This window comes from Microbacterium immunditiarum, assembly GCF_013409785.1.
Taxonomy (GTDB): domain Bacteria; phylum Actinomycetota; class Actinomycetes; order Actinomycetales; family Microbacteriaceae; genus Microbacterium; species Microbacterium immunditiarum.
This window is the reverse complement of record NZ_JACCBV010000001.1, coordinates 1,490,052-1,713,562: the sequence shown is the minus strand read 5'-3', so window position 1 is coordinate 1,713,562 and position 223,511 is coordinate 1,490,052. Positions and strand designations below refer to the sequence as shown.

Below are 223,511 nucleotides of genomic sequence, written 5' to 3'. Positions count from 1 at the left end.
GGGCGCTTCGTGAGCTCCGCGCCCTCGTAGGCGATCGATCCGGCCGTGATCGCCGGCGGGCGCAATCCGCAGATCGCGCGCACGAGGGTCGTCTTGCCCATGCCGTTGCGTCCGAGCAGTGCGACGCTCTGACCGGACTCGACCGTGAAGTCGACGCCGTTGAGCACGCGCGCCGTCGCGTAGCCCGCGTGCAGTCCGCTCACCTCGAGAGTCACTTCTGGCCACGCCTTCCCAGGTAGATCTCCTTGACCTTCTCGTGCTCGCGCACCTCTTCCGGGGTGCCGGTCACGACGTGCTTCCCGTTCTCCATGCACATCACCCGGTCGGTCAGACCGAGCGCGAGCGACATGTCGTGCTCGATGAGCAGGATCGGCAGCGTCCGGGGCAGTTGCTCGATGAGCTCACGCAGCGTCGTGCGCTCGGTCGCCGAGAGACCCGCCGCCGGCTCGTCGAGCAGCAGCAGGTCGGGCTCGCCCACGAGAGCCATCGCGATCTCGAGCTGACGCTGCTCGCCGTGCGACAGGTTCGCCACGGTGTCGTTGCGGCGCGACATGAGCCCGACGGACTCGAGGTGCTCGAACGCGCTCTGGGTCACGGCATCCGACAGCCCCTGCGTACGCCAGAACACACGGGCCTTCGCCGTCCCGCCGCGCGCGGCGACGCGGACGTTGTCGAGCACCGTCATGTCGCGGAACAGGTTCGACACCTGGAATGTGCGTCCGACGCCGAGCCGCGCACGCCGGGCGGTGCTCATGCGGGTGACGTCGCGGCCGAAGATCTCGATCGCGCCGGTCGTCGGGCGCACGTCGCCGGCGATCATCTTGAACAGCGTGGTCTTGCCCGCGCCGTTGGGTCCGATGACCCCCATGCGCTCGCCCGGGGCGAGCTCGAGCGAGATGTCGACGACCGCCTGCACGCCGCCGTACCTCTTGCCGGCGCCCGACACCACGAGCGCCGGGGCTCCGGCCCCGGGCCCCTGCGGGCCCGGGACCTTCGCCTGATCCGTCATCGTGTGCACGCTACCCCTGGAAGGACTGGCTGTACGTCGGCTGCTGCATGGCCTCTTCGGGGTCCTTGCCCAGCCACTGGTCGACGTCCTCGAACGTCTCGATCGGGACGTTCACCCACTTGCCGTCGACCTCCTGCACCTCGCGGATGTAGACCGGGCCGACCGTGTTGTTGAACTCGTCCCACGAAACGCGCCCGAAGATGCTGTCCTCGAACGTGTACTCCGTGATCGCCGACACGAGCTCCTCACCGGTGACGAGGCCGTTCTCGTCGAGCACCGCCGCCACGAGGCTCGCCGTCATGTAGCCGCCGGCGACGTTCGCCGAGGGCAGCTTGCCTTCGTAGGCTTCGCCGTAGGCCTCGGAGAACTCGCGCACCGCGTCGCTGTCGCGACCCTCGGCCCAGTAGCTCACCGACTTGAAGCCCTCGATCTCGGGCCCGAGCGCACGCAGCGTGGCCTGGTCCATGCCGCAGCAGTTCATCAGGAGCTCCTGGCTCCCACCCAGCCCGAGGCCGAGGAAGCTGCGCAGGAAGTCCGGGCCGGGCGCGCCGCCCGCCGTCGCGACGAACGCGATGTCGGCGCCGGCCGCCTGGATCTGCGAGACGTACGTCGAGAAGTCCGACGTGCCGTTGGGGAACCAGTACTGCGCGACGACCTCGCCGCCTTCGGACTCGAAGCCCTGCTTGAAGCCGGCGCACGACTCCCACCCGAAGGCGTAGTCGGGGCACAGCGTCACGGCCGTCTTGTGGCCCTCGCCGGCAGCCCACTGGCCTCCCGGGAAGTTCGTCTGCGAACCGGACTGCGAGCCGGTGCGGACCGTGAGGTCGTTCGCCTGGCGCTGCGTGAGGTCATCCGCGGCCGCGACCGGCTGCAGACTCGGAATGCCGACGCTCGACGTGTACGCCGCGACCGCGAGGGCCGTGTTGGCCAGGAGCGGACCGATGACGACGTCGACACCGTCCGACTCGACGAGCTTCTTCGCCTTCGTGAGCGACGTCTCGGGGTTGCCGGCGTCGTCTTCGACGATCGTCTCGACCGTGACGCCGTTCACCTCGTTCCCGTTCACCTCCCAGTAGAGGTTCCAGCCGTCGACCATCTCCTGGCCGGCGATCGCGAAGTTGCCCGTGATGGGCGAAATGTACCCGACCTTGAGCGTGCCGGTGGCGGTCTCACCCTCGGTGGGAGCCTCCGACGGCTGCGCCGCTCCTGGAGGGGCACATGCTGCGAGTGCGAGCACGGCGGCGACGCCGAGGGCCGCCGCCCCTGCCCGCCGGACGGGAGCCGAGGTCTTCATCGACTTCATGGCGATTCCTTTCATGCGGTGTGACTGCTATCGGTGGTTGGGCTGTTCTCGAGCAGATCCTGCTCGCCGGGTGGTCCGTCCGACCTTCGCCGCCATCGTCGGAAGAGCTTCTGCAGGCTCCCGACGACGCCGGCACGGGCGAACAGGATCACGAGGATGAAGATCAGGCCGAGCACGGTCGGCCACCGCTCGACCGAGTTCGACAGCACGTTCTCGACGAGCACGACGATCGCGGCGCCCACGAGCGGGCCGAACGTCGTGCCGACACCGCCGAGGATGACCATGACGATGAGCAGCACCGACCGGTGCACGCCGGCCGCCGAGGGGCTCACGAAGTGCGTGTGCCACACCGACAGCAGGCCGGCGAAGCCCGCGACGATTCCCGAGATCATGAACGCGCTGAGCTTGTACGACGGGACGGAGTAGCCGAGGCTGCGCATGCGGCTCTCGCTGTCGCGGATGCCGCGGAGGCTCGCACCGAACGGCGAACGCCCGACGACCCACAGCAGGAGCGTCCCGAGGACGAAGCCGGCCAGCACGAAGTAGTAGAAGGTCCAGTACTCGGCGATGAAATCGGGGCGACGGATGCCCGTGATCCCGTTCTCGCCGCCGGTGACGCTCGACAGGCGGTACGCGAGTCCGAACACGACCATCCCGACCGCGAGCGTCACCATCAGGAAGTAGATGCCGCTCGTGCGCATCGACAACAGGCCGTACACGAAGGTCACGACGAGTGTCGTGCCGAGGGCGAAGACGACCTGCATCCCCGGGTCCATCCCCTGACGTGACGCCCAGGCGGCGCCGTAGGCGGACGCCGCGGCGATCCCGGCGTGACCCAGGGAGGCCATCCCGCCGTCGCCCACGAGGAAGTTCACGCTCGCCGCGAGCAGCCCCGCGATGAGGATCGTCGTCACGAGCGAGATGACGTACGCCGTCGTGCCGAGGTACGGCAGGGCCAGCGCGATGCCGAGAGCCACGGCGATGCTCACGAGCGTGATGATGCGCGTGCGCGCGCTGCGCGGCGCCCCGAGCGTGCGGACGGTGCGGGTCTCGACGAGCTTCGCCAGCATCATGCCGCCTTTCCGAAGAGGCCGGTCGGGCGGAGCACGAGCACGAGCGCCATGGGCGCGAAGATCGTGAAGTACGCGAGGTCGGGGATCCACGCCTTCGCGAACGCGTCGATCAAGCCGATGAGCACGCTGCCGACGGCAGCCCCGGGCACGCTGCCGAGGCCCCCGATGATCACGACCACGAGGGCGTACAGCAGGACCTCGTCCTGGATGCCGGGGCGGACGCTGATCATGCCGGCCCCGATCGTGCCGCCGATCGCGGCGAGCGCCGCACCCACGACGAACATGCCGGTGAACACCCACCGGATGTTCACGCCCATCGCCGCGATGATCTCGCGGTCGTCGACGCCGGCCCGGACGATCGCGCCGACGCGAGTGCGGCTCTGCACGAGGGCCAACGCGATGCCGATGACGATCGCGACCGCCATGACGAAGATCCGGTACCACGGGTAGGTGAGCGGTCCGATCGTGAGCGACCCGGTGATCGTCGCCGAGACGGGCAGCGTGCGGGGGTCGCCGCCGAAGATCGCGAGGCACAGGTCGGCGATGACGAACGACACGCCGACCGTCAGCAGCACCTCGGGAAGCTCCTGCCCGCGCACGAATCGCAGGAGACCGACCTCGACGACGAGCGCGGTGATGCCCACCGCGACCACGGCCGCGATCACTGCGACCAGCAGGTTCCCGGTGAGCGTCGCGATCACGACGCCGATGTAGCCGCCGAGCATGTAGAAGGCCCCATGCGCGAGGTTCACGATGCGCATGAGGCCGAACACGAGCGTGAGGCCGCTGGCGAGGAGGAACAGCAGGGCGCCGAAGCTCAGGCCGTTGAGCGCCTGCTGCGCGAGGAAGACGGGTTCGAACACCGGGTGATCAGACCTTCCACGTCGTCGGGGAAATCGCTGGAATCGTTCGCTGGCGCGTCCTAGTACAGCAACGCACGCCACCCAATGTCAATTGATACTGAACAAAACGTTACCTGGACTTGACAATCCGGCGCCGCTGCGGGTCATGCAATCGATCCGACGACGGCGCGTCTCGAAGGTTGTTCAGTAATAGTGATCGTCTGGAATGACAAGGGCGGATGCCGCAGCATCCGCCCATCGTGTTCAGTAGCCGACCGTGAACCGCTCGCGTCGATGCTTCGGGTTCTCGATCTCGTCGATGAAGGCGACTCCGAGGTCCGCGCCCGAGATGAAGGAGACGCCGTCGGCGTCGCGCACGAGCACGTCGCCGCCATCGCGATAGGTGCCGGTGCGCTCACCGGGGTTCCATACTCCGAACGACTCCGCCGGGTGGACGAGGAACCAGTCCAGCGACTCGGGGCTGCGCCGGAGCGCCTCGAGGATGTCGATCGCCGTCTGCGCCTCGGCCTTGTACTCCTCGGGGAAGCCCGCGTCGAACAGGCGCGGTCCGCCCCGCGCGACGAGCGAGCCGCCCGCACCGCCCACGACCCCCAGACGCGTGGGCGAGCCGGTCAGCGCGTCGGCGAGCTCGAGCACGGAGGGGACGTACGCCTCGGTCATGTCGCCGCGCGGCGAGACCGCCACGACGATGACGTCGGCGCCTTCCAGCTCGGCGACGAGGCTCGGCACGTCGAGCAGCGTCGCCTCGACGTAGGTCGCGCCGTGCACACGTTCGGCCGCGGACTTGCGAGCGACCGACACGACGTCGTGCCCGCGCTGCACCCCCTCGGCGACGATGTGGCTGCCGGCGTAGCCGGTCCCTCCGATGACGGCGATGCGGGCCATGGTCTTCCTTTCGACGCTCGTGTCAGTGTGCCTGAGACAAGTCCGGTTTCGCGACCTTCATTCCCTCGAATGGGAACGTGACGTCATCCGTCCCGGCGGGCACGCATCGTCGAGACCTGATACAGCGCCACGGATGCCGCGATGCCCGCGTTCAGGGACTCGGTCGCCGCCGAGATCGGGATCGACACGATCTGGTCGCACGTCTCCGTCACCAGGCGCGAGAGGCCCTTTCCCTCGGAGCCGACCACGATCACGACCGGCCGGTCGGCGAGCTCGAGCGACGGAAGCGACACGTCGCCCCCTCCGTCGAGGCCGAGCACGAAGACCCCCTGCTTCTTGAACTCCTTGAGCGTCGTGGTGAGGTTCGCCGCGATCGCGACGGGGATGCGCGCCGCCGCGCCCGCGCTCGTCTTCCACGCGGCCGAGTTCACGCTCGCCGAGCGGCGCTGCGGCACGATGACGCCCTGCCCGCCGAAGGCCGCGGTCGAGCGGATGATCGCGCCGAGGTTGCGCGGGTCGGTCACACCGTCGAGCGCGACGAGCAGCGGCACCTCGTCGTCGGCCAGCACCTCTTCGAGCAGGTCCTGCGGGTGCGCGTACTCGTACGGCGGCACCTTCAGCGCGACGCCCTGGTGCACGCCGTCGAAGCCCGCCATGCGGTCGAGCTCGGGCCGCGTGACCTCGAGCACCGGGATGTCGCGGTGCGACGCGATCGCGAGCATCTCCTTCACGCGGTCGTCCATCTCGACGCGCTGCGCGATGTAGAGCGCCGTCGCCGGGATCTTCGCGCGCAGCGCCTCGAGCACGGAGTTGCGCCCGGTCACCGTCTCGGTGTCGTCGCCGCCCTTCGACTTCGCCGCCCGATTGGGGTTCGAGCCCTGCGGCTTGGTGCCGGGCCGCCCCTTGCCTCCGGCGGCGGCGTACCGGTCACGAGCAGCCTTGCGCTTGCCGGCGACGTGCCACGCGCGGTCCTCCGCCTTCGGCGTCGGGCCCTTGCCCTCGAGCGCCTTGCGGCTGTGGCCGCCGGTGCCCTTCGTGGGGCCCTTCTTCTTCGGCTTGCCCGCTCCCGGGCGTCCTGGCTTGGCCATCAGTTCTCCTTCACGAGGGACGCACCCTCGGCATCCGTCTGCGCAGCGGCCGGCGCTGGTGGATCGATGATGCTCCAGTGCGTGCCATCGGGGCCGTCCTCGAGCGCGATCCCCGCGGCCGCGATCGCGTCGCGGATGCGGTCGGCCGTCTCCCAGTCCTTCGCGGCTCGCGCGCGGGCGCGCTGCGCGATCATCGTCTGGACGAGGACGTCGAGGGCGGATGCCTCAGCCGACGCACCCGCCTGCCACCGGGCATCCGTCGGGTCGATCCCGAGGATCCCCGTCATCTCGCGCACCTGCGCCGCCGCGACGTGCGCAGCGCCCGTGTCTCCGGCGTCGAGTGCCGCGTTGCCGGCGCGCACGGTCTCGTGCACGACGGCGAGCGCCTGCGGCACCCCGAGGTCGTCGTCCATCGCGGCGGTGAACGCCGGCGGGAGGAGGTCGACCGGCTCGTCGGAGTCGCCCTCCGGGCGCTGCGCGGTCCACACGAGCGTGCTGGGCGTGCGCTGCACGCGCTCGAGGAATGTGCGGATGCGGCCGACCGCCGCCTCCGCCTCGTCGAACGTCGACTCGGTCACGTCGAGGCTCGAGCGGTAGTGCGCCGCCGCGAGCGCGTAGCGCACGACGAGCGGGTCGCGCTCGCGCAGGAGGTCGTCGGCGAGGATAAAGTTGAACAGCGACTTCGACATCTTCTGCGCGCCGACGGTCACGAGCCCGTTGTGCACCCAGTAGCGCGCGAACCCGTCTCCGGCCGCGGTCGACTGCGCGAGCTCGTTCTCGTGGTGCGGGAAGCGCAGGTCGAGTCCGCCACCGTGGATGTCGAACTCGGCGCCGAGGTAGCGGCGCGCCATCGCGGAGCACTCGATGTGCCAGCCGGGGCGGCCGCGCCCCCACGGCGCGTCCCACGACGCGCTCTCGGGCTCGGCGGGCTTGGCGCCCTTCCACAGCGCGAAGTCGCGCGGGTCGCGCTTGCCGCGCGGGTCGGCGTCCTCGGCCGGCTCCATCGCGTCGAGCGACTGGCGCGTGAGCGAACCGTAGTCAGCCCACGACCGCACGTCGAAGTACACGTCGCCCACGGCATCCGACGAGGTCGCGGCGTACGCGTGCCCTGTCTCGATGAGCCGCGCGATGATCTCCTGCATCTGCGGGATCGACGCGGTCGCGCGCGGCTCGTACGTCGGCGCGGAGATGCCGATCGCCGTGTACGCGCGCGTGAACTCGAGCTCCATGCGATACGCGAGCGCCCACCACGGCTCTTCGGGCGTCGCGTTCGCGAGCACTTTGTCGTCGATGTCGGTCACGTTGCGCACGAACGTCACGCGGCCGAACCGGTGCTCGAGCCAGCGACGGAGGATGTCGAAGCTCAGCGCTCCGCGGAGGTGACCGATATGGGGGCCGGACTGCACGGTCGGGCCGCACACGTACATCGTGACGTTCGACGGGTCGAGCGGCGCGAAGTCGCGCAGCGCCTGCGCCTTCGTGTCGTAGAGCTGAACCGTCACCGCACCAGCCTACCGGCGGGGTCGCGGTACAAATGTGGGATGCTCCCGATCCTCGCCGTCGTCGCGGCGGCCGTGCTCTTCGGCACGACCGGCACGTCCCAGGCCCTCGGACCGGACGGCACCACACCCCTCTCCGTCGGCGTCATGCGCCTCGTCATCGGCGGCACGGCGCTCGCGCTCATAGGCTGGCTCCTGGCCCGTCGACGGCGCCGCCGCACGGGCGCACCGCACAGGCGCGCGACCGCCCGCGACCTCGCCCTCATGGCGACGACCGGCGTGTGCCTGGCCGCATACCAGCCGCTGTTCTTCCTCGGCACCGAGCGCAACGGAGTCGCCGTCGGCACCGTCATCGCGCTCGGCTCGGCGCCGGTGCTCGCGGGGATCCTCGAGTGGGCGCTCACGCGCCGCACGCCGTCCGGCACGTGGGTGCTCGCGACCGCGCTCGCGACCGTCGGCGTCGTGCTGCTGGGGATCGGCGGCGACGCGGGTGCGACCGCCGGCGCCGATCCGCTCGGCATCCTCGGGTCGGTCGGCGCCGGGGCGTCGTTCGCGGTCTTCGCGAACGCGCAGCGGCGTCTCATGGACGCAGGCTGGGACCCGTTCACGGTCGCAGGCGCGATGGGCGCGTGGTCGGCGCTCGTCGCCGCGCTCGCGCTGCCGTTCGTCGACCTGTCATGGCTCGCGCAGGGCCCCGGGCTCGCGATGGCGCTGTGGCTCGGCATCGCGACGATCGCCGTCGCATACACGCTGTTCACGTGGGGACTCGAGCGGCTCACGGCGGCCACCGCCGCGACGCTCACGCTCGCGGAGCCGCTCACTGCGAGCCTGCTCGGCATCCTCGTGCTCGGGGAGCGCTTGAGCGCGCTCGCAATCGTCGGCCTCGTGGTGCTCGCCGCGGGGCTCGTCCTGCTCGCGTGGGGTGCGCGGTCGCCCCGCGACCCCGTCCCGTTCGCGGTGGAGGGCTGACACGATGGCGATCGAGATCCGGGTCGACGACCTCTCCGGGCCGCGCACGCAGGCGCTCATCGCCGCGCACCTCCGCGGCATGCACGACTCGTCGCCGCCCGAGAGCGTCCACGCCCTCGATCTGGCGGGGCTGCGGCATCCGTCGATCACGTTCTGGTCTGCCTGGGTCGATGGCGAGCTCGCCGGCATCGGCGCCCTCAAGGCGATCGACGCGCCCGGCGCGGGCGCGCAGCGCGGCGAGATCAAGTCGATGCGCGTCGACGACCGCTACCGCGGTGCGGGGATCGGGCGCGCGCTGCTGCGCCACATCATCTCCGCCGCGCGAGAGCGGGGCTACGCCAGCCTGTGGCTCGAGACCGGCACGCCAGCCGACTTCATCCCCGCGCGAGCGCTGTACGCGGCCGAGGGGTTCGTCGAATGCGGTCCCTTCGGCGACTACGTCGACGACCCGTTCTCGGTCTTCATGACGCTCGACATCGGCGGCTGACCCTTCGCACGGACGCGGTCAGGCGGGCACGAGGAGCGCGACCGCGACGGCCTCGACGCCCTCTCCGCGGCCCGTGAAGCCCAGTGCGTCGGTCGTCGTGGCCGAGAGCGAGACGGATGCCCCGCCCAGCGCCTCCGACAGCGCACGCTCGGCCTCCGCCCGGCGCTCCGCGAAGCGCGGCCGGTTCGCGCGCACCTGCACGGCGACGTTGCCCACCGCCCAGCCCGCCTCGCCGACGAGACCCAGCGTGTGGGTGAGGAACACGCGGGCGTGGGCACCTTCGAACTCGGGCCTGTTCGTGCCGAAATGGGTGCCGATGTCGCCGAGTCCGGCGGCCGACAGCAGCGCGTCGACGATCGCGTGCGCGACGGCGTCGCCGTCGGAGTGGCCGCTGAGCGCGGGCTCGCCGGGCCACGCGAGTCCCGCGAGCCACAGCGTGCCGGAGCCGCCGAAGGCGTGCACGTCGGTGCCGACGCCCACCCTCGGCGCGCGCGGCGTGCGATCGAGCGATACCGGGATCGCGGGCACCGGGCTCTCGGTGACGAGCGCCCGCGCCCGTTCGAGGTCGGCGGCCGTCGTGATCTTGAACGCGAGCGCCTCGCCGTCGACGACGCCGATCTGGTGTCCGGCATCCGCCATCAACGCCGCATCGTCGGTGTACTCGCGGTCCGCGACGCGGTACGCCGCCTCGAGGGAGGCCCGCGCGAAGCCCTGCGGGGTCTGCGCCGCCGCGAGCTGCGACCGGTCCACGACGCCCGTGATGCGGTCGCCCTCGAGGCGCTTGATCGTGTCGACGACGGGCACGACCGGAACGATCCCCCAGTTCGTGCGGTCGATCGCCGACACGACGCGGTCGAACACGACGCCCGGCGTGAGGGCGCGGGCTGCGTCGTGCACGAGCACGATCTCGATTCCGGGCCACAGGGCGTCGAGCCCCGCCGCGACGGACTCCTGGCGTGTCGCGCCGCCCGTGACGACGCTCACGAGATCGCGCGACGCACCGGCCGCCGCTGCCGCTTCGAACAGGTCGGTCTCTGCCTCGCCCTCGCGTCCGGCGGGCGCGACGACGACGACCTGCGCCGTCTCGTGCGCGGCGAACAGGCCGTCGAGCGCGTGACGCAGGATCGTGTGCCTGCCGAGCCCGACGAACGCCTTGTGCTCGCCCGCTCCGAGTCGCGTGCCGGAACCGGCCGCGACGACCACGACGGCGACGCGAGGAGAGGGGGTGATGCTCACACCCTGAGGCTAGCGCGCGACTAGGACGCGAGGACCTCGTCGAGGATGACGCTGGCGCGCTCCTCGTCGGTCTTCTCGGCGAGCGCGAGCTCGGAGACGAGGATCTGCTTCGCCTTCGCGAGCATGCGCTTCTCGCCCGCCGACAGGCCGCGGTCCTGATCGCGGCGCCAGAGGTCGCGCACGACCTCGCTCACCTTGATGACGTCACCCGACGCGAGCTTCTCGAGGTTCGCCTTGTAGCGGCGGGACCAGTTCGTGGGCTCTTCGGTGAAGGGCGCGCGGAGCACTTCGAAGACGCGCTCGAGGCCCTCCTTGCCGATGACGTCACGGACGCCGACCAGGTCGACGTTGTCTGCGGGTACCTCGATGGTCAGGTCGCCCTGCGTGACGCGGAGCTTCAGATAGACCTTCTCTTCGCCTTTGATGATGCGGGTCTTCACTTCCGCGATCGTGGCAGCCCCGTGGTGCGGGTAAACGACCGTCTCGCCAACCTCAAAAAGCATGCAGTTATGTCCTTTCGGCAACTAATAGGATACCACAGGCGACATACGCTAAGGTTCTCACCCGCACCCCTGGGACCGTCCACCGAGGCCGGTCGGAGACCCGTAGAATGCAAGAGTTGCTGTCTTCGGCCCTGGGAGGATCCGTGATCAAATCGCGTCTCGTCGCGTCCGTCGCCCTGGCCGCCGCCGTCGCCCTGGGCACGAGCGGCTGCGCCATGGTCTCGACCCAGGCGACCACGATCCCCTACTCCCCGGCAGACGGCGTGAACGTCCCCGACTCGGGCCCGCTCAAGGTGCGCAACGTCCTCATCGTGGCCGACGAGGAGGGCGTCGACGGCAACTTCGTCGCCGCGATCGTGAACGACACCGACGAGGCTCAGACGCTGCGCGTCGAGTTCGGCGAGCCGGCCGAGCGCCTCACCGTGCGGGTGCCCGCGAACTCGGTCGTGAGCCTCGGCGAAGACGAGGAGCCGATCCTGCTCGAGGGCATCGACACCATGCCCGGCGCCGACATCGACATGTTCTTCCAGTCGGGCGACCACACCGGCGTCGTCCAGCCCGTGCCCGTGCTCGACGGCACGCTCCCGTATCTCGCCGACCTGGTTCCCTGAGCGGCCGAGCGCGGCTGAAGCCGGATACTGCCGGCCGCTCAGCCCTCGAACCGGTACCCGAGCCCGCGCACGGTCACAAGCATCTTGGGGTCGCTCGGGTTCTCCTCGACGCGTGACCGGATGCGCTTGATGTGCACGTCGAGAGTCTTCGTGTCGCCGAAGTAGTCGCTCCCCCACACGCGGTCGATGAGCTGCCCGCGCGTCAGCACGCGCCCGGCGTTGCGCATGAGCACCTCGAGCAGCTCGAATTCCTTCAGCGGCATGGCGATCTCACGGCCGTCGACGGCGACCGTGTGCCGGTCGACGTCGAGCGTCACCCGGCCACCCGTCAGCACGCGCTCGTCGAGGTCGGCGTCGAGCGCCGCCGTGCGGCGCAGCACCGCGCGCATGCGGGCGAGCAGCTCGCGCGACGAGTACGGCTTCGTGACGTAGTCGTCAGCCCCGAGTTCGAGCCCTACGACGATGTCGACCTCGGAGTCCTTGGCGGTCAGCATGATGATCGGGACGCTCGACGCTGCGCGCAGCTGCCGCGCGACCTCGGTCCCGGACATGCCGGGGAGCATGAGGTCGAGCAGCACGATGTCGGCCCCGTGCTCGTGGTACGCGGTCAGGCCCGTCGGGCCGTCTTCGGCGATCTCGACGTCGTACCCCTCGCGGCGCAGCAGGTACGCGAGCGGGTCTGCGAGGTCGGGCTCGTCCTCGACGATCAGGACACGGGTCATGGCTCTCCGTTCGTGGTCACGATGGCCGCTGCCGTCGGTGTGCGAGGCTTCTTCTTCGCCTTCTGCTTGGCCTTCCGGCGATTGCTCGCGCCGTCGCCTTCGGGAGGCGGGATCAGCGGGAGCCGGATCGTGAACGTCGACCCGCGCCCGGGACGGGACCACAGGCGCACCTCGCCGCCGTGACGCTGCACCGCGTGCTTGACGATCGACAGGCCCAGGCCCGTTCCGCCCGTGCGGCGCGAGCGCGCCTGATCCGCTCGGTAGAAGCGCTCGAAGATGCGGTCCTGTTCCCCTTCGGGGATCCCGACCCCGTGGTCGGTGACGGCGACCTCGACGACGCCGTCCGCGTCCTTGACGCCCACACCGACGGTGGCGCCCTCAGGCGAGTACGCGATCGCGTTCGCGATGAGGTTGCCGACCGCCTCGGTCAGGATCTGCGCGTCGCCGCGCACCCAGAGGCCGCGGCGGCCGCCGCGCGCGATCTCGACGCCGGCGGAGTCAGCCTGCACGACGTGGGCCTCGACGGCAGCCGTCACGATCTCGTCGACGGCGACGTCGCGAGTCTCGATCAGCTCGTCTGCTGCCTGCAGGCGCGAGAGATTCATGATGCGCGATGTCAGCAGCGCGAGACGCGACGCCTCAGCGGTGAGCCGCGAGGCGAACACCCTCACCTGCGCGGGATCGTCGGCGGCGGACTCGACCGCCTCCGCCAGGAGCGTCACCGCCCCGACGGGCGTCTTCAACTCGTGGCTCGTGTTCGCGACGAAGTCACGTCGCATCTGCTCGACGCGCTCCCGCTCGGTGATGTCGCGCATGACGACGAGGGTCAGCCGCGGAGAGATGACGCTCGCACGAACAGCGACGAGGCGCGGCTCGGCGGGCGGCGCGCCGCGGCGCAGTCGCAGCGTCTCGGTCACGGCGGCTTCGGCGTTCCGCGCGCGGCGCACGAGGTCGCGCAGACCGTCCGACGGGACGACGGCGCCCTCACCGAGCCCGAACGGGACGGCGCCGACGGATGCCGCGACCACCGTCCCCGACATGTCCACGACGACCGCGGCGTCTTCCATGGCGTGGAGCACCGCCGCGACGCCGTCGGGAATCACGGAAGACGTCTCACGGCGCATCCGCTCTCGCGCCCGCAGCGAGGCGAACACCACGGCGACGACGGAGCCCCCGAGGACCGCCCCGATGAGCAGGGCGAGCAGCGCAAGCTGCGTGGTGTCCATGGCTTCAAGCGTAGGCCGCCAGGAAGGAGCACATCGCGTGAGCCCGCACCGCACGCGGGGCGAGAGGCTACTATTCACTCTTCCGGCACCGGCCGTTAACCTTCGGCGGCGACAATCGCCGAGGCCGCGGATCGGCCCATGCCGCCATGTCCCTCGAAAGGTGCTGCGATGCGCGAAGTCTTCCATCAGTCGCTCGAGGACGTCCAGAACCGCCTCGTCGAGATCGCGGGGCTCGTGACCGTCGCGATCGACAAGGCGACACGGGCCTTCGAGGCGAGCGATGTCGCGCTCGCCGAGGAGGTCATCGAGGAGGACGCCGTCATCGACGACAAGGCGACCGCCCTCGACGAGCTCGCGATCGAGATCCTCGCGCGCCAGCAGCCCGTCGCGCGCGACCTGCGCATCGTCGTGAGCGCACTCCGCATGAGTGCGTCTCTCGAGCGCATGGGCGACATCGCCGAGCACATCGCGCAGCTCACGCGCATGCGCTTCCCCGAGCGGGCGATCCCCAAGGGGCTCAAATCGACGTTCACCAAGATGGGCAAGCTCGACACCGAGGTGGCGCGACGGCTCACCGAGCTGCTGCGCACCGAGGACCTCACGCTCGTCGAGGAGATCCGCAACTTCGACGACAAGCTCGACGACCTGCACGTCAGCGTGTTCGAGAAGGTGCTCAGCGACAGCTGGCAGGGCGACCCGTCCGCGACGGTCGACGCGACCCTCGCGAGCCGCTATCACGAGCGTTTCGCCGACCACGCGGTGTCGGTCGCGAAGAAGGTCCTCTACCTGTCGACCGGGGACTGGATGGTGCACACCGACACGATCGAGCTGCCCCTGGCGGACCAGCCCGGCTGATCGCGCCCGGCTACTTCTTGCCCTGGCTCGCGACCGCGGCGGCGCCGGCCGCGGCCGCCTCGGGGTCGAGGTACTCGCCCGGGCCGACCGGCATGAGATCCTCGCCGATGCGGTACACGAGCGGGATGCCCGTCGGGATGTTGAGCTCGGCGATGTCGGCGTCGCTGATGCCGTCGAGGTGCTTGACGAGCCCGCGCAGCGAGTTGCCGTGCGCCGTCACGAGCACCGTCTTTCCGGCCTTGAGGTCGGGCACGATCTCGTCGAACCAGTACGGCATCATGCGGTCGATCACGAGCTTGAGCGACTCGGTGCGGGGCACGTCGCCGTCGATGTCGGCGTAGCGCGGGTCGCCCACCTGGCTGTACTCGTCGTCGTCGGCCAGCGGCGGCGGCGGCACGTCGAACGAGCGGCGCCACAGCATGAACTGCTCCTCGCCGAACTCCTCGAGCGTCTCGGCCTTGTTCTTGCCCTGGAGCGCCCCGTAGTGGCGCTCGTTGAGCCGCCACGACCGCTTGACGGGGATCCACAGCCGATCAGCGGCCTCGAGCGCGATGTTCGCGGTCTGGATCGCTCGCGTGAGCACCGACGTGTGCAGCACATCGGGCAGGAGTCCCGTCTCGGCGAGCAGCTCACCGCCGCGCTGTGCCTCGGCGGCGCCCAGCTCAGTGAGACGCACGTCGACCCACCCGGTGAACTGGTTGGACTTGTTCCACGTGCTCTGGCCGTGGCGGAGCAGGATCAGCGTGTAGGGCTCGGTCATCCGCCCATGATATCGAGGGCCGGATGCCGCGCCTGGGCGATGATGGACGCATGGCCTCCTCACCCGTCGGGCAGGTGACTCGCGGCACGACGGGCACCAACCGGCTCCGCCGCGTCGATCGGTGGATCGCGCGTCACGCGGCGCTGCGACGGGCCGCCGATCCGCTCGTCGTCGACCTCGGCTTCGGGGCGAGCGGGGTCACGGCGCTTGAGCTGCACGCGCGGCTGGCCCGCACGCGGCCCGACGTCGAGGTCCTGGGCCTGGAGATCGATCCGGCGCGCGTCGAGCGCGCGCGCCGCCAGCTCGCCGAGGTGCGCGCCGGCCGCACGTCCTTCGCGCGCGACGCGCGCGTGTCGTTCGCGCTGGGCGGGTTCGAGGTCCCGGCTCCGCACGGGCGCCGCCCAGCCGTCATCCGCGCGATGAACGTGCTGCGGCAGTACGACGAGTCGGAGGTCGCCGACGCGTGGGGCCGCATGGCGGGCCGGCTCGCACCGGACGGACTGCTCGCCGAGGGCACGTGCGACGAGCTCGGCCGGATCGTCACGTGGGTCGCGATCGGAGCCGACGCCGCGCCGCGCAGCCTCAGCATCTCGCTGCGCCTGCCGTCGAGCGGCGGCGTGAGCGCGGCGGGCGCGGAGGCGTGGCATCCGTCGATCGCCGCGGAGCGGCTCCCGAAGGCCCTCATCCACCGCAATGTCCGCGGCGAGAGGGTCCACGAGCTGCTCACCGGCCTCGACCGCGAGTGGGAGCGCGCGGCCGCGCTGTCTCCGTTCGGCTCGGTGCACCGGTGGCAGGCCACCCTCGGGGCGCTCGTCGAACGGGGGTGGCCGCTCGTGGCGCGGTCGCGGTGGCGCCTGGGCGAGCTCACCGTGCCGTGGGCCGCGGTCGCGCCGCGGTGACGTCGACGGTCTGGATCAGGCGCGTGCGCGCCGCGAGAGCCGCGGGATGCGGGGAACGGATGCCGTCGCCCCCGCCTCGGGCGGCACGATGACCTGCTGCGCCGCGGCCACCGGACCCGCCTCGGTGTCGATCGTCAGCTCGGCGTCGACGGGCGTCGTGCGCCGCACGAGCGCGAGCGCGATCGGACCGTCCTCGTAGTGGAGCGCGGCCGACGTGATGGAGCCGACCACGACGTCGCCCGCGCGGACCTCGGCTCCGGGAGACGGAAGCACGCTGTCGCTCCCGTCGAGGTGGAGGGCGATGAGCCGCCGCGGCGGATGCCCGAGATTGTGCACCTTCGCGACGGTCTCCTGCCCCCGATAGCAGCCCTTGTCGAGGTGCACCGCTGTGCGGATCCAGTCGACCTCGTGCGGCAGCGTGCGCTCGTCGACCTCGCGAGAGCGGCGCGGCCGCCACGCTGCGACGCGCAGCGCCTCGGCCGCGACGGCGCCGGCGAGGGTCAGCTCGCCGTCGGCTGCCGCCCGCGCGAGGCGCTTCTCCTCGTCGCGTGTGACGATCGCCTCGGCCCAGCGTCGCTCTGCGCCGGGGTGCGGGTCGACGGGCGAATAGGCCCATCCGCCCACCGTCACGTTCGGCCACGGGTCGCGCCACACGAGCTCGACCCCCGCGGGGGCCGCGGGGCGCACCGGTGCGAACGCCTCGGGCGCGCCACCCACGACGGCGTACTCGTCGCCCGCGTCGCGAGGGTCGACCCGGAGGCGAAACCGCATCCTGCGGAGCCACTCGAGCAGTCCCTCCGCGTCGACCGCGTCGGCGATGAGCCACGTCGTCTCGCCGTCGTCGATGACGGATGCCTCGTGCTCGACGTGTCCCTGCGGATCGAGCACCAGCAGCTCCGCGCTCACACCGGGACCGAGCTCCTTGAGCGCCTGCGACGTGAGGGAGTCGAGCCACGACAGGCGGTCCTCGCCCGTCACCGCGAGCACGCGGCGATCGCCGAGCGGCACGATCGCCTTCCCCCCGGCGAGCGCGCGCTGCTCGGCGAGCGGGTTGCCGACGTGCAGCACCACGCCGTCTTCTACGACGGCGCCGGGGACGTAGGCGAACGGGCTGGTCATCAGTCCGCCCGGGCCAGGCGCGCCGACGCGTGCGAGGACAGCTCGGTGCCGAGCGCGGCGATGTCCCACGCCCACAGCAGGTGGTTCTCGACGAGTCCGTACATGCGCGTCGCGGCGGCGTAGTTCTTCGCGCCGGCGGTGCGCACAACGGCATCCGTCGCGATGTCGATGCGCGGACCGCGGATCTGGCCGAGATACAGCTCGCTCACGCCGTCGGCGTGCACGAGCGAGACCTCGATGTCGAAACCGCCCCCCGCGTTGCGAAGCGCCTCGACGTCGTCGGCGGTGCGCGTCGAGGGCCCTTCGATCGCCGGGAGCAGCCCGGGACCGGGGTCGGCGTCGGTGGACTGGCGCGACAGCCGCCAGAAGCCCATCTCGGCGACGAGCGGCTCGCGCGGAGCATCCGGATCGTCACCCAGCAGCCATGCCGTGGCCGAGTAGTTGAGGTAGTCGCCGCCGTCGTGGCTGAAGCTCACGCGGTGTGCGAACTCACCGGAGAACCGATGACCGGATGCCTCGTAGTCGATGACGCCCGTGCCCTCCCACACCCCGATCAGCCACGCGAACGGGACGAGGTCCGCGGGAAGGTCGGTCGGCAGGTCGATCACGACGCCGCCCGTCAGCGCTGGCCGCGGTAGAGGTTCCAGACCACGACGCCCGAGACGAAGACGATGGCCAGCGAGGCAAGCGCGAGAAGGCCCACGAAGAAGAGTTCGAGCGCGACGAGGTCCATGGCCCCACTCTACCCCCGGGCGATGACGCCGGCCGCCGCACGGTCAGACCGAGAACAGCGACGCGAGCCCGAATCCGAGGCTCAGGATGCCGAGCACGACGAACGCTCCGAGGACGCTCGCGCCGACCCGCTGCGTGAAGCCCTGGGAGCGGCCGTACGAGAGCTGGACGACGAACGAGACGATGAGGCATGCGGCGAGCCCGACCGCGAGCCACTGCGCGCGCCACCCGAGCGGGACGAAGACGGCGATCGCGATGCCCACGAGGGCCGCCACGATCCAGACGGCGATGATGCCGCCGATCGTGCGGCGGGGGACGAGTTCCGGCACGGCCACCCCTCCATTCTCGCGCAGTCTCCCGCCCCGCGTCATCATGCGCCGCAAGACGCCCCACGCACCGGCGTCGCGCGTGCCTTTACACTTGGGGGCACGGCGCGCCCGTCGCCGGGAGGGCCCCCCTTGGCACAGCTTCTCGTTCTGAGCTCCACCCACGGAGGCGGCCCTGTCCTGCCTTCGCTCGAACTGCTGAGCCATCGTATGCGCCTCATCGCAGCCGAGCCCGCTCAGCTCGTGAACGCTCCGAGCGCCGACGTGATCTTCGTCGACGCCCGCGTCGACCTCGTCGGAGCGAAGTCGCTGTGCAAGATCCTGAACACGACGGGCCTCGACGCCCCGCTGATCCTGGTCGTGACCGAGGGCGGCCTCACGGCGGTCTCGACGGACTGGGGTGTCGACGACGTCATCCTCGTGACGGCGGGCCCCGCCGAGGTCGACGCGCGCATCCGGCTGGCGATCGGGCGGCAGACGGCCGCCGACCAGGGGTCGACCCGCATCCAGACCTCCGGCATCACGATCGACGAGTCCTCGTACTCGGCGAAGGTGCACGGCAAGCCGCTCGACCTCACGTACAAGGAGTTCCAGCTCCTGCACTTCTTCGCGACGCATCCGTCCCGCGTGTTCACTCGCGAGCAGCTCCTGAGCGAGGTGTGGGGCTACGACTACTTCGGCGGCACGCGCACGGTCGACGTGCACGTGCGGCGGCTGCGGGCGAAGCTCGGCGACCTCGAGCAGCTCATCGGCACGGTCCGCAACGTCGGCTACCGATTCAACGTGTACGAGGACGACCAGATCCCCGCCCCGCGCACGCGCAGCGACACCCGCAGCGAGGCGTGAGCCGATCCCCCGCACGTCACCCGCGTTTGCAATGATGTGTTGATGATCGAACAGGACGTGCTCGACGCCGGACTCGGCGACGCGGACGACGACGACTTCGACCTCGACGAGGCGTTCGACTCACAGCTGCCCGACAACCGCTACCTCGATCGGGAGCTGAGCTGGCTGGCGTTCAACCAGCGCGTTCTCGAACTGGCCGAAGACCCGTTCGTACCGCTGCTCGAACGCGCCAACTTCCTCGCGATCTTCGCGAGCAACCTCGACGAGTTCTTCATGGTTCGGGTCGCGGGCCTCAAGCGCCGCATCGTGACCGGCCTCGCGATCCCCACGAACGTCGGCCGCTCGCCGCAGGAGGTGCTCGCCGACATCTCGGCCGAGGCGCACCGCCTGCAGCTGCGCCACGCGGACGTGTGGCTCAACCAGGTCAAGCCGGCCCTCGTCGACGAAGGCATCTCGATCGTCGGATGGGACGAGCTCGACGATGAGGATCGCGACCGCCTGAGCGACTACTTCCACGCGCAGGTGTTCCCGGTGCTCATGCCGCTCGCGGTCGACCCGGCGCATCCGTTCCCGTACATCTCGGGACTCTCGCTGAACCTCGCGATCCGCATCCGCAATGCCCGCACCGGCCGTCAGGAGTTCGCGCGCCTCAAGGTGCCGCCGATGCTCCCCCGCTTCGTACAGGTCTCAGACGGCGATTCGGGCGTGCGCTACGTGCGCCTCGAGGAGCTCATCTCGAACCACCTCGGCGACCTCTTCCCGGGCATGGAGATCCTCGACCACCACGCGTTCCGCCTCACCCGCAACGAGGACGTCGTGATCGAGGAGGACGAGACCGAGAACCTCATCCAGGCGCTCGAGGCCGAGCTGCTGCGCCGCCGCTTCGGCCCGCCGATCCGGCTCGAGGTCGGCGACGACATGGACGAGCTGACGCTCGACCTGCTCCTGAAGGAGCTCGACATCACGGCGCAGGAGGTCTACCGCATCCCCGGTCCGCTCGACCTGCGCGGGCTCTTCGACCTCGCCCGCATCGACCGTCCCGACCTGCACTACACCCCGCACGTGCCGACGACGCCCGTGGCGTTCCAGCCGGGCGACAACAACCAGCGCGCCGACATCTTCGCGGCGATCCGCAAGGGCGACGTGCTCGTGCACCACCCGTACGAGTCGTTCGCGACGAGCGTGCAGGCCTTCCTCGAGCAGTCGGCGCGCGACCCCCACGTGCTCGCGATCAAGCAGACCCTCTACCGCACGTCCGGCGACAGCCCGATCGTGCAGGCGCTCATCGACGCGGCCGAGGCGGGCAAGCAGGTACTCGCGCTCGTCGAGGTCAAGGCCCGCTTCGACGAGGCGGCCAACATCGTGTGGGCGCGCAAGCTCGAGAAGGCCGGCGTCCACGTCGTCTACGGCCTCGTCGGCCTCAAGACCCACTGCAAGCTCGCGCTGGTCATCCGCGAGGAGGAGGGGGTCCTCCGCCATTACAGCCACGTCGGAACGGGCAACTACAACCCGAAGACGAGCCGCATCTACGAGGACTTCGGCCTGTTCACGGTCGACCCCGAGGTCGGACGAGACCTCACGCGCCTGTTCAACGAGCTGAGCGGCTACGCGATCGAGAAGAAGTTCAAGCGCCTGCTCGTCGCGCCGCTCCACCTGCGCAAGGGGCTGCTGAGGCTGATCGAGAAGGAACGGCGTCACGCGCTCGCGGGCAAGCCGTCCGGCATCCGCATCAAGGTCAACTCGATGGTCGACGAGCAGATCATCGACGCGCTGTACCGCGCGAGCCAGGCCGGTGTCCCCGTCGAGGTGTGGGTGCGCGGCATCTGCTCGCTCAAGCCGGGCGTGGCCGGCATGAGCGAGAGCATCACGGTGCGCAGCATCCTCGGCCGGTACCTCGAGCACTCGCGCATCTTCGCGTTCCACAACCAGGGCGACCCGCAGGTGTACATTGGCAGCGCCGACATGATGCACCGCAACCTCGACCGCCGCGTCGAGGCGCTCGTGCGGGTCGTGGCGCCCGCGCACATCGCGGCACTCACCGAGCTCTTCGACCGCGCGATGTCCGACAAGACGAGTTCGTGGTGGCTCGGGCCGGACGGCGAGTGGACCCGGCACCACCTGGATGAATCGGGCCAGCCGCTCATCGACCTCCAGGACCGCACGATGATGAGCGTGCAGCGTCGCCGGCGCGCTCGGGCGGTTCGATGACGGACCTCGCCGTCTACGCCGCGGGCGGCGTCGTGTGGCGTGTGGTGGAGGGCAAGCTGCTCGTGCTCCTCATCCACCGCACGCGGTACCGCGACGTGACGCTGCCCAAGGGCAAGGTCGATCCCGGCGAGACGCTCGCCGAGACGGCCGCGCGCGAGATCTTCGAGGAGACCGGCATCCGCGTCGTGCTCGGCGTGCCCGTGGGCGTCTCGCGCTACCACATGCCCAACAAGCGGCAGAAGATCGTGCACTACTGGGCGGCAGAGGCGACGGATGCCGCGATCCGCGCCTCCGCGTTCGTGCCCAACCGCGAGATCGCCGCGCTCGAGTGGGTCCCTCTGCGGAAGGCGATGGGGCGGCTGAGCTACCCCGTCGACGTCGAGATCCTCGAGCACTTCAACCGCATCGTCGAGGAGGGGGTGCTCGGCACGTTTCCGCTCGTCGTGCTGCGCCACGCGAGATCCGTCTCGCGCGACGAATGGAAGGGCAAGGACCGCAAGCGTCCCCTGACCTCGCGCGGCCGCAAGCAGGCCAAGGCGCTCGTCGGCCCCCTTCGCGCGTTCGGCGTGCGCAAGATCGTCTCGAGCCCCGCCGTGCGGTGCGTCGAGACGATCGAGCCGCTCGCGCGCGCGCTCGACCGGCGGATCGAGACGACGAAGCTCCTCAGCCAGGACGCGTGGGAGAAGGGCACGTCCGACGCGCGGGCGGTCGTGGGCCAGCGAGTCCGGGCGCGCAAGCCCGCCGTGCTGTGCAGCCACGGCCCCGTGCTCCCCGACATCCTCAGCGAGCTCGCACTTGCGACGGGCACCCTGCGCGGCTCGTACCTCGGCAGCGCGTCGGCCCTCGAGCCGGCCGCGTTCTCGGTCGTGCACCTCTCGGTCGACAACCCCGGATCGGGGATCGTCACGATCGAGACTCACGTGCCCAAGGACTGACCCACCCGCTCGCGCGTCCGATTCCGGGCCCTCTCCCGTTCACCGTCCGTTCACCGGCGCACTCCACTCTGGTAACGACCGGTGTCTACGTTTCAGTGCGAACCCCGCACCGGGTGACTCAATCCCTGAAACGTGAAGAAGGATCCACTGTGAAGATCTCCCGCATCGCCCAGGTGGGCGCTGTCGCCGCAATCGCGGCCCTCACGCTGTCGGCCTGCGCCGCGAACGAGCAGAGCGGTGGCGACGCCACTGACCCCGACACCCCCACCCTGTCGGGGCAGCTCGCGGCCGCAGGGGCGTCCTCGCAGGACGTCGCCGTGCAGGCCTGGGCCGCCGGCTTCCAGACCCTCAACTCCGACGCGACCGTCACGTACGAGCCGTCGGGCTCCGGCGCGGGTCGCGAATCGTTCCAGGCGGGCGCCGTCGACTTCGCCGGGTCGGACCGCGCGTTCACGACCGACGAGATCGCCGAGGGCCCGTTCGACGCGTGCGTCGACGGCTCGGGCATCATCCAGCTTCCCTCGTACATCTCGCCGATCGCCGTGATCTTCAACCTCGACGGGGTCGACACGCTCAACATGGATGCCGCGACCATCGCCGGCATCTTCGCGGGTGAGATCACCAACTGGAACGACCCCGCCATCGCCGCGCTGAACGAGGGCACCGAGCTGCCCGACCTCGCGATCACGCCGGTGCACCGCGCCGACGACTCGGGCACCACCGAGAACTTCACCGACTACCTCTTCCAGGCCGCACCCGACGTGTGGACGTGGGAGCCGGATGGCGTGTGGCCGTTGCAGAGCGGCGAGGCCGCGCCTCAGACCTCGGGCGTCGTCGCGGCCGTCGACGGCGGCACCGGGACGATCGGCTACGCCGACGCGTCCCGTGCCGAGGGCTTCGGCACGGTCGCGGTGCAGATCGGCGATGAGTTCGTCTCGTACTCACCCGAGGCGGCGGCGGCGATCGTCGACGCGTCCCCCCTGGAGGAGGGCCGCACTGCGGGCGACCTCGCGATCGCCCTCGACCGCACGCCGGACGAGGCCGCGTACCCGATCGTGCTCGTGAGCTACATGGTCGCCTGCGAGGAGTACGCCGACGCGGCGATCGCACCGCTCGTGAAGGGCTTCCTCGAGTACGTCATCAGCCCCGAGGGTCAGCAAGCCGCGGCTGAGGCCGCCGGCAGCGCTCCCATCTCGGACTCGCAGCGCGAGTCGATGCAGTCGGCGCTCGACCTGATCGTCACCGAGTAACTCCACACACCACCCGCACCCGGCCCGGCGTCTCATGCCGGGCCGGGTGAACCCATGAGAGGCCGACAGAGGGACCAGCACCCCATGACGACGACAATCGCTCCGGCACCGGCGCCGCCCAAGGCGAAGCAGCGACCGGGCGACCGATGGTTCTCGGCGACCGCGCTGGCTGCCGGAACCATGATCCTCGTGACGCTCGCCGCCGTCGCGATCTTCCTCATCGTCCAGTCGATCCCCGGCATGACCGCGACGCCCGAGACCGCCTCGATCCTGAGTGGCAGCTTCTGGGACTATGTCTGGCCGCTCGCCTTCGGCACGGTCTGGGCCTCTCTCCTCGCCCTTGTGATGGCGGTGCCGCTGTCGGTGGGCGTCGCCCTCTTCATCTCGCACTACGCGCCACGACGGCTCGCCCAGGGGCTCGGCTACATCGTCGACCTGCTCGCCGCGGTGCCGTCCGTCGTGTTCGGCCTCTGGGGGATCCTCGTGCTCGCCCCGGCCGTCCAGCCCGTCTACGTGTGGCTCAACGCGAACATGGGATGGTTCCCCCTGTTCGGCGGAACCGTGTCCGGCACCGGCCGCACGATCTTCACCGCCGCCATCGTGCTCGCGGTGATGGTCGTGCCGATCATCACCGCGATCTGCCGGGAGATCTTCCTGCAGACCCCGGTCCTCCACGAGGAAGCCGCCCTCGCGCTCGGCGCGACCCGGTGGGAGATGATCCGGATGGCGGTGTTCCCCTTCGGCCGCAGCGGCATCGTGTCGGCATCGATGCTCGGCCTCGGTCGCGCGCTCGGCGAGACGATGGCGGTGGCGATGGTCCTCTCATCGGCGAACATCATCACCTTCCGGCTCTTCACCTCCGAGAATCCGGGCACGATCCCCGCCAACATCGCCCTGACCTTCCCCGAGGCCTACGGGACGAACATCAACGTCCTCATCGCCACGGGCCTCATCCTCTTCATCGTGACGTTCGCCGTGAACGCGCTCGCGCGCTGGATCGTCAGCCGTCGCAAGGAATTCTCGGGGGCCAACTGACATGACCGTGACGACTGCTCCCCCCTCGTCGCCCGCGCCGTCGACGGCGACGGACCCGACGCGGCGGCTGACCAGCGGCCACCTGTCGGGATGGGTCCCGTGGGCGATCCTCGTCGCGAGCGCGATCTTCGGGGCGCTGCTGATGGGAGTGTTCGCGCTCGCGGACGGCACGGGATTCAACATCGCCGGCTGGGCGATCGTCTCGGCGCTCCTGTACCTGGTGCTCATCACCTCGGTATCGACCCTCGTCGAGGGCCGACGTCGCGCCGTCGACCGCCTGGTGACCGGAGTGGTCACGGTCGCCTTCGCGATCGCGATGATCCCGCTCGTCTCGGTCGCATGGACGGTCGTCGTCAACGGCATCGCGGGCATCTCTGCCGACTTCTTCTCGATGTCGATGCGCAACGTCGTGGGCGAAGGCGGCGGCGCGCTCCACGCGATCGTGGGTACGCTCCTGATCACGCTCGCGGCTGCGGTCATCTCGATCCCGATCGGCATCTTCACCGCGATCTATCTCATCGAGTACGGCGAGGGCAGGCGCGTCGCGCGCGGCATCACGTTCCTCGTCGACGTCATGACCGGCATCCCCTCGATCGTCGCGGGCCTGTTCGCGTACGCCGTCTTCGCCCTCATCTTCGGTCCCGGCATCCGACTCGGCATCATGGGCTCAGTCTCGCTCGCGGTCCTCATGATCCCGGTCGTCGTCCGCTCGAGCGAAGAGATGCTGCGCCTCGTGCCGAATGAGCTGCGAGAGGCGTCCTATGCGCTCGGCGTGCCGAAGTGGCGCACGATCGTGAAGGTCGTGCTGCCCACCTCGATGGCCGGGATCACGACGGGCGTGATGCTGTCGATCTCGCGCGTCATCGGCGAGACGGCGCCCCTGCTTCTGACGGCGGGCGTCACCACCTCTATGAACTACAACCTCTTCGAGGGCCGGATGATGACCCTTCCCGTCTTCGCCTACTCCCAGTACATGAACCAGGGCATACCAGCGCAGGCATACATCGACCGTGCGTGGGCCGCCGCGCTGACGCTGATCGTGATCGTCATGGTGCTGAATCTCATCGCGCGCGGCGTCGCGAGGATCTTCTCCCCCAAGCTCGGCCGATGAGCGCCCGACCGGCCCCGAACCAGTGAATCGAACCAAGAGGAATCGTGTCCAAGAGCATCGAAGTCAACGACCTGAACGTCTACTACGGCGACTTCCTGGCCGTCGAGGGTGTGAGCCTCGACATCGAACCGCGCAGCGTCACGGCCTTCATCGGCCCGTCGGGCTGCGGCAAGTCGACATTCCTGCGCACCCTCAACCGCATGCACGAGGTGATCCCCGGCGCGCGTGTCGAGGGCGAGGTGCTGCTGGACGGCGAGAATCTGTATGAGCCCAACGTCGACCCCGTGCTCGTACGCCGCCAGGTCGGAATGGTCTTCCAGCGGCCGAACCCGTTCCCGACGATGTCGATCCGCGAGAACGTTCTGGCAGGCGTCAAGCTCAACAACCGGCGCATCTCGAAGTCCGACGCCGACGACCTCGTCGAGCGCTCGCTGCGCGGCGCGAACCTGTGGAACGAGGTGAAGGACCGGCTCGACAAGCCCGGCTCGGGTCTGTCGGGCGGTCAGCAGCAGCGACTGTGCATCGCGCGCGCGATCGCGGTGTCGCCCGACGTGCTTCTCATGGACGAGCCGTGCTCGGCCCTCGATCCGATCTCCACCTACGCGATCGAGGAGCTGATCGCCGAGCTCAAGCAGGAGTACACGATCGTCATCGTGACGCACAACATGCAGCAGGCGTCCCGCGTGTCCGACAGGACCGCCTTCTTCAACATCGCCGGCACGGGCAAGCCGGGCAAGCTCATCGAGTACGACGACACGCGTACGATCTTCACGACGCCGTCGGTGCAGGCCACCGAGGACTACGTCTCCGGCCGGTTCGGATAGTCCGCAGGCTCAGTCGCCCAGGCTCAGTCGCGCGGGCTCAGCAGGTACGCATTGAGCGACCCGGTGAAGGGGGGATCGAACGGCAGGGGCTCCCCGTCGACGGCCACCACGGGGACGGCCAGGCGCACGCTCGAGACGAGCCACGCGGCATCCGCCTCTCGCAGAGCCGCCACCGGCACGTCTTCGTAGGCGGTCTGGAAGCCGCGCCGCTCGAGCTCGTCGAAGAGGCTGAGCTGGGTCGTGCCGTGCAGGATCCCCGCGCCGGGAGTGGGCGTCACGAACACATCGCCGCGGCGCAGGATGACCGACGACGTCGGTCCTTCGAGCACGAAGCCGTCCGACGACACGAACACGGCGTCGTCGGCGCCGCGGCGCTTCGCTTCGCGGATCGCGGCCATGTTGACCGCGTACGACAGCGTCTTCGCACCCAGCAGCAGCCACGGCGCCCGCGACGGCGTGTCGATGCCGTAGCCGCGGTCGAGCGTCACGACGCGGACCCCGCGCTCGCGCGCGGACGTGTTGTCGGCGGCCGGGGCCGCGATGACCCAAGCGGTGGGCGTCGGGCCGTGCTCGATGCCGCGGCTCAGGATGAGCTTGATGACAGCCTCACCCGGCCCGCACGCGGCCGCGGCAACCGCGACAGCCTGGCGCCACTGCTCGAGATGCGGCACCGGCAGATCGCACAGCGCCGCCGAGTGCGTGAGGCGCTCGAGGTGCGCCGCGACCTCCTGCGCGTGGCCGTCGACGACCCCGATCGACTCGAAGACGCCGTCGCCGCGCTGCGTGCTCAGCTCACCGACGGTGAGGGCGGGAGCCGACGCGTCGATGACCGTGAACGTGCCGGCGAAATCGTGACGGGGATCATCGGATGCCGCGGGCTCGATCACGAGCGCGAAACGCCAGGTCATCCTCCGAGCCTAATCGCGCCGGAATAGACCACCGTCCGCAGCCGTTACACTGGATCGGCCGGGCCGCAGTAACCCCGGGCTCCAACTTCTGCCGCTGCGAGCGGCCTCGCGCCGAGAGGCGTTCTGCGGCCCGGCACTCTCGTACCCGCGGGTCTCCGCCGCTTCAGGTCAGCGAGTCGCGCCGCCACAGGGCCGCGCACGCGGTGAGGTCCACGGCGTAGGTCGACAGGCGCAACGCGCGCGTCGTGAGGGCGGACGCCCGGTCGGGCTCGGTGCCCTCGTAGTCGTCGGCCAGATGGCTCGCGCCCGACGCCTGCACGCGGCAGAAGGCCGCTGCGCGATCGAGCGCGACCGCGAAGTCGCCCTGGAACAGTCCGCGCAGGATCGTGTCGACGAGCGCGACGAGCTCGTCGGGACCGGCGGGCGACGGCGCCCCGGCGATGACGTCGTCGGCGGACATGAGCTCGCTGCGCCCCCGCTCGTACAGCAGGGCGGCGGTGATGGGATCGTCATGGATCATCAGCTGCAGCAGGTACAGCCGCCACAGCGCGCCCGGAAGGGACCGGGCGGGCGACCGCGACCACAGCTCCGCGATGTCGTCGATGCCGTGGTCGTCGGTGAACGCGACGAGCCGCTCGACGACGGCCGAGTCGGGCTTCTCCCGCACGCGCGTGAGCAGCGCGCTCGCCGTGGCGTGGGCGACGCGCGAGACCTCAGCAGGGTCCTCAGCCGAGAACAGCCGGTCGAAGAGCTCGGCCGGCCGCCGTACGGGCTTGTGGAAATCCCTCGATTCGCTCACCCGGTCAAGGGTACTCCCGGCCCTCGGAGGCGGCCCCGCGGGGTGGCCCTTGCATCGATCGGCCGCCAGGTCAAGGGCGTCTTGGCGGGAAGGGGGCGAAGCGTAGCGTGAACCTGCCCGAGTCACGAGGCCGTGTTGACGGGCAGGGGGATTCAGATCATGACGGATGTACGCGAGATCAGCGGACCGGCCACCGGCGAGCTGCTCGGTGGGCGGTATCGCCTCGAGGAGTGCATCGGCGTCGGCGGGATGGCCCGCGTCTACCGCGCGGAGGACACGCTGCTGCACCGCACGGTCGCCATCAAGATGCTCCAGGGTCCGTTCTCCGAGCCGGGCGGCCAGGAGCGCGCCGAGGCCGAGACGTCGGCCCTCGCGACGCTCAACCACCACTCGCTCGTGACCCTCTTCGACGCCCACGTATCGCGCGACGACGTCAGCTTCCTCGTGATGGAGCACGTCGAAGGGCGCACCCTGCGCGACCTCATCGCCGATGGCCCGGTCGATCAGGACGAGCTCGCGGCGATCGCCGTCGACATCGCAGAGGGCCTCCATCTCGCCCACGCCGCCGGCATCGTGCACCGCGACATCAAGCCGTCGAACATCCTCCTGTGCGAGTCGCCCCTGCCGGGGCATCCGTGGCGTGCCAAGGTCGCCGACTTCGGAATCGCGTACCTGCTCGACTCCGCGCGGATGACGAACCCGGGCATCGTGATCGGCACGATCGCCTACATCGCCCCCGAGCAGGCGCGCGGGGCCGCGCCCGCACCGCCGGCCGACATCTACGCCTTCGGCATCATGCTGCTCGAGGCGATGACCGGCAGGCGGCCGTTCGGCGAGGCCGAGGGCTTCGGCGCGGTGACCGCCCGCCTCGTGCGGTCGCCCGAGATCCCCGAGCACCTCGATGAGACGTGGAAGTGCCTGCTGCGGGGCATGACGGCCTCACGGCCCGAGGACCGGCCGACGGCCCTCGAAGTCGCGGCGACGCTCGCCGGCCAGGCCGCCGTAGCGCGTTCCCGCGCCGACACGGTGACCGTGAGCACCGAGCCGCTGACGATTCCCGCCGAGTGGATGCGCGAGGAGCCGGTCACGCCCAAGCCGATCGCCGCCGTGCCCGAGAGGACGGATGCCGCGACCGCGGTGTACCCGTCGGCCTACCCCATCGAGGATCGCGATCACCCGGCGCCGCCTCGCCGTCGGCGCACGCGCGGCGTCTTCGTCGCAATCGTCGCAGCCGCGGCGCTGCTCACGGCCGCGATCGTCATGGTGATGTGGCTGCCCGGGCTGGGTGCCGCCGCGCCGTTCACCGACCGCAGTCCGAACCCGGCGTACACGTCAGAAGTGGAGCCTCAGGACTCGGTGGCCGAGGAGACGGTCGACGAGGCTCCCGTCGAGCAGCAGACCGTCGACCAGGGGGTGGTCGATCAGCGCGGCGACCCCGCTCCCGCCGAACAGGGATCGATCAACCAGAGGCCCATCGAGCAACGGCAGGCCGAGCAGGGACCCGCCGACAACGCGCCGGCCGAGCCGGTCGGCGTCTCCGGCACCTCCGAAGGCTCAAGCAGCGGCGGGGGCAACCCGAACAGCGGACCGGGCGACAACGGCGCCAACGGAGACCGCAGCGACTCGAACAGCGGCAGCGGCAACGGCCGCGGAGGCAACGAATAGCCCATCCGTCGGGGGTCAGGGGTCGTCCTGCATCGCCCGCGACCGCCAATTGTCGCCCGCCCGTTCGAGGGTGACGATGGCGTGGCAGTTGCGGCATCGCACATCGCACTTCGCGATCTCGGCCGTGAGAACGGCGATCGAGAAGCCCTCATCGACCATGCGCATGACGTCTTTGCGCTTGTCGCTGCCGGGGCGATGGTCGAAGTCGAGGCACACTTCCTGAAGCCCGTCTGCGCGGGACGCTTTCGATTGAACTCGGCGAGTGGCTTAGACTGCCGACAGGTGCCGCAGGTCTTCTGCGGCACTTCGCCCAGCCCCCGTAGCTCAGAGGCAGAGCAACCGGCTTTTAACCGGTGGGTCGAGATATCGTAATTCTCCGGGGGCACACCACCTTCCTAGTTCTCGGCTCCGACATCGACGGATGCCCGGGTCGGCGACCCGCGGGTCGAGGGTTCGAGCCCCTCCGGGCCCACGACACGGGCCGCCCCTCCAGGCCTACCATCTCAACGCGCCGCGGTGACCCTGGTGGAGGCATCCGGTCCTCGGTATCGTCCCGGGCATGACGCCTCGCATCGGTGTGGATGGGCCGGCTTCAGACGCTCTGCTCGCAGCGGGGCGGTTCTTCACGCGGTGGGATCAGACCCCCGATCATCGCGCGGCGTTCCTCGAGGGAGGGCGCGAGGGCGACGTCTTCTATAGGGACAGATGGAGCCACGACAAGGTCGTCCGCTCGACGCACGGCGTGAACTGCACGGGATCCTGTTCGTGGAAGGTCTACGTGAAGGACGGGATCATCACGTGGGAGGCGCAGCAGACGGACTACCCGAGCGTCGGACCGGACCGTCCCGAATACGAGCCCCGCGGGTGCCCCCGCGGGGCTGCGTTCTCTTGGTACACCTACTCCCCCACGCGCGTGCGCTACCCGTACGTGCGGGGCGCGCTGCTCGAGGCGTACCGCGAGGCGCGCTCCCGTACGGGCGACCCCGTGCTCGCGTTCGGCGAAGTGACGAAGAACCCTGAGACGCGCCGCCGATACCAGCGGGCGCGCGGCAAGGGCGGCCTCGTGCGCGCGAGCTGGCGCGAGGCGGTCGAGCTCGTCGCGGCAGGGTACGTCCACACGATCAAGGAGTATGGTCCCGACCGCGTCGCGGGTTTCTCGCCCATCCCGGCGATGTCGATGGTGTCGCACTGCATCGGCACGCGGTTCACGCAGCTCGTCGGCGGCGTCATGACGAGCTTCTACGACTGGTACGCCGACCTCCCGGTCGCGAGCCCCCAGGTCTTCGGCGACCAGACCGACGTCCCCGAGTCGGGCGACTGGTGGGACGCGACCTACCTCATGATGTGGGGCTCGAACGTGCCCGTCACGCGCACGCCCGATGCGCACTGGATGACCGAGGTGCGCTACCGCGGCACGAAGGTCGTGACGGTGAGCCCCGACTACGCCGACAACACGAAGTTCGCCGACGAGTGGCTGCCGTGCCAGGCGGGGACGGATGCCGCGCTCGCGATGGCGATGGGACACGTCATCCTCAAGGAGCGCTACGTCGACTCGCGCGTGCCGTTCTTCGTCGACTACACGCGTCAGTACACCGACCTGCCGCACCTCATCACGCTCGTGCCGCACACAGGCGGCGGGCTCGTTCCGGGCAAGTTCCTCACGGCTGCCGACCTCGGGGAACAGGCGCCGGAGGACGCGTGGAAGACGGTCGTGCTCGACGCGGCATCCGGTGCCCCTCGCGTGCCGAACGGCTCGATGGGCTTCCGCTACGCCGACTCGGGTGAGGGTCGCTGGAACCTCGACCTCGAGGGCATCGTCCCCGCGCTGTCGGTGCGCGACGCGAAGGTGAGCGAAGAGCCCGCGGAGGTGCTGCTCCCCCGCTTCGACGCCCCGGACGGATCGGGTGAGGTCATGCGGCGCGGCGTGCCGGCGACCCGCGTGCACGGGGTTCTCGTCACAACGGTCCTCGACCTGCTGCTCGCGCAGTACGGCGTGGGACGCGAGGGGCTGCCGGGCGAGTGGCCGACCGGCTACGACGATCCGACGACGCCGTACACGCCCGCGTGGCAGGAGGACATCACGGGAGTCTCCGCCGAGGCGTGCACGCGCATCGCGCGGGAGTTCGCCAACAACTCCGCCGAGTCGGGCGGACGGTCGATGGTCATCATGGGCGCGGGCATCTGCCAGTGGTTCCACGGCGACGCGACATACCGCGCGATCCTCGCGATGCTCATCCTCACCGGCTCGATGGGCCGCAACGGCGGCGGGTGGGCGCACTACGTCGGGCAGGAGAAGTGCCGCCCCATCACGGGGTGGATCTCGCTCGCGAACGCGCTCGACTGGGCGCGGCCGCCGCGCACGATGATCGGCACCGCCTACTGGTACATGCACACCGACCAGTGGCGCTTCGACGGCTACAGCGCCGACGCGCTCGCATCGCCCCTCGCCGAGGGCAACCTCGACGGCCTGCACACCGCCGACACGATCGCGCAGTCGGCACGCCTCGGCTGGATGCCCTTCTACCCGCAGTTCGACCGCAATCCGCTCGACCTCGCCGACGAGGCCGCCGACGCGGTCGAAACGGGGCAGGCTCCGGATGCCGCGTCCTACGTCGTCCGCCAGCTCGCCGACGGCGTGCTCAAGCCCGCGATCTCCGATGTCGACGCCCCCGAGAACTGGCCGCGGCTGCTGACCCTGTGGCGGTCGAACCTCCTCGGCTCGAGCGCGAAGGGCAACGAGTACTTCCTCAAGTACCTCCTCGGAACGCACAGCAATGTGATGGCGTCGGACGAGGCATCCGTTCGCCCTCGTGATGTCGCGTGGCGCGACGAGATCCCCGAGGGAAAGCTCGACCTGCTCGTGTCGGCCGACTTCCGCATGACCTCGACGACACTGCTGTCGGATGTCATCTTCCCGGCGGCGACGTGGTACGAGAAGCACGACCTCTCGTCGACCGACATGCACCCGTTCGTGCACGCGTTCACGCCGGCGATCGACCCGCCGTGGGAGGCGCGCAGCGACTTCGACCTGTTCCACGCGATCGCGCGCGAGCTGTCCGAGATGGCGAAGAAGCACCTCGGCGTGCGCCAGGACCTCGTGTCGGTGCCGATGCAGCACGACACCCCGGGCGAGACGGCTCAGCCGGGAGGCGTCGTGCGCGACTGGGCACGCGGTGACGTCGACCCTGTACCGGGACGCACGATGCCGCAGCTCATGGTCGTCGAGCGCGACTACACCGCGATCGCCGACAAGCTCGCGGCGATCGGGCCTCTCGCCGACAAGCTCGGGTTCACGGTCAAGAACGTCACGTACGACGTCTCGCACGAGGTGGAGCGGCTCGCGAAGATGCACGGCGTGTACCCGTCCGGACCCGCGGCGGGGCGTCCCGCGATCGACACCGACGTGAAGCTCGCCGAGGCGATCCTCACGTTCTCGGGCACGACGAACGGCGAGCTCGCATGGCAGGGGTTCCGCACGCTCGAGAAGCGCGTCGGCAAGCCGCTGGCCGACCTCGCGGCAGGCTCGGAGGAGAAGCACATCACGTTCGCGATGACGCAGGCGGCGCCCGTGCCCGTCATCACGTCTCCCGAGTGGTCGGGCTCCGAGACGGGCGGGCGACGATACGCGCCGTTCACGGTCAACATCGAGCGCCTCAAGCCCTTCCACACGCTCACCGGGCGCATGCACTTCTACCTCGACCACGACTGGATGCGCGACCTCGGCGAGGCGATGCCGATCTACCGCCCGCCGCTCGATCTGCACCGGCTGTTCGGCGAGCCGAGGCTCGGGCCCGACGGCGCACAGCAGGTGACGGTGCGGTACCTCACCCCGCACTCGAAGTGGTCGATCCACTCGGAGTACCAGGACAACCTCTTCATGCTGTCGCTCTCGCGCGGCGGGCCGACCGTGTGGATGAGTCCGCAGGACGCGGCCGCGATCGCCGCGGCCGACAACGACTGGGTCGAGTGCGTCAACTCCAACGGCGTGCTCGTGGCCCGCGCGATCGTGTCGCACCGGATGCCCGAAGGCGTCGTCTACGTGCACCACGCGCAGGAGCGCACGATCGACGTGCCGAAGTCCGAGGCGACCGGCAGGCGCGGGGGCATCCACAACTCGGTCACTCGGCTGCTCGTCAAGCCCACGCACCTCATCGGCGGGTACGCGCAGCTCTCGTACACGTTCAACTACCTCGGCCCGACGGGGAACCAACGCGACATGGTGGCGACGATCCGCCGCCGAAGCCAGGACGTGGAGTACTAGGAGGTGATGTGCTGATGCGCGTGATGGCCCAGATGGGCATGGTCATGAACCTCGACAAGTGCATCGGATGCCACACCTGCTCAGTCACGTGCAAGCAGGCGTGGACCAACCGGGCCGGCACCGAGTACGTGTGGTTCAACAACGTCGAGACGCGCCCCGGCCAGGGTTACCCGCGCCGGTACGAGGACCAGGAGCAGTGGCGCGGCGGGTGGACGCTCAACAGCCGGGGGCGCCTCAAGCTCCGCACCGGAAGCCGCCTGCGGCGCCTGCTCACGATCTTCTCGTCGCCGGTGCAGCCCAAGCTCGCCGACTACTACGAGCCGTGGACATACGACTACGAGACCCTCATCGACGCGCCCCTCGGCGACGACTTCCCCGTCGCCAGGCCGAAGTCGCTCATCACCGGCGAGGACACCAAGATCACGTGGTCGGCGAACTGGGACGACAACCTCGGCGGCGCGACCGAACTCGGGCATCTCGACCCGATCGTGGAGAAGGTCCGCCGCGAGTCCGAGGACGCCATCAAGATGCAGTTCGAGAAGACGTTCCTCTTCTACCTCCCACGCATCTGCGAGCACTGCCTGAACCCGTCGTGCATGGCCTCGTGCCCATCGGGAGCGATCTACAAGCGGGCCGAAGACGGCATCGTGCTCGTCGACCAGGACCGCTGCCGCGGCTGGCGGCAGTGCATCACCGGATGCCCCTACAAGAAGATCTACTTCAACCACAAGACCGGCAAGGCCGAGAAGTGCACGCTGTGCTACCCGCGGCTCGAGGTCGGGCTGCCCACCGTGTGCTCCGAGACGTGCGTCGGGCGCCTGCGGTACCTCGGCCTGTTCCTGTACGACGCCGACCGCGTCACCGAGGCCGCGTCGACGCCCGACGAGAAGGACCTCTACGAGGCGCAGCTCGACCTGATCCTCGACCCCGACGACCCCGAGGTGATCGCAGCGGTCCGTGCGCAGGGCGACATCCCCGAGGACTGGATGGACGCGGCTCGGAGGTCGCCGGTCTACGCGCTCGCCAAGAAGTACCGCGTGGCGCTGCCGCTGCATCCGGAGTATCGGACCATGCCGATGGTCTGGTACATCCCGCCGCTGTCGCCGATCGTCGATCTGCTGCGCGACCAGGGGCACGACGCCGAGGCCGCCGGCACGCTGTTCGGGGCCATCGAGTCGCTGCGGATCCCGGTCGAGTACCTCGCCGAGCTGTTCACGGCGGGCGACACAGACGTCGTGTCGGACGTGCTGTGGAAGCTCGCGGCGATGCGCTCGTACCTGCGCGACATCACTCTCGACCGCGAGCGCGACGAGTCGATCCCCGCCGCGGTCGGCATGACCGGCGACGAGATCTACGCGATGTACCGGCTCCTCGCGATCGCGAAGTACGAGGAGAGGTACGTGATCCCGACCGCGCATTACGAGCAGGCGCACGAGCTCGAGGAGCTCGGGTGCTCGCTCGATTTCGACGGCGGGCCGTACGCCGAGGAATCCGGCCCGTTCGGCGAGGCGAGCGGACGGCCGACACCGGTCGCGGTCGAGACCTTCCACGCGCTGCGCGAGCGCCAGACGTCCGATACGCGCGCGGGAGACGAGGCGCTCCGCGGCCGCGTGAACCTCCTCAACTGGGACGGCAACGGCGCACCGCCGGGCATGTTCCCGCCGCGGCGGACCGTCGATGCGGATGCCTCGGACGGGGACTCGTCATGAAGGCCGCGGTCGTGCACCAGGCGGCGGCTGTGTGCCTGTCGTATCCGGACGACGACGTGCTGGCATCCGGCCCGCTCGTCGCGGCCGCACTGCGCGAGTCCGCACCGAGGGCCGCCGAGCTGTTCGCGCCGCTGCTGGAGTGGTGGGCGACGACGGATGCCGCGACGATCCGCACCGCGTACGTCGACACGTTCGACATGTCGCGGCGCCACGCGCTGTACCTCACGTACTGGACGGACGGCGACACGCGGCGCCGAGGCGGAGCGCTCGCGGACCTCAAGGCGCGCTACCGCGCCGAGGGCATGGAGGCCGAGACCGGAGAGCTGCCCGACTACCTGCCGCTCGTGCTCGAGTTCACGCGGCACCGCCCCGAGTCGGGCACTGCGATCCTGCAGCAGTATCGTGCGAGCGTCGAGCTCATCCGCATCGCGCTCGCCGAACGGGGGTCGCCGTACGCGGGCGTCGTCGCCGCCGTGTGCGCGACGCTGCCCGGGCCATCGCCCGCCGACCGGCAGCAGGCGATGGCGATGGCCGCCGCCGGGCCGCCCCAGGAGTCGGTGGGCCTCGAGGCGGGCGACCCCCGGCTCATCCCTCTCATCCCCGCGGGGGGTCGCGCATGAGCCTGCTCCTGTGGGGCATCCTCCCCTACGTCATGGTCATCATCCTGATCGGCGGCCTCATCTGGCGCTATCGGTACGACCAGTTCGGCTGGACCACGCGGTCGTCGCAGCTCTACGAGTCCAGGCTGCTGCGGATCGGGTCGCCGCTGTTCCACTTCGGGATCCTCGTCGTCGTGATCGGGCACATCGCGGGGCTCGTCATCCCGAAGTCGTGGACCGAGGCGCTCGGCGTCACCGAGGAGATGTACCACCTCGCCGCACTCGGCCTCGGCACGATCGCGGGCGTGGCGACGCTCGTCGGGGTCGGGATCCTCATCTACCGGCGCCGCACGACCGGCCCGGTGTTCATGGCGACGACGAAGAACGACAAGACGATGTACGTCGTGCTCGTCGCCGCGATCGTGGCGGGCCTGGCCACGACGGTGCTCAGCGTCATCGGCCCGCACGAGGACCAGACGTACCGCGACACGGTGTCACCGTGGTTCCGGTCGCTGTTCATCTTCCAGCCCGATATCCAGGCGATGTCGGAGGCGTCGTTCGCGTTCCAGCTCCACACGCTCATCGGCATGGCGCTGTTCATCATCTGGCCGTTCACGCGCCTCGTCCACGCCTTCACGGCGCCGATCCACTACCTCTTCCGGCCGTACATCGTGTACCGGTCACGGGACGGCCGGCCGACGACGGCTCGCGGCATCCGTCGCGGCTGGGCACCCGTCGGCACGCGAGACCGAGAACCCGACCGCACACCCCGCCGCTCGCGAAGGAGCTCCCGGTGAGCACGACCGCCTCGACTCAGACCACAGGCACCGCCCTGCAGGGCCGCACGCTCAACCTGTGGCTGGCCCTGCTGGCCTTCGCCATCACGTTCTGGGCGTGGAACATCGTCGGCCCGCTCGCGGTGCAGTACGCCGCGGAGCTCGAGCTGGACGCGACGCAGCAGTCGCTGCTGATCGCGACGCCCGTCATCGTCGGCTCGCTCGGGCGAATCATCACAGGCGCCCTCACCGACCGGTACGGCGGACGGATCATGTTCACGATCCTCACCGCCGTATCGGCCGTCCCCGTGCTGCTCGTCATGTTCGCGGGCCTCGCCCAGTCGTACGTGATGCTCATCGTGTTCGGGTTCCTCCTCGGCATCGCCGGCACGACGTTCGCGATCGGGATCCCGTTCGTCAACGCGTGGTACGAGCCGTCCCGCCGCGGCTTCGCGACGGGCCTGTTCGGCGCGGGCATGGGCGGCACCGCGCTCTCGTCGTTCTTCACGCCGCGCATGGTCGCATGGTGGGGTTACGTCGCGACGCATATCGCGATCGCCGTCGCGCTGCTCGTCGTCGCGGTGCTCGTGTGGATCTTCATGCGCGACTCGCCCGCCTGGAAGCCGAACCGCGACCCCGTGATCCCCAAGCTCGCGGCCGCCTCGAAGCTCGCGGTGACGTGGCAGATGGCGTTCCTGTACGCCGTGACGTTCGGCGGCTTCGTCGCGTTCTCGACGTACCTGCCGACCTACCTGAAGGAGGTGTACTCGTTCGACCTCGCCGACGCCGGCGCGCGCACCGCGGGCTTCGCGATCGCCGCCGTCGTCGCACGTCCGGTCGGTGGGTGGCTGTCCGACAAGATCGGACCGCCCATCGTGCTCGGCATCTCGCTCGCGGGAGCCGGCATCATGGCGATCGTCATCGCGTTCAAGCCGCCGCCCGAGCTCGCCGCCGGCACGTCGTTCGTGCTCATGGCGCTCGCGCTGGGGCTCGGCACGGGCGCGGTCTTCACGTGGGTGGCGCAGCGCGCGCCCGCGAACCGCGTCGGCGCGGTGACGGGCATCGTCGGAGCCGCGGGCGGGCTCGGCGGGTACTTCCCGCCGCTGGTGATGGGGGCGACCTACAACGCGCAAGCCCACAGCTACACGATCGGCCTCGCGCTCCTGTGCGCGACGGCGCTCGGTGCCCTCGCCTTCACGGTATTCCTCGCGATCCGCGACAACCGCAAGCGCGGCGCGGACACGGGGTGAGCCTCAGGGCGCTCAGACGCCGGATTCGCCGAGTTCCGCTCCCGCGTGCGCGAGCTCGGCGAGAGCCGCCTCGCCCGATCCCGGCGCGACCGCCGCGACGAGGTCCGTGAACACGCGCACGTGGCGACCGTGCTCGACGGCGTCGAGGGCGGATGCCCGCACGCAGTAGTCCGTCGCGATGCCGACGATGTCGACCTCGACGACCCCGTGCCGTTCGAGCAACTCGTGCACGCTCTCGCCCTCATCGGTCGTGCCCTCGAAGAGCGAGTACGCCGGCCGGCCCTGGCCCTTCTTGACGTGATGCGTCACCGTGCTCGAGTCGAACGCCGGGTCGTACTCGGCTCCCTCGGTGCCTCCGACGCAGTGCACGGGCCACGTGTCGATGAAGTCGGGCTCGCCCGACGCGAAGTGTCCGCCGTTGTCGTTGTCGCCGTCGTGCCAGTCGCGCGATGCGACGATCATCGAGTACTCCTCCGCATGCTCCGCGAGGAAGCGCGAGATGCGCTCGGCGACGGCGTCTCCGCCTTCCACGCCGAGTGCCCCGCCCTCGGTGAAATCGTTCTGGACATCGACGATGAACAGCGCCTTGCTCATGACACGAGCGTACGCCGCCGCCCGGCACGGGTCATCGGCTCGGATGCCTCGGTGCCATCGCCCGGGGTCGGCTCGGCGTCATTGCGCGACAGCTTCGACGGCCACCAGATCGCGCGCCCGATGTCGTACGAGATCGCCGGCACGAGCAGCGACCGCACGACGAACGTGTCGAGCAGCACGCCGAATGCGACGATGAACGCGATCTGCGCGAGGAACAGGATCGGGATCACCCCGAGCGCCGCGAAGGTCGCCGCGAGCACGAGACCCGCCGACGTGATGACGCCGCCCGTCGCGACGAGGCCGCGCAGAATGCCCGGACGCGTGCCGTGCGTGATCGACTCCTCCCGCACGCGGGACATGAGGAAGATGTTGTAGTCCACGCCGAGCGCCACGAGGAACACGAAGCCGAACAGCGGCACTGCCGGGTCGGCGCCCGGGAAGCCGAACACGTTGTTGAACACGAGTGCGCTCACGCCGAGGGCCGCGCCGAACGAGACGACCACGCTGAGGATCAGCAGGACGGGCGCGACCACCGACCGCAGCAGCAGCATGAGGATCGCGAGGATCACGGCGAGCACCACCGGGATGATGAGCGTGCGGTCGCGGATCGAGGTGTCGATCGTGTCGACGTCGGTCGCGGTGACGCCGCCGACGAGGGTCGTGCCGTCGCCGAGCGCGTCGTCGAGGGCGACTCGCAGGTCGCGAACGGTGTCTTCGGCATCCGTCGAGTCGGCGGCGTCGGTCAGCGTGCCGATGAGCAGCACATCGCCGTCGGCGGTGCTCGGCTCAGGCACGGGCGTTCCGGGAGGACCGGGTGCCGCGAACACCGGCTCCCCGCCCTCGAGGGTGACGGTCGCCTGCCCGGTCGGAGAATCGGCGGATGCCACAGCCACCGACTCGATGCCGTCGCTGTCGTCCAGCAGCTCGACCGCCTCGGCGAGGTCGTCCTCGGGGGCGATGACGTACACAGGGCTGCCCGAACCCGCCGGGAAGTGCTCGGAGAGCACCTCCTGGCCGTCGCGCGCCTCGGAGGCACCCAGCACGAACTCGCTCGTCGGCACGCCGTCGGCCTTGAGCTGAAGGACGCCAGCCGTCGCAGCCAGGAGCACGACCGTCGCGACGATCCAGACGGGACGCGCGTGCCGCGCGACGAACCGCGCCTGACGCGGCCAGATGCCCTTGGCGGGCTTGGTGAGATCGTCCGGAAGCGCGCCCGTCCCGGGCTTGGGGATGAAGGGCCAGAACGCGGCACGACCGAAGATCGCCAGCAGCGCCGGCAGGAACGTGAGCGCAGCCAGGATCGAGAACGCGATGCCTATCGACGCGATCGGGCCGAGCGCCCTGTTCGTCGCGAGGTCGCTCAGCAGGAGGCACAGCAGGGCTGCGATGACCGTGCCGCCCGACGCGATGATGGGCTCGAACGAGCCGCGCCACGCACGGAGCGTCGCGTCCCACCGCGGCGCGCCGTCGGCGATCGCTTCGCGGAATCGGGCCACGTAGAGCAGCGCGTAATCGGTGGCGGCGCCGATCACGAGGATGAACAGGATGCCCTGAACTTGCCCGTTGAGCACGAAAACGCCGGCCTTCGCGAGCCACCACACCGTGAGCAGCGCGACACACAGCGCGAACGTCGACGTCAGCAGCACGAGGATGGGCAGCAGCGGGGAACGGTAGACGATCACGAGGATGATGAACACCGCGATGAGGGCGACGGCGAGAAGAAGCCCGTCGATGCCGAGGAAGCCCGCGGCGAGGTCGGCCGTGAAGCCGGCGGGACCGGTGACCCACGCCTCGAGCGGCGCGTCGAGGTCTTCGGCGATGAGCGCGCGCACTTGTTCGACGCTGTCGCGCACCTCCTCGCCGTCGATCGGCACGAACAGCTGCACCGACTCGCCGTCGTCGGAGAGGAGCGGCGGCGACACCTCGCCCGCGATGCCGTCGAGCTCGGCGACATCGCCGGCGAGTGCCTGCAGCGCGGCCAGGTCGTCCTCCGTGAGCTCACCGTCCCCCGTCGCCACGATCACGGCCGGAATCGAGTCCTCGCCGAGGAAGTCGGGCAGCCGCTCACTCACCTGCGTCGCATCGGCGCTCTCCGGAAGGAAGGACGACTGGTCGTTCGTCGACACCTCGCCCACCTTGCCGAAGTACGGGCCGCCGACGCCGCCGCCGATGAGCCACACGAGGACGAGGACGATCGGGATGCCGATCCGGACCCAGCGCTTGGTCGTGTGGCGGTCCCTCTGACGCAAAGACATATTGCTAGTTTATCTAGCATCTACGAGATTTGCACAATCCGTTTCGATGGCGCGCTCTGCGTGCTCGCGGCGGTCGTAGGCTGGGCGGATGCTGTCCGCCCTCGTCGCGCTCCTCGGCGCCCTCGTGTACGGGTCGGCGGATTTCCTCGGCGGAATCGCGGCGAAGCGGCTGCGCTCGATCGTCGTGACGGCCGTCTCCGCGGCATCCGGTCTCGTCGTCCTCGTTCTCGCTCTCCCCCTCTTCGGGGCCGACGCGACAGGTGCCGACATGGCATGGGGCGTCGCCGCCGGTCTGTTCGGGATCGTCGCGGTCGTGCTGCTGTACGCGTGCCTCGCGATCGGTCCGATGAGCATCCTCTCGCCGCTCACCGCGGTCGTCTCGGCGATCGCACCCATGCTGTGGGGGCTGCTCGTGAAGGGCGAGAGCCTGTCGCCGCTCGGCTACGCCGGGCTCGGCGTCGCGCTCGTCGCCGTCGTGCTCGTGGGGTTCATCCCCGGCGAGAAGGTCGTGCGGCCGAGCGTGCGCGGCCTCGTGATGGCGGTCGGCGCGGGCATCGCGATCGGCGCCTTCCTCATCGTGATCGACCAGACGCGCGACGAGAGCGGCCTCGTGCCGCTCGTATTCAGCCGCCTCACGAGCGTCGTCATCACTGGCGCGGTCGTCGGCGGCATGATCCTCGGCGCCGTGCGCCGTGGCCGCGCGATTGCGGCCGTGCTGACCCCCGCCGACCCCGATCTCGGCGCAACGCCGACCGGGCACGCGGATCTCGCGCACGCGACCGCGCAGATTCCGACGCGGATCCTCACGTCATCGCGGAGCCGGGCTTGGTGGCTCGCGATCGGATGCGGCGTGCTCGATGCCACGGCGAACGGCTTCATGCTGCTCGCACTGAGGCTCGGCGACCTCTCGGTCGTGTCGGCCCTCACGGCGCTCTACCCCGGCGGGACGATCCTGCTCGCGGCGATCGTGCTGCGCGAACGCATCGCTCCGGTGCAATGGGTCGGGCTCGCGCTCGCACTGGCCGCGGGGGCGATGCTCGCGGTCGGCTGAGCCGTCGTGGCGCGAGTGGCGACCGTCGTCAGGCGCGCACGAAGAGCATCACCCACGACGTGACGAGCGCGATGATCCCGAGCGCGCCGAGGGCGAGTGCGATCCACGCCGCGAAGCGCACTCCTGGCGCCGTGCGGTAGAGCCGCACGCGGTCGCGCGATCCGCGCCGCGCGTAGAGGTCCGCAGCGTCCTTGGCGCCGAGCTCGTGCGCGAGGTGCGGCGTCAGGACGGCCTCGCCCACCCCCCCTTCGTCGAACCACCGGGCGACGCGTCCGTTCGGAGAGTCGTCGATCACGGCGTGCACGGGCACCCACGTGCCGTCGGCGATCCACAGCGCGAAGGCGAGGATGGCGAGCGCGATGGCTCCGCCGATGCCGACCCACGCGAAGATCTCGAGCACCGCGTCGAGAACGTGCTCCATCGCGCCTCCCCGGTGTCGAGAAAGGCCCGGGAGAACCCGGGCCTGTGTCTCGAGCCACCTAAGGGAATCGAACCCTTGACCTATTCATTACGAGTGAATCGCTCTGCCGACTGAGCTAAGGTGGCGCGCCTCGCTTGCGCGATGCACGATCAACGATCTTACAGGGTCGCGGGAGTGCTCGCGAACCGAGGCCGTCCTCGGATCGCGGCTACTCGCAGCGGAGCCCGTCTTCGGGGACCGTCCCTTCGAGGAGGTAGGTCTCGACCGCGGAGTCGACGCACACGTTGCCCTTGTTGTAGCCCGTGTGTCCCTCGCCCACGCGTGTGACCAGCACGCCCGAGGAGAGCTGATCCGCGAGCGCGACAGACCACTCGTACGGCGTCGCCGGGTCGTTCGTCGTGCCCACCACGACGATGGGCGCGGCGCCCTGGGCGGTCAGCGGCTCGCGCACGTTGGTCGACTCGTACGGCCATTCCCGGCAGAGGTTCGGCCCGATGTTGTACTCCGCGATGGTCGGCGCCTCGGCGCGCAGCAGTTCGTCGGCGGCGGCCTCCTCTTCGGGGGTCCAGTCGACCGGGTAGTCCATGCAGTTGTAGGTCGAGAACGCCTCGATCAGGTTCGACAGGTAGACGCCGTCCTGGCGGTCGAAATACGCGTCGACGAGGAGCCACGCGATCTCGGGGTCGCCCTGCAGCACACCGCGCAGCGCCTCGGTCAGGAAGTCCCAGTACTCGCGCGCGTACAGCGCGGTCGAGATGGCCGTCTCGAGCGCGTCGGCCCCGAACAGCCGCTCGTCCGCGCTCGGCAGGGGCGACCGGTCGAGGCTCGCGAACAGCGCGTTGAGGTCGGAGAGCGCTTCGTCGACCGTGCCACGGAACGGGCACTCGTCGTCGGCGAGACAGTTCTCCATGTACGCGCGCAGCGCCCGCTCGAAGCCGATCGTCTGCACGACACCGAGTTCGAGCATCGAGATCGTCGGGTCGAGCGCGCCGTCGAGCACGAGCCGCCCGACGCGGTCGGGGAAGAGCTCCGCATACTGGGCGCCGAGGTAGGTGCCGTACGAGTAGCCGAGGTAGGTGAGCTCGGACTCGCCGAGCACCGCGCGCAGCAGGTCGAGATCCCGGGCGGAGTGCTCGGTCGTGATGTAGGGCAGGATGCCGTCGCTGTTCGCGTCGCACGCTTGCGCGAATTCCTCGCCCGAGGCGATGAGCTCGGCCGTCCACTCCTCCGACCCGCGCGGGGCCTCGGGGATGTCGAACAGGTACGAGTCCATGCCGGCGGCGTCGAAGCAGCGCACCGCGGTCGACTCGCCGACGCCGCGCGGATCGAACCCGACGACGTCGAACGACTCGATGAGCTCCTCGCTCACGGCGAACGAGAGCGAATCCGCGATGTAGGACTTGCCGCTCACACCGGGGCCGCCCGGGTTCGTGAAGAGCGCTCCCTGCGACTGGCCGGTCGCGGCGTGCCGGATGACCGCCAGCTCGATGTCGACGCCACCGGGGTTCTCCCAATCCAGCGGCGCCTTCACGGTCGCGCAGTCGAAACCCTCGCCGCATGCCTCCCACTCAGGCTCCTGGCCGTAGTACGGCAGCAGCTCGGCGGGGACCCCCTCGGTGTCGGGTGTGAGCGTCGGCGCGGGGCGCGACTCGGGGATCATCGCGTACAGGCATCCCGACAGCGCGACGGATGCCACGGCCGATCCGGCCACGACGGCGAGGAGACGCCGGAATCGGCGGGGCGCGGTTCGGGTCACAGGGTCCTCCCGCTCGCGACGGTCACGAGCATGCTCTCGAGGGCGAGTGTGGGGGCGACGTTCTGCTCGAGATTGCGTCGCGTCTCGGCGATGCGCTCGAGCACGGTGAGCGTGCGCACGCGCGGCCACGCGTCGGCGAGCGCGCGCAGCTCGGGGTCGAGCTCGCGGTTGACGAGGTCGGCATCGCGTCCGAACTGCAGCACGACGACGTCGCGGAACATCGACTGCAGATCCGTCAGGACGCGATCGATGCCGTCGCGCAGGCTGCGCGTCGCGCGCCGCTTCTGCTCCTCCTCGAGGGCGGTGAGCTGCGATCGGACCGCCGGCGGCACCGGTGCCCCTTCGGCGATGCCGAGTGTGCGCAGCAGGCTCGCACGCTCCGCCTGGTCGCGCTCGGCCGTGAGCGCCTTCGCGTCTTCGGTCGCGGCCTGGACGATGTGCCCCGCGACCTCGACGGCGTCGCCCACGCCGCGCACGGCGAGCGCCGAGCGCAGGGTGGAGTCGCGGCGGGCGCGAGCCGCGGCATCCGTGGCCAGTCTCTGGGCCATGCCGATGTGGCGCTGCGCGTGACGGGCGGATTGCTCGGCGACCGCTTCGTCGACGCCCGTGCGCAGCGCGATGAGCTTCGCGACCTCGTCGACCTCGGGCTCGCGCAGGCGCAGCGTGCGCACCCGCGACCGGATGGTCGGCAGCAGATCGGCGTCGCTCGGCGCGCACAACACCCACACGGTGCGCTCGGGCGGCTCTTCGAGGGCTTTGAGCAGCACGTTCGACGTGCGCTCGGTCATGCGGTCGGCGTCTTCCATGACGATGACGCGATAACGGCCGATCGAGGGCGAGAAGTACGAGCGCTCGACGAGGGCGCGCGCGTCCTTGATCGAGATGATGACGCCCTCGGTGCGCAGCGCGGTGAGGTCAGGGTGGGTTCCGGCCAGCACCTGCCGCATCGCCTGCTCATCGCCCGGCTGGGCGATGAGCGCGGCTGCGAACGCGTGCGCGAGGATCGAGCGGCCCGATCCGGGCGGCCCGGTGATGAGCCACGCGTGGGTCATCAGGTCGGGGTCGGATGCCGCGGCCCGCAGCGCCTCGACGGCGGCCTGCTGCCCCCACACCGCGCCCCACGGGAGGTCGTCGAGCGTGGCCGGCTCGACGGGCGCGGCGGCGGTGGCGTCCATGAGGTTCAGCCTAATCGGCGGCGCCGACGCGGCGTCCGGATCAGATCCCGGCCCACTCGAGCGCCGATCGCACGCGCGTGCGCACGTCGGCGGCGATCTCATCGACGGGCTGCGACGCGTCGACCACGAGGAAGCGGGCGGGCTCGGCGTCGGCGAGCGCGAGGAACTCGCGGCGCACGTTCTCGTGGAACTCCGCCTGCTCGGCCTCCAGCCGGTCGAACGGCCTGCCCTGTGCCTCGCGACGCTCGCGCGCGATGTCGGGGTCGAGGTCCAGCAGCACCGTGACGTCGGGGATCAGCCCTTCGACCGCCCACAGCGACAGCCTGCGCACCTCGTCCCGGCCGAGGACGCGGCCCGCGCCCTGGTAGGCCAGCGACGAGTCGAAGTACCGGTCCTGAATGACGATGTCACCGCGCTCGAGCGCGGGTCGCACGACCGTCGCGACGTGCTGCGCGCGATCGGCGGCGTAGAGCAGCGCCTCGGCGCGCGCGATGATCTCGCCGCGGTGGTGCAGCACGATGTCGCGAACGAGCCCGCCGACCTCGGTGCCGCCCGGCTCGCGCGTGCGCACGGTCGTGTAGCCCTCGGCCTCAAGCCACTCCTGCAGGCGCTCGGCCTGCGTGGACTTTCCGACGCCGTCTCCGCCCTCGAAGGTCACGAACACCCCCCGGGCGCGAGCGGGCGCCCCGTTGTCGAGCGTCACTTCTTCGCCGCCGTCTTCCGCGTCGTCGTCGTGCGCCGTGTGCGCTTGGGCGCCGGGCCCTTCGCGCGCTTCTCGGCGAGCAGTTGGACGGCCCGCTCGAAGGTGAGGTCGTCGACGCTCTCGCCGCGCGGGATGGTCGCGTTCGTCTCACCGTCGGTGACGTACGGGCCGAAGCGGCCATCCTTGAGCTTGATGGGCTTGCCGCTGGTCGGGTCGGCCTCGAACTCCTTGAGCGCGCTCGACGCGCCGCGCGCGCCGTACTTCGGCTGCGCGTAGATCGCGAGCGCCTCTTCGAGCGTGATGTCGAAGATCTGCTGCTCACCCTGCAGCGTGCGCGAGTCGGTGCCCTTCTTGAGGTACGGCCCGTACCGGCCGTTCTGCGCCGTGATGACGTCGCCCGTCTCGGGGTCCGTGCCGACGGCCCGCGGCAGCTCGAGCAGGCGGAGCGCCGTCTCGAGGTCGATCGTGTCGGGGCTCATCGACTTGAACAGCGATGCGGTGCGCGGCTTCGGCACGGCGTCCTTCTTCGCACCGCGCTTCTTGGGGGCGGGCTTCTCGGCTGCGGCATCCGTCGCACCGACTTCACCCGTCGCTGGGTCGACCGCGTCGGGATCGACCGGCTCCTCCTCCTGCACGTACGGGCCGAAGCGGCCGTCCTTCACGACGATGAGCTTGCCGTTGGCCGGGTTCTCGCCCAGCACGCGGTCGCCTGCGACGGGTGCCTCGATGAGCTCGCGCGCCTTCTCGGCGGTGAGCTCGTCGGGGGCGAGCCCCTCGGGGATGTTGACGTTGCGCGGCTTCGCGTCGGGGTCGGCCGGGTCGGTGACCTCGAGGTAGGGCCCGTACTTGCCGAAGCGGAGCGTGACGCCGTCGGAGATGCGGGTGGAGTTGAGCTCGCGCGCGTCGATCTCGCCGAGGTTGTCGACGATCCTGCGGAGTCCGACGTGCTCGTCCGAGCCGAAGTAGAACTCGTTGAGCCACTCGCTGCGCTCGCGCTCTCCGCGTGCGATCGCGTCGAGGTCGTCCTCGAGCTCGGCGGTGAAGTCGTAGTCGACGAGGTCGGAGAAGTGCTGCTCGAGCAGGCGCACGACGCTGAACGCGAGCCAGGTCGGAACGAGCGCCTGACCGCGCTTGGAGACGTACCCGCGGTCGAGGATCACGTCGATGATGCTCGCGAACGTCGACGGACGGCCGATGCCCTTCTCTTCGAGCGCCTTCACCAGGCTCGCCTCTGTGTACCGGGGCTTCGGGGTCGTCGTGTGGCCCTTCGCCTCGACGTCCTTGAGGCGCAGCGTGTCGCCGACGGCGAGCGCCGGGAGCGCCTGGTCGTCTGCCTTGTCGGCGTCGGCCCGCTTCTCGTCGCGGCCCTCCTCGTAGGCGTCGAGGAAGCCCTTGAAGGTGTAGACGGTGCCGGATGCCGTGAACTCGGCGCGCGCGCCGTCCGCATCGACCTCGAGCGTGACCGTCGTGGTCTCGTACTTGGCGTCGGACATCTGGCTCGCGAGCGTGCGCTTCCAGACGAGGTCGTAAAGTCGCTGCTCGTCGCGGTCCAGCTCGCCGGAAACCTGCGCAGGCGTGCGGAACTGCTCGCCCGACGGGCGGATCGCCTCGTGCGCCTCCTGCGCGTTCTTGCTGTTGTTGCGGTACACGCGCGGGTTCGGCGGAACGGCCTTGTCGCCGTAGAGCTCCACCGCCTGCGCGCGCGCCGCCTGCACGGCCTGCGTGCTCAGCGCCGTCGAGTCGGTGCGCATGTAAGTGATGTAGCCCTTCTCATAGAGACGCTGCGCGACGCTCATCGCGTGCTTGGCGCTCATGGAGAGCTTTCGGCCCGCCTCCTGCTGGAGCGTGGAGGTCGTGAACGGCGCACGAGGGCTGCGCGTGCCGGGCTTGGACTCGAGGTTCGAGACGGATGCCTCGCCCACCCGCGCGACGGCTTCGGCGAGTTCGCGCGCCTTCGCCTCGTCGAGGGCGAGCACCGCCTTCTTGAGCTGGCCCTTGTCGTCGAAGTCGGTGCCCCGGGCGAGGGTCGCGCCGTCCACGCGCGCGAGCCGCGCCGAGAACGACTCCCTCGAAGAGCCGTCGTCGCGCTTCTCGGCGAGCGTCTCGATGTCCCAGTAGGAGGCCGCGACGAACGCCATGCGCTCGCGCTCACGGTCGACGATGAGACGCGTCGCGGCGGACTGCACGCGGCCGGCGGACGTGCCCTGCTGCACCTTGTACCAGAGCACGGGGCTCACGTCCCACCCGTAGAGGCGGTCCACGACGCGGCGGGTCTCCTGCGCGTCGACGAGGGCCTGGTCCAGCTCGCGCGTGTTCTCGACGGCAGCCCGGATGGCGTCCTTCGTGATCTCGTGGAAGACCATGCGCTTGACGGGGACCTTGGGCTTGAGCACCTCGAGAAGGTGCCACGCGATGGCCTCGCCCTCGCGGTCCTCATCGGTGGCGAGCAGGACCTCGTCGGCATCCTTGAGCGCGCGCTTGAGCTCGGCGACCGTCTTGGCCTTGCGATCGTTGACGACGTAGTAGGGGTCGAAGCCGTGCTCGATGTCGATCGAGTACTTGCCGTAGGCCTCCTTCTTGTCGGCAGGGATGTCGCGCTTGTCGGCGAGGTCGCGGATGTGACCCACCGACGACAGCACCTCGTATCCGTCGCCCAGGTACGACTGGATCGACTTCATCTTCGTCGGGGACTCGACGATGACGAGCTTCTTGCCTTTGGCCAAGGGAGGCATCCTTTCTTCGACGCAAACCATACACTCCGCTCGCTGGGAACCGGACCGCGCTTCGCTCACGGCTGAGGTCCGGCCCTCGCCCACGCCGTGAGGTCGGACACGCCGAACGAGCCGGCCACGGACACCGTGGCGATCAGCCCGTCGACCTCGCACGACACGACTCGCGCGCCCGCAGCATCCGCGATCTCGGCTGCCCGATCGCATGCGATGCCACTCGCCGCACCCGACGCCGTGTCGGCCGCGGCGAGTGCCGCGGCGTCGGCGGCACCCGCGATCCGCTGGCTCGCGACCGCGGCGGCGGTGACGGCGCACAGGCCGACGGCGACGGATGCCGCGAACCCCACCACCCCCGCCGCGAGCACGGTGCCCGGCATGATTCACCGCCCTCCCGCGAGCGCGCAGCTCGCGGCCGACAGCGGCGGCAGGGCCGGGAGGCCGGCGGGCGCAGACGCGACGACGCACACGAGGTCGTCACGATGCTCGACGGATGCCTCGCCACCGGCGACCGCGCGGGCCACCACGGCCTCGGCTGACGCGACCGGCTCGCCGCGGGCGACGAGGCGAGCGGCGTCGGCGACCGCGTCCTGCAGGCGCACGTGGCGTGCGCCGGCCGCGAGCACCCCACCGGCGAACAGGAGGACCAGCGCGATGGCGGGCAGCGCGACCGCGAACTCGGCGACGATCGAGCCGCGGTCGCGGCGCGAGCCGCGTTCGGCGAGAGCGCGGATCACTCGACCGTGAGCGCCCGGCGCACGAGATCGGTGAGGATGCCGCGCACTTCATCGCTCCTCATGATCACGACCAGCAGTCCCGCGAATGCGACCGCGGCCATCGTCGCGATCGCGTACTCGGCCGTCGCAGCGCCGGTCTCATCGCCGAAGAGGTGCGCGGCGCGGCGCCGCGTGAGCGTCGGGAGCGGGATGCGGCGGAGCGGGCTCGGGTTGACGGACATGGGGGTTCCTCTCTATCGGTTGACCTATCGGTTGATCGGTTGCATCTTTCGGGCGGGCACATCAGGGAAGCGTGAGGTCGGTCGAGGACACCACGCTCAAGAACATCGGCACGACGCCGAGCAGCAGGAATGCCGGCAGCGTGCAGACTCCGAGCGGCAGGAGCAGGCGCGAAGAGAGCTGTGCGGCGTGCAGACGCCCTTCCACCCGGGCACGATGACGCTCGAGCTCCGCCTTCGCGCGGAGCAGCTCGACCGCCGGCACGCCCGCCGAGCGCGAGAGCGCGAGGATCTCGTCGACCGACGATGCGTCGTGCTTGCCCGGGGTTTCGGCCCGTGCGGCGTCGACCACGTCGCGCGCCCGATCGATCGAGACCCCGCCGCCCAGCGCGATCGCGAGCAGCTCGGCCCCGATTCCGGGCACGGATCCCTCATCGCCCGCACGACGGACGAGGCGCGCGTTCCACAGCCGGGCGGCCACGATGAGGGCGACACCGGCGCCGAGGCACGCGATCCCGAACGGGCTGCCGAGGAGCACGCCGATCGTGTCGAACCCGAGCACGATGCCGAGGGCGACCGCGACGAGCGGCAGCCAGCCCATGAGCCTGGCCGTCGCCGCCGGTTCGGCGAGCGCGACGCGCACTTCGTCGGCCGCCTCCTGCGCATCGCGCATCGAGGCGGCGATCGCGCGGAGCGTCTCAGCGAGGGGCGCTCCGACGACGGTCGCGACCGACCACGCTGCCGCCACGTCGATCCACCGTCCGCCCAGCGCAGCGATGGCCGTCGGAAGCGGAGCCCCGCGGTCGTGCGCCTCGTGCACCCGGACGGCACCCGGGTCGCCGGACTCTGCGAGGTGCTGCCACGCGCGGGCCGCCGTGACACCGGCGCCGAGCATCACCGCCAGCGTCAGGGCGGTGCCCGCGGCATCCGCCTCGTCGGATCGCGCGGCGGCACGTCGGATCAGGCCGCCCATGAGGCCTCCTCGATCGCGAGGCGCCCCGCGTCGTCGAGCACCGGCCGGCCCGCCGCAGCCCAGCGCCGACAGCCGTCAGGCGTGCGCTGGACATGGAGCACGACGCCGATCGCGCTCACGACCTGCCTGGCGAGCGCGCGATCGTCGAGGCCCGCGAGCGCGCCGAGCGCCTCGAGCCGCGCGGGGACGTCATGCAGCCCGTTGGCGTGCAGGGTGCCGGCGCCTCCGTCGTGTCCGGTGTTGAGGGCGGACAGCAGCTCGCGCACCTCGGCGCCCCGGCACTCGCCCACCACGAGGCGGTCGGGCCGCATGCGCAGCGCCTCGCGGACGAGCCGGTCGAGCGCGATGCCGCCGGTCCCTTCGAGGTTCGGCTGCCGCGCCTCGAGGCGCACATGGTGGGGGTGGTCGATGCCGAGCTCGGCGACGTCTTCGACGGTGACGATCCGCTCGGAGGGATCCGCGCTCGCGAGCAGTGCGGCCAGCAGCGTCGTCTTGCCCGCGCCCGCGGCGCCGGTCACGAGGACGTTCTCGCGCCGCCGGACGAGGTCTTCGAGCGCTGCGCGACCGCGCGTGTCGAACGCGCCCCGTGCCTCGAGATCGGCGAGCCGGGGACGCTCGATGCGCGGAACCCGGATCGAGATGACCGTCCCGTCCGGCGACACGGGCGGGAGGACGGCGTGCACGCGGACCCCGCCCTCGAGCCGCACGTCCACTGCCGGAGCGGCGTCGTCGAGGTGACGTCCGCCGACCGCGATGAGCGACACCGCGAGGTCGCGCACATCCTCCTCGGTCGCGCGCCACTCCGGCGCGCGGCGCGAGCCCTCGCCGCGATCGACGAACAGCCCCTGACCCGAGTTGATGAAGATGTCGGTCACCGATGGGTCGTCGAGGTATCGCTCGAACGGCTCGAGCGCCGGATGCCGCATCCGCCGCCCCGCGGACGGCTCCCCGCCCCCTGCCGCCGTCGGCGGCTCGACGGCGGCAGCGCTCATCCCCGCGCGGGGCTGGACGACGAACGGCTCGGGCATGCGTTCGACGCTAGGGAGGACGTCGCCGCGCAGGGCGCCTGGGCCGAGCATCCGGTGAAATCAGGCGTGTCGGCGCTCCTTGGGGAGGAGCGCTCGAATGCTGCGCGAAGAGATTAAGGGCGGCATCCCATGGGGGGAATGGGATGCCGCCGCGCGCGGCACCGCAGTTCGGGGGGTGCTTCGGGTGCCGCAATGCCAGAATCGATGTTCGGCCGTTGTTGAGCATACGCAAAATCCAGGCCGCCGACAAACAATTCCTGCACTCAGTACCGATATATCGGTTGAGTCTCAGACGCCGGGTGTCGAAGCGCGTCGCTGAGGTAGGTGAGTGCGGGGGGTCATAGGTAGATTGACCCTGTCGTCCGAGCCGTGCCGGCCAACGAGATCCGCGAAGGAGCGCTTCCGTATGAGCAGTCAGATCGACCACCTTCTGAACGAGTCACGACGGTTCGCGCCGCCTGAGGAGTTCGCTGCGAGTGCGATCGCGACCGCCGAGCTGTACGACCGCGCGAAGGCAGATCGCGAGGGCTTCTGGGCCGAGCAGGCGCGAGAGCTGCTGCACTGGCACAAGCCGTTCACCGAGGTCCTCGACTGGTCGAATCCGCCGTTCGCGAAGTGGTTCGCCGACGGCGAGCTCAACGTTGCGTACAACTGCCTCGACCGCCACGTGGAGGCAGGCAACGGCGATCGCGTCGCGCTCCTGTGGGAGGGCGAGCCCGGCGACGAGCGCCGCGTCACGTACGCCGAGCTCACCGACGAGGTCAAGCGGCTCGCGAACGTCCTCACCGGCCTCGGCGTCGGGCAGGGCGATCGCGTTGCGATCTACATGCCCGCGATCCCCGAGGCGATCGCGGCGATGCTCGCCGTCGTGCGGATCGGCGCCGTGCATTCCGTGGTGTTCGGCGGCTTCTCGGCCGACAGCCTGCGCGCGCGGCTCGACGACGCCGCCGCGAAGGTCGTCATCACCGCGGACGGCGGCTACCGCAAGGGGAAGGTCTCGCCCCTCAAGCCCGCCGTCGACCTCGCACTGGCCGACCGCAACGGCTCGGGTCCGCAGGAGACGGTCGAGAACGTCATCGTCGTCCGCCGCGGCGGCAACGACATCGACTGGGTCGAGGGTCGCGACATCTGGTGGCACGACGTCGTCTCGCAGGCGCCGGCCGAGCACGAGGCCCGGCCCTTCCCCGCCGAGAACCCGCTGTTCATCCTGTACACGTCGGGCACTACCGGAAAGCCCAAGGGCATCCTGCACACGACCGGGGGCTACCTCACGCAGTCGGCGTTCACCAACAAGGTCGTCCACGACGTGCACCCCGAGGACGATGTGTTCTGGTGCACGGCCGACATCGGGTGGGTCACCGGCCACTCGTACGTCACCTACGGTCCCCTCGCCAACGGCGCGACGCAGGTCCTCTACGAGGGCACACCCGACACGCCCCATCCGGGTCGCTGGTGGGAGATCGTGGAGAAGTACGGCGTCACGATCCTCTACACCGCGCCCACCGCGATCCGCTCGTTCATGAAGATCGGGCGCAAGGTCCCCAAGCGCTTCGACCTGTCGTCGCTGCGCCTGCTCGGGTCGGTCGGCGAGCCGATCAACCCCGAGGCGTGGATGTGGTACCGCAAGATCATCGGCGGCAAGGCGGCGCCGATCGTCGACACGTGGTGGCAGACCGAGACGGGGGCGATCATGATCTCCGCCCTGCCGGGTGTCACCGAGACGAAGCCCGGTGCGGCGCAGGTCGCGCTTCCGGGCGTCTCGGTCGACGTCGTCGACGAGGACGGCACGCACGTCGGCAACGGCAACGGCGGCCTGCTCGTCATCACCGAGCCGTGGCCGTCGATGCTGCGCGGCATCTGGGGCGACCCCGACCGCTTCGTCGAGACGTACTGGAAGAAGTTCGAGAAGCAGGGCTTCTACTTCGCCGGCGACGGCGCGCGCCTCGACGACGACGGGGAAGTGTGGCTCATGGGACGGGTCGACGACGTCATGAACGTGTCGGGCCACCGGCTCTCGACGACCGAGATCGAGTCGGCGCTCGTCGCGAACGAGGCCGTCGCGGAGGCCGCGGTGGTCGGGGCATCCGATGAGACCACCGGCCAGGCGGTCGTGGCGTTCGTCATCATCAAGGAGTCGTACCTCGCCGAGCACGCCCCCGAGGGACTCGCGAACACGCTGCGCCTGTGGGTCGGCGAGCAGATCGGCCCCATCGCGCGTCCGCGAGACGTCTACATCGTGGGCGAGCTGCCCAAGACGCGCTCGGGCAAGATCATGCGCCGCCTGCTGCGCGACGTCGCCGAGGGTCGCGAGGTCGGCGACACGACGACGCTCGCCGACACGGCCGTGATGAGCGTCATCTCGGCGCAGCTCAAGTAAACGAGAAGACGACCTCGACCTCGACCGGAGCGTCGAGCGGCAGCACGGGCACGCCGACCGCGGAGCGCGCGTGCCTTCCGGCTTCGCCGAAGATCTCGCCCAGCACTTCGCTCGCGCCGTTGACGACGCCGGGCTGGCCGGTGAACTCGGGCACGGATGCCACGAATCCCGTGACCTTGACGACACCGGTCAGCCGGTCGACTCCCCCGACAGCCGATGCGGCCGCCGCGAGCGCGTTGAGCGCGCATGTGCGGGCGTAGCCCTGGGCGTCGGATGCCGGGACGAGCCCGTGCCCGTCGCCGACCTTGCCCGCCGCGGGCAGCGAGCCCGACACCATCGGCAGCTGGCCCGCAGTGAAGACGAGGTCGCCGTGGACCTTCGCCGGGACGTAGGCCGCAACGGGCGGCACGACGTCGGGAAGGTCGATGCCGAGCTCCGCAAGGCGCTGCGAGACGCTCACCTCACGCCTCCCCGAACTGCTTGGCGGCCTCGGCCGCGGCGTCGAGCCCCGCGTTGGCGGCGCCGGTGCTCTCACCCACGGGGCGCTTGAGGTACGCGACGAGCCCGCCCTCAGGTCCTTGCACGACCTGCACGAGCTCCCAGCCCTGCTTGCCCCAGTTGTTGAGGATCGCGGCGGTGTTGTGGATGAGAAGGGGCGTGGTGAGGTACTCCCACGTGGTCATGCGGCTCCTCGAGAAGGCGTGGATGCGGGTTTCCGGGGATTCGGAGGCTGAGAAGTCGCCCGAGTGGGCACGTCCGCCAAGGCTTCGCCCAGCAACCTCCCCTACGATCGACCCTATGCCTGATACCAAACGGACTGCTAGCGGCGTGCTCGGAGGCCTCGCGGGACTCGCGGGCCTCAGCGCTGTAGCGGGGGTTCTGGTCACCCTCACCGTCACGCCGGCGATCGCCCTTTCCGGGGCGGCGGCCACGAGCGCGATCACGATGTTCGACAACCTGCCGAGCGTCCTCGAGATCGACAAGCTCATGCTGCCGACGACGCTGTACTACAAGAACCCCGACACGGGCGAGGACGTCGAGCTCGCGAAGTTCTACGACCAGAACCGGTCGCCGGTCAGCTACGAAGAGGTCGCCCCCGTCATGTACGACGCGATCCTCTCCAGTGAGGACCCGCGCTACTACCAGCACGGCGGCGTCGACCTGATCGGAACGACTCGTGCCCTCCTGTCGAACTTCCAGGGCGGCGGCGAGGTACAGGGTGGTTCGTCGATCAGCCAGCAGTACGTCAAGAACATCCTCATCCAGCGCTGCGAGCGCGATGCGAAGGCCGAGCCGGTCCTCGACGAGGCCGGCGAGCCCGTCGTGGACGAGGAAGGCAACCCGCAGGTCATCTCGCGTGAGCAGGTTCTGCTGAACTGCTGGACGGATGCCACGACCGCGTCGGGTATGGAGGGCTACCAGCGCAAGCTGCAGGAGATGCGCTACGCGATCTCGCTCGAGCAGCGCTACTCGAAGACCGACATCCTGCTCGGCTACCTCAACATCGCGAACTTCGGCGGCACGACCTACGGCGTCGACGCTGCGGCGAAGTACTATTTCGGCGTCGCGGCGAAGGATCTGACGCTCGGTCAGGCGGCCACACTCGCGGGCATCGTGCAGAACCCGAACTCGTACCGGATCGATCGCGCGGACGGCACGATGTTCGACGGTGACGGGAACGCCTACAACAAGGCGCCCGACGGCGTCGTCGACGACGTCGCGAAGCAGCAGGTCGGGGCGCTCAACTCGAAGCTCGCGAACGGCGAGATCACCGAAGAGCAGTACCTCGCGGCCGCCGACGGCTACTCGGCGACGAAGGGCCGTCAACTCTACGTGCTGAGCCGGATGCTCGACGACGGCAAGATCACCAAGGAGCAGTACGACGCCGCGGTGATCGAGCCGATCACGCCGAACATCAACCGCCCGACGACGGGTTGCGGCGCCGCCGGAAACGCCGCGTACTTCTGCCAGTACGTCAAGCGGATCGTCGAGACCGACCCGGCGTTCGGCGAGGACGACGAGGACCGCGCCAACATGCTCAAGCGCGGCGGTCTGAGCATCTACACCACGCTCGACCCGCGTGTCCAGAATCCTGCCGCCCAGGCAATGGCCGACTGGGCGCCGTCATCTGTCGAGGGCATGGTCGACGCGAACACCGGCAAATTCGGGTCGGCAGGCGTCAGCATCGAGGCGACGACGGGCCGTGTGCTCTCGATCGTGCAGAACACCAAGTTCTCCGAAGACGCGGCACTCGCGAACGACCCGAACTACAGCTCGCTGGTCTTCGCGGCCGACTACAACCACGGCCGGTCCGGCGGCTTTGAAGTGGGATCGACGTTCAAGCTCTTCACGCTCATCGACTGGCTCGAGAAGGGCCACTCGGTCAACGAGGTGGTGAACGGCAGCGTGCGGCCCATCAAGCGGATCACGAACAGCTGCAACAGCGACAACGGCGGGGCGCCCGGCGACTGGGTCAACCCCAACAACGTGATCGTCAAGAACTTCAACAACCAGCGCGGCTACGTCGGCACGCCGATGAAGTTCACCCGCGACTCGCTCAACACGGGCTTCTTCGCGATGGCCGAGAAGCTCGACCTGTGCGACATCAAGAACGTCGCGACGAAGATGGGCGTGACGCTCGGCAACGGCAGCCCTGTGAAGATGGACGACCTCTTCTCGATCATCGGCTCGAACAATGTCGCTCCGATGGCGATGGCGGGCGCCTACGGCACCGTCGCCAACAACGGCATCTACTGCGAGCCGCGCGCGATCGACAAGGTGATCGACGCGGACGGCAACGAGATCACGCCGCCGCAGACGACGTGCACGCAGGTGCTGGACCCGAAGGTCGCAGCCACCGCGGCGTACGCGCTGGAGGGCGTGATGAGGGGCGGAACCGGCAACCGGGCGAACCCGTACGACGGCGTCTCCGTGCTCGGAAAGACTGGTACGCACGAGAGCTGGCAGACGTGGCTCGTGCAGTCGTCCACGAAGGTCGCGACCGCGACGTGGGTCGGCAACTCGACTGGCAAGGGCGACATCTTCAAGCGCTGGCACAACGGCCAGAAGATGTCCGATCTGCGGTACATCATCTCGCGCGAGATGCAGCACGCCGCGAACCTCGCATACGGCGGCGACCGATTCGCGGAGCCGGATCGGGATCTGACGAGACAGGTCCTCACCGACCTGCCCAACGTGGTCGGCATGCCGGTCGACCAGGCGCGCCAGACGCTCGAGGACGCCGGCTTCGAAGTCATCGTCGGCGACCCGATCGACTCCCCTGAGGCCGAGGGCATCGTCGCGGCGCAGAACCCCGGTGCGGGCAAGGTCGCGGGCGGAACTCCTGTCACGATCAACCCCAGCAACGGGCAGGGCATCGCTGTGCCGGACGTCTCGGGCCGCCCGCTCGATGAGGCGGTCAGAGCCATCCAGCGCAGCGGCTTCGGCAATGTCCAGCCCGGCACCTGCACCGTCGACGACGGGGTGAACAACCCCCGCGCCACCGGCACGAGTCCCGCCGCCGGCTCGGTCGTGAACCGCAACACGCAGATCACGATCGACTACGCGGCCAATGACTGCGGCGGCGGAGGCGGCCCGGGCGGCGGAGGCGGCCCCGGCGGCGGGGGCGACTCCGGCGGCGACAACTAGTGGCAGCCCCGAACGTCAAGACCGCCCTCACCGCGCTCGGCGCGGTGGGGGCGGTCGGTGTCGGCGCCGCAGTGTGGGGCGTCGGCATCGAGCGCTACCTCTTCACGCTCCGCGAGCACGAGGTCGCGCTCCTGCCCGCCGGCTCCGCGCCGATCCGCGTCCTGCACCTGTCCGACGCGCACATGGCGCCGTGGCAGAGGCGCAAGCAGCGGTGGATCGCGTCGCTTGTCGACCTGCACCCGGATCTCATCGTGAACACGGGCGACAACCTCGGCCACGCGGACGGGTTGCGAGGGCTGCGGGCCGCGTTCGCGCCGTTCCGCGGCATCCCCGGCGTCTTCGTGCACGGCTCGAACGACCATACGGCCCCGTCACCGCGCAATCCGCTCAAGTACTTCACAGGGCCGTCGAGGATCAAGACCGAGGCAGAGCCGCTCGACACGGGCGCGCTCGACGAATACCTCACCGACGACCTCGGCTGGGCGGATCTCAACAACGCCGCCGCACGGCTCGAGGTCGCGGGGCTGACGATCGACGCGTTCGGCGTGAGCGACGCCCATCGCCGGTGGGATCGGCTCGACGTCGTCCCGGATGCGCTCGAAGAGGCGCGAGACGACGAGCCGTCCGAGCTCACGCTCGGCGTCACGCACGCCCCCTATCGCCGTGTGCTCGACGCGTTCACCGAGTTCGGCGCGGACATGCTCTTCGCGGGGCACACGCACGGCGGGCAGGTGCGCCTCCCCGGCGTCGGCGCGCTCGTCGCCAACTGCGACATCCCGCTGCGCCAGGCGCGGGGTCTGAGCGTGTGGAGCCACCGCGGAACGGACCTCCCGCTCAATGTGAGCGCCGGCCTCGGCCACTCGATCTACGCCCCCGTGCGGTTCGCGTGCCCGCCCGAGGCATCGCTCATCACCCTGGTGGCGAAGGACGCGCCCGGGCAGTCGGCTCGGTTCGGAGCACGCTCCGGGATCGGGTAGACTCGACGGGTTGCCACGGGGTGTGGCGCAGCTTGGTAGCGCGCTTCGTTCGGGACGAAGAGGCCGCAGGTTCAAATCCTGTCACCCCGACCAGATACCGAAACCGACGTCGAGGGAAGCGATGAGCCCGAAGCCCATCCGTCTCGTCTCGTTCGACCTCGACGACACGCTGGCGCCGTCGAAGAGCCCGATCGATCCGCGCATCGGCGACCAGCTCATCGCCCTGGCCGAGCGCGTCGAGGTCGCCGTCATCTCGGGCGGCCAGCTGGCGCAGTTCGAGAAGCAGGTCGTCGACCGGCTTCCGGATGCCCCGGCATCCGTCCTGTCCCACATCCACCTGCTGCCCACGTGCGGCACGCAGTACTACCGCGTGCGCGAGGGCGGCGTCGAGAAGATCTACGCGCACGCGCTGACTGACGACCAGAAGCGCCGCGCGATCTCGGCCCTCGAGTCCGAGGCGAAGCGGCTCGGCCTGTGGGAGACCGAGACGTGGGGCGACATCATCGAGGACCGCGGCTCGCAGATCACGTTCTCGGCACTGGGCCAGAGCGCTCCGCTGGAGGCGAAGACGGCGTGGGATCCCACGGGCGCCAAGAAGAACGCCCTCCGCCAGGCGGTCGCATCGCTCCTCCCCGACCTCGAGGTGCGCTCCGGCGGAACGACCTCGGTCGACATCACGCACGAGGGGATCGACAAGGCCTACGGCATGCGCCGGCTCGCAGAGCAGACGGGCATCCCGCTCGACGAGATGCTGTTCGTCGGCGACCGTCTCGACCCCGACGGCAACGACTACCCCGTGCTTGCGATGGGCGTGCCGTGTCAGGCCGTGGAGGGCTGGGAGGACACGGCAGAGTTCCTCGACCGGCTCATTCCGACGCTGCCGGAACGCTGACCGCCCGGTTCTCCTGCCCGACCGGCACCAGTCGGGTGAGCTGGGTCACGTGCTTCGGCTCGAGCTCTTCGAGCGACGCGACCCCGAGCAGCTTCATCGTGCGCTCGATCTCGTTGCGCAGGATCGCGATCGTCTTGTCGACTCCGGCGCGTCCACCGGCCATAAGTCCGTAGAGATAGGCGCGGCCGACGAGCGCGAACTTCGCGCCGAGCGCGACGGATGCCACGATGTCGGCGCCGTTCATGATGCCGGTGTCGATCATGACGGTCGCGTCCCGTCCGACTTCGCGCACGACGTGCGGCAGCAGGTGGAACGGCACGGGCGCCCGATCGAGCTGGCGCCCTCCGTGGTTGGACAGCACGATGCCGTCGACGCCGAGGTCGACGAGGCGCTTCGCATCCTCGACGTTCTGCACGCCCTTCACGACAACCTGGCCGGGCCACAGGTCGCGGATGACCGCGAGATCTTCGTAGCTGATCGTGGGGTCCATCGCCGCGTCGAGCAGCTCGCCCACCGTGCCGCCCGTCGTCGACAGCGACGCGAATTCGAGCTTGGGCGTCGTGAGGAAGTCGAACCACCACCACGGCCGCGGGATCGCGTCGATGATCGTCGTCAGCGTGAGCTGGGGCGGAATCGAGAAGCCGTTGCGCTTGTCGCGCAGCCGGGCGCCCGCGACGGGCGTGTCGACCGTGAACATGATCGTGTCGAAGCCGGCCGCCGCGGCGCGCTTCGCGAGACCGTACGAGATCTCGCGGTCGCGCATGACGTACAGCTGGAACCAGTTTCGCCCGTTCTGGTTGGCGGCCCGGACGTCTTCGATCGAGGTCGTGCCGAGCGTCGACAGCGTGAACGGAATGCCCGCGGCGCCGGCGGCGGATGCCCCGGCCGACTCGCCCTCGGTCTGCATGAGCCGCGCGAACCCGGTCGGCGCGATGCCGAACGGCATCGTCGACGGTCCGCCGAGGATCGTCGTCGACATGTCGACGGACTCCGCCGGCCGCAGGATCGACGGGTGGAACTCGATGTCTTCGAACGCCTGCCGCGCACGTGCGAGAGACAACTCACCCTCGGCCGCTCCGTCGGTGTAGTCGAATGCGGCCCGCGGCGTGCGGCGCTGGGCGATCGCCCGCAGGTCGGAGATCGTGAGGGCCTTGTCGAGCCGCCGCCGGCGCGCGTTGAGATCGGGCCGCTTGAACTGCATGAGCTCCATGAGCTCGGAGATCTTGGGCAGCTGTCGCTTGACCATGCGTGATACCTCTCGTCAGCCGCGCCGTCAGGCGTGCGGACGCGTGTTCTCGTAGTAGTGCGTGATGTGGTCGCGCACGCGGCGGGCCGCGGCATCCGCATCGTGCGCGTTGATCGCGTCGAGGACGCCGCGGTGCTCGGTGCGCAGTCGCCCTGCCTCTGCAGACCAGTCGGGGATGCTCTCGACCGCCGCGCGCACGTAGCCCTCGATGGACGCGCGCAGACCCTCCATCGTCGCCGCGACGACGAGATTGCCGGACGCCTGCGCCAGCGCCACATGGAACGCGGCGTCGAGCGCGAGGAAGTCGCCCGGTGTGAGCTCGCCGTCGTCCATCGCATCGAGCGTCTCGACCGCGGCGGACAGATCGGGCTCGGATGCGCCGGCCAGCGTGCGGGCGACCCACTCCTCCAGAACGAGCCGCGTCGCGACGACATCGGCGATCGGAAGCCCCTGGGCGGCGACCTGAAGCCGCAGGAGCGCCGAGAAGCCTCCCGTTGGGGATGCGATCACGATGGCGCCCGCGTTCGGCCCTGAGCCCGTGCCGGTGCGGATGAGCCCCATGACCTCGAGCACGCGCAGCGCCTCTCGGACGCTCGAGCGCCCCACCCCGAGCTGGGCGACCAGGTCGCGCTCGGATGGCAGCCGATCTCCTGGGCGGAGCCTGCCTGCGGCCATGTCGGCCTCGATCGTGTCGAGGACCGTCCGCCATGCCCGCGCCTGTTCCGCCACGTGACCTCCTTTGGTCTGACCACACTACGCGAGCGCCCGGGGCGGTGCAACCCGATACTCTGGCGCCATGGATCCCCTCGTCCTCGTCCTCGTCGTCGCGGGCGTCGCGTGCGCCTTCTGCTGGATCACGTCCCTCATCACGAAGGAGACATCGTGGGTCGACCGGCTGTGGTCGATCGTGCCGTTCGTGTACGTGTGGATCTTCGCGATCGCCGGCATCCTCGCGGGCGTCGACGCGACCCGTCTCATCGTGATGGCCGTGCTCGCCACCCTGTGGGGCGTGCGCCTCACCTACAACTTCGCGCGCAAGGGCGGCTACACCGGCATGGAGGACTACCGGTGGGCGATCCTGCGGGCGCGCATGAAGCCGTGGCAGTTCCAGCTGTTCAATCTGTTCTTCATCGTGCTGTACCAGAACGCCCTGCTCGTGCTCATCACGCTTCCGGCCTATATCGCGTACCTCAATCCGGCGGCATTCACCGGATGGGACGCCGCCTTCGCCGCGCTGCTCATCGCGTTCCTGGTCGGGGAGTTCGTCGCCGACCAGCAGCAGTGGGAGTTCCACCAGGCCAAGAAGGCGGCCGGCGGCCACCTCGAGCCCGGGTTCGTCACGACGGGCCTGTGGCGGTTCAGCCGTCACCCGAACTTCTTCTTCGAGCAGGCGCAGTGGTGGACGTTCTACGCGCTCGGCGCGACAGCGGCCGTGGCATCCGGTCTCGGCTTCTGGGGCGGCGCGTTCAACTGGACGATCCTCGGGGCATTCCTGCTCACGGTGCTGTTCATCGGCTCGACGATCTTCACGGAGTCGATCTCGGCGTCGAAGTACCCCGCGTACGGCGACTACAGGCGCACGACGTCGATGATCGTGCCGCTGCCGCCCCGTCGTCGGCGCGAAGCCGAGGCGCACGCCTAGCCCAGGCGGGGGCGCCTAGCCCAGGCGCCCGCCCGACTCGCGGAGGTAGCACTCCGCGCACATCGACTCGTACGTGACGCGGTCGGCCGACAGCTCGTCGATCGCGACCTGGTCGCCGTCGAACACGAACCGGCCTCCGACGAGTCGCGCGTTGAAGATCGCCTTGCGGCCGCACCGACAGATCGTCTTGAGCTCTTCGAGGGTGTGCGCGAGCTCGAGCAGCCGGCGCGAGCCGGGGAAGGCCTGCGTCCGGAAGTCCGTGCGGATGCCGTACGCGAGCACCGGAACGGCGTCGAGCACGACGATCCGCAGAAGGTCGTCGACCTGCTCCCGAGTGAGGAACTGGGCCTCGTCGATGAGGAGGCACGCCACGTCGATCGACATGCCGCCGTGGTCGGGGATGAGCGTATCGACCTCGGCGCGATGCAGCCTCGAGCGGTGCTCCGCGAACAGCGAGCGCACGTCGTCGCCGGGCCGGATGAGGAAGTCGACGTCGCGCGTCACGCCGAGCCGGCTCGTGATCTGCTCAGCGCCCTTCGTGTCGATCGCGGGCTTGGCCAGCAGCACGTGCTGCCCGCGCTCCTCGTAGTTGTACGCGGCCTGCAGGAGAGCCGTCGACTTGCCGGAGTTCATCGCCCCGTAGCGGAAGTAGAGCTTGGCCACGAACCGAGCGTAGTCGCCCTCAGGGGCGCTCCCACGATGCGAGGGGCCCGGGCTCCACGACGAAGCCCGTTCCCGCGGTCGGCTCGCCCGCCAGCCTCGGCAGCCACTCGGGGTCGCGCGCGGCGACCTTCACGCGCAGGTGCGCGACCTCGTACGCGAGTTGCCCGTCGGTGACGAGCATGCCGGGGGGCGCGGCATCCGGTCTCACGATCCTCGTGCGATCGAACCGGTACCCGCGCGCATCGGCCTCGTCCGCGAGCGTGCCGAGGAAGTGCCCGACGGCGTCGAGCGGATCGTCGCACGCGCGGAACCTCTCGAGCTGCGGATGCCGCGTGTACCCGACGGTCCCGCCGCCGAGCACCTTCTGTGCCAGCAGAGCCTCGCGCCAGCACGCGACCAGGGCCGCACGATCCAGCAGCGACGGATGCAGCGACCACAGCCTCACGCGAGCAAGCGTCTCACACGCCGGCGTCAGCGCCCGCCGAAGCCGCCTCCGCCCCCGCCGCCGCCGGAGAAGCCGCCACCCGACGATCCGCCGGACGAGGACCATCCCGAGCTCGACGAGCTGCTGAATCCGGAGCGGGACGATCCGCGGGAGACGGGCGTGGCGGCGAGGCGCCCGATCGAGCGGGACGCGTCGGAGAGCGAGTTCGAGCCGACGACGTCGAAGAGCGACAGGTGGGAGGCCACCATGTCGGCGGGCGCGGCGGCGCGGATGACGTCGAGCCACTCGTTCTGCATGCCGAACAGCACCGCGTAGGGCAGCAGCCGCTCGTAGAGGTTCACGACATCGGCGTCCGGCGCGTTGGGCGCCTCGCCATACGGGCGCCTGCCGGCGGACACCAGGTCGGCAGTGCGGGGCGTCTGGGCGGCGCGCAGACGCTCCTCCTCGGCCAGCTCGAGGTACTCCCGGATGCCCTCGAGGTACGTGCGGTGGCGGCCGCCCGCGAGCGTCAGCGGCGCCGGGAGCTTGTACCCCGGCACCGTGAACGCGAAGAACCCGCCGGCGATCGCGGCGCCGTAGACGAGCGTCCCGAGACCGCCGGGGAGGTCCGCGAGGACCGGGAGCTCGTCGATGAAGAAGAGCAGCACGAACGCCAGCACGATGCCGCACACCATCGCGGTGAGTCGCACGTTCTCGATCCATCCCGGGATGCGTCCTCGATACCCGCGGCGTCGCGTGAGATCCCCGATGCCCCGCATGTAGGTGACGGCGCGATTCGGAGGCTTGGCGGTGAACTTCCCCAGATCGACCGTCGCCCCGGAGCCCGCCTTGGTGCCGAACAGCGCCTGCACGACGCGCTGGTCGTCGCCGTCGAGCCCGTCGCGCGTGCGCAGCACGAGATCGAAGTCGTCCGGGCGGTCGCGGTCGCCGCTCGCGCGGATCTCGATGATGTCGCGCACCGCGAGGTCGACGACCTGGGCGGCGAACGCGCGCTCCGGCACCCCGAGCACGTCCGCCGACAGCATGAGCGACTCGTCCTCGGGCGGCGTGTACTCCACGATGACCGGTGAACGGTCGGGATTGCGGCGGAGCACGATGCGGATCACGATCACGAAGACGAGCCCGCCGACGCCCGCGAGCAGCGCCGCTCCCGGGAGGATCCACTGCCACCACGGGTACGGCGGCGGCGGGGGCGGCGTCGGCGCGGCGAACGTGCCCTGCGAGAAGCCGATCGCGACGGTGACGTTCTCGTCAGGGCCGAGGCGCACGGGAGGGACCGTGAAGTCGGTGGCGTCGGATGCGGCATCCGGCGCCCCCAGCGAAGCCGCCCACGCGGTCACGTGAGCCGGCCACTCTCCCCCGTCGGTCGGACCCGTGATCGTGCACGGGTCGCTCGAGCCGGCAGGACCCTGGTAGCAGAACGCCCGCCCGGCGAGGAGGCCCTCCGCGGCGTCGCCCGCGATGCGCACGTGCGCGCCGGCGGCGTCGAACGGCTGCGGATGGTCGGTGCCGACCGTGTCCCAGTAGAACTCGTCGGCGTCCGTGTCCTCGTAGCGCAGGACGACGTCGCGCATCGTGTACGAGATGACGTACGTCTGCCGCCCGTGGACGAACGAGTCATCGCCCGTGAGCACGTAGACCCAGTCCTCGTCCTGCTCCGTCCACCACGGGATCGGGGCTGCGTCCTCCCCCGTCACCTGCATGACCTGCGTCTGCAGGTCGATGCCCGAGTCGGAGCGGGGCAGCCGGCGGACAAGACCGCGGTTCTGATCGAACTCGGGGAACCGCGCGACGATCGTCTCGGTCGTGTAGAGCGCACTCGCGCCGCCGGCAGCGCGCACGAGCCAGTACTCGGCGTCGAAGGAGTCGTACGTGAAGTCCTGGACGTCGGCGGAATCGATTCCGGATGCCGCGGCTGGCGCCGCGAACGCCAGTACGAGCGCCACCGCCAGCGCGCTCGCGCGCCGGGTGAGCCGACCCCAGTTCAGCCGCATGCGCTCAGCCTAGGGCCGAGCCGGTCACGCCGTGAGCGCGAGCGCCTCGGCCGTCTCGGTGAGCGACTCGCTCGCGGCTTCCGGGTCGACGTTGAGCGTCGAGCCGTAGCTCGGGATGAGCTCGCGCAGGCGCGGCTCCCACTCGCCGAGGTGCTCGGGGAAGCTCGACTTGAGCAGGCCGAGCATGATCGAGACCGCCGTCGACGCACCCGGCGACGCGCCCAGGAGCCCTGCGATCGTGCCGTCGGCGCCCGTGACGACCTCGGTGCCGAACTGCAGGATGCCGCCCTTCTCGGGGTCCTTCTTCATCACCTGTGCGCGTTGGCCGGCCTGGATGAGCTCCCAGTCCTCGTCCTTCGCCGTCGGCATGAACGTGCGCAGGCTCGCGACCTTCTTCGCGTGGGTCTTCAGCAGCTCGCCGACGAGATACTTGATGAGGCTCGGGTTGTCCCACGCGACCTTGAGCATCGGCCCGATGTTGCTCGGGCGCACCTGCGACACGATGTCGAGCATCGACCCGTTCTTGAGGAACTTGGGGCTGAACGTCGCGAACGGACCGAACAGCAGAGAGGCCTCGCCGTCGACGACGCGTGTGTCGAGGTGCGGCACCGACATCGGCGGGGCGCCGACGGATGCCTGCGAGTACACCTTCGCCTTGTGCTGCGCGACCAGGGCCGGGTTCGTCGTCTTGAGGAACTGGCCGCCGATCGGGAACACGCCGTAGCCGCGGATCTCGGGGATGCCCGAACGCTGCAGGAGCTTCAGCGACCAGCCGCCGGCGCCCACGAACACGAAGCGCGCGCGGATCTGGCCGGGCGTCAGGCCGATCGTGTTGCGCCACTTGACGAGCCACGTGCCGTCCTTCTGGCGCTTGAGGTCGCGCACCTCGCGGTTGGTCACGACCTGCGCGCCGCGCTCGCGGAGCGCGTCGAAGAGCTGGCGCGTGAGTGCGCCGAAGTCGACGTCGGTGCCCGCGGGCACGCGGGTCGCGGCGAACGGCTCGCCCTTGCGGCGCCTCTGCATGAGCAGCGGGGCCCACTTGTTGATGACGCGCGAGTCCTCGCTGTACTCCATGCCGGCGAACAGCGGCTGCTCCTTGAGCACCTCGTAGCGCTTCTTGAGGAACGCCACGTCCTTCTCGCCGCGCACGAACGTCATGTGCGGGGCCGTGTTGATGAACGTCGACGGCGCGTCGAGCACGCCCCGGTCGACGAGCGACGACCAGAACTGGCGGCTCTGCTGGAACTGCTCGTTGATGGCGATTGCCTTCGACGGGTCGAGCCTGCCGTCGGGACCCTCGGGCATGTAGTTCAGCTCGCACAGCGCGGCGTGACCGGTGCCCGCGTTGTTCCATGCGTTGGAGCTCTCGAGCGCGACGTCGGAGAGGCGCTCGTAGACGACGATCTTCCAGTCGGGCTGCAGCTGCGAGATCAGGGCGCCGAGCGTGGCGCTCATGATCCCGCCTCCGATCAGGAGGACGTCGGCGACGTCGGCGTCCGTGCTCGGAACGGTGCTCGCATCAGTGGTTTCGGTCACCAGACAATTCTAGGTCGGCGCGTCAGGGGGTCTGGACGGCGGTGAGCCCCGCGGCGACCAGCTCCGCGATCTGGACGGCGTTGAGCGCCGCGCCCTTTCGCAGGTTGTCGTTCGAGATGAACAGCACGAGGCCCTTGCCCCCGGGGGCCGACTGGTCGGCGCGGATGCGGCCGACGAACGACGCGTCCTTGCCGGCCGCCTGGAGGGGCGTCGGCACCTCTTCGAGCGTCACGCCCGGGGCACCCGACAGCACCTCGCGCGCACGCTCGGGCGTGATCTCGCGCGCGAACTCGGCGTTGATGCTGAGCGAGTGGCCCGTGAAGACGGGGACCCGCACGCACGTGCCCGCGACCCGCAGGTCGGGCAGCTCGAGGATCTTGCGGCTCTCGTTGCGCAGCTTCTTCTCTTCGTCGGTCTCGTTCGAGCCGTCGTCGACGACGTTGCCCGCGAGCGGGATCACGTCGAACGCGATCGGGGCGATGTACTTCTCGGGCTGCGGGAAGTCGAGCGCCGAGCCGTCGCGCGCGAGGCGGTCGACGTCGCCCTGCGCGAGAACGCCCTCGACCTGACCGAGCAGCTCCTGCACGCCCGCGACGCCCGAGCCCGACACCGCCTGGTACGTCGAGACGATGAGCCGCTCGAGCCCTGCCGCGGCGTCGAGGACCTTGAGCACCGGCATCGCGGCCATCGTCGTGCAGTTCGGGTTCGCGATGATGCCCTTGCGCGCCTCGGCGATCGCGTGCGGGTTGACCTCGCTCACGACGAGTGGGACGTCGGGGTCCATGCGCCACGCGCTCGAGTTGTCGATGACGGTGGCGCCGGCGTCGGCGAAACGCGGCGCGTGCGCGCGGCTGCCGGTGGCGCCCGCCGAGAAGAGGGCGATGTCGATGCCGGAGACGTCGGCCGTCGCGACGTCTTCGACCGTCACGGCCTTGCCCTGGAAGATGACGTCGGATCCCGCCGAGCGTGCCGTCGCGAAGGCGCGGAGCTCGCGGACGGGGAATCCGCGCTCCTCGAGGATGTCGAGCATCACACCGCCGACCTGGCCGGTGGCGCCGACGACGGCGACGGAGAGTCCGGAGTCTGAGATGCGGGTCATGGGGTGTTCCTCAGCGTGAAGCGGACGCGCGGGCGTCGTCGGTCGCGCGGGGTTGCCCGATTCTACCGCCCTGCCCGCAAGCGCCCGGCCGTCGTTACGCCCGATGAGCGAGGGTGGCGAAGATCCGCAGTGAGTTGGCAGTCACCGGTCATGCGGATGCGTCAGCGCCCGGTCCCGGCGTAGACGACGGCCTCGGTGTCGCCGTCGAGTCCGTATGCGGTGTGCACGACGCGCGCGGCGGCGGCGAGGTCGTCGCCGCGGACGACGACCGAGATGCGGATCTCGGACGTCGAGATCATCTCGATGTTGATGCCCGCGACCGACAGCGCCTCGAACAGCGTGGCCGACACACCCGAGTGCGTGCGCATGCCCGCGCCCACGACGGACAGCTTGCCGATCTGGTCGTCGTGCACGAGGCTCTCGAAGCCCACCTCGTCCTGGTCGGCGGCGAGCGCGCGCAGTGCGGCCGTGGCATCCGCCTTGGGGAGGGTGAACGAGATGTCGGTGCGACCGGTCGCCGCCGCCGAGACGTTCTGCACGATCATGTCGACGTTCGCACCCGACCGCGCGACGAGCTTGAAGATCTCGGCCGCCTTGCCCGGCACGTCGGGCACGCCGATGATCGTGATCTTCGCCTGGCTGAGGTCGGTCGCGACGCCCGCGACGATCGGCTCTTCCATGTGTTCTCCCTTGTGGGCGTGTTCTCCCTTGTGGGCGTCCTTGTGGCCGTCGGGCACCGTCATGCCCGGGCCGAGCACATACGTGCCGACGCTCGAGCTGAACGTCGAGCGTGCGTGGATCATCACGCCGTGACGGCGGGCGTACTCGACGGCGCGGATGTAGAGCACCTTCGCGCCGTTCGCGGCGAGCTCGAGCATCTCCTCCGCCGAGACGACGTCGAGCTTGCGAGCGTTCGGGACGACGCGCGGGTCCGCCGTGAAGATGCCGTCGACGTCGCTGTAGATCTCGCACACGTCGGCGTCGAGCGCCGCCGCGAGGGCGACGGCGGTCGTGTCGGACCCGCCCCGGCCGAGCGTCGTGATGTCGCGCGTGTCGCGGTTGAACCCCTGGAAGCCCGCGACGATGACGATCGCGCCCTCGTCGAGCGCCTCGCGCAGGCGCACCGGCGTCACGTCGACGATGCGCGCCGCGCCGTGGTCGGCGGTCGTGATCATGCCCGCCTGGCTGCCCGTGAACGAGCGCGCCTCGAAGCCCATCGAGTGGATCGCCATCGCGAGCAGCGCCATCGAGATGCGCTCGCCGCTCGACAGCAGCATGTCGAGCTCGCGCGGCGCCGGGATCGGCGCGACCTCAGCGGCCAGCTCGAGCAGCTCGTCGGTCGTGTCGCCCATCGCGCTCACCGCGACCACGACGTCGTGGCCGGCGCGGCGCGTGTCGACGATGCGCTTCGCGACGCGCTTGATGCTGTCGGCGTCGGCGACGGACGAGCCGCCGTACTTCTGGACGATGAGCGCCACGTGGTTCTCCCGGGGATACGTCGGCGCGCGGCTCCCGGCCGCGCCCCGACGTTCCATCTTACGATCGGCGCATTCCCGGCCCGTCATGCGACGGACCGCCGCGGGGGATCAGACGCGGTGCGGCTCGGGAGCCTTCTCGTACCGGTCGGACGCGATCGCGAGCTCCGCCTGCCCGCCGGTGAGCGAGCGCAGCTCGAGCACGTAGCGCGCGAGCTCCGCCTCGGGGGCGCTCGCGATGATGCGCGTGCGGCCGTCCTCGGTCGACTCCGTCGCGTTGACCCTCGCGCGGCGCGACGACAGGTCGGTCAGCACCGGCCCCTGCAGGTCGGGCGGCACCGTGATCGTGACGATCGACACGGGCTCGAGCACGATCGTCCCGGCATCCGCGAGCGCCGCCTTGACACCCATGGCGGCCGCCGTGCGGAATGCCATCTCGGACGAGTCGACGGAGTGGGCCTTGCCGTCGTAGAGCTCGACACGGACGTCGACGACCGGATGCCCCTGCGGACCGCCCGCAGCGAGCGCGTCGCGCGCGCCCTTCTCCACGGCGGGGATGTACTGCCGAGGCACCGCTCCCCCGACGACGGAGTCGACGAACTCGAAGCCCGAGCCGGTGGGCAGCGGCGACACGCGCAGCTGCACCACCGCGAACTGGCCGTGACCGCCCGACTGCTTCTTGAGGCGCCCTTCGGCCTGCGCCGGACGCGCGATCGTCTCGCGATACGCGACCGGCGCGGGACCCGTCGTGACATGAACGCCGAGCACGCGCGCGAGCCGCTCGACGGCCACGGCGAGGTGCGTGTCGCCGAGGCCGCGGAGGATCGTGTCGCCGCCCGCGCGATCGAGGACGAGAGTCGGATCCTCGGCGAGCAGGCGCCCGAGCGCGCTCGACAACTTCGCGTCGTCGGACTGGCTCACGGGTGCGAGCGTCACGGCGTAGACGGGCTCTCGGTGCGGGAGGGGCGCGGGGCGCGCCGTCCCCTGCGCGCGCGACCACAGGATCGAGCCGGACGGCGAGCCGGTGAGCTTCGCGACCGCGCCCACCTCGCCGCAGCGGAGTGCCTCGGCGGGCACGTGCTGCGCCCCACGCAGGCGGAACAGCGCCGGCATCCGCTCGTCCGTTCCCGTCGTCGCGTTCCGCAGCCTGTCGCTCGGGCGCAGCGTGCCCGAGAGCACCTTGAGCATCGCGATCTGCCCGACGAACGGGTCCGCGACCGTGCGGAACACGTGCACGACGGTCTCTCCGTCGGGGTTCGGGGCGACGGCGACCTCGCTGCCGCCCTCCCCTTCGGCGGAGCCGCCGACGACGATGCGGTGGTCGTGGTCGTGCGCCGACGGCACCAGCGCGCACAGCAGGTCGGCGATGCGGTCGATTCCCGTCCCGGTCTCGGACGAGCACAGCAGCACCGGCACGGCCTCGCCCGACGCGACCTCGCGGGCGAACGTGCGCTCGAGCGCGTCGGGCGAGGGCTCGTCGCCCTCGAGATACGCCTCGAGCTGCTCGTCGTCATGCGACACGATCTCCTCGGTGACGTTCACGTGGAGGTCGTGCTCTTCCGCGCGCGCCGACTCGGGGATGGGCTCCTCGCGATGGTGGCCGGACTCGTCGTACACGAGCGCGTGCTCGCTGAGCACGTCGGCGACCGCGTGGAAGTCCTGCTCCTCGCCGAGCGGCATCTCCAGCGGCCAGAGCTTCTCGCCGAAGGCCGCGCGCAGCTCGCCGAGCACGCGACGGAAGTCGGCCCGCGCCCGGTCCTCCTGCGACACGACGACGATGCGCGGGATGCCCGCGTGCTCCGCGGCGTTCCACGCGGCGCGCGTGCCCGCGTTGACGCCGTCGACCGCGCTCACGACGATGACCGCGGCATCGGCGACGGCCAGCGCGGTGTCGACCCCGCCGATGAAATCCGGATGCCCCGGGGTGTCGATCACCGTGATCGCGCGCGCCACGCCGTCGGAGCACGGCCACGTGAGGTACGCGAGCGAGATGCCGAGCGTCGAGCCGCGGGCGATCTCTTCGGGCTCGTGGTCGCACACGGTCGTGCCCTGCTCGATCGAGCCTCTGCGCGGTATCGCGCCGGCCTGGAACAGCAGCGCCTCCGCGAGCATCGTCTTGCCTGAGCCGGTCCCTCCCACGAGGACGACCGTCCGGTGTCCGTTGCCGGGCGTCGGATCCATTCACGCCTCCCACACCGATGTGGATGTTCCGACCATCGTGCCTTGTGCGTCGCAGGATCGCCAGGGCCGACGGCATCCGAACCGCGTGTCAGGGTGCGATCGGCGGGAGCTCGTCGACCTTGTCGCGCACGCGCAGGCGTCCGCCCGTCGCGGCCAGCCAGCATCCGAAGATCACGAGAGGGAAGCCCACGAGCAGGCCGAGGGTGATCTCCTCGCCGAGGATGATCGCGCCGAGGATGATCGCGACGACCGGGTTCACGTAGGTGAACAGCGGCGCCCGCGCCGGGCCGACGCGGGCGATGAGCGCGAAGAAGACGATGAAGGCGAGAGCCGTGCACAGCACCGCGAGCAGCACGAGCGACACCGTGCTCGGCACGGTGGGGACCTGGTGCTGCGTGAGGAGGGCGATCGGCAGGTAGAAGATGCCCACCGCGGCCAGCGCGAGCGTCACGGTGCCGAGTGACGGCACGTCCTTCAGTTTCGTCGCGATGATGAACGGCGCGATCGCGTAGAGGACCGCCACCAGCAGCACCTCGCCGACGGCGATGAGCCCGGCACCGCCCTGGACGGCGAGGCCCGGACCGGCGACGATCACCGCGACGCCGGCGAAGCCGACCACGAGCCCGATCGAACGCGCCCGGCCGAGAGCACTTCGGTCGCCGCCCGCGAACGCGATCACCGCCGCGAAAAGCGGAACCGTCGAGACCAGCAGCCCCGTGAGCCCCGACGGGATGGTCTGCTCGGCGTGGCTGAGCAGCAGGAACGGACCCGCCATCTCGATCGCGCCGAAGGCGAGCACCCACCCGATCTTCGACCACGCGGGCCGGAGCGCCTTCTGGCGGATCGCGAACGGAAGGAGGATCACGGCGCCCAGAAGAGTGCGTCCCGCGACGACCGCGGCGGGCGAGTACGAGTCGACCGCGACACGGATGAACAGGTACGGGATGCCCCACAGCACCGCCATGGCCGCGAACAGCAGCCAGGCGCGGGTGTCGAACCGTTGCGCGGCGTTCACAGCGAGCGTCGGCCCTCGAACGCGCGGCCCAGGGTGACCTCGTCGGCGTACTCGAGGTCGCCGCCGACGGGAAGGCCGGAGGCCAGGCGCGTCACGGAGATCTCGAGCGTGTGCAGGAGGCGGCTGAGGTACGTGGCGGTCGCCTCGCCCTCGAGGTTCGGGTTCGTCGCGAGGATCACCTCTCTCACCGTGCCGTCGGCGAGCCGCTGCATGAGCTGCGTGATGCGCAGGTCGTCGGGTCCGACGCCCGCGATGGGGCTGATCGCCCCGCCGAGCACGTGGTACAGACCGCGGAACTCCCGCGTGCGCTCGATCGCCGCGACGTCCTTCGCGTCTTCGACGACGCAGATCACCGTCGCATCACGCCGCGGGTCACGGCAGATCGCGCAGCGCTCCTGTTCCGACACGTTGCCGCACACCTCGCAGAACCGCACCTTCTCGCGCACCTCGCTGAGCAGCTGCGCGAGTCGCGACATGTCGAAGTTCGGCGTCTGGAGGATGTGGAACGCGATGCGCTGCGCCGACTTCGGTCCGATGCCCGGAAGGCGGCCGAACTCGTCGATCAGCTCTTGAACGATGCCGTCGTACATGGCTAGCTGAACCTCGTCGGCGGCTCGTAGGGCTCTTCGCGCACGAACCGCGCACCGAGCACCTGACGCACGACCGCCTCACCGTATCGCTGAGGGCCACCGGATGCCGCGACCGGCCGCACCGGCGCGGGCGGGACGACCGGCGGCACGGGCGCCTCGGCCTCGGGCATCGGCTCCTCGTCGTCGTCTTCGATCTCGATCGAGGTCTCGACCTCGTCGGCGGGAAGCACGTCGCCCTCGCGAGCGGGCGCAAGGGTCGCGACACGCACCGCCGCGACCGCCTCCTCGGGCTCCTCATCGACCGCGAGGTGCGGAGTCGTCGGCTCCGCCGCCTCGGCGCCGGGCTGCGGCGTGTCGGGGATCGGCGCGACCGCCCATTCCGTGACAGGGGCGGCGGCATACGTCGTGGCTACGCGGGCTCTCGCAGGGTCGGGCTCGGGCTCGCCCCGCGTGCCTTCGGCAGGGCTCCCGCCGCCCGATTCGGGCTCGCGGCCGCCCGGCTCGTGCCGCGCGATGTAGCGCACGCGGAAGCCGAGCACCGCGTTGATCGCCGTGCGCAGGTCTTCGCTCGGTCCGCCCGGGAGCTTCTTGAACTTCGCCAGGTCGGACGGGCTCGGGAACGACAGCGTGAGCACGTCGTCGGCGAGGTCGACGACCTGCGCGGTCTGCGCCACCATCCACGAGGTGCGGTTGATGTCGCTCAGGCGCGCGAGCACGTCGGGCCATGCCACGAGCACCGTCTCGAGCGTGATCGGTCCGGTCGGAGGCGCGGATGCCGGAGCGACGGGTTCAGGGGCAGGTGCCTCGGGGACGCGCTTCGTCTCGGTCGCTTCGCTCACTCGCTCACCGACCGGGGCGGGAGGCGCTGCCGCAGGACCCGTCGCGTACGTCAGCACGCGCGCCACCATGAGCTCGAGCTGCAGCCGCGGCGACGTCGCGCCCGTCATCTCGTCGAGCGCGCCGATCACGATGTCGGCCGTGCGCGAGAGGCGCGCCGCGCCGAAGGCGTCGGCCTGACGCCGGTAGCGCGCGAGGTCGTCGGCCGAGACGCCGCGCAGCACGGCCGCCGCACCCTCGCCCGTCGCCGCGACGACGATGAGGTCGCGCAGGCGCTCGAGCAGGTCGTCGACGAAGCGCCGCGGGTCCTGCCCGGTCTGCACGACGCGGTCGACGGCGGCGAACGCCGCAGCCGCGTCGGCGGCGGCGAACGCGTCGACCACCTCGTCGAGCAGCTCGGCATGCGTGTAGCCCAGCAGCGAAACGGCGCGCGCGTACTGCACGCGCACGGCGCCGGTGTCCGTGGCGTCCGACCCCGCGATCAGCTGGTCGAGCAGCGACAGCGTGTCTCGCGGCGAGCCGCCACCTGCGCGCACCACGAGCGGGAGCACGCCCGCCTCGACCTCGACGCCCTCGTGCGCGCACAGCTCTTCGACGTACGCGAGCATCGCGGCCGGGGGCACGAGCCGGAAGGGGTAGTGGTGCGTGCGCGACCGGATCGTGCCGATGACCTTCTCGGGCTCGGTCGTCGCGAAGATGAACTTGACGTGGTCGGGGGGCTCTTCGACGAGCTTGAGCAGCGCGTTGAAGCCCTGCGGCGTCACCATGTGCGCCTCGTCGAGGATGAAGATCTTGTAACGGTCGCGCGCGGGTGCGAACACCGCGCGCTCGCGCAGGTCGCGCGCGTCGTCGACGCCGTTGTGCGACGCCGCGTCGATCTCGACCACGTCGAGGGACCCGCCGCCGTTGCGGCCGAGCTCGATGCAGCTCTCGCACGTGCCGCACGGCGTGTCGGTGGGGCCCTCGGCGCAGTTCAGGCAGCGCGCGAGGATGCGCGCGGACGTCGTCTTGCCGCAGCCGCGCGGCCCCGAGAAGAGGTACGCGTGGCCGACGCGGTCGCCGCGCAGCGCGGTCATGAGCGGCTCGGTGACCTGCGACTGACCGATCATCTCGCCGAACGTCTCGGGCCGGTAGCGGCGGTAGAGGGCGGTGGTCACCACCACAGCCTACGGCGTGCCGACGACATCGCGGCGGTCGGAACCGGCGGTGCGCTACACGTCGATGGGCACGTGCCCGTCGGGGTCGGGGACGATGACCGGGATCGTGGAGGTGACCGTGGGAACGGACGCGGACAGCAGCGTTCCGTCCTCGCGACGGATGTCGGCGAACTGCCGCTGCGTCGGGCGTCCGGGGATGATCGGACCCTGGTCGGCGAGCGGCACGACCAGCTCTTCGCCCGGTCCGATCATGTACGGCGCCCCTCGCACGCTGAACCCGACGTGCGTGCCGTCCTCCGACGCGCGCACTGTGAGCGAGTCGCGGCGCAGTGCGATGTCGAGGCGCGTGCCCTGCCACTCCAGCGAGTACGACAGCTCGGGCCACGCGGCCGGCAGCCGAGGATCGAACGTGAGCTCGCCGAAGTGGTCGCGCATGCCGCCGAACCCGGCTACGAGCGCCGTCCACACACCGCCGGCGGAGGCGACGTGCACGCCGTCGGCCGCGTTGTGGTGCAGGTCGGCGAGGTCGACGAACAGCGACTGGCGGAAGTACTCCAGCGCGAGGTCCTGGTAGCCGACCTCGGCCGCGAGGATCGACTGCACGACGGCGGACAGCGTCGAGTCGCCGGTCGTCAGCGGATCGTAGTACTCGAAGTCGGCGAGCTTGTCCTCGGCCGAGAAGTGGTTGCCCTGCAGGAACAGCGCGAGCACGACGTCGGCCTGCTTGAGCACCTGGTACCGGTAGATCACCAGCGGGTGGTAGTGCAGCAGCAGCGGGCGCTTGTCGGCCGGCGTGTTCTCGAGGTCCCAGATCTCGCGTTCGAGGAACACGTGGTCCTGCGGGTGGATGCCCAGGGCCGGGCTGAAGGGGATGTGCATCGCCTCGGCGGCGCGCTCCCAGGCATCCGCCTCGCCCGCTTCGAGGCTGAGGCGCGTCACCATCGTGCGGAACGCCTCTCCGTCGGCGGCCGCGAGCTCGCGCACGACGCGCGCCGCGAAGCGCAGGTTGAACCGCGCCATGACGTTCGTGAAGAGGTTGTCGTTCACGACTGTCGTGTACTCGTCGGGGCCGGTCACGCCGTGGATGTGGAACGTGCGCTCGCCGTCGTCGCTCGTGCGCCAGAACCCGAGCGTCGTCCACAGGCGTGCCGTCTCGACCGCGATGTCGATGCCCTCGCGGTGCAGGAAGTCCATGTCGCCCGTCGCCCGCACGTACTTGGCGAGCGCGAAGACGATGTCGGCGTTGATGTGGAACTGCGCGGTGCCGGCGGCGTAATAGGCGGATGCCTCTTCACCGCTGATCGTCCGCCAGGGGAAGAGCGCGCCGGCCTCGTTGAGCTGGAACGCGCGGCGGCGCGCGGCGGGGAGCATGAGGTACCGCATCCGCAACGCGTTTCGCGCCCACTGCGGCGTCGTGTACGTGAGGAACGGCAGGACGTAGATCTCGGTGTCCCAGAAGTAGTGGCCGCTGTAGCCCGACCCCGTCATGCCCTTGGCGGGCACACCCATCCCGTCGGCGCGCGCGGACGCCTGCGCGAGCTGGAAGAGGCACCACCGCGTCGCCTGCTGCAGGTCGTCGTGACCCCCGATGCGCACGTCGGAGCGATCCCAGAACGCGGCCAGCCACTCCGCCTGATGCACCAGGAGCGTGTCGCACCCGATCGACTTCGCGCGGTCGAGAGTGCGGCGGCATCGGTCGACGAGCTCGCGCGGGGGGACGCCTCGCGAGGTGTGGTACGTCACGAACTTGGTCACCGTCGTCGGAACGCCGGCGCGCGCGTGGACGCGGAAGACGTTCTTCGCGATGTCCTCTTCGATGAGCCGTCGCTCCTCGACCTCGTTCTCGGTGTCGACGACGTGGTCGACGGCGACGCCCAGGGCCATGCCCGACTCCGTCACGCGGTAGCCGAAGGCCGAGCGGCTCTCGTCCTGCCAGTACTCCTGCGGCTGGAGGACGCGCTCCTCGATGCGGTCCGCCTTGCGCGGGTCGAACCCGGCCTTCTTCGGAACGATCGGGGTCCCGCCGTAGACGTTCTCGCCGTCCTGCCGGTTGATCACCTGGCAGCTGATCGTCACGGGCGCGTCGGCGTTCAGGACCGTGATCGTCAGGCGCAGCACGGCGAGGTGCTTCTCCTCGAACGAGACGAAGCGCTCGTCGTCGACGACGACGTCCTTGCCCGACGGCGTCATCCACCGGATGTGGCGCCGCAGCACGCCCTCGCGCATGTCGAGCACGCGCTCGTACTCGCGCACGTCGGCGACGTCGAGCGACAGCGGCTCGTCGTCGACGTACACGCGCATGACCTTCGCGTCGGGCGCGTTGATGATCGTCTGTCCGATCTCGGCGAACCCGTACGCGTTCTCGGCATGACGGATCTGGAAGGTCTCGTGGAACCCGTTGATGTAGGTGCCGTGCTCGTACTCGTGGCGGCCCTCGGGGAAGTTGCCGCGCAGGCCGAGGTAGCCGTTCGCGACCGCGAACAGCGTCTCGGTCACGCCGACGTCCTCGAGGTCGATCGAGCGCTCGACGAGCCGCCACGGGTCCACAGGGAAGCGGTCGCGGTCGATCATGCGATGAACTCCTCCAGGTCGTCGACGACGATGTGGGCGCCGGCCTCGCGCAGCACGTCGGCGCCGACTCCGCGGTCGACGCCCACGACGAGCCCGAAGCCGCCCTGGGCTGCGGACTTGACGCCGCTCAGCGCGTCCTCGACGGCGGCACTGCGCGCGGGCTCGGCCCCGAGCATGCGCGCGGCCTCGATGAACACGTCGGGCGCGGGCTTGGATGCGAGCTGGTCGCGCTCGGCGATCACGCCGTCCATCACGACGGCGAAGCGGTCGCGGATGCCGGCGACGTCGAGCACCTCGCCCGCATTCTTCGAACTGGACACCACCGCGACCGGGATCCCGGCATCGCGCAGGCGATCCAGCAGCGCGAGCGACCCGGGGTACGGCGCGATGCCGTCCTGACGGAGGACGCGCTCGAACACCACGTTCTTCCGGTTGCCGATGCCGCACACCGTGTCGGCGCTCGGCGAGTCGGAGGGACTGCCCCACGGCACCTCGATGTCACGGCTGTGCAGCAGGCTCGCGACGCCGTCGTAGCGCTTCTTGCCGTCGAGGTAGGCGAAGTAGTCGTCGTCCGTGTACGGCGGCTCGATGCCCCACTGGGCGAAGAGCTCCTCGAACATCGTGCGCCACGCATGCATGTGCACTTCCGCGGTAGGGGTCAAGACGCCGTCGAGGTCGAACAGGACGGCGTCGTACGTGGTGAGGTCGGGCAGGGACGTCACGGCGACAGCGGGCCTCCGGGCAAGGTGGTGGCGGGATCCATGCAAGCGTAGTCGCGCCGAACCTGAGCGCACACCCCGAGGTCAGGACTGCGCGACGGTCAGCGTCTGCCGCGCGATCTCGAGCTCTTCGTTCGTCGGCACCACGAGGACGGTAGTGCGCGAGGCATCCGTCGAGATGACCCGGATGCCGCCCCGCCGCTCCTCGTTCCGAGCGGGGTCCACCTCGATCCCCGCGAAGCCGAACGTCGCGAGCGCAGCGGCCCGCACGCGCGCGGAGTTCTCGCCCACACCGGCCGTGAACGAGATGACGTCGACGCCGCCGAGGGCGGCCATGTACGCGCCGGCGTAGGCGCGCAGACGGTGGATGTAGACGTCGAACGCGAGGGTGGCCGCGGCATCCGCCCTGTCCACTCCCGCCTCGATGTCGCGCATGTCGCTCACGCCCGCGAGCCCGAGCAGGCCGCTTCGCTTGTTGAGCAGGTCGTCGAGCTCGTCGACGGACAGCTGAGCGCGCCGCGCGAGGTGGAAGAGGACCGCGGGGTCGATGTCACCGGACCGCGTGCCCATCACGAGACCCTCGAGCGGCGTCATGCCCATCGACGTGTCGACCGAGCGACCGCCGTCGATCGCGGTGACGGATGCGCCGTTTCCGAGGTGGAACACGATCTGCGTGAGGTCGGCGAGCGGCCGTCCGAGGAAGTCCGCGGCGGCCTCGCTCACGAACTTGTGGCTCGTGCCGTGGAAGCCGTAGCGGCGCACGCGATGCGAGGCCGCGAGGTCGGCGTCGATCGCGTACGTGTAGGCCGCCGGCGGGAGGGTCTGGTGGAACGCGGTGTCGAACACGGCGACGTGCGGCACGTCCGGGAAGGTGCTCCGGGCGGCCCTGATGCCCTCGAGGTTCGCCGGATTGTGCAGCGGCGCGAGCACGGAGAGGTCGTCGATGTTGATCTCGACGAGCTGTGTGATCAGGGTCGGCTCGAAGAAGCGCGCTCCCCCGTGCACGACGCGATGGCCGACCGCGACCGGCGGGAACTCGTCGAGCGAGGGACCGTGCTCGGCGAACGCCTCGAGCATGACGCGGAATCCCGCGGCGTGGTCGGGGATCGGCAGCTCGCGCGTGAACGTCGCGTCGAGCATCGTCGTAGCGGGGCCGTCCCGGTTCGGGTTGGTGACGGTGTGGCGCGAGGCCCCTGAACCGGTCCCTGAGCCCGACGACTGGCCGATGCGCTCGACCAGGCCGGTCGCGAGCACCTGCTCGGTGTCCATGTCGATGAGCTGGTACTTGAACGACGACGAGCCGCTGTTGACCACGAGGACGACGCTCATGAGGACTCGCGCTGGGCCTGGATCGCCGTGATCGCGATCGTGTTGACGATGTCCTGCACGAGCGCTCCGCGCGACAGGTCGTTGATCGGCTTGTTGAGGCCTTGCAGCACGGGTCCGATCGCGACGGCGCCCGCGGAGCGCTGGACCGCCTTGTATGTGTTGTTGCCCGTGTTGAGGTCGGGGAAGATGAACACCGTCGCGCGACCGGCAACCTGCGACTCGGGCATCTTGGTCGCGGCGACGGCTGCGTCGGCGGCGGCGTCGTATTGGATCGGCCCTTCGACCAGCAGCTCAGGCGCCCTCTCGCGGACCAGCACGGTCGCCGCCCTCACCTTCTCGACCTCGGCTCCCGAGCCCGACTCGCCGGTGGAGTACGAGAGCATCGCGATGCGCGGCTCGATGCCGAACTGGCGCGCCGTCGCGGCGGACGAGATCGCGATGTCGGCGAGCTGCTCGCTCGTCGGGTCGGGGATCACCGCGCAGTCGCCGTACACAAGCACGCGATCGGCGAGCGCCATGAAGAACACGCTCGAGACGACCGACACGCCGGGCTTGGTCTTGATGACTTCGAACGCCGGGCGGATGGTGTGAGCCGTCGTGTGGGCCGCGCCCGACACCATGCCGTCGGCGAGCCCCGAGTGCACCATCATCGTGCCGAAGTACGACACGTCCGTGACCGTGTCGGCCGCCTTCTCATACGTGACGCCCTTGTGCGCCCGCACCCGTGCGTATTCCTGCGCGAAGCGGTGCACATGCTCCGGGTCGAACGGGCTCAGCAGCTGCGCCTCGCCCAGGTCGACGCCGAGCTCGGTCGCCCGCGCGCGCACGTCGGCCGGCTCGCCGAGGATCACGAGGTCGGCGATCCCCCGCTTGAGCACCGTGCCCGCGGCGCGCAGGATTCGGTCGTCGCCTCCCTCGGGCAGCACGATCCGCTTGCGCCGCGAGCGCGCGCGCTCGATGAGCTGGAACTCGAACATGAGGGGTGTCACGACCGTCGCGTGCGCCACGCCCAGCTCGCGCGTGAGCTCCTCGGTGTCGACGTTGGTCTCGAAGAGGGCGAGGGCGGTGTCGTACCGGCGCTGCGAGTCCGCGGCGAGGCGCCCGCGCGTGCCCATGATGCGCACGGCGGTCTCGTACGTGCCGTACGGGCTCGTGACGATCGGCAGCTTCGAGCCGAGCCCGTCGATGAGCCGCCGCACCGGGTCGGGGATCTCGAATGGCCCGTTGAGCACGATCCCCGCGAGCGACGGGAACGTGCCCGAAGAGTTCGCCAGCAGGGTCGCGAGCAGCACCTCCGACCGATCCGCGGCGATCACGACGACCGCGCCCTCGAGCAGGCGCGGCAGCACGTTCACCATCGACATGCCCGCCACGACGACGCTGAGCGCGGGCCGCGTGAGCAGCTCGGGGTCGCCCGCGACGAGCTCCCCGCCCAGCGAGCGCATGATGCCGCGCATCGACGGTGCGACGAGGTACGGGTCCTCGGGGATCGCCCACACCGGCACGGCGCCATCGGCGTGCCGCGGGGGCGCCGCCGCGATCGCCTGCTCGATCGCCGCGATCGTCTCGGTCTTGTGCTCCGGGTCGGCGCGGTTGGCGACGATCGCGAAGAGCTCGGCGCGACCGTGCGCGAGCTCGGTGATCGCGAGGTGCGCGAGCTGGCCCATCTCGGCCGGGGTCCGCGGCTGCGACGAGCCGAGCTGCTCGGGCTTCGCGTCGACGGTGCGGCCGCCGAGCACGAGCAGCACGGGGACTCCGAGGTTCGCCGCGATGCGCGCGTTGTAGCCGAGCTCGGCGGGGCTGCCGACGTCGGTGTAGTCCGACCCGACGATCACGACCGCGTCGCACTGGGCCTCGACGGCCTTGTACCGCTCGACGATCGTCGCGAGCGCGGCATCCGGATCGGCCCTCACCTCGTCGTAGGTCGCGCCGACGCACTCGTCGTAGTCGAGATCGACGCCGTCGTGGGCGAGCAGCATCTCGAGCACGTAGTCGCGCTCGAGGGTCGACCGGGCGATCGAGCGGAACACGCCCACCTTCGGGGTGGCGCGGCTCAGCGCGTCGAGCACGCCGAGCGCGACGGTGGACTTTCCGGAGTGGCCTTCTGCGGACGTGATGTAGATGCTCTGCGCCACGCGTTCACTCTATGGGCGAGCCGGATGCCGCGACCAGGCCACCACCGGTGAGGAAGGCGCCCCTCCCCGGACAAACCCCGGACAAAGTAAGACTCTCCGCGAACCCGGCAGAGCCCGGTTACCCTTGCTACGTTTCCGTCCTGGGGGAGTTGGCCTGGATGCCGCCTCGCGGAGAGCTTCCGACAGTCTACCCGCTCCGCAGCGGCGGTCACTCCTCGAGCGGAATGACCCGCGCGCCCGCTCCCTCGGCTATGACCAGTGCTCGCCGCGCCGAGACGCCGCGCAGCGACTCCACGAGGCCCGGGAGCGCGTCGTCGCCCAGCGCCCCGCCGTCGTCCGCGGCCCGCCACACCGCGACGGGCACGTCGAGCTCGGCCCGGATGCGCGCTGCCAACGCGTCGGCGTCGCCGCTCGCCACGAGCACGATCCGCGCGAGCGCGGGTCGCTCCGCCGGCGTCGCCGCGGGCGCCATGCGCCGGTCGCGTCGCCAGATCGCGAGGTGGTACGCGAACACGACGGCGGTGGCGCACAGGAGCCCGAACGGGGCGCGGATGTGCTCGATGAGCCCGCCCGCTCCCCCGACGAGGAGCACCTCGAGCACGCGATAGCCGATCACCAGGAGCGCGATGAGGGCGACGATCGCGCTCGCGCCGAACACGATGACGAGGTACACGCGGCGGGCGGGGTCCGCCGCATCCGTCTCGTTCACCGCCCGATCCGGACGCCATGCGATCCACCACACCGGGGCGCCGACGACGAGGGCGCTGAGTCCGCCGAGCAGCAGCGTGCGCGGGTTCGAGTCGACGAGCGTCGGGCCGAGCGTCGCGAGGAGCGCGTTGATCACGACGCCGAAGCCGCTCGCGGCGCCGATGAGCGCGACGCCCGAGATCACGAGGCGGGCGGCGCGGCGCGCACGCTCCGAGCGCGCGGCCATGACCTGTCGGTGGTAGTCCCACACGATCGCGCCGACGAGCGCCGCGCCGACGGCGCCGCCGAGCGGCGAGAGCACCTCGGCGAGAGCATCCCTGTCGAACAGCAGGCGCAGCACGACGAAGAGCACGGTTCCGAGCCCGAAGAGCGCGGTCGCCGCGGACGCGCCGACGAGGACGACGAGGACCACGGTGGCGAAGCCGCCCCGCTCGTCGCGCGCACCTTCGCGGAACCAGTGCCACCACCAGATGACCGCGCCGATCGCGAACCACACGAGTGCCTGGAGCACGGGGACGAACCACGTGCGCGAGTCGGCGAGCACGGGGGCGACGCCGACGAGGGACTCCGCCACGAGAGCGGCGATCGCGTTGACGGCACCGGATGCCGCGACCGCGAGCCCATAGACCGCCGAGAGCTGCACCGGCAGGAGCGGCAGGCGGGCCGGCGCGGTCGCCGCGCTGCGGCGCATGTGCCGGTGCCACACCCAGATTCCCGCCCAGACGATCGCCACGGCGGCGTCGGCCGGCTGCCACCGCCCGTCGATGCCCGCGTTCACGGTGATGGCGAGCGCCGTCGCCGACGTGATGAGGGCGGTGAGCGTTGCGACCGTGAGGTAGAGCGTCCACACGAGCGATGCGCGCTCGGCGGCATCCGTCGCGAGTCGGCGTCGCTCCCACCACCAAAGCACCCCGGCGAGCGGCGCGCCGATGATCGCGAACGCGAGCGAGCGCGCGAGGCCCGCGTCGCCGCCCGCGAGCGTGGCCCCCGCGCCGATGATGCGCTCGATCAGCCCGGCGAGGCCGATCGCCGCGATCACGACGAGCGTGAGCAGGAGGAGGAAGACGATGATGCGGCGCACGACGGTCTGCGCCCGGCCGGTCGCGGTCGCCATCAGCGGATCCCGTCGTCGAAGCAGATCGTGAGCTGCCACGGGGCGACGTCGACGTACCACTGCCCGCCTTCGCGCACGAGGTCGAAGATCTCCTCGCTCCGGTACTCGTTCGTGCCGAACGGGCCCGACTCGAACACGGTCGCGACGATGACCTCGACGCGCGCGGTGTCGTCGCGCTCGGTGGTCTCGACCAGCGTCACTCGAAGGTCGTCCGTACCCGGCTGCTGCCGCTCGCAGTCGTCCGCGAGCTCGGGCACGAGGTAGTCGAGGGCGGTCCGCGTGTCGCCGTCGATGACCGCCTGCGAGTAGCGCTGCACGACGCCCTCGGGCGTGTCATCCGCGTACTCGACGGGACCGCCGCGCGCGAACACCGCGATGAGCACGATCGCGATGAGCCACACCCCCGCCGCCAACAGGGCGATGAGCGTCCAGCGCGACTTCTTCTTCGACTTGTTCTTCGGTGCATCCCCGGGGGCATCCGTCATGCGCACATCATGCCGGTAACGGGCGCGCTTCCACAGCAAGGACTCGTGCCGATCTCACAGGCCGACACCGCTTCCGGATTGTTACGATCAACTGATCGGGCAAAGTCGCCCGTTCTTGGGGCCGTTCCCTCCGGGACGGCGAGGGGAATCGCATGACAGAGACCGCGACAGACGCTGCGACGGACTTCGCGCGCGCGACCACCGCCATCCTCGACTCGGTGGCGCGCGTCATCGACGGAAAGCCGGAGGCCGTGCGCTCCGCACTCGTGTGCCTGCTGGCCGAGGGCCACCTGCTCATCGAGGACGTGCCCGGGGTCGGCAAGACGATGCTGGCGCGCGCTCTGGCGGCATCCGTCGATGCGACAGTGCGCCGCATCCAGTTCACCCCCGACCTGCTCCCCGGCGACGTCACGGGCGTGAGCGTGTTCAACCCCGTCGATCGCGAGTTCGAGTTCAAGCCGGGCGCGATCTTCGCGAACATCGTCATCGCCGACGAGATCAACCGCTCCTCCCCCAAGACGCAGTCCGCGCTGCTCGAGGCGATGGAGGAGGGCCAGGTCACCGTCGACGGGCAGACGTATCCTCTCCCCGATCCGTTCCTCGTCGTCGCGACGCAGAACCCGCTCGAGATGGAGGGCACGTACGCCCTTCCCGAGGCGCAGCGCGACCGGTTCATGATGCGCATCTCGATGGGCTACCCGGATGCGGGCTCCGAGGCCCTCATGCTGCGGCAGCGCGACTCCGTCAACCCGCTCGACTCGATCGCCCCGGTCGTCTCGAGCACGCGCGTGGCCGAGCTCATCGCGTGGGCACGCGCGGTGCACGTCGCCCCGGCGATCGAGGAGTACGCGGTCGCCCTCGCGGCGGCCACGCGCACGCACCCCGACCTGCGGCTCGGCGCCAGCCCCCGCGCGACGCTGCAGCTCGTGCGCGCCGCCAAGGTGTGGGCGGCCCTCGACGGGCGCGGGTTCGTCATCCCGGACGATGTGACCGCACTGCTGCACGCCGTCTTCACGCATCGGCTCATCCCGACCCGGTCCGCGGGCGGGGCACGCGCCCGTTCGACCGCCGATGCGATCGCGACGATCCTGGACCGCATCGCGGCGAGCGTGCGGGTGCCGCTCGCGACCCGCCAGTGACCGGTCTGTGAGGGATCCGTCATGAACCGCCTGTGGCCGCTCACCGCACGGGGCACAGGCGCGCTGGTGCTCGCGATCGCGTGCTTCATCGTCGCGAACGAGGTCGGCATCCACGAGCTGCTGTACTTCGGCATGCTGCTGCTCGCGGTACTGGGCGCGAGCATCGCGTCGCTCTACCTCACGCGACGTGCCGATACGGTGGCGCGGTCGTTCATGCCGGACGTTGCGTCCGTCGGCCGCGACGCGCGGGTCACCGTTCGCGTCGGCGTGCGGACGGCGTTCCCCACTCCCCCGGGCGTGTGGCAGGACACCCTGCCGAAGGGCGTCGCCGGCGACGCGCAGGGCGTGTTCCCCGCGCTCGGATCGGGTCTGCGCGGATCGGACCGCATCGTCGAGCTGTCGTATGCCGTGACGGGAACGCGCCGCGGGGTGCATCCGATCGGCCCCTTGTCCGTGCGCTCGACCGACCCCTTCGGCCTCGCGCGCCGGCGCAACGTCTTCGGCGAGAAGACCCACATCACGGTCGCGCCCGCCGTCGTCGACCTTCCCGCGCTCCGCAACTTCGCCGGCGAGGCGGGCGGGATGCTGCACACCACGACCACGCAGCTCGGTCAGGGCGCCGACAACCTCATCGCGCGGCCGTACGTGCCGGGCGACTCGATGCGGCGGATCCACTGGCGGGCGACGGCGCATCGCGACGAGCTCATGGTGCGGCAGGAGGAGCAGGAGTCCACGCCCGAGGCCACCGTCGTGCTCGACCGCGGCGTGCTGCGCTGGGCGGGCGAGGCCATGCAGGCTCCCGGTGCGGACCCGGGCTTCGAGATCGCGGTGTCGGCCGCGGCATCCGTCATCGCCCGTCTCGCGCACGACGGGTACGCGGTCGAGGTGATCGACTCCGACGGCACGCAGCTCGCCGAGCGCATCGACGGCGGCGACATGATCGAGGTCGAGCTCGTCATCAACGGCTTCGCGAAGCTCGTGGCGCGGCGCGACGACCACCTGCAGCAGCTTCCGCGCGTGTTCTCCGGCGTCATGACGGGTCCGGTGGTCGTCATCACGGGTCGTTTCGACACAGCGGATGCCGCGGCCCTCGCGCCGATCGTGCATCACTCGACGCTCCCGGTGCTGCTCACGGTCTCGCCGTCGGCGGGGTCGCTCGAGCGCGCGGCGGACCTCGGGTGGCGGGTCGGGCGCATCGGCGAAGAGTCGGAGATCGCTCCTGCGTGGGTGAACGCGGTGGACAGGGCGGCGGCGAATGTCCTCCAGTGATCGCGACCCCACGGGGATCGACGACGTCCGGGTGGGCCGTCGCGGCGCCGACCTGACGCTCACCGCCGGCGTGCTCATCGCGGTGTTCGCTTCGCTGCTGCCGCTCATGCGCGTCGTGCGCCCGAGCGGGTGGCTGCTCGGCGCGGTCATTCTGACGGCGGGCATCCTCGCGGCGGGGTATGTCGCGCGCCGATACCGGCTCGCCGCGATCGCGGTGTCGCTCATCGAGGCGGCCGTGTGGGTGGTGTTCGTCTCGTTCGTGTTCCTGCGCGACACGGCTCTGCTGTGGGTGCTCCCGACGCCCGAGACGATCACGCGTCAGATCCCGAGGCTCGTCGGCGTGGCATCCGAGGAGATCGCGCTCGGCGCCGCACCGCTGGAAGCGGGCGCCGCGCTGTCGTTCCTCATCGTCGCGACGACCGGCCTGCTGACGATCGTCGTCGATCACGTCGTGCTGACGGCGCGGATGCCCCTCCTCGCCGCCATCGGACTCATCGCCGTCTCGCTCATCCCCGCGATCGCGGTGCCGAGCGACGCCGACGTCATGGCCTTCGTGCTGCTGGCGGCGGCGATCCTCTTCCTCATGCGCGCCGACACGCGGGCGCGCGAGCGGCAGAAGGAGCGCGACGCGGAGCGGACGGCCGGCGTGCCGGCGACGGCGCTCGGCATCGGGGCGATCGCGGTCGTCGTCGCGGTCGTGGCGTCGCCGCTGCTCCCCCAGCCGACCGTGCGCGTCGGTGCGGGCGGTCTCGGCCCGGGCACCGGCATCGACGTGACGCTCGAGCTCGGTGACGACCTGCGCCGGCCGCGCGAGATCGAGGTGCTCGTCATGCGCAGCAATGCCCCGTTGCCGCCGTACCTGCGCGTCGCGACGCTCACCGGGTTCGACGGCGCGGTGTGGAACCCCGACCGCGTGCGCAGCGTCCCGCTCGACGGTCCCGAGGGGCTCAGCGAGATCAGCGTCGCGCCGAACATCGACGTCGCCGAGTACAACACGAGCGTCGAGGTGCGAAACCTCTCGTCGCCGTGGCTGCCCGTGTCGTATCCGGCGGTGGAGGTCACCGGCCTAACGGGTCAATGGGCGGCGGTGCCCTACAACCGCACGGTCACGGCGCGATCCGGCACGACGCAGGGTCAGGTGTACGAGATCGTCAGCCACGTGCCACGGCCCACGCTCGAGCAGATCCGCGCACGGCCGTCGCGCGCCAACGAGCAGCGCGACGAGACGACCGAGATCCCGACGGACCTTCCGCCCGTCGTGGCCCAGCTCGCGCAGGAAGTGACGGATGACGCGTCGACCGACTACGACCGCCTGATCGCGCTGCAGTCGTGGTTCCGCTCGAGCGAGTTCCAGTACTCGCTCGAGGCGCCCGTCGAGGACGGGTTCGACGGGACGGGCGCCGAGGCCGTCGCGCGGTTCCTCGAGACCCGCGCCGGATACTGCGTGCACTTCGCGTCGGCTTTCGCCCTGATGGCGCGCACGCTCGGGATGCCGTCCCGCATCGTCGTCGGGTACCTGCCGGGCGAGGCGACGACCGATGCGATCGAACGCGAGACCGTGTACTCGGTGACGAGCGGCCGCCTGCACGCGTGGCCCGAGGTGTACTTCGAGGGCATCGGCTGGGTGCAGTTCGAGCCGACGAACAGCCTCGGCACGCCGACCGCGTTCGCCCCGGCGGCTTCGCAGGGCGGACCGAACGATCCGGCTAACCCCGCCACTCCGCTGCCGAGCACCGCACCTTCGTCCGCTCCGGGGCTCACGCCTGACGACGGCGGCCCGAACGATTCGGGGTCTTCGGATGCCTCGGCCACCGGCCCGCTCGATCTCACGCCCGCGGCGACCGTGAGCCTCGGGATCCTGTTCGCCCTCGCGATTCCGGGGCTCGTGCGCGAGCTTCGACGCCGGCAGCTGCTCGCGGCGGCGCGCACGGGCGATGCGGCATCCGCGTGGACCGTCGTCCAGGACGTCGCGATCGACCTCGGCGTGAGCGTGCCGGCCTCCGAGAGCGCGCGCGCTCTCGGCACGCGGCTCGTCGAGCAGCACGGTGCTCCTCCGGCCGAGATGAGCTTGCTCATCAGCGCGATCGAGCGCGCGAGCTACGCGCCCGGAGGCAAGCACGGGTTCTGGCAGGGCGAGGCGATCGCGAACGCGGCGACGGCCGTCTCGCGTGCGATGCTCGCGGAGGTCGAGCCGCCGCGGCGGATCCTCGCGTTCGTCGCCCCGCGCTCGCTCGTGATCCGTCCGGGCAGTCTGTACGCCGGTGCGGGGGCGCGGGTGCGGGTTCGCTCGTAGGGCGCTCGTGCGGGGGCCGAGATTGCGCGAATCACCGCCCGCACGCGGCATCCGTCGTCAATCGCGCAACCTCGGCATGGGTGGGTGGGCGAGGCCCCGGGCGACGTCGGGAGCGGGTGGGAGGGCAAGGTAGGATGGCCTGTGGCCCTCCGGGGCTCCTGGAGGATTCGCCTAGTGGCCTATGGCGCACGCTTGGAAAGCGTGTTGGGTGCAAGCCCTCGGGGGTTCGAATCCCCCATCCTCCGCTCGAGACTTGCCCGGAATCTCAGGCTTCAGCCGGGACCACATGTTCGTGGGGCGCAGTTTGGGGCGCAACGCGCGACGACAACAACCGCCCCACAACGTCCGCAGCGTCCCTCTGAAGCGTCCTCACCGCGTGCGAGTACGTGTTGAGCGTCGTCTGCACATCCGCGTGCCCCAGGCGCTCCGAGACGATCTTCGGGTGCACTCCGGCCCGCAGCAGCAACGTCGCGTGCGTGTGGCGGAGTTCGTGCAGATGGATCGCGTCCAGCGACGGATGCGCGATCCTCGCCCGCGAAACCCGCTCCCTCCACTGACGGGAGAACTGGACGGGGTTGTGCGGACGCCCGAACCTGTTCGTGAAGATCAGGTGCTCACCTCGGGCCAACTCAGGTTCGACCGAACGGAGCATGTCCCGGCGACGGCGCAACGCCTCCGCCAGCCGGGAGTCGATGTCGATGTTTCGTGTGCGCCCCGACTTCGGCTTCTTGAAGTCGATGACCGGCTTCTTGCCCGCCTCTTTGACGTAGCTCATCGCCCGCGCGACCGTGATCACGTTGTTGTCGAAGTCGACATCTCGCCACCGCAGCGCCAGAAGCTCCCCGCGGCGCATCCCCGTGCCGAGCAACGTCAGCCACGCGAGCCACAGATAGTCGCCCGTGGACTCGGACCAGTCGAGGAAAGTCGCGGCATCCTCCCCCGACCACGTTGTCATCTCAGGCGGCGCTGCCTCGAGCTTCGTCGGGGGCGATGCACGCTTGGCGGGGTTGAACCGCAGCACCCCGTCCTCCACGGCGTGCTCCATGATCTGCGAGACGAGGACGTGGATGTGGCGGACAGTGGCGGGGCTGAGCGGCTCCCCGATATGCCCCTGATCCTTCCTCCCACTTTTCTCGAGCTGCCGGTAGAACCTGTTGAGCGCGTCCTTCGTGATTTCCGAGATCGGTGCCTTGCCGACGTCGGAAGGTTCGATGTGCACCCGGAAGTGCTTCCGGTAGCCGGCGAGGGTTGTGGGGCGGACTCGGAGCGCGTCGAAGTACTTCTCGGCGTACGAGTTCAGCGTCTCGCGCGTCTCGTCCACATGGTGCCCACGCCGCAAGTCGACCCTGATTTCCTCGAGCGCGAGTTCGGCGGCTTTGGTCGACGGGAAGCCCTTCTTCGTTCGCCGCGCCCGTTCCCCGTTGGGAAGGTCCACCCAGTACGCGATGCGCCACTTCTCGATGCCCCGGTGGTCCTTATAGGGGTACACCGAGCCATGATTGTTCGCGCGTCGCTTAGTCATCCTCTGAAGGCACCTCGACGCCACGCCAGGACGCTGAGACCGAATCCGGTGACAACTTCTTGCCACCTGATCGATGGCTCTTCGCCGAGATTTCTTGGCCCGTCCGTCCCTTCACCGAGACCGCACGGCCCCGAGGCTTGTAATCCATGTGTTCAGTCGCAGGCTCCGAGACCGGCCCAATGGCGTGGCTCAGCGCCTTCTCCGCCTCGATGATCTCCACCGTGTCCACGCTCTTCGTCGGATCGGAGCTCAGGTAACCCCGAGCTCGCGCGAGGCTCACCCAGTGGCTTGCCGTCCGGGGCGGGATCTTCATCAGACGGGAGATCATCTGAGTCGGGTTGCTCTTGTACGCGAAGTAGAGCGCATAGAACATCGCGACCGTCTCCAGTACCTCCGGCGTGGGTCGCCTGCCGGCGCTGTGGACGAGTGGCGCGATCCCAATCGTGCCGAGTTCCGAAAGCGACGTTAACTTCTCGAGACTGATCGCGATGACGGGTAGGTCGCCCTGGAAGATCAGGTCGGACAGCCTCTTGAGGCTCAACTGCCGGATACCTGTCGCCGTGATCGGCGTTGTTGACTCCTGGTGGTCTGTGCGGAGAGTGATTCTGACGATCTCGTAGACCATCGTCCGCGTATCGAAGACCAGACGGGCGTCGACGGTGAACGCCCACTCAGGATCGGTGATTCCCTCCGCGTCCACGGTCTCCGGGATCAGCAACTCCCCGACGATCTTCACCCATTTGGTCAGGTCTTCGGTCACGGCCTCAGTATACGCACACCGCCGACACCGCGCCGCAATTGCGTTCGCTTGACAGCAGACAGCAACCGACGTATTCTTTTCATTGCGGGGTCCAGTCAGAGCCACGCAAGTTAGCTACTAAAAGGGAGCCAATATGCCCAAGACCACGGAGGAGCCCCTGGCGACGGAGGTGCCCAAGATGACGGAGGAGCCCCTGGCGCTCACGTACAAGGAAGCGGCAGCGCTCATCGGCGTCGACTCACGCCGAATCAGCGAAGCCGTTGAGTCCGGTGTGATCCCGAGCGTGCAGATCGGCGCACGTCGGATGATCCCCCGCGCGGCGTTGCTCAAGATCTTCGCCGTCGAGGTAGCCGCCTAGACGGTAGCGGCCGTGACTGACACGAACCGTCCCGTTGTCTCTCAGAGCCGGGACATGCTGGGCCGGTACTGGATCGCGGACCCTACGGGTGAGACTGCGATACGGAACATCCTCGCCCTAAGCCGAGGCGACGAGTTCGCGGTCGTTGACTCCCAAGGCAACCCCGTCTTCTTCATCCGGAAGCACGTTCTAGCCGAGGTAGTCATCCCACGTCTGACGTTTACGCGGACGCGGCGTGGGGACAACCTCCGCGCACACAAAAAGAACGCCCCTGGGTCTGTTGGAGCAGAAATCCCAGGGGCTGAACCGAAACCCACATCTCACTGAAGGAACCGGCTATGTCTATTTCTAGTATCTCACACGAGCACGGCGCCCAGGTGGCTGATACAGCGCCCAAGCCGAAGGCGCTTCTCGAGGACGAGCGGAGTCGCCGCTACCTCGAGCAGCACCCGGAGATCCGTTCCTCCGCGCCGAGCTGGGCCGCGGAGTTCGAGTTGTACTACCTCAACGACGCGCAGCCGTGGGCGGTCACGTACTCATCCAAGCTCGTCGGCGGCGTAACGATCTTGCAGAGCGCGTTCCACCATCTTGACGGGAGCTTGGAGTTCGATCCCTGGATGATCGAGATCGGGGACGACGGCACTATTCGCAACTCCGACGACCTGCAGGCTGTCCTTGACGGGTTACGGTCAGCGGTCGACCTGACCCGCGACGAACGCGCGAATCGAGCGCATGACTGACCTTCAGGGGTCCGGCCTTCGGGCCGGGCCCCTTTCACATCTCACAACTCAACACGTCCCTTTGGAGGGGGAAATGCCAGACCCGAATCTCATCACGAGTTGCGTCGAAGTCGACCTCCGCTGCGCTCACATTGAGGACTTCCAGCGCTGGTCGAACTACCTGCGTTACGCGCGGCTCGCGCTCGACGGGATCAAGCCCGGAGACATCGTGAAGCTCATCGTCGACTACAAAACGGTCTACCCATTCCGAGACGTAGACCTTACAGGCGTTCGAATCCAGATCGTTGCGGACTCCGTTTCCACCCGGAAGAAGTGGGAACAGATCATCGCAGGGGTGGTCGCCCGATGACCCGCATCAGCATGACCGACCTCATGAAGATCGAGTTCCCCCCGGTCGAGTACGTGATCCCCGGCATCATCCCCGAAGGGCTAACGATCCTCGCCGCGCCCCCGAAGGTGGGCAAGTCGTGGTTCGTTCTCGACCTCGCCTATCAGCTCGCGTCCGCAGGCAAGGCGCTCGACGCGGTGCCCATCGACCGGGCGCGCCCCGTCTACTACCTCGCCTTGGAAGATGGTCGCCGTCGGCTGCAGGACCGCCTGCGGGCGCTCGATGCGGGGGATCCCAGCCCGCTGCTTTACTTCGAAACGGATGTGGTGCGCGGTGGCGTGCTCGAGGAGTGCCGCACGTTCATGCGTGAGCACGCGGACGACGCCCCGGTCGTCATCATCGACACGCTCGGGAAGGTCGCCCCTCCCGCCGGTGCCGGCGAGACCGACTACATGCGTGACTACCGCGTCGGTGGTGAACTCAAGGCCGTCGCGGACATGGTGACAGGCGGGTCCGTCATCGTCGTCCACCACACCCGGAAGGCGGTCGGAGACGACTGGCTCGACTCCGTTTCCGGCACTCAAGGTCTGGCGGGATCGGCTGACTCGATCCTCGTGCTCCGCCGCGACCGCAACGAGAAGAACGGGAGCCTGTCGGTCACGTCGCGGGATGCCGTCGAGGGCGAGTACGCGGTCCACAAAGAGGGCGTGAAGTGGACCCTCGCCGCAGGAGACCTCACCGCCGCCGCTATCGCTCTGGCGAACCAGCGCCTCACTCAGGGGCTTGGTGAGAACTCCGTCCGCATCATCGATTTCGTCAACGCTCATCCGGATGGTGTGCGTGCTGCTGATGTCGCGGAAGCGCTGGGGATCTCGGAGAAGGACGCCGGAACGTATCTCATCCGCGCGCACAAGTCCGGCCGCATCGACCGTATCGACCGGGGCCTGTACGGGCCTGTAGGAAGCGTAGGAACTGTAGGAAACGGGTTGGGCCTTCCAACACTTCCTACGTTTCCTACACCCCTACACGACTACTGCTCGCACGGTGTCACCATCGGCGCGACGTGCTCGCGCTGCGGCGGCTGGGCGACGGTGGATCGTGCCCAAATGCGACGGCGACAACCGGTTCGTCTGTGACGACCTAACGCCCTCCGACATAGACGACATGGCGCAACTCTGCGACTCGTGCCCACTCCGCGATCTGTGTGACGCATACGCGCGAGCCGCCCAACCCTCCGGCAGCTTCTGGGCTGGCCACTTCTACAAGGCGACGAAGGGCGTCGCATAACCGAGAACCGCCCTACGAATGAACGTTCGAGCACCTGAACTCGGATCCATCCAACCCTGCCAATCCCTCACCGGCGACTGAACGAAAGAAGCGAACCAATGGCAACGAAGAACCCGATCGACGCGGCAACAACCGACCTCACCAAGGCCGAACAGCACCTCACAGACCTCGAGCAGAAGATCGCAGCCGGCGACCGCACCGTGAAACCCGGAGACCTCGCAGACGCCGAATCCAGCGTCCGACTCGCACAGATGCGCCTCGACGCTGCGAAGAACATCGCAGAACAGAACCAGGAAGCCGAACGGGTCCGCGCGATCGAAGCAGTCAAAGCGGACGTCGAAGCAGCCGCCAACGACCCCGCCCCCTTTCTGGAAGCGCTCCGCGCGATCGACGACGCGATCCTGAACTGGTACCGCCTCAACGAGGAACGCACCGAACAGATCCGCGCCTGGCGGAAACGTCTCCGCGAACTCGGGGTCGAAGAAGCCCGCAACGACACGTCACGACCAGAACCGTTCGGGATCGCTCCACTGCACCACGACTACGACCGAGTCTCAGTGCGGGTAGAGAACGACGAGTTCTCCGCGATCAACGCAGCCGGATACGTGAACGACCTCGCAACCCTGCCGGTTGCAGCTTTCGAGAACCCCGCCAGGCGGAGCGTCGACCTGTACACCCGCCTCACCATCCAGCTCGGCAGCCGACGAAAGTCCGGGGGCCCGGAATGACCGACAAGGACCCCCGCGACATGAGCTTCGAGGAGTGGGACCGGTGGCGCCGCGAAACCGGCCGCATCAACCGCGGCCCCCTCAGCCGAGAAGAGTCCATCCAGTGGCTTGTGCGGAGAGCCGACCAGAACCCGACCGCCAAAGAGCGCGAGGTCCGGCAGACGCTCGCGGCGATGCGGAACCTGAACGACCAGCTCAAGGGGGACACGTGACCCCCGACGCGCAAGAACGCAACCGGGCCTCCCAAATCGAAGCAACGCGCGCCACCCTCATCTCATCGACCTCCCATGCAGTCGATGAGATCGACAAGGTCGCGGCCGCAGCAGCAGAGAGAGCCGACGAACTCCGCCCCCGGGTCGACACCACCGACCCCGCACACCTCGCCCGCACCGCCCAGGCATGGGAGTACAACATCGCCCCCATGCTGGCGGCGGGACGCCACTGGATGGACATTCTCCGCATCACATCCGAAGACGACCTGCTTGCCATTGAGCGCTTTGCACCCAACTGGATACGAGCCAACCGGCCACCCCTCGAGTCCGAAGCCGAGATCACAGCGTTGCGCGTCGAGGTGGCCAACCGGTACGCCACCGCCGCGACGGACCCCGCCGTACGGGCCGCGATGCAAGCCGTCAGGGACACGAACACCGTCCTTGACGTGACCCGCCAGATCGCGGCCAGAGCGGCAAACGCCAGATCCGCATCCGACGTCGCTTCCATCGAAGTCACCGCAATCCTCCACGCACACGAGCTCGGTGTCAGCCCCTCGGAGGAGCACGACGTTTGATTGGCCGCGCGACGCGGACAAGGGGGTGGGGGGACACCCCCAACCCCCACACCCACCAGAGTCGCCGGTGAGGTCTCTCCCAAGTGCGTGCTTCTCGAGTCGCTGTTTTTCGGAAGGAGGCCGACATGACCGAAGGTAAAGCCCCGACCCCGCCGCGGGGTTTGGGGAAGCGTGGCCGCGCGTTCTGGCGGCAACTGCACGCGGACTACGAGTTCGAGGTCGCTCAGACCGAGGTGCTGATCGAGGCGTGTCGGACGTTGGATCGGCTCGAGGCTCTTGACGCGGTGATCGCTGACGAGGGCGTGACTTCGGAGGGTTCGATGGGTCAGCGCATCGTGCATCCCGCGGTCCAGGAGGCCCGACAGCTGCAGATCACGCTGACGCGCCTGGTCGCTGCGTTGGAGTTGCCGCCGAGCGATGAGGACGTGCGCGCGCATGAGCGTTGGAAGACGCAACGCGCGAAGGCCGGTGCGGCGGCGCGTGGTTTGCGGGCGGTGAACTAGTGGCGAAGCGGAGAGTGCGCCGGCAAACGACGACGGCGGGCGGTGTGCCGATCGAGTTGACTACTCGGCTGCACCCGATGTGGCGGCATGATGACGCGATCCGGGAGTTCTGCGCGGTGCATGGGTTGAAGCCGGATCCTTGGCAGGGGCCGTTGACGGCGTTCCGCGAGGTTGTGGAGGCGTACGCGGTCGCTCAGGGGTGGGTGAAGCGTTACGCGAATAACCCGTGGCCGTTCCCGGACTGGACGCAGGTCCCCCGTGAGGTTCCGCTGTTCAGCTTCGCGCTCGAGGGGCGGGAGCGGCACGGGATGTTGGGTCGCGAGATCACACAGGCCGATTGGGAGTGGATCGCTTCCGTTGAGCGGCGAAAGACAGATGGGGCTTCGAAAGGTAACTGAACATGGCTCAAGACAGAATCGTGAAGGTCACGTTGACCGCGCAGATGCAGGGGTATCTGGCGGGGATGGAGAAGGCCCGCAAGGTAACCGCGGAGACCGCTAGTGAGGCGGACAAGCTCGCGAAGACGAAGCAGGCGTTCGACCAGTTGGGGCGTGCGTCTCTCGTCGCGGGCGGGTTGCTTGCGACGGGTCTGGGTGTCGCGGTGAAGCGTGCCGCCGATTTCGACGCTGCGATGTCGAATGTTGCCGCGACGGGTGAGGACGCACGGCAGAACCTCGGCGCTCTCCGTGAGGCGGCTATCGAAGCTGGGGCGTCCACGGTCTACAGCGCGGAGGAGTCCGCGGGGGCGATTGAGAACCTGGCGAAAGCGGGCCTCTCGGCGTCGGACATCCTCGGCGGCGCTCTGGCGGGTTCTCTGGACCTCGCGGCGGCTGGGGGGCTTGACGTCGCGGAGGCGGGTGAGATCGCGGCGACGACGTTGCAGCAGTTCGGGCTAGCCGGCGACCAGGCAACCCACGTTGCGGACCTTCTCGCGGCTGGTGCGGGTAAGGCGATGGGCGACGTCGGGGACATGGCTCAGGCGCTGAAGCAGGCGGGCCTTGTCGCTGACCAGTTCGGTATCAGCGTTGAGGAGACGGCGGGGTCCCTCGCCGCGTTCGCTAACGCTGGCCTGCTGGGGTCGGATGCGGGTACGTCGCTGCGGACCATGCTTCTCCGTCTCGCGAACCCAACTGAGGAAGTCAAGGACCTGATGACCGAGCTCGGTATCGAGGCGTATGACGCGTCGGGCCAGTTCGTCGGGTTGCAGGGTCTCGCGGGTGAGCTCGAGTCTGCCCTTGGTGGGATGACGGATCAGCAGCGGCAGGCGACGTTGGCGATGATCTTCGGGCAGGATGCGATCCGTGCCGCGACGATCCTGTACAACGAGGGCGCTGACGGGATTGAGGAGTGGACGCAGAAGGTTGACCACGCCGGTTACGCGGCCGAGACAGCGGAAACCAAGCTCGACAACCTGAAGGGCGATTTCGAGGCCCTGAGCGGCGCGGTGGACTCCGCCATGATCTCGATGGGGGACGCGGCTCAGGGGCCGCTCCGGGGGTTGGTGCAGACGCTCACGGGGCTTGTGGACGGGTTCAACGACCTCCCGGACGGGGCGCAGCAGGCCGTTTTCTGGATCGGTGCTCTGGGCGCGACCGGTGCGACCGCGCTGGGGTCGTATCTGCTGCTGGTCCCGAAGGTCGCGGAGTTCAACGCGGCCCTGACCGTGTTGGGCCCGAACGCGCAGCGTGCGGCGCGGGGTGTGGGGGCTCTGGCGAAGGGTGCTGGTGTTGTCGCGGGTGTTGCGGTGGGTGTGACTGTCGCGACCGAGGCGCTTACCAACTTCGCTCGGGAGGTGCGTGGCACGGATGACGCGATCTCGAAGGCGCTCACCACGGGTCTGTCGTTCACGGACGCGATGGATGAGTTGAAGATCACGACCGACGCGACCGCGGATGGGGTGATTCGGGCGCTTGACGCTATCGGCTCCGGAAACGTACTCGGCAACGTCGGACTCGACGTCCTGAGCCTGCGTGACACGCTCACCGAACTCGACGGGAAGATCACCGACCTGCCCCTCGAGGACGCGGTGGCGAAGTTCCAGCAGTGGAATGACGAGCTCGGGCTGTCGGAGGCGCAGGCGTCGACTCTGCTGGACGAGATGCCGCACCTGCGGGACGCGATCCGCGACCATCTCACACAGGCGGGGGAAGCGGCGACCGCTCAGGACGTGCTCAACTTCGCGCTCGAGGAGTCCGTTGACGTCACCGCCCAGAACGAGGCGGCGCTGCGGTCCCTCGCCGGCCAAGCCGCCACAACAGGTGATGAGGTCGATGGGCTCGCGGACACGATCCGTGGTTTCGGCCAGGCCACCCTCGACACTCGGGATGCGCAACGCCAGTTCGAGCAGGCCCTCGACGACCTCGAAGCGTCTGTCAGGGAGAACGGCAACAGCCTGGACATCACGACAGAGGCGGGACGGCAGAACCAGGCCGCTCTCGACGACATCGCGACGTCCGCGCTGGACCTCGCCGCCGCGATCTACGAGCAGACCGGTTCGCAGGAGGATGCCACCGCGGCTGTCGAAACCGGGCGTCAGAAGCTGATCGACATGCTCGGACAGTTCGGTATCACGGGGCAGGCTGCGGAGGATTACGCCGACGACCTCGGACTCATCCCCGGGAACGTGTCAACTTACATTGACTTGCAGAACCAGACGGCGATGAACCGGTTGCAGGCGTTCAAGGACGCACTCAACGCGCTCCCCAACTACAAGGGCGTCACGGTCGACACCATCACCGGCAACCCCAGCATGGGTGGCGGGGCGCTCCCGGGCAAGGCCGCGGGCGGTGCGATCTACGGTCCCGGCCCCGACGGGATCGACTCGGTGCCCATCATGGCGGCCCCTGCGGAGAACGAACACACGGTGATGGACGTCGTTGGGGAGGGTGCCGCGGCGGAACGGTGGGACATGGAACGAGAGTTGGTGGGGGCACGATGAGCCTGTTATTCACGGATCAGACCGACGAGTGGGCGCTGCTCGTCGCGGACACGGTTGTGACGCTCGAGGACAAGCCGTACATGTTCGGGTCGAAGGTCACCGCCCTCCCGCACCTGAACATGACCGTCTCCACGCTCGGGTCCCACCTCGTCGGCATGTCCTGGCGAAACGTCATCGACACGACGCCCGGCCTCGTCGACATCGAGACGGTGAACGAGGTGGCACCCGGTCAGCTGCGGAGGCTGTGGGACGAGTACAACGCCGCATATGAGCAGTTCCCGATGACGTCGACCGTCTACCATCACGGGTTCCCTGCCGGTTCCAACAAGATCGTGTCGTACGCGTACCGGTCGACGAACGACTTCGAGCCGGAACGGTTCGAAGGTTCCCAGTTCACGGTGAAGCCGGTGTTGCCCGACTTCCAGTACCAGCGCCCGCAGTCGCAGCAGGAGGTCATCGACCTCGCTATCCGGGTGCGGGACATGAACCACGAGCAGTTGGGTCACGGGTGGGGTGTCCGGATCGGTGGTGACCTGATCGCGACGATGGTCCAGAACGGGCACATCGAGACGGCGCTGTGGCACCGGTTCGACGACTACGACGAGTCGGTAGCGGCGATGCCCAGACCGATGGGGTGAACGCCTCTTGTGGGCGGTGTGCTGGGAGAGATCCTGGCGCACCCCCGTTGCGTGCGTTTACGAGCTCGCGCGGCCGTCGCGCACGGTCTTCATTGCCGCGAATACGTCGTCACCGGTCGTGAGCGGTGTCACGCCATGCGATTTGAACGTTGCGGTACGCCCAGCAACCTTCAGCGCCATGGTGAGCCTGCGGTGACGCGGGCTCTCCTCAGTTCCCCTGAAGTACACATGGTCCGCGTTTATAGTGACCTCTTCGACGTCGCTGAACGGGTGCAGGGTAACGGAGAATTCCAACCGCTGGTGTGTGATGGGGTTGCAGTCGGCATATACGACCCCGGTCGTCGTGACGGCGGCCAGATATCCCTTCTCACCATAGAGTTCCCCCGCGACCGCGACGATGCTCCTTCCTTCGTCCGTGGCGACAAGGATGGTCGACAGAAGGCTGCCAGCCTGTCTGTGAATCGGGGACCAGTTCGGATCCGTCACGTCGCTGAATACTTCTCGCCAGTCAGGCAATCCTTGAATGGCGTAGAAAAGTTCGCTCGGGCGGTCGAGTTCGTTGGGAGAATTGTCAGTCATGGCGCTGACCCTAGCGAAGCAGTCCGACATCACGAACGGACGCGACGTGTCACGGCGTTGCGCCACACGACAGTGTTCCGCGTCCCACCCGGCCCAGTCCACTCCACCACCACAACCCTGTCGTTCCACCCAGCCGCGAACGCCCCGATCCGTTCCGCGGGCCGGTGTGGCCACTGCACCCACACCCACACCGGTGGCTTCGACTGACCCACTGGCACCCATTGGATCGGCTCAGGGCCGTACGCCTGAGCTGGGAGCGTGCAAGGACGTGCGGCGGCTTCCGCCATGCGGCGGTCGTTCAGGGCGTCGTAGTAGCCCTCGTAGCGGCGATTCTTGGTAATGGCCGTGCTCGCCGGAGGTTCTGTGGATAGCCGGCGTCCCTTCTCCGGCCGAACCAATAGGGTAGCTCGCGTGTACGACGTCGCCCATGCGCTCACGCAGCCGCACTGCCCCCACTGTGGGACCGCGCTCCGCGACCGCTCGCCTGGGTTCGAGTGCCGCGCGTGCAGGCTCGCGTTCCTCCCGACCATGCCGAGTATCGCGGTTGGTTTTGCGGACCCTTCACTCCGCCGCGGCCTCAGGCGACGTAACCGTGCGTGACGAACACGAGGTAGCGGTCGACTCCGCGGAAATGGCGCGGATACTCAACGTGTCCCGCGGGACTGTCGTGGCGATGGTTCGGCGGGGCGACATTCCGGGGTTCAAAGCCGGCAGACACTGGCGGTTCATGGCGTCCAAGGTGATCGCGCACCTCGAGAGATCGCGGGATCCGTGGGCGCAGTCCTACAGGTCCCTAGCGCGGAAGCGGACGCCGTAAAGGGGGTCCTTCACCACCGACGATCACCTGTAACGTATAATATGTGTTACATGGTCGAACTCGAGGCGCTCTCACTCGGAGAGCTTCAGGCGTTGCGCCTAGGCGTTCTCCGCGAGATCCGTCGTAGAAGCGGCGAGTTGCACGCGTGTACTCGCTGCGGCATCAAATTCATCGCGCGTGCAGGTGCTCGCTTCTGTTCGACGAAATGCCGCACGGCCGCTCACCGGGCGGCCAAGAATAAGGAGGCCCCGCGCGTGCCCAAGATCCTCGGCTTCGGTTACGAAGGCCAGACTGTCGATGCACTCGTGGCGAAGCTCCGGCTACATGGGATCGACGTCCTCGTCGACGTCCGGCTTAACGCAATCTCTCGAAAGCGAGGCTTCTCCAAGACGGGGCTCGCCGCGGCGCTTCATGAGGCTGGTATCGACTACCTTCACAAGCCCGAACTTGGCAATCACCGGGATAACCGTGAGGGGTACGCAACGACCGACACCGACGTCGCGCATGCCGCGCGGGATCGCTTCCGCGAAGTTCTCCTCACGGAGCGGGCCGACGCGGCACTGCAGGAGGTCGCGAAGCTCGCGCGCACGCAGACGATCGCGTTGTTCTGCTTCGAAGCGGACGAACGCCACTGCCACCGAGAGCAGGTGCGCGAAGCGCTGTCAGCTCACGTCAACAGGGATCTCCTGCCGGTCTAGAACAACGTCGGCGTGGGCGGAGCGGTGTCGCTCTTTCTCGGCCAGTAGACACCGAGAACGCTAAACTTTCCGCGCTTCATCGCCTGCTCGAAGTTGCCGAGGTAAAACCCGCTCTCGCGACTGCTCGAAAACATCTGCCCGATGAACTTCGCTTCCACCTTGCGCTTGAAGGTGTCGTCGTCGTCTCTTGCTAACCGTCGTTGAAGCTCCGTGATCTCCCAGTCGAGGATCTTGGCGCCGTGGCCCGGGCACGCCTTGTCGGCACATCGATAGCGGTAGCGGACGTCGAACCGAGGCTTCTTGAGCAGCGGCGGGATCACGTGCCCGTCATCGAATAGGGTCTCGGACTCGCGTCGGGCGCGGCTACGCATCTTCTCGAGCTCCGCCTCAGTCCATGGCTCGCTCTTGGTGAACTCGAGACGATCATCAATGTCGGCGGGGTAGACGAGACCCAGCGACGGGGCTGCATGGTTGACTTCAGCGGCGCGCATCAGCCGGCACGTCGTGGTGGGAGCGATCTGCGAAAGCACTTCGTGTCTGCGCGACCACTCTTTCAGGTGATCTACTCTTTTCCATGTGCCCTCGATCGGCGTATAACTCTCGGGGCGGGTATCGGATGTGCGCCGCTGCACTTCGACTTCCACCACGTTGTACTTGTTGAACTGCGCGTCTGCGCGTAGCCAGCGGAAGGCGATTGGGTAGAGGCGGATGAAGGATGCGCTCGGGGCATCCATCCTGACGCCCGCGACGCAAACGGTATCGCCGTACTTCTGGGACGGCACCGGCGACGCTTTGACAGTGATGAGGACCTGGGCGGCCTCCGTGCGCACAGCCATGCGTCCAGATCGTACTGTCATGCGAGGCATATTCCGGATATCGTGCCGAGATGCGCACCAGGATCACGACAACGGGTGTGCTTCCTCGCGACCAGTGGGACGCCTTCCAGAAACGCGCAGCGCGGTACCAGCGGTCTGCTCTCCGTGATTTCCACGTACGTGTGGGGCGATACATTCGGCAGAACGTGGACGGTGAGCGCCTGCATTTCAGCGTCGTCTACGAGCTTGAGGGCGAATGGCGCCTGTACGACATCGAGCAGGACATCGACAATGTGGTCGGGAGGGCTACCGTGGAACTTGGAGGGCGCGTCGACCCGGCGACATCCGAGCTCGTGGGCGATTAGCCCGCATTGTACATCGGCAAGAATCGATCCCGGACCAACCCAAACGGATCGGTCCCTGGCCGTACGCGGCCGGAGGTTAGTCGCGCTCCTCAGGAAGCTCCGCCAACAGCCGCTCAAGCTCCTCGTGAGGAATCAGGACGTCCTTGCCCCAATACTTCACCGCGATCCGGTTCTCACGCACCGCAGCCTGAATCTTGTAAACCGACACACCAATCGCAGCGGCAGCGCCCTCGTAGTCATATGCAATCGCCATGTATACGATGCTCTCGCGAGTTCTCGGATGAGGGTGAAAAGCTTGTTCGGTCCCGTTGCCTGTCTTGGCGACAGAGCCAAAGACGTTATGCAGAACCTCGCACAAGTTGTGGGGTTCTCGCTGTAGGGATCTGGACGTTCCGCGGGGGATTCCGCTAGAAACTTTCGAGGGGGGAAACACCGAAGTGGCCCATACGCCGACGTGGGCCCGCGGGGGTGTGCCCCGGCCCCCCGTGCTGTTGGGGGCACACCCCCGTCCCCTCCGGAGTCACTCCAACAGGTCGATTCGAACTCGGGCACGGTCGCCCTCGATGATCACGGTGCACTGGACATCGTTGCGTATCATCGCGCCGAATCCGTTCTCAGCATCCACCGTCCCGGTCACTGTCCAAGTGCCAGAACCGGTCGCGTCAAGATCGAAGGTAGCGGTAGAGGGCGCCCTCAGTTGCTCCTTCACTCTCGCTTCGCACTGAGCGATCGCCTCGTACTTGTTGTCGGCATCGTAGGGTTCGCGGTTGGCAGCTAGCAGGGCGGTGCACCCCCCAACACCCGCCGCAACCAGGACTATCGCGAGCACCAGCCAAAGGCATCCGCCCGACTTCTTCGGGGTCTGGTGGATCCCTGGTGGCGTGCGGTCGCTCACCGCGACTTCCTCAGCACGAATGTGGCCGGTCCAATCGCGCTTGGGCGATCGAAGGCCGCTACCTCCCACCCTCTATCTGCCAGCTCTGCCAGTTCGCGATTCATCGCCGCCAGAACGTCCTCACCTCTGAGGCGCTGCCCAGACGGGAGCGAGATCACCCAGTACTCGTTGTTCCCCATGCCCTCCGAGTATGGCCCCCCGGTGTCTCCGCCGCGATGGTGTTGTGCGACAACAACCGTTCGGACGTGGAGGATGACACTCGTGATCCGACTCGACCCCAAACTTGAACAAGCGATTGTCAGCGCGGTCAGCCCAGAGGCAATCGGACGAGATAAGCGGGCGTACACCGTCCACGAGGCCGCTATATACATCGGCCGTTCAGATTCCTTCCTGCGCCAGTTGAAGCGGGACAACAAGATCGTTGCCCGTCGTGACGGGAAGCTCCTCATCTTCTTCCGTGAGGACCTGGACGACTACCTCGACTCACTCAAGGTCGACTGAGCGCGTGGTCTTCACGGCCCCGCCCGTGGGATCACCCCTTGGGGGCGCAGCTTGGGGTGCAGTAGTAGACGCGCCGACCCGCTTACGAACGCGATTAACTGCACCCGTCCCGATTGCCCCGGGCGGCAAACCGTTGATATTCCGCGGCAAGGGGGCTCATCAGCGCGCTCGTCTATGTGAGTTCGAATCCCCCATCCTCCGCGTCACCACATCCTCCGCCGCTGCCACGCCAGGCTCAGTGAGCACAGGTTCCGCGACGAGGTCGGCCGTCTGGGAGGCGGCATGTGGGAACAGCAGCACCGCCATTCCGATTGCGACGCCGGCGCCCAGCAGCTGGCCGGCCAGGAAGGGAAGCACTGAGGCCGGTGCGATGCCGGCGAACGTGTCGGTGAAGACCCTGCCGACGGTGACCGCCGGGTTCGCGAAGGCCGTGGAGCTGGTGAACCAGTACGCGGCTCCGATGTACGCGGCGACGGCGATGGCGACCTGCTGGACGGGCCGGCCCGCGCGCGCCAGCCCGGTGATCAGCAGGACGAGCCCAGCGGTGGCGACGACTTCGGCCAGAACGGTGGCCGGTGTGGCGCGGGCGGTAGTCGACAGTGTCGTCGGCGCCGCGAACATGAGGTTCGCCAGCACAGCCCCACCGATGGCTCCGCTCATCTGCGCGAAGGTGTAGACGATGAGGGCGGGCAACGGCAGCCCGACCCGGCCGCGGCGGCCGAGGAGTGCGTCCGCGATCGACACGACGGGGTTGAAGTGCGCGCCCGACACCGGGCCGAGGAGCAGGATCAGCACGCCCAGTCCGAGCGCGGTCGCGATCGAGTTCTCGAGCAGTTGCAGTCCGGTGTCGGCCGAGAGGCGCTGCGCCGCGATCCCGGAACCGACGACCACCGCTACGAGCAGCCCGGTGCCGAGCATCTCGGCGCCGGCGCGTCGGGCGAGAGTCAGGCCGGCCGTCACGACCGCCTCGCCCCTGACTGCGGCAGCAGCTCGGAGAGGAGCTGCTCGACCTGTGCACGGATCTCGTCGCACACCTCGCGGATTCCCTCGAGGTCGAGTTCGGCGGGGTCGTCCAGGTCCCAATCGAGGTACCTCTTGCCCGCGTACAGCGGGCATGCGTCGCCGCAACCCATGGTGACGACCGCGTCCGCGGCTCGCACGACGTCGTCCGTCAGCGGTTTGGGAAACTCGTCGCCGACGTCGACGCCGATCTCCGCCAGGACTGCGACCACCTCCGGCATCACGCCGACGGCGGGCTGCGAGCCCGCGGAGCGCACGTGCACCCGCTCGCCGCCGAGGTGCCTGGTCAGCGCGGCCGCCATCTGCGAGCGACCGGAGTTCTGGACGCAGACGTAGAGGATCTCCGGCACGGGCTTCGCAATCAGTCCGCGGGACTGTGCCAGGGCGAGCAGCCGGTCACGAGCGAACTTCTCCGCGAGGCTCGGCAGGAGTGTGGAGACGGCTGCCGTTCGGGCGAGGGCGGCGTAGGACTCGAACACGACACGCTCGACGGTCTCTTCGCCGACCATGCCCGCGAACTGGTGCGCGAGCCGCTCGGCCGCACGGTGGAGGACCGAGTCCGCTGACAGCAGCGCGTCCTGACCGCGGCGCTCAGTCATGGTCGGCGATCACGGGGAGCAGTTCGGCGATGAGGCCGTCGACGCGCGAGCGGATCTCGTCACGGATCGGCCGAACCGCGTCGATCCCCTGCCCGGCGGGATCGTCGAGCTCCCAGTCCTCGTAGCGCTTGCCGGGGAAGATCGGGCAGGCGTCGCCGCATCCCATCGTGATCACGACGTCCGATTCCTTCACAGCGTCGACCGTCAGGACCTTGGGCGTGTTCCCCGCGATGTCAATGCCTTCCTCGGCCATCGCCTGCACGGCGACGGGGTTGATCTCGTCTTTCGGCGCAGATCCGGCCGACAGGACTTCGATACGGTTGCCGGCCAGCGCTCGCAGATATCCGGCGGCCATCTGGGATCGCCCCGCGTTGTGCACGCAGACGAACAGGACGGTGGGCTTCTTGTCAGTCATGTCGGTCTCGCTTCCTCTCGGAAGAAAGCATAGACCACGATCTATTGATTGATGAGCGCAGGAAGCAGGTCACGCACCCGACGTTCGATGTCGTCACGGATGCCGCGGACCACCGAGAGCGGCTTTCCGGCGGGATCATCGATATCCCAGTCCAGGTAGCGGCGCCCGGGGTAGATCGGACACGCGTCGCCGCAGCCCATCGTGATCACGTAGTCGGCCGCCCGGACGGCCTCGTCGGTGAGGGGCTTGGGGAATTCTCCGCCGACCGGTACGCCGATCTCATCGAGCGCCGTGACGATTGAGGCGCGGAGGTCTCTCGCCGGCGCCGACCCCGCGGTGCGAACCAGCACGCGATCGCCCGCGAGCTGTCGCAGAATGCCGGCAGCCAACTGGGAACGCCCGGCGTTCTCGACGCACACGAAGAGGACCTCCGGCACTCCCTGCTCGCGCTGCTCGCGCTGCTCGCGCTGTCCCCTGCGCAGGAGGTCGTCGAGACGCTGGGCGGCGAAGGCAGCGGTGCGCGATGCAAGGAGCGGTGTGTTCTCGCGAGCAGCGAGGAGATCGTGGCTCTCCTGGACGTATCGGCCGACGGTCTGCCTGTTGATCACCCCCGCGTATCGGTCGGCCAGGTCGGCGACGACGCGGTCGAGGTCGGGTTCGCCCGCGTTGACAACCGCCGCCCGATCCCCGAGCAGGCTGTCGATGCGGTCCACGTGCGCCGGGCTGATCGAGTACCAGACTCGACGACCTTCGGGCTCCCGGATGACGATGCCTTCGTCGTGCAGCGCGCGCATATGGTGGCTGACGGTGGGCTGACGAAGCCCGAGCTCATCGGCGAGGCGACCGACCCGCGCGCGACCGTCCTCGGCATCTCGGATCAGTCGGAGAATGCGTGCTCGGGTGGGGTCGGCCAGCACCGTGAGCGCGGGTGTGGTCGCCACCGGATCCATAGACGCCAGTCTATCTCGCCCGCGTGGGTCGCCGTTCAACCGCTCCGGTCGATCGAACTGCGCCGTTCGATGAGCAGCGTGTCACGCCACGCGCCGGCATGAGGGCCGGTCCCGGATCGGGCGATCCGCTCCCGTCGACCCACGACGCGGAACCCCGCGGCCTCGTGCAGGCGAACGCTGGCGGCGTTCTCCGGGAAGATGCTCGACTGGATCGTCCAGATCCCCGCATGCTCCGCGGCGTCGATGAACGCGTCGAGGAGGAGGCGGCCGATGCCACGCCCCCGAGCCGCGCGATCGATGTAGACCGAGTGCTCGACGACTCCACGATAAGCGGGACGCGCCGACACGGCCGACGCCGCGATCCATCCCACGATCGCCCCGGTTTCATCGACCGCGACGAACCGGAGCTCGTGGAGCTTGCCCGCGTCGAAGGCCGTCCACGACGGGGTGGCGACCTCGAATGTCGCCTCCCCGTCTTCGATCCCCTGTGCGTAGATCCGCTCGACGGCCGGCCAGTCGGCCGCCGTCATCGCCCGAACCGCTGTCACGAGCAGCAGCTCGAAGCGCCGTCGCCGAGGCTCGTCGAGCAGACCCCGATCGCGGGAAGCACCAGTTCCACGTTCGACGCCGACACGACGTCGCCGGCCAGCCAGGCGGTGACCGAGCGAACCTGCTCGTATCCCGTGGTCAGGAGGAAGGTCGGCGCGCGGCCGTAGGCCTTCATGCCGACGATGAAGAACCCCTGCTCAGGGTGCGTGAGCTCTCGGAAGCCATGCGGCTCCACCGTGCCGCAGGAGTGCACGTTCGGGTCGATCAGCGGAGCGAGGCGCTTGGGGGCCTCGACGATCTCATCCAGTTCCAGCCGGATCTCGCGCAGGATGTCGAGGTTCGGACGGAACCCCGTCGCGTTGACGACGATGTCCGTGCCGTGAACGACCACCTCATCGCGCCGGTGGCCGACGAGTTCGACCCGATCGTCGGCACGTCGCGCACGGATGATCTCGAACCCGTCGAGTACCGTGATGCGGCCCTCGGCGACGGCCCGGTCGACGCGGCTGCCCAGTCGCGCGCGGTCAGCGAGCTCGTCATCCGGTGACGAGGAGACCCGCACCGCACGCGCGTTCCGGATCAGCCAGGTGACCGACGTACCGGGCTCTTCCCGAGCCAGCTCCACCAGCCCCAGGAGCGTGTTCGCCGCCGAGTGGCCGGCGCCGACGACGGTGGTGTGGCGTCGGGCGAACTTCTCCCGGTCGCGGCCGAGGACATCGGGGAGCGCGGGGGTGACCGCGTCGGCGATGTCGGCCATGCCGAGCAGGTCCAGTCCGTTCGAGGACAGCGAGTTCGGCGAACGGTACGTTCCGGATGCGTCGATCACCGCACGCGCAAGGACATCCTCGATCGCGCCGTCCGTCGTGCGGACGCGAACGACGAACGGTGTCGTGGCGCGCGCCCTGGTGCGGGTGCGGTCCATGCCCTCGCGGGTCACACCGATCACCTCGGCACCGAGCCGCACTCGCGAATCGATCTCCTCCAGCTCGGCCAGGGGTGCGACATACTTCTCCACGAGCTCGGCCCCTGTCGGCGCGCGCTCGGGGTCGGGAAGCGTCCACCCCCGCTGTTCCAGCAGTCGGCGGGAGGCCGGGTCGACCAGGTGCTTCCAGGGCGAGAAGAGGCGGGTGTGCCCCCACTGCTGGACGCTCGCAGCGACGTGGTCGCCTGCTTCGAACACGAGGAAGTCGATCCCCCGCTCGACGAGGTTGGCCGCAGCAGCCAGCCCGATCGGGCCCGCGCCGATGATCGCAACGGGCAGGGTCGACATGCGGTCGGTCGCGGCGGTCCGGGGTGTCAGATCAAGCAGGGTCACAGCATCCTCCAACGGATATCGATGAACTTCGATGCTTGATTCTGCATCCCTCTATCGACGTCTGTCAATATCGACTATTGTCGATGCATGGTCACGATGCTCGACGTCACGGATGTCTCCGCCGGCGCATGCTGCGCCCCGCTGGTGCGGGAGCCTCTCACTGCGGCCGAAGCGGAGCAGCTGGCCGCAACCATGAAGGCGCTGGCCGATCCGGCGCGGCTCCGTCTCCTGTCGATCGTGGCCGCCTCCGAGGACTCCGAGGCGTGCGTGTGCGACTTGACCGAGCCGATCGGGCTGAGCCAGCCGACGGTGTCGCACCACTTGAAGATCCTCACGACGGCCGGTTTCCTCACACGGAGCAAGCGCGGCACGTGGGCGTACTTCAAGCTGGTGCCCGGGGCGCTCGACAGAATCTCGCAGCTCCTCGTCGCGTCGTGACCGCAGCCCCCCGGCCGATCGATGACGGCAGCGCGCGGTTCGGGCGCTAGGCTCGCCGCGCTCGCCGTCGCACAGGTCGTCTCGTGGGGCGTGCTGTACTACGGGGTCCTCGTGGCCGCGCCGGCGATCTCAGCCGACACCGGCTGGGATGACGAGCTCATCTTCGTCGCGGTCACAGCTGGACTTCTCGTCTCCGCGCTCAGCTCCATCCCCATCGGACGATGGCTGGACCGACATCCCCGGCGGGTCATGGTCAGCGGAGCGATGATGGGAACTCTCGCGATGTCCGTGGCCGCCCTGTCACCGACCATCTGGATATTCGCCGCCGCTTGGATCCTCTGCGGGATCGCGCAATCCGGTGTGCTCTACCAGGCGGCGTTCACGGTGATCACTCACCGCTACCGCGCGGCACGGCGCGCACCGCTCACGCTCGTCACCCTCGCCGGCGGCCTCGCGTCCACGATCTTCGCTCCGCTCACCGGCTGGCTCATCCTCGAGCTGGGTTGGCGGACGGCCTTCTTCGTCCTCGCCGCGATCCTCGCGGTGACAGCGCTGCCGACATACGCCCTCACGATCGAGCGGCGTTGGACACACGTCACCGGGCAACCCGCCGCAGGCGGAGCCGCGAGTCGCGTGCTCCGCTCAGTGCGATTCTGGGCGCTCACCATCGCGTTCGCACTCATGTCCTTCTCGCTCTACGCCGTGACGCTCTCGGCCGTCCCCGCCTCGGTCGAGAAGGGGCTGGACCTCCAGGCCGCCGCCTGGGTGCTCGGACTCATCGGCGCCGGTCAGGTGCTCGGGCGCCTCGTCTACCTGGTCGTCCCCCACACCGCCGCCCCGTGGATCGCTCCCGCGTGCGTGGGACTGCTCGGCGCTGCCGCCCTCGTCCTGTTCGCCGTCGCATCCAGTCCGACCGGGGTCTTCGCTGCCGCGATCGTGGCCGGCGCGATTCGGGGCGCTCTGACGCTCGTGCAAGCATCGGCGGTCGCCGACCGGTGGGGAGCCGCAACATACGGACGCCTGAATGGAGTGCTCGCCGCTCCGGTGATCGCGCTGACAGCCTTCGCGCCCGCTGCCGCCGCGATTCTGGCCGCGACTGCCGGGACGTACACCCTCGTGGCTCTGACGATGGCGGTGGTGTGCGCGATGGGAGGCGCAATGGCGATCCGCCGATAGCCTGAGATCGATGCGGGCGCCACAATCGCCACGGAGGATGCCTGCACGTACGTCAGCAGCATGCTCCGGTTCGGTGCACCCTCAGCCCTTGGTCAGATCCTGCGCCAGCATCACGATGATGCCGCTCGGACCACGGACGTACGCGAGCTTGTACACGTCCTGGTAGTTCGCGACTCCGCGCAGCGGGTGGCATCCGTGTTTGGCCGCGATCGCGAGCGCCTCGTCGATGTCGTCGACCGAGAACGCGACCCGGTGCATGCCGATCTCGTTGGGCAGCGTCGGCTCGGTCTCGATCGCATCCGGGTGGATGTATTCGAAGAGCTCGAGCTGGCCGTGGCCGTCCGGCGTCTGCAACATGGCGATGCGGACGTGGTTGCCGTCCAGGTCGACCGCGGTGTCAGCCCACTCCCCGCTGACCTCGTCTCGGCCGAGCACGGTCAGTCCGAGGTCGGTGAAGAACGCGATGGCCTCCTCGATGTCTCGAACGGCGATGCCGACGTTCTCGAGCTTGATGGGCATGCGATCAGTCGTACATCGCGATGAAGCGGCCGATGACGCCTCCCTGACGGAGCTTGTCGATCGCGTCAGGGATGTCGGCGTGGGTGATGTGGTTGACCGGTGGCTTGAGGTCGCCGCTGCGCATGATGTCGTAGATGCCGGCGAGATCCTCCTTCGTCCCCGACTTCGACCCCTTGATCGTCAGCTGGTTGATGATGATCGGGTACGTGTTGATCGTGGCCTCGAGGCGTCCCATACCCACCTGCACGAGTGTGCCGAACTCCGTGAGCGTCTCGATCGCGGCCGACGTCGTGGTGCCGAACCCCGCGTAGTCGACGATGAGCTCGAGGTTCTTGTCTTTGAACGCGTCGATGGATCCCGCGACGCCCGCCAGGCCGATCTCGTCCGCGAGCTTCTGGGTCTCGGGGTTGATCTCGGCCCCGTAGACATCGGCGCCGATGAGCGCTGCGCACCGCGCCCCGATGTAGCCGAGCCCGCCGAGGCCGATCACGCCGACGCGCATGCCCGCCTTCGCGCCGCCGACCGCCATGATCGCGTGGTACGCCGTGAGCCCGGCATCCGTCGCCATCGCCCCGAGATCGAACGGCACCTCGTCCGGCAGAACGACGAGGTTGTCATCCGTCGCGCGCAGCTTGGGCGCGAACCCGCCGTCCCACTTGCCGTAGCCGAGCGCGTCGCCGTCGGACATGACCGGGGCCAGACCGACTCGGTCGCCCACCTTCCAGTGCTCCATGCCCTCGCCGACCTCGCTGATGACTCCCGCCGACTCGTGCCCCATCGTCCGGGGCAGCCCGTGCTGGAACAGGGCCATCCAGCCGGGATCGTCCAGCGTCGTGACATCCGAATGACAGACCCCAGATGCCTTGACGTCGACGACGACCTCGCCGGGACCCGCGTGCGGCTCCTCCACCTCGTTGAGCTCCAGGGGCTTGCCCGTGCCCGCGAACTGCCATGCCTTCATCGCCCTCGACCTCCTTCACCCGGATTGAGGGACGCTCCGCGTCCCGGCCTCGCCCCCTTCGGCGGGGTCGATCCCAGGCTAGGTCGGCTCCACGAGCCGCGAAAGGCCCGTCACGGCAGGCCCGCGACCGGCACCCCCAGCCACTCGCCGAGCTCCATGATCTCGGCGCGCACCATCTCCATCTCCTCGGGCTCGAACGGCAGGAACTCGTGAATCGCGTTGACGCGCAGCACGTCGGCCTTGCGGTCGACTTCGGCGTCGAGCATGCCGACGAACCGGTCGCCCAGCAGGATGGGATGCGCGAAGTACCCGTAGACACGCTGCGCCTTCGGCTTGAACTGCTCGAGCACGTAGGTGAACTCGAAGACCTCCTCGAGCCGACCCCGGTCGTAGAGCAGGCCGTCGTACGGGTTGAGGAACGCGACTCGGCCCCCACGATCGTCGTCGAGCGCCGCGAGCGCCTCGGGGTCGACGCGGAGCTTCCACGTGCTGCCCTCGACCCGGGCGGGCTCCCCCGCGTCGCCCACGGGCGACCACCACCAGTGCGAGCGGCCGATGCCTGTGGCCTGCAGGGTGCGCTCGTGGAGCATCCGTTCGGCTTCATCGGCGGGCACCTCGGGAAGATCAGCCGGATACACGCGCTCCGCCAGATCCCACACGCGGTGACGGCCCTCGCGCCGTGTGATCGCGACGACGCCCTGCCGCGAGAGGAAGTCGAGCATGATCGGCACCTGGTTCGAGCCCGACCAGCCGTCCGGCGGGCGGCTCACCTGGGCCGTGTCGGGGATGTCGCTCGCCAGCAGCGGGCCGTCCGCGCGCAGGCGCGCGAGCACGTCCTTGCGGAACCGGTCGTTCGCCTCGAGCCACTCCCGGGTGCTCTTGCGGCGCGGCCACGTGCGCATGGCGGGAAGCATGAGCGGAAGCAGGCTCATCGGGTGGAACATGCCACCGAGCTCGAACAGCAGCCGGTCCTCCTCGACCGCCTTCTGCAGCTGCCCCGGCTCGTACGACCACCCGATGCGCGACCACATGATCGTGTGCTCACACGGCGCGATGACCGCCGTCGGGTCGATCTTGATCTGGCCGAGCTGCTCCGCGACCTCGACGACGTCGCCCGGACGCTCGGCGTCGAGCAGCTGCGCGCGCACGATGATGCGGCGCGCCTGCTCGCGGGTGAGCGTGTGCGTCATGAGCTCTCGGACCGCCAGCCCGTCTCCCACACCTCGGCGACTCGCGGGGCATCCGCAGGAACGGCTGGACGGATTCGCATGACAGCCAGGCTAGCCGCGAGTAGCGTCGGAATCGTGTCCCCCGATAACAAGGAAACTGTGCCCGAGCGCGTGCCCGAGCCGGTCCACGATCCCGTGCAGTCGCCCGCGCTGACCGACGACCAGTGGGCGCGGCTGCTCGAATTCGGCGAGCCGGAAGAGATCAAGCCCGGCGACTACCTCTTCCGCACGGGCCAGCGCGCCTACAACCTCATGCTCATCGAGAGCGGCGAGGTCGAGATCGTTCGCGAGCCGCTCGGCTGGGTCGGCGAGGTCATCATCACGACCATTGGCCCGCGCTCGTTCCTCGGTGAGCTGGGCCTCCTCAACCGCCAGGCCGCGTTCCTGTCGGCGCGCGTCACCGCACCGGGCGTCGCGTACCGCGTGAGCGACGAGAGCCTGCGGCGCCTCATGGCGGAGGATGACGAGCTGTGCGACATCCTCCTGCACGCGCTGTGGGCGCGGCGGGAGTCCCTGCGCAGCGGCCCCGCCGCCCTGACGCTCAAGATGGTCGGCTCGAAGGCGTCGCGCGAGTTCCTCGCGCTGCGCCGGTTCGCCGAGCGCACCGACCTCGTGCACACCGCGATCGACCTCGAAGACGCCCCCGACAAGACCCACCACACCGACTACCTCAGCGAGCGCGGCTTCACCAAGGCCGACCTCCCCATCGCATATGTGCAGGGCGAGCCGATCCTGCGTGCGACGCCCGGGCTCGTCGCCGACCGCCTGGGCCTCAGCTACCAGGCCAGCACGGACGACTTCGTCGACCTGACCGTCATCGGCGGAGGGCCCGCCGGCCTCGCGGCGGCGATCTACGGGGCATCCGAAGGTCTTCGCACCGTCCTCCTCGATGCCGTCGCGCCCGGCGGCCAGGCCGCGGCGACCTCGCGCATCGAGAACTTCCTCGGGTTCCCGTTCGGCGTCACCGGCCGCGCGCTCATCGGCCAGGCGTCGCTTCAGGCGCTCAAGTTCGGCGTGCGGGTGTACGCGCCGTGCGAAGCGGTGAGCCTCACGACGATCGACGACGGCCTTGAGGTCACCCTCCGAGACGGACGCACGATCCACACGCGCAGCGCGATCGTGACGTCGGGTGCCGCCTACCGCACGCTCGACCTCGACCGCTGGAACGACTTCGAGGGGTCGGGCATCTTCTACGCCGCGACGCCGCTCGAGCTGCGCCAGGTGATGGAGTCGCCCGTCGTGGTCGTCGGCGGCGCGAACTCGGCCGGTCAGGCGGCGCTGTACCTGGCATCGAACGGATGCCCCGTCCGCCTCGTCGTCCGCGGCGACGACCTCACCCGGCGCATGTCGTCGTACCTTGTGTCACGGCTGCTCGAAGACCCGCGCGTCGAGGTGCTCACCCGTTCCCACGTCGTCGGCCTCGACGGAGATCGGTTCCTGCGTCGCGTGCACATCGACCGCGTCGGCGAGGTCGACGCACGAGGGCTCTTCTGCTTCATCGGCGCCGAGCCCGCGACGTCGTGGCTCGACGGCATCGACCGCGACCCCGAGGGTTTCCTCCGCACGGGTGTCGACATCCCGCTCGACGTGCTCGGCGAGGACTGGGAGAGCCTCGGGCGCGAGCCGCTGCCATTCGAGACGTCCGTCCCGCGCGTGTTCGCGGCGGGTGACGTGCGCCGCGGATCGATGAAGCGCGTCGCGGCGGCGGTCGGCGAGGGGTCGAGCGCCGTGGCATCCGTTCATCGTGCGCTCGCCGCTGTCGGCGGCGTCGCGTGAGGATTCGGCCGTGGCTGTGCACGCTGATCGGCGTCGGCGCGGCGTTCGTGGGGCTGCTGCCGTGGCTCGTGACCGGCATGCGCCTGCCGCTGCAGAACTGGTGGGAGCTCTCGACCCCGCCGGAAGCGATGCCCCTCGCGATGCTGCCCTTCAGCCAGTATTCGCTGAGCCTCATCTTCGCGCTGCTCGTCGTGGGGGCGTCGGCGGCCGGAATCGCCGCACGGGCGCTCAGGCCGCGAATGCCCCGCGGCGGGTTCGCACTGGTGGTGACCGGGCTCGTCGTGATCCAGGCCATCGCGATCGCGCAGTCGACGGTCGCGGTCGCCGGCGGGCTGCGTGACGGCACAGAGTCGGTGCTCTACCTCTGGGCGCTCGTCGTGGTCAGCGTCCTGTCGCTGCTTGTCGGGGTGCTCGCCGTCTTCCTCATCGCACGCGCACCGCGCGCCGGGGCCCTCATCGGGCTGACGATCGGGGCGATCGCGACCACTTCGTGGCTCACAGGGTTCATGGGTCTGACGACCCCGTACGAGCTCGTCGCGCTGATCCAGTGGGTGGCCCCGGTCCTCGTCGGCGCCACCATCGCGTGGACCGGCCTCGGGACGACGGGCCGAATCATCGCGGCGTTGGCGAGCATCGCGATGGTATGGATCGTTCCCGCGGCGATCACAGCGGCGACCGCGGCGGTGGGGATGCGCGTGCTCGCGCGGCAGCTGGGTGAGATGGCGGAGTACGCGCTGCAGGTCTTCGGGCTCGCCACGTTCACGCCCGAGCTGGCCTGGCGGCCGATCGTCGTGACCGTCGTCGTGGCGGCGATCGGACTCGCGGCGCGTTCAGTCCTCTCGCGGCGCGATCGACGTAACATCGAGCATGGCGCACCTGACACCGACCGGCACGATCGTCGCGATCGTCGGAGAGCAGTCTGAAGACGCCCTCGCGACCTTCGACGGCATCCCCGGGGTCGAGATCCTCGCGCTGCAGGGCAGCGACCCCGGCCTCGCGACACGGCGCATCGCGGCCGCGAGCACTCCCTGGATCATCCACGACGCCGACCCGCTCGAGCACGTCGCCGCGGCGTGGGTCGAGCTCTTCGAAGAGCGCTCGAGCCTCGGCGTGCTCGAGCTCGAGGTCGAGGCGGCCATCGCCCGCTTCGAAGAGGGTTCGGCGCTCATGCCCGATTACTACATCGTGCTCGACCCGCAGGACGTGCCCGGCACGTGGCGCCACTGGTGGCTCGGGGCGCTCGGGCATCATGCACCGCAGCGAGTGCTCGCGTCGCGGGGGCCCGAAGGACCTCGTGACGCGGCGGTCCGGCGGCTGCTGACCGCTCTGCCGTCGTCACGTCCGTGGCCCGACCCGGCATCGTGGCTGCCGCATCTACCGTTCGAAATACCCGACCGGGTGGGGCTCAGAGACGAGGTCTAACTAGATCTCGTCCCCGAGCTCTGCGCCCAGCTCGCTCAGCCCGTTGACGACGACGTCCGTGAGCAGCGACGCGTACCGGCCGTCGGGGTCGAGATCCGGATCGAAGATCGTGACCGATGCTCCGATCGCGCGGGGCGCGAGCCCCTGCAGCAGCGCGACGAGCTCGTCTGCCCGCAATCCGCCTGGGGTCGGGGCATCGACCGCGGGCATCACCTCGGGGTCGAGCACGTCCACGTCGACCTGGAGCCAGTAGCCGGCTCCCTGGTCCGCGACCTCTCGCACGCGAGCCGCCACACGTGCTCCCCCATGCAGGATCACCTCGCTTGCGGGGGCGACGGCGCCGATCGCCGCCCGCACGCGCTCCAGGTTCGGGTCGTCGTCGCGGCATCCGATGTGCACCGTGCGCTCGGCGTCGAAGTACGGGCCGCGCCCGTCGATATCGGAGATCGCCGGCCAGTGCAGGCCGATCGCGGCGGCGAGGTCCTCCCCCGCGACGCGCGCGCACTCGTCGCTGATCGCCGGATGCCGGAAGTCGGTGTGCCCGTCGACGTGGATGAGCCCGCGGCCCTCGGGCGCGGCATCCGTCAATCCTGCGGCGATCACGAGGCTGCAGTCGCCACCGATCACGAGCGGAACCGCGCCCGCCGTCCACACGCGGTCGAGGCGCTCGGCGAGCCGCCTGGCGTGGTCGACGAGTGCGGCCTGGTTGCGCACCTCTCCGGACGGGCGGGTCTCGTCGTCGTCGACGTACCGTCCGGGGAGGACGGTGCCCGCGTCCCGTGCTCCGAGCTCGGCGAGACGGGAGTAGAGACCCGCCTCGCGCAGGGCTTCGGGCGCCTTCGCCGTGCCTGGAACGGTGCCGGGCTCGGGGGGTCGCAGGCCGAGATTGGTCGGTGCCGAGACGATCGCAAGCATCCGCCCAGTCTGCCCCTAGCACTGCGGGGCGGTGCTCTCAATCCCCGCTGTCCCACGAAATCGGCCGGGTACGGTCGGGCGTGTTCACGACGGGTGTTCACGACGAATGGAGACACACCGTGGCTACAACGACCGCGACCAAGACCGACAAGACCAGCAAGGGCTCGACGACGGCGAGCAAGCGCCGCCCCGCGCGCAAGGGCGCCGAGCTGACGCGCGAGCAGAACGCGGAGCGCGGGTTCCAGGCATCCGAGGCCCTCAGCGAGAACCTTCAGAAGGTGCTCGTCGACCTCATTGAGCTGTCGCTGCAGGGCAAGCAGGCGCACTGGAACGTCGTCGGGCGCAACTTCCGAGACACGCACCTTCAGCTCGACGAGATCATCGAAGCGGCTCGCGCGTTCAGCGACGATGTGGCCGAGCGGATGCGGGCGCTCCACGCCCTGCCCGACGGGCGCAGCGATGTCGTGGCGCAGACCACGACTCTGCCGGACTTCCCGCAGGGTGAGATCGCGACGACCGAAGTCATCGACCTCATGACCGAGCGGCTCGACGCCGTCGCGTCGACGTGCCGTGAGGTGCACGACGACGTCGACGAAGAGGACCCCACGAGCGCCGACCTGCTGCACGCGATCCTCGAGAAGATCGAGCAGCTGTCGTGGATGGTGAGCGCCGAGAACCGGACGCCGAAGAAGTGAGCTAGACCTCGGGCTCGATGTCGGGGAGCTCGAGCGGCAGCTCGCGCGTGTCGTCCCACGGCTCGGTCCAGCCGAGGCGGTTGAAGAGGCCGTCGAGCACGAGCCCGGTGAAGCCCCACACGAGGTGATCGCCGTTCTCGGCGCGCACGAGGAAGCCGGGCCCGCGCCACTCCTGGCCGTCGCGGCGGATGACCGTCACGCCGCGATTGGCCGGGTCGAGCAGGTCGGCGACGGGTGCGCGGAACACGTCGGCGGACTCGCGTTCATCGACGACTCGAACGGGTGACGGATGCCGCCACCACGCGAGCACCGGAGTCACGAGGTGCTGCGAGTACTCGAGCGGGATGTTCTCGAGCGTTCCGAGCACCTCGACGCCTGCCGGGTCGACGCCGGTCTCTTCGTGGGCCTCGCGGAGCGCGGCCGCGACAGGGCCGTCGTCACGCGGGTCGAGCCGTCCGCCCGGAAAGGCCACCTGACCGGGGTGGGAGCGCAGCGTCGACGCGCGCTCGAGCAGGAGGACGTCGAGGTCGCGCGGCACCGCTGCCGCCTGCGCTTCGTGTTCGCTCGGGAGTCCATCCAGCACCCCGAACAGGATGAGCACGGCGGCGGGACGGGACTCTCCCGCGTCGTGCGCGCGGGACGAGGAGTGGTTGGCTTGGGCGAGGGCCGCGAGCTGAGCTCGTGCGGTCGGTTCGGCGGGCACCCGTTCAGGCTACGCTCGCAGACGACATGTGGATCGGCTGGATCGAGTTCGACGTGCTGCTCGGCGAGGTGCATTCGCTGAAGCAGAAGCGCAGCATCGTGCGCCCCCTCCTCGCGGACCTCAGCCGGCGCACCGAGGCCGCCGTCGCGGAGGTCGGCGCGAACGACCTGCACCGGCGCACGTCCATCGGAATGTCGGTCGTCGCGAGGGACGCGAGGCACGTCCGAGACGTGCTCGAAAGGGCAGAGCGGATGCTCGCAGAGGAGCATCCGGAAGTCACCCTGCTGTCGTCGAGACGGGGTCTTCATTCGAGCGAGGACTGAGGTGGCAGCCAGGTAACGGTCAGGTAACGCTCAGAAGAGCCGGTAAGGATCAGGGCTTTGTGTGTCCGCGAAGCGGCCGCGCGATGCGTCTCCGCGGCGCTGACAACCCGACACGAAACCCGAATTCATGCGCTCCAGCACTCCCACGTCTCCTTCTACGCCTCCTTCTTCCCCTCGTACTTCTTCTCTCGAGTCCCCCGTTCCCGCGCGCCGCAACCGCCGCCTCGCCGAGCGCCGCGCTCGTCGTCGCCCCCTCCTGTTCGCGACGGGTCTCGGTCTCGCCGTGGCGACGATCGTCGGATGCGCGGGTGCCGTTCCGCTCTCGTACGCCGAGGCATCCGTGAACTCCGCGCCCGCGATGCCCTCGATGGTGCTCGCTTCGTACTCGACGCCCGCTCCGCTAGCGGCCGACGCCGAGCTCGCCGTCGCCACCGGGGACACGTCGACCACCGAGGCGAGGGCCGCCGTGGAGGCCGCGGACGCCGCTGTCGCGAGCGCCGCGCAGGTGGCGACGGATGTCGAGGCATCCGGGCTCGACATCGGCGTGACGCCGACGGTCGACACGACCGCGCTCGAGGCGACCGCGGGTCGCCTCGCGCTTGGCATCAAGAGCCTTCCCGAGTCGTTGCTGCCGGATGTCACGGCGGATGTGACCGCGCTCGTGTCGTCGGTGCAGGAGCAGGTCGCGGGTCTGCGCGGCCGACTCGATGCGGCGGTCCAGGCCAAGAAGGAGGCCGAGGAGCAGGCCCGTCGCGCGGCCGAGGAGAAGGCGCGCCAGGCCGCCGAAGCCGCCGAGCGCGCGCGGCAGCAGCAGTCGTCCGGCTCGGGTGGCGGCGGCTGGGTGCCCTCGGTGCCCGTCGGCGGCGCCACGGGCGACAACAGCCCGGCCGGCGCGCAGGCCACGGCTCGCGGCATGCTCGGCAGCTACGGCTGGGGCGATGACCAGTTCGGCTGCCTGTACAACCTGTGGCAGAAGGAGTCCGGCTGGAACTACCAGGCCTACAACCGCTCGAGCGGTGCGTTCGGCATTCCGCAGGCGCTTCCCGGCAGCAAGATGGCGACCGCGGGCGCCGACTGGCAGACCAGTGCCCGCACGCAGATCGCGTGGGGTCTCGGCTACATCTCCGGTCGTTACGGCTCGCCGTGCAACGCCTGGGGTCACTCGCAGTCCGTGGGCTGGTACTGATCCCTACTCGCGGAACAGCGCGAGCAGCTCGTCGATCGAGTCGCCCCGCACGAACACCGGGATCCGGTCGATCGGGGTGGGCACCGTGCCCGTGCCGCCGCCCGTGATGCGGTCGCCGGTCCAGGCATCCGCCCATTCCCCCTCGGGGGTCTCGGGAAGGTAGACCGACCACTCGGTCGCGCCCTCTTCGAGCACGGGCGCCACGAGGATGTCGTCGCCGAGCAGCCACTGGGTCGGTGCCGTCCACACGGCGGGGTCGTCGGGCCACTCGAAGAACAGCGGGCGCATGAGCGGCCGGTCGGTCGCGATCGTCGCCGCGGCGGAACGCTCGAGGTACGGCACGAGCCGCTCACGCAGCTTCGTGTACCGGCGGAAGAGCGGCAGCACGCGCTCGTCGCCCGTGCGCTCGGCGATGTTCCACGGCGTGCGGTCGCGCGACGGGCTGCGGGGATCTCGCCGGAGAAGCCGGCGATGTCCCAGCCCCAGTAGACGATGCCGGATGCCGCGGCCGTGAGCCCCGCGTTCATCGACCAGCGGAACGCCTCCCACGTCGAGTTCTCGTCCCCCGCCCAGAACGCGCCGTGCGCCTGCGCTCCCGCGAAGCCCGCACGGCTGAACGTCACGGGAGCTCTTCCCCGAAGAACGTATGTCGTCGGCGGTGTCAAGCAACCCGTGGTGACGGGCGAAGGCAGGTGTGATTCAGCGCCGGTTCGTCAGCGACGCGGGTCGCGCAGGGATGCCACCGCTTCGAGAAGTGTGGAGTGGATGTACGTCAGCTCTGGTGAGGAGTACGACTCCCAGGTCTCGTCGGCTCCGGGTTCGGCGTTGGGCTCGGCATCCGGCTCGGTCCAGGTCCCGGACCAGGTCTGGCTGTCGGCGTCGCCGGTGTCGGCTGGCGCGGGGTTGTGGGCGTACACCCACCACAGGTTCTGCTGCGGGTCCACGAAGCGCGAGAAGACGTCGCCCCAGAAGTCTGTCGGGTTGGTCACGATCCGCCCTCCCCGTTGGACGGCTCGCTCAAGCGTCGCGTCGACGTCGTCGACGTACACGCGGGTGAACGCAGGCGTGAACGGCCAGTCGGCTTTGCGGTCGGCCACGGTGATCATCGAATCGCCGATGAGCAGCTCGGAGTGCAGGATCGTGCCGTCCCCGTCGAGCGTGCGGGCTTCGGGAACGTCTATCGCTCCGAAGACGTACTCGAGAAACTCGATGAGCTCGGCGGCGTTGTCGGCCATGATGAACGGGTTGACGGTGTTCGAACCGACTGGCGCGGGCGGAACGGCGGGACGGGGACGGTCGGACACGGCGGCTCCTCTCGATGTCGTCGTGACCACGTTGGCACGGCGGATGCCTCGACGACAGGGCATCGGCGGACCGGTGCGGTGAGGTGGCCCGGAGGCGCGTTTGCCGTCCACTGACGTCGCTGCGCACTGAGCGTGGCAGGCGGGCGCCGGCGCGACTGCCGCTGCTGTCGGGCGCGAGGGTTCGGTGCGGAGGTTCGCCGCGGAGCTTCGCCGCGGAGCAGGACCCCGGGGCCGGGCCTCGCACGCACACCGGCGCCACCCTCGGCGCCCGGGCGTGTCAGAAGGGTGCGTTGGCGGCGTCGGCGGGTCGGAACACGGGCACGCGGCGTTCCGGTTGCACCACGTAGGTGCGACCCGCGGGAGATCTCCACTCGAGCGCTCCCCCGCTTTCGGGGACCTGTCTCACTCGCCACCCGCCGTGGTGTTTCACCGTGTGGTGCCCCTTGCACAAGGGGGCGAGGTTGTCGAGCGAGGTCTCCCCGCCGTGTTCCCACGCGATGGTGTGGTCGATCTCGCAGCGGGAGGCGGGGATGCCGCATCCGGGAGCCATACATCGATCCGCCCGCCACCTGACCAGTTTCCGCAGCATCGGGGGCGGCCGATATTGCGTCCGACCGGCAGAGAGCACCATGCCCGTTTCGGGGTGGGTGAGGATCCGCATCCATCCGTCCGCGCCGCCGCACAGCTCGCGGGCGCGGTCCAGCGCGATGGGCCCAACACCCTCCACCACCGCCGGCGCCAACCCCGCCACGGCACGATCGGTGTCCGTTTCGGCGAGGAGCGTCAGCGCGGGCACCGTCACCGCGACCGTCGCACGGATCCCGCGCACTTCGTCCGGGTGCACGCTGGTGTCGCCGTCGATGAGCAGGTCGCTGAGCACGTCTGCACGGAGCTGATCCATCGAGCGTGCGTCAATCGGCGTCGCGCCGCTGTCGCGCGGTGCCGTCTCGGATTCGTGGGCCTTGATCGCCTTCGCCATCGCGGTCAGGCGCCCGTAGATGGCGTGCGCCTCCACCGCCGGGATGCAGGCGCTGAGCCACGCCATCCCGTCATCGGCGCGCTCGACCACGACCCGCCGCTTTACGAGCGCCACCTCATGCCGCTGGGCGAGGGTGACCGACCGATGCATCTCGATCAAATTCCGCAGCGCTCGCCGGAACACGCCAACCGGGTGCTCCTCGGCAAGCCCGATCGCGTCAGCGATGAGCCCGTCGCGCACGTCGGGCTCGAGCTCGTCGAGGCGGTCGACGAGGTACTCGGCGTGGGCAAGAGTGATACGTGCGCGACTGAGTGAGTCCAGTGCGTCCGGGTACCGGTGCACGAGCGCCTCGGCGCGGCGGATGAGGTCGCCGGCGGCGTGCTCCGTGATCCGCATCCCCGCCGCCAACTCCAGCCGGATGCCCCGCTCCACCACAGTGGTGAGGTCCCGCCCGTACCGGGCCGCATCGGCCAGGGCCTCGGTGCGGGCTTCGTCGACCCGGTAGAACTGCTCAGCCGCGAACATCGCCACCATGTCGCCCGCCACGCGGACGCGATCGATCGCGTCGGGGACCTGGGAGGGCGGATAACCCTCGGCGGTGGCGGGCATGCTTCGACCTTAGAACATAGGTACGACATTCCGATTCGCGTTGGCGAGGCTGTGGAGAAATGCGGGTGGATTGTCGGTCGGTGGAGGAGGGGGGTCTCGAAACCGGGCTACGCCGGCCACTCGACCGGCAGGCGGCTCCCCCGCCGCTACCGCCCTTCGATCAGCACCGCCAACCCATCCAGCGTCCGCGCGAGGCCGAACTCCCACGCCCGCTCCTCGCTCCACGCACTCCCCTGCGCTTCACCCGCGGCCGCGCCGACGCGCACCGCACGCGGATACCTCTCCGGATCGAACGCCCGCGCCAGGATCGGCTGATTCGCCTCCCACCACTCGGCGTCGCTGATGGCCGTGTCGGTCGTCGCTCGCCGCGCATCGTGCGCCGCCCGGCAATGCGCCTGCACGAAACCCAGTACCCAACTCAAAGCCGAATCCGTATCGACATCCGACAGCGCGGTGTCGTCGAACGCCGCGAGCTCGTGCTCGTATTTCGCCATCAAGCCCGGCCCGAGGGGTGGGCGGCTGAGGGCGGCGACTTCGGTCATCCACGGATGCTGGAGCAGCAGCATCCGGTTCTCCTCCGCCAACGTCGAGACCCGCTCACGCCACGACTCCGACGCATCCCAGGAACGGCGCTCCATCCGCGCATACAGCGCGTCGACCATGAGATCGAGGAGCTCGGGTTTGCCGGGGACGTACGTATAGACGGACATCGTCGAGATGCCGACGCGCTCGGCGACCGCGCGCATCGTGAGCGCGGTGAGCCCCTGCTCGTCCGCGAGAGCGAGGGCGGCATCGACGACCTGCGCGACCGTCACGGAACGCGCCGGTCCCTTTCGGCGCGACGCCTCATTGGACGGCCCCCACAGCAGCGCGAGGGTCGCGCTCGGCGAGCCGGCGCCCGTGCGATCTGCGGTCATGGCCTCATCCTTGCACTCTTTCGCCGTACGTTATACATTGTACGTTGTACGAAATAAGGAGGCGCCTCTTGACCATCACCGATTCCGCCATCTCGCTCAACGTCGCCGATGTCGCGGCGTCGTCCGCGTGGGCGCGCAGCTACTTGGGCTTCGAGGTCGCGATGGAGGCCGACGGGTTCTGCTCGCTGGCGCATCCGGATGCCGGCTTCAACCTCATCTACCTGCGCACCGGGCTGTCGACGTTCAAGCCCGCGTCGGCGGCCGGCCATGCCGACGGGCTGCTCGTGGTGTTCACGGTCGACGACATCGATGCCTACTACGAGCGACTGCGCGAGGACGGCGTCGAGATCGTCACGCCGATCGAGACCGAGCCGTGGGGCGAGCGCTACTTCCAGATGGCCGACCCCAACGGCATCGTCTACCAGCTCGTGCAGTGGGTGACGCCGCCGGCTCAGGACTGAGCGACACACCGGCGCAGCGCATGCCCTCCCCTACTCTCGGAGGCATGCGCTGCGTCGCGTTCATGCGGAACGTCAACCAAGGCCAGCACGGACACCCGTCGAGCGACGACATCCGCGCGGGCTTCGCCGATGCCGGATGCCCCGACGCGGTGACGTTCCAGAGCAACGGCACGATCCTGTTCGAGTCGGATGCTGCCGCCAAGGTCATCGCCAAAGCCGAAGCGTCGATTGCCGCCCGCTCGGGATACGCGCGCGAAATCTACTGGACTCCGCTCGACACGCTCGTGGAGGTCGCTTCGAGGTATGGCGCAGTGCGCGATCCGCGGAGGTTCGAGTTCGCGCTGCACGGAGGCGGCACGATCGACACGAATGACGCCGATGCCACGGCCGAAGCCGACCGCAACCGCTGCGAGCTCGTCGACTCGGGGCGCGGGTGGGCGCTCGTGCGCAACAAGATCGAGGGCGAGGGTCACGCGACGCCGACGATCGAGTCGATCACGGGCACCCGTGCGTCGGCGCGGGGGTTGCCCACGGTCGAGCGGTTCGTGGCGCGGTTCGCGCGGGACGCGTGACGACGGAGGGGCCGCGGTGGCGGCATCCGTCGATTCACAAGACCCGCGCGAGCGCCTCGAGGTGGGTGCCGGTGAGCCGCTGGGTGGTCCATTCGTCCATCGGGACGGCGCCGATCGAGCGGTAGAAGGCGATGGACGGCTCGTTCCAGTCCAGGACGCTCCACTCGAAGCGCGCGTAGCCGCGCTCGACGCACACCGCCGCGAGCGCCGCCATGAGGGCCTTGCCGTAGCCGCGGCCGCGCTGCGCGTCGTCGACGAAGAGGTCTTCTAGCCAGATGCCGTGCGTGCCGGTCCAGGTCGAATAGGTGAGGAACCAGATCGCAATGCCGACGATCTCGCCGTCGCGCTCGACCACGTGCGCGAACGCGTGCGGCGTCTCGCCGAAGAGCGTGCGTGTGAGGGCTTCGACGGTGTTCTCGACGGCATCCGGTTCGCGTTCGTATTCGGCGAGTCCGCGGATGCAGGCAAGCACACCCGCCTCGTCACCGGAGCGCGCTTCGCGCAGGATCGCGCCGTCGGGCAGGGTCTTCGGGAGCATGCGTTCGAGCGTAGTCAGCGGGTGCGACGGTGGTTGACCGGACGGGTTACGGACGAACGAGCTCGAATGAGTCTCCGTCACGCAGTGCGAGCGCGATGCCTAAGTCGGCAGACAGTTGCATCAGATCGGCCTCGGCCCGCCCCGGAAGGAGAATCAGTGGAGCCACGCTCGCGTCGAGTCCTTGCGCGTTGTTGGTGTAGTCCAGAACCTGTCCGATCGCCATGCGTACATACTCACGGCCAGTCGACTTCTTTGCCTCGACGACCCACCCCTCAGCCTCCACGTACATGTCTGGCTCGATGATCGTTCCGGCGACGGGGAGCCGCAGACGGCTCGGCGGGGTCCCCCGGGCGACCAACCAGTTGCCGAAATCTGCCTGCAGCTGAAACTCGACTCGTGAGACAACTCGATCTCCCGGTGAGAGCTCGGTGAAGTCGGCGACGACCCTAACGTCTGGTCCGACGAACGCGTGCGGAGGCCCTGCTCCCTGCCGGCTAGAACGCCACCCCCCGCACCGGCGCCCCATCCCCCTCCAAACGTAACGGGAAGAACCCCACCTCCACCCGCCCCGGCAGCTCCTCCAACCCGCACACGTTCTCGACGATGAGCCCATCCCCACCGAGCACGACGTCGTGAATAGGAAACGCCGAACCACCCGTCTCATCCGGACTCAACGTGTCCACCGCGAGCACGCGCATCCCCCGCGCCCACAACTCTCGCGCCGCAGAAGCGGACATGAACGGATGCTGCAACGCCCGCTCCGACCCGAACCACTGGGCCCACCCGGTGTCGACGATCACGATCCGAGGCAGCTCGTCCGGCACTGCCCCGCCGTCGAGCGTCAGCTCGCCCACCCCGTACGAAGAACCAGCAGCGGCCGAACCGAGCCGCAACACCACCGCCTCCCCCACGAGCTCATCGAGCGAAACCGAAGCCATCGTCCGCCCACCCGCCACGGTGTGCGCCGGCGCATCGACATGGGTCCCCGTGTGGGAACCCATGTCGATGCGCGCGACCTCCACGCCATCGGCCTCCAACGACAGAGCCGGCCGCACAGACACCGAGGGATCCCCGGGGTAGACCATCATGCCGTCGCGGATCGGGTGGCTCAGGTCTCGCAGCATCCGGTCATCATGCCTTCACTGCGGGGGCTGCATCCGCCTCTTCGGCCAGATTGCCGACCGGCGTGAACTCGCCCTTCGGACGCCGGTGCCACGACACCGCGAGGTACAGCACGAACGTCACGATGAACGCGGGCGCGGTCGAGCCGAACGGCAGCGGCCACACGTACGCCCACACGTACGCGAGTCCGGCGCCGACGAACCACGAGCCGATCGCGAGCCAGTTCACGCCGCCCGTGTACCAGTAGCGACCGCCCTTCACATTCAGGATGTCGCGGTCGTACGACGAGCGCTTGATGAAGTAGTAGTCCACGATCATGATCGCGAAGATCGGGGCGAACAGCGCGCCGATCGTCACGAGGAAGTTCGTGAACTGGTCGAGCAGGCCGAACAGCGTCGCTCCGAGGATAGAGATGACGCCGAGGATGAGCGCGGCGGGCAGGAACTTGATCCGCAGACCCGGGATCGCGTTCACGACCGTCGTCACCATGCCGTACACCACCATCGTGTTCGTCGCCATCACCGACAGGAAGATCGCGACGCCGAAGGCCCAGCCGAAGGGCTCGATGATCGTCACCGGGTCGAACGGAATCGCCTCTCCCCCGCTCAGGATCACGAACGCCATCGCCGTCGCGCCGAGCGACATGGAGATGACCGTCGACAGCGTGTAGCCGACGCCCGAGCCGATCACGCTCGCGCGCGTGCTGCCGGCGAGGCGATTGAAGTCGGCCGAGAGGACGGTCCATGAGATCGCCGTCGCGAGCACGACGTCGAATACGAGACCTGCGTCGTAGTAAGGCTCAGCGGATGCCGCGATCGACGTGAACTCGGCCGGACCATAGGTGGAGAACGCCACCACGAAGATGTATGCGGCGATCGCGAGGATCACGGCCGCGAACCACGGCTCGACGCGCGCGACTCCCGCGTGCCCGAAGATCGCGAGGATCACGACGATCGTCTGGCACAGCACCGCGAAGATGACCGGAGACGAGAAGCCCGTGAACGTCATGACGATGTAGTCCAGCGCGATGCCCGCGAGCATCGCCTGCACCCAGCTCCACCCCATGAGGATGATCACGTTCGCAGCGACCGGCAGCAGGCTCCCGCGCGTTCCGAACGGACCACGCGTGAGCGCCATCGTCGGCAGCCCCGTGCGGCGACCGATCGTGCCGACCGCGACGAGCACCGCCGCGCCGATCACCGTGCCGAGCACGATCAGCAGCAGCACGAGGCCGTAGTTCACATCGGGGATGAACAGCGTTCCCGTCAGCAGCGTCGTGACGACGAGGTTCGCCGCCAGCCAGATCATGAACAGGCGGCCGGTCGAATACGTGCCGACGAGGGGGCCGGCGTCATCGGATTGGGCTTCGAGGCGCTGCTCGAGGCGGGAGTAGAGCGACATCGTTGGGGCTCCTTCGGGTTCGGGTTGTCGGGGGGTTGAGTTGTGGGGCGACGCTTCGACAGGCTCAGCGACCGGGGTGGGGGCTCAGCGACGGGGCGGTTAGGCGAAGGGCGACAGGTGCTCGTGCACGGCAACCAGCTCGTCGCCGTCGACGACGAACACGATCGTCTCCCTCTCGCGATACGACTCGGGGGCGTCGGATGTCTCGACCGACGTGTCGACGGTGTGCGAGAAGATCGCGCCGCCGTCGAACACCTGCACGCGCGCGTCGCTCGACGTGCACGACGTCACACGCCAGCCGTCGGCGACCCACCCCTCCCACAGGCGCTCGTACTCACCTCGGTTCTCGAGGCGTCGCGGCTCGGGATGGAACACGAACGTCGCATCCGGCGAGAACGCCGCGAAGTACCGCTCGGCGTCGGTCGCGGCGAACGCGTCGACGATCGCGGCAGCGGCGGCTTCGACGGCCGCGGGGTCGGGTGTCGTCATGTGCTTCTCCTTTGAAGACGATTCCGAAGACGAATCAGCGGATGCGCCTACCGCGGCGCCATCGCACTCAGCAGCTCGTACACGACATGGCTCGCCGCGACCGCCGTGAGCTGCGCGTGGTCGTACGCGGGCGCGACCTCGACCACGTCGGCGCCGACGATGCGCAGATCGGTGAGGGCACGGAGCATCCGCAACAGCTCACGACTCGTGAGCCCGCCCGCCTCGGGCGTTCCCGTTCCCGGCGCGTGCGCGGGATCGAGCACGTCGATGTCGATCGAGATGTAGAGCGGCTTGTCGCCGACGCGGGCGCGGATGCGGTCGACCGCCGACGGCACGCCGTGCTCCTCGACGTACTCGCTCGTGACGATCGCGAAGCCGAGGCGCGCGTCGTCTTCGAGGTCGCTCTTCGCGTAGAGGGGGCCGCGGATGCCGACGTGCATGCTCGCGGTGAGGTCGATGAGCCCCTCCTCCGACGCGCGACGGAACGGCGTGCCGTGGGTGGTCGGGGCACCGAAGTACGTGTCCCACGTGTCGAGGTGCGCGTCGAAGTGCAGCACCGCGACCGGACCGTGCACCGAGGTCACCTCGCGCAGCAGCGGCAGGGCGATCGTGTGGTCACCGCCGATCGCGACGAGGCGGTCGGCGCGGCTCCGCAGCTCACGCGCACCGGCCTCGATCTCGGCGACCGCGGCCGCGATGTCGAAGGGGTTCGCGGCGATGTCTCCGGCGTCGGCGACCTGCTGTGCGCCGAACGGGAACACCTCCTGCGCGGGGTTGTACGGACGCAGCAGACGCGACGCCTCGCGCACGTGCGCCGGGCCGAAGCGCGCACCGGGACGGTAACTGACACCGCTGTCGAACGGGACGCCGACGATCGCGACATCCGCCTTCTCGACCTCGTCGAGCCGCGGCAGGCGCGCGAACGTCGCAATGCCCGCGAACCGCGGCACGACGCTCGCGTCGACCGGGCCGCGCGGCTCCGGCGTTCCGGAGGGTTGCATATTTGACAACTTTCGATACTCTGTGAGCAACGTTGCGGCCACGGTACGCCCGCGGTCGCATCCGCGTCAAGAGCCGCGGGCTTTCGAGGGAGAGACATGCGCGCGATTCATCCGGATGCCGACGCCAACGCCACCCCGATCGGAGCCCGCCTGCGCGCGGCACGCACGGGCCAAGGCCTCTCGCTCGGCCGACTCGCCGAGACCACCGGCCTGTCGAAGGGTTTCCTCAGTCGCGTCGAGCGCGACGAGACCTCCCCCAGCGTCGCGACGCTCGTGCAGCTGTGCCAGGTGCTGTCGCTGCCGATCGGGTCGCTCTTCGCGGAGCCCGAGATCCAGCGCGTGTCGTACGACGACGCGCCGCGCATCAACCTCGGCGGTGTGCACGCCGAGGAGCGGCTCATGTCACCGCGCAGCGAGCACCGCGTGCAGCTGCTGCGGTCGGAGCTCGAGCCCGACGCGCACGGCGGCAAGGAGCTCTACACGATCAACTGCGACGTCGAGGTGCTGCACGTTGTGAAGGGGACGGTCGTGATGCGGTTCTCGGACCGGACGGTGACGCTCGGCGCCGGCGATGCGCTGACCTTCCCGGGGCGCGAGCCGCACACGTGGTACGTCGACGGCGGGAAGCCGGCGAGTGTCGTGTGGGTGATCGTCCCGGCGCCGTGGAGCGGGTCGGCGTAGCACCGCGCTCCGACAAGCTCAGCGACCGGGTAGTGAGAGCTCGGGTACCATGGCACGCGTGGGAATGATCAAGAGCGCGCTGACGACGGCGTGCGACTTCTACATCCGCGACCGCCGCGCCTGACGGCGCCCTCGCAGATCTTCGCGTAAGCGCCGTCATCCGGGAGTCCTCGCACCCCGGGCGCGCGTCCCACCTCCGCCGGTTCTCGGCAGACGCCGCATCGGGGTGCTCCAACCCTTCTCCTTGGAGCGCTCAATGCGAACCCACCCTCGCCGTTCCGCGAACGGCGGCCGACACGAGCTCGGCCAGAACTTCCTCATCCATCGCCCGACGATCCGCGCGATCGTCGACCTCGTCGCGTCCACCGAGGGCACGATCCTCGAGATCGGCGCGGGAGACGGCGACCTCACCACACCGCTCGCCCGCCTCGGGCGGCCCCTCGTCGCGATCGACATCGACGAGCATCGCGTGCGCACGCTGAGGCGCCGGCTGCCGGACGTCCGCATCCAGCACGCGGATGCGCTGCGGCATCCGCTCGATCACCCCGTCGTGGTCGGCAACGTGCCGTACCACCTCACGACGCCGATCATGAGACGGATGCTGACGCGCCGGTCCTGGCGCCACGCGATCCTCCTCACCCAATGGGAGGTCGCGCGCAAGCGCGCCGGCGTCGGCGGCGGCAGCATGATGAGCGCGCAGGCCGCTCCGTGGTTCGAGTTCCGGCTGCACGGACGGGTGCCGGCGCGGCATTTCCGTCCTGTGCCGAGCGTCGACGGCGGCATCATCGGCATCACGCGGCGGGGGTCCCCGCTCGTCGATCCGCGGGATCGGGCGGCGTATGAGCGGTTCGTGCGTGACATGTTCACCGGCCGCGGCAACGGGCTCGTCGCTCTCGTGCAGCAGCGCGCCCGCGTGACGCGCGGGCAGGCGCGAGCCGCGGTGCGCGGCGCGGACATCGACGGATGCAGCCTCCCGCGTGACCTGCGGCCGGAGCAGTGGGCGGCGCTGTGGCGCGGGGTCAGTGGCTGATGAGCGGGGCGGGCGCTTCGTCTCGCCTCCGGCTCGCTCAGCGTCCGGGGTCGCGGCGCGGCCGCTCGCTCAGCCGCCGCCCGCGTACCACCCGCTCGGGCCGATGCCCTCGCCCCGGCGCGGCAGGTACTGGTCGAAGTAGACGCGCGCGACGAGCTCGCGCCGACTGGCCACCCCGGCCTTGTCGAAGATCGACTTGAGGTGGTCCTGCACCGTGTAGGGCGAGAGGTGAAGCTCGGCGGCGATCTCACGAGTGTCGGCACCTCGCAGCACGATCGCGACGACATCGCGCTCGCGCGCGGTGAGGCCGAACGCCGCCGCCACGATGTCGATCACCTCCTGCGGACGCGCCTCTTCGATCGTCACGACCACATCGCCGGCGCGATCGCCGGCACCGCCCAGCGGCGAGGCGTGCAGCACGACCCACACGCCGTCGTAGGTGCGGGCGCGGATGCGCGGCATCCGTTCGATCTCTCCGCGAGCGAAGCGACGCGCGCCGCTCACGAGCGCCTGCACCGATGTCAGCGGATCCCCCATCCCCGGCACGGATGACATCTGCGCGAGATGAGCCTGCGCGCCGGGCGTCGATTGCACGATGCGGTCCTGCGCGTCGAAGACCATCACGGCCGGCCCGGCGTCGGTCGCGGCATCCGTTCGGCTCGACTGTGCGAGCAGTCCGGTGCGGATGCCGCGCGTGAACGCGGGAGCCACCGCCGCGAGGAGGTCGAGCTCCTCCACCGCGAACGCGGGATCGTCGTCGCCGCGGAACAGGGAGATGTGCCCCCACGCGCCGTTGCGGTCGGAGAACACGGCGCGAGCCTCGTCGCGGAAGTCGAAGTGCGGCACGATGAGCTCGGACATGCGGACCGACCGATCGAGCACGCCGTGCGTGACGCGCTGCACGCCGACCGCGATCTGTCCGGCCGCCACGATGGCTGTGATCGAGGTCGGGTCGTCGCTGCCATACTCGATCTGCGACCACCTGAGGTCCTGCTCGTTGCGGCCATCGAGCTCGCCGATCTTGCGCGAGCTGGAGACCATCGTCGTGGCCGGGTCGATCGTCGACACGCATGCCGCGACGAACGGGACGGCGCTCTGCAATGCCGCGGCCGCCTCGTCCATGAAGTGGTGCAACGGCAGTCCGGCGCGCGAGATCACATCGATGTCGCTGCGCGCTCGACCGATCGCCAGCGCCGAAGTCATGCCACCAGTGTGCTCCCCCCTGCCGGCGCGCCGCCATCCCAGGTATCTGGGAGAGCCGTAATCCCTCTCGACCTGGGATGGCCTGGCGACGCCGGGACCGCCATGCTGGCGGAGGCCATTCATGAGAACCAGGAGAACAGATGACCGTCTTCGATACGACCCTCACGACGGACGAACGCGTCGCCGCGCTCAAGCGCACGCTCGGCGATCGCGTCATCGTCGCCGACGACCCCGGCTACGACCACGCCCGCATCCCGTGGAACGTGGCGTTCGACCAGCGCCCGCTCGCGATCGTGCGGCCTGAGACCGCCGAAGAGGTCGTCGAGGCGGTGCGCGCGGTCGCGGCATCCGGACTCCGCGTCGCACCCCAGTCGACCGGGCACGCCGCCGGACCCCTCGCCGACACCGACCTCTCCGATGTCGTGCTCCTCTCACTCGCGGGCCTGCGCGGGGTCACCGTCGACGCCGACACCCGCACCGCGCGCGTGCTGGGCGGATCGCAGTGGAACGACGTGCTCGAAGCGGCGGCGCCGCACGGCCTCACCGCTCTCCACGGCAGCGCGGGCGACGTCTCGGTCGCCGGATACGCGCTCAACGGCGGGCTGTCGTTCTACGCCCGCACTCACGGGCTCGCGGTGAATGCGGTGCGTTCCGTGCAGCTCGTCACCGCCGACGGCCGTCTCGTGCGGGCGAGCGCGAATGAAGACCCGGACCTCTTCTGGGCGGTGCGCGGCGGCGCCGGCGCTTTCGGTGTCGTCGTCTCGCTCGAGATCGACCTGCTGCCGTACGCCGACGTGTTCGCGGGCATGATGCTTTGGGACGCCGCCCGCGCGGCCGAGGTCTCGCACGCCTGGGCGGCGTGGACCGCCACCGCACCCGAGTCGGCGACGACGACGCTGCGCGTGATCAACTTCCCGCCCATGCCCGACCTTCCGCCGTTCCTGTCCGGACGCTCGGTCGTGGTGATCGACGGGGCGATCCTCGAGACGGATGCTGCGGCATCCGCCCTTCTCGAACCCCTCCGCGCTCTCGCACCCGAGATCGACACCTTCACGCGGATCCCGTCGCCCGAACTCGTCGCCGTCCACATGGACCCGCCTGGACCGACACCCGCCGCCTCGGTGCACTCGGTGCTCGCGGACCTGCCCGCCGACGCCGTCGGGGCCTTCCTCGCGGCCGCCGACGTGCCCGGGCTCTTCATGACCGAGCTGCGCCACCTCGGCGGAGCGATCGCGCAGCGCCCGGCGCACGCGGGAGCCGTGGGATCGGTCGACGGCGCCTACCTCGCGCACACGCTCGCGATGGTGCCGGTTCCCGAGGCGATGGCGGGCGCGGATGCCGCGGTGCAGACCGGCATCGCCATGTTCGCGCCCTGGCGGGCCGACAGCCTCGTGCTCACCTTCATCGACGGCGGCGGAGTCGATCGCGACGCCGGCTTCGGGATCGCCATTGAGCGCCTTCGCGAACTGAAGCGCCGGTTCGACCCGAGCGACATGTTCGCGGCCGCGCACCCGGTCTGAGCAGCGGAGCGCGCATACTCCGGATGCTGAGCGAGGAGCGCAGGGACGAGACGAAGCGCCGCCACGGGGGGCGCTTCGTCTCGCTTCGCTCGCTCAGCGACCGGGAGGTGGGGCGAGCGGGGTCTGCTGGTACAGCGCCAGCCGCCACTCCCCCGCCTGCTTCACGTACACGCTCGACATCGCCGCCACGAACGGAGCCTCGTCGCCGGGGCGCGACGCGTGGCCCGTGTAGACCAGCGCCGCGGCATCCGGACCCACCGTCACAACCCGCTCGTCGGAGATCTCGTACGAGCTCCAGGCCGGCGCATCGCGCAGCGACTCGGCGACCGCGTCACGATCGAGCACCGTGCCATCGGCGATCACCATGACGCCGTCGTCGGTCATGATCTGACGGTAGAAGTCGTCGCCCGAGCCGTCGCACAGCGATTCCCACCCGGCCATCTCGAGGCGCAGCAGTTCACTCATCACGGAAGTCATACGCCCACTCTCAGCCGGGACATTCCACGCTCACAAGGGGGTTGAAACCCGGCATCCGAAAATTCTTCGAACTCGATGTCGATTCCCGATGTCGCCGTTCGACGCGATAGTGAGAGGAGGCGAACGGCCTCCCCACAGGGAACCGAACGAAGGAACGAAACGATGAAGCACATGCTGATCATGCGGGCGACCCAGGAAGCCGTCGAGGACTACGAGAAGATGGACTTCGAGGCCGTCATCAACGCGATGGGCGCCTACAACGAGTCCATGATCAAGGCCGGCGTGATGGTGTCGGGCGACGGTCTGGCCCCCGAGCCCGGCTACGTGGTCGACTTCTCGGGCGAGACGCCGATCGTGAGCGACGGCCCCTACGGCGAGGTGCACGAGCTGTTCAACGGGTTCTGGATCATCCAGACCGCGACCCCCGAAGAGGCTCTCGAATGGGCCAAGCGCGCACCGCTCACGCCGGGCAACAAGCTCGAGGTGCGCCGCGCGACCGACGAGTCCGACTTCGCGGACTTCTCCGACAACGAGTACGTCCAGAAGGAGAAGGAGTGGCGCGCCGAGCTCGGAACCGAGTAATCCGGCGTCCGACGAGAGACCGACGATGAGCGACACCCGGCGCACGGTCGAGGCCGTCTGGCGCATCGAGGGGCTGCGGATCGTGGCATCCGTGGCCAAGATGACCGGCGACCTCGGCCTCGCCGAGGATGTCGCGCAGGAGGCCGTCGTCGAAGCGCTCGGCTCGTGGCCCGAGCACGGCGTCCCGAACAATCCGGGCGCGTGGCTCACGGCGGTCGCGAAGCGGCGCGCGATCGACGCGTGGCGCCGGCGCGACGGACTCGACGAGCGTTACGCGGCGATCGCGCACACGCTCGATGAGGCATCCGACGACTCGTGGGAGCCGATCGACGACGACGTGCTGCGCCTCATCTTCACGGCGTGCCACCCCGCGCTGTCGCGCGAATCGCAGGTCGCCCTCACGCTGCGGATTGTCGCCGGGCTGTCGACCGAAGAGATCGCACGGATGCTGCTGACCAGCGTCCCCACGGTGCAGGCGCGCATCACGCGGGCGAAGAAGTCGCTCGCGGCCGCGCGCGTGCCGTTCGAGACGCCCGACCCGTCGGAGTGGAAGGCGCGCCTCGCGGGCGTGCTCGGGGTCGTGTACCTCGTCTTCACCGAGGGCTACGCCGCGACCGCGGGCGACCGATGGGTGCGCCCCGACCTCGCCGACGAAGCCCTTCGGCTGGGCCGCATCGTCGCGGGCCTGCTGCCGCGCGAGCCCGAGCCGCTCGCGCTCGTCGCGCTCATGGAGTTCCAGCGGTCACGGTTCGCCGCGCGCGAGACGCGCTCGGGCCAGCCCGTGCTGCTCGCCGACCAGGACCGGTCGCGATGGGACCGCGGCCAGATCGCGCGCGCGATCGAGCTGCTGAAGAAGGCGGATGCCGCAGCCGCCGCCCGCCAGAGAGGACGGGGCCCGTACGCGCTGCAGGCCGCGATCGCGCAGTGCCACGCGGTCGCGCCGAGCATCGACGAGACGGACTGGCACTGGATCGTGCTCCTGTACGAAGTGCTCGGACGCATCGCCCCGAGCCCCGTCGTCGAGCTCAACCGTGCGGTGGCGGTGTCGAAGGCATCCGGACCCGCCGATGCCCTGCGCATCGTCGACGCCCTCGAGGCATCCGGCGCCCTCCGCGGCTCGTATCTCGTGCCGAGCGTGCGCGGTGAGCTGCTCGCGCAGCTCGGGCGCAACGACGAAGCCCGCTCGGAGCTGCTCACCGCCGCCGGCCTCACGGCGAACGAGGTGCAGCAGCGCGTGCTGCGCGACAAGGCGGCCGCGCTGCGTTCCGGACGCTGAGCGAGCCGTACGCGAGACGGCGCTCAGAGCGAGATGAGCTCCAGCTCGCGCAGCTCACCGTCGTCCGCGACCGCGATCATCATCGTGTGCACCGGCTGACGGCGGCGATCCGTGGGCGAGCCCGGGTTGAGCAGCCGCATGCCTCGCGGCGATACCGTGTGCCACGGGATGTGGCTGTGCCCGAACACGAGCACGTCCGTGTCGGGGAACGTCTCGTCCATGCGGATCTCGCGGCGAGCCGACGCGCCCGTCTCGTGCACGACCGCGAACCGCACGCCCTCGACCGTTCGCCGGGCGACCTCGGGCAGCCGCGCACGCAGGTCCGCGCCGTCGTTGTTCCCGTAGACGCCGAGCACCTCGCCGTGCTGCTCGAGCACGTCGAGCACGGATTCCGCGACCCAATCGCCGGCGTGGATCACGAGGTCCGCGGCATCCGCTGCCCTCAGCACCGTCTCGGGAAGGCGCTTCGCGCGCCCCGGGATATGGGTGTCGGAGATGAGCAGCAGGCGCGTCGTCATCGCTTCGCCGCGGCGGCGGCGCTCGGCTCGCGGAGGATCTTCTCCATCGCCTTGCCCTTGGCGAGCTCGTCGACGAGCTTGTCGAGGTAGCGGATCTTCTGCATGAGCGGGTCCTCGATGTTCTCGACCCGCACCCCGCATACGACGCCTGTGATGAGGTCTGCGTTGGGGTTGAGGTCGGCAGCTGCGAAGAAGTCCTCGAACGACGTGCTCTCGTCGAGGTGCCGCTGCAGCTCGCCGTCGCCGAAGCCCGTGAGCCACTCGATCACCGCGTCGAGCTCGGCCTTCGTGCGGCCCTTCTTCTCGACCTTCTCGATGTATAGCGGGTAGACCTTGGCGAAGGGCATGCGGAAGATCCGTTCCATATTCCCCAGGGTACGCGGCAGGCGTACCGTGCAGTCATGGACATCCGGTCGGCGCTGATCGGGCTGTGCGACGCGTTCAACGCGCACGACCTCGACCGCATCATGTCCCTCTTCGCGGACGATTGCGTTCTCGAGATGCCGCGTGGCGCCGATCCGTGGGGATCCCGCTATGAGGGTAAGGCGGCGGTGCGAGAGGCGCTCGCCGGCAGGTTCGCCGGGCTCCCCGACGTGCACTACGGCGACGAGGAGCACTTCGTCGACGGCGAGCGGCAGACCGGCATGTCGAAGTGGCTGCTGACCGGGACGACGCCTGCCGGGGAGCGCAAGGAGGTGCGCGGATGCGACTTCTACACGTTCCGCGACGGGCTGGTCGTGCGGAAAGACTCGTACTGGAAGATCGTCGAGGAGGCGGCGGTGGCGTAGCCTGGCCAGCAGGACCCACTCGACGATGAACGGGGAGCCCGATGCGCGCCGTGGACGACAACTTGACCGACCTGGTTGCGGAGCTCATGCAGACCGCCCGCATCGCCTCGAGCGGCCGCGCCGCACGCACGATCACCGGCGACCACGAGCACGCCCTGCGCGAGACGGTCATCGCGCTGCGGGGCGGGGCGAAGATGGGCGAGCACGAGAGCCCCGGCGAGGCGACGCTGCAGGTGCTCGTCGGTCGTGTGCGAATCGTCGCCGGCGACGAGTCGTGGGATGGCGCATCCGGTGATCACCTCGCCATCCCGCGCAGTCGTCACCGTCTCGATGCGCTCGAGGACTCCGCGGTGCTGCTCACGGTCGTGAAACGGCCCATGGGCGACTATCGCGCCAGCGTGTAGGCGGGCCGGTCCCCTCGGTCCCGCTCGAGTTATCCACAACCCGGGAACTTCCCGTTGCGGATGTCGGGACCCGGGGCCATGATGTGTTCGACACCGCCGACTGGGATGGCGGTGCCGCCTTCTGGGGAGGCGGGCTTCGGGAGGGCGGATGCCGCGCGGCCGCGCTGGGAAACGCGTGCGCGCACGGCATCCGTCATCCCTTCCGATGCGGGATCACTCGATCGCGACGGACGCAGAAACTCACGGCCCGCTCCCAGCTTCACGGGACCAAAACGGGCGGGGCATCCGTTCTTCTCTATGGCGCCGCAGCCAGCGACGTCTTCCGAGGAGGAACCCCGTGAGTCACAACGACTACCGCAAGACCCCCGAGGCGCTGAGCCGCCTCACCGACGCGCAGTACGCGGTGACGCAGGAGGACGGCACCGAGCCGCCGTTCCGCAACGCGTACTGGAACAACCATGAGTCCGGCGTCTACGTCGACGTCGTGTCAGGGCAGCCGCTGTTCTCATCGACCGACAAGTACGACAGCGGAACCGGCTGGCCGAGCTTCACGAAGCCGATCGACTCCGGTGCCGTCACGACACAGACCGACGGCTCGCTGTGGATGACCCGCACCGAGGTGCGGTCGTCCGGCGCCGACAGCCACCTGGGCCACGTCTTCGACGACGGCCCGCGGGACGCCGGGGGCCTGAGATACTGCATGAACTCGGCCGCGTTGCGCTTCGTTCCCGCCGCCGAGCTCGAGAGCGAGGGCTACGGCGAGTACCGGCACCTCTTCGAGACCACCAACGAGCAGGAGACAGCATCATGACCAGCGGACCCCTGGACACCGGAGAGATCACCCGCGCCCCCGGCATGGAGACCGCCGTCCTCGCGGGCGGCTGTTTCTGGGGCGTCGAGGACCTCATCCGCCGCCAGCCCGGCGTGATCGACACGCGCGTCGGCTACACCGGCGGCCAGAACGCACACGCGACGTACTACAACCACCCCGGTCACGCCGAGGCGGTCGAGATCGTGTTCGACCCGACCAAGACGACGTACCGCGACATCCTCGCGTTCTTCTTTCAGATCCACGACCCGTCGACGCTGAACCGTCAGGGCAACGACGTCGGCACGAGCTACCGGTCCACGATCTTCCCACTGGACGCCGAGCAGGAGCGCGTCGCCCGCGAGACGATCGCCGACGTCGACGCGTCCGGCCTGTGGCCCGGCAAGGCCGTCACCACGATCGAGCCCGCCGGCCCGTTCTGGGAGGCCGAGCCCGAGCACCAGGACTACCTGGTTCGCATCCCCAACGGGTACACGTGCCACTTCCCGCGCGCGGGCTGGGTGCTGCCCAAGCGGTCGGAAACCAGCGCGAGCGCGTGACGCAAGAGACGGAACGAGCGGATGCCGCGGCCCGGCCGGGTCGCGGCATCCGTCGTCTTCGCGGCTAACGCACGACAACGGCCATGTCAACGGGAGCCCGCACGCGCACTTCGCCCGGTTAGCGTCACGCTATGCACGATTCAGGCAGGCCGACCGTGTCGGTCGTGATCCCCGTGAAGGACGACGACCGCGAACTCGGCCGCTGCCTTGCGGCCCTCGCCGTGCAGACGCGGCGACCCGACGAGGTGCTCGTCGTCGACAACGGGTCGTCGGACGCATCGGCGCAGGTCGCGCGTGCCGCCGGGGCGACGGTGATCCGCTGCGAGCACCGCGGCATCCCCGCCGCGAGCGCGGCCGGCTACGACGCGGCGAAGGGCCAGATCATCCTGCGGCTCGACGCCGACTGCGTACCCGCGTCGACGTGGGTTCGCACGATGACGGATGCCTTCACCCGCCACCCCGGCGTCGTCGCGTTCACGGGAGGGGCACGATTCCTCGATGGTCCGCGCCGGCTCCGCACACCGCTCGCGGCGCTGTACCTCGGGGCCTACGCGCTGGTCCTGACCCCGACCCTCGGACACGTACCGCTGTTCGGATCGAACCTCGCCTTTCGCGCGTCGACGTGGCGGGGCATCCGCTCGCGCGTGCACCGCGCCGACCCCGAGCTGCACGACGACATCGACCTGTCGTTCCACCTCGGCGAGACCGGGGCCGTGCGGTACCTGCGCGGCGCGACCATGGGCATCTCGATGCGTCCGTTCGGCGACGCGGGCGGGTTCGTGCGGCGGATCGTCCGGGGCTTCCGGTCGGTGCTCGTGCACTGGCCGCGCGACTTCCCGCCGCTGCGGTGGCTGCGCCTGGCGGTCACCGCAGCGGCAGAACCGCGACCCGCACGCCCGGCGCCCAGAATCAGCGACGGCGCCCAGCCGGCCGCACGATAGCGCGGCCCAGCCGAAACACCGGCGTCGCTGCGAGCACCCCGCAGAAGAAGCACGAGCCGCAGTAGATGTTGAACGGCACGAGCACGCGGTCGCCCACCTGGAGGCTCTGCACCGATGACCCGATCTCTTCGACGCGCCCGATGAACTCGTGGCCGAACGTGTGGCCGACCCTCGTATCGGGCATCATGCCGTGGTACAGCTGCAGGTCCGAGCCGCAGATCGCGGCGAGCTCGACCCGCACGACGGCGTCGTTCGGATGCTCGATTCGCGGGTCGCGCTTGCTCTCGACGCGGAGCTTGTACGGCCCGCGGTAGGTCATGGCCTTCATCGCACCTCCCGGTCAATCCCCCTACCCTCACCCGCGCGGCCGGGGCACCGAAGGGGGTTGCGGATCGCGGGCGGATTTGCCAGCGGACGGTCGGGAGCACGCGAGTAGAGTCGAGGGGCCGCGCCGCGGCATCCCTCCCTTTCTCCGTCTCACCGGCGGCGCAACGGCGCGCCTTCGCTTCAGGAGCACCCGTGTCCCACCCCGCCGTCGCGCGCGATTCCGCCGCGCGCCGTAGCATCGAGCCCACCGTGGTCGACGCCCTGCGCAGCCCCCGCCTGCTCACGCGCGAGGTGCTGGCCGGGCTCGTGGTCGCCCTGGCGCTGATCCCCGAGGCCATCGCGTTCTCGGTCGTCGCGGGCGTCGACCCGCGGGTCGGCCTGTTCTCGTCGTTCGTGCTCGCCTTGATCATCGCGTTCACCGGCGGACGGCCCGCGATGATCACCGCCGCGGCAGGCGCCGTGGCCCTGGTCATCGCGCCCGTCGCACGCGAGTACGGCCCCGACTACCTCATCGTGACGATTGCCCTCGCCGGTGTGTTGCAGGTGCTCATGGCGGCGCTGGGCGTCGCGCGGCTGATGCGGTTCATCCCGCGCAGCGTCATGGTCGGCTTCGTGAACGCTCTGGCGATCCTCGTCTTCGTCTCGCAGCTGCCCCACTTCATCGACGTGCCGTGGCCGGTATACGTGCTCGTCGCCGTCGGACTCGGCGTGATGGTGCTCTGGCCGCGTGTGACGAAGGCGATCCCCGGCCCGCTCATCGCGATCGTGCTGCTGACCGCGGCGGTGGCCGTGTTCGGAATCGCCGTGCCGGATGTCGCCGATCAGGGCGAGCTGCCACGGAGCCTTCCTGAGCTCCTGATCCCGAACGTGCCCCTCACGTGGGAGACGCTGCGGATCATCGCGCCGTACGCGTTCGCGGCCGCCCTCGTCGGCCTCCTCGAGTCACTCATGACCGCCAAGCTCGGCGACGACATCACCGACACCCGCTCGCGCAAGACGCACGAGGCGTGGGCCTCGGCGTCGCCAACCTCGCCTCGGCGTTCTTGGGCGGCACCGGCGGCTGCGCCATGATCGGCCAGACGATGATCAACGTCAAGACCTCGGGCGGGCGCACGCGCATCTCGAGCTTCCTCGCCGGGGTGTGGGTGCTCGTGCTCGTCGTCGCCCTCGGAGACATCGTCGGCGCCATCCCGATGGCCGCTCTCGTCGCCGTGATGATCGTCGTCTCGGTATCGACGTTCGACTGGCACAGCATCCGTCCGTCCACCCTCAAGCGGATGCCCCTCAGCGAGACCCTCGTCATGGTGGTCACCGTCGGCATTACCGTGTGGACCCACAACCTCGCGATCGGGGTCGTCACCGGCGTGATCACCGCCATGGTGCTCTTCGCCCGCCGGGTCGCCCACTTCACGACGCTGACCCGCGTCGTCGACGGCGACACCGCGCGCTACACCGTGGACGGTGAGCTCTTCTTCGCCTCGAGCAACGACCTCACGACGCAGTTCGAGTACGCCGCCGACCCCGCGCACGTCGTGATCGACCTGACCCGGTCGCTCGTGTGGGATGCCTCGACCGTCGCCGCCCTCGACGCCATCGTCATCAAGTACGAGCGGCACGGATGCCACGTCGAGATCGTGGGCATGAACGCCACGGCCACCGCCCTGCACCGCCGTCTCAGCGGCGGGCTCGGCGGCAGCTGAGGCCGATCAGACCCCCGCGCGCACCGACTTCCCGGCCTGCCGGACGTCGACGATCGAGGATCCCGACGCGAGTCCGGCCATCGACTCGAGCGGGTCGGAGTCCAGGACGAGCAGATCGGCGCGGTAGCCCGGCGCGATGCGGCCCACCCGGTCGCCGATCCCGAGCAGGTCCGCTCCCTCCGACGTCGCGGCGCGGATCGCGTCGCGCGGCGACATGCCGAACTCGACCAGCAGTTCGAGCTCGCGTAGGTTCGTGCCGTGCGGCACCACGCCGGCATCCGATCCGACCGCGATCCGCACACCCGCCTCGATGGTGCGCGTGACCGACTCCCGCTGCACGTCGAGGATCTCGCGCGCCTGCTCGACCTCGCTCGGGCGCCGGCCCTCCGGGCTCTCGGTGACCCACCGCAGTGCCGCCAGCGTCGGCACGAGGAACGTGCCGCGCGCAAGCATCTCGTCGATCGCCTCGTCGTCGATCATGGTGCCATGCTCGATGGACCTGACCCCCGCGCGCACCGCGTTCTTGACGCCCTCGGCGCCCTGCGCGTGCGCGGCGACCGGGCGGTGCGCGGCCGCAGCGGTCTCGACGATGAGCCGGAGCTCCTCGGGGAGGAACTGCGACTCCGAGGGGTGGTCGCGCGGCGACAGCACGCCGCCGGTGGCGCAGAGCTTCACGAAGTCCGCCCCGGCCCGGATCATCTCGCGCGTGCGCCGCACCACCTCGGCGGGCCCGTCGCACACGCCATCGGGCCGCCCGGGGTGGGCGAGCAGGTCGGGCAGCGCGTAGCCGCACGGCGACCAGTGGTCCGCGTGGCCGCCGGTGATGGACAGCAGGTTGACGCTGATCTGCATGGCGGGACCGGCGAGATAGCCGAGCTCCTGCGCGCGCTTGACGCCCAGGTCCGCGCCGCCGGCGTCGCGGACGAACGTGACACCCGCCTGCAGCGTGAGTGCGAGATTGCGCGCGGCGACGTAGAACGCGAGCGAGAACGGGGTGGCGAGGACCGTGTCGAGGTCGAAGCTCTCCACCATCGCGTGCACGTGGCAGTCGATCGCGCCCGGCATGATCCAGCGCCCTGACACGTCCGTCTCGACGTCGGCGTCGAAGCCCGACCCGAGGTCGACGATCAGCCCGTCCTCGAGGAGGATGTCGCCCGCCTCGGCATCACCGCCGAGGCCGTCGAGCACGCGTGCGCCGCGCAGGACTTCACGCATCGTGCTGCTCCCCGAGCGCCGAGCGGCGCCAGTGCACCGGGTTCACGACGATCGCGCCTGCGTAGAACTCATCGAGGGCGCGCGCGCTCTCGACCGCACGCTCGTACACGCTGCGGAGATCGGCGACCGCGGTCAGCGACGCGTCCACGCGGAGGTTGTGGAAGCCCTTCGGCTCGGGGCTCGCCACGAGCACGGCAGCAGACCCATAGGTCTCGGCGAAGTCGGACGAGTCGCGCTCGCCCCCCGCCGCGAGCCCGGCCTCGAGGGCGCCGATGAGCCGGCTGGTGAACTCCTCGCCGTCCGACGACGCGAAGGCGCGCGACATCGCCTCGAGGACCTCGGTGGACACCAGGAGGTTCCCGGCGACGGCGTGGTCGTCGGCCACGAGATGTCCACTGTCGGCGAGCACCTCTGAGCCGGTGAAGGCGAAGCCCTCACCGGACGCGCCGATTCCGACGAGCTGACGCTGCTCGACATGGTGGTCGCGCGCGAGCGCGCCGCGCATCGCCGCCTCCACGGTCTCTCCGGCCGCGACGAGTTCGAGGGTGGCCAGGCCCAGATCCACGTTGACGTACGCCTGGGTCGAGACCGCGGCATCCCGGCTGACATGCGGAGCCAGCGCGCCGACGCACGTGACGGTCGTGGTGACGGCCGTGCCCAGGGCTCCCGTGCGGCTGTCCCGCGCGACGATCGAGAATGTCATGCTCGTTGCCCTCCTCGGCGACGGCGCCGGAACCACAGGTCGAATCCGACGGCGATCAGGATGATGGTGCCCTCGAACACCTGCTGGAACGTGGGCGGGACGGCCAGCAGCGTGAAGCCGTTGCCGATGAGGGCGATCAGGAGCACACCCAGGACGGTGCGCCAGATCGCGCCCTCGCCGCCGAAGATGCTGGTGCCGCCGACCGCGATCGCCGCGATCGCGGAGAACTCGAGGCCGATGCCGATGTTGGCCTGGCCGTTGCCCGATCGGGAGGCGATGATGATGCCCGCGATCGCGGCGCACACGCCGCTGATGATGAAGGTGACCGTGCGCACGCGCGCGACGTTGACTCCGGCGAGCCGAGCGGCCTCGGGGTTTCCGCCCGCCGCGTACACCTGACGGCCGAAGACGGTCCGCGACAGAAGGATGGCACCGGCGATCACCACGATCGCGAAGACGATCACGGAGAACTTGACGCCGCCGATCCCGCCACGGCCGAGGACCGAGAAGCCCGGGTCCTGGATGGCGATCAGGAAGCCGCCGGTGACCGCCAGGCACACGCCGCGCACGATGATCGAGGTCGCCAGGGTCGTGATGAACGGGTTGATCCCGCCGACCGTCGACATGAGCCCGTTGACCAGGCCGATCAGCGCCCCCACGGCCAGCCCGCACAGCACGCCGACCAGTGCGCCGAACGTGTTCACCGCGAAGGCGGTGACGATGCCCGAGAGCGCGAAGATCGCGCCGACCGAGAGGTCGAACCCACCCGCGATGATCACGAGCGTGCCGCCCACCGCGATGATCCCGACGACGGCGGACTGCTCCAGGAGGTTCAGCAGGTTCTGCGGGGTCGCGAAGACGGGGCTCGCGATCGCCAAGGTGACGAACACCGCGACGAAGCTGATGACGATGCCGTAGTCCAGCGGGGAGACCCGCTTCAGGCGCGATCGCATGCGCAGGGTTGCGCTCGGGGAACTGCTCACACAACATCCGTTCTCTTGGCCACGTCGGTCATGACCGCGCGGGAGACCTCGTCGGCGGGGAACTCGGGGCCGTCGAATTCGGCGACCAGCACGCCCTCGGCCATGACGAGCAGGCGATGGGCCAGTCCCATGACCTCCTCGTGCTCGGAGGAGATCAGGACGACGGCCACGCCGCGCGCGGCGATCTCCCCGATCAGCTGGTGGATCGCGAACTTCGCCCCCACATCGACGCCCTTCGTGGGCTCGTCGATGAGGAGCACCGCAGGCTCGGCCAGCGACGCCCGCGCGAACATCACCTTCTGCTGGTTGCCTCCGGACAGGGCCCACACGGGCGTCTCGAGGCTGGCCGCGCGCACGTCGGTGCGGGTCGCGGCCCGCTCGGCGATCTCCCGTTCCGCGCGCGAGTCGACGACGCCGAGCGTCGACAGACGCTCCAGAACCGACGAGGTGATGTTCTCGCGCGTCGGTCGGACCAGGATGAGGCCCTGGCGCTTGCGGTCCTCGGGGATCAGATGCACGCCCGCACGCATGGCTGCGCGGGGCGAGCGGAAGCGCTGCGGGGCACCGCGGACCTCGATGGTGCCCGCTCGCGGCCGCTCCACTCCCCCGAGCACGCGGGCCAGGGCGCTGCGACCGCTGCCCACGAGCCCGGCGAGGCCGACGATCTCGCCGGCGCGCACCGAGAACGAGACACCGGAGAAGGCGTCCCCGCACGCGAGGTCCTCGACGCGGAGGACGACGGGGGCGTCGGGCGCGGGCAGGGTCTTTTCGGGGAAGCTCGCCTCGAGCGGTCGTCCGAGCATATGGACGACGAGCTCCGACTTGGTGAGGGGGTCGCCGTCGTAGACGACCCTGCCGTCGCGCAGCACCGACACACGGTCTGCGATCGAGAGCACCTCGTCGAGGTGGTGGGAGATGTAGATGATCGTGGTGCCGTCGTCGCGCAGCCGGCGCACGACCTCCAGCAGGGCGCGCGCGTCCTTGTCGCCCAGGCTCGCCGTGGGCTCGTCCATGACGATGAGGTCGCTGCCGCGGGCGATGGCCTTGAGGATCTCGACCTTCTGCTGATCGGCGATGCGCAGATCGCCCACGCGGGCGTCGGGGTCGAGGACGAAGTCGTAGCGCGCCAGGATCTCCTCGACGCGCTCACGCTGCCGCTGACGGCTCACGAAGCCGATCGTCGCCTCGTTGGCGCCGAGGAGGATATTGTCGGCGACCGACATCGCCGGGACGAGGGCGACTTCCTGCGCCATGCCGGCGATGCCGGCGGCAAGCGCCTCGGCGGGCGAGCGGAACGACACCTCGCGGCCGGCGACCTCGATCGACCCCTCATCTGGGCGATGGATGCCGGCGAGCAGCCGGCCCAGGGTCGACTTGCCGGCTCCGTTCTCGCCGATGAGGCAGTGGACCTGGCCGCGGAAGATCTCCAGGGAGACGTCCGAGAGCGCCCGGCTCCCGCCGAAGGACTTCGAGACGTCGGCCACACGGACGTGGACGGTGGTCATCGTTTCTCCTTCATGGGGTTCCGGGCGCTCTCAGACGGAAGGGTTTCAGTCAGTCCACTGACCGACGCGGCCGTCCAGGTTCTTCGCGGTCACGACCTCGGGCCACGAGTCGGCGCCCGGGTCGGGGCTGGTGTTCTCGATCGTCTCGCCGGCGATCCAGGCGATCAGGAGCTCGACGGCGGCGCGGTTGTCGTCGACGGGCGTCCCGCGGTAGCACGCGAAGAAGCGGCCCTCTTCGATCGCCGTGGTGGCGTTGGACGAGCAGGCGCCGCCCGCGAGCGCGACCTTGCCCTGCAGGCCCGCGTCGACGACGGCGCGCTCGGCGCCCACGACCGACTCGGAGCCGATGGCGACGAACAGGTCGAGACCCGGGTTGGCGGTGAGGATCGTCTGCGCCACCGCGAACGCGCCGTCCGTGGTGTAGCCGGTCTCCTGGACTGCGGCGATCGTCACGTTCGCGACGCCGGCGAGCACCGACTCGATCTCACGCACGCGCGCGGCGTCGGCGGAGACGGTCAGGGAGCCGGGCAGGACCGCGACCTCGCACGGGTCGATGCCCTCGCAGCCCTCGACGACGATGTCAGCCAGCACGCGGCCGTTCTGCTCGGGCGAGATGACGACCGAGCCGACCATGCCCTCGACCTGCGGCTCACGCGTGGCCAGGTCGGTGCCGATCGGGAACGCGACGTCGACGACGCCGAGGCCGGCCGTGACGGCCTCCTCGACCGCGGGCACGAGGCTGGGTCCGTCGACGGGCATGATCACCATGCCGTCGAAGCGGCCGCTCGTGATGATGTCCTGCACCTGCGCGTACTGCTTGGTGGGGTCGCTCTGGGCGTCGAAGATCTCGATCGTCCCACCGGCGGCCTCGGCGGCCTCGGTCGCCGCGGTGATGCCCACCTGCGACCAGTCGTGGTTGGTGAAAGCGGCGAGGTACGCGATACGGGGGCCCTCAGCCGACTCGGAACCGGAGTCGGAACTCGAATCGGTGGATGCCGGGGTGCAGGCGCTTGCGGTGAACATCAGCGCGGCGATCGAGAGCACCGCCGCCGCCTTCCTGGTGAATGTTCGCATGTCATCTCCGTCTCGGTGCGCGGGCGCACCGCTCTTGGCGCCGCGCGCGAGGGACGTGCACGGCATTGCTGTGGTCGAGTCAAGCCTTGCGACGCCGGTGGGCGGCGGCATCCGGGTGCACCCTGATGTTTCGGTGGGGCGGCGGCTCGTGTCATGGGCGGTCGGTGGTGTGGCGGTACCTTCGAATCGTGTCTGTGAACGTGTCTGCGACGTCGGCGGGGCGTTCGACGCCGTCGGCGGAGACCCCGGCCGTGGATCGCGTCTTCCTCGTCAGCGGCCTGCCGGGATCGGGGCGCAGCCACCTGCTCGCGGCCTGGGCCGCGGCGGAGCGCGCACGAGGCCGGCGGGTGACGACCTCCCCCTCCGAGGCTAGCGCGGACTCCGTGCTGATCTTCGACGACGCGGATCGCGCGGCACCCGCCGAGCGGGACGCGCTGCGCGCTCTCGTGGAGCGCGGCGAGCCGGTGCGCGCCGTCCTCGCCCTCTCGTCGTGGCCGGGCGGTGCTGCGGCCGAGTGGGCGGCGATGCTTCGGCCGGCCGGTGTCGTCGAGCGCTGCGTGCCCCGCGTGCCGGACGCGGAGCTGCGCGGGCTCGCGTCGGACCTCGGCGGCGACGCCGTCGAGGTGGACGACGTGTCGGGCGCCGGGGGCCACCCCGGGCTCGTCGCGGCGGTCGCGCACGTGGCGGCGCGGGAGGGGCTGACACGTCTCTCGGATGTCCCGGCGAGCGGCCGGGTCCGCGAGGGCGACGTGCCACTGCTGGCGGCCCTCGATCGCGAGACCTCCGACGTGCTGTACGTCGCCGCGCTATGCGGCGATGCGGTCGAGGTGCGCCGGACGGCGCACGGCCTCGGCCTCACTCCCGCCGAGACCCTCCGCGCGCTCGTCGCCGCCGAGCGCGCGGGGATCCTGGAGCCGGGCGCCGAGTCGTGGCGCTTCGGGCACGCGTGGCTCGCCGACATCCTCATCGCGGGCCGCACGGCGGCCGAGGCCCGCAGCCGGCATTCGCTGATCGCCGAGGGGCTGCTCGCCGAGGGAGGTGATCCGCTCGCGATCACGCACCACCTCCTCGCGTCCGATGACCGGAGCACGTCCGCGGTGAGCTGGCTCATCGAGGAGGCGACCCAGCGGATCTCGGAGGACCCACTGTCCGCCGTCCAGATCCTCGAGACGCTCATGGCGACCGCGCCGCCGCGCTTCGCCCTCCGCGAGCAGGCGCGGCGCGTGCTGGCGCGGGCCCTGGCGGCCGCGGGCCGCGCGCCCGACGTCGAGAGGCTCGTCGAGTCCGCCCTCGCCGACGGTGGCGGCAAGAGCGAGTCGATCCCCCTCCTCATCCATCTCAGCGAGGCGCTCCTGCTCGGCGACGACGTGCGCAAGTCGGTGGACGTCCTGGCGGCCGCCGCGACGGCGAGCGGCGCGGCGCACGAGCACGACCGGCTGATGGCGGTGCGCAGCTTCCACCGCGTGCTCGCCGGCGAGTTGCAGGCCGGCGAGTCCGAGGCGGAGGAGGCCCGCCGGCGCGGGCAGGCCTCCGGTGACGACGTCGGGGAGAGTATCGCCCTGAGCGCGCTCGCCCACGTCGCGTACTACCGCGGCGACATCCGCACGGCCACCCGGCTGGCCGACGAGGCCGTCCGCCACGCCGATCGGGGGGACTCGGACGAGGCTCGGCGCCGCTCGCGCTACGAGCTCGGGATGTTCCTCATCCACGCGGACGAGCCCGATCGCGCCGCCGCGGTCTTCGAGCGGGAGCGCGAGCGCTCGGACGGCAACTCCGCCTCATGGCACCTCCCGCTCCCCCACGTCGGACTCGGGCTGCTCGCCTTCCACCGCGGACGCTGGGATGAGGCCACGGCGCGTCTGTCGGACGCGCTGCGGTTCGGCGAACAGGTCTCCACCCGGTGGGAGTCGTGGGCGGCGCGCGCGCACCTGGCGGCCATGGCCATCGACCGAGGCAGGCTCGACGAGGCCCGCGTGCACCTGGACGCGATCGAGCTGGAGGATGCCAACACCCCGCATCACTCGCTGGATGCCGTGCTGTGGGCCCGCGCGCTCATGGCCGATGCCCTCGGACAGCCCCGCGAGGCGTTCGACCTGCTCCGCCGGGCGACGGACCTGATCGTCGACTACGGCGTCGTATCACGCCTGCGCTGGCTCGCGCCGGATCTGGTCCGCATCGCGCGGCGCCTGGATCGCACCCGGGAGTGCCGCGACGTGCTGCCGCTGCTCGACGAGGTCGCCTCGCGGGCGCAGGCGCCGTACATCACCGCTGCGGCACTGCGCACGCGGGCCCTGCATGAGGGCGACAGCGTCCTGGCGATCCGCGCCGTGGAGGTGCTCCGCGACGCCTACCGCCCGGTCGAGCTCGCCGCGACGGCCGTCGATGCGGCGCGCCTGTGCACCGAGACGCGTGCCGACGCCGCGAGCGCGGCTGAGCTGTTCCGCGAGGCGCGCATGATCTACCACGACGTCGGCGCGGCCGGCCGGGTCGCCGCACTGCGCGACGAGATGCGCGCGCACGGCTTCTTCACGTTGCAGGACCGGAAGGTCCGGGTCGCCGACGGCCCTGCCAGCCTCACGCCGGCGGAGCGCAGGGTCGCGGACCTGGTCGGACGCGGGATGTCGAACCCCGCGATCGCCCAGACGCTGTCGATCTCGCCTCGTACGGTCGAGACGCACGTCGCCCACATCTTCACGAAGCTGGGCATCAAGAGCCGGGTCGAGCTCGCCGTGCGCGCGGCGGGCGGCCTGGTCAGCTGACCCGGCGGGGCGGACCGGTCAGCTCCGCCGTCCGAGGCCGGCGAACAGCGCGTGCAGGAGCGGCAGAGCGGATGCCACGATCAGGACCGTGCCGAGACTGTAGTCCTGGGCCCGCAGCACCGCACCTGCGATGAGCAGGCTCGCGAAGAGCACCGCCGAGATCACGCGCCTGGCGAGGCGCTCGAGGCGGCGCATCCGTGTCTCCATCCGGCTCAGGTCGACCGTGAGCTGCCCGTTCTCGACCTTCGTCATGAGATCGTCGGCGCGGCGCGGGAGCCGCGCGGTGATGCCGGCCACCGAAAGCGCCTCGCGCGCGAACGACTGCACGATGTTGCCCTGCTCTTCGCGCAGGAGCTTCGCCGCGTAGGGCTCGACGGCATCCCACATGTTGAACTCGGGATCGAGCGAGCTGCACATCCCCGACGTGAGCGAGACGGCGCGGATGATGAGCAGGAAGTTCTCGGGAAGCTGGAAGGGCAGCGACCGCACGACGTCGCTGAACTCGGTCCCGAACTCGCGGAACTCACGCGGATCGACGCGCTGAAGCTGGGCGAACCCCATTCCCCCGAAGCGCGCGAACAGCGCCGTCATCGCCCGTTCGAGCTCGGCGGTGTCGGCCGACGGCAGCAGGACGCCGACGCGACGGATGCTGTCGACGAGCTGCTTCCCGTTGCGCGAGGCGACCGCGATGAGCACATGCTGCAGGTTGTGGCGAAGGTCGTCGGGGACCTCGCCCATCATGCCGAAGTCGACGAACGTGAGCCGCCACTCGGGAGTGCCGTCCGGCCTGGAGCCTGTCTGCGTGACGAAGATGTTGCCCGGGTGCGGGTCGGCGTGGAAGTACCCGTGCTCGAAGAACTGGTCGAACATCACGCGCGCGAACGTGTGCGCGACCTCGGTCGGGTCGATCCCCGCCGCGCGCAGGCCCTCGACGTCGTTGACCTTGATGGCGGTGACGTCCGACAGCGTCAGCACACGAGGTGTCGTGCGCTCCCACGCGACGATCGGCACGCCGACACGAGCGTCGTCGGCGAAGTCCTCGGCGAACCGTTCGGCGTTCTGCGCCTCGTGCAGGTAGTCGACCTCCTGCAGGCTCACGTTCGTGAACTCGGCGATGAGCCGCGGAGGGTCGACGTGCGCCGCCACGAAGCGGACGCGGCTGAGCCATCCGGCCACCCGGCGCAGCGCGGCGAGGTCGACCTCGATGATCCGCTCGATGCCGGGCCGCTGCACCTTCACGACGACCTCGGCGAACCCGGTGTCTTCGGCCTCGGCATCCGTCAGCCTCGCCCGATGCGCCTGCCCGAGCGACGCCGCCGCGACGGGGACGGGGTCGACGAAGGCGAAGGCGCGCTCGAGCGGGATGTCCAGCTCTGCTTCGGCGAGCTCGCGGATGAGCCCGAACTCGACCGGCGGCACTTCGTCTTGGAGGCCCGCGAGCTCCTTCGTGATCTCGGGCGGCAGCACGTCGAGTCGCGACGACATGAACTGCCCGACCTTGATCATGAGGCCGCCCAGCTCGACCGCGAGCGCGTGGAAGCGCTGGGCGATGCCTTGAAGACGCGCCGCGCGCCCGCGCGCGACAGACTCCGCGAATCCGATGCGCGGCAAGATGAGCTCAAACCACCAGGTCTGCGCGATCGTGCGCGCGGCGAACCAGAGGATCCTGCGGTAGCGGGCGCGGGCGCTGCCGGGATCGGCCATCGAATCTCCTTGACGCCGACGCCGGCGCGTCGGGCGCGTCGAGTCAGTCCTCGGCGAGGATGGAGTAGAGCTTACGCCTGGCCTCGTCGAGAACCTCGACCGCGCGCTGCGCCTGATCCGCGCTGCCGCTGCTCACGACCTGCGCGACCGCCTGCGCGAGCCGTGCTCCGGCCTTGGGCAGAGCGGTCGTGCGGGCGGCCGCGTCCTTCATGCCCTGCGACTCCCACGGGGCCGACTCGGCGCCGGATGCCTCGGCCTCGGCGCGCCCCGCGTCGGTCAGCGAGTACGTCTTCTTGCCGCCCGACTCGGTCGCCACGATGAGCCCCTCGTCTGCCAGCAGCTGAAGCGTCGGATACACCGAGCCCGGGCTCGGCTTCCAGGCGCCGGCGCTGCGCTCCTCGATCTCGCGGATGATCTGGTACCCGTGCATCGGCCCCTCGGCCAGCAGTGCGAGCACCGCGGCGCGCACGTCGCCGCGGCCCATGCGGGGCGGGGAGAACCGCTGCTCGAACACGTCGCGCAGCTGCTCCATCGCATCCCAGATGCCGCCGCCGGCTCCGCCGGGCTTGCCGTAGCCGCCTCCGCGGTGACGCGAACCCCACGGGTCGCCCATGAATGAACCGCTCATGATGCCTCCTACGACTGTCATCCGATATCTCGGCGATGCTCAACGATATATCGCTGAGCGTGTCGGCGGAAGGGTCAGGTCGACCAGCGCCAGTCGGCGACCTCGGGAATGTCCTCCCCGTGCTCTCGCGTGTACATGCGGGCGCGGATGCGGTCGTCGACGAGCCTCTGGCGGAACGTCGCGTGCTTCTCGGCGAGTCCGGGCACGCGGTCGATCGCGTCGATCGCGAGCTGGTACCGGTCGAGGTCGTTGAGCATGACCATGTCGAACGGCGTGGTCGTCGTGCCCTTCTCCTTGTAGCCGCGCACGTGCAGGAACGGATGCCCGTGCCGCTTGTACGCGAGCCGGTGCACGAGCCACGGGTAGCCGTGGAACGCGAAGATGACGGGCCGATCCGACGTGAAGATCGCGTCGTAGTCGGCATCCGACAGGCCATGCGGATGCTCGTGCTCGGACAGCAGCCGCATGAGATCGACGACGTTGACCACACGCACCTTCAACTCCGGAATGCCCTCGCGCAGCAGCGCCGCGGCCGCGAGCACCTCGAGCGTCGGCACGTCGCCCGCGGCGGCGAGCACGAGGTCCGGCGCCTCCCCCGAGACCTCTGTGCCCGCCCACTCGAAGATGCCGAGGCCGCGCGTGCAGTGACGGATGGCCTCGTCCATCGTGAGCCACTGCGGATGCGGCTGCTTGCCCGCGATAACGACGTTGACATAGCCGAGCGAGCGCAGGCAGTGGTCGTACGTCGAGAGCAGCGTGTTGGCGTCGAAGGGCAGGTACACCCGCACGACCTGCGCGCTCTTGTTGACGGCGACGTCGAGGAATCCGGGGTCCTGGTGCGTGAAGCCGTTGTGGTCCTGCCGCCACACGTGGCTCGACAGCAGGTAGTTGAAGCTCGGGATCGGCTCGCGCCACGGCACGGCCCGCGCCGCCTCGAGCCACTTCGCGTGCTGGTTGAACATCGAGTCGACGATGTGCACGAACGCCTCGTACGACGTGAAGACGCCGTGCCGGCCCGTGAGCACGTACCCCTCGAGCCATCCCTGGCACTGGTGCTCGCTGAGCATCTCCATGACGCGACCCGCCGTCGCGAGGTCGCGGTCGACCAGGAGCATCTCGGCGACCCATTGCTTCGCGGTCGCCTTGTACACGGGCGGTGCGAGCCGGTTCGACGCCACCTCGTCGGGGCCGAAGAGCCGGAAGCTCGTGGGATTGCGCCGGATCACGTCGGCGAGCATCACTCCGAGCACACGGGTCGCCTCGGCATCCGTCGCCCCTCGCCTGCTCTCGTCGACCTCGACCGCGTAGTCGCGGAAGTCGGGAACGACGATCGGATGCCGCACCCCGCCGCTCGTGTGGGGCGAAGCGCTCATTCGGCGATTGCCCTCGGGCGCGAGGGCGGTCGCGAGCGGGATCGGAGCACCCGACTCGTCGAACAGGTCGTCGGGGCGGTACGAGCGCAGCCACTGCTCGAGCTGCGCGAGGTGCTCGGGGCTGTCGCGCACACCCGCGAGCGGCACCTGGTGCGCGCGCCACGTGCCCTCGATGGGGTCTCCGTCGACCTCGCGCGGGCCGGTCCAGCCCTTCGGCGAGCGCAGGATGATCATCGGCCAGCGCGGACGCGTGAGGTCGCCGCCGCGGGCGTTCTCGCGGATCGCCGCGATGCGGTCGAGCGCGTCGTCGATCACCTCCGCGAACCGCCGGTGCACTTCGCGGTGGTCTTCGCCGGCGGTGAACTCGACGGGGATGGGATCGTAGCCGTACCCCTCGAACAGCGCGCGCAACTCGTCTTCGGGGATGCGCGCGAGCACCGTCGGATTGGCGATCTTCCACCCGTTCAGGTGCAGGATCGGCAGCACCGTGCCGTCGTTGACGGGGTGCAGGAACTTGTTCGAGTGCCAGCCGATCGCCGCGGGACCCGTCTCGGCCTCTCCGTCGCCCACGACGCACACGACGGTCAGGCCGGGGTTGTCGAACGCGGCGCCGAAGGCGTGAGAGAGGGAGTATCCGAGCTCGCCGCCCTCGTGGATCGACCCCGGTGTCTCGGGCGCCGCGTGGCTCGGGATGCCGCCGGGGAACGAGAACTGGCGGAAGAGCCGCCGCATGCCCTCTTCGTCACGCGTCACCTCGGGATACTTCTCGGTGTAGGTGCCGTCGAGGTACGCGCTCGCGACCATGGCCGGACCGCCGTGACCGGGACCGGCGATGTACAGCGCGTCGAGGTCACGCTCCCGGATCGCGCGGTTCAGGTGCGCGTAGATGAGGTTCAGCCCCGGCACCGTGCCGAAATGGCCGAGCAGGCGCGGCTTGATGTCGTCGCGCGTGAGCGGCCTACGCAGCAGCGGATTGTCGAGCAGGTAGATCTGCGCCGCCCCGAGGTAGTTGGCGGCTCGCCACCATGTGTCGAGGGCGTCGAGCGTCGCATCGTCGATGGGCACGGGCGGTCTCCCTCTGCCGGCGGCTCTTCAAGCCGTTCGAACGTGGCGTGCACCCAGGGTCAAGGGGGTGGGTGCGGAGGGCCGCGTCGCACAGGCTGGATGGGTCGACACGACGACCGGCGGCGCCGTCGCCGGTGCAGGAAGGAGGATTCGTCGCCATGACCGATCCGACCACACCACTGCCGCCTGAGCCGGACGCTCCCGGAACGCCGGGAACTCCGGGCGCGCCCGGTGTGCCACCGGCGCCGGGGCCTCCCGGCCGCGACCCGGTCGCGCCGCATCCGGAAGAGCCGGCCACTCCCGCGCCGGAGGAGCCGCTCGCCCCCAACCCGGAGGAGCCGCTCGCGCCGAATCCCGAAGAGCCGACGTTCCCGACGCCGCCTGAGTCCGGCATCGACCCGACCGTCGAGCACTGACGACAGACCGAACACCAGCCGAAGGAGAGAAGCGGATGCCGCAGATCATCGAGACCATCGACGTGGACGTCCCCGTCACCACCGCCTACAACCAGTGGACGCAGTTCGAGAGCTTCCCGGAGTTCCTCCAGGAGGTCGAGTCCATCCGGCAGATCGACGACACCCACCTGCACTGGAAGGTGAAGGTCGGCGGCGCGGAGCGCGAGTTCGACGCCGAGATCACCGAGCAGCACCCCGATGAGCGTGTCGCGTGGCGCAGCATCGGCGGCGAGACCGCCCACGCGGGCGTCGTGACCTTCCACAAGCTCGACGAGAGCTCGACGCGTGTGACTGCGCAGATCGACTGGGAGCCGTCCGGCTTCGTCGAGCACGTCGGTGCCTTCGTCGGCGCCGGCAAGCACGCGGTGAAGAAGGATCTCGAGAACTTCAAGGAGTTCATCGAGAGCCGCCATGTCGCGACGGGTGCGTGGCGAGGCGACGTTCCGCGCTGATACGCGTCGCGCCGAGCACATTGTGCGACGGACGCCCCGCCCGCGGCTTCGGGGCGGGGCATCCGTCCGTCGGGCTCACACCCCGGCGTGCTAGGGTGGAGCGACCCATCGGGTCCTCGCGTCGAACCTCTGCCTCATCGTGGAGAAGCAGATCGCCTGACGCACCGCCGCCGCTCAGCGGCCGCCCGCTCACCAACACTCCGCGCAGTCGCGTGCCACCTCGCCGCGCATCCTCCGAAAAAACACTTGATACTCGCAGAACCTCCCCCTCCGTCCGCACCCGCATTCGAGCTCGACTGGCGCCAGGCCGACGACGACGTGTTCGTCGCCACCGCCGCCGGCGAGTACGCCGGCTTCATCGCCGTCGCGCCGCAGGGCTTCGAAGCCCACACCGCACGCGGCGACCAGCTCGGGCTGTTCGACACGCGCGAATCCGCGGAAGCCGCCGTCGCGGCATCCGCCTCTCGGCCCGCGACGTCGCGGCCGCGTCGCTCGCGCCCCACCCGTCCGCTCCGCACAATGCGGCGCGGCACACCCGGCCGCTCACGCGGCCCGCATAACAAAAGGAAAGACACGATGGCCACTGGCACCGTGAAATGGTTCAACTCCGAGAAGGGCTACGGGTTCATCGCACCCGACGACGGCTCGGCCGATCTCTTCGCGCACTTCAGCGCGATCGCCGGCGACGGCTACAAGGAGCTCCACGAGACCCAGAAGGTCGAGTTCGACGCGGAGCGTGGCCCGAAGGGCATGCAGGCCGCCAACATCCGGCCTCTCTGATCCACACGTCGGCCGGGGTGAGCGTTCGTGCCACCCCGGCCTTCGCGTGTCTCGACGCGTGTCGGCGCTTGCCTCCAGACTGGGGACATGTCCGCTGAGGCCCGACCGTGGGTGCTGCACGTCGACCTCGACCAGTTCATCGCCGCGGTCGAGGTGCTGCGGCGGCCCGATCTCGCCGGCAAGCCCGTCATCGTCGGCGGGCGCGGCGACCCCACCGAGCGCGCCGTCGTCTCCACGGCGTCGTACGAGGCGCGTGAGTTCGGCGTCGGGTCGGGCATGCCGCTGCGGATCGCCGCGCGCAAGGCGCCCGACGCGATCATCCTCCCCGTCGACGCGCCCGCCTACACCGAGGCGTCCGAAGAGGTCATGGCGACGCTGCGCTCGATGCCCGGCGCCGTCGTGCAGGTGCTCGGATGGGACGAAGCCTTCGTCGGCGTGACGACCGACGACCCTGAGGCGTACGCGCGCGACATCCAGCGGAAAGTGCTCGAGCGCACGCAGCTGCACTGCAGCGTCGGCATCGGCGACACGCTCGTGCGCGCCAAGAACGCGACCGACTTCGGCAAGCCTCGCGGCGTGTTCCGGCTCACCGCCGACAACTGGCTCGAGATCATGGGGGGCAAGCCCACGGTCGCTCTGTGGGGCATCGGCTCGAAGATCTCGAAGCGCCTCGCGGCTCTCGGCATCAACACGGTCGACGACCTGGTGCGAGCCGACGTCGATGCGCTCGCCGCCGAGTTCGGGCCGAAGATGGGCCCGTGGTACCGCCAGCTCGGCCGCGGCGACGGCACGAACATCGTCGACGACACGCCGTGGGTGCCCCGCGGCCACGGGCGTGAGACGACGTTCCAGCAGAACCTCGTCGACCGCGCCGAGATCGAGAACGCCGCGCGCGAGCTGATCGACCAGGTGCTCGCCGACGTCGCCACCGAAGGCAGGCCGGTCGTGGGCGTCGGGATCAAGGTGCGCTACGCGCCGTTCATCACGAAGACGTTCGTGCACAAGGTCGCCAAGACCTTCGACCGCGCCACGGTCATCGCCGAGACGATGAAGCTCGTCGACCGCATCGAGCACGACCGGCCGATCCGGCTGCTGGGCGTCCGCGCCGAGATGGCGATGCCCGACGACGCCCGCGAAGGGCACACGCCGACGCGCAGCGGGTGGTGAGCGGCCGTCGAGATCGGCAGTCCGACAGCGACTGTTGGCACGACGCGACCTCGCGCGCACCGGAGACTCGAAGCATGACCGCCGCGAACGATTCCGGGCCCGTCGGCTTCATCGGCATCGGCCTCATGGGCACGCCGATGGCACGCAACCTCGTGCGCGCCGGCATCGACCTCGTGGTGTGGAACCGCACGCGCGAGCGGCTCGCGCCTCTGGTCGACGCAGGGGCGGATGCCGCGGCATCCGTCGATGACGTCTTCGCGCGCTGCCCCGCGGTCGTGCTCATGCTCGTGAACGAGGCCGCGACGGATGCCGTGCTCGAACGCGGCACGGAGGCGTTCGCCCGTCGCGTGAAGGGTCGCACGGTCGTCTCGTGCGGCACGACGACCCCCGCCTACGCGGAGGCGCTCGCGGCCGAGATCGCCGCGGCGGGCGGCCGGTTCGTGGAGGCTCCGGTCGCGGGGTCGCGCGTGCCAGCCGAGAACGCGCAGCTCGTCGCGATGCTCGGGGGCGACGAGGAGGTGGCGCGGCAGGTCATGCCGCTGCTCGCCCCGACGTGCCGCGCGACCCTCTACTGCGGCGCAACGGGCAGCGGCCTGCGCATGAAGCTCGCCGTCAACCTGTACCTCACCACGACGATGGCCGCCCTCGCCGAGGCGACCCATTTCGCCGCGGCGGGCGGCGTCGACCTCGCGACGTTCCAGGAGGCGATCGGGCTCGGGCAGACCGCCTCCGACCTCACGCGCGTCAAGCTGCCGAAGCTCGTCGCGCGCGAGTTCTCGCCGCAGGCGGCGACCTCCGACGCGCTGATGAACACGAGGCTCGTGCTCGACGAGGCGGCTGTGGTCGGTGCCGCGACCCCGATGCTCCGGCTCGCGGAGATGCTGTTCGCCGAGACCGTGGCGCTCGGAGCGGCGCGCGAGGACATGTCGGCCGTGGTGCGGACGCTCGAGGAGCGTGCCTCGGTTTCCCGGTCGTTGAGCGAGTGAGCGCAGCGAGCGGGTTTCGGACGCGCGACGGCTCAGCGACCGGGCTCGGGTGTTAGCGTGGCAGGACCGCACGCCCGTACGAGCGAGAGGAGCACCGCATGTTCGCGCAGCTCCTCACGTCCGTGCAGCTCCTGCTCGCGACGCTCGCCGTCGCCGGCACGCCCGACCTCACGGCCTTCGGCGGCGCCACGACGGCCGTCGCCGTCACGATCGCGCTGGTCGCGGCATCCGTGGTCCTCGTCGCGATCCTCGCCGTCGCGCACCCGGCTTCGGGGGGCGCGTCTCCCCCGCACCCGCGACGCGCGATCGACATCTCCTCTCCGCTCACGCAGAGCGATCCGGATGCCCCGGGCCACCCGCGCCCGAGGGCACCGCAGCACGCGGCCTCGGCCGCGTAGCCTTCGCCGTCCGTCTCCGCGCGTCCGCCACGGGCGCGCCGTCGCGGCGTCCCTCCGCGGCCGATCGATCCCCATCGACCAGCCACAGAACGGATACCGCCATGGATGTCTTCGCCTTCCCGCCCATCGCCGCCCTCCTCGACCTCGCGTACGCGGGGCTCATGGGGCTCGCTTCTCTCCTCGAACCGGTCGCCGGCGCATCCGCCGCCGCTGCGGCTGTCGTGCTCGTAACCCTCCTCGTACGCACCGCGCTCATCCCCGTCGGCATCTCGCAGTCGAAGGCCGAGCAGACGCGCGTGCGCCTCGCACCGCGCCTGCGCGAGCTGCAGAAGCGATATCGCAAGAGCCCCGAGCGCCTGCAGCGCGAGACGATGCAGCTGTACCGCGACGAGCGCACGTCGCCGTTCGCGGGATGTCTCCCGGTGCTGCTGCAGGCACCGGTCATCGGGCTCGTGTATGCGGTGTTCCTCCATCCGACGATCGCCGGACACGCGAACGAACTGCTCAACCAGACCCTGCTCGGCGTGCCCCTCGGCACGAGCCTCACCGGAGCCGCGTTCGGCGGAGCGCTCACGCCGATGACGCTGGTCGTGATCGGCGCGGTCGTCATGCTCATCGCGGTGGTCGGCGAGCTGACGCGACGGATGCTCCGCATGCCGCCCCTCCCCCGCGACGACGACTCGCCGCTTCCCGTCGTGTCGACCCGGATGCTCGGGATGCTGCAGCTCACGACGGCCGTCGTCGCCGTGTTCGTGCCGCTCGCCGCGGCACTGTACCTGCTGACGACCGTCGCCTGGACGCTCGGGCAGCGGCTCATCCTGAGGCGGGTGTACCCGCTCGGATGACCCGCGGCGTCCTCGGGGGAAGGGGCGGGGGCGTGAAAGCGTCGGGCTGGATCCCGCCTCACCGGCCTTCGGAGTGCCCGACGGTGCGATCGAGCCCGCCCTTTTGACCACGGGGAGTTTCCGTCAGACTCGCTCGCATGCACATCGATGCTGCCGCTCTCGACCAGGCCGTCGCGAGGAAGGCGTTCACGGGGGTCGTGACGGTCGACGTCGGCGATCGCCGCACGTTCGAGCGATGCGAGGGGTTCCTGCACCGCGGCCTGCGCGTCCCGACCACGGCCCAGACGCGGTTCGCGGTCGCGAGCGGAAGCAAGACGTTCACCGCCCTCGCCGTCATGCGGCTCGTGGAGGACGGCCGGCTCGGGCTCGACCAACCCGTGCGCGAGATCCTCGGCGCGGACCTGCCGTTGATCGACGACGCCGTCACGATCGAGGAGCTGCTCACCCACACCTCTGGGATCGGCGACTATCTCGACGAGGAGGGCGAGTGGGAGCCATCCGACTTCGTCCTGACGGTTCCGGTGCACACCCTCACGACCGCGAGCGCGTTCCTGCCGATGCTCGAGGGCCATCCGCAGAAGTTCCCGCCGGGCGAGCGGTTCTCGTACTGCAACGGCGGCTACATGGTGCTCGCCGTCGTGCTGGAGCGCATCGCCGACGAGCCGTATCACGACCTCGTGCAGCGCCTCGTGCTCGACCCTGCCGGACTCGAGAAGACCGGGTTCCCACGCCTCGACGAACTGCCGGGCGATGCGGCGCTCGGCTACCTGTTCGAGGAGGGCGACCTGGTGAACACGCTTCGCCTTCCGGTGCGCGGCAACGGCGACGGCGGCGCGTTCACGACGGCGGACGACCTGCACCGCTTCTGGATGGCCTTCCTGGAGGGACGGATCGTGCGGCCCGACACCGTCGAGGAGATGATCCACCCGCGCCACGATGTCGAGGACGAGAACAAGCGCTACGGCATAGGCGTCTGGCTGCACCGCACAGCACCGGCGGTCATCATGGAGGGCTACGACGCGGGCGTCTCGTTCCGCTCGACGCACCTCGTCGACAGCCGCACGACCGTGAGCGTGCTCGGCAACAGCTCCGAGGGCGCGTGGCCCGTGATCTTCACGGTCGCCGAGGCGATCGACGCGGAACTCGCGTGAGGGCCGGAACGGCGCCTACTCAGCGAAGTCCTCGGGCTCGACGTCGTCGAGGAACTTCTTGAACTCGTCGAGGCGATCGGACGCGTCTTCCTCCGGCATGAAGTCGTCGACCCCCGCCTCTTCGATGACATCGTCGGCGACCCAGATCGGCGCGCCGACGCGCGACGCGAGCGCGATCGCGTCGGACGGGCGCGCATCGACGACCCGCTCTCCCGCGGGCGACTGGAGCGTGATGTCGGCGTAGAACGTGCCGTCGTCGATGCGCGACACCTCGACGCGGGTGACCTTTGCGTCGAGCGTGTCGAGCATCGCGCGCATGAGATCGTGCGCGAGCGGACGCGGCACGGGCGCCCCCTCGACGGCGATGAGGATCGACGTGGCCTCCTGCTGGCCGATCCAGATCGGCAGGATCTGACCCGCCCCGGGAAGGTCGTCGATGGGCTTGAGCAGGATGACGTGCTGGCGCGCGGCGTCGAGCGCGACTCCGGCGACGCGGACCTGGACCATGTCGCCTCCTTCCGTCGTCAGGGAAGTCTTCTGCCATCGTAGGCACGCCGGGCGACCAGCGGACTCCCCTCGCGTGCACGGCATCGGCTGGCTAGGGTTTGCGGATGCTCCTGCGCTTTCCGTTCACCGGCCGGTGGGTCGCGCACAACAGCCCCGCCGACCGCGTGCCGAGCCACGGGACCGAGGCGTTCGGCTCCGCGCACGCCATCGACTTCGTCGCGGTCGACGAGCACGGGCGGTCGGCGCCACCGAGCCTGCGGTCGATGTTCGCGACCGAAACGCCCCAGGGCTTCGTCGGGTTCGGCGCGCCGATACTGGCGCCGATCGACGGCACGGTCGTCGCGGTGCACGACGGCGAACCCGATCACGAGGCGCGGCGATCGCCGTTCACGCTCATTCCCTACGCACTCACGCAACCGCAGCGTGTCCGCGCGGGCGTCGCGGGCATCGCGGGAAACCACGTCGTCATCGCGGCGTCCCCCCGTGGACCGTTCGTGCTGCTCGCGCACCTGCGACGCGGTTCGGTGCGCGTGCGTCCCGGCGACGAGGTCGTCGCGGGCGCGCAGGTCGGCGAGTGCGGCAACTCGGGCAACAGCACCGAGCCGCACGTTCATGTGCAGGCATCCGACTCGACCGACTGGGCGAGCGCGCGAGCGGTGCCCATCGCCTTCACGCCCGCGCCGGACGGCGCCCCTGCAGGGTGGCTTCCGCGCAACGGAGTGCCGTTCGACGTGTGAGCGCGCGGTTCGTCGGACGCGCGGTTCAGCCTGCGATCGCCTGCGCGATCGGCACGTCGCCCGAGTTGAACCGGATGGTGCGGCCGATCGTCGAATCGTCGTCGATCGCGACCGCGATGACGGCGGCGACGTCGGCGCGAGAGACCGAACCGGATGCCTCGGCGGCCGTGTCGATGCGACCGGTCGGCGCCTCGAGCGTGAGGCCGCTGGGCGCCACGATCGTGTAGTCGAGGCCGCTCTTGCGCAGGTGCGCGTCGGCGGCCGCCTTCGCCTCGGCGTAGGGGAAGAACGAGCTGTCGGGCGAGACGCCGTGATCGGGACCCGCACCGAAGTACGACACCATGACGTAGCGGCGCACTCCTGCTCCTGCCGCCGCGTCGATCGAGCGGATGGCGGCGTCGCGGTCGACCGCGTGGGTGCGGTCCGGGTTGCCGCCGCCCGCGCCCGCCGACCACACGACGACGTCGTTTCCGGCCACGAGGTTCTCGAGCTGATCGGTGTCGAACGTCTCGATGTCGGCGACGAGCGGCACCGCGCCCGTGGCCGCGACCTCCCGCTCGTGGTCAGAATTGCGGATCACCGCCGTGACGTGGTGACCGCGCTCGACGAGCAGGGGTTCGAGCAGCAGAGCGACCTTGCCGTGGCCGCCGATGAGCAGAATGCGCGACATGCGACTCCCTTCGTCCCGTTCGACCCTAGGCCGTCCGGTGTTCACGAGGGCGGGCCTTGACACCTACGCCGTCACCGCGAGCTTCTCCGCCAGCTCCCAGATCCTGCGCGAGCCTTCGGGGTCGTCGAGGCGACGGAACGGCGTTCGAAGCCGCGCGCGTCCGGAGAACTGCAGGCGACCGCCCGGCGCGCAGAAGGTGGGGCTCGGAGCATCCGTCGTCAGAGCGAGAACTGCTGTCTCCGCAGCCTGGGCGGGTGGATTCCACAGCCGGCCCACCGCGAAGTCGCGGAAGGAGGGCGCGAAGTGCGCACGGATCTGCGGTGCGATGGCGGTCGCGGGGACCACCCCCGGATGACACAGGTCGACGCGCACCTCGGGCACGCGGCGCGCCAATTCGAGCGCGAACAGGCTGAGCGCCGTCTTCGACGAGGCGTACGCACGCAGCGCCGAGTACCGCCGGGCGAATTGAGGGTCGTCCCACGACACCCCATACAGGGCGCTCACGATGCTGCCCTGCACCGCGATCCGCGTCCGCGAGGCCCGAAGGAGCGGGAGCAGCGACAGGACGAGCAGCGCGTGCCCGAGGAAGTTGGTCTGGAAGTGGAGCTCGAAGCCGTCCGCAGTGACGCGCCGAGTGCGGTCGCCGACCATCGCCACCCCCGCGTTGATGACGAGGAGGTCAAGCGGCCGGCCTTCGGCGTCGAGCCTGTCCGCGAACGCGCGCACCGACGCGAGGCTCACGAGATCCAGGTCGCGCAGTTCGAGCCGTGCGGCGGGCGCCGTCTGCCGGAGCGCCGCGATCGCGCTCTCGCCCTTGGCCTTGCTGCGGGCCGGCAGCACGATCGGGGCGCCGTGCGCGGCCAGTACGCGGGCGATCTCGAGGCCGACCCCGCTCGTGGAACCCGTCACGAGTGCGCGTGCGCCGCTCAGATCAGGGACGACGAATCCTCGCGACAGCACGGCACGAGCGTACAGACTCGGGAGCGTGTCATCGGGCCGGATGCCCCGGCCGCAGCATCCGGCCCTGGAATAGGTCCTCGTGGCGTACCGTTGGGCACGACGTGAAGCGCTTCGGAACCCTCTCGTTCGGCCACTACGGCCCGCTCGGCGGCGGACGCAGTCTCAGCGCCGCCGACTCGATGCTGCAGGCGATCGACCTCGCCCAGGGGATGGACGAGCTCGGGGTCAACGGCGTCTACGTCCGCGTGCACCACTTCGCGCGGCAGCAGTCGTCGCCGATGCCGCTCCTCGCGGCGATCGCGGCGCGCACTGAGCGCATCGAGATGGGCACGGGCGTCATCGACATGCGCTATGAGAACCCGCTGTATCTCGCCGAGGAGGCAGCCGCGGTCGACCTCCTCAGCGGCGGACGCCTCGCGCTCGGCGTGAGCCGCGGGTCGCCCGAGACGGTCGTCCGCGGGTACGAGGTGTTCGGCTACACCGGCTCCGAGGATCCGCGCGGAGCCGACATCGCGCGCGAGCACTTCGACCTCTTCCTGCGGGCGATCGAAGGCGAGGGACTCGCGGAGCGCGACCCGACGAGCCCGTTCGGCGGCGGCACCGGCCCGCAGCGCGTCGAGCCGCACTCCCCCGGCCTGCGCTCGCGTGTGTGGTGGGGCGCGGGCAACCGCGACTCAGCGGAGTGGGCCGGACGCAAGGGCGTGAACCTCATGTCGTCGACCCTCGTGACCGAGGCGGACGGGCGACCGTTCGACATCCTGCAGGCCGAGCAGATCGACATCTTCCGCAGCGCATGGCGCGAGGCGGGGCATCCGGGAGAGCCTCGTGTCTCGGTGAGCCGCTCGATCTTCCCGCTCGTGACGGCCGAGGACCACCTCTACTTCGGCGGACGCCAGGAGGGGGACGGCATCGGGATCATCGACGGCCTGCGCACGACCTTCGGCAAGACGTATGCCGCCGAGCCCGACGTGCTCGTCGAGCAGCTCAAGGAGGACGCCGCGATCGCCTCGGCCGACACGCTCATGCTCACGATCCCGAGCCAGCTCGGCGTGGACTTCAACCTGCGCGTCGTCGAGACATTCGCGAAGCACGTCGCGCCCGCGCTCGGGTGGGAGCCGACGCGCTGAGCCGTGCGCTGCGCGACCGGCGCTACGACTCGACCACGGGCGCGGCGGAGTCCCACCAGTCCAGAGCCCGCAGCGCGAGGAAGGTGACCCACTTCGAGGGCTCGCCGACGGGCACATCCTGCTCGAACCACACCCGGCCGGGGTATCGGTAGCCCTGAAGCCACGTGCCGTCGGGCTGTCGCTGGCGGCGGATCACCTCGACTGCTTCGGCGAGCCGCGGATCGGGGTCGACGCCGTCGTGCAGCGAGGCGTCGCGGAAGTAGTTCACTGCGTGCAGCACGTTGTACTTCGAGCGCTGCGGGTACGCGAGCAGCTCGACGCCGGGACGCACCGGCTCACCCGTCGTGACCTTGTAGAGGATGCGACGCTCGAGCAGGTACTCCTGCGCCTTCTTGCGGGCGGCCGTGAGCGCGGGCGTGCCGCCGGTCGCCTTCTCGTACCAGAGGATGCCGTCGATCGAGCTCAGCGTCGAATAGACGGATGCCCGGGTCGAGCCCTCGACCCATTCGCAGTTCCAGCCGCCCTCGTCCATCTGGTGGTCGACGAACCACTGCGGCAGCGTCGACACATCGGCGCCCAACCACGTGCCGTTGGCGAGCGTGAAGGCGTTGATGCAGCAGTCGACCTCGCCATCCCAGTACGGCAGGTCGTCGTACTCCCAGCGACTGTTGGCGGCGATCTTCTCAGCGGTTCCGGCGAGAGCCGACGCGTCGAGCCCCCATTCGCGCAGTGAGTTGAGCGACCACGTCGTCGCGGTCCACGGCTGTCCGGCATCCGGCGCGGCCTCCGGCCCCTCGAAGTCGAAGTCCGCAGGGAAGAACGCTCCGCCCGCCCACTGCCCATCGTCATCCTGAAGCGCGAGCAGCCGAGCCCCGATGCCCTCGGTCGCCACGCGCGCCCGCGTCGCCCGCCACACGCTCTCGGGTTCACCGAGGAGGTCGCGTTCGACCTGCCATCGGAGCGCCGGGTCGGAGTCGAGCAGCCATTCGGTCACGTCGGCGATGTCGGCCATGCGCAGACCCTAGCCCGAGGCGCCGACATCGCACCTCAGTCCGGCCACTCCCATGCGCGGAGCGCCTCGAGCAGCACCGCGGCGGCGTCGCGGTCGACATCGAGCACGATCCGTCGTCGCGCCACCGCCTCGGCCGCAGTCCCCGGCCGCCTGCTCGTCCTCCCCCAGTCGCCATCCGTCGCGACATCGATCCCCGCGGGCTCGTCGACGCGCATGATCCGCGCTCCGGATGCCGCGACGACCGCCGCGAGCGGGTCGTGCAGCGCGCACTGGCGCTCCCCCTCGAACACGGCATCCTCGTAGTAGTCGAGGTAGGTGTGGAGCATCCGCCCCAACACCGCCGGCAGCGCCCCCGGAATCGCCGCGAGCTCGGCGTGCTCCCGCTCGGTCAGCACGTGCCGCATCGTGATGTCGAGCGGGACGACCGACACCGGCCACGGCGCGTCGAACACGATCGCGGCGGCGCGCGGATCGTTGTGGATGTTGGCCTCTGCGACCCTCGACACGTTGCCGTTCCGGTCGAACGCGCCCCCCATGACCGTGACGTCGGCGATGTCGCCGACGCGATCGGGGTGCGCGTGGACGAACCGCGCGAGGTTCGTGAGCGGCCCGAGCGCGAGCACGCGGAGCCGACCGGGGTGCGTCGCTGCGAGGTCGGCGAGAAGGTCGGATGCCCCGACCTCCGCAGCCCGCAGTCTGTGAGGCGCGAGGCCGACGCCGCCCACACCGTCCGACCCGTGCACCGCGCGGGCTCCGCCCTCGAAGTCTTCGCCGAGCGGCGCCGGCGCGCCCATCGCGACCGGGATGTCGTCCCGCCCCGCGAGCTCGAGCAGCCCGAGCGTGTTGCCGGTCGCGAGCTCGACCGAGGTGTTGCCGAAGACCGTGCCGACGCCCACGACCTCGACGGTCGGCTCGGCGAGGAGGTATGCGAGCGCGAGCGCGTCGTCGATGCCCGTGTCGCAATCCACGAAGACCGGAGTCGGCCCGGGCCTCATGCGAGGTACTCCGCGAGCGGTCGCAGCAACGGCTGGGAGCGCTCGTCGGCGACCGCGGCCGCACCCACCGCGCACGAGCGGCGCAGTGCCGTCGCCGGGTCCTCGCCCGCCGTGAAGCCGAGCGTGAGCGCGGCCGCGAAGGCGTCGCCCGCGCCGACGGTGCTGCGCACCGCGGTCGGAACACCCGCGGCTCGCGCGGTCTCGACGCCCTGCCGCAGCAGCACCGCGCCCTCGGCGCCCAACGTGAGCGCCACGAGGCGTGCGGAGGCGAGGCGCGGCATCCGCTCGTATTCGCTCTGGTTCACGATGAAGAGGTCCACACGATCGAACAGGTCCTCGGGCAGATCGCGCGCCGGAGAGGCGTTGAGCGCGAAGAACCCGTCGGTGAGCGATGCCGCGCGCGCGACGACGTCCGCCGAGACCTCGAGCTGCGCGAGCAGGGCCCCGTGCGGAGGCATCTCGATCGCGGACGGGTCGATGCCGGCGTTCGCACCTGGGCACACGACGATCGAGTTCTCGCCCGTGCGGTCGACGACGATGAGGGCGGTGCCGCTCGCGGCATCCGTGATCTGGATATCCGTCACATCCACGCCCGCCTCGGCGAGCGACGCGATCATCGACCGACCCTCGGCGTCGCCGCCCACCGCGCCGACCATGCGCACCGTCGCGCCGAGCCGCGCCGCCGCGATCGCCTGGTTCGCGCCCTTGCCGCCGGGCTCGCGCGTCAGCACGCCGTCGGCGACCGTCTCACCCGGTCCGGGCGCCCTCTCGACGCGCGCGACGAGATCGAGGTTGATCGACCCGACGACCGTCAGGACTTGCGCGATGGTCATCCGCGTCCCTTCGCTGGTGCCGCACTAATGTCTTCAGCATGGCCAGCACGCGCACCTCGCACAACGACTCCACGGATTCGCTCGACGACCGCAAAGCCGGCCTGTGGGGCGCTCTCCTGGGGCTCATCGTGGCCGCGTTCGTCGCGGTCCCGTTCTCGGCGGCGATCGCCTTCGCGACCCACCCGCACACGCAGCAGCTCTTCGCCGGACGCCTCGAAGAGGCCACGACCGGCGGTTACGTGGCGTTCTGGTGGTTCGTCGCGATCCTGCTCGGATCCCTGCCGTTCCTCGTCGGGTTCGGCGTCGCGAAGCTCTCGGGGCGCACGCTGCTCATCGTCGGCGGCGTCATCGCCGTGCTGATCGTAGTGGTCGTGATCCTCGGCCAGATCTACGTGTTCTGACGCGTCAGGCGTTCGCGCGTCTCGCTGCGCCGGCGTGCTCGGGCACGCGCACCCGCTCGGCGTGGGCGTACACGTTCATCGACGATCCGCGCAGGAACCCGATGAGGGTGAGACCGGATGCCTCGGCGAGCTCGACTGCGAGCGACGAGGGCGCCGACACCGCGGCCAGCATCGGGATGCCCGCCATGACCGCCTTCTGCACGAGCTCGAAGCTCGCGCGCCCCGACACCTGCAGGATCGTGTTGCGCAGCGGGAGTTGATCCTCGAGCACCGCCCACCCGATGACCTTGTCGACGGCGTTGTGTCGTCCGACGTCCTCCCGCAGCACGAGCAGCTCGCCCGTCTCGGCGTCGAAGAGGGCCGCCGCGTGCAGGCCGCCCGTCTTCTCGAACACGGCCTGCTGCTCGCGCAGCCGGCCGGGAAGGGTGAGCAGCACGCGCGCGTCGACGGATGCCTCGTCGATCGACACGTCGTACGCGGACGTCGTCTCGACGGCGTCGATCGACGCCTTGCCGCACAGCCCGCACGAGCTCGTCGTGTAGAAGTTCCGCGCGATGTCGGGGTCGGGCGGAGCCACGCCGGGCGCGAGCGCGACGTCGAGCACGTTGTACGTGTTCCCGTCGCTGGCGCCCGTGCCGGGGCCGCCGCAGTGGATCGCCGAGCGGAACTGCCCGCCGTGGTGGATGACGCCCTCCGTCACGAGGAATCCCGCCGCGAGCTCGACGTCGTTGCCGGGCGTGCGCATCGTGACCGCGAGCGACTCGCCCGCGACGCGGATCTCGAGCGGCTCCTCGACCGCGAGCACGTCGGCGCGACGACGCTCGACGACGTCGTCCTCGCCGATCACGATCTTCGTGACGGGGCGGCGCTGAGTGATCCGGCCCATGCGTGTCAGCCTACGCCGCGGTGCGGCGGGGAGGGCCGGGGCTGTCGCCCAGTGAATGGGCCGTTGCGAGCGCAGGAGATGGTGCGGAGGAAGGACGGATGCCGCGGCCCGCGTCCTACGCCGGGATCATCTCCTGCGGCGGGGGCGCGCTTCGTCTCGCTGCGCTCGCTCAACGACGGGGTGGGTGGCGCGGGGCGGGTGCCTGGGTTTGGGGCGGAAAACCGGCCCAAACCCACAAACGGGAGGGGTCAGCCGCCGATCGCGTTCATGCCGCGCGCGGGCTGCAGGAACGAGGGGTCGTTGATCGCGTGGCCGGGGAGTTTGCCGCGGACGCAGGAGCGCAGCATCCGGTCGATTCCCTCGTCGACGTCACCGGCGGCGTCGGCGCGCAGGATCGGCAGCAGGTCGTACTCCGTCGTCGAGAAGAGGCAGTTGCGCAGCTGCCCGTCGGCGGTGAGGCGCAGGCGGTCGCAGTCGCCGCAGAAGGGCGCGGTCACCGACGCGATGACGCCGACGGTGTGCGGACCGCCGTCGAGCATCCAGCGCTCGGCGGGCGCGCCGCCGCGACCCGGGACGGGGGTCAGCGTCCAGCGGCGCGACAGCGCGTCGAGGATCTCGTCGCGCGTCACCATGCGCGTGCGGTCCCACGTGTGACCCGCGTCGAGCGGCATCTGCTCGATGAACCGCATCTGCGCGTCGTGCGCGATCGCGAACTCGACCAGGGCGACGAGCTCGTCGTCGTTGACGTCGCGCATCGCGACGGCGTTGAGCTTGAGGGGGCGAAGACCGGATGCCGCGGCCGCCGCGATCCCGTCGAGCACGTCGTCCAGCCGGTCGCGCCGCGTGAGCTCGCGGAACCGGTCGCGCCGCAGCGTGTCGAGCGAGATGTTGAGGCGGCGCAGTCCCGCGTCCATAAGCCCCGGGAGAAGCTCCGGCAGCCGGATGCCGTTCGTCGTCATCGCGAGCTCGACCGGCGCGCCGTCAGGACCGGTGATCCGCGCGAGCCGCCGCACGACCTCGACGATGTCCTGTCGCAGGAGCGGCTCGCCGCCGGTCAGCCGGAACGTCGTGATGCCGTCCGCGGCGGCGACACGGGCGACGCGCTCGATCTCGTCGAGCGACAGGATGCTCGTCTTCGCGAGCCACTCGTTCCCCTGCTCGGGCATGCAGTACGTGCAGCGCAACGAGCAGCGGTCGGTGAGCGAGATGCGCAGATCGCGGTGCACGCGGCCGTGCGTGTCGACGAGCGGGGCACCGGGCGCGGCATCCGCCTCTGTCTCGACGACCGGCGGACGCATGCCGATCAGCACCGGGACGGCCGTCATGCCGGTCCTCCGTGCGATCGCGTGCGGGCCATGCGAATCAGGCTACTCTCGCGACTCACGCTCGGGGCCGGAACGGCCCACCGACCGGGCCGCGGGCCCGCACAGCGCAGGTGCTGAATAATCACGGCCAGCGGACTCGTGGCGCGACGCGCCGCGGACTACGGTAGCGGTCAGGGACCTCGCGAAACCGGAGGGACGCATGGACCTGCTCGACCCGCTGCTGCTGGCCCGCTGGCAGTTCGGACTGACGACGCTCTATCACTTCCTCTTCGTGCCGCTCACGCTCGGCATGGCGTTGACGGTGGCGATCTTCCAGACCGCGTGGTACCGGACCGGCAACCAGAAATGGCTCCACCTCACGAGGTTCTTCGGGAAGCTCTTCCTCATCAACTTCGCGATGGGCGTGGTCACCGGCATCGTGCAGGAGTTCCAGTTCGGCATGAACTGGTCCTCGTACAGCCGGTTCGTCGGCGACGTGTTCGGTGCGCCGCTCGCGTTCGAGGGCCTCATGGCCTTCTTCTTCGAGGCGACGTTCATCGGCCTGTGGATCTTCGGGTGGGACAAGCTCCCGAAGGGCGTGCACCTCGCGACGATCTGGATCGCGACGGCCGGCGCGTGGTTCTCGGCGTACTTCATCCTCGCCGCGAACGCCTTCATGCAGAATCCCGTGGGCTACCGCATGGCACAGGACGGCGGGCGCGCCGAGATGGACGACTTCCTCGCGGTGCTCACGAACCCCGTCGCCCTCGCGGCCCTTCCGCATACGCTGTTCGCCGCGTTCATGCTCACGTCGGGCGTCATCATCTCGGTCTCGTCGTGGCACCTGCTGCGAGGCCAGCACCTCGAGATGATGCGGCCGGCGCTCAAGTACGGCCTGTGGGGCATGATCGTGACCTTCGCCGGCGTGGCGATCTCGGGTGACCAGCTGAGCCTCGTGATGGTCGCGACGCAGCCGATGAAGATGGCGGCGGCCGAGGCGCTTTTCAATTCGGCGTGCGGGGCGGATGCCTCGTTCTCGCTCTTCTCGATCGGAACGCCCGACGGCACGGGCGAGATCTGGTCGCTGCGCGTGCCGTATCTGCTCGCACTGCTGTCGACGCATTCGTTCGACGGCTGCGTCGAGGGCATCAACGACCTCAACATGCAGTACACGACCGAGCTGTTCCCGCAGTTCGCCGACCAGGTCGACGGCAACTTCGCCCCGATCCTGTGGGTCACGTACTGGTCGTTCCGGTGGATGATCGGCCTCGGCGCGATCGCCGCCCTCACCGCGGTCGTGGGGCTGTGGCTCACGCGCAGGAGCGCGAAGCGCCCGGTGCCCGCGTGGGCGTGGAAGCTCGCGATCTGGGCGTGGCCGGCATCGCTGTTCGCGATCCTCATCGGGTGGATCTTCACCGAGATGGGCCGCCAGCCGTGGATCGTGTTCAGCCTCATGCTGACGCAGGACGGCGTCTCGCCGAACGTGCCCGGGTGGAACGTGGTGCTGTCGCTGGTCGCCTTCACGCTGATCTACGCGATCCTGGCGGTCGTCGAGATCGGCCTCATCGTCCGCACGTCGAAGCGGGGGCCGGATCCGCTCCCCGACCCCGACGCGCCGCCGCCCCCCGAGGGCGCGCTCGAAGACACGCCCACCACGGTGTACTGACGGAAGCCGGGAGATCGCCATGGACCTCGCTTATCTCTGGTTCTTCATCGTCGGATTCCTGTTCGTCGGATACTTCGTGCTCGACGGCTTCGACTTCGGCGTCGGCATGTCACTGCCGTTCCTGGGCAAGGACGACATCGGCCGCCGCCAGATCATCAACACGATCGGCCCCGTGTGGGATCTCAACGAGACGTGGGTCATCGTCGCGGGCGCGTGTCTGTTCGCGGCCTTCCCCGAGTGGTACGCGACGCTCTTCAGCGGGTTCTACCTCGCGCTGCTGCTGATCCTGCTCGCGCTCATCGCGCGCGGCGTCTCGTTCGAGTACCGTCACCAGCGCGACAGCCTGCGATGGAAGCGCGGCTTCGACACGATGATCGTCGTCGGCTCGGCCGTACCGGCTCTGCTGTGGGGCGTCGCGGTCGCGAACATCGTGCAGGGCGTGCCGATCGACGTGAACCACGAGTTCACCGGCTCGCTCCTGACCCTGCTGAACCCGTACGGCCTGCTCGGCGGCCTCACGACGCTGCTGCTGTTCTTCACGCACGGCGTGTACTTCGTGGCGCTCAAGACCGACGGACGGGTGCGCGAGGACGCCCGGCGCCTCGCCGCACGCGCGGGGCTCGCGACGATCGTCGTCGCCGCGGCGTTCCTCGTGTGGACCGTGTTCAACGCGCTGTCGGCGGGCGCTCCTCTCGTGGGCGTCGTCATCGCGCTCGCGGCGGTCGCGGCCGTGTGCCTCATCGCCTCGTGGCTCGCGAACGCGCGCGGCGTGGAGGGGTGGGCGTTCGGCTTCGGTGCGGCGACGATCGTCGCGGCCGTGCTCACGCTGTGGTTCGCCCTGTTCCCGAACGTCATGCCGTCGACGACCGACCCGGCCTACAGCCTCACCATCGAGAACGCCTCGAGCACCGACTACACGCTGACGATCATGTCGTGGGCGGCGCTCATCTTCCTGCCGCTCGTGCTCGCGTACCAGGCGTGGACGTACTGGGTGTTCCGCAAGCGCGTCTCGCGCAGCCGCATCGAGCGGGCCGCGGCCGCCGCCGCGCACTGACACGGTGAGGTCGAGGCCGGTCGATCCGCGGCTGCTGCGGTACGCCGCGGCATCGCGCGTCTACTTCGCGCTGCAGGCGGTCATCGTCCTCGCGCAGACGGCGGTCGTGATCGGTTTCTCGTGGGTGCTGACGGCCGCCCTCACGGGCGCGATCGGCGGACGGCCCGTCGGTGAGCTGGCGCCCCTGCTGGGCTGGGGCGCGGCCCTCGTCGTCGTGCGGGCGGGGCTGGCCGCGGCATCCGAATGGGTCTCGGCCCGCGCCGCCGCGCGCGCCTCGCAGCAGTTGCGCGCCGCCCTCATCGCCGCGATCACTCGACTCGGACCCGGGTGGCTCGGCGGGCGCAACGCCGCCGCGCTCGCCGTGACCGCGGGGCACGGACTCGAGGCCCTCGACGCCTACTTCGGCCGGTACCTGCCGCAGCTCGTCGCGACGGCGATCGCGACGCCCGTGCTCATCGTCGCGATCCTCATCGCGGACCCGGTCTCGGCGCTCGTCGTCGTGCTGACGATGCCCCTCATCCCGATCTTCATGGTGCTCATCGGGCTCGCGACCCGCGCGGTGCAGCGGCGGCAGTACGCGACGCTTCAACGTCTCGCGTCGCGCTTCGCGGACACCGTGGGAGGCCTCGGCACGCTCAAGGTCTTCGGCCGCCAGCACCGCGCCGCCGCCTCGATCGAATCCGTGACGCGCGACTACAAGCGCGAGACGATGACGGTGCTGCGCGTGTCGTTCGTGTCGGGCTTCGCGCTCGAGTTCCTCGCGAGCCTGTCGGTCGCGATCATCGCCGTCACGATCGGCCTCCGCCTGCTGGCGGGCGAGCTCACCCTCGACATCGGCCTGTTCGTGCTCCTGCTCGCGCCCGAAGCGTACCTGCCGCTGCGGCAGGTCGGCGTGCAGTTCCACGCGGCGGCCGAGGGAGTTGCCGCGACGGAGGACCTGTTCGGAGTGTTGGACGAGGCGCGCGCTTCGTCTCGCTTCGCTCGTTCAGCGACCGGGGAGTCCCGGACCCCGAGCGAGGAGCGCAGCGACGAGCCGAAGGGCCGCCCGCGGGCCCCGCTCATCGAGGCCCGTGGACTGCGCGTGCACCGCGGCGACAACCTCCTCCCACCCGTCGACCTCGCCGTCCACGCGGGCGAGGTGGTGCTCCTCGAGGGGCCAAGCGGCGCCGGGAAGTCGAGCATCATCGCGGCGCTCCTGGGATTCGCCGAGTTCGCCGGCGAACTTCTCGTCGAGGGCGAACCGGATGCCTCGGCCCGCCGCATCCTCGCGTGGGCGGGCCAGCGGCCGGGGCTCATGTCGGGCACCGTGCTCGAGAACATGACGCTCGGCGACCCCGCCCCCGACCCCGCGCTCGCACGCGACTGCCTCGCGGCCGCGCAGATCGGCGAGCTCGACCCGCAGATCCTGCTCGGCGCGCTCGGATCGGGACTGTCGGGCGGCCAGGCCCAGCGCGTCGCGATCGCCCGAGCCCTCTACCGCCTGCGCTCCGGTCGCGCGCGAGTGCTCGCGCTCGACGAGCCCTCGAGCGCCCTCGACTCGGCCACCGAGGCCGCCCTCTGGACGAACCTGCGCCGAGAAGCCGGCTCCGGCGCGGGCGTGCTGCTCGTGTCGCACCGCCGCTCAGCGCGCGCGATCGCGGACCGCGTCGTCTCCGTCCCGCTCCCGCACCGGGAGGTGGTCGTGTGATCGCCCCCGAGGCGCGTGAGGTGCTGCGATCCGCGCAGCCTCCCGCACCGCGCTTCTCACTCTCGGTCCTGAGCGGGTTCGGCACCGCCGCGAGCGCGATCGCCCTCCTCGCCGCGAGCGCCTGGCTCATCACGCGCGCCGCCGAGCAGCCGCCGCTCCTGTACCTCTCGGCCGCGATCGTCGCGGTGCGCGCCTTCGCGTTGAGCCGCGGGGTGTTCCGGTACCTGGAGCGTCTCACGGGGCACGACGCCGCTCTCGCGCAGCTCGCGACCGTCCGGGCCGGACTCGTGCGGCGGATCATCCCCCTCGCGCCCGACGGACTGGGGGGCGCGAAGCGCGGGGCGCTGCTGTCGAACCTCGTGGACGACGTCGACGAACTGCAGCACCTGCCGCTCCGAGTGGTGCAGCCGCTCGCCGTCGCGGGCCTCGCGTCGCTGGCGAGCGTCGTCTTCACCGCATTGCTCTCCCCCGCGGCCGCCGCCGTGCTCGCGGTCGCCCTCGCCCTCGCCCTCGTGCTCGCGGTGTGGGTCGGCTGGATCGCCGGCGCGCGCGCCGAGCGCTCGATCGCGCCCCTCCGCGCGCGCCTCGCGGACGCTCTGCTCGATCAGCTCGTCGACCTCGACGTGCTCACCGCATTCGATGCGACGAATGCCGCGGAGCACCGCGTCCGGGCCGCCGACGACGCCCTCCGCCGCGCGGTCGTGCGCCGCGCCCTCGCGCAGGGGCTCACGATGGCGGCGGTGTCGCTCCTCGCGGGTCTCGCGTCGCTCGGAGCCCTCGCCGCCGCGGCGCCCGCGCTCGGCGAGGGCCTCACGGGCCCGGGCCTCGCGGTCGTCGTGCTCCTGCCGATGGCGGTGTTCGAGGTGTTCGGCCCCGTGCCCCTCGCCCTCGCGTCGTGGCGGCAGGTGCGCACGGCCGCTGAGCGCATCGCCGCGACGATCCCCGACGAGGTTCCGCCCGAGCTGCCGCCCGACGAGCAGCGGCCCGACGACACCGCACCCCGGCCGGCGTTCGAGCGCGGCCTCGAGCTCCGCGGCGTCTCGGCTCGGTGGCCGGGGCGCGCGGCATCGGGTTCGTCCGATGAAAGCGGCCGGCTCGAAGACGCGACCCTCTCGATCGCCCCCGGCGAGCGCGTGCTCGTGACGGGTCCGAGTGGTGCCGGGAAGACGACGCTCGCGCACGTGCTCGTGCGGTTCCTCGAGTACGACGGGTCGTACCGCGTCGACGGCGTCGAGGCGCGCGACCTCGGCGGCGACACCGTGCGCCGCCTCGTCGGGCTGTGCGAGCAGAGTCCGTACCTGTTCGACGAGTCGATCCGCCAGAACCTGCTGTTCGCGCGCCACACGGCGACGGATGCCGACCTGTGGGCCGCGCTCGAACGCGTGGGCCTCGGCGCCTGGGCGCGCGAGCGCGGCGGACTCGACAGCCGGGTCGGCGAGCGCGGAGCGCTCGTGTCGGGCGGGCAGGCGCAGCGCATCGCCCTCGCGCGCGCAACGCTCGCGGGGTTCCCGGTCGTCGTGCTCGACGAGCCCACGGCGGGCGTCGACCCCGACGCATCCGCCGCCCTGCTCGCCGACCTGCTGGGGGCCGTCGGCGACGATCGCGCGGTCGTGCTCATCTCGCACGTCGATGTGCCGCACGGACTCGTCGATCGCGAGGTGCGCATCGAGCGCGGCCGCGTCACCGGGGCGGGGCCTGCATCGACGTCCGTCTCGGCGTGAGCGGGGCGGATCCTGGGCTGACCGACCGGATCAGACCAACAGGGTCTCGCCGATGTACCCGCCAGGTTCGCAGCCCGGCGGGATCGCGAAGACTGCCGACCCGATCGGGACCGTCCACCGGTTGAGCAGGTCGAGCTCATCGAGCCGGCGCTGCAGCGGCGTGAACTGCCGGTCGACGTCCGCCTGGAACGAGGCGAAGATGAGTCCCGAGTCCGACACCTCGCCGGCCGCAGCGCCCGGGCCCAGCGGCACGTCGTAGTTGTATCCCCGGCGGAAGATGCGCTCGGCCGGGTCGTCGGAGCGCGCCCGTCGCATGTGCGAGAACTCGGGAATGACGGGAAAGCCGATCGCGGTCGTGGCCGAGAAGTCGGGCTCGTCGTCCTCGTGGCTGCCCGTGAGCGGAGCGCCGTTCGCGAGGAAGCGCCCGACGGACTGCTCGCGCCCGCTGCGGTCGAGCCGGTCCCAGCCTTCGAGGTCCATGCGGATGCGGCGGATGACGAGGCTCGTCCCGCCTGCGAGCCACCCGCCGCCCTCCGCCCACACGACCGCGTCGAAGTCGGCCGTGCCCGGTCGCGGATTGGCGGTGCCGTCGACCTGGCCGAAGAGGTTGCGCATCGTCGTCCCGGGGGCGTGCGTGCCGTACGCGTGGCGGAATCCCTGCTGCACCCACCGCACCGATGCGAAGCCTCGCGCATCCTTCAGGAGCATGCGCACGGCGTGCGCGACCGTGAGCGGGTCATCGGCGGCGACCTGCAGGAGCAGATCGCCATCGCTGAGCTCGGGCCGCAGCCGGTCGACGGCGAAGGCGGGCAGCGGATGCAGCCATGCGGGTGCGGCGCCGTTCGCCCGCTCGACGAACCGCGGGCCGAACCCGAACGTGACGGTCAGGCGCGCGGGCGCGAGCGCGAGCTCGGGCTCCGAGTCGGCGAGCGCCGGATCGCCCTGCGTCAGCCGGGCGGCGTCGTCGGAGAGGACCTTCATGAGCCGGCGCAGCGCCTCGCGGTCGACGCCGTCGCGGAGGTCGAGCCCCACGAAGGTGGCGTGGGTCTGGGCATCCGTGTCGATCCCGGCCTGGTGCACACCGTGGAACGGCACCGTCACGTCGCCGTTCATCGGGGCGGCGGACGCCGCGGCATCCGTCGGTCCCGCTTCCCCCGCGCGCCCGAGGGCGAAGTCGATCCCGATCGCGGCGGCCGCGCCGACGCCGGCGACGGCCCCTCCGAGGAGGAACCGCCGCCGAGTCGTGCCGGTCCGACGCGTGCGGTCATCCGCGCGGATGAGGTCCGCGCGGTCGGGCTCGTCGGACCGGGTCATCACTGGTCCATATCCGAGTGCGACTGCCCCTCGTAGTTCTCGTTCGCGCCGGAGAAGTCCTTGACCGGTGCGGTGAACTCGCCCGTCGACTCGTCGTCGAACGTGAGGACGAACGTGATCTCGTCGCCCGCGACGAGCGGTGCGGTGAGGTCCATGAGCATGAGGTGGTTGCCGCCGGGCTCGAGCACGAGCGTCTCTCCGGCGGGGATCACGAATCCGCCGTCGATCTCGCGCATCATCATCTCGCCGGTGTCGCTCTCGACCGTCTCGTGCAACTCGATCATGCTCGAGGCCTCGCTGGTCGCCGAGACGATCGTCACGTCGTGGTCCGAGGAGTTGGTGACGTGGCCGAATGCGGCCGACATCCCCGACTCGGCCGCCTTGGCCCACGCGTCGACGACGGTGACCGCCTCACCGGCGGTGACGGATGCCGCGTCCGGCGCGGCCTGAGCGGGAGGTGTCTGGGCTGTGGTGGTCGCGCAGCCGCTGAGCCCGAAAGCGGCGACGGCGAGTGCGGTCGACGCGATGACGGCGGCCAGACGCGCGGACCTCGGAGTGCGGTTGTGGATGGTCATGAGGAAGTGCCTTTCACGGAGAGTCTCCGGCCGCGGACGTGCGGCGACGGAGAAGGGTGACGAGGGCGTACACGGCGATTGCCGCGACCGCACCTCCGATGCCGACCAGCACGACGCGCAGTGCGCCGCCCTGGTCCTCTGCCGCGCTCTGAGACTGCTGCTCCGGTGCGTTCCGGGCGTTCTGCGAGGGTGGGCCGACCGCGGCATCCGCCTCGGCTTGGGCGGCGTCCGCGGTTCGGGAGAAGGGCTCGGCGTCCCCGATGGTGAAGGGGATCAGCCCGCTGATCGCGTGCCCGTCCGCCGATACGACGCGCCAGCGCACTTCGTATGCCGCTTCAGGCATGCCCGGTTCCAGCGGAACCGAGACGGTGCCCTCGACGACCTCGGGCTCGCCCGCGACCCAGTCGCGGCCGGACTCGTCGGCCACGACGACCGCGGCCCCCATCGTGAGGACGCTGCCCGTGAACGTCAGCGACACCGACTCCGGTGCCGCGTCCAGACGCTCATCCGGTGCCGGATCGCTCGCCGCCAGCGCGTCATGCGCCGCGGCGGGCGCCGCGGACGCGAGTACGGCGGCGAGCGCGACAGCGGCGCCGGCCAGAACCGATCGGACGCGAGGCATCCCGAACCACCCTTCTCGCGGGCACGCCGGAAGGGCGTGCTCCGCGCACCTGAACCACCCGACTCCGAGGACGGATGCAGAACGACACCGCACACCGCCCGAGGCGGGCGCGGTCAGTCTCAGTGCGCGAGAAGGAACGGAGGACCGCGGCGGACCAGCGGCGAGAGCTCTGGCGAGCGAGCGACGTGCCAGCCCGACGCGGCGTCGCCGAGCGACGCAGCCACCGGAGCCGGCAGCGGGACGGGGACGACGCGAGCAACGAAGCGCACGGCCCATGCCCGCAGCTCGGCGAGGATGCCGCGCAGGCGCATGATGGCTTGTTCGCCGCGGTAGAGGACCACGACCGTCACGACGGCCGCGATCGCGTGCGAGACCCACATCGCGGAGTCGGCGACCAGCATCGCGGTCGCCTCGTCACCCAGCGCGGGCAACGGCGTCGTCGTGCCCCCGTGGTGGTGACCGGCGACCGCCGGAGACGGAGCGCCCGTGCCGAGCACGAACAGCGCGTGGAACAGCAGCTGGCTCAGCGCGACGGCCCCCGCCAGCCGCACGAGCGACAGCGCGCGACCGGCGAGAAGCGTGCACACCATGACCGAGAGCACCCACGGCACGACGATGCCGAGCCACCCGGGAAGTCCACCGCCCGATGCGACGTGAGAGAGCAGTGCGACGAACGTGGCGACGGATGCCGCGACCGTGCCGCGCAGAGCGCGGGAGGCACGGGAGCGTCGCATGCCTCCATCTTCTCTCACCATCCGCGCGGGCGTCGAATCGGCGACCCTGTCAGGGCGGGATCAGGAAGAGCTTGTCGAGCTCTTACGGCGCGACGCTGTACGACGACCGCCTCGTCGTCGGCATCTCCACCGAGCCGCTGTTCGAACGCCGCTGCGTCAAGACCCTGACCTGACGGTCCAGCGGTCGCAGCTAGAGGCGCATCCCGAACGCCTGCACGCCCTCGTGCGACGGCAGCGGGGTGAAGCCGACCCGCGGGTAGAACGCGATCGCCCCCGTGTTCTCGAGCGACGCGACGAGATGCAGTCCCGTCACGCCGGCGTCGCGCAGCGCGGCGATGAGCGTCTCGATGAGGCGGCGGCCCCATCCCTGCCCTTGCAGCTCGGGCAGCAGATCGATGTGCAGGTGCGCGGGGTACACGTCGCCGTACGGCTCGGCTCCCGGGCCGCGGCCGTACGCGTAGATGAGGACTCCGTCCTGGCGCGACCGCTCAGCATCCGGCTTCGGGTACTGCTGCGCGAACCGCGGCCACCACCCGTCGCGGAACCACTCCTCGAAGCCACGCGTATCGGGTGCGCACACGATGTAGCCCGCGACGCGGTCGTCATCCGTCTCCACGACGAACGCGAACTGCGGATGCCGCTCGACATACGGCAGCACGAAGAGGCGGGCCCACAGGTCGTCGTCCTCGAGCACGCCGGTCGCGTCGCCGCCGGCGTCGGCTGTCAGCAGGCAGACGTGCGCGAGGGCGGGTTCGTCTCCGGCGCGGAACGGACGGATGCGGGGCACCCGCCCGAGTATAGGCGCGTCAAGCGTCGAGCTGGATCGCGCGAACATTCTCATCGAACGGGAATTCAGGTCGATGTCCCCGATTCGTGTCACCGCTCCTCCCGGCGGATAATCGATGCATGCCCCGTCGCGTCGACGACTACCGCGGGCTCGCCCAGGCGAGCCGCATCCGGCTCCTCGACGCGATCCAGTCGCAGCCCGGAATCCTCCTGAGCGAGCTCGCCTCGCGGACGGGCCTGCACGAGAACACCGTGCGAGACCACGTGCGAGTGCTCGAGGATCGGGGCCTCATCGTGAGCCGCGCCACCCCACAGGGCACGCGCGGCCGACCGCCGCTGGGTTTCCACCCGGTGCGCGACGCGAGCGCGAACCCCGTCGCGAGGTCGCGCATCGAGCGCGCCGCCGAGCACGGCGACCTGCTGCGGCGTCTCGTGCCGTGCGTGCGCGAGCTTCCGGCTGAGGCCCTGCACCAGCTCGACGTGCTCTACGAACACCTCGACGACGCAGGCCTCGAGCCCGAGATCGACGAGGCGTCGCTCATCGTGCGGCTGCGCCCGTGCCCGTTCTACCCGCTGATGGACGACGAGGACGAGAAGCTCGTCGTGTGCGCCGTGCACCAGCGCCTCGCCGACGAGATCCTGCACCAGGTGCCGGGGCCACTCGAGATCAGCGCCTACCGTCCGTTCGTGACGCCCCACGAGTGCCGCATCGAGCTGCGCGACACGACAGCGGTCGCGACGGCCTGACACCCCGACCGCCCCGCACGCCCCGGTAGGTGCGGGCGGGGCATCCGTCGATCGTCGCGGGGTGACGGATGCCCCGACCGCGGTCAGAGGAGGTCAGTGCCGCGCCGCGCCTCGCCCGTCTGGCCGAGCAGCAGCGGCTCGTCGGGCGCTCTCGGAACGTCGGGAGCATCGGGCGACGGCTCGTCCGCGTCGATGTCGACGCCGGCCGGACCGGGTGCGCCCTCGTCGGGGGCGACCACCGGCGCCGCGGACCCCGTCGAGCGGATCGAGCCGCGCAGGGACTCGACCGAGAACGCGGCGGGATCCTCGAGCGGGAAGTGGCACGCGACGAAGTGACCCCGCTCGTGCTCGGCGAGCCGGGGCTCGACCTCGGCGCACAGCTCCTGCGCGCGCGGGCAGCGCGTGCGGAAGCGACATCCGCTCGGCGGGTTCAGGGGCGACGGCGGTTCGCCGCTGAGCGGCACGGGGCGCTTCGCGATGCCGGTCTCGGGGTCGAGCCCGGGGATCGAGTCCAGGAGGGCCTTCGTGTACGGATGCCGCGGCGCCCGGTAGATCTCCTCGGCAGGGCCGATCTCGGCGAGCTGCCCGAGGTGCATGACCGCGACCCGGTCGCTGATCTGCTTCACCGTCGCGAGGTCGTGCGCGATGAACAGGTACGAGAGACCGAGTTCGCTGCGCAGCTTCTCGAACAGGTTGAGGACCTGCGCCTGGATGAGCACGTCGAGCGAGGAGATCGCCTCGTCGCAGATGACGAGCGCCGGATTGAGGGCGATCGCGCGCGCGATCGCGACGCGCTGCGCCTGCCCGCCCGACAGCTCCATCGGACGCCGCCGCGCGTACGTGTCGGGGTTGAGACCCACGAGGTCGAGCAGCTCGCGCACGCGCTCACGGCGCTCGTGCCGGCCCATCGACGTGTGGCCCAGGAGCGGCTCGGCGACGACATCCTCGACCCGCCAGCGCGGGTTCAGCGACCCGAACGGGTCCTGGTAGACCATCTGGATGTCCTTGCGCGCACGCTTGAGGTCGCGCTTGGACAGCCCCATGAGGTCGCGCCCGAGGAACCGCACCACGCCCGACTTCGGGCGATCCACGCCGATGATCGCGCGAGCGAGCGTGGACTTGCCCGAGCCGGTCTCGCCCACGATGCCGAGCGTCTCGCCGGGGAAGAGGTCGAACGACACGTCGGACACCGCGTGCACGACGCCGGCCTTCACGCCGCCGGGACCGCGCGTCACGAACTCCTGCACGAGGTTCTGCACCGACAGGATCGGCTCGGGCACCGCGGAGGCGGGCTGGGGGCGGGTGGTCTCGATCGTCGTCACGACAGCGCCTCCTCGTCGACGGGGACGGGCTCGTCCTCGGTGCCGGGAAGGTACGGATGCCAGCACGCGTACAGGTGCTCCGGCTCATGCTCGTCGAGCGGCGGCTTGTCGAGCCGGCACTGCTCGGTCGCGCGGTTGCAGCGCGGCGCGAACGGGCATCCGCTCGGGAGGGCGGCGAGGTCGGGCGGATGCCCGCCGATGACCGTCAGCTGCGAGTGCGGGGCGGTCGTGAGCTGCGGGATCGCCCCGAGAAGGGCCTTCGTGTACGGCATCCGCACGTTCCGGAACAGCGTGTTCGTCTCGGCGTGCTCGACCGCCTGACCCGCGTACATGACGAGCACCTCGTGGGCGTAGCTCGCGGCCAGTCCCAGATCGTGGCTGATCATGATGACGGCCGTGCCGAGCCTGTCCTGCAGATCCGCGAGCAGCTCCATGATCTGCGCCTGCGTCGTCACGTCGAGCGCCGTCGTCGCCTCGTCGGCGATGAGCACCTTCGGGTTCGCGGCGAGCGCGATCGCGATCATGACGCGCTGGCGCATGCCGCCGGAGAGCTGGTGCGGATACTCGTGGTACCGGCGCTCGGGCGCGGGCAGGCGCACGAGCTTGAGCAGCTCGACCGCCCGGTCGGCGGCTGCCTTCTTGTCGAGGTCCGAATGGGTGCGGATCGCCTCCGTGATCTGCACTCCGATGCTCATGGTCGGGTTCAGCGACCGGGCCGGGTCTTGGAAGATCATCGAGATGTCATTGCCCCGGATGCGCCGCATCGCGCGGTCGCCCATGCCGACCAACTCCGTGTCGCCGAGCAGCGCCGAGCCGCGGACTGTCGCGCTCGGGGGCAGGAGGCCCATGAGCGCGCGCACGCTCACCGACTTGCCCGAGCCGGACTCGCCGATGATCGCGAGCGTGCGGCCCGCGCGGAGCGTGTACGACAGCCCGTTGACGGCGTGGATCTTCCGGCCGCCCCGCGAGAACGCGACGTGCAGGTCGCGCACGGTCAGTACCGGCTGACGCTCGGGCTCGTAGCTCACGGCAATGGTCTCCGGTCGTCGGGTCTCGGTCGCGAGGTCCGTCATCGGCCGCTCAATTCGTCGCGCACGTTCTCTCCGAGCAGGTTGAAGGCGAGCACCGTCAGCAGGAGGGCGAGACTCGGCCACAGCACGAGCAGCGGCGTCGCCGACATGTTCTGCTGAGCCTGGAAGATCATGTTCCCCCAGCTCGGTGCGGGCGGCGGCACGCCGAGGCCGAGGAAGCTCAGCGCGCCCTCCGTCACGATCACGATGCCCATGCCGAGCATCGCGAAGTTGATCAGCTGCGGCGTGATGTTGGGGGCGATGTGCCGCAGCAGGACGCGCCACCACGGGCTGCCGCTGAGCTCGGCGGCCTGCAGGAAGGGCATCTGCATGAGCCGCATCGTCGCGGCGCGCGAGATGCGCGCGACGGCGGGGATGCTGAACGCCGTGAGGGCGAGGATCGTGTTCCAGATGCTCGGCCCGAGCATCTGGGCGATCACGATCGTGATGACCAGCGACGGGAACGCGATGAGCACGTCGAGCGCGCGCATGATGACGGTGTCGGGCTTTCCGCCGAGGTATCCGGACACCGCGCCGACCAGGCCGCCGAAGAAGATGCCGATGACATTGACGCTCACCGCGATGATCAGCGACGAACGTCCGCCGTACAACAGGCGCGAGAAGACGTCGTTTCCGTCGACATCGGTGCCGAGCAGGTGGCCGGGCGAGCCGGGGGGCAGGCGCGACTCGAGGATGCTGCCGCCCGTGGGAGCCGGGATCGGCAGGACGAGCGGGCCGAGGAAGCACAGCGCGACGAGGAAGATGACGAAGCCGGCGGGAACCCAGACGACGAGGCGGCGGCGCCACTTCGCCCAGCGCTCGCCGAACGCGATCGGCTGGACCGGCGTCAGAAGGGCCTTCGTGGTGGTCTCAGTTACGGCCATAGCGGATCCTCGGGTCGAGGACGGCGTACAGCACGTCCACGATCAGGTTCGCCGCGATCGCGACAGCGGCGAAGATGAACACGCAGATCTGCACGACGGCGATGTCGCGCGCGCCGAGCGCCTGGAGCATCTCCATGCCCAGGCCCCGGATCGAGAAGATCTGCTCGATGATGACGGTGCCGCCGATGAGGCCTCCGATGTTGAGGCCGACGATCGTCAGCAGGCCGAAGGACGAATTGCGGAAGGCGTGCTGCCACAGGATCCGCCACGACCCGACGCCCTTCGCGCGGGCGGTGTCGACGTAGTCGGCGGAGTTGATCTGCTCGACGAGGTCTCCGCGCAGGAACCGCGCGTAGAACGCCATGAGCGGGATCGACAGGGCGAGCACGGGGAGGATCACGGTCCGCAGGTTCGGCCACAATCCCGCGCTGATCGGCACGTAGCCGAGCGACGGGAGCATGCCGCGGAACGCGACCGCGAAGATGAGCACGAGAAGGAGCGCCAGCACGTAGTTGGGGATCGCGAGCAGCGCCATCGAGATCACCATGATCGTGCGGTCGAAGAAGCCGCCCGGCTTGCGTGCGGCCAGGAGCGCGACCGGGAGGGCCACCACGAGCGACACGATGAACGCGAGTGCGACGATCTCGATCGTGGGCGGAAGGGCCGTCGCGAGGATCTCGGTCACGGGCTTCTGCTGCACGCTCGACACCCCGAGGTTGCCCGTCAGCACCCCGAACAGCCACGAGAGGTAGCGTTCGGGAGCGGGCCGGTCGAGACCGAGCCGGCGCCGCACCGCCTCGACCTCTTCGGGCGTCGCGTCCATGCCGGCCTGCACCTGGGCGGGGTCGCCCGGCAACAGCTCCAGCAGGACGAACACCAGCAGGCTGATCGCGAGCAGGAGCGGTATCGCGACGAGCACGCGGCGCGTGATCAGTCGTGCCAGCGGCGAGCCGGCCACCCGGCCGAGGGCGCCGGAGCGCGCCTCGGGCCGGGCGGCGGTCGCCGCGGTTGCGTGGCTTGTCACCGGGCGGATTCCTCGATCCAGACGCGGTCGTACAGCACGCCCTGGTTCACGGCGAGCGCGGGGATCGGCTGGTCGAGGCCGGGCCCGTGCACGCCCTTCTTCATGACCTGTGCCGGCGAGAACGCCATGCCGAACGGCGCGTACGCCTCGTCGGAGATGTACTTGCTGATCTGCTGGTACACCTCGAACCGCTCGTCGTCGTCGGTCGTGGCGATCGCGGCCGCGAGCATGTCGTCGAGCTCGGTCGTGAGACCCTGCGCGATCGCGTCGCCCGCGTTCGCCGCACCCTCGGGGAGCGGCGCACCGCTGAAGGGCGATGTCGAGCCGAAGCGCACGCCGACCCCGATTCCGACCGACGGGTCCCACGCTCCGGCGGTCTGCAGGAGCGCGTCCCAGTCGCCCGCGAGGAAGCGGTTGATGACGTCGCCGAGGGGCTCGGCGTCGATCTGCACGTCGATGCCGGCCTCTTCCCACTGCGTCTGCAGGGCGGTCGTCACCGAGCGCGCGGTCACGATGTCGGTCGTGCCGAGGCGGACGGTGAGCCCGCCGATCTCCTCGACGATCTCGGCGGCCTTCTCGGGGTCGTACTCGCGGTAGCCGGGCACGGTGTCGTGCCAGAACAGGCCGCCCGAGGCCGTGAACGACTGGCTCATCTCGCCCTCGTCGTTGAACAGGCCCTTGTTGATCGCGGCGAAGTCGGTCGCGTAGTAGATCGCCTCACGGGCCCGCTTGTCGTCGAACGGCGGCTTGCGGGTGTTCAGCTGGATCACGTACGGCGACGTCGGCGTGCCGAGCACGACCTGCACGTCGGGGTTGTTGCGCGCCTCCTGGATGAGGGTCACCGAGGAGAGGCCCTCGACCACCTGGCCGTCGCCCGCGAGCAGCGACTGGTAGAGCACCTGGTCGCCCGCCGCGCTCTGGAAGTTGAGCGCATCGAGGTACGGGAGCCCGTCCTTGAAGTAGTCGGGGTTCTTCTCGAGCTCGAGACGCTGGCTCTGCGTGTTGGCGGTGACGATGAAGGGGCCTGCTCCGACCGGCTTCTCGCTGAACGTCCGCGCGCCCATCTCCTTGTACGCCGTCGGCGACGCGATGAGGTTGAGGTTGGCCCCGGGGAACCCGTTGATGAGCGAGCCGTTCACCGCGTTGAGGTGCATCTCGATGGTGAGGTCGTCGACGACGCGGATCGCGTTGAGCCTGCCATTCAGTGCATCCCGGTCGACGTCCTCGGGCAGCGCCGCGAACAGGTCGTCGAGGAAGGCCTGATCGAGCTGGGGCGGCTCGAGCGACGTGTTCAGGTCGATTCTCGGAGCGCCTGTGCTGCCCGAGCTGAGTTCGCGGATCCAGTTCCACAGCACGGCCTCGGCGTTGAACGGCGTGCCGTCGGTGAACGTGATGCCGTCGCGCAGCGTCACGGTCAGCGTGAGCCCGTCTTCGGACCACTCGTAGCCCTCGGCCTGGTTCGGGACGATCTGGCCGCCCTCGCCGTCCTCGCCGGGCTCGAGGGTGAACAGGCCGCCGAAGATCGCCGCGTTCTGCGGGAGGTTCGCTCCGGTCGTGTTGCTCGTCGCCGGGTCGAGTCCGGTCGCCCAGCCTCCGGCGAAGCCGGCGTCGAGCAGCACGGTCAGGCTGCCGCCGGGCTGAGGATCGCCGACTTCGACGTTGCCGTTCTCGTCGGTCGGCTGGCCGCCGGCCGCGCACGCCGTGCCTGCCACGACGAGGCTCAGCGCGACGGCGAGGGTTCCGAACAGCCGCACTGCTGAGCGTCCGCCTCTCACGGATGATTTCATGTCTTGCTCCCTTGGGCTGAGGAGGTGCGATCGGGTGCCGCTGGATCGCGTGAAGGGCCCGGGCGGGCCCGTTCTGTTTGGCAGTTTCGCTGAGACTCAGGGGCCGATCCACGGCACTTCCGCCCGACGAAAGGGCGCCTGGAATCCGCGGAATATCAGGCGTCGACGGCCTCTCGGCCGAGCCAGCGGAGCGCGTTGCGCCAGCTGATGTCCTGCCACTGGTCGTCGGGCAGATCCATGCTCTGGAGGGTCTTCGCAGCGGGCTCCTCGCGCAGCATCGCCGGGAAATCCGACCCCACGAGCAGCCGGTCGGCGCCGAGCAGATCCACGAGGTAGCGGATCGTGCGACGGTCGAACACCATCGAGTCGTAGTAGAACCGCCGCGCGTACTCGAGCGGCGACGGGCCCTCGTCGGGCATGACGGCCCGCTCGAGGTTCCGCGGCTCCTCGTTCCACGAGCCGCCCCAGAAGTACTGCGCGCGCGGCAGCATCATCGCGAAGCCGCCGGCGGCGTGACTGAACGAGATGCGCAGGTCGGGACAGGCCTCCGCCGTGCCGCCGAGGATGAGCGACGCGGCCGAGTACATGCCCTCCAGGCCCACGACGTACGTCCCCATCGCCGCCATCGGCAGCCGGTCGGTCGGCGAGGGCATCGCGTGCACGAACACCGGGAGATCGAGGCGCTCGGCCTCCTTGAAGAAGTCGAGGAACGAGGCGTCGCCGATCGAGGTGCCGAGGATGTTCGACGCGATCTCGACGCCCGCGAGCCCGAGCTCGGTGATCGCCGCGAGCTCGGCCGTCGCGGCATCCGGATCCTGCATCGGAACCATGCCGAGCGCGATGATGCGCTCCGGGGCGTGACCCGCCAGCTCGGCGGCGAACTCGTTGACGTGTTGCGCGAGCGCAAGGCCGTCCGCCGCCGGCAGGTCGTAGCGCAGCAGCGGAGGCATGGGGCTCACGACCTCGGCGTCGACGCCCGACGCGTCCATCGCCTCCACGCGCCGCTCCGCCTCGAAGAACACCTCCTTCGCGGGGAAGCGCATCTTGTCGAACACGAGCAGACGGTCCGCGCTGCCGTCGATCGGCTCCATGCGGGGGAAGCACTCGGGCGCGTCGTGCGGGTAGTCCTTGGGAAGCAGGTGGGCGTGGGCGTCGATGATCAAGGGGCGACGTCTCCTGTCTGGTCTGGGGGGTCGGGATCGAGTGCCGCGCGGGCGGATCAGGCGAACGACGGATGCACCGACACGTGGATCGCCGACTTGTCGTCGGTGTCTCCGGCGAGGGTGTCGATCGCGAGGCCGACCTCGTCGAGGCCGAACGTGTGCGTGTGGAGCTTCTCGAGCGGGAAGCGCCCCGACTCGATGAGCGCGATCGCCCTCTCGTTCGCGGACGAATCGACCCCGAACGCGCCCTTCACGGTGAGCGCGCGGTTGATGAAGAGGTCGGTCGGCACGGGCAGCTCCTTGCCGCCCTTGAGGCCCGCGAGCACGACGGTGCCGCCGTGGCGGGTCGCCTTGAGGGCGTCGAGCACGGGCTGCGTCGCCATCGGGGTGACCTCGAGCGACACGTCGACGCCCCGTCCGCCCGTGAGGTCCATCACGGTCTCGACCACGTCCTGCGCGTTCTCGCCGTCGACCTCGATCGTGTGGTCGGCGCCGAGCTCGCGTGCCACGGCGAGCTTGTGCCGGTCGGAGGCGAGCCCCGTCACGATCACCGTCGACGCGCCGGCGGCCTTCGCCGCGATGACGGCCGAGATCCCGCGCTGCCCCGCACCGAGCACGAGGAGGGTGCTGCCGAGGCCCACGCCGCCGAGGTCGACAGCCCACCGCACGCCCGCGCCGAGCGGGTTGTACATCGCAGCGATCTCGACGGGGATCGTCTTGTCGATCTTGTGGAGCACCGAGGTCGGCGAGATGTACAGATACTCGGCGAAGCCACCCCACAGGCTCGGCGCGACCTCGATGCCTGTGACGCCGTGCCCGTACTTGCGGAACCGGCACGCCTGGTAATTGCCGCTGAGGCAGTCGCCGCACGCGCGGCACGGCACGATGACCTCCAGCGCGACGCGGTCTCCGACCTGCACACCCCAGCGCTCCGCCGCCCGCTCCCCCAGCTCCTCGATGATGCCCATCGGCTCGTGTCCCGGGATGAACGGGTCGCGGTTCATGCCCATGTGGCCGCGGTAGATCTCGACGTCGCTTCCGCAGATGCCGTTGGCCTCGACCCGCAGCAGCCCGTCGTCGGGGCCGACCTGGGGCCGGGGGAACTCGCGCATCTCGATCTTGCGCGGTCCGGTCTGGACCGCCGCACGCACCATCTGGGTCATCGTCTTCCGTTTCGCATCGTTCGTGAGGGTTTCGGGGTGGGTGACGGGGCGTCAGCCGGTCGCGGCCGCCGACGCGGGGCTCGCGGATGCCGCATCCGCCGCCGTCCGGATCGGGACCGCCGTGCCCGACCAGTCCGCGAAGTACCGCACCACCATCGAGATTCCGGCGTTGCGGGCACCGGCGACCGCGATGATCATCCGCTTCGGGTCGGCCGGTGGCATCGTGCGCTGGAAGGCGTCCGGCTCCTCGGCGGTGCCAGGGAAGCGCACGCCGAAGTCGTTCGCGAAGTCCTTGCCGGCCCGCGCGAGCTGGCCGGTCGTGCGACCAGCGTTCTCGGAGAGGAAGGTCGCGACATCCGCCCTGTTGAATCCCGCGGCACCCAGCAGCTGCGCGTGCTCCGGGCAGAACACGACGCCCGCCATCGCGTGCTTGAAGATCCACGCGCCGGAGCGTCCGATCGTGTCGGCGAAGTCGTACAGGAGCTGCTCGGGATCGGGCGTGTGCCGGTTGTCGACGTACTCGGACGTGCGCAGCAGCGTCGTCGTGACGGCGTCGCCGGGCACGCCGAGCTCTTCGGCGAGCGGCGCCCACGGGCTCTCCTCCTCGTTCTCTCCGAAGCAGATCTGCCAGCGGCCGGGGAGTCCCTGTGTCGCCTGCTCGAGGCCGTGCGGCTGGATGCCGTAGACATTGCGCACGATGAGGCCGATCGCGCGCGAGATCGTCGCGTTCGCGCGGAAGCCCGGGCCGAACGCGCCGCCCGCGCTGTTGAGACCGATGACGTTCCGGATCGGGCCGTTCACGATGATGAGGGGCGCCGGACCGCTCGTGGACTGCCAGCCGCCGCCGTTGGTCGCGCGCTCGCGCATGAGCGCCTCCCACGCGGCGAGCACGACCGGGAAGTACTCGGGCTTGCACCCCGCCATGACCGCGTTGATCGCGGCGAGCTCCACGGTGACGCTGCGGTCGACCTGCGGAGAGTGCCCGATGACCTCGTCGGCCGGGCGGCCCGCGGCGGCGAGGAACTCGTCGACGAGCGGCTGCGTCGCCGGGACGACGGGGAGTCCGTCGCTCCAGCCCTGGTCGTAGCAGTGCTCGATGGCCGCCTGCGCGGCATCCGGATCAAGGGTCTGGGCCTGCGCGCTCACCGCTCTCCTCCCGTCGTCAGTGTCTCGACGATCTGCGGCAGCAGTCGCCGCGCGCGTTCGCGCACCTGGTCCTCATCGAGGACCGCGACCGGATGCTCCGTCGTGATCCACTCGTACCCGGGCGCGCCCTGCACCTGCGCCATCATGTGGCCCGTCGTCGTGAACGCATCCGTGAGCACGACGGCGGCGGGGACGCCCGCCTTCTCGAAGTTGATCCCGTCCGCGACGGCGGCGGCGCTGCACGACCCGCAGTCTCCGACGCCGGTCACGACGACGTCGGCGCTCTTGCGGTAGCGCGCGACGATCTCGTCATCGACGGGCACCGAGAAGCTGCGCTTGGTCTCGACGATGCTCACCTCGGCGGCGCCGTGCTCGTCGACGAGCAGGCGTCCGACCTCCTGCAGGAACAGCATCGCGTTGTGCTTCGTGTTGTCGAGCAGCCCCACGCGCGCGCCGGTGAGCGCTCCGCGGCGCGGGGCGCTCACCGTGGCGGCGTCGTTCTCCGGGGCGGCCGTGCGGCCGGTCGGGTCCAGAATGGCGTTCGGCACCCTGCTCCTCCTTCTCTCGAGCCGCTCAGGACTCGTGGACGATGACTCCGCGGATGTTCTTACCCTCGTTGAGGTCGCGGTACGCGTCGTTGACCTCGTCGAGGCCGTAGGTGCGCGTGATGAGCTCGTCGAGCTTGAGGTCGCCCGAGCGGTAGAGCCCGAGCAGCCGCGGGATGTCGTACAGCGGGTTGCAGTCGCCGAACAGCGCGCCGCGGATCTGCCGCTGGTAGCCGATGAGCATGCCCGCGTGCACGTGCACGGCCTTCTCGGTGAGGTGGCCGACCGCGGTGATCGTCACCTTGCCGCCCTTGCCGGTCATCATGACCGCCGCGTTCACCATCTGCTCGGTCACCGCGTCGGGGGTCATGATGACGTGGTCGGCGAGCTGCCCCCACGTGGTCGCGGCGACGAACTCGTGCGCCTCGGGCGCCGACGCGAACGCGTGCGTCGCGCCGAACGTCGAGACCGCCGTCTCGCGCTTGAAGTCGACGGGGTCCACCACAACGACGTTCTTCGCGCCCGCGTAGCGCGCGCCCTGCACGGCGTTGCTGCCGACGCCGCCCGCGCCGAAGATGACGACGGTGTCGCCCGCGCGCACACCCGCCGCGTACACCGCTGATCCCCAGCCCGTCGGCACGCCGCATCCGACAAGGGAAGCGATCTCGAACGGGATGTCGTCAGGCAGCGGCACGACGGCCCACTCCGACACGACCGCGTACTCGGAGAACGTGCCGAGCGAGCAGAAGCCGCCGTAGTCCTCGCCGTCCTTGTGGAAGCGGAACGTGCCGTCGAGGAACATGCCGCTTCCGGCATGCAGGCCCTTGACGCACATGTTCTGGTGGCCGGTCGAGCACGGGCGGCACGCGCCGCACGCCGGGATGTACGAGCACACGACACGGTCGCCGGGCTTCACGCGTGTGACGTTCGGCCCGACCGACTCGACGATCCCGGCGCCCTCGTGTCCGCCGACCATCGGGAATCGCACGGGCGCGTCGCCCGCGGTGATGTGGTCGTCGGAGTGACAGAGGCCGGATGCCGCGAACTTGATGCGGACCTCGTGCTCCTTCGGGTCGTCCAGTTCGAGGTCGGTGAGCTCCCAGCCGATGTGCGGGCCGCGTGCGACGGCCGCGTGGGTGGTGATGGTTGCCATGTGTTTCTCAGTCGCCCTTTCAGCGCCGCGGGAGGGGAGCACTCTGGAGGGACACGGTCTTGACCTGGGTCCACTCCAGGACCGAGTCCGCGCCCATCGTCCGGCCGAAGCCGCTGTTCTTGTAGCCGCCGAACGGGCCGCCGATGACGGTGCCCGCCCCCAGCGGCGTGTTCACGCCGACCTGGCCGGCCTGCAGAGCGCGCGTCATCCGCACCGCGGTGCCGACGTCGCGCGTCCACACCGATGCGACCAGGCCGTAGTCGACGCCATTCGCGATCTCGATCGCCTCGGCCTCGTCGTCGAACGTGAGCACCGACAACACCGGCCCGAAGATCTCCTCCTGCGCGATGCGCATGTCGGGCGAGACCTTGTCGAAGAGGGTGGGCTCGATGAAGAAGCCCGACTCGTAGTCGGAGCCCTTCGGAACACCACCGCCGGTGACGAGCTCGGCGCCCTGCTCCTTGCCGAGATCGATGTAGCCGAGCACGCGCTGGTGCTGCTTCTCGTTGATGAGCGGGCCCATCGCCACCGGCTGGTGCCACGGGCCGACCGTGACTTTCTGCAGCTGGGCCGCGAGGCGGTCGACCACCTCGTCGTGGATGCTGCGGTGCACCACGACGCGCGTGCCGGCGGCGCAGATCTGGCCGGTGTTGAGGGTCACCCCCATGGCCATCGACGGGATCGCCGCGTCGAGATCGGCGTCGGGGAAGACCACCTGGGGCGACTTGCCCCCGAGCTCGAGGTGCAGCGGCGTGAGGTTGCGCGCGCAGGCCTCCATGATGAGGCGGCCGGTCTGCGGCGATCCGGTGAAGCCCATGCGGCGGATGCGTGGGTCGGCGGGGATCGCGGCGCCGGCCTCGTGCCCGTAGCCGGTGACGACGTTGATGACGCCGGCCGGGATGCCCGCCTCGAGCGCGAGCTTGGCGAGTGCGAGGGGCGTGAGCGGTGCGTCCTCGGCGGGCTTCATCACCATCGTGTTGCCCGCCGCGATCGCGGCTCCCACCTCGGTCGCGAACATCGGACCTGGCGCGTTCCACGGGATCACGCCGCCGACGACGCCGTACGGCTCGCGCAGCGTGAAGCCGAGCGACTCGGGCGAGCGCGTCGGGAGGGACACGCCCTGCACCTTGTCGGCCTGCCCCGCGATGAAGCGCAGCTGGCTCGCCATGGGCGGCGGACCCCAGCTCGGGCGGCCCACCTCCTGCGACTCGAGGCTGTCGAGCTCGGCGCCGCGCTGCTCGACGAGGTCGGCCCAGCGGAAGATGAGGCGCGCGCGGCTAGACGCGTCGAGGTCGCGCCACGCGGGGAAGGCCTTCTCGGCCGCGCGGATCGCGAGGTCGACGTCGGCCTCGTCGCTGCGCGGAACGCGCGCGATGACGTCGCGGTTCGCCGGGTTGATGACGTCGATGGTGCGGCCGGTGATGGATGCCACCCACTCGCCGCCGATGAGCTGGGCGCCGTCGACGACGAGGTCGCTCGTCGATCCCGTCGCGGACTCGGTCGTGATGGTCATGTCGTGTCCCTCTGGTGTTCTCAGTGTTCGAGCGTGATGACGCCGCGGATGTTCTTGCCGTCGAGCATGTCCTGGTAGCCCTGGTTGACGTCCTCGAGCTTGTAGCGGCGCGTGATGAGCTCCTCGACCTTGAGCTGTCCGCTCTTGTAGAGGCTCACGAGGCGCGGGATGTCGACCAGCGGGCTGCATCCGCCGTAGATGCCGCCCTGGATGCGCCGCTGGAAGCCGATGAGCAGGCCGGGGTTCTCGTCGATCCAGCCGTTGCCGACCGCGGTGATCGTGACCTGGCCGGTCTTGCCGACGACGTTGATCGCATCGTGGATGACCTTGTCGTGGAGGATCCCGACGGTGATGATCGCGTGGTCGGCGAGCTCGCCCCACGTCGAGCTCACGACGAACTCGTGCGCCTCCTCCGCCGTCGCGAACGTGTGGGTGGCGCCGAACTCCTTCGCCTTCTCGCGCTTGAACTCGACGGGGTCGACGACCACGACGCGCTCGGCGCCGGCCATCGCCGCGCCCTGCACGGCGTTGGACCCGACGCCGCCCGAGCCGTAGATGACGACCGTGTCGCCCGCCTTGACGCCGGCGAGGTGCACCGCCGATCCCCAGCCGGTGGGGACGCCGCATCCGATCACCGCCCCGACCTCGAACGGCAGGTCGTCGGGCACCGGCACGACCGAGTACTCCGACACGACCGCGTACTGCGAGAACGTGCCGAGCACGCACAGGCCGCCGAAGTCGACGCCGTCCTGGTGGAAGCGGAACGTCCCGTCGGCGAACTCGCCCGTCGCCGCGTTCTTGCCCGCGTCGCACAGGTTCTGCCGCCCCGTGGCGCAATACCGGCAGGTGCCGCACGCGGGGATGAACGAGAAGACCACGCGATCGCCCGGCTTCACGCGGGTGACGCCTTCGCCGACGGCCTCGACGATGCCGCAGCCCTCGTGGCCGCCGACCACCGGCATCCGCATCGGGGCGTCGCCCTTCTGGATGTGGTCGTCGGAGTGGCACATGCCCGCGGCGTAGATCTTGACGCGGACCTCGTTCGCCTTGGGGTCGTCGAGCTCGAGCTCGGTGATCTCCCAGGGCTGACCGGGTTCGCGACAGACGGCGGCGCGTGTGATCAGGCTCATGTGGCCCCTTCCAGACTTCGATGTCGACTCAGGCTCCCGCCGCGTGGGCGGGTCGGCTCCTTTCCCACCGTGGGCCGCGCGGCGCGATCCGGCCAGGTCGCTTCCGGGGCGCGGAAGACAATTCGGCGCGGGGCACGGCGTGTCATCCGGTGGGCGGGACAAGCGGTGCACAGGGCTTCTACGACACGGAAACGCGGGTTCGCCGGCCCGGGTCCGACAGGTTGACTGGCGTCCAGCCTGGACAGGCCAGGCCCGCACCCGCCCCACCCCCTTCACGGAGGACTGAACGTGATCGACAAGTTCCGAGACGACCTCGCCGAGGCCCTGGACGTCGTCTGGTCGGGGGCCACGATCGCCGTCGGCGGCTTCGGAAGCTCCGGCCGGCCCGACGCGCTGCTGAACGCGCTGAGCGACCTCGACAAGCGGGATCTGCACCTCTACGTGAACAACGTCGGCGACGATTTCACGGGAGTCGGGCGGCTCGTGCGCGAGGGGCGCGTGCGCCGCATCACGGCGTCGTTCCCGATCCTCCAGGAGTTCTACGACGACTACTTCGCGGGTCGAATCGAGCTCGAGCTCGTCCCGCAGGGCACGCTCGCCGAGCGCATGCGGGCGGGAGGGGCCGGCGTCGCCGCGTTCTACACGCCCTCGAGCGCCGGGACGATGCTCTCCGACGGCACGTTCCCGCTCACGTACGACGGAGAGGGCGAGCCCGCGTCGTTCGTGCCCGAGAAGGAGACGCGCGAGTTCCACGGTCGCCAGCACGTGCTCGAGTACGGCATCAACGCCGACTTCGGGCTCGTGAAGGCGCAGATCGGCGACCGCAGCGGCAACCTGCGATTCCACCTCTCGGCCCGCAACTTCAACCCGCTCGCGGGCATGTGCGGGCGCGTGACGTTCGCCGAGGTCGAGCAGCTCGTCGCAACAGGCGACATCGGCCCCGACGACATCCATCTGCCCGGCGTGTTCGTGGACCACATCGGCATGACCTCGGCTCCCGTGCCGGCCCACTGACAGGGGGTTTCCATGACGTACACCGACACCAGCACACAGGTCGTGGGACGCACACGCGACGAGATCGCGCGCGCGGTCGCCGCGGACCTCGCCGACGGCTACACCGTCAACCTCGGCGTGGGCATCCCGCTCGCGATCCCGCGCTTCATCCCCGAGGGGGTGACGGTGTTCCTGCAGTCCGAGAACGGCGTGCTGGGACTCGGCCCGCACCCGGGCGCGGGCAACGAGGACCCGGATCTGACGGATGCCGGCAAGCAGCCCGCGAGCCTCATCACCGGCGCGGCGATCGTCGACTCCGCGACGTCGTTCGCGATCATCCGCGGCGGGCATCTCGACGCCACGATCCTCGGCGCGCTGCAGGTGGCCGAGAACGGCGACCTCGCGAACTGGTACGTGCCGGGCCGCAACCCCGCGGTCGGCGGCGCGATGGATCTCGTCGCGGGAGTGCCGCGCGTGTGGGTGTGCATGGAGCACGTCGACCGGTCGGGGCGCCCGAAGCTCGTGCGCGAGTGCAGCTTCCCCCTCACGGGACACCAGGTCGTGACGCGCGTCTACACCGACCTCGCGACCTTCCACTTCGAGGACGGGACGCTCGTGCTGAAGGAGCTCGCCCCCGGCGTCACGTCGGAGTACGTGCGCGAGCGCACCGAGGCCGCCTACGTCGAGGACCTCGCCCGATGACCGGCGCGATCGATGTCGAGAACCTCGTCGCGATCGACGTGCACACGCACGTGCACCGCTCGACGGCAAAGCCGGATGTCGAGCACTCCGGCAACGAGGCGATGGGCGAGTACTTCAAGATCGGCACGATGCCGACCTACACCGTGCCCGAGCTCGCCGAGTACTACCGCGAGCGCTCGATGGCGGCGGTCGTCTTCACGGTCGACAGCGTGTCCCAGAGCGGCGACGATCCCGAGCCGGCGAACGAGGAGGTCGCGCAGCTCGCCGCCGCGCACTCCGACGTGCTCATCCCGTTCGCGAGCGTCGATCCCGCGCGCGGCGCGGCGGGGGTTCGGCTCGCGCGGCGCCTCATCGAGGAGTACGGCGTGCGCGGGTTCAAGTTCCACCCGAGCGTGCAGGCCTTCTACCCGAACGACCGGTCGGCGTATCCGCTGTTCGAGCTGATCCAGGAGCACGGGCTCGTCGCCCTCTTCCACACCGGCCAGACGGGCGTCGGCGCGGGGCAGCGCGGCGGTGGCGGCATCCGCGTCAAGTACGCGAACCCGCTCCACCTCGACGACGTGGCAGCCGACTTCCCCGACATGGACATCGTGCTGGCGCATCCGTCGTTCCCGTGGCAGGACGAGGCGCTGTCCGTCGCGACGCACAAGCCGCGCGTGTACATCGACCTCTCGGGATGGTCGCCCAGGTACTTCCCGCCGCAGCTCGTGCAGTACGCGAACACGCTGCTGCGCGAGAAGGTGCTGTTCGGCTCGGACTTCCCCGTCATCACGCCGGAGCGCTGGATGTCGGACTTCGAGCGGCTCGAGATCAAGCCCGAGGTGCGGCCGCTCATTCTGAAGGAGAACGCGGCGCGGCTGTTCGGGCTGCGCAACGGCACGAACGCCGAGAAAGGCTGACATGGAGAACGTCGAAGGCAAGGTCGCCGTCGTCACGGGCGGTTCGAGCGGCATCGGACGCGGCATCGCGCTCGCGTTCGCGCGCGCCGGCATGACGGTGGTCGTCACGGGCAGGCGCCAGGATCACCTCGACGAGACGGTGTCGGAGTTCGCGGCACGGGGTCTCGAGGTGACGCCGCTGCGGGTGGACGTCACGGATCTTCAGGCGATGACGGATGCCGCGGCCGACGTCGAACGCCGGTTCGGTCGCATCGACGTGCTCGTCAACAACGCGGGCATCGGGCTCACGGGACCGGTCGCGGAGGCGACCCCCAGCGACTGGGATTGGGTCATCGACGTCAACGTCCGGGGCGTCGGGAACGGCATCCAGGCGTTCCTGCCGCGTATCCGCGCGCACGGCGAGGGCGGTCACATCGTCAACACGTCGTCGATGGCGGGCCTCATGCCGATCGTGGCGGGGCTGTACTCGATGACGAAGGCCGCCGTGATCGGGCTGTCCGAAGCGCTGCACATCGAGCTCGCGCCCGAGGGCATCGGCGTGTCGGTGTACTGCCCCGGCCCCGTCCACAGCAACATCGCGAGCGCGGTCAAGAACCGGCCGACGCAGTACGGGGAGTCGGGCTACACGCCTCCGCCCGACGGGTTCGCGGAGTGGTCGAAGACTCAGCCCTATATGTCGGCCGAGGAGGCCGGCGAGCGCGTGCTGCAGGGCGTGCGGCGCGGGGACCTGTTCATCCTCACCCACCCCGAGTTCAAGGCGGGCGTCATCGACCGGCACCGCACGATCGAGGACGCCTTCCCCGACGAGCCCGTCGACGAGGTGCGCGCCGCCGCGATCCCGTTCCTCACGGCCTCGCCCGTGTACGCGCCGGAGAACCGGCTGCCGGCGCCGACGGCGCCTTCGCCGGTGTCGCGCGGGTGAAGGCGCGGGAACCGGGGCGAGACCCAGACGCTGAGCGAGCCGCAGGCGAGACGAAGCGCCCCACGGGAGCACCCTTCGTCTCGCTTCGCTCGCTCAGGGGCCGGGTGAGGTGTGCACCTCGACCGGGTACGTGAGCTCGATGCGCTCTGCGTCGACGCCGAGCATCGGGGCGAGCATGTTGCGCATGAGGTCTTTCGGCACGAGGCATTCGGCGCAGGCATCCGGGCCGGCGACGATGCGCGCGGTGGCGGCGTCGCCGGCGAGGGCGACGTCGAGGTGATAGTCGTCCGCCTCGAGCGAGCGGCGGAAGTCTTCGAGCTGAGCCTGGTCGATCGGCATGGGATGCACCTTCTCGGAATGCCTGTGTGATCTCGACGTTAGGTCGGCGCACGACCCGAGGAAAGCCCCGCTCCCGCCGTGCGGAAGACGATTCCGCGCGAAACCGGTGCCTGGAGCATCCGTCCGGCGAAATGTCTTCCGGCAGGCGGAAGACCCTTGTACGGTTGCCTGCAACTCGGCTTGTGTGGAAGCACACTTCTTCCCCCGGGAGGTCGGTCGACGATGACCATGAGCCAGATCCGCTCGCCGCGAGCGGACACCATGACAGCCGCCCAACGCGTTCTCGCGATCCTCGAGGTGTTCGACCAGGATCACCTCGTGCTCACGCTGAGCGAGATCAGCCGACGCGCGGGCCTGAGCCTGAGCACGACGCACCGCCTGGTCGGCGAGCTCCGCGACTGGGGCGCGCTGGAGCGCTCCAGCGACGGGCGCTACGCGATCGGCATGCGCATCCTCGAGCTCGGGTCGCTCGAGCCGCAGGGTCTCCGCCTGCGCGAGATCGCGCTCCCCTTCCTCGGCGACCTCCAGGCGGCGACGAACGCCAACGTGCACCTCGCCGTGCGCGACGGCCACGACGTCGTGTACGTCGAGTCGCTGCGGGCGCGCGGCGGTGCGCCCGTGCTCAGCCGCCTCGGCGGCCGCTGGCCGCTGCACGCGACGGGAACGGGCCTCGTGCTGCTTGCGCACGCGACGCCGGAGTTCCGCGAAGAGGTGCTCGCGACCAAGCTCCAGGGGTTCACGCCCCGCACCATCACGAACCCCGACGAGCTGCGGCGCGTGCTCGCCGACGTGCGCCGCACGGGCGTCGCGATCGTCGAGGACTCGATCACGACCGACGCTCTCGCCGTCGCGGTGCCCGTGCGCGGGCCGCGCGACCGCATCATCGCGGCGATCGGCGTGACGGTGCATCCGGGTGCCGCCAACGCGCACGCGGCCCTGCCGGCGCTCTCGGCGACCGCGCGGGCGATCTCGCGCGGCCTCGGCGCTCCGTCGGCCATGGGCCGTCCGCCCGCCGCCGCCTGAGCCGGTCCCGGCGCGAGACGCGTCACTCGCTCACGCGCACGAACCGCACGTCGGCGGGGTCAACGCGCAGTCGCACGCGCGCTCCACGGTCGAGCCCGAGCGCCGCGACCGTGTCGGCGGCGACGTCGACCGCGACGGCCGGATCGCCCGTGTGCACGCGCACCCCGGCCGGTGTGGGCTCGAGGCGCACGACGTGCGCGGTCCACTCCCCCGGCACCGAAGGCGCGTCGTCGACGGTGCCGAGGTGCACCGACGAGGGGCGCACGAGCGCGGCGAGCGCGACGCCGTCCGCGGAGGCCTCGACGCGCGAGTGCTCGTCGGCGGCGTGCAGCGCGAGCGCGGCGTCGGGCGACGTCCATGTGCCGTCGCGCGCGGTGCCCACGACGCGGTTGAGCCCCGACACGGCCGCCGCGAAGCGCGTCGCGGGAGCGGCGAGCACACGCTGCACGGAACCCTCCTGCACGACGACGCCGCCCTCCACGACGAGCAGGCGGCGCGCGAGCGCGGCGGCGTCGACGGCGTCATGCGTCACGACGACCGCCGTTGCGTGCACCGCCGTGAGCTGTTCGTGCAGGAGCGCGCGGACGTCTCCCGCGGTCTCGGCGTCGAGGGACGTGAGCGGCTCATCGAGCAGCAGAAGGCGCGGATGCGTCGCGAGCGCCCGCGCGAGGGCGACCCGCTGCTGCTGACCGCCCGACAGCTCGGACGGCCGTCGGCCGCCCCACCCGCCGAGCCCGACGCGCTCGAGCCACATGTCGGCGTCGCGCGCAGCCACGGATCGAGTCACCCCGCGGGCGCGCAGCCCGAAGGCGACGTTGTCGCGTGCGCTCAAGTGCGGGAACAGGCGCGCGTCCTGACCGAGCAGCACCGCTCCCCGCTGCTCGGGCGGAACGTGCCGGGTCGCCGATGCGACCTCCCTCCCGTCGAGCCGCACGAACCCCGCATCGAGTCGGACGAGTCCCGCGATCGCGGCCACGAGGGTCGACTTGCCGGCGCCGCTGGGGCCCATGACCGCGACGACTTCGCCCGGCGACGCCCCGATCGCGACGTCGAGGCGGAATCCGTCCCGCCGGTGCACGGTGACGTGCGCGTCGAGGGTGCCGCCGGTCGCGGCATCCGTCTCGGTCCTCACCGAAAGGGTCACCGCTGGGCCCCCGGCCGCCACGCGCGCACGAGCAGCAGCACCGCGATCGCCGTCACGAGCAGCAGCAAGGCGAGGGCGACCGCGGGTCCGCGTCCGACTCCCGAGCCGTTGAAGGCGGTGTAGATCGCGAGCGGCATCGTCTGCGTGACCCCCGGTGCGTTGCCCGCGAACAGCGCCGTCGCACCGAACTCGCCAATCGCCCGGGCGAAGCACAGGATGACCCCGGCCACGAGCCCCGGTGCGGCGAGCGGGAGGGTCACGCGCCGCAGGATCGTCCAGCGGCGGGCGCCGAGCGTCGCGGCCGTGCGCTCGTACTCGAGGCCTGACGTGCGGATCGCTCCCTCGAGGGCGAGCACGAGGAACGGCAGTGCGACGAACACCTGCGCGAGGACGACGGCGGCGGTCGTGAAGGGGATCCGGACGCCCCACCACGCGTCGAGCGCCGCGCCGATCGGACCCGTGCGCCCGAACAGGAACAGGAGCGCGACACCGCCGACCATGGGCGGCAGCACGAGCGGCACCGTGACGATGGCACGGAGGACGGCAGATGCCCGCGGGCCGCTGCGCGCGATCGCGAGCGCCATCGGCACCCCGAGCACGACGCACACGGCAGTCGCGATGAGCCCGGTCACGAAAGATAGCGTCAGCGCGCTGACCGCCTCGGGCGACGTGATGTCGGCCCACAGGGTCGTCCAGTCCACCCGCGCCACGAGCGCCGTGAGGGGCACCACGAGCAGCGCGAGCCCGACGATCGCGGGCACCGCGAGGATGGGCGGCACGAACCCGCCCGCGTCGGGCGACCGCCTCGCCGTTCTCCGCGGCGAGGCGTCAGGGAGCGCCGAAGCCATGTTCCGCGAGGACCGCCTGCCCCTCCGGTCCGAGGACGAAGGCGACGAACGCGGCCGCCGCCTCAGGGTTCGCCGCGTCGTCGAGCGCGACGATCGGGTACTGGTTGACGACGTCGGCGGCGCCCTCGGGGACGAAGCTGTCCACGTCGGGGTCCGCCTTGACATCGGTCGCGTACACGAGCCCGGCATCCGCCTCGCCCGCGGCGACCTTCGTGAGCACGGCCGTCACGTTCTGCTCGTAGCTGGCCGGTGAGACCGAGACGCCCGCGCTCTCGAGCAGCCTCTGCGACGCGGCACCGCACGGCACCTCCGGCGCACACAGCACGACGGTGATGCCGTCGTCGGCGAGGTCGGAGAGGTCTTCGACTCCGCCGGGGTTGCCTTCCGGCACCGCGACGACGAGCGTGTTCGTCGCGAACAGCTGAGGATCCGCGGCGAGACCTGCATCGACGGACTTCTGCATGTTGTTCTCGTCGGCCGAGGCGAACACGTCGGCGGACGCGCCCTCGATGAGCTGCGCCACGAGCGTGCTCGATCCGTCGTAGACGATCGGCAGCACGTCGACGCCCGGGTTCGCGGCTTCGAACGCGACCGCGAGCTCGTCGAACGCACTCTTGAGCGACGCCGCCGCGAAGATCGTGAGCTCTCCCTCGAAGGCGGGCTGCGCAGGCTCGCTCGGCTGCGCGGTGGGCGCGCCCGGATCCTGCGCGGTCGACGCGCACGCGGTGAGAAGGGCGACGACGGATGCCGCGACCCCGGCGACAGCGAGCCTTCGACGAATGCGCATTCTTAGTCCTTCGGCGTCTCGACGACGACGTGCGTCGCCTTCACGGATGCCACAGCGAGCGACCCGACCTCGAGCCCGAGCTCGCGCACGGCCTCGGCCGACATCAGAGACACGACACGGTGCGGCCCCGCCTGGATGTCAACCTGCGCCATGACGCCGTCGACCTGCACGCGCGTGACGATGCCGACGAACCGGTTCCGCGCGCTCGAGAGCACGTCGGTGGGGTCGCGGGGCGCCGACGCGAGCTCGATCGCGCGCTCCGCGAGCGCCTCGCCGGGGATCTCGGTCGGGCTCGCGTCGGTCACGGGCAGGACGCCCTGGTCGACCCAGCGGCGCACCGTGTCGTCGCTCACTCCGAGCAGTCGGGCGGCCTCGGAGATCTTGAAGCTCGTCACATGCCGACGATATCACCGCATATGCGGAGCAATCACCACGGATGCACCGCACACGCGGCATCCGTTGGTTCCCGTCCTCCGCCTCGGGTTCGGGGCGGATTTCCGACTTTGGGGCGCACGAAATGCGCCCCAGCGTCGGTCACCCGCCCCAAACCCCGAGCCCGAAGCGCCGCCGCGCGACTAGCCTTGATCCCATGAGCCTGCCTCCGCTGGTCGAGCCCGTCGACGCGCTCAGCGACGCCGAGCGCATCCGCACGGCGCGGCACCGCAGCCTGATCCCGCTCGGCGAGGTCGGGCAGCGACGCCTGCGCGCCGCGCACGTCGCGATCATGGGCGCGGGCGGCCTCGGTTCGCCTGTGGTGCTCGCCCTCGCGGCCGCGGGCGTCGGCACGCTCACCGTCATCGACGACGACGACGTCGAGCTCACGAACCTCCAGCGGCAGATCGTCCATCGCCTGTCCGACGTCGGCAGCCCCAAGGTCGCCAGCGCCGTGCGTGCGGCCGCCGACCTCTCGCCCGAGACCGTCGTCGTGCCCGTGCGCGAGCACCTCACGCGCGAGAACGGCGCCGAGCTGCTGCGCGGGGCCGACCTCGTGATCGACGGCACCGACACGTTCGAGACGCGCGAGAACGGCGCCGCCGCGACCGAAGAGCTCGGCGTTCCGCTCGTGTGGGGCTCCGTCCAGGGCTTCGACGCCCAGGTCACGGTGTTCTGGTCGCAGCCGCCCGCCGGCACGGCGGCCGTGCGCCTGTCGGACGTGTACCCGCCCGGAAGCGTCGGCGAGCTCCCGACGTGCGCGATGGTCGGCGTCCTCGGGGCCCTGTGCATCCAGGTCGGCTCGCTCCTCGCGATCGAGGCGGTCAAGCTCATCACCGGCATCGGCGAGCCGCTGCTCGGACGGATGCTCGTGATCGACGGGCTCCGCGGCAGGCAGAGCGAGATCGCCATCCGCGCCTCCACCGCGACTCCCCGGACCATTCCCGCTGCGCCCGCGCCCGCGGCGCCGATCCCGCACGTCGACGCGATCCCCGCCGGCGCCGTGGTCGTCGACGTGCGCGAGCCCTTCGAGACCACCCAGGGCACGATACCCGGGGCTCGCCTCATCCCATTGGCGCAGCTGCTCGAAGACCCGGGAGCACTGCGCGGCTCGCCACCCATCGTGGTCGTGTGCCAGGTGGGCGTGCGCGCGCGGCGCGCGGCACAGGCCCTGCGCGAGGCGGGGGTCGAGGCATCCGTCCTCACCGGCGGCATGGACGCATGGTCCTCGCTCGAGCGGAGCACCGCGTGAGCGCAGACCGGCTCCGCACGGTCGAGGAGCAGCGCGCGATCGTGCTCGAGCGCGTACGGCCCCTCGACGGCACGCGCGTGCCCGTCGCGGCCGCGCTTGGTCGCACCCTGGTCGAGCCGCTGCGCGCCGCGGTCGACATCCCCGTGTTCGACAACTCCGCGATGGACGGCTTCGCCGTGCGCTTCGAAGACGTGAAGGACGCGACGGATGCCGCGCCCGCGCGCCTCACGGTGGTCGCAGACCTTCCCGCGGGGTCGCCGCTGGACCCGCCGATCGGCCCCGGTGAGGCGGTGCGCATCATGACGGGGTCCGCGGTGCCGACCGCGGCCGACGCGATCGTGCCGTTCGAGTCCACGGCGGGCGGCCTCGCCGACTCGCTCGGCGAGATCACGGTGCTCGCCGCGCCGCGCGAGGTCGGCGCCCACATCCGTCGCCGAGGCGAGGACGCGACCGTCGGGAGCGAGCTGCTCCCCGCGGGTGTCGAGCTCCGAGCGCTTCAGCTCGCGGCAGCGGCCGCGGCGGGCGTGGACGACGTCGTCGTCGCGCGCCGCCCGCGCGTTGCGGTCGTCTCGACCGGATCCGAGCTCGTCACCCCGGGACGACCGCTCGAGCGCGGGCAGATCCCCGAGTCGAACAGCCAGCTCCTCGCCGGACTCGCCGAGGGCGCGGGGGCCGAGGTCGTGCTGCGGCTCACGGTCGGCGACGAGGGCGACGGTCCCGCGCGTGCGGTGGCCGAGGCATCCGCTCTCGGCGCCGACGCCGTCGTGTTCTCGGGCGGCGTGAGCGCGGGCGCCTACGAGGTGGTCAAGAACACCCTCGCGGAGGCGATGGAGTTCTCGAAGGTCGCGATGCAGCCCGGCAAGCCGCAGGGCTTCGGCGCGACCGATGACGGCGTGCTGCTGTTCGGCCTGCCGGGCAACCCCGTGAGTGCCGCGGTCTCGTTCGAGGTCTTCGTGCGACCGGCCCTGCTCGCGATGCAGACGCGCACCGACCTGCACCGGCCGACCTTGCGCCTGCCCGCCGCGACCGGGTGGCGCACGCCTCCCGAGCGTCGCCAGTACATTCCCGTCGCGATCGACCGCTCCGACCCCGCGCGCTGGACCGTGCGGCCCGCGACGGCGGGTGGATCGGGCTCGCACCTCGCGGGCGGGCTCGCTCGCGCCGAGGCGTACGCGATCGTCCCCGCCGAGGTCGACGTCGTCGAAACCGGCGACACGGTCGATGTCATGCTGGTGTCATGAGCTTCACGCACCTCGACGACACCGGTCACGCGCGCATGGTCGACGTGACCCTCAAGCAGCCGACCGTGCGCGCGGCGACCGCGCGGGGGTTGGTGCGCTGCTCGGCCGCGGTCGTCGCGGCGCTGCGCGACGGCACGGTGCCCAAAGGCGACGTGCTCGCCGTCGCGCGCATCGCGGGCATCCAGGCGGCCAAGCGCACGCCCGAGCTGCTGCCCCTCGCGCACGTCATCGGCGTGCACGGCGCTGCCGTCGACCTCGCGATCGTCGACGAAGGCGTCGAGGTCGAGGCGACCGTGCGCACCGCCGACCGCACAGGAGTCGAGATGGAGGCCCTCACCGCCGTGTCGGTCGCCGCGCTCGCGATCGTCGACATGGTGAAGGGCCTCGACAAGGGGACCTCGATCGAGAACGTGCGCATCGTCGCGAAGACCGGCGGCAAGAGCGGCGACTGGCTGCGCCCCGGCGAGGCGCCGACGACCCGGTGAGGTCCCGCCGTTGAGCGAGCGAAAGGTCTCCCCCGGACGGTGAGCGAGCGAAGCGAGACGACACGCGCCCGCGGCGCGATCCTCCTCGCGGGCGGCCGCGCCTCGCGCGTCGACGGGGCGGCGAAGCCCCTCTTCGAGGTGGGCGGACGCACCCTCCTGGGTGCTGCCGTCGAGGCGGTGCGCGCGGTCGACGCGGCGCCGATCACGGTCGCGGGGCCGGAGGCCGTGGCATCCGAGGTCGGCGTCGACCTCGACGGGGTCGATTTCGTGCGCGAGGATCCCCCCTTCGGCGGCCCGGTCGCGGGGGGCGTCGCGGTGCTCGACGCGTGGCGAGCGCGCGACACCGTGCCGGAGTGGACGTTCGTGCTCGCGTGCGACGTGCCCGGTATCGCTGCGGCGGTCGCGCGCCTCGCGCAGGACGCGATCCTGCTTCCCGATGACAGTGAAGGCATCTGCCTCGCGGATGCCTCGGGCCGCCCGCAGTGGCTGACGGGCCTCTATCGCACCGAGGCGCTTGTCCGAGCGGCCGCGGCGCTCGACCACCGCGGGCGCGACGCACCCGTGCGCGCGCTGGTCGCCGATCTCCCGATCGCCGTCGTCCGCGCGCCCGCGGACGAGACCGACGACGTGGACACATGGGAGGATCTGAAGAGGGCCCGCACCGCCGCGGGCCAGGACGCTTTCGACACGCAACGCACTGAGGAGGCGCGATGAGCGAGAACCCCCGCACCCTGCCCCCGGAGGCCCTCGACGCATGGGCCGCCGCACTGCGCGACCGCTTCGGGCTCGCCCCGGAGGACGTGCCGATCTCTCTCGTGCTCGACCTCGCGCGCGACGTCGCCAACGAGGTCGCGCGTCCCGCTGCTCCGCTGAGCGCGTTCGTCGCGGGACTCGTCGCCGGCCGAGCGGGCGGCGACCCGGCATCCGTGCGCGAGACGATCGAGGCCGTCGTCGACCTCGCCGAAGAGTGGCAGGTCGCGGAGAGTCACGCGTAATGGCAGTCGTCCGCTACTTCGCCGCCGCGCAGGAGGCCGTCGGCCTCGAGCGCGAGCACCGCGCTGAGACGACGCTCGGCGACCTGCGCGCCGCGGTCGCGGCCGAGTACCCCGGCCTCGGCGGGATCCTCCCCCGCTGCGCCGTGCTCGTCGACGGCGCACGCGTCGACGACGACACCGCACTCGCCGACCACGTGCTCGTCGACGTGCTGCCGCCGTTCGCGGGCGGCTGAGCCCGCACTACGCGTTCGCCCGCGACCGCGCGCCGAGATGACGGCTCTCGGCGACCCAGTACCGCGCCGTGAGCCCCGCGACGACCGCACCGGCGGCGCCGATGGCGAGGTCTCCGATCGAATCGGTGTACCCGACGTAGATCGCGTCGTCGATGACCGTATGGCCGAACCACTCCGCGACCTCCCACAGCACTGCGGATGCCGAGCCGAAGGACACCGTGAGCGTGGTCATCACCCATACCGGGATGTGCTCCGCGGCCGGATCGGCGAGCGCGCCGACGCGCATCAGCAGGACGTAGAGCATCAGCGCGACGAGCCCGGTGAGGGCGAAGTGCACCGGCAGGTCCCACCACCGCACCTCGACGTAGACGTCGAGCACCGCGCTCCAGCCCGCGACGAGGAGCGTCACCCCGAACGCGATGTCGAGCGCGGGCCGCACGCCGAGGAACCGCGGCAGCACGAGCCCCAGGAGAACGAGCGCGAAGGTCGCGGCGTCGACGAGGGTCCACCCGATGAGCGCCACGACGACGCTCACGACGCCGAGCGCGCGGATGCCGTCCGCCACCCAGTCCGCCGCGCTGCTCGGCGGGCGCAGGAACGTGCGGATCATCGCTTCAGGATAGGTGCGGCGGATCGGGCGCAGACGGGGGTTGCACTCGCATGAGCGCGTGCACCGGTTCGTGGTCGGATGCGGCCGCCCCGTCGAAGCGCACGGCGCGGACTCCGATCGCCCGCACCTCGACGCCCGCCGACACGAGGATCCAGTCGATGCGCTTCCCGGTCGCCCGGGGCGGATGGTACCCGGAGTAGGTGTCCCACATCGGCGTGAGGCGCCGCTGGGCGCACTTCCACGCGTCCTGCAGCGGCCCGCTCGTGAGGATCCGGATCGGCGACGAGCGCGGCCGGGCGTTCAGGTCGCCCATCACCACGACCGGGCGCCCCGCGTCCGCGGCGAGCTCGTTGAGCATCTCGGCCGACCGCACGCGCGAGGCACGCGACAGGTGGTCGAGATGGGTGTTGATGACCGTGAAGCGTGCGTCGGTCGCGGTATCCGTGAAGTCCGCCGACACCGCGATGCGCGGGATCATGTTGCCCCACGTGTGCGACCCCGGCTTGAGCGGGGTGCCCGAGAGCGCGCGCTGCGACCAGTCGTCGAGCCGCAGCCGGCGGGTGTCGTAGAAGATCGTGCATTGCTCGCCGTCGCCGCGGCGGTTGCGGCCGCGACCGATCCGGCCGTAGTCCGGTCCGAGCACCGACGCCACGAACGACGCCTGATCGGCGAGCGCCTCCTGCACGCCGAGGATCGTCGGCTGCTCCGCCTCGAGGATCGCCCGCACCAGGGGTCGACGCGCCGACCACCAATCACGATGGAGGTGCAGCATGCGCGACACACGCCGGCGGATGTTGAACGTCATGACGTGCAGATCCGGCGGTGTCGCCGGGCCGATCGACGCAGCATCCGTCACGCCCCCAGAGTACGGGTGCCCGGGTCGGGCGGGCGCTAACCTCCGAGGCCGAGCCACGTCGAGGTCCCGTCGGCCTCGATTTGGCGCTTCCACACCGGCAGCTCGGTCTTGATCGTCTCGATGATCGCGCGGCACACCTCGAACGCCTCGGCGCGATGCGGCGACGCCACGGCGATGACCACGGCCGCGTCGCCCACGGCGAGTCGCCCAATGCGGTGGCTCACGGCGACGATCGCGTCGGTCTCGCCGATCGCCTCCTCGGCGATGCGCCGCAGCGTGGGCTCTGCGTCGGGATGTGATGTGTACTCGAGTGCGACGACGGCGGTCGAGGCATCCGGATCGTGGTCGCGCACGCGCCCCACGAACGTCGTGACCGCACCCGCGGTCGCGTCGTCGATCGCCGCGAGGTGCGCGTCGAGGTCGAGGGGATCTGCGCTGATCGCGGCGACCCGCACCGCGTCGGCGCGGGTCACGAGTGATCCTCCCCGCCGAGCTGGTCGATGACGTGGCGCGCGACCGAGAGAATGACGGGCATGCCGGATGCCACCGCCTTCGGCGACCCCGGAAGGTTGACGATCAGCGCGCCCGTCGTGATCCCCGCGATCGGGTCGACCACCCCGGCGAGGCCGCGCGTCAGCATCGCACCGGGTGTCTCGGCGATGCCGATCCGACGCAGCTCCTCGGCGATGCCCGGCAGCTCTCGCGTGATGACCCGAGCGGTTCCCTCGGGCGTCTCGTCGCGGGGGCCGACCCCGGTGCCGCCGGTAGTCACGATGAGCCGCGCACCTCCCGCGAGCTCCGCCCACAGCGCGCGCTCGACGTTGTCGACGCCGTCCGGCACGACGACGGCCTCGCCGCACGTGAAACCGCCTTGCTCGAGATGCTCGACCGCCACCGGCCCTGCGGTGTCGGGCCTCTGCCCGGACGCCGAGCGGTCCGAGACGGTGATGACGGCGGCGTCGTACGGCATGGAGTCAAGCCTAGGGCTGCGGCGCCGACGAGGACCTCGACGCCGCCAGTCGCACCGGCACGGTGCGGAACCCGGCGACCGGATGCTGCTCGCGAACGGCCTCGCCCGCCGGCACCAGCTCACCCGCGCCGAGCACGGAACGCACCAGCACCCGGAGCTCGCGCGTCGCGAGCGGGCGGCCCGGGCACACGTGCGGGCCCGTGCCGTAGACGAGGTTGTACGGGGCGTTGCGTGCGGGCTCGAACGCGTCGGGGTCGCCGAACACCTGCGGATCGCGGTTCGCGGCGCGCCAGTCGAGCAGCACGACATCCCCCGCCGAGACGGCGGCGACATCGACCACGGTGTCGCGCACGGCGATGCGGCGGTTCGACACGAAGGGGTCGTCGGCGCGGAGGATCTCGTCGATGGCCGCGTCGAACCCCGCGTCGGATTCGCCCGCGAGCACGCGCTGCTGCTCGGGGCGGTGTGCGAGCCAGTGCACGACGACCCCCGCGCACAGCGCGAGCGACGACAGGTCGCCGCCTGTCCAGTTGCGCAGCACCGACACGATCTCGGGGTCCGTGAGCGGTCGCCCGTCCTCGCGCCGCAGTGCCATGAGGCGCGACGTGACATCGTCGATCGCGCGATCTGTCCTCTCGTCGAGCATCGCGCCGATGATCGCATCGAAGCGCCGCGCGACCTCGCCCGCGCGAACGGGATCGCGCGACCGCGACGCCGCGCGGTTGTCGGCGACCCAGCTCAGCAGCTGGTCCTCGACCGCCGGCGACCACCCGAGCCACGCTGACTGCGCTCGCACGGCGAACCGCGCGCCGAGGTCGGCGACGGCATCGAACGGCTCGTCGCGACGGACGAGGAGGGCCACGAGCGCGTCGGCGATCCGCACGAGCTCGGGCTCGAGCGCGTCGATCTCGGCGGCGGCGAAGAACGGATCGAGCAGCCGCCGCGCCTCGGCGTGCTCGGCTCCGTCGAGGCCGTTGGGAACGTGCAGGTGGCGTGACACGGCGCTCGAGAACGTCTCGGGGTCGTGCGCGGCCGCGACGACGGACGCGTGCGAGCGGATCGTCAGCCGACCGACCTCGATCGGCGCGGTGACGTGGGCGTCGGCATCCGTTTCGATCTCTTCGGATGCCATCGCGCACCCCCTCGACAGCCGAGGCCCCGCGCGCTCAGCCGCGGTGCTCGAGGCGGATGACGACCGACTTCGAGGTCGGCGTGCCGCTCACATCCGCCACCGAGTCCAGCGGCACGAGCACGTTCGTCTCTGGGTAGTACGCCGCCGCGTTGCCGCGCGGCGTCGAGTACGCGACGATGCGGAACTCCTCGGCGCGACGCTCCTGCACCCGCCCGTCGGGACCCGTCCACTCCGACACGAGGTCGACGATCTCGTCCTCCTCGAACCCGAGCTTGCGGATGTCCTTCGGGTTCACCATCACGACCCGGCGACCGCCGTGGATGCCGCGATACCGGTCGTCCTTGCCGTAGATCGTGGTGTTGTACTGGTCGTGCGAGCGCAGCGTCTGCAGGATGAGGCGCCCGTGCGGGATGAACGGGTACTCGAGCGTGTTGACCGTGAAGCGCGCCTTGCCGTCGGCCGTCGCGAAGGTCCGCGCGTCGCGCGGCCCGTTCGGGAGCATGAGCGTGCGGCCTTTGTCGATCTTCGACTCGTAGTCCGCGAAGCCCGGCACGACGTTCGCGATGTGCGTGCGGATGAGGGCGTAGTCGCTCTCGAGCGCCGTCCAGTCCGCGTGCGGCACGCCGTTCGCGGTCGACGGCCGCCCTGTGGCGGGGCCCGTCGAGCCGTCGCCCGCGCGCGTGACGGCGGAGTCGAGCTCGGGAGCGCGTGAGCCGTACGCCACCGCGTGCACGAGCTCCTCCTGCGGCGAGCGCTCCGACTCGGCGCGGTGCACGGCCTCGAGGTCGGTGATCGCGGCGCGACCCCCGTTCGCGGGTGCGACACCGGACCCGAAGAGCAGCGAGCACAGGCGCGCGATGATCGCGACCTCGCTCAGCATGTCCTCCGACGGGGGCACGAGGCGCCCGCGCGATGCGTGCACAGCGCCCATCGAGTCCTCGACGGTGACTTTCTGCTCGCGACCACCGCGCAGGTCGCGGTCGGTGCGGCCCAGCGTCGGGAGGATGATCGCGCGCTTGCCGGTGACGACGTGCGAGCGGTTGAGCTTCGTCGACACCTGCACCGTCAGCTCGAGGTTGCGCAGCGCGGCCTCGGTCACCTCGGTGTCGGGCGTCGCCGAGACGAAATTGCCGCCCATCGCCATGAACACGCGCGCCTTACGGTCGCGCATCGCCCGGATCGCCTCGACCGTGTCGTAGCCGTGCTCGCGCGGAGCGCGGAAGCCGAACTCGGCGTCCAGCGCCGACAAGAACGCCTCGGACGGCTTCTCGTAGATGCCCATCGTGCGGTCGCCCTGCACGTTCGAGTGGCCGCGCACGGGGCATACGCCGGCGCCCGGCCGGCCGATGTTGCCCTGCAGCAGCAGCACGTTGACGATGTCGCGCAGCGTCGGCACGGAGTGCTTGTGCTGCGTGAGGCCCATCGCCCAGCACACGATCGTCGACGGCGAGTTGCGCACGGTCTCGGCGACGCGGCGCAGCGTCTTCTCGGGGACGCCCGTCGCGGCGACGAGGTCGTGCCACGGGGCATCCGCCATCGCCTGCCTGTACTCCTCGAAGCCGCTCGTGTGGTCGCGGATAAAGTCATGGTCGAGCACGCCCCCGACCGCGTCCTCCATCTCGAGGAGGTGCTTGCCGATCGCCTGGAACAGCGCCTGGTCGCCGCCGAGGCGGATCTGCACGAACTGGTCGGCCATCTTCGTGCCGCCCAGGATCACACCCTTGACCGTCTGCGGGTTCTCGAACCGCACGAGCCCCGCTTCGGGCAGCGGGTTCACGGCGATGATCGTCGCACCGCGCTTCTTCGCCTTCTCGAGGGCGCTCAGCATGCGCGGGTGGTTCGTGCCGGGGTTCTGGCCGGCGATGATGAGCAGGTCCGCCTCGTGGACGTCCTCGATCGTGACCGTGCCCTTGCCGATGCCGAGCGTCTCGGTGAGGGCCGAGCCCGACGACTCGTGGCACATGTTCGAGCAGTCCGGCAGGTTGTTGGTGCCGAGGCCGCGCACGAGCAGCTGGTACATGAAGGCCGCCTCGTTCGACGTGCGGCCGGAGGTGTAGAAGATCGCCTCGTCGGGGTCGTCGAGTCCACGCAGCGTGTCGGCGATCTCGCGCAGAGCATCGTCCCACGAGATGGGGCGGTAGTGCGTCGCGCCCTCGTCGAGGATCATCGGATGCGTCAGCCGCCCCTGCTGGCCGAGCCACCAGTCGTCGTGCTCGCCGAGCTCGGCGAGCGAGTGCTGGGCGAAGAACTCGGGGCCGATGCGGCGCAGCGTCGCCTCTTCGGCGACCGCCTTCGCGCCGTTCTCGCAGAACTCGGCGACGTGCCGCTTGTCCTCCTCGGGCCACGCGCAGCCCGGGCAGTCGAACCCGTCCTTCTGGTTCACGCGCAGCAGCGTCTCGACGCTGCGCTTCACACCCATCTGGTCGTACGAGATCTGCAGCGCGTGCAGCACCGCGGGAACGCCGACCGCGACCTTCTTCCGCCCGGTGACGTGGACCTTCGTCTCGTCGATGTCAGACGTGGGGGCATGCTTCGCCATGAGCTTCCTCGCTTGCTCGGGGCCGCGCCCGCGCAGCCCGATACACCTGTCCCCATGCTAGATCCGCCCTGACGGGCGGGGGCGGGTGCTTTCGATCAGCGGGAAGCGGATGCGGCGGCTGTCCGCCCGCGGATCATCCCCCTTCTCCGGGCCACGAGAACCGCACGACGCCCAGCACATCCTCGAGCGGGACCGCCCCTCGGCGCGGGGTGTGCAGCCCCGAACGCGAGTCCCGTGACGCCCCCCGGTTGTCGCCCATGACCCACACGGCGCCTTCCGGCACGGCCACCTCGAACGGGACGACTCCGCCCGGCCTGTCGCCGGTCTCGTACGGCTCGTCCTGCGGCGCGCCGTCGACGAGGAGCCGTCCGGTGCCGACCTCGCAGCACACGACGCGGTCGCCCGCGTTGCCGATCACACGCTTGACGAGCAGCGCTCCGGGTCGCTCCGACCATCCGGCGGTGTCGGCGAAGATCACGATGTCGCCGCGCGCGGGAGCCGCGACGCGGTCGAACACGAGCACATCGCCCGTCGCGAGCGTGGGACTCATCGAGTCGTTCTCGACACGGGCGATCCCGACCGACAGGACGGCGGCCGCCCCGAGCGCGAACGGCAGCAGGGTCGCGGTGAGCGTGGCAGCCGCGCGCATCCGTCGCGCCCGCGGCGACATCATGACACCGTCTCGAGGATCGCCGTCATCGCGCCGACCTCGCGCTCCTGCTCGACGAGCACGTGCTTGGCCGAGGAGCGGACGAACGCGTTCGACCCCTCGGTCACGGCGGTCCTCGCCATCTCCAGGGCGCCTTCGTGGTGCACGATCATGAGCTCGAGGAACGTGCGCTCCGCCGCCGCACCGGTGAGCGAGCGGAATGCGGCGAGCTGCTCGTCGGTCGCCATGCCCATCATCGCCGCGTGCCCGTCATGTCCGCATCCCTGGGCGATCACGCCGGGACTCGTGACGGCGTGACCGCCGTCTGCGCCATGACCGGATGCCGCACCCGCGGTGTCCGGAAGGGCACGCGCCCATGCGTCCAACCACGCGCTCATCTGCTCGATCTCGGCGGTCTGGTCCGCGACGATGAACTCGGCCAGCGCACGCGTGCGGTCGGAGACGCCCGACGCCGCGAGCACGAGCTCGCTGAGGACGAGCGCCTGCTCGTGGTGCGGGACCATCGCCTCGACGTAGCAGTAGTCGGCCTCGATCGGGTACGCCGGCTGCACCGCGGCCGCCGCGACCGTTCCCTGTGCGGCGTCGGGCGCCGACGACGGCAGCACGTGACCGAGCGTCACGGCCGACGCGAGGACGGCCGCGACGCCGAGAGCCGCAACAGCGCCTGCTGCCGCGACGGTTCTGCTGGTGCGCATCGGCTTCCTTTCATGATGATGCGGATGCTCCGCGGGAAGGACGGTGGGGCATCGCGCCGCGGCGCGATGCCCCACCTCCCGGCTCAGGCCTGGGCCTTCAGCGTCTGCCTCCGCATGTGCCACGAGAGTGCGCCCATCGCGGCACCGCCGACGAGGAGCAGCAGGCCCGTGAGAGCCCAGCGGTTGGCATCCGTTCCCGTCGACGCAAGTGCGCCGAACACCGCGGCCGGCGCGGCCTGCGCCACCGAGAACGTGCCCTCGGCGACGACACCGGACGTCTGGCCCGTCAGCACGAGGCGGTGCTGACCGGCGGCCGCGTCGAGCGGGACGATGAACTGCGCGTCGACCGTGCCCGAGGCATCCGCCACGAACGTCCCGACGCTCACCGGATCCGAGTGCATGACCGCGCTCACCGACTCACCGGGCGTGAAGCCCGACGCCGTGAACGTCTGGGTCGCACCGGGTGCGATGTCACCGCTTCCCAGCGTCACCGGGAGCGCCGCGGTCGACCCGTCGTCCGAGCCGCCGTCACCGCCGCCGGCCGGCGGAGCGTCCGTGCCGGTCGGCTCCGGCGTCGGCGCGTCGGTCGGGTCGGTGCCCGGCGTCGACGTCGTCGGCGTGGGGGTCGGCGTGCTCGGCGCAGGCGTGGGCGTGGGCCGCGGGATATTCGGGTTCGGCACACCGCGCATGTCGCCGTTCACCCACTTGCGGCCCTCGGGGATGTTCGGGGCCTGCGCCGCGAAGTCGCGCGGGTAAAGGGTGAAGCCCTGCCAGTGGATCGGCATCGGGCTCTGGTCCTCGTCGCGGTTGATGTGGTGGAACCCGACGTTGATCCATGCGACCGGGTCGGTCAGGGCCTCGCCGTCCGCGATGTAGTCCGTCACCATCTTCCCGGCCTTGCTGGGGATCAGGTTGTAGCTGGCGTGGATCTCGTCGGACTTCGCGGACGTGAAAGCGATGTCGTAGTCGGTCTCAGGATTCAGGTTGTAGGCCTGGTCCCGCGGAACGATGATCTCGTACGAGCGCGCGTGCCCGTCTGCGTTGAGGCTGTTCGGGTTGACGACCCGGTAGGCCTCACGATTCGCGCCCATCGTCTTCGTCTCGGTCGCGAGCTGGGTGATCTGCGTGTCGAGGATGGCGGTGTGCCCGGTGTCGCCGGTCGTGCCGTACTCACCCGTGTGCGTCGTCGCGAACTTCTGCACCTGCTGCGTCGCACCGCTGTCGATGCCGAAGTCCACGCGCCAGAACGCCGAGTGGTAGTGGTTCACGGCGAAGTCCGTGTCGCCCTCGCCGAGCGGCCATCCCTTGTTGACGACGTTGACGTAGTCGTTCGGCGACAGGTCGCCGGTCGCCCCCAGGCGCACCGAGATCTCACCGTCGTCGTGCAGGCGGTACTCGACCTGGTACTCGTACCAGCCGATGCGCGACATCGTGTGGAGCACCAGGTCCGTGCCCTGCGCGGCGTAGAGCGCGTCGTTGTTGATGTTCGACCGGTACGCGATGCCGGAGTCTTCCTCGCCCACGCACATCGCGGGGATCTCGCCGCGCGTCGCGTCGACCCAGGCGGTGCGGATCTCGCCCACCGGGCAGTCCACGTCGGTGAGCGCCTGCAGGCGTCGGCCGCCGACCTGGTAGGTCGTGACGTCGTTGTACTCGGTCGCCCCGGTGTCATAGGGGACGTTGAGCTGGGCGAGGGCGATCGAGTCCAGGACGAGGATCGGCGCCGCATCGTCGCGCGGCTGGTAGGCGACCTTGTCGAGTACGAGACCGCGGTAGCTGTCGATGCGCCAGCACGTCTGCCACGTCGACCCGGACTTCAGGGTCTTCGAGACAAGCGAGTCGCCCGAGCAGTACGCCTCGGTGATGGTCTGGGCCGACGCGGCTGTGGGCGCTGCGAGCAGCAGGCCTCCCGCGAGGAGGGCGACGGTCGTCGCTCCCCCGATGATTCTCTTCAGCATTCGGCTGTTCTCCGTTGTCATGAGATGGGCAGGACGGACTGGGTGGAGAGGTTGACGACGATGGTGCTCGTCGTGAGGAAGGCGCCGCCGTCGACCTGCGCGAGCACCTGGACGCACCGCTGGATGCCGCACTGCTCGGCCCCGAAGGTGCCCGCGTCAGCGCTGAACGAGTGCGCCGTGAGCTCGATCTCGTTCGACTGCGGCGTGAGCGCGGATCCGCCGGTGAGGCCGGCGAACTCCTCCGCGACCGGCTCCCTGAGCTCGGACTCGAGCAGCAGCTGCCACGCGTGCGCGGTCTCGGCGTCGGTGGGCGCGGGCTGCGTCCCCTGGGCGCGCTGCACCGACTCGACCGTCTGCGCCGCCACGTCCACGACCATGCTCACGGTCTCGTCCGTGGCGTAGTCGTAGTAGAGCGAGATGAGCCGGCGGTGCCCGTCGCTGTAGGCGGAGGGCTCGGCGACATCGGTGGAGAGGAACTGCATTCCGTCCCCTCCGAACACGTCGCGTCCGGCCGCGAAGTCGGGGTGCTGTGCACCGAGGTAGCGGACGTACTCGACCTCCGAGCCGGTGAGCTTGTCGTTGACGGCTGGGAGCTGAGTGGGCGGTTCGATGGGCGTCCCCGCCTTCTCGGGGGCGTCGTCGTCGGTGCTGTCGGCGGCGATCGGCGTGGACGTCGCGTCGGGCGGGGTAGACGTCGCCTGCACGGCGACCTGCGTCGCGAAGACGAGGGCCACCGCTGCGGCTCCGGCCGACACGGCGGACGCGATGCCCAGCGTGCGCGGCGTGAGCCACCTGCGACGCCGCGGCGGAGGCGGATCAGCCGCCGGCGAGATCTGAGGCTCTGTCACAGAGGTTCCTTTCGGTGCGGGGGCGGAGCGCGGTCAGCGCCCTCGCCGCGATTCTTCGAGAGAGCTGTTTCACCGGCGTGTTGAGGGACGAACGCCTTTCGAACACGGGATGAGACAGGTGGAGTCTGTGCGGGCATCCGCGTCTCACCCGGTTTCACGAACTCGAAACAGTCCATGAGCATCCGCGCAACGACCCGTGAGTAGGGTCGGCCGCGGAAGGAGCCCGAATGAGCGCCCTCGCCGACGCGATCCGACGCGGACGGCCCCGTCTCGACCTCACGCGCGAGTCGCCGTTCGCGGGACTGCACCGCCGCCACGCGAGCGTCGTGGACGTCGTCGCGCAGTCCATCGCGGCCACGGCGCCGGCGGGCGTCATGCTCGTGCATCCGGGAGCCCAGTTCGGCCGGAGCGGCTCGCTCGCCTTCACCGAGCTCGTCCTCACGGTGGGCCTCGTCGTCGCGGTCGCGCTCGTGATCGGCATGTTCTCGCGCCGGATCTCAAGCACGGGGTCGCTGTACACCTTCACGACCCGCGGGCTCGGCCCCTGGGCCGGCATCGTCGGTGGCTCGGCGCTCGCGATGGGCTATCTCGCGATCGCGATGAACACCCTCTCCTCCGGCGCGATGCGGATCGCGGGACTGGTGACGAGCGAGCCCGGGTCGATCGCCGGCGTCGCGGTGGCGGTGATGGTGTGCACGACCGTGATCACCGCCGGGGTCATCGCCCGGGGGCTGCGGATGTCGACGCGGATCCTGCTCGTCCTCGAGACGATCGCGGTCGCGGCGGTCCTCGCGATCTCGTTCGCGGCGCTTTCGTCCACCGGCTGGGACCTCGCCCCGCTCGTGCCACGGCCCACGGAGTTCTCGCCCGACATCGTCATGGTCGGCATCGCGTTCGCGCTCATCGGGTTCGTGGGGTTCGAGAGCGGCGCCGCGCTCGGCCCGGAGTCGCGGCGTCCCTTCGCGTCCGTCCCGCGGGGCATCCTCGTGAGCGTCTTCGCGACCGGGGCGGTCGTCCTCGTCGGGACCGCGGCTCAGCTCGCACTCGTCGCCGACGACCCGACCGGGCCGTGGGCATCAGCCGCGGGCATCGGCTGGTTCGTCGACCTCATCGTCGCGACGTCGTTCCTCGCGTGCTCGCTCGCGATGACGAACGCCGCGACACGGCTTGCCTTCGCATTGAGCCGCGAAGGCGTCATCCCCGGGGTCTTCGGCCGGGTCTCGCCGCGCGGTGTGCCCGCGGCGGGCGCGATCCTCATCGCCCTCGTCGTCCTCTCCGTGCCGTCGGCCGTCCTGCTGCTGGGCGGATCGCGCGACGACCTGCGGATCGTCACATCACCAGCGGGAATGATCGGGTTCCTCCTCGCCTACGCCCTCGTGTGCGTCGCGGCGCCGGTCTTCCTCGCGCGCATCGGCGAGCTGACGACGGGCGCGGCGGTCCTGTCCACGGTCGCGGGCACCGCCCTCCTCGCAGTGCTCTGCACCGCCGTGGCGTCGACGACGGCGACCGACCCGATCGGGCTCGTCGCCGTGCTCGCCATCCTCGGCCTCGTCTCGTCCGCCGGGATGGTGCGCCTCCGGCGCGGCACGGGCGTCATCGAGAGAGTCGGCGTGCACGACTGGGCCGTCGCGTCGGACACGATCGGCGGGGACGGCGAGGTTCCGCGATGAGCGTCGACGGGTCCGCGGCCTCCCCCGCCCGCCTCGGGGAGAAGGGGCTCGGGCTCGCCCTCGAAGTGCTCGAGCAGGTCGCAGGCCACCACCACGGCATCACGGCGGCCGACATCGCGCGAGCGGTCGGCGCGCCGCGCGCGACGGTCTACCGCACGGTCAACGCTCTCGTGCGGGACGGCTACCTCGTGCGCCGGCCGGACTTCTCCGGGTTCCTCCTCGGCGCACGCGTCCTCGAGCTCGCGGCCATCGTCGACGCGCACCGCCGCCCCGCGCATCGCGACGTGCTCGACGGGGTCCGAAGCGCGACGGGCGAAGCCGTCCACCTGGTCGTCTTCCACCGGTCGGGCCTCGCGATCGTCGACGAGGATCCGACCCAGCCGCTCTCCGACCGCGCGAGCTTCTTGAGCGACCCGACGCGCTCCGCGCCCGGTCACGTGTGGCTCGTCGAGCAGCCGACCCGGCCCGAGCCCCCGGGAGTCATGGTGGAGCGGTGGCGCGTGACGCCGCCGTCGGAGGTCGTGTCCGCGATCCACGCCGCCTACGCCGCGCGCGGCTACGCCGAGCAGGTCGGCGGGCTGTCGGCCGGTCGCGGATGCCTCGCCGTGTCGATCACCGACGACGACGGTCACGCGATCGGCGCCCTCACGCTCTCGACTCCCGTCTCGCGGTTCTCGCTCGCGGCCCGGCATCTCGGCGCGCTCCGTGACGCGGCTCGCTCGCTGCGGGCGCTCGGGCAGGGGCATCCGGTCCCCTTCTCCTGAGACCGCGCCCCCTCGCCCGGTCAGCGCAGTGCGGCCGCCAGCCGTTCGAGCGCCTCAAGATCGACGGATGCCTCGGCCAGCACGCGCTCGGCCGATTCGGCGACACGTGGGTGCGGGTCTGCCTCGATGATGAGCGTCACGAGCGCTGCGAGCCCCTCGTTCTGAGCGCGGAGAATGCCCACGAACTCCCGCTCGGCGTCGGGTGGGGCCGCGTCGGCGAGCGCGCGTTGACGGCTCCACGACGGCATTCCGGGCATCTGCGCGTGATCCGTGCCGTGGCCTGCGCAGACGCCCTCTTCGGGCGGCTCGACAGGGCGCGCGTCCGCCCACGACACGTACCACTCACGGAACTCGTCGAGCTCGGCGGCGTCGCGCGCGAGCAGCTCCTGCGCGTGCGCGCTCACGTCGGCGGAGACGCCGTCCTTCCGCAGGAGCGTCCGGGCGAGCTCGGTCTCCTCGACGCGGTAGTAGATCATCGCCTCGACGTAGCAGTAGTCGTCGGGCGAGACGTCGCCGAGGGCCGCGTGGGCTGGTGGGGCATCCGTCGATTCCGATGTGACGGATGCCGCGCCCAGCGCGACCGCCACCGCGCCCGCCGCCGTCGTCGCGAGGGCGAGCGCGAGCGCCGCGACGACGATGGCCCTGCGCACGCCCGGTCTCTCCGAAGCCTCCAGCCCGCTCAGCGACGACCCGTGCCGAACACGCCGCGGATCACTCCCCCCAGTATCGTCTGGGTCGCCTTCGAGCCCAGGATCTCCTCGAGCGGCGACTTCTCGGCGCGCGACGAGCGCGACGTGCGGGTCTTGTCGGACGTCTTCTTGAGCAGCCGCTCGTACTCCTGCTGGGCCTTCTTCTCGGCGGCGGCCTCGGCCTTGTCGATCGCGGCCTTCTGCTTCGCGTACTCGGCGTCGGCCTTCGCCTTCGCGAGCGCGGCCTCCTCGGCGGCTTCCGCCTCCGCTGCCGCGTTCATGCGCGCGGTGAGGATCTCGCGCGCCGACTCGCGGTCGATCGCGGTGCCGTACTTCGCGAGCAGCGGCGACGCGTGGATCGCACGCTCGATCGCAGGATCGGGCGTGGGCGACATGAGGCCCTGCGGCGCGCGCAGGCGCGTCCACGCGACCGGGGTCGGCGCGCCCTTCTCGCTCATGACCGTGACGATCGCCTCGCCGGTCGCGAGCTCCTGCAGCACGCGCTCGAGGTCGTAACCCGACTTCGGGTACGTGCCGACCGTCGCGCGCAGCGCCTTCGCGTCGTCGGGTGTGAACGCGCGCAGCGCGTGCTGGATGCGCGAGCCGAGCTGGGCGAGCACATCCGAGGGGACGTCCTTCGGGGTCTGCGTCACGAAGAAGACGCCGACGCCCTTCGAGCGGATGAGCCGCACCGTCTGAGTGATCGCCGCGAGGAAGTCCTTCGACGCGTCCTTGAACAGCAGGTGCGCCTCGTCGAAGAAGAACACGAGCTTCGGTTTGTCCAGGTCGCCAACCTCGGGGAGGATCTCGAACAGCTCGGCGAGCAGGTACATGAGGAATGTCGAGAACAGCGCGGGCTTGTCGGCGACGCCCGGAACCTCGAGCAGCGAGATGATCCCCCGCCCGTCGGGAGCCGTACGCAGGAAGTCCTGCACGTCGAACTCCGGCTCGCCGAAGAACACGTCGGCGCCGTCGTCCGCGAACGTGATGAGCTCGCGCAGGATCACGCCGGCCGTCGCCGACGACAGCCCGCCGAGGTTCTTGAGCTCGGTCTTGCCCTCGTCGCTCGTCAGGTACGTGAGCACCGCGCGCAGGTCGGAGAGGTCGACGAGCGCGAGGCCGTTCTCGTCGGCGTAGTGGAACACGAGGCCGAGGCTGGACT

The 223,511-nt window shown here is 70.2% G+C and carries 224 protein-coding genes, 4 tRNA genes, 1 other RNA gene and 3 pseudogenes (2 of these 232 cut by a window edge); 96 read left to right on the top strand and 136 right to left on the bottom strand.

From position 1 onward, the window contains the following. The 8 genes from BJ991_RS07875 to cysS all read right to left on the bottom strand — a co-directional run. A protein-coding gene (locus tag BJ991_RS07875) for an ATP-binding cassette domain-containing protein (protein ID WP_179488976.1) crosses the window boundary here: on the bottom strand, window positions 1-215 show its start. Its footprint begins 499 nt before the window's first position; only the first 215 of its 714 coding nucleotides appear in the window; it begins with the start codon at window positions 213-215; its stop codon lies beyond the left edge, outside the window. Beyond that, window positions 212-1,009 carry an ABC transporter ATP-binding protein gene (locus tag BJ991_RS07870; protein ID WP_179488974.1) on the bottom strand — a complete coding sequence of 266 codons (798 nt, stop codon included), beginning with the start codon at window positions 1,007-1,009 and terminating at the stop codon, window positions 212-214. Before BJ991_RS07870 ends, BJ991_RS07875 begins: the two co-directional genes overlap by 4 nt. A gap of 10 nt (window positions 1,010-1,019) precedes the next feature. Continuing rightward, window positions 1,020-2,312: an ABC transporter substrate-binding protein gene (locus tag BJ991_RS07865; RefSeq protein ID WP_179488972.1), complete on the bottom strand. Its 1,293-nt coding sequence runs from the start codon at window positions 2,310-2,312 to the stop codon at window positions 1,020-1,022. Between the two features lie 11 nt (window positions 2,313-2,323). Beyond that, window positions 2,324-3,385 (bottom strand): branched-chain amino acid ABC transporter permease, encoded by a 1,062-nt coding sequence (locus BJ991_RS07860; RefSeq protein ID WP_179488970.1) that lies wholly within the window; start codon window positions 3,383-3,385, stop codon window positions 2,324-2,326. Next, window positions 3,382-4,248, bottom strand: a complete 867-nt coding sequence (locus tag BJ991_RS07855; RefSeq protein WP_179488968.1) for an ABC transporter permease subunit — start codon at window positions 4,246-4,248, stop codon at window positions 3,382-3,384. The genes BJ991_RS07860 and BJ991_RS07855 overlap by 4 nt, the downstream gene beginning before the upstream one ends. Before the next feature lie 243 nt (window positions 4,249-4,491). Then, window positions 4,492-5,133, bottom strand: a complete 642-nt coding sequence (locus BJ991_RS07850) for an NAD(P)-dependent oxidoreductase (protein WP_179488966.1) — start codon at window positions 5,131-5,133, stop codon at window positions 4,492-4,494. An 83-nt stretch (window positions 5,134-5,216) separates the two neighbouring features. Then, the gene (gene rlmB / locus BJ991_RS07845) at window positions 5,217-6,221 is read right to left on the bottom strand and encodes a 23S rRNA (guanosine(2251)-2'-O)-methyltransferase RlmB (protein ID WP_179488964.1); all 1,005 of its coding nucleotides are present in this window, start codon (window positions 6,219-6,221) and stop codon (window positions 5,217-5,219) included. Next, window positions 6,221-7,723: a cysteine--tRNA ligase gene (gene cysS / locus BJ991_RS07840; RefSeq protein ID WP_179488962.1), complete on the bottom strand. Its 1,503-nt coding sequence runs from the start codon at window positions 7,721-7,723 to the stop codon at window positions 6,221-6,223. The genes rlmB and cysS overlap by 1 nt, the downstream gene beginning before the upstream one ends. 39 nt (window positions 7,724-7,762) lie before the next feature. Here cysS and BJ991_RS07835 point away from each other — a divergent pair, with 39 nt between their 5' ends. Then, complete coding sequence (locus tag BJ991_RS07835) at window positions 7,763-8,689, top strand: DMT family transporter (RefSeq protein ID WP_179488960.1); 927 nt, start codon at window positions 7,763-7,765, stop codon at window positions 8,687-8,689. A 4-nt stretch (window positions 8,690-8,693) separates the two neighbouring features. Continuing rightward, on the top strand, window positions 8,694-9,176 hold the full coding sequence (locus tag BJ991_RS07830; RefSeq protein WP_179488958.1) for a GNAT family N-acetyltransferase: 483 nt from the start codon (window positions 8,694-8,696) through the stop codon (window positions 9,174-9,176). Between the two features lie 18 nt (window positions 9,177-9,194). Here the strand turns inward: BJ991_RS07830 and ispD are convergent, their stop codons facing one another. Together ispD and BJ991_RS07820 are read right to left on the bottom strand one after the other, a co-directional pair. After that, window positions 9,195-10,412: a 2-C-methyl-D-erythritol 4-phosphate cytidylyltransferase gene (gene ispD, locus BJ991_RS07825; RefSeq protein WP_179488956.1), complete on the bottom strand. Its 1,218-nt coding sequence runs from the start codon at window positions 10,410-10,412 to the stop codon at window positions 9,195-9,197. Between the two features lie 20 nt (window positions 10,413-10,432). Continuing rightward, window positions 10,433-10,915, bottom strand: a complete 483-nt coding sequence (locus tag BJ991_RS07820; RefSeq protein WP_179488954.1) for a CarD family transcriptional regulator — start codon at window positions 10,913-10,915, stop codon at window positions 10,433-10,435. Window positions 10,916-11,058: 143 nt separating this feature from the next. Here BJ991_RS07820 and BJ991_RS07815 point away from each other — a divergent pair, with 143 nt between their 5' ends. Then, window positions 11,059-11,526: a DNA modification methylase gene (locus tag BJ991_RS07815; protein ID WP_343048684.1), complete on the top strand. Its 468-nt coding sequence runs from the start codon at window positions 11,059-11,061 to the stop codon at window positions 11,524-11,526. A gap of 38 nt (window positions 11,527-11,564) precedes the next feature. On the opposite strand, the gene BJ991_RS07810 is transcribed toward BJ991_RS07815, so the two are convergent. Continuing rightward, window positions 11,565-12,248: a response regulator transcription factor gene (locus BJ991_RS07810; protein WP_179488952.1), complete on the bottom strand. Its 684-nt coding sequence runs from the start codon at window positions 12,246-12,248 to the stop codon at window positions 11,565-11,567. Next, window positions 12,245-13,474, bottom strand: a complete 1,230-nt coding sequence (locus tag BJ991_RS07805; RefSeq protein WP_179488950.1) for a sensor histidine kinase — start codon at window positions 13,472-13,474, stop codon at window positions 12,245-12,247. Before BJ991_RS07805 ends, BJ991_RS07810 begins: the two co-directional genes overlap by 4 nt. Window positions 13,475-13,642: 168 nt before the next feature. On the opposite strand from BJ991_RS07805, the gene phoU reads away from it, so the two are divergent. Beyond that, window positions 13,643-14,329 carry a phosphate signaling complex protein PhoU gene (phoU, locus tag BJ991_RS07800; protein WP_179488948.1) on the top strand — a complete coding sequence of 229 codons (687 nt, stop codon included), beginning with the start codon at window positions 13,643-13,645 and terminating at the stop codon, window positions 14,327-14,329. 10 nt (window positions 14,330-14,339) lie between these two features. Here phoU and BJ991_RS07795 read toward each other — a convergent pair whose 3' ends face one another. After that, window positions 14,340-15,089, bottom strand: a complete 750-nt coding sequence (locus BJ991_RS07795; RefSeq protein ID WP_179488946.1) for a phosphoglyceromutase — start codon at window positions 15,087-15,089, stop codon at window positions 14,340-14,342. A gap of 50 nt (window positions 15,090-15,139) precedes the next feature. On the opposite strand from BJ991_RS07795, the gene BJ991_RS07790 reads away from it, so the two are divergent. Further along, window positions 15,140-15,988, top strand: a complete 849-nt coding sequence (locus tag BJ991_RS07790; protein ID WP_179488944.1) for a class I SAM-dependent methyltransferase — start codon at window positions 15,140-15,142, stop codon at window positions 15,986-15,988. 15 nt (window positions 15,989-16,003) lie between these two features. Here the strand turns inward: BJ991_RS07790 and ygfZ are convergent, their stop codons facing one another. The 3 genes from ygfZ to BJ991_RS07775 form a co-directional block, all read right to left on the bottom strand. Next, a complete protein-coding gene (gene ygfZ / locus BJ991_RS07785) occupies window positions 16,004-17,107 on the bottom strand; it encodes a CAF17-like 4Fe-4S cluster assembly/insertion protein YgfZ (RefSeq protein ID WP_179488942.1) in 1,104 nt (367 codons plus the stop codon). Continuing rightward, window positions 17,107-17,715, bottom strand: coding sequence for a heme-binding beta-barrel domain-containing protein (locus BJ991_RS07780; protein ID WP_179488941.1), 609 nt, complete (start codon window positions 17,713-17,715; stop codon window positions 17,107-17,109). The genes ygfZ and BJ991_RS07780 overlap by 1 nt, the downstream gene beginning before the upstream one ends. 168 nt (window positions 17,716-17,883) lie before the next feature. Continuing rightward, on the bottom strand, window positions 17,884-18,174 hold the full coding sequence (locus tag BJ991_RS07775) for a hypothetical protein (protein ID WP_179488939.1): 291 nt from the start codon (window positions 18,172-18,174) through the stop codon (window positions 17,884-17,886). A 123-nt stretch (window positions 18,175-18,297) separates the two neighbouring features. Between BJ991_RS07775 and BJ991_RS07770 the strand changes: the two genes are divergently transcribed. The 7 genes from BJ991_RS07770 (at window position 18,298) to pstB (ending at window position 26,374) form a co-directional block, all read left to right on the top strand. Continuing rightward, entirely contained in the window at window positions 18,298-19,011 is a 714-nt protein-coding gene (locus BJ991_RS07770) for a response regulator transcription factor (RefSeq protein ID WP_179488937.1), read from the top strand. Between the two features lie 42 nt (window positions 19,012-19,053). Next, window positions 19,054-21,219 carry an RNA degradosome polyphosphate kinase gene (locus BJ991_RS07765; protein ID WP_179488935.1) on the top strand — a complete coding sequence of 722 codons (2,166 nt, stop codon included), beginning with the start codon at window positions 19,054-19,056 and terminating at the stop codon, window positions 21,217-21,219. Further along, complete coding sequence (locus BJ991_RS07760) at window positions 21,216-22,154, top strand: NUDIX hydrolase (protein ID WP_179488933.1); 939 nt, start codon at window positions 21,216-21,218, stop codon at window positions 22,152-22,154. Before BJ991_RS07765 ends, BJ991_RS07760 begins: the two co-directional genes overlap by 4 nt. 149 nt (window positions 22,155-22,303) lie before the next feature. Next, window positions 22,304-23,404: a phosphate ABC transporter substrate-binding protein PstS gene (gene pstS / locus BJ991_RS07755; protein ID WP_179488932.1), complete on the top strand. Its 1,101-nt coding sequence runs from the start codon at window positions 22,304-22,306 to the stop codon at window positions 23,402-23,404. Window positions 23,405-23,488: 84 nt separating this feature from the next. Continuing rightward, window positions 23,489-24,439 (top strand): phosphate ABC transporter permease subunit PstC, encoded by a 951-nt coding sequence (pstC, locus tag BJ991_RS07750; RefSeq protein WP_179488931.1) that lies wholly within the window; start codon window positions 23,489-23,491, stop codon window positions 24,437-24,439. A gap of 1 nt (window position 24,440) precedes the next feature. After that, a complete protein-coding gene (gene pstA / locus BJ991_RS07745) occupies window positions 24,441-25,550 on the top strand; it encodes a phosphate ABC transporter permease PstA (RefSeq protein ID WP_179488930.1) in 1,110 nt (369 codons plus the stop codon). Window positions 25,551-25,594: 44 nt separating this feature from the next. After that, on the top strand, window positions 25,595-26,374 hold the full coding sequence (gene pstB, locus BJ991_RS07740) for a phosphate ABC transporter ATP-binding protein PstB (protein ID WP_179488929.1): 780 nt from the start codon (window positions 25,595-25,597) through the stop codon (window positions 26,372-26,374). Window positions 26,375-26,397: 23 nt separating this feature from the next. Here pstB and BJ991_RS07735 read toward each other — a convergent pair whose 3' ends face one another. Together BJ991_RS07735 and BJ991_RS07730 are read right to left on the bottom strand one after the other, a co-directional pair. Further along, on the bottom strand, window positions 26,398-27,282 hold the full coding sequence (locus tag BJ991_RS07735) for an aminodeoxychorismate lyase (protein WP_179488928.1): 885 nt from the start codon (window positions 27,280-27,282) through the stop codon (window positions 26,398-26,400). 163 nt (window positions 27,283-27,445) lie between these two features. Further along, a complete protein-coding gene (locus tag BJ991_RS07730) occupies window positions 27,446-28,081 on the bottom strand; it encodes a DNA-directed RNA polymerase subunit beta (protein ID WP_179488927.1) in 636 nt (211 codons plus the stop codon). A gap of 159 nt (window positions 28,082-28,240) precedes the next feature. Here BJ991_RS07730 and BJ991_RS07725 point away from each other — a divergent pair, with 159 nt between their 5' ends. Continuing rightward, a complete protein-coding gene (locus BJ991_RS07725; RefSeq protein WP_179488926.1) occupies window positions 28,241-29,746 on the top strand; it encodes a serine/threonine-protein kinase in 1,506 nt (501 codons plus the stop codon). 15 nt (window positions 29,747-29,761) lie between these two features. Here the strand turns inward: BJ991_RS07725 and BJ991_RS07720 are convergent, their stop codons facing one another. After that, complete coding sequence (locus tag BJ991_RS07720; RefSeq protein WP_179488925.1) at window positions 29,762-29,962, bottom strand: hypothetical protein; 201 nt, start codon at window positions 29,960-29,962, stop codon at window positions 29,762-29,764. Between the two features lie 97 nt (window positions 29,963-30,059). On the opposite strand from BJ991_RS07720, the gene BJ991_RS07715 reads away from it, so the two are divergent. From BJ991_RS07715 to BJ991_RS07690, 6 genes are all read left to right on the top strand, one after another. Continuing rightward, window positions 30,060-30,131: transfer RNA gene (locus BJ991_RS07715), tRNA-Lys, on the top strand. 174 nt (window positions 30,132-30,305) lie between these two features. Then, the gene (locus BJ991_RS07710; RefSeq protein ID WP_179488923.1) at window positions 30,306-34,007 is read left to right on the top strand and encodes a nitrate reductase subunit alpha; all 3,702 of its coding nucleotides are present in this window, start codon (window positions 30,306-30,308) and stop codon (window positions 34,005-34,007) included. Between the two features lie 14 nt (window positions 34,008-34,021). Then, window positions 34,022-35,716, top strand: a complete 1,695-nt coding sequence (gene narH, locus BJ991_RS07705) for a nitrate reductase subunit beta (protein ID WP_179492603.1) — start codon at window positions 34,022-34,024, stop codon at window positions 35,714-35,716. Continuing rightward, entirely contained in the window at window positions 35,713-36,336 is a 624-nt protein-coding gene (narJ, locus tag BJ991_RS07700) for a nitrate reductase molybdenum cofactor assembly chaperone (protein ID WP_179488921.1), read from the top strand. The genes narH and narJ overlap by 4 nt, the downstream gene beginning before the upstream one ends. Then, on the top strand, window positions 36,333-37,112 hold the full coding sequence (gene narI, locus BJ991_RS07695) for a respiratory nitrate reductase subunit gamma (RefSeq protein WP_179488919.1): 780 nt from the start codon (window positions 36,333-36,335) through the stop codon (window positions 37,110-37,112). The genes narJ and narI overlap by 4 nt, the downstream gene beginning before the upstream one ends. Continuing rightward, the gene (locus tag BJ991_RS07690; protein WP_343048682.1) at window positions 37,109-38,341 is read left to right on the top strand and encodes a nitrate/nitrite transporter; all 1,233 of its coding nucleotides are present in this window, start codon (window positions 37,109-37,111) and stop codon (window positions 38,339-38,341) included. The genes narI and BJ991_RS07690 overlap by 4 nt, the downstream gene beginning before the upstream one ends. 12 nt (window positions 38,342-38,353) lie before the next feature. On the opposite strand, the gene BJ991_RS07685 is transcribed toward BJ991_RS07690, so the two are convergent. Together BJ991_RS07685 and BJ991_RS07680 are read right to left on the bottom strand one after the other, a co-directional pair. Further along, the gene (locus tag BJ991_RS07685; protein WP_179488917.1) at window positions 38,354-38,935 is read right to left on the bottom strand and encodes an isochorismatase family protein; all 582 of its coding nucleotides are present in this window, start codon (window positions 38,933-38,935) and stop codon (window positions 38,354-38,356) included. Beyond that, window positions 38,932-41,190: an MMPL family transporter gene (locus BJ991_RS07680; protein ID WP_179488915.1), complete on the bottom strand. Its 2,259-nt coding sequence runs from the start codon at window positions 41,188-41,190 to the stop codon at window positions 38,932-38,934. Before BJ991_RS07680 ends, BJ991_RS07685 begins: the two co-directional genes overlap by 4 nt. An 88-nt stretch (window positions 41,191-41,278) precedes the next feature. Between BJ991_RS07680 and BJ991_RS07675 the strand changes: the two genes are divergently transcribed. Next, the gene (locus tag BJ991_RS07675) at window positions 41,279-42,241 is read left to right on the top strand and encodes an EamA family transporter (protein WP_179488913.1); all 963 of its coding nucleotides are present in this window, start codon (window positions 41,279-41,281) and stop codon (window positions 42,239-42,241) included. A gap of 28 nt (window positions 42,242-42,269) precedes the next feature. Here the strand turns inward: BJ991_RS07675 and BJ991_RS07670 are convergent, their stop codons facing one another. From BJ991_RS07670 to BJ991_RS07620, 11 genes are all read right to left on the bottom strand, one after another. Continuing rightward, window positions 42,270-42,662 carry a hypothetical protein gene (locus BJ991_RS07670; RefSeq protein ID WP_179488911.1) on the bottom strand — a complete coding sequence of 131 codons (393 nt, stop codon included), beginning with the start codon at window positions 42,660-42,662 and terminating at the stop codon, window positions 42,270-42,272. A gap of 52 nt (window positions 42,663-42,714) precedes the next feature. Next, window positions 42,715-42,787, bottom strand: a tRNA-Thr gene (locus tag BJ991_RS07665). Between the two features lie 83 nt (window positions 42,788-42,870). Then, window positions 42,871-44,418, bottom strand: coding sequence for an alpha/beta hydrolase (locus BJ991_RS07660; RefSeq protein WP_343048680.1), 1,548 nt, complete (start codon window positions 44,416-44,418; stop codon window positions 42,871-42,873). Then, complete coding sequence (locus BJ991_RS07655; RefSeq protein WP_179488909.1) at window positions 44,415-45,593, bottom strand: DNA polymerase III subunit delta'; 1,179 nt, start codon at window positions 45,591-45,593, stop codon at window positions 44,415-44,417. Before BJ991_RS07655 ends, BJ991_RS07660 begins: the two co-directional genes overlap by 4 nt. A gap of 40 nt (window positions 45,594-45,633) precedes the next feature. Then, window positions 45,634-46,296 (bottom strand): dTMP kinase, encoded by a 663-nt coding sequence (gene tmk, locus BJ991_RS07650; protein ID WP_179488907.1) that lies wholly within the window; start codon window positions 46,294-46,296, stop codon window positions 45,634-45,636. Beyond that, on the bottom strand, window positions 46,293-49,019 hold the full coding sequence (gene topA, locus BJ991_RS07645) for a type I DNA topoisomerase (protein WP_179488905.1): 2,727 nt from the start codon (window positions 49,017-49,019) through the stop codon (window positions 46,293-46,295). Before topA ends, tmk begins: the two co-directional genes overlap by 4 nt. 65 nt (window positions 49,020-49,084) lie before the next feature. After that, a complete protein-coding gene (locus BJ991_RS07640; RefSeq protein WP_179488903.1) occupies window positions 49,085-49,402 on the bottom strand; it encodes an Rv3654c family TadE-like protein in 318 nt (105 codons plus the stop codon). A 3-nt stretch (window positions 49,403-49,405) separates the two neighbouring features. Continuing rightward, window positions 49,406-49,759 carry a TadE family type IV pilus minor pilin gene (locus tag BJ991_RS07635; RefSeq protein ID WP_343048679.1) on the bottom strand — a complete coding sequence of 118 codons (354 nt, stop codon included), beginning with the start codon at window positions 49,757-49,759 and terminating at the stop codon, window positions 49,406-49,408. Further along, complete coding sequence (locus tag BJ991_RS07630; RefSeq protein WP_179488901.1) at window positions 49,756-49,980, bottom strand: DUF4244 domain-containing protein; 225 nt, start codon at window positions 49,978-49,980, stop codon at window positions 49,756-49,758. Before BJ991_RS07630 ends, BJ991_RS07635 begins: the two co-directional genes overlap by 4 nt. Before the next feature lie 61 nt (window positions 49,981-50,041). After that, on the bottom strand, window positions 50,042-50,950 hold the full coding sequence (locus BJ991_RS07625; RefSeq protein WP_179488899.1) for a type II secretion system F family protein: 909 nt from the start codon (window positions 50,948-50,950) through the stop codon (window positions 50,042-50,044). Beyond that, window positions 50,938-51,978 carry a TadA family conjugal transfer-associated ATPase gene (locus BJ991_RS07620; RefSeq protein WP_179488896.1) on the bottom strand — a complete coding sequence of 347 codons (1,041 nt, stop codon included), beginning with the start codon at window positions 51,976-51,978 and terminating at the stop codon, window positions 50,938-50,940. The genes BJ991_RS07625 and BJ991_RS07620 overlap by 13 nt, the downstream gene beginning before the upstream one ends. A gap of 406 nt (window positions 51,979-52,384) precedes the next feature. Between BJ991_RS07620 and acs the strand changes: the two genes are divergently transcribed. Next, a complete protein-coding gene (acs, locus tag BJ991_RS07615) occupies window positions 52,385-54,355 on the top strand; it encodes an acetate--CoA ligase (RefSeq protein WP_179488894.1) in 1,971 nt (656 codons plus the stop codon). On the opposite strand, the gene BJ991_RS07610 is transcribed toward acs, so the two are convergent. Both BJ991_RS07610 and sp36 read right to left on the bottom strand, forming a co-directional pair. Then, window positions 54,348-54,815 carry an Atu1372/SO_1960 family protein gene (locus BJ991_RS07610; protein WP_179488892.1) on the bottom strand — a complete coding sequence of 156 codons (468 nt, stop codon included), beginning with the start codon at window positions 54,813-54,815 and terminating at the stop codon, window positions 54,348-54,350. The two genes, acs and BJ991_RS07610, sit on opposite strands and share 8 nt — an antisense overlap. A 1-nt stretch (window position 54,816) precedes the next feature. Next, the gene (gene sp36, locus BJ991_RS07605) at window positions 54,817-55,038 is read right to left on the bottom strand and encodes a Sp36 family protein (protein WP_179488890.1); all 222 of its coding nucleotides are present in this window, start codon (window positions 55,036-55,038) and stop codon (window positions 54,817-54,819) included. Between the two features lie 115 nt (window positions 55,039-55,153). On the opposite strand from sp36, the gene BJ991_RS07600 reads away from it, so the two are divergent. The 4 genes from BJ991_RS07600 to BJ991_RS07585 all read left to right on the top strand — a co-directional run bounded on the left by BJ991_RS07600 (window position 55,154) and on the right by BJ991_RS07585 (window position 59,872). Further along, the gene (locus BJ991_RS07600; protein WP_179488888.1) at window positions 55,154-58,003 is read left to right on the top strand and encodes a transglycosylase domain-containing protein; all 2,850 of its coding nucleotides are present in this window, start codon (window positions 55,154-55,156) and stop codon (window positions 58,001-58,003) included. Further along, complete coding sequence (locus BJ991_RS07595) at window positions 58,003-58,980, top strand: metallophosphoesterase (protein ID WP_179488886.1); 978 nt, start codon at window positions 58,003-58,005, stop codon at window positions 58,978-58,980. Before BJ991_RS07600 ends, BJ991_RS07595 begins: the two co-directional genes overlap by 1 nt. Window positions 58,981-58,996: 16 nt before the next feature. After that, a tRNA-Pro gene (locus BJ991_RS07590) sits at window positions 58,997-59,073 on the top strand. Between the two features lie 28 nt (window positions 59,074-59,101). Next, entirely contained in the window at window positions 59,102-59,872 is a 771-nt protein-coding gene (locus tag BJ991_RS07585) for an HAD-IIB family hydrolase (RefSeq protein ID WP_179488884.1), read from the top strand. Here the strand turns inward: BJ991_RS07585 and BJ991_RS07580 are convergent. Together BJ991_RS07580 and BJ991_RS07575 are read right to left on the bottom strand one after the other, a co-directional pair. Further along, on the bottom strand, window positions 59,847-61,118 hold the full coding sequence (locus tag BJ991_RS07580) for an alpha-hydroxy acid oxidase (protein ID WP_179488882.1): 1,272 nt from the start codon (window positions 61,116-61,118) through the stop codon (window positions 59,847-59,849). The genes BJ991_RS07585 and BJ991_RS07580 overlap by 26 nt on opposite strands. A gap of 27 nt (window positions 61,119-61,145) precedes the next feature. Next, on the bottom strand, window positions 61,146-61,847 hold the full coding sequence (locus BJ991_RS07575) for an FCD domain-containing protein (RefSeq protein WP_179488880.1): 702 nt from the start codon (window positions 61,845-61,847) through the stop codon (window positions 61,146-61,148). Window positions 61,848-61,914: 67 nt separating this feature from the next. On the opposite strand from BJ991_RS07575, the gene BJ991_RS07570 reads away from it, so the two are divergent. Then, window positions 61,915-62,760, top strand: a complete 846-nt coding sequence (locus BJ991_RS07570; RefSeq protein WP_179488878.1) for a DUF1295 domain-containing protein — start codon at window positions 61,915-61,917, stop codon at window positions 62,758-62,760. Window positions 62,761-62,775: 15 nt separating this feature from the next. On the opposite strand, the gene BJ991_RS07565 is transcribed toward BJ991_RS07570, so the two are convergent. The 17 genes from BJ991_RS07565 to BJ991_RS07485 all read right to left on the bottom strand — a co-directional run bounded on the left by BJ991_RS07565 (window position 62,776) and on the right by BJ991_RS07485 (window position 84,813). Continuing rightward, a complete protein-coding gene (locus BJ991_RS07565) occupies window positions 62,776-63,423 on the bottom strand; it encodes a thymidine kinase (protein ID WP_179488876.1) in 648 nt (215 codons plus the stop codon). Between the two features lie 19 nt (window positions 63,424-63,442). Then, a complete protein-coding gene (locus tag BJ991_RS07560) occupies window positions 63,443-63,868 on the bottom strand; it encodes a pyrimidine dimer DNA glycosylase/endonuclease V (RefSeq protein WP_179488874.1) in 426 nt (141 codons plus the stop codon). A 26-nt stretch (window positions 63,869-63,894) separates the two neighbouring features. Then, the gene (locus tag BJ991_RS07555) at window positions 63,895-65,862 is read right to left on the bottom strand and encodes a DUF2207 family protein (protein WP_179488872.1); all 1,968 of its coding nucleotides are present in this window, start codon (window positions 65,860-65,862) and stop codon (window positions 63,895-63,897) included. Window positions 65,863-65,886: 24 nt separating this feature from the next. Then, window positions 65,887-67,398 (bottom strand): malate:quinone oxidoreductase, encoded by a 1,512-nt coding sequence (locus BJ991_RS07550; RefSeq protein ID WP_179488870.1) that lies wholly within the window; start codon window positions 67,396-67,398, stop codon window positions 65,887-65,889. A gap of 22 nt (window positions 67,399-67,420) precedes the next feature. After that, window positions 67,421-68,497, bottom strand: coding sequence for an aspartate-semialdehyde dehydrogenase (locus BJ991_RS07545; RefSeq protein WP_179488868.1), 1,077 nt, complete (start codon window positions 68,495-68,497; stop codon window positions 67,421-67,423). Between the two features lie 161 nt (window positions 68,498-68,658). Further along, a complete protein-coding gene (locus BJ991_RS07540) occupies window positions 68,659-69,975 on the bottom strand; it encodes an aspartate kinase (RefSeq protein ID WP_179488867.1) in 1,317 nt (438 codons plus the stop codon). Between the two features lie 108 nt (window positions 69,976-70,083). Next, window positions 70,084-72,153, bottom strand: coding sequence for an elongation factor G (locus BJ991_RS07535; protein WP_179488865.1), 2,070 nt, complete (start codon window positions 72,151-72,153; stop codon window positions 70,084-70,086). 88 nt (window positions 72,154-72,241) lie between these two features. Further along, entirely contained in the window at window positions 72,242-73,168 is a 927-nt protein-coding gene (locus BJ991_RS07530) for an EamA family transporter (protein ID WP_179488863.1), read from the bottom strand. Further along, the gene (recR, locus tag BJ991_RS07525) at window positions 73,165-73,758 is read right to left on the bottom strand and encodes a recombination mediator RecR (protein WP_179488861.1); all 594 of its coding nucleotides are present in this window, start codon (window positions 73,756-73,758) and stop codon (window positions 73,165-73,167) included. Before recR ends, BJ991_RS07530 begins: the two co-directional genes overlap by 4 nt. Window positions 73,759-73,760: 2 nt before the next feature. Then, window positions 73,761-75,752, bottom strand: coding sequence for a DNA polymerase III subunit gamma and tau (locus tag BJ991_RS07520; protein ID WP_179488859.1), 1,992 nt, complete (start codon window positions 75,750-75,752; stop codon window positions 73,761-73,763). A 54-nt stretch (window positions 75,753-75,806) separates the two neighbouring features. After that, entirely contained in the window at window positions 75,807-78,323 is a 2,517-nt protein-coding gene (locus BJ991_RS07515; RefSeq protein ID WP_179488857.1) for a glycoside hydrolase family 65 protein, read from the bottom strand. Further along, window positions 78,320-79,045 (bottom strand): beta-phosphoglucomutase family hydrolase, encoded by a 726-nt coding sequence (locus tag BJ991_RS07510; protein ID WP_179488855.1) that lies wholly within the window; start codon window positions 79,043-79,045, stop codon window positions 78,320-78,322. The genes BJ991_RS07515 and BJ991_RS07510 overlap by 4 nt, the downstream gene beginning before the upstream one ends. Window positions 79,046-79,126: 81 nt before the next feature. Further along, a complete protein-coding gene (locus tag BJ991_RS07505; protein WP_179488854.1) occupies window positions 79,127-80,371 on the bottom strand; it encodes an acetate/propionate family kinase in 1,245 nt (414 codons plus the stop codon). After that, window positions 80,368-82,506: a phosphate acetyltransferase gene (gene pta / locus BJ991_RS07500; protein ID WP_179488852.1), complete on the bottom strand. Its 2,139-nt coding sequence runs from the start codon at window positions 82,504-82,506 to the stop codon at window positions 80,368-80,370. The genes BJ991_RS07505 and pta overlap by 4 nt, the downstream gene beginning before the upstream one ends. An 84-nt stretch (window positions 82,507-82,590) precedes the next feature. Further along, window positions 82,591-82,687: signal recognition particle sRNA small type (ffs, locus tag BJ991_RS07495), an RNA gene on the bottom strand. A gap of 27 nt (window positions 82,688-82,714) precedes the next feature. Beyond that, window positions 82,715-84,328 (bottom strand): DUF5671 domain-containing protein, encoded by a 1,614-nt coding sequence (locus BJ991_RS07490; protein ID WP_179488850.1) that lies wholly within the window; start codon window positions 84,326-84,328, stop codon window positions 82,715-82,717. Beyond that, the gene (locus tag BJ991_RS07485; RefSeq protein ID WP_179488848.1) at window positions 84,328-84,813 is read right to left on the bottom strand and encodes an LpqB family beta-propeller domain-containing protein; all 486 of its coding nucleotides are present in this window, start codon (window positions 84,811-84,813) and stop codon (window positions 84,328-84,330) included. The genes BJ991_RS07490 and BJ991_RS07485 overlap by 1 nt, the downstream gene beginning before the upstream one ends. Before the next feature lie 152 nt (window positions 84,814-84,965). On the opposite strand from BJ991_RS07485, the gene BJ991_RS07480 reads away from it, so the two are divergent. The 4 genes from BJ991_RS07480 (at window position 84,966) to BJ991_RS07465 (ending at window position 89,759) form a co-directional block, all read left to right on the top strand. Then, window positions 84,966-85,952 carry an AAA family ATPase gene (locus tag BJ991_RS07480; RefSeq protein WP_179488846.1) on the top strand — a complete coding sequence of 329 codons (987 nt, stop codon included), beginning with the start codon at window positions 84,966-84,968 and terminating at the stop codon, window positions 85,950-85,952. Window positions 85,953-85,973: 21 nt separating this feature from the next. Continuing rightward, window positions 85,974-87,221, top strand: coding sequence for a DUF58 domain-containing protein (locus tag BJ991_RS07475; RefSeq protein ID WP_179488843.1), 1,248 nt, complete (start codon window positions 85,974-85,976; stop codon window positions 87,219-87,221). Next, window positions 87,208-89,514 (top strand): transglutaminase TgpA family protein, encoded by a 2,307-nt coding sequence (locus tag BJ991_RS07470; RefSeq protein WP_179488841.1) that lies wholly within the window; start codon window positions 87,208-87,210, stop codon window positions 89,512-89,514. Before BJ991_RS07475 ends, BJ991_RS07470 begins: the two co-directional genes overlap by 14 nt. A 160-nt stretch (window positions 89,515-89,674) precedes the next feature. Then, window positions 89,675-89,759: transfer RNA gene (locus tag BJ991_RS07465), tRNA-Ser, on the top strand. Between the two features lie 20 nt (window positions 89,760-89,779). Here BJ991_RS07465 and BJ991_RS07460 read toward each other — a convergent pair. Together BJ991_RS07460 and BJ991_RS07455 are read right to left on the bottom strand one after the other, a co-directional pair. Continuing rightward, a complete protein-coding gene (locus BJ991_RS07460) occupies window positions 89,780-91,036 on the bottom strand; it encodes a tyrosine-type recombinase/integrase (RefSeq protein WP_179488839.1) in 1,257 nt (418 codons plus the stop codon). Beyond that, on the bottom strand, window positions 91,029-91,796 hold the full coding sequence (locus tag BJ991_RS07455; protein ID WP_179488837.1) for a hypothetical protein: 768 nt from the start codon (window positions 91,794-91,796) through the stop codon (window positions 91,029-91,031). Before BJ991_RS07455 ends, BJ991_RS07460 begins: the two co-directional genes overlap by 8 nt. Window positions 91,797-91,929: 133 nt before the next feature. On the opposite strand from BJ991_RS07455, the gene BJ991_RS07450 reads away from it, so the two are divergent. The 11 genes from BJ991_RS07450 to BJ991_RS07400 all read left to right on the top strand — a co-directional run bounded on the left by BJ991_RS07450 (window position 91,930) and on the right by BJ991_RS07400 (window position 100,103). After that, complete coding sequence (locus tag BJ991_RS07450) at window positions 91,930-92,154, top strand: helix-turn-helix domain-containing protein (RefSeq protein WP_246301051.1); 225 nt, start codon at window positions 91,930-91,932, stop codon at window positions 92,152-92,154. 377 nt (window positions 92,155-92,531) lie between these two features. After that, window positions 92,532-92,894 (top strand): hypothetical protein, encoded by a 363-nt coding sequence (locus BJ991_RS07445; protein WP_179488835.1) that lies wholly within the window; start codon window positions 92,532-92,534, stop codon window positions 92,892-92,894. Between the two features lie 73 nt (window positions 92,895-92,967). After that, window positions 92,968-93,243 carry a hypothetical protein gene (locus BJ991_RS07440; protein ID WP_179488834.1) on the top strand — a complete coding sequence of 92 codons (276 nt, stop codon included), beginning with the start codon at window positions 92,968-92,970 and terminating at the stop codon, window positions 93,241-93,243. Continuing rightward, window positions 93,240-94,358, top strand: a complete 1,119-nt coding sequence (locus BJ991_RS07435) for an AAA family ATPase (protein WP_343048678.1) — start codon at window positions 93,240-93,242, stop codon at window positions 94,356-94,358. The genes BJ991_RS07440 and BJ991_RS07435 overlap by 4 nt, the downstream gene beginning before the upstream one ends. Window positions 94,359-94,607: 249 nt before the next feature. Further along, a complete protein-coding gene (locus tag BJ991_RS07430; RefSeq protein WP_179488831.1) occupies window positions 94,608-95,237 on the top strand; it encodes a hypothetical protein in 630 nt (209 codons plus the stop codon). Beyond that, a complete protein-coding gene (locus BJ991_RS07425) occupies window positions 95,234-95,449 on the top strand; it encodes a hypothetical protein (RefSeq protein WP_179488829.1) in 216 nt (71 codons plus the stop codon). The genes BJ991_RS07430 and BJ991_RS07425 overlap by 4 nt, the downstream gene beginning before the upstream one ends. Then, entirely contained in the window at window positions 95,446-96,024 is a 579-nt protein-coding gene (locus BJ991_RS07420; RefSeq protein WP_179488827.1) for a hypothetical protein, read from the top strand. The genes BJ991_RS07425 and BJ991_RS07420 overlap by 4 nt, the downstream gene beginning before the upstream one ends. Before the next feature lie 125 nt (window positions 96,025-96,149). Further along, window positions 96,150-96,527 carry a P27 family phage terminase small subunit gene (locus tag BJ991_RS07415; protein ID WP_179488825.1) on the top strand — a complete coding sequence of 126 codons (378 nt, stop codon included), beginning with the start codon at window positions 96,150-96,152 and terminating at the stop codon, window positions 96,525-96,527. A 44-nt stretch (window positions 96,528-96,571) separates the two neighbouring features. Further along, complete coding sequence (locus tag BJ991_RS07410; RefSeq protein WP_179488823.1) at window positions 96,572-96,925, top strand: hypothetical protein; 354 nt, start codon at window positions 96,572-96,574, stop codon at window positions 96,923-96,925. 2 nt (window positions 96,926-96,927) lie between these two features. After that, the gene (locus BJ991_RS07405) at window positions 96,928-99,465 is read left to right on the top strand and encodes a phage tail tape measure protein (protein ID WP_179488821.1); all 2,538 of its coding nucleotides are present in this window, start codon (window positions 96,928-96,930) and stop codon (window positions 99,463-99,465) included. Beyond that, complete coding sequence (locus BJ991_RS07400) at window positions 99,462-100,103, top strand: hypothetical protein (protein WP_179488819.1); 642 nt, start codon at window positions 99,462-99,464, stop codon at window positions 100,101-100,103. The genes BJ991_RS07405 and BJ991_RS07400 overlap by 4 nt, the downstream gene beginning before the upstream one ends. A gap of 57 nt (window positions 100,104-100,160) precedes the next feature. Here the strand turns inward: BJ991_RS07400 and BJ991_RS07395 are convergent, their stop codons facing one another. Further along, window positions 100,161-100,682 (bottom strand): hypothetical protein, encoded by a 522-nt coding sequence (locus tag BJ991_RS07395; RefSeq protein WP_179488817.1) that lies wholly within the window; start codon window positions 100,680-100,682, stop codon window positions 100,161-100,163. A gap of 427 nt (window positions 100,683-101,109) precedes the next feature. Here BJ991_RS07395 and BJ991_RS18920 point away from each other — a divergent pair, with 427 nt between their 5' ends. Together BJ991_RS18920 and BJ991_RS07385 are read left to right on the top strand one after the other, a co-directional pair. Beyond that, window positions 101,110-101,499 carry a helix-turn-helix domain-containing protein gene (locus BJ991_RS18920; RefSeq protein ID WP_425487522.1) on the top strand — a complete coding sequence of 130 codons (390 nt, stop codon included), beginning with the start codon at window positions 101,110-101,112 and terminating at the stop codon, window positions 101,497-101,499. 50 nt (window positions 101,500-101,549) lie between these two features. After that, window positions 101,550-102,197 carry a DUF488 domain-containing protein gene (locus BJ991_RS07385; RefSeq protein WP_179488813.1) on the top strand — a complete coding sequence of 216 codons (648 nt, stop codon included), beginning with the start codon at window positions 101,550-101,552 and terminating at the stop codon, window positions 102,195-102,197. Here the strand turns inward: BJ991_RS07385 and BJ991_RS07380 are convergent. After that, window positions 102,194-103,033, bottom strand: a complete 840-nt coding sequence (locus BJ991_RS07380) for a hypothetical protein (RefSeq protein WP_179488811.1) — start codon at window positions 103,031-103,033, stop codon at window positions 102,194-102,196. The two genes, BJ991_RS07385 and BJ991_RS07380, sit on opposite strands and share 4 nt — an antisense overlap. A gap of 50 nt (window positions 103,034-103,083) precedes the next feature. Between BJ991_RS07380 and BJ991_RS07375 the strand changes: the two genes are divergently transcribed. Beyond that, complete coding sequence (locus BJ991_RS07375; RefSeq protein WP_179488809.1) at window positions 103,084-103,377, top strand: hypothetical protein; 294 nt, start codon at window positions 103,084-103,086, stop codon at window positions 103,375-103,377. Window positions 103,378-103,453: 76 nt separating this feature from the next. Here the strand turns inward: BJ991_RS07375 and BJ991_RS07370 are convergent, their stop codons facing one another. Together BJ991_RS07370 and BJ991_RS07365 are read right to left on the bottom strand one after the other, a co-directional pair. Further along, entirely contained in the window at window positions 103,454-103,630 is a 177-nt protein-coding gene (locus BJ991_RS07370) for a hypothetical protein (RefSeq protein ID WP_179488807.1), read from the bottom strand. A gap of 267 nt (window positions 103,631-103,897) precedes the next feature. Then, window positions 103,898-104,272: a hypothetical protein gene (locus BJ991_RS07365; protein ID WP_179488805.1), complete on the bottom strand. Its 375-nt coding sequence runs from the start codon at window positions 104,270-104,272 to the stop codon at window positions 103,898-103,900. Between the two features lie 261 nt (window positions 104,273-104,533). Here BJ991_RS07365 and BJ991_RS07360 point away from each other — a divergent pair, with 261 nt between their 5' ends. Beyond that, entirely contained in the window at window positions 104,534-104,773 is a 240-nt protein-coding gene (locus BJ991_RS07360) for an excisionase family DNA-binding protein (protein WP_218852895.1), read from the top strand. Window positions 104,774-104,932: 159 nt separating this feature from the next. Here the strand turns inward: BJ991_RS07360 and BJ991_RS07355 are convergent, their stop codons facing one another. From BJ991_RS07355 to BJ991_RS07330, 6 genes are read right to left on the bottom strand one after another with little or no spacing between them, the layout of a single operon-like run. Continuing rightward, a complete protein-coding gene (locus BJ991_RS07355; protein WP_343048677.1) occupies window positions 104,933-105,733 on the bottom strand; it encodes an aquaporin in 801 nt (266 codons plus the stop codon). Continuing rightward, a complete protein-coding gene (locus BJ991_RS07350) occupies window positions 105,730-106,392 on the bottom strand; it encodes an arsenate reductase ArsC (RefSeq protein WP_179488803.1) in 663 nt (220 codons plus the stop codon). The genes BJ991_RS07355 and BJ991_RS07350 overlap by 4 nt, the downstream gene beginning before the upstream one ends. Beyond that, on the bottom strand, window positions 106,385-106,807 hold the full coding sequence (locus BJ991_RS07345) for an arsenate reductase ArsC (protein ID WP_179488801.1): 423 nt from the start codon (window positions 106,805-106,807) through the stop codon (window positions 106,385-106,387). The genes BJ991_RS07350 and BJ991_RS07345 overlap by 8 nt, the downstream gene beginning before the upstream one ends. A 41-nt stretch (window positions 106,808-106,848) precedes the next feature. Beyond that, window positions 106,849-107,757, bottom strand: coding sequence for a metalloregulator ArsR/SmtB family transcription factor (locus BJ991_RS07340; RefSeq protein ID WP_179488799.1), 909 nt, complete (start codon window positions 107,755-107,757; stop codon window positions 106,849-106,851). Between the two features lie 35 nt (window positions 107,758-107,792). After that, on the bottom strand, window positions 107,793-108,287 hold the full coding sequence (locus BJ991_RS07335; protein WP_179488796.1) for a GNAT family N-acetyltransferase: 495 nt from the start codon (window positions 108,285-108,287) through the stop codon (window positions 107,793-107,795). A gap of 14 nt (window positions 108,288-108,301) precedes the next feature. Continuing rightward, window positions 108,302-109,621: an FAD-dependent oxidoreductase gene (locus BJ991_RS07330; RefSeq protein WP_179488794.1), complete on the bottom strand. Its 1,320-nt coding sequence runs from the start codon at window positions 109,619-109,621 to the stop codon at window positions 108,302-108,304. Window positions 109,622-109,708: 87 nt separating this feature from the next. On the opposite strand from BJ991_RS07330, the gene BJ991_RS07325 reads away from it, so the two are divergent. Next, window positions 109,709-110,059 carry an ArsR/SmtB family transcription factor gene (locus tag BJ991_RS07325; RefSeq protein ID WP_179488792.1) on the top strand — a complete coding sequence of 117 codons (351 nt, stop codon included), beginning with the start codon at window positions 109,709-109,711 and terminating at the stop codon, window positions 110,057-110,059. A 21-nt stretch (window positions 110,060-110,080) separates the two neighbouring features. Then, window positions 110,081-111,235: an MFS transporter gene (locus BJ991_RS07320; protein ID WP_179488790.1), complete on the top strand. Its 1,155-nt coding sequence runs from the start codon at window positions 110,081-110,083 to the stop codon at window positions 111,233-111,235. Between the two features lie 81 nt (window positions 111,236-111,316). Here the strand turns inward: BJ991_RS07320 and BJ991_RS07315 are convergent, their stop codons facing one another. The 3 genes from BJ991_RS07315 to BJ991_RS07305 all read right to left on the bottom strand — a co-directional run bounded on the left by BJ991_RS07315 (window position 111,317) and on the right by BJ991_RS07305 (window position 113,905). Beyond that, window positions 111,317-111,754 (bottom strand): VOC family protein, encoded by a 438-nt coding sequence (locus tag BJ991_RS07315; RefSeq protein ID WP_179488788.1) that lies wholly within the window; start codon window positions 111,752-111,754, stop codon window positions 111,317-111,319. Between the two features lie 4 nt (window positions 111,755-111,758). After that, complete coding sequence (locus BJ991_RS07310; protein WP_179488786.1) at window positions 111,759-112,715, bottom strand: alcohol dehydrogenase catalytic domain-containing protein; 957 nt, start codon at window positions 112,713-112,715, stop codon at window positions 111,759-111,761. A gap of 110 nt (window positions 112,716-112,825) precedes the next feature. After that, the gene (locus BJ991_RS07305) at window positions 112,826-113,905 is read right to left on the bottom strand and encodes a DNA glycosylase AlkZ-like family protein (protein WP_179488784.1); all 1,080 of its coding nucleotides are present in this window, start codon (window positions 113,903-113,905) and stop codon (window positions 112,826-112,828) included. A gap of 114 nt (window positions 113,906-114,019) precedes the next feature. Here BJ991_RS07305 and BJ991_RS07300 point away from each other — a divergent pair, with 114 nt between their 5' ends. The 3 genes from BJ991_RS07300 to BJ991_RS07290 are packed head-to-tail and all read left to right on the top strand — an operon-like array spanning window position 114,020 to window position 117,142. Next, window positions 114,020-115,720 (top strand): FAD-dependent oxidoreductase, encoded by a 1,701-nt coding sequence (locus BJ991_RS07300; protein WP_343048676.1) that lies wholly within the window; start codon window positions 114,020-114,022, stop codon window positions 115,718-115,720. Further along, window positions 115,717-116,643: a hypothetical protein gene (locus tag BJ991_RS07295; protein ID WP_179488780.1), complete on the top strand. Its 927-nt coding sequence runs from the start codon at window positions 115,717-115,719 to the stop codon at window positions 116,641-116,643. The genes BJ991_RS07300 and BJ991_RS07295 overlap by 4 nt, the downstream gene beginning before the upstream one ends. Next, window positions 116,588-117,142 carry a hypothetical protein gene (locus BJ991_RS07290; protein ID WP_179488778.1) on the top strand — a complete coding sequence of 185 codons (555 nt, stop codon included), beginning with the start codon at window positions 116,588-116,590 and terminating at the stop codon, window positions 117,140-117,142. The genes BJ991_RS07295 and BJ991_RS07290 overlap by 56 nt, the downstream gene beginning before the upstream one ends. Here BJ991_RS07290 and BJ991_RS07285 read toward each other — a convergent pair whose 3' ends face one another. Continuing rightward, complete coding sequence (locus tag BJ991_RS07285; RefSeq protein ID WP_179488776.1) at window positions 117,143-118,057, bottom strand: arginase family protein; 915 nt, start codon at window positions 118,055-118,057, stop codon at window positions 117,143-117,145. A 119-nt stretch (window positions 118,058-118,176) separates the two neighbouring features. Between BJ991_RS07285 and BJ991_RS07280 the strand changes: the two genes are divergently transcribed. Continuing rightward, window positions 118,177-118,752 carry a ferritin-like domain-containing protein gene (locus BJ991_RS07280; RefSeq protein ID WP_179488774.1) on the top strand — a complete coding sequence of 192 codons (576 nt, stop codon included), beginning with the start codon at window positions 118,177-118,179 and terminating at the stop codon, window positions 118,750-118,752. 1 nt (window position 118,753) lies between these two features. Here BJ991_RS07280 and BJ991_RS07275 read toward each other — a convergent pair whose 3' ends face one another. Beyond that, window positions 118,754-119,455, bottom strand: a complete 702-nt coding sequence (locus BJ991_RS07275) for an NUDIX domain-containing protein (RefSeq protein WP_179488772.1) — start codon at window positions 119,453-119,455, stop codon at window positions 118,754-118,756. 26 nt (window positions 119,456-119,481) lie between these two features. On the opposite strand from BJ991_RS07275, the gene BJ991_RS07270 reads away from it, so the two are divergent. Both BJ991_RS07270 and BJ991_RS07265 read left to right on the top strand, forming a co-directional pair. Continuing rightward, window positions 119,482-119,778 carry a DUF503 domain-containing protein gene (locus BJ991_RS07270; RefSeq protein ID WP_179488770.1) on the top strand — a complete coding sequence of 99 codons (297 nt, stop codon included), beginning with the start codon at window positions 119,482-119,484 and terminating at the stop codon, window positions 119,776-119,778. A gap of 283 nt (window positions 119,779-120,061) precedes the next feature. Beyond that, on the top strand, window positions 120,062-120,964 hold the full coding sequence (locus BJ991_RS07265; RefSeq protein WP_343048675.1) for an aggregation-promoting factor C-terminal-like domain-containing protein: 903 nt from the start codon (window positions 120,062-120,064) through the stop codon (window positions 120,962-120,964). A gap of 3 nt (window positions 120,965-120,967) precedes the next feature. On the opposite strand, the gene BJ991_RS18915 is transcribed toward BJ991_RS07265, so the two are convergent. The 5 genes and pseudogenes from BJ991_RS18915 to BJ991_RS07245 all read right to left on the bottom strand — a co-directional run bounded on the left by BJ991_RS18915 (window position 120,968) and on the right by BJ991_RS07245 (window position 124,773). Beyond that, on the bottom strand, window positions 120,968-121,252 hold the full coding sequence (locus tag BJ991_RS18915; RefSeq protein ID WP_425487544.1) for a hypothetical protein: 285 nt from the start codon (window positions 121,250-121,252) through the stop codon (window positions 120,968-120,970). A 227-nt stretch (window positions 121,253-121,479) separates the two neighbouring features. After that, window positions 121,480-121,587: pseudogene (locus BJ991_RS18910) on the bottom strand (TIM-barrel domain-containing protein); the annotation flags it as partial. A 90-nt stretch (window positions 121,588-121,677) separates the two neighbouring features. Further along, entirely contained in the window at window positions 121,678-122,268 is a 591-nt protein-coding gene (locus BJ991_RS07255; protein ID WP_343048674.1) for a VOC family protein, read from the bottom strand. Window positions 122,269-122,545: 277 nt separating this feature from the next. Then, on the bottom strand, window positions 122,546-123,856 hold the full coding sequence (locus BJ991_RS07250) for an HNH endonuclease signature motif containing protein (RefSeq protein ID WP_246301049.1): 1,311 nt from the start codon (window positions 123,854-123,856) through the stop codon (window positions 122,546-122,548). Window positions 123,857-124,002: 146 nt separating this feature from the next. Further along, window positions 124,003-124,773, bottom strand: coding sequence for a TetR/AcrR family transcriptional regulator (locus BJ991_RS07245; protein ID WP_179488768.1), 771 nt, complete (start codon window positions 124,771-124,773; stop codon window positions 124,003-124,005). A 68-nt stretch (window positions 124,774-124,841) separates the two neighbouring features. Here BJ991_RS07245 and BJ991_RS07240 point away from each other — a divergent pair, with 68 nt between their 5' ends. Continuing rightward, window positions 124,842-125,234: a VOC family protein gene (locus BJ991_RS07240; protein WP_179488766.1), complete on the top strand. Its 393-nt coding sequence runs from the start codon at window positions 124,842-124,844 to the stop codon at window positions 125,232-125,234. Window positions 125,235-125,278: 44 nt separating this feature from the next. Then, complete coding sequence (locus tag BJ991_RS07235; RefSeq protein WP_179488763.1) at window positions 125,279-125,806, top strand: DUF1697 domain-containing protein; 528 nt, start codon at window positions 125,279-125,281, stop codon at window positions 125,804-125,806. 34 nt (window positions 125,807-125,840) lie between these two features. Here the strand turns inward: BJ991_RS07235 and BJ991_RS07230 are convergent, their stop codons facing one another. The 6 genes from BJ991_RS07230 to speB form a co-directional block, all read right to left on the bottom strand. After that, window positions 125,841-126,344, bottom strand: coding sequence for a GNAT family N-acetyltransferase (locus tag BJ991_RS07230; RefSeq protein ID WP_179488761.1), 504 nt, complete (start codon window positions 126,342-126,344; stop codon window positions 125,841-125,843). A gap of 46 nt (window positions 126,345-126,390) precedes the next feature. After that, a complete protein-coding gene (locus tag BJ991_RS07225; protein ID WP_179488759.1) occupies window positions 126,391-126,567 on the bottom strand; it encodes a hypothetical protein in 177 nt (58 codons plus the stop codon). Between the two features lie 271 nt (window positions 126,568-126,838). Then, the gene (locus BJ991_RS07220; protein WP_179488757.1) at window positions 126,839-127,468 is read right to left on the bottom strand and encodes a cyclase family protein; all 630 of its coding nucleotides are present in this window, start codon (window positions 127,466-127,468) and stop codon (window positions 126,839-126,841) included. Between the two features lie 7 nt (window positions 127,469-127,475). Further along, on the bottom strand, window positions 127,476-128,867 hold the full coding sequence (locus tag BJ991_RS07215) for a purine-cytosine permease family protein (protein WP_179488755.1): 1,392 nt from the start codon (window positions 128,865-128,867) through the stop codon (window positions 127,476-127,478). Between the two features lie 99 nt (window positions 128,868-128,966). Then, on the bottom strand, window positions 128,967-129,356 hold the full coding sequence (locus BJ991_RS07210; protein WP_179488753.1) for a nuclear transport factor 2 family protein: 390 nt from the start codon (window positions 129,354-129,356) through the stop codon (window positions 128,967-128,969). Between the two features lie 47 nt (window positions 129,357-129,403). Then, a complete protein-coding gene (gene speB, locus BJ991_RS07205; RefSeq protein ID WP_179488751.1) occupies window positions 129,404-130,357 on the bottom strand; it encodes an agmatinase in 954 nt (317 codons plus the stop codon). 96 nt (window positions 130,358-130,453) lie between these two features. Here speB and BJ991_RS07200 point away from each other — a divergent pair, with 96 nt between their 5' ends. Together BJ991_RS07200 and erm are read left to right on the top strand one after the other, a co-directional pair. Next, window positions 130,454-131,038 (top strand): cupin domain-containing protein, encoded by a 585-nt coding sequence (locus BJ991_RS07200; protein ID WP_179488749.1) that lies wholly within the window; start codon window positions 130,454-130,456, stop codon window positions 131,036-131,038. A gap of 256 nt (window positions 131,039-131,294) precedes the next feature. Next, window positions 131,295-132,068: a 23S ribosomal RNA methyltransferase Erm gene (gene erm, locus BJ991_RS07195; protein WP_179488747.1), complete on the top strand. Its 774-nt coding sequence runs from the start codon at window positions 131,295-131,297 to the stop codon at window positions 132,066-132,068. A 69-nt stretch (window positions 132,069-132,137) separates the two neighbouring features. Here erm and BJ991_RS07190 read toward each other — a convergent pair whose 3' ends face one another. After that, entirely contained in the window at window positions 132,138-133,271 is a 1,134-nt protein-coding gene (locus tag BJ991_RS07190; RefSeq protein WP_179488745.1) for a helix-turn-helix transcriptional regulator, read from the bottom strand. Window positions 133,272-133,411: 140 nt separating this feature from the next. Here BJ991_RS07190 and BJ991_RS07185 point away from each other — a divergent pair, with 140 nt between their 5' ends. After that, window positions 133,412-134,791 carry an FAD-binding oxidoreductase gene (locus tag BJ991_RS07185; RefSeq protein WP_179488743.1) on the top strand — a complete coding sequence of 460 codons (1,380 nt, stop codon included), beginning with the start codon at window positions 133,412-133,414 and terminating at the stop codon, window positions 134,789-134,791. A 93-nt stretch (window positions 134,792-134,884) separates the two neighbouring features. Here the strand turns inward: BJ991_RS07185 and BJ991_RS07180 are convergent, their stop codons facing one another. Continuing rightward, window positions 134,885-135,268 (bottom strand): nuclear transport factor 2 family protein, encoded by a 384-nt coding sequence (locus BJ991_RS07180; RefSeq protein ID WP_218852893.1) that lies wholly within the window; start codon window positions 135,266-135,268, stop codon window positions 134,885-134,887. A 162-nt stretch (window positions 135,269-135,430) separates the two neighbouring features. On the opposite strand from BJ991_RS07180, the gene BJ991_RS07175 reads away from it, so the two are divergent. Beyond that, complete coding sequence (locus BJ991_RS07175; RefSeq protein ID WP_179488741.1) at window positions 135,431-135,850, top strand: YciI family protein; 420 nt, start codon at window positions 135,431-135,433, stop codon at window positions 135,848-135,850. A gap of 25 nt (window positions 135,851-135,875) precedes the next feature. Then, the gene (locus BJ991_RS07170) at window positions 135,876-137,126 is read left to right on the top strand and encodes an RNA polymerase sigma factor (RefSeq protein ID WP_179488739.1); all 1,251 of its coding nucleotides are present in this window, start codon (window positions 135,876-135,878) and stop codon (window positions 137,124-137,126) included. Window positions 137,127-137,149: 23 nt separating this feature from the next. Here the strand turns inward: BJ991_RS07170 and BJ991_RS07165 are convergent, their stop codons facing one another. Both BJ991_RS07165 and BJ991_RS07160 read right to left on the bottom strand, forming a co-directional pair. Further along, complete coding sequence (locus tag BJ991_RS07165; protein ID WP_179488737.1) at window positions 137,150-137,644, bottom strand: metallophosphoesterase family protein; 495 nt, start codon at window positions 137,642-137,644, stop codon at window positions 137,150-137,152. Beyond that, entirely contained in the window at window positions 137,641-138,009 is a 369-nt protein-coding gene (locus BJ991_RS07160; RefSeq protein ID WP_179488735.1) for a DUF2200 domain-containing protein, read from the bottom strand. Before BJ991_RS07160 ends, BJ991_RS07165 begins: the two co-directional genes overlap by 4 nt. A 36-nt stretch (window positions 138,010-138,045) precedes the next feature. Here BJ991_RS07160 and BJ991_RS07155 point away from each other — a divergent pair, with 36 nt between their 5' ends. The 5 genes from BJ991_RS07155 (at window position 138,046) to BJ991_RS07135 (ending at window position 141,145) form a co-directional block, all read left to right on the top strand. Continuing rightward, window positions 138,046-138,432 (top strand): nuclear transport factor 2 family protein, encoded by a 387-nt coding sequence (locus BJ991_RS07155; RefSeq protein WP_179488732.1) that lies wholly within the window; start codon window positions 138,046-138,048, stop codon window positions 138,430-138,432. Between the two features lie 50 nt (window positions 138,433-138,482). Continuing rightward, complete coding sequence (locus BJ991_RS07150) at window positions 138,483-138,836, top strand: cupin domain-containing protein (protein ID WP_425487521.1); 354 nt, start codon at window positions 138,483-138,485, stop codon at window positions 138,834-138,836. A 337-nt stretch (window positions 138,837-139,173) separates the two neighbouring features. Further along, entirely contained in the window at window positions 139,174-139,647 is a 474-nt protein-coding gene (msrB, locus tag BJ991_RS07145; protein WP_343048673.1) for a peptide-methionine (R)-S-oxide reductase MsrB, read from the top strand. Next, complete coding sequence (gene msrA / locus BJ991_RS07140; RefSeq protein WP_179488726.1) at window positions 139,644-140,204, top strand: peptide-methionine (S)-S-oxide reductase MsrA; 561 nt, start codon at window positions 139,644-139,646, stop codon at window positions 140,202-140,204. The genes msrB and msrA overlap by 4 nt, the downstream gene beginning before the upstream one ends. Window positions 140,205-140,335: 131 nt before the next feature. After that, a complete protein-coding gene (locus tag BJ991_RS07135; protein WP_179488724.1) occupies window positions 140,336-141,145 on the top strand; it encodes a glycosyltransferase family A protein in 810 nt (269 codons plus the stop codon). 40 nt (window positions 141,146-141,185) lie between these two features. Here the strand turns inward: BJ991_RS07135 and BJ991_RS07130 are convergent. Further along, window positions 141,186-141,473 (bottom strand): annotated as a pseudogene (locus BJ991_RS07130) (alcohol dehydrogenase catalytic domain-containing protein); the annotation flags it as partial. A 191-nt stretch (window positions 141,474-141,664) separates the two neighbouring features. On the opposite strand from BJ991_RS07130, the pseudogene BJ991_RS07125 reads away from it, so the two are divergent. Next, window positions 141,665-143,172 (top strand): annotated as a pseudogene (locus tag BJ991_RS07125) (SulP family inorganic anion transporter). 6 nt (window positions 143,173-143,178) lie between these two features. Here the strand turns inward: BJ991_RS07125 and BJ991_RS07120 are convergent. The 5 genes from BJ991_RS07120 to BJ991_RS07100 are packed head-to-tail and all read right to left on the bottom strand — an operon-like array spanning window position 143,179 to window position 148,652. Continuing rightward, a complete protein-coding gene (locus BJ991_RS07120) occupies window positions 143,179-144,387 on the bottom strand; it encodes a metal-dependent hydrolase family protein (protein ID WP_179488722.1) in 1,209 nt (402 codons plus the stop codon). Beyond that, a complete protein-coding gene (locus tag BJ991_RS07115) occupies window positions 144,380-145,090 on the bottom strand; it encodes a DUF1028 domain-containing protein (protein WP_179488720.1) in 711 nt (236 codons plus the stop codon). Before BJ991_RS07115 ends, BJ991_RS07120 begins: the two co-directional genes overlap by 8 nt. Then, window positions 145,087-146,043, bottom strand: a complete 957-nt coding sequence (locus BJ991_RS07110) for an ABC transporter permease (RefSeq protein WP_179488718.1) — start codon at window positions 146,041-146,043, stop codon at window positions 145,087-145,089. Before BJ991_RS07110 ends, BJ991_RS07115 begins: the two co-directional genes overlap by 4 nt. A gap of 26 nt (window positions 146,044-146,069) precedes the next feature. After that, window positions 146,070-147,578, bottom strand: a complete 1,509-nt coding sequence (locus BJ991_RS07105) for a sugar ABC transporter ATP-binding protein (RefSeq protein ID WP_179488717.1) — start codon at window positions 147,576-147,578, stop codon at window positions 146,070-146,072. A 45-nt stretch (window positions 147,579-147,623) separates the two neighbouring features. Continuing rightward, the gene (locus BJ991_RS07100) at window positions 147,624-148,652 is read right to left on the bottom strand and encodes a sugar ABC transporter substrate-binding protein (RefSeq protein WP_179488715.1); all 1,029 of its coding nucleotides are present in this window, start codon (window positions 148,650-148,652) and stop codon (window positions 147,624-147,626) included. 188 nt (window positions 148,653-148,840) lie between these two features. Here BJ991_RS07100 and BJ991_RS18790 point away from each other — a divergent pair, with 188 nt between their 5' ends. Further along, window positions 148,841-151,411 carry a LuxR C-terminal-related transcriptional regulator gene (locus BJ991_RS18790; RefSeq protein ID WP_179488713.1) on the top strand — a complete coding sequence of 857 codons (2,571 nt, stop codon included), beginning with the start codon at window positions 148,841-148,843 and terminating at the stop codon, window positions 151,409-151,411. An 18-nt stretch (window positions 151,412-151,429) separates the two neighbouring features. Here BJ991_RS18790 and BJ991_RS07090 read toward each other — a convergent pair whose 3' ends face one another. The 3 genes from BJ991_RS07090 to BJ991_RS07080 form a co-directional block, all read right to left on the bottom strand. Beyond that, entirely contained in the window at window positions 151,430-153,115 is a 1,686-nt protein-coding gene (locus BJ991_RS07090; RefSeq protein ID WP_179488711.1) for an ABC1 kinase family protein, read from the bottom strand. A gap of 43 nt (window positions 153,116-153,158) precedes the next feature. Beyond that, entirely contained in the window at window positions 153,159-153,743 is a 585-nt protein-coding gene (locus BJ991_RS07085) for a PadR family transcriptional regulator (RefSeq protein WP_179488709.1), read from the bottom strand. Window positions 153,744-153,817: 74 nt separating this feature from the next. Beyond that, on the bottom strand, window positions 153,818-156,181 hold the full coding sequence (locus BJ991_RS07080; protein ID WP_179488707.1) for a phosphoketolase: 2,364 nt from the start codon (window positions 156,179-156,181) through the stop codon (window positions 153,818-153,820). A 158-nt stretch (window positions 156,182-156,339) separates the two neighbouring features. Between BJ991_RS07080 and BJ991_RS07075 the strand changes: the two genes are divergently transcribed. From BJ991_RS07075 to BJ991_RS07040, 8 genes are all read left to right on the top strand, one after another. After that, window positions 156,340-156,597 carry a hypothetical protein gene (locus BJ991_RS07075; protein WP_179488704.1) on the top strand — a complete coding sequence of 86 codons (258 nt, stop codon included), beginning with the start codon at window positions 156,340-156,342 and terminating at the stop codon, window positions 156,595-156,597. A 35-nt stretch (window positions 156,598-156,632) separates the two neighbouring features. Further along, entirely contained in the window at window positions 156,633-157,088 is a 456-nt protein-coding gene (locus tag BJ991_RS07070) for an SRPBCC family protein (protein WP_179488702.1), read from the top strand. A 576-nt stretch (window positions 157,089-157,664) separates the two neighbouring features. Beyond that, window positions 157,665-157,868 (top strand): cold-shock protein, encoded by a 204-nt coding sequence (locus tag BJ991_RS07065; protein WP_179492580.1) that lies wholly within the window; start codon window positions 157,665-157,667, stop codon window positions 157,866-157,868. Window positions 157,869-157,955: 87 nt separating this feature from the next. Further along, on the top strand, window positions 157,956-159,035 hold the full coding sequence (locus tag BJ991_RS07060; protein WP_179488700.1) for a DNA polymerase IV: 1,080 nt from the start codon (window positions 157,956-157,958) through the stop codon (window positions 159,033-159,035). Window positions 159,036-159,109: 74 nt separating this feature from the next. Continuing rightward, window positions 159,110-160,021, top strand: a complete 912-nt coding sequence (locus BJ991_RS07055; RefSeq protein WP_179488698.1) for an NAD(P)-dependent oxidoreductase — start codon at window positions 159,110-159,112, stop codon at window positions 160,019-160,021. Between the two features lie 98 nt (window positions 160,022-160,119). Beyond that, window positions 160,120-160,419, top strand: a complete 300-nt coding sequence (locus BJ991_RS07050; protein WP_179488696.1) for a DUF6412 domain-containing protein — start codon at window positions 160,120-160,122, stop codon at window positions 160,417-160,419. Between the two features lie 101 nt (window positions 160,420-160,520). Next, the gene (locus tag BJ991_RS07045; RefSeq protein ID WP_179488694.1) at window positions 160,521-161,264 is read left to right on the top strand and encodes a YidC/Oxa1 family membrane protein insertase; all 744 of its coding nucleotides are present in this window, start codon (window positions 160,521-160,523) and stop codon (window positions 161,262-161,264) included. Window positions 161,265-161,401: 137 nt separating this feature from the next. Further along, window positions 161,402-162,415: a serine hydrolase domain-containing protein gene (locus BJ991_RS07040; RefSeq protein WP_179488691.1), complete on the top strand. Its 1,014-nt coding sequence runs from the start codon at window positions 161,402-161,404 to the stop codon at window positions 162,413-162,415. 15 nt (window positions 162,416-162,430) lie between these two features. Here BJ991_RS07040 and BJ991_RS07035 read toward each other — a convergent pair whose 3' ends face one another. After that, window positions 162,431-162,922 carry a bifunctional nuclease family protein gene (locus tag BJ991_RS07035; RefSeq protein ID WP_179488689.1) on the bottom strand — a complete coding sequence of 164 codons (492 nt, stop codon included), beginning with the start codon at window positions 162,920-162,922 and terminating at the stop codon, window positions 162,431-162,433. Between the two features lie 104 nt (window positions 162,923-163,026). On the opposite strand from BJ991_RS07035, the gene BJ991_RS07030 reads away from it, so the two are divergent. Then, on the top strand, window positions 163,027-163,659 hold the full coding sequence (locus BJ991_RS07030) for a M23 family metallopeptidase (protein WP_179488688.1): 633 nt from the start codon (window positions 163,027-163,029) through the stop codon (window positions 163,657-163,659). A 25-nt stretch (window positions 163,660-163,684) separates the two neighbouring features. On the opposite strand, the gene BJ991_RS07025 is transcribed toward BJ991_RS07030, so the two are convergent. Beyond that, the gene (locus BJ991_RS07025; protein ID WP_179488687.1) at window positions 163,685-164,329 is read right to left on the bottom strand and encodes an SDR family oxidoreductase; all 645 of its coding nucleotides are present in this window, start codon (window positions 164,327-164,329) and stop codon (window positions 163,685-163,687) included. Between the two features lie 63 nt (window positions 164,330-164,392). Beyond that, window positions 164,393-165,289: an SDR family NAD(P)-dependent oxidoreductase gene (locus tag BJ991_RS07020; protein ID WP_179488686.1), complete on the bottom strand. Its 897-nt coding sequence runs from the start codon at window positions 165,287-165,289 to the stop codon at window positions 164,393-164,395. A gap of 101 nt (window positions 165,290-165,390) precedes the next feature. On the opposite strand from BJ991_RS07020, the gene BJ991_RS07015 reads away from it, so the two are divergent. Continuing rightward, the gene (locus tag BJ991_RS07015) at window positions 165,391-166,416 is read left to right on the top strand and encodes an LLM class flavin-dependent oxidoreductase (protein WP_179488685.1); all 1,026 of its coding nucleotides are present in this window, start codon (window positions 165,391-165,393) and stop codon (window positions 166,414-166,416) included. A 22-nt stretch (window positions 166,417-166,438) separates the two neighbouring features. Here the strand turns inward: BJ991_RS07015 and BJ991_RS07010 are convergent, their stop codons facing one another. From BJ991_RS07010 to BJ991_RS07000, 3 genes are read right to left on the bottom strand one after another with little or no spacing between them, the layout of a single operon-like run. Further along, window positions 166,439-167,428: a squalene cyclase gene (locus BJ991_RS07010; RefSeq protein WP_179488684.1), complete on the bottom strand. Its 990-nt coding sequence runs from the start codon at window positions 167,426-167,428 to the stop codon at window positions 166,439-166,441. 35 nt (window positions 167,429-167,463) lie between these two features. After that, window positions 167,464-168,423, bottom strand: a complete 960-nt coding sequence (locus tag BJ991_RS07005; RefSeq protein WP_179488683.1) for a nucleoside hydrolase — start codon at window positions 168,421-168,423, stop codon at window positions 167,464-167,466. Next, on the bottom strand, window positions 168,420-169,256 hold the full coding sequence (locus tag BJ991_RS07000) for a ribokinase (RefSeq protein WP_179488682.1): 837 nt from the start codon (window positions 169,254-169,256) through the stop codon (window positions 168,420-168,422). The genes BJ991_RS07005 and BJ991_RS07000 overlap by 4 nt, the downstream gene beginning before the upstream one ends. A gap of 38 nt (window positions 169,257-169,294) precedes the next feature. Between BJ991_RS07000 and BJ991_RS06995 the strand changes: the two genes are divergently transcribed. After that, window positions 169,295-169,657, top strand: coding sequence for a hypothetical protein (locus tag BJ991_RS06995; RefSeq protein ID WP_179488681.1), 363 nt, complete (start codon window positions 169,295-169,297; stop codon window positions 169,655-169,657). A gap of 4 nt (window positions 169,658-169,661) precedes the next feature. On the opposite strand, the gene fdhD is transcribed toward BJ991_RS06995, so the two are convergent. Both fdhD and moaA read right to left on the bottom strand, forming a co-directional pair. Next, complete coding sequence (fdhD, locus tag BJ991_RS06990; RefSeq protein ID WP_179488679.1) at window positions 169,662-170,543, bottom strand: formate dehydrogenase accessory sulfurtransferase FdhD; 882 nt, start codon at window positions 170,541-170,543, stop codon at window positions 169,662-169,664. Between the two features lie 248 nt (window positions 170,544-170,791). Beyond that, entirely contained in the window at window positions 170,792-171,868 is a 1,077-nt protein-coding gene (moaA, locus tag BJ991_RS06985; protein WP_179488677.1) for a GTP 3',8-cyclase MoaA, read from the bottom strand. A 199-nt stretch (window positions 171,869-172,067) separates the two neighbouring features. Here moaA and BJ991_RS06980 point away from each other — a divergent pair, with 199 nt between their 5' ends. The 4 genes from BJ991_RS06980 to cydC are packed head-to-tail and all read left to right on the top strand — an operon-like array spanning window position 172,068 to window position 177,975. Continuing rightward, window positions 172,068-173,513 carry a cytochrome ubiquinol oxidase subunit I gene (locus BJ991_RS06980; protein ID WP_179488675.1) on the top strand — a complete coding sequence of 482 codons (1,446 nt, stop codon included), beginning with the start codon at window positions 172,068-172,070 and terminating at the stop codon, window positions 173,511-173,513. Between the two features lie 19 nt (window positions 173,514-173,532). Then, complete coding sequence (cydB, locus tag BJ991_RS06975) at window positions 173,533-174,567, top strand: cytochrome d ubiquinol oxidase subunit II (protein ID WP_179488673.1); 1,035 nt, start codon at window positions 173,533-173,535, stop codon at window positions 174,565-174,567. Window positions 174,568-174,571: 4 nt separating this feature from the next. After that, the gene (gene cydD / locus BJ991_RS06970; protein WP_179488671.1) at window positions 174,572-176,254 is read left to right on the top strand and encodes a thiol reductant ABC exporter subunit CydD; all 1,683 of its coding nucleotides are present in this window, start codon (window positions 174,572-174,574) and stop codon (window positions 176,252-176,254) included. After that, on the top strand, window positions 176,251-177,975 hold the full coding sequence (cydC, locus tag BJ991_RS06965; protein ID WP_343048672.1) for a thiol reductant ABC exporter subunit CydC: 1,725 nt from the start codon (window positions 176,251-176,253) through the stop codon (window positions 177,973-177,975). Before cydD ends, cydC begins: the two co-directional genes overlap by 4 nt. 30 nt (window positions 177,976-178,005) lie before the next feature. Here cydC and BJ991_RS06960 read toward each other — a convergent pair whose 3' ends face one another. From BJ991_RS06960 to BJ991_RS06940, 5 genes are all read right to left on the bottom strand, one after another. Further along, complete coding sequence (locus BJ991_RS06960) at window positions 178,006-179,289, bottom strand: Dyp-type peroxidase (protein ID WP_179488669.1); 1,284 nt, start codon at window positions 179,287-179,289, stop codon at window positions 178,006-178,008. Then, window positions 179,289-179,864: a copper chaperone PCu(A)C gene (locus BJ991_RS06955; RefSeq protein WP_179488667.1), complete on the bottom strand. Its 576-nt coding sequence runs from the start codon at window positions 179,862-179,864 to the stop codon at window positions 179,289-179,291. Before BJ991_RS06955 ends, BJ991_RS06960 begins: the two co-directional genes overlap by 1 nt. A gap of 13 nt (window positions 179,865-179,877) precedes the next feature. Continuing rightward, window positions 179,878-180,486: a copper resistance CopC family protein gene (locus tag BJ991_RS06950; protein WP_179488665.1), complete on the bottom strand. Its 609-nt coding sequence runs from the start codon at window positions 180,484-180,486 to the stop codon at window positions 179,878-179,880. Window positions 180,487-180,605: 119 nt separating this feature from the next. Then, window positions 180,606-181,220, bottom strand: coding sequence for a hypothetical protein (locus BJ991_RS06945; protein ID WP_179488663.1), 615 nt, complete (start codon window positions 181,218-181,220; stop codon window positions 180,606-180,608). Window positions 181,221-181,410: 190 nt separating this feature from the next. Next, window positions 181,411-182,007 (bottom strand): GNAT family N-acetyltransferase, encoded by a 597-nt coding sequence (locus tag BJ991_RS06940; protein ID WP_179488661.1) that lies wholly within the window; start codon window positions 182,005-182,007, stop codon window positions 181,411-181,413. 119 nt (window positions 182,008-182,126) lie between these two features. Here BJ991_RS06940 and BJ991_RS06935 point away from each other — a divergent pair, with 119 nt between their 5' ends. Further along, window positions 182,127-182,753 carry a helix-turn-helix domain-containing protein gene (locus BJ991_RS06935; protein ID WP_179488659.1) on the top strand — a complete coding sequence of 209 codons (627 nt, stop codon included), beginning with the start codon at window positions 182,127-182,129 and terminating at the stop codon, window positions 182,751-182,753. 83 nt (window positions 182,754-182,836) lie between these two features. Here BJ991_RS06935 and BJ991_RS06930 read toward each other — a convergent pair whose 3' ends face one another. The 12 genes from BJ991_RS06930 to BJ991_RS06875 all read right to left on the bottom strand — a co-directional run bounded on the left by BJ991_RS06930 (window position 182,837) and on the right by BJ991_RS06875 (window position 196,653). After that, window positions 182,837-184,075, bottom strand: a complete 1,239-nt coding sequence (locus BJ991_RS06930; RefSeq protein ID WP_343048670.1) for an ABC transporter ATP-binding protein — start codon at window positions 184,073-184,075, stop codon at window positions 182,837-182,839. Beyond that, the gene (locus BJ991_RS06925; protein ID WP_179488657.1) at window positions 184,072-185,148 is read right to left on the bottom strand and encodes an ABC transporter ATP-binding protein; all 1,077 of its coding nucleotides are present in this window, start codon (window positions 185,146-185,148) and stop codon (window positions 184,072-184,074) included. Before BJ991_RS06925 ends, BJ991_RS06930 begins: the two co-directional genes overlap by 4 nt. After that, window positions 185,145-186,029: an ABC transporter permease gene (locus BJ991_RS06920; RefSeq protein ID WP_179488655.1), complete on the bottom strand. Its 885-nt coding sequence runs from the start codon at window positions 186,027-186,029 to the stop codon at window positions 185,145-185,147. The genes BJ991_RS06925 and BJ991_RS06920 overlap by 4 nt, the downstream gene beginning before the upstream one ends. Then, entirely contained in the window at window positions 186,016-187,053 is a 1,038-nt protein-coding gene (locus BJ991_RS06915) for an ABC transporter permease subunit (RefSeq protein ID WP_218852891.1), read from the bottom strand. Before BJ991_RS06915 ends, BJ991_RS06920 begins: the two co-directional genes overlap by 14 nt. Next, complete coding sequence (locus tag BJ991_RS06910) at window positions 187,050-188,840, bottom strand: ABC transporter substrate-binding protein (protein ID WP_179488653.1); 1,791 nt, start codon at window positions 188,838-188,840, stop codon at window positions 187,050-187,052. The genes BJ991_RS06915 and BJ991_RS06910 overlap by 4 nt, the downstream gene beginning before the upstream one ends. A 155-nt stretch (window positions 188,841-188,995) precedes the next feature. Continuing rightward, window positions 188,996-190,003 (bottom strand): amidohydrolase family protein, encoded by a 1,008-nt coding sequence (locus BJ991_RS06905; RefSeq protein ID WP_179488651.1) that lies wholly within the window; start codon window positions 190,001-190,003, stop codon window positions 188,996-188,998. 56 nt (window positions 190,004-190,059) lie between these two features. Next, window positions 190,060-191,166: a zinc-dependent alcohol dehydrogenase gene (locus tag BJ991_RS06900; RefSeq protein WP_179488649.1), complete on the bottom strand. Its 1,107-nt coding sequence runs from the start codon at window positions 191,164-191,166 to the stop codon at window positions 190,060-190,062. Window positions 191,167-191,217: 51 nt separating this feature from the next. Then, complete coding sequence (locus BJ991_RS06895) at window positions 191,218-192,312, bottom strand: hypothetical protein (RefSeq protein ID WP_179488647.1); 1,095 nt, start codon at window positions 192,310-192,312, stop codon at window positions 191,218-191,220. Beyond that, entirely contained in the window at window positions 192,309-192,860 is a 552-nt protein-coding gene (locus BJ991_RS06890) for a UGSC family (seleno)protein (protein ID WP_179488645.1), read from the bottom strand. Before BJ991_RS06890 ends, BJ991_RS06895 begins: the two co-directional genes overlap by 4 nt. A 25-nt stretch (window positions 192,861-192,885) precedes the next feature. Then, window positions 192,886-194,010, bottom strand: coding sequence for an NDMA-dependent alcohol dehydrogenase (locus tag BJ991_RS06885; RefSeq protein ID WP_179488643.1), 1,125 nt, complete (start codon window positions 194,008-194,010; stop codon window positions 192,886-192,888). Window positions 194,011-194,029: 19 nt separating this feature from the next. Then, entirely contained in the window at window positions 194,030-195,523 is a 1,494-nt protein-coding gene (locus BJ991_RS06880) for an aldehyde dehydrogenase family protein (RefSeq protein WP_179488641.1), read from the bottom strand. 20 nt (window positions 195,524-195,543) lie between these two features. Continuing rightward, the gene (locus BJ991_RS06875) at window positions 195,544-196,653 is read right to left on the bottom strand and encodes an NDMA-dependent alcohol dehydrogenase (protein WP_179488639.1); all 1,110 of its coding nucleotides are present in this window, start codon (window positions 196,651-196,653) and stop codon (window positions 195,544-195,546) included. Between the two features lie 288 nt (window positions 196,654-196,941). Between BJ991_RS06875 and BJ991_RS06870 the strand changes: the two genes are divergently transcribed. From BJ991_RS06870 to BJ991_RS06855, 4 genes are read left to right on the top strand one after another with little or no spacing between them, the layout of a single operon-like run. Continuing rightward, window positions 196,942-197,667, top strand: coding sequence for a 3-oxoacid CoA-transferase subunit A (locus BJ991_RS06870; protein ID WP_179488637.1), 726 nt, complete (start codon window positions 196,942-196,944; stop codon window positions 197,665-197,667). A gap of 12 nt (window positions 197,668-197,679) precedes the next feature. Then, on the top strand, window positions 197,680-198,348 hold the full coding sequence (locus BJ991_RS06865; protein ID WP_179488635.1) for a 3-oxoacid CoA-transferase subunit B: 669 nt from the start codon (window positions 197,680-197,682) through the stop codon (window positions 198,346-198,348). Then, a complete protein-coding gene (locus BJ991_RS06860; protein ID WP_179488633.1) occupies window positions 198,345-199,247 on the top strand; it encodes an amidohydrolase family protein in 903 nt (300 codons plus the stop codon). Before BJ991_RS06865 ends, BJ991_RS06860 begins: the two co-directional genes overlap by 4 nt. Window position 199,248: 1 nt before the next feature. Next, a complete protein-coding gene (locus tag BJ991_RS06855; protein ID WP_179488631.1) occupies window positions 199,249-200,169 on the top strand; it encodes an SDR family oxidoreductase in 921 nt (306 codons plus the stop codon). Between the two features lie 93 nt (window positions 200,170-200,262). Here the strand turns inward: BJ991_RS06855 and BJ991_RS06850 are convergent, their stop codons facing one another. Then, window positions 200,263-200,508 (bottom strand): hypothetical protein, encoded by a 246-nt coding sequence (locus BJ991_RS06850; protein WP_179488629.1) that lies wholly within the window; start codon window positions 200,506-200,508, stop codon window positions 200,263-200,265. A 261-nt stretch (window positions 200,509-200,769) separates the two neighbouring features. Between BJ991_RS06850 and BJ991_RS06845 the strand changes: the two genes are divergently transcribed. Continuing rightward, entirely contained in the window at window positions 200,770-201,531 is a 762-nt protein-coding gene (locus tag BJ991_RS06845; protein ID WP_179488627.1) for an IclR family transcriptional regulator, read from the top strand. A 22-nt stretch (window positions 201,532-201,553) separates the two neighbouring features. Here the strand turns inward: BJ991_RS06845 and BJ991_RS06840 are convergent, their stop codons facing one another. From BJ991_RS06840 to BJ991_RS06825, 4 genes are read right to left on the bottom strand one after another with little or no spacing between them, the layout of a single operon-like run. Continuing rightward, window positions 201,554-202,663 (bottom strand): sulfate/molybdate ABC transporter ATP-binding protein, encoded by a 1,110-nt coding sequence (locus BJ991_RS06840; protein ID WP_343048669.1) that lies wholly within the window; start codon window positions 202,661-202,663, stop codon window positions 201,554-201,556. 8 nt (window positions 202,664-202,671) lie between these two features. Continuing rightward, window positions 202,672-203,523 carry an ABC transporter permease gene (locus tag BJ991_RS06835; RefSeq protein WP_179488624.1) on the bottom strand — a complete coding sequence of 284 codons (852 nt, stop codon included), beginning with the start codon at window positions 203,521-203,523 and terminating at the stop codon, window positions 202,672-202,674. Next, entirely contained in the window at window positions 203,504-204,310 is an 807-nt protein-coding gene (modA, locus tag BJ991_RS06830) for a molybdate ABC transporter substrate-binding protein (RefSeq protein ID WP_179488623.1), read from the bottom strand. The genes BJ991_RS06835 and modA overlap by 20 nt, the downstream gene beginning before the upstream one ends. A gap of 2 nt (window positions 204,311-204,312) precedes the next feature. Then, complete coding sequence (locus BJ991_RS06825; protein WP_179488622.1) at window positions 204,313-204,705, bottom strand: TOBE domain-containing protein; 393 nt, start codon at window positions 204,703-204,705, stop codon at window positions 204,313-204,315. Between the two features lie 194 nt (window positions 204,706-204,899). Between BJ991_RS06825 and BJ991_RS06820 the strand changes: the two genes are divergently transcribed. The 6 genes from BJ991_RS06820 to BJ991_RS06795 are packed head-to-tail and all read left to right on the top strand — an operon-like array spanning window position 204,900 to window position 208,948. Further along, a complete protein-coding gene (locus BJ991_RS06820; RefSeq protein ID WP_179488621.1) occupies window positions 204,900-205,994 on the top strand; it encodes a ThiF family adenylyltransferase in 1,095 nt (364 codons plus the stop codon). Beyond that, window positions 205,964-207,235, top strand: coding sequence for a molybdopterin molybdotransferase MoeA (locus tag BJ991_RS06815; RefSeq protein WP_179488620.1), 1,272 nt, complete (start codon window positions 205,964-205,966; stop codon window positions 207,233-207,235). The genes BJ991_RS06820 and BJ991_RS06815 overlap by 31 nt, the downstream gene beginning before the upstream one ends. Next, entirely contained in the window at window positions 207,232-207,720 is a 489-nt protein-coding gene (gene moaC, locus BJ991_RS06810) for a cyclic pyranopterin monophosphate synthase MoaC (protein ID WP_179488619.1), read from the top strand. The genes BJ991_RS06815 and moaC overlap by 4 nt, the downstream gene beginning before the upstream one ends. A 39-nt stretch (window positions 207,721-207,759) precedes the next feature. Beyond that, a complete protein-coding gene (gene mobA, locus BJ991_RS06805; RefSeq protein ID WP_179488618.1) occupies window positions 207,760-208,434 on the top strand; it encodes an NTP transferase domain-containing protein in 675 nt (224 codons plus the stop codon). Next, complete coding sequence (locus BJ991_RS06800; protein ID WP_179488616.1) at window positions 208,431-208,715, top strand: DUF6457 domain-containing protein; 285 nt, start codon at window positions 208,431-208,433, stop codon at window positions 208,713-208,715. Before mobA ends, BJ991_RS06800 begins: the two co-directional genes overlap by 4 nt. Next, window positions 208,715-208,948 carry a MoaD/ThiS family protein gene (locus BJ991_RS06795; protein ID WP_179488613.1) on the top strand — a complete coding sequence of 78 codons (234 nt, stop codon included), beginning with the start codon at window positions 208,715-208,717 and terminating at the stop codon, window positions 208,946-208,948. The genes BJ991_RS06800 and BJ991_RS06795 overlap by 1 nt, the downstream gene beginning before the upstream one ends. 7 nt (window positions 208,949-208,955) lie before the next feature. On the opposite strand, the gene BJ991_RS06790 is transcribed toward BJ991_RS06795, so the two are convergent. From BJ991_RS06790 to BJ991_RS06745, 10 genes are all read right to left on the bottom strand, one after another. Further along, window positions 208,956-209,558: a DUF2238 domain-containing protein gene (locus tag BJ991_RS06790; protein ID WP_179488611.1), complete on the bottom strand. Its 603-nt coding sequence runs from the start codon at window positions 209,556-209,558 to the stop codon at window positions 208,956-208,958. Window positions 209,559-209,562: 4 nt separating this feature from the next. After that, window positions 209,563-210,414: an endonuclease/exonuclease/phosphatase family protein gene (locus BJ991_RS06785; RefSeq protein ID WP_343048667.1), complete on the bottom strand. Its 852-nt coding sequence runs from the start codon at window positions 210,412-210,414 to the stop codon at window positions 209,563-209,565. 35 nt (window positions 210,415-210,449) lie between these two features. Beyond that, complete coding sequence (locus BJ991_RS06780; RefSeq protein ID WP_179488601.1) at window positions 210,450-210,887, bottom strand: molybdenum cofactor biosynthesis protein MoaE; 438 nt, start codon at window positions 210,885-210,887, stop codon at window positions 210,450-210,452. Continuing rightward, entirely contained in the window at window positions 210,884-211,384 is a 501-nt protein-coding gene (locus tag BJ991_RS06775) for a MogA/MoaB family molybdenum cofactor biosynthesis protein (RefSeq protein ID WP_179488599.1), read from the bottom strand. The genes BJ991_RS06780 and BJ991_RS06775 overlap by 4 nt, the downstream gene beginning before the upstream one ends. A gap of 10 nt (window positions 211,385-211,394) precedes the next feature. After that, on the bottom strand, window positions 211,395-212,516 hold the full coding sequence (locus tag BJ991_RS06770) for a cytochrome P450 (protein ID WP_218852890.1): 1,122 nt from the start codon (window positions 212,514-212,516) through the stop codon (window positions 211,395-211,397). A 34-nt stretch (window positions 212,517-212,550) separates the two neighbouring features. Further along, window positions 212,551-215,055, bottom strand: coding sequence for an FdhF/YdeP family oxidoreductase (locus tag BJ991_RS06765; RefSeq protein WP_179488598.1), 2,505 nt, complete (start codon window positions 215,053-215,055; stop codon window positions 212,551-212,553). 133 nt (window positions 215,056-215,188) lie between these two features. Beyond that, window positions 215,189-215,728: a signal peptidase I gene (gene lepB / locus BJ991_RS06760; protein ID WP_179488596.1), complete on the bottom strand. Its 540-nt coding sequence runs from the start codon at window positions 215,726-215,728 to the stop codon at window positions 215,189-215,191. After that, window positions 215,725-216,420 carry a DUF305 domain-containing protein gene (locus BJ991_RS06755; RefSeq protein ID WP_179488594.1) on the bottom strand — a complete coding sequence of 232 codons (696 nt, stop codon included), beginning with the start codon at window positions 216,418-216,420 and terminating at the stop codon, window positions 215,725-215,727. Before BJ991_RS06755 ends, lepB begins: the two co-directional genes overlap by 4 nt. 83 nt (window positions 216,421-216,503) lie before the next feature. After that, window positions 216,504-218,378 (bottom strand): copper amine oxidase, encoded by a 1,875-nt coding sequence (locus BJ991_RS06750; RefSeq protein WP_179488592.1) that lies wholly within the window; start codon window positions 218,376-218,378, stop codon window positions 216,504-216,506. A 17-nt stretch (window positions 218,379-218,395) separates the two neighbouring features. Next, window positions 218,396-219,226, bottom strand: a complete 831-nt coding sequence (locus BJ991_RS06745) for a hypothetical protein (protein WP_179488590.1) — start codon at window positions 219,224-219,226, stop codon at window positions 218,396-218,398. A 227-nt stretch (window positions 219,227-219,453) separates the two neighbouring features. Between BJ991_RS06745 and BJ991_RS06740 the strand changes: the two genes are divergently transcribed. Next, the gene (locus BJ991_RS06740; RefSeq protein WP_179488588.1) at window positions 219,454-220,896 is read left to right on the top strand and encodes an APC family permease; all 1,443 of its coding nucleotides are present in this window, start codon (window positions 219,454-219,456) and stop codon (window positions 220,894-220,896) included. Next, window positions 220,893-221,660 carry an IclR family transcriptional regulator gene (locus BJ991_RS06735; RefSeq protein ID WP_179488586.1) on the top strand — a complete coding sequence of 256 codons (768 nt, stop codon included), beginning with the start codon at window positions 220,893-220,895 and terminating at the stop codon, window positions 221,658-221,660. The genes BJ991_RS06740 and BJ991_RS06735 overlap by 4 nt, the downstream gene beginning before the upstream one ends. Window positions 221,661-221,680: 20 nt before the next feature. Here BJ991_RS06735 and BJ991_RS06730 read toward each other — a convergent pair whose 3' ends face one another. Both BJ991_RS06730 and BJ991_RS06725 read right to left on the bottom strand, forming a co-directional pair. Then, window positions 221,681-222,310, bottom strand: coding sequence for a DUF305 domain-containing protein (locus BJ991_RS06730; protein ID WP_179488584.1), 630 nt, complete (start codon window positions 222,308-222,310; stop codon window positions 221,681-221,683). A gap of 29 nt (window positions 222,311-222,339) precedes the next feature. Continuing rightward, window positions 222,340-223,511 carry the 3' portion of a helicase HerA-like domain-containing protein gene (locus BJ991_RS06725; protein WP_179488582.1) on the bottom strand. The gene runs 835 nt beyond the window's last position, so only the last 1,172 of its 2,007 coding nucleotides appear in the window; its start codon lies off the right edge, out of view — the gene reads right to left on this strand; the stop codon is at window positions 222,340-222,342.

Excerpts from the sequence above, each read along its gene's own strand:
- BJ991_RS06765 (WP_179488598.1), bottom strand. The coding sequence starts at position 215,055 with ATGGCGAAGCATGCCCCCACGTCTGACATCGACGAGACGAAGGTCCAC.
- msrA (WP_179488726.1), top strand. The coding sequence starts at position 139,644 with ATGACCAGCGGACCCCTGGACACCGGAGAGATCACCCGCGCCCCCGGC.
- BJ991_RS07600 (WP_179488888.1), top strand. The coding sequence starts at position 55,154 with ATGCCTGATACCAAACGGACTGCTAGCGGCGTGCTCGGAGGCCTCGCG.
- BJ991_RS07315 (WP_179488788.1), bottom strand. The coding sequence starts at position 111,754 with ATGCCCATCAAGCTCGAGAACGTCGGCATCGCCGTTCGAGACATCGAG.
- BJ991_RS06860 (WP_179488633.1), top strand. The coding sequence starts at position 198,345 with ATGACCGGCGCGATCGATGTCGAGAACCTCGTCGCGATCGACGTGCAC.
- BJ991_RS06900 (WP_179488649.1), bottom strand. The coding sequence starts at position 191,166 with ATGACCCAGATGGTGCGTGCGGCGGTCCAGACCGGACCGCGCAAGATC.
- BJ991_RS07325 (WP_179488792.1), top strand. The coding sequence starts at position 109,709 with ATGGTCACGATGCTCGACGTCACGGATGTCTCCGCCGGCGCATGCTGC.
- BJ991_RS07435 (WP_343048678.1), top strand. The coding sequence starts at position 93,240 with ATGACCCGCATCAGCATGACCGACCTCATGAAGATCGAGTTCCCCCCG.
- BJ991_RS07085 (WP_179488709.1), bottom strand. The coding sequence starts at position 153,743 with ATGAGCGGTTCATTCATGGGCGACCCGTGGGGTTCGCGTCACCGCGGA.
- pstA (WP_179488930.1), top strand. The coding sequence starts at position 24,441 with ATGACCGTGACGACTGCTCCCCCCTCGTCGCCCGCGCCGTCGACGGCG.
- BJ991_RS06955 (WP_179488667.1), bottom strand. The coding sequence starts at position 179,864 with ATGACCATCCACAACCGCACTCCGAGGTCCGCGCGTCTGGCCGCCGTC.
- BJ991_RS07000 (WP_179488682.1), bottom strand. The coding sequence starts at position 169,256 with ATGACCATCGCGCAAGTCCTGACGGTCGTCGGGTCGATCAACCTCGAT.
- BJ991_RS07795 (WP_179488946.1), bottom strand. The coding sequence starts at position 15,089 with ATGACCGAGCCCTACACGCTGATCCTGCTCCGCCACGGCCAGAGCACG.
- recR (WP_179488861.1), bottom strand. The coding sequence starts at position 73,758 with ATGTACGACGGCATCGTTCAAGAGCTGATCGACGAGTTCGGCCGCCTT.
- BJ991_RS07790 (WP_179488944.1), top strand. The coding sequence starts at position 15,140 with ATGGCCTCCTCACCCGTCGGGCAGGTGACTCGCGGCACGACGGGCACC.
- BJ991_RS07035 (WP_179488689.1), bottom strand. The coding sequence starts at position 162,922 with ATGGTCCAGGTCCGCGTCGCCGGAGTCGCGCTCGACGCCGCGCGCCAG.
- BJ991_RS07870 (WP_179488974.1), bottom strand. The coding sequence starts at position 1,009 with ATGACGGATCAGGCGAAGGTCCCGGGCCCGCAGGGGCCCGGGGCCGGA.
- lepB (WP_179488596.1), bottom strand. The coding sequence starts at position 215,728 with ATGATGTCGCCGCGGGCGCGACGGATGCGCGCGGCTGCCACGCTCACC.
- BJ991_RS06820 (WP_179488621.1), top strand. The coding sequence starts at position 204,900 with ATGAGCCTGCCTCCGCTGGTCGAGCCCGTCGACGCGCTCAGCGACGCC.
- BJ991_RS06795 (WP_179488613.1), top strand. The coding sequence starts at position 208,715 with ATGGCAGTCGTCCGCTACTTCGCCGCCGCGCAGGAGGCCGTCGGCCTC.
- BJ991_RS07025 (WP_179488687.1), bottom strand. The coding sequence starts at position 164,329 with ATGTCGCGCATTCTGCTCATCGGCGGCCACGGCAAGGTCGCTCTGCTG.
- BJ991_RS07335 (WP_179488796.1), bottom strand. The coding sequence starts at position 108,287 with ATGACGGCGGCCGACTGGCCGGCCGTCGAGCGGATCTACGCACAGGGG.
- BJ991_RS07010 (WP_179488684.1), bottom strand. The coding sequence starts at position 167,428 with ATGGCCGACATCGCCGACGTGACCGAATGGCTGCTCGACTCCGACCCG.
- BJ991_RS07555 (WP_179488872.1), bottom strand. The coding sequence starts at position 65,862 with ATGCGGCTGAACTGGGGTCGGCTCACCCGGCGCGCGAGCGCGCTGGCG.
- BJ991_RS07805 (WP_179488950.1), bottom strand. The coding sequence starts at position 13,474 with ATGGACACCACGCAGCTTGCGCTGCTCGCCCTGCTCATCGGGGCGGTC.
- BJ991_RS06815 (WP_179488620.1), top strand. The coding sequence starts at position 205,964 with ATGGTCCTCGCTCGAGCGGAGCACCGCGTGAGCGCAGACCGGCTCCGC.
- BJ991_RS06775 (WP_179488599.1), bottom strand. The coding sequence starts at position 211,384 with ATGCCGTACGACGCCGCCGTCATCACCGTCTCGGACCGCTCGGCGTCC.
- BJ991_RS07625 (WP_179488899.1), bottom strand. The coding sequence starts at position 50,950 with ATGGGCGGCCTGATCCGACGTGCCGCCGCGCGATCCGACGAGGCGGAT.
- BJ991_RS07405 (WP_179488821.1), top strand. The coding sequence starts at position 96,928 with ATGGCTCAAGACAGAATCGTGAAGGTCACGTTGACCGCGCAGATGCAG.
- erm (WP_179488747.1), top strand. The coding sequence starts at position 131,295 with ATGCGAACCCACCCTCGCCGTTCCGCGAACGGCGGCCGACACGAGCTC.
- BJ991_RS07270 (WP_179488770.1), top strand. The coding sequence starts at position 119,482 with ATGTGGATCGGCTGGATCGAGTTCGACGTGCTGCTCGGCGAGGTGCAT.
- BJ991_RS06875 (WP_179488639.1), bottom strand. The coding sequence starts at position 196,653 with ATGAGCCTGATCACACGCGCCGCCGTCTGTCGCGAACCCGGTCAGCCC.
- BJ991_RS07350 (WP_179488803.1), bottom strand. The coding sequence starts at position 106,392 with ATGACTGAGCGCCGCGGTCAGGACGCGCTGCTGTCAGCGGACTCGGTC.
- BJ991_RS07110 (WP_179488718.1), bottom strand. The coding sequence starts at position 146,043 with ATGCGATCGCGCCTGAAGCGGGTCTCCCCGCTGGACTACGGCATCGTC.
- narJ (WP_179488921.1), top strand. The coding sequence starts at position 35,713 with ATGAAGGCCGCGGTCGTGCACCAGGCGGCGGCTGTGTGCCTGTCGTAT.
- BJ991_RS07670 (WP_179488911.1), bottom strand. The coding sequence starts at position 42,662 with ATGGAGCACGTTCTCGACGCGGTGCTCGAGATCTTCGCGTGGGTCGGC.
- BJ991_RS07285 (WP_179488776.1), bottom strand. The coding sequence starts at position 118,057 with ATGCTTGCGATCGTCTCGGCACCGACCAATCTCGGCCTGCGACCCCCC.
- BJ991_RS07090 (WP_179488711.1), bottom strand. The coding sequence starts at position 153,115 with ATGGCCGATCCCGGCAGCGCCCGCGCCCGCTACCGCAGGATCCTCTGG.
- BJ991_RS07040 (WP_179488691.1), top strand. The coding sequence starts at position 161,402 with ATGCACATCGATGCTGCCGCTCTCGACCAGGCCGTCGCGAGGAAGGCG.
- BJ991_RS07515 (WP_179488857.1), bottom strand. The coding sequence starts at position 78,323 with ATGATCGACCGCGACCGCTTCCCTGTGGACCCGTGGCGGCTCGTCGAG.
- narI (WP_179488919.1), top strand. The coding sequence starts at position 36,333 with ATGAGCCTGCTCCTGTGGGGCATCCTCCCCTACGTCATGGTCATCATC.
- BJ991_RS07415 (WP_179488825.1), top strand. The coding sequence starts at position 96,150 with ATGACCGAAGGTAAAGCCCCGACCCCGCCGCGGGGTTTGGGGAAGCGT.
- BJ991_RS07250 (WP_246301049.1), bottom strand. The coding sequence starts at position 123,856 with ATGCCCGCCACCGCCGAGGGTTATCCGCCCTCCCAGGTCCCCGACGCG.
- sp36 (WP_179488890.1), bottom strand. The coding sequence starts at position 55,038 with ATGACCACGTGGGAGTACCTCACCACGCCCCTTCTCATCCACAACACC.
- BJ991_RS07230 (WP_179488761.1), bottom strand. The coding sequence starts at position 126,344 with ATGCTCCCGAAGACCCTGCCCGACGGCGCGATCCTGCGCGAAGCGCGC.
- BJ991_RS07440 (WP_179488834.1), top strand. The coding sequence starts at position 92,968 with ATGCCAGACCCGAATCTCATCACGAGTTGCGTCGAAGTCGACCTCCGC.
- BJ991_RS06880 (WP_179488641.1), bottom strand. The coding sequence starts at position 195,523 with ATGACCATCACGACCGAGTCCGCGACGGGATCGACGAGCGACCTCGTC.
- BJ991_RS07765 (WP_179488935.1), top strand. The coding sequence starts at position 19,054 with ATGATCGAACAGGACGTGCTCGACGCCGGACTCGGCGACGCGGACGAC.
- cydB (WP_179488673.1), top strand. The coding sequence starts at position 173,533 with ATGGACCTCGCTTATCTCTGGTTCTTCATCGTCGGATTCCTGTTCGTC.
- BJ991_RS07225 (WP_179488759.1), bottom strand. The coding sequence starts at position 126,567 with ATGGCGATCGGACAGGTTCTGGACTACACCAACAACGCGCAAGGACTC.
- BJ991_RS07835 (WP_179488960.1), top strand. The coding sequence starts at position 7,763 with ATGCTCCCGATCCTCGCCGTCGTCGCGGCGGCCGTGCTCTTCGGCACG.
- BJ991_RS07180 (WP_218852893.1), bottom strand. The coding sequence starts at position 135,268 with ATGACTTCCGTGATGAGTGAACTGCTGCGCCTCGAGATGGCCGGGTGG.
- BJ991_RS07580 (WP_179488882.1), bottom strand. The coding sequence starts at position 61,118 with ATGGTCAAGCGACAGCTGCCCAAGATCTCCGAGCTCATGGAGCTCATG.
- acs (WP_179488894.1), top strand. The coding sequence starts at position 52,385 with ATGAGCAGTCAGATCGACCACCTTCTGAACGAGTCACGACGGTTCGCG.
- BJ991_RS07210 (WP_179488753.1), bottom strand. The coding sequence starts at position 129,356 with ATGACGACACCCGACCCCGCGGCCGTCGAAGCCGCCGCTGCCGCGATC.
- BJ991_RS07320 (WP_179488790.1), top strand. The coding sequence starts at position 110,081 with ATGACGGCAGCGCGCGGTTCGGGCGCTAGGCTCGCCGCGCTCGCCGTC.
- BJ991_RS07055 (WP_179488698.1), top strand. The coding sequence starts at position 159,110 with ATGACCGCCGCGAACGATTCCGGGCCCGTCGGCTTCATCGGCATCGGC.
- BJ991_RS07535 (WP_179488865.1), bottom strand. The coding sequence starts at position 72,153 with ATGGATCCGACGCCCGGCAACGGACACCGGACGGTCGTCCTCGTGGGA.
- BJ991_RS06945 (WP_179488663.1), bottom strand. The coding sequence starts at position 181,220 with ATGCGACGCTCCCGTGCCTCCCGCGCTCTGCGCGGCACGGTCGCGGCA.
- BJ991_RS06935 (WP_179488659.1), top strand. The coding sequence starts at position 182,127 with ATGCCCCGTCGCGTCGACGACTACCGCGGGCTCGCCCAGGCGAGCCGC.
- BJ991_RS07655 (WP_179488909.1), bottom strand. The coding sequence starts at position 45,593 with ATGGACGCCACCGCCGCCGCGCCCGTCGAGCCGGCCACGCTCGACGAC.
- BJ991_RS07850 (WP_179488966.1), bottom strand. The coding sequence starts at position 5,133 with ATGGCCCGCATCGCCGTCATCGGAGGGACCGGCTACGCCGGCAGCCAC.
- BJ991_RS07860 (WP_179488970.1), bottom strand. The coding sequence starts at position 3,385 with ATGATGCTGGCGAAGCTCGTCGAGACCCGCACCGTCCGCACGCTCGGG.
- BJ991_RS07430 (WP_179488831.1), top strand. The coding sequence starts at position 94,608 with ATGGCAACGAAGAACCCGATCGACGCGGCAACAACCGACCTCACCAAG.
- BJ991_RS07710 (WP_179488923.1), top strand. The coding sequence starts at position 30,306 with ATGACGCCTCGCATCGGTGTGGATGGGCCGGCTTCAGACGCTCTGCTC.
- BJ991_RS07725 (WP_179488926.1), top strand. The coding sequence starts at position 28,241 with ATGACGGATGTACGCGAGATCAGCGGACCGGCCACCGGCGAGCTGCTC.
- BJ991_RS07070 (WP_179488702.1), top strand. The coding sequence starts at position 156,633 with ATGCCGCAGATCATCGAGACCATCGACGTGGACGTCCCCGTCACCACC.
- BJ991_RS06995 (WP_179488681.1), top strand. The coding sequence starts at position 169,295 with ATGGCCAGCACGCGCACCTCGCACAACGACTCCACGGATTCGCTCGAC.
- BJ991_RS07505 (WP_179488854.1), bottom strand. The coding sequence starts at position 80,371 with ATGAGCGTCGTCCTCGTGGTCAACAGCGGCTCGTCGTCGTTCAAGTAC.
- BJ991_RS07115 (WP_179488720.1), bottom strand. The coding sequence starts at position 145,090 with ATGACATTCTCGATCGTCGCGCGGGACAGCCGCACGGGAGCCCTGGGC.
- BJ991_RS07400 (WP_179488819.1), top strand. The coding sequence starts at position 99,462 with ATGAGCCTGTTATTCACGGATCAGACCGACGAGTGGGCGCTGCTCGTC.
- BJ991_RS07290 (WP_179488778.1), top strand. The coding sequence starts at position 116,588 with ATGGCGCACCTGACACCGACCGGCACGATCGTCGCGATCGTCGGAGAG.
- BJ991_RS07640 (WP_179488903.1), bottom strand. The coding sequence starts at position 49,402 with ATGCCGGGCACCGTGCTCGCGGCGGGGGTGGTGGGGTTCGCGGCATCC.
- BJ991_RS07630 (WP_179488901.1), bottom strand. The coding sequence starts at position 49,980 with ATGTCCGTCAACCCGAGCCCGCTCCGCCGCATCCCGCTCCCGACGCTC.
- BJ991_RS07100 (WP_179488715.1), bottom strand. The coding sequence starts at position 148,652 with ATGCGAACATTCACCAGGAAGGCGGCGGCGGTGCTCTCGATCGCCGCG.
- BJ991_RS07245 (WP_179488768.1), bottom strand. The coding sequence starts at position 124,773 with ATGACCGCAGATCGCACGGGCGCCGGCTCGCCGAGCGCGACCCTCGCG.
- BJ991_RS07865 (WP_179488972.1), bottom strand. The coding sequence starts at position 2,312 with ATGAAGTCGATGAAGACCTCGGCTCCCGTCCGGCGGGCAGGGGCGGCG.
- BJ991_RS07460 (WP_179488839.1), bottom strand. The coding sequence starts at position 91,036 with ATGACTAAGCGACGCGCGAACAATCATGGCTCGGTGTACCCCTATAAG.
- moaA (WP_179488677.1), bottom strand. The coding sequence starts at position 171,868 with ATGACGGCCGTCCCGGTGCTGATCGGCATGCGTCCGCCGGTCGTCGAG.
- BJ991_RS07345 (WP_179488801.1), bottom strand. The coding sequence starts at position 106,807 with ATGACTGACAAGAAGCCCACCGTCCTGTTCGTCTGCGTGCACAACGCG.
- BJ991_RS07175 (WP_179488741.1), top strand. The coding sequence starts at position 135,431 with ATGAAGCACATGCTGATCATGCGGGCGACCCAGGAAGCCGTCGAGGAC.
- BJ991_RS06950 (WP_179488665.1), bottom strand. The coding sequence starts at position 180,486 with ATGCCTCGCGTCCGATCGGTTCTGGCCGGCGCCGCTGTCGCGCTCGCC.
- BJ991_RS06920 (WP_179488655.1), bottom strand. The coding sequence starts at position 186,029 with ATGGCCGTAACTGAGACCACCACGAAGGCCCTTCTGACGCCGGTCCAG.
- BJ991_RS18920 (WP_425487522.1), top strand. The coding sequence starts at position 101,110 with ATGCGCTCACGCAGCCGCACTGCCCCCACTGTGGGACCGCGCTCCGCG.
- BJ991_RS07190 (WP_179488745.1), bottom strand. The coding sequence starts at position 133,271 with ATGACTTCGGCGCTGGCGATCGGTCGAGCGCGCAGCGACATCGATGTG.
- BJ991_RS07185 (WP_179488743.1), top strand. The coding sequence starts at position 133,412 with ATGACCGTCTTCGATACGACCCTCACGACGGACGAACGCGTCGCCGCG.
- BJ991_RS07735 (WP_179488928.1), bottom strand. The coding sequence starts at position 27,282 with ATGACCTGGCGTTTCGCGCTCGTGATCGAGCCCGCGGCATCCGATGAT.
- BJ991_RS07105 (WP_179488717.1), bottom strand. The coding sequence starts at position 147,578 with ATGACCACCGTCCACGTCCGTGTGGCCGACGTCTCGAAGTCCTTCGGC.
- BJ991_RS07620 (WP_179488896.1), bottom strand. The coding sequence starts at position 51,978 with ATGCCCGAGCCGTTCGTCGTCCAGCCCCGCGCGGGGATGAGCGCTGCC.
- BJ991_RS06755 (WP_179488594.1), bottom strand. The coding sequence starts at position 216,420 with ATGCGCACCAGCAGAACCGTCGCGGCAGCAGGCGCTGTTGCGGCTCTC.
- BJ991_RS07155 (WP_179488732.1), top strand. The coding sequence starts at position 138,046 with ATGGACATCCGGTCGGCGCTGATCGGGCTGTGCGACGCGTTCAACGCG.
- BJ991_RS07060 (WP_179488700.1), top strand. The coding sequence starts at position 157,956 with ATGTCCGCTGAGGCCCGACCGTGGGTGCTGCACGTCGACCTCGACCAG.
- BJ991_RS06735 (WP_179488586.1), top strand. The coding sequence starts at position 220,893 with ATGAGCGTCGACGGGTCCGCGGCCTCCCCCGCCCGCCTCGGGGAGAAG.
- modA (WP_179488623.1), bottom strand. The coding sequence starts at position 204,310 with ATGCGCATTCGTCGAAGGCTCGCTGTCGCCGGGGTCGCGGCATCCGTC.
- BJ991_RS07200 (WP_179488749.1), top strand. The coding sequence starts at position 130,454 with ATGCGCGCGATTCATCCGGATGCCGACGCCAACGCCACCCCGATCGGA.
- BJ991_RS07570 (WP_179488878.1), top strand. The coding sequence starts at position 61,915 with ATGGATCCCCTCGTCCTCGTCCTCGTCGTCGCGGGCGTCGCGTGCGCC.
- BJ991_RS07380 (WP_179488811.1), bottom strand. The coding sequence starts at position 103,033 with ATGGCTGTGCGCACGGAGGCCGCCCAGGTCCTCATCACTGTCAAAGCG.
- BJ991_RS07120 (WP_179488722.1), bottom strand. The coding sequence starts at position 144,387 with ATGCGTGAAGTCCTGCGCGGCGCACGCGTGCTCGACGGCCTCGGCGGT.
- BJ991_RS06800 (WP_179488616.1), top strand. The coding sequence starts at position 208,431 with ATGAGCGAGAACCCCCGCACCCTGCCCCCGGAGGCCCTCGACGCATGG.
- pstC (WP_179488931.1), top strand. The coding sequence starts at position 23,489 with ATGACGACGACAATCGCTCCGGCACCGGCGCCGCCCAAGGCGAAGCAG.
- BJ991_RS07235 (WP_179488763.1), top strand. The coding sequence starts at position 125,279 with ATGCGCTGCGTCGCGTTCATGCGGAACGTCAACCAAGGCCAGCACGGA.
- BJ991_RS07165 (WP_179488737.1), bottom strand. The coding sequence starts at position 137,644 with ATGACGACGCGCCTGCTGCTCATCTCCGACACCCATATCCCGGGGCGC.
- BJ991_RS07305 (WP_179488784.1), bottom strand. The coding sequence starts at position 113,905 with ATGACGCACACGCTCACCCGCGAGCAGGCGCGCCGCATCATCGTGCGC.
- BJ991_RS07310 (WP_179488786.1), bottom strand. The coding sequence starts at position 112,715 with ATGAAGGCATGGCAGTTCGCGGGCACGGGCAAGCCCCTGGAGCTCAAC.
- BJ991_RS07475 (WP_179488843.1), top strand. The coding sequence starts at position 85,974 with ATGAACCGCCTGTGGCCGCTCACCGCACGGGGCACAGGCGCGCTGGTG.
- BJ991_RS06740 (WP_179488588.1), top strand. The coding sequence starts at position 219,454 with ATGAGCGCCCTCGCCGACGCGATCCGACGCGGACGGCCCCGTCTCGAC.
- BJ991_RS07375 (WP_179488809.1), top strand. The coding sequence starts at position 103,084 with ATGCGCACCAGGATCACGACAACGGGTGTGCTTCCTCGCGACCAGTGG.
- BJ991_RS07160 (WP_179488735.1), bottom strand. The coding sequence starts at position 138,009 with ATGGAACGGATCTTCCGCATGCCCTTCGCCAAGGTCTACCCGCTATAC.
- BJ991_RS07480 (WP_179488846.1), top strand. The coding sequence starts at position 84,966 with ATGACAGAGACCGCGACAGACGCTGCGACGGACTTCGCGCGCGCGACC.
- BJ991_RS07050 (WP_179488696.1), top strand. The coding sequence starts at position 160,120 with ATGTTCGCGCAGCTCCTCACGTCCGTGCAGCTCCTGCTCGCGACGCTC.
- BJ991_RS06925 (WP_179488657.1), bottom strand. The coding sequence starts at position 185,148 with ATGACGGACCTCGCGACCGAGACCCGACGACCGGAGACCATTGCCGTG.
- ygfZ (WP_179488942.1), bottom strand. The coding sequence starts at position 17,107 with ATGACCAGCCCGTTCGCCTACGTCCCCGGCGCCGTCGTAGAAGACGGC.
- BJ991_RS06770 (WP_218852890.1), bottom strand. The coding sequence starts at position 212,516 with ATGGCATCCGAAGAGATCGAAACGGATGCCGACGCCCACGTCACCGCG.
- BJ991_RS06845 (WP_179488627.1), top strand. The coding sequence starts at position 200,770 with ATGACAGCCGCCCAACGCGTTCTCGCGATCCTCGAGGTGTTCGACCAG.
- BJ991_RS07450 (WP_246301051.1), top strand. The coding sequence starts at position 91,930 with ATGCCCAAGACCACGGAGGAGCCCCTGGCGACGGAGGTGCCCAAGATG.
- BJ991_RS06835 (WP_179488624.1), bottom strand. The coding sequence starts at position 203,523 with ATGGCTTCGGCGCTCCCTGACGCCTCGCCGCGGAGAACGGCGAGGCGG.
- BJ991_RS07485 (WP_179488848.1), bottom strand. The coding sequence starts at position 84,813 with ATGACGGATGCCCCCGGGGATGCACCGAAGAACAAGTCGAAGAAGAAG.
- BJ991_RS07490 (WP_179488850.1), bottom strand. The coding sequence starts at position 84,328 with ATGGCGACCGCGACCGGCCGGGCGCAGACCGTCGTGCGCCGCATCATC.
- BJ991_RS18915 (WP_425487544.1), bottom strand. The coding sequence starts at position 121,252 with ATGCGCCCGCTGTTCTTCGAGTGGCCCGACGACCCCGCCGTGTGGACG.
- fdhD (WP_179488679.1), bottom strand. The coding sequence starts at position 170,543 with ATGGGCCGGATCACTCAGCGCCGCCCCGTCACGAAGATCGTGATCGGC.
- BJ991_RS07065 (WP_179492580.1), top strand. The coding sequence starts at position 157,665 with ATGGCCACTGGCACCGTGAAATGGTTCAACTCCGAGAAGGGCTACGGG.
- BJ991_RS07820 (WP_179488954.1), bottom strand. The coding sequence starts at position 10,915 with ATGCTTTTTGAGGTTGGCGAGACGGTCGTTTACCCGCACCACGGGGCT.
- BJ991_RS07030 (WP_179488688.1), top strand. The coding sequence starts at position 163,027 with ATGCTCCTGCGCTTTCCGTTCACCGGCCGGTGGGTCGCGCACAACAGC.
- BJ991_RS06750 (WP_179488592.1), bottom strand. The coding sequence starts at position 218,378 with ATGCTGAAGAGAATCATCGGGGGAGCGACGACCGTCGCCCTCCTCGCG.
- BJ991_RS07340 (WP_179488799.1), bottom strand. The coding sequence starts at position 107,757 with ATGGATCCGGTGGCGACCACACCCGCGCTCACGGTGCTGGCCGACCCC.
- BJ991_RS06855 (WP_179488631.1), top strand. The coding sequence starts at position 199,249 with ATGGAGAACGTCGAAGGCAAGGTCGCCGTCGTCACGGGCGGTTCGAGC.
- moaC (WP_179488619.1), top strand. The coding sequence starts at position 207,232 with ATGAGCTTCACGCACCTCGACGACACCGGTCACGCGCGCATGGTCGAC.
- BJ991_RS07395 (WP_179488817.1), bottom strand. The coding sequence starts at position 100,682 with ATGACTGACAATTCTCCCAACGAACTCGACCGCCCGAGCGAACTTTTC.
- BJ991_RS06865 (WP_179488635.1), top strand. The coding sequence starts at position 197,680 with ATGACGTACACCGACACCAGCACACAGGTCGTGGGACGCACACGCGAC.
- phoU (WP_179488948.1), top strand. The coding sequence starts at position 13,643 with ATGCGCGAAGTCTTCCATCAGTCGCTCGAGGACGTCCAGAACCGCCTC.
- BJ991_RS07385 (WP_179488813.1), top strand. The coding sequence starts at position 101,550 with ATGGTCGAACTCGAGGCGCTCTCACTCGGAGAGCTTCAGGCGTTGCGC.
- narH (WP_179492603.1), top strand. The coding sequence starts at position 34,022 with ATGCGCGTGATGGCCCAGATGGGCATGGTCATGAACCTCGACAAGTGC.
- BJ991_RS06885 (WP_179488643.1), bottom strand. The coding sequence starts at position 194,010 with ATGGCAACCATCACCACCCACGCGGCCGTCGCACGCGGCCCGCACATC.
- BJ991_RS07810 (WP_179488952.1), bottom strand. The coding sequence starts at position 12,248 with ATGACCCGTGTCCTGATCGTCGAGGACGAGCCCGACCTCGCAGACCCG.
- BJ991_RS06850 (WP_179488629.1), bottom strand. The coding sequence starts at position 200,508 with ATGCCGATCGACCAGGCTCAGCTCGAAGACTTCCGCCGCTCGCTCGAG.
- BJ991_RS07760 (WP_179488933.1), top strand. The coding sequence starts at position 21,216 with ATGACGGACCTCGCCGTCTACGCCGCGGGCGGCGTCGTGTGGCGTGTG.
- speB (WP_179488751.1), bottom strand. The coding sequence starts at position 130,357 with ATGCAACCCTCCGGAACGCCGGAGCCGCGCGGCCCGGTCGACGCGAGC.
- BJ991_RS06910 (WP_179488653.1), bottom strand. The coding sequence starts at position 188,840 with ATGAAATCATCCGTGAGAGGCGGACGCTCAGCAGTGCGGCTGTTCGGA.
- BJ991_RS07370 (WP_179488807.1), bottom strand. The coding sequence starts at position 103,630 with ATGGCGATTGCATATGACTACGAGGGCGCTGCCGCTGCGATTGGTGTG.
- BJ991_RS07135 (WP_179488724.1), top strand. The coding sequence starts at position 140,336 with ATGCACGATTCAGGCAGGCCGACCGTGTCGGTCGTGATCCCCGTGAAG.
- BJ991_RS07170 (WP_179488739.1), top strand. The coding sequence starts at position 135,876 with ATGAGCGACACCCGGCGCACGGTCGAGGCCGTCTGGCGCATCGAGGGG.
- BJ991_RS07545 (WP_179488868.1), bottom strand. The coding sequence starts at position 68,497 with ATGACCCGCATCTCAGACTCCGGACTCTCCGTCGCCGTCGTCGGCGCC.
- BJ991_RS07425 (WP_179488829.1), top strand. The coding sequence starts at position 95,234 with ATGACCGACAAGGACCCCCGCGACATGAGCTTCGAGGAGTGGGACCGG.
- BJ991_RS07045 (WP_179488694.1), top strand. The coding sequence starts at position 160,521 with ATGGATGTCTTCGCCTTCCCGCCCATCGCCGCCCTCCTCGACCTCGCG.
- BJ991_RS07220 (WP_179488757.1), bottom strand. The coding sequence starts at position 127,468 with ATGCTGCGAGACCTGAGCCACCCGATCCGCGACGGCATGATGGTCTAC.
- rlmB (WP_179488964.1), bottom strand. The coding sequence starts at position 6,221 with ATGGCCAAGCCAGGACGCCCGGGAGCGGGCAAGCCGAAGAAGAAGGGC.
- BJ991_RS06960 (WP_179488669.1), bottom strand. The coding sequence starts at position 179,289 with ATGACCCGGTCCGACGAGCCCGACCGCGCGGACCTCATCCGCGCGGAT.
- BJ991_RS07470 (WP_179488841.1), top strand. The coding sequence starts at position 87,208 with ATGTCCTCCAGTGATCGCGACCCCACGGGGATCGACGACGTCCGGGTG.
- BJ991_RS07005 (WP_179488683.1), bottom strand. The coding sequence starts at position 168,423 with ATGAGGCCCGGGCCGACTCCGGTCTTCGTGGATTGCGACACGGGCATC.
- BJ991_RS07675 (WP_179488913.1), top strand. The coding sequence starts at position 41,279 with ATGCTGTCCGCCCTCGTCGCGCTCCTCGGCGCCCTCGTGTACGGGTCG.
- BJ991_RS06980 (WP_179488675.1), top strand. The coding sequence starts at position 172,068 with ATGGACCTGCTCGACCCGCTGCTGCTGGCCCGCTGGCAGTTCGGACTG.
- BJ991_RS07830 (WP_179488958.1), top strand. The coding sequence starts at position 8,694 with ATGGCGATCGAGATCCGGGTCGACGACCTCTCCGGGCCGCGCACGCAG.
- BJ991_RS07075 (WP_179488704.1), top strand. The coding sequence starts at position 156,340 with ATGACCGATCCGACCACACCACTGCCGCCTGAGCCGGACGCTCCCGGA.
- BJ991_RS07680 (WP_179488915.1), bottom strand. The coding sequence starts at position 41,190 with ATGTCTTTGCGTCAGAGGGACCGCCACACGACCAAGCGCTGGGTCCGG.
- BJ991_RS07215 (WP_179488755.1), bottom strand. The coding sequence starts at position 128,867 with ATGTCGCTCTACTCCCGCCTCGAGCAGCGCCTCGAAGCCCAATCCGAT.
- BJ991_RS07685 (WP_179488917.1), bottom strand. The coding sequence starts at position 38,935 with ATGAGCAAGGCGCTGTTCATCGTCGATGTCCAGAACGATTTCACCGAG.
- BJ991_RS07585 (WP_179488884.1), top strand. The coding sequence starts at position 59,102 with ATGAGCCCGAAGCCCATCCGTCTCGTCTCGTTCGACCTCGACGACACG.
- BJ991_RS06790 (WP_179488611.1), bottom strand. The coding sequence starts at position 209,558 with ATGATCCGCACGTTCCTGCGCCCGCCGAGCAGCGCGGCGGACTGGGTG.